This window comes from Acidobacteriota bacterium (assembly GCA_009838525.1).
Classification (GTDB): Bacteria; Acidobacteriota; Vicinamibacteria; order Vicinamibacterales; family UBA8438; genus VXRJ01.
In genome coordinates, this window is the sequence record VXRJ01000018.1 from 273,087 (window position 1) to 503,772 (window position 230,686).

Annotated in this window: 191 protein-coding genes, 3 tRNA genes and 2 pseudogenes (1 of these 196 running past the window's edge); 116 read left to right on the forward strand and 80 right to left on the reverse strand. The window is 66.7% G+C overall.

The features are described 5' to 3' along the window. Positions 1 to 3 precede the first annotated feature (3 nt). From F4Y45_07140 to F4Y45_07150, 3 genes are read left to right on the forward strand one after another with little or no spacing between them, the layout of a single operon-like run. On the forward strand, positions 4 to 1,413 hold the full coding sequence (locus F4Y45_07140) for a sodium:solute symporter family protein (GenBank protein ID MXY24282.1): 1,410 nt from the start codon (positions 4 to 6) through the stop codon (positions 1,411 to 1,413). Next, the gene (locus F4Y45_07145; GenBank protein ID MXY24283.1) at positions 1,410 to 2,738 is read left to right on the forward strand and encodes a radical SAM protein; all 1,329 of its coding nucleotides are present in this window, start codon (positions 1,410 to 1,412) and stop codon (positions 2,736 to 2,738) included. The genes F4Y45_07140 and F4Y45_07145 overlap by 4 nt, the downstream gene beginning before the upstream one ends. A 43-nt stretch (positions 2,739 to 2,781) precedes the next feature. Further along, positions 2,782 to 4,086, forward strand: coding sequence for an ATP-grasp domain-containing protein (locus F4Y45_07150; GenBank protein MXY24284.1), 1,305 nt, complete (start codon positions 2,782 to 2,784; stop codon positions 4,084 to 4,086). A gap of 59 nt (positions 4,087 to 4,145) precedes the next feature. On the opposite strand, the gene F4Y45_07155 is transcribed toward F4Y45_07150, so the two are convergent. Further along, the gene (locus tag F4Y45_07155) at positions 4,146 to 4,427 is read right to left on the reverse strand and encodes an oxidative damage protection protein (protein MXY24285.1); all 282 of its coding nucleotides are present in this window, start codon (positions 4,425 to 4,427) and stop codon (positions 4,146 to 4,148) included. Between the two features lie 53 nt (positions 4,428 to 4,480). Next, positions 4,481 to 6,592 (reverse strand): molybdopterin-dependent oxidoreductase, encoded by a 2,112-nt coding sequence (locus tag F4Y45_07160; protein ID MXY24286.1) that lies wholly within the window; start codon positions 6,590 to 6,592, stop codon positions 4,481 to 4,483. A 45-nt stretch (positions 6,593 to 6,637) separates the two neighbouring features. Between F4Y45_07160 and F4Y45_07165 the strand changes: the two genes are divergently transcribed. From F4Y45_07165 to F4Y45_07180, 4 genes are all read left to right on the forward strand, one after another. Then, positions 6,638 to 7,657: a TOBE domain-containing protein gene (locus F4Y45_07165; protein ID MXY24287.1), complete on the forward strand. Its 1,020-nt coding sequence runs from the start codon at positions 6,638 to 6,640 to the stop codon at positions 7,655 to 7,657. A 9-nt stretch (positions 7,658 to 7,666) separates the two neighbouring features. Then, positions 7,667 to 8,791 carry a DUF3810 domain-containing protein gene (locus F4Y45_07170; GenBank protein MXY24288.1) on the forward strand — a complete coding sequence of 375 codons (1,125 nt, stop codon included), beginning with the start codon at positions 7,667 to 7,669 and terminating at the stop codon, positions 8,789 to 8,791. A gap of 92 nt (positions 8,792 to 8,883) precedes the next feature. After that, positions 8,884 to 8,960, forward strand: a tRNA-Arg gene (locus tag F4Y45_07175). Between the two features lie 266 nt (positions 8,961 to 9,226). After that, entirely contained in the window at positions 9,227 to 12,772 is a 3,546-nt protein-coding gene (locus F4Y45_07180; protein ID MXY24289.1) for a carboxypeptidase regulatory-like domain-containing protein, read from the forward strand. An 86-nt stretch (positions 12,773 to 12,858) separates the two neighbouring features. Here F4Y45_07180 and F4Y45_07185 read toward each other — a convergent pair whose 3' ends face one another. From F4Y45_07185 to F4Y45_07195, 3 genes are all read right to left on the reverse strand, one after another. Then, entirely contained in the window at positions 12,859 to 14,136 is a 1,278-nt protein-coding gene (locus F4Y45_07185) for an ammonium transporter (protein ID MXY24290.1), read from the reverse strand. 129 nt (positions 14,137 to 14,265) lie between these two features. After that, positions 14,266 to 15,816, reverse strand: coding sequence for a hypothetical protein (locus tag F4Y45_07190; protein ID MXY24291.1), 1,551 nt, complete (start codon positions 15,814 to 15,816; stop codon positions 14,266 to 14,268). Position 15,817: 1 nt separating this feature from the next. After that, entirely contained in the window at positions 15,818 to 17,008 is a 1,191-nt protein-coding gene (locus tag F4Y45_07195) for a hypothetical protein (GenBank protein ID MXY24292.1), read from the reverse strand. 135 nt (positions 17,009 to 17,143) lie between these two features. On the opposite strand from F4Y45_07195, the gene F4Y45_07200 reads away from it, so the two are divergent. Further along, on the forward strand, positions 17,144 to 17,605 hold the full coding sequence (locus F4Y45_07200) for a hypothetical protein (GenBank protein MXY24293.1): 462 nt from the start codon (positions 17,144 to 17,146) through the stop codon (positions 17,603 to 17,605). A gap of 46 nt (positions 17,606 to 17,651) precedes the next feature. Here F4Y45_07200 and F4Y45_07205 read toward each other — a convergent pair whose 3' ends face one another. Beyond that, on the reverse strand, positions 17,652 to 17,837 hold the full coding sequence (locus tag F4Y45_07205) for a hypothetical protein (GenBank protein ID MXY24294.1): 186 nt from the start codon (positions 17,835 to 17,837) through the stop codon (positions 17,652 to 17,654). Positions 17,838 to 18,138: 301 nt separating this feature from the next. On the opposite strand from F4Y45_07205, the gene ilvD reads away from it, so the two are divergent. The 10 genes from ilvD to F4Y45_07255 all read left to right on the forward strand — a co-directional run bounded on the left by ilvD (position 18,139) and on the right by F4Y45_07255 (position 29,447). Beyond that, positions 18,139 to 19,806: a dihydroxy-acid dehydratase gene (gene ilvD / locus F4Y45_07210; protein MXY24295.1), complete on the forward strand. Its 1,668-nt coding sequence runs from the start codon at positions 18,139 to 18,141 to the stop codon at positions 19,804 to 19,806. Between the two features lie 63 nt (positions 19,807 to 19,869). Then, complete coding sequence (gene ilvB, locus F4Y45_07215; GenBank protein ID MXY24296.1) at positions 19,870 to 21,591, forward strand: biosynthetic-type acetolactate synthase large subunit; 1,722 nt, start codon at positions 19,870 to 19,872, stop codon at positions 21,589 to 21,591. A gap of 18 nt (positions 21,592 to 21,609) precedes the next feature. Continuing rightward, entirely contained in the window at positions 21,610 to 22,188 is a 579-nt protein-coding gene (ilvN, locus tag F4Y45_07220) for an acetolactate synthase small subunit (protein MXY24297.1), read from the forward strand. A gap of 67 nt (positions 22,189 to 22,255) precedes the next feature. Next, entirely contained in the window at positions 22,256 to 23,269 is a 1,014-nt protein-coding gene (gene ilvC / locus F4Y45_07225; protein MXY24298.1) for a ketol-acid reductoisomerase, read from the forward strand. Positions 23,270 to 23,309: 40 nt separating this feature from the next. Continuing rightward, the gene (locus F4Y45_07230) at positions 23,310 to 24,065 is read left to right on the forward strand and encodes a DUF1499 domain-containing protein (GenBank protein ID MXY24299.1); all 756 of its coding nucleotides are present in this window, start codon (positions 23,310 to 23,312) and stop codon (positions 24,063 to 24,065) included. A gap of 29 nt (positions 24,066 to 24,094) precedes the next feature. After that, a tRNA-Pro gene (locus F4Y45_07235) sits at positions 24,095 to 24,171 on the forward strand. A 57-nt stretch (positions 24,172 to 24,228) separates the two neighbouring features. Further along, entirely contained in the window at positions 24,229 to 25,080 is an 852-nt protein-coding gene (locus F4Y45_07240) for a peptidyl-prolyl cis-trans isomerase (GenBank protein MXY24300.1), read from the forward strand. Positions 25,081 to 25,083: 3 nt separating this feature from the next. After that, a complete protein-coding gene (locus F4Y45_07245; protein MXY24301.1) occupies positions 25,084 to 26,127 on the forward strand; it encodes a HupE/UreJ family protein in 1,044 nt (347 codons plus the stop codon). Between the two features lie 132 nt (positions 26,128 to 26,259). Continuing rightward, positions 26,260 to 28,098, forward strand: a complete 1,839-nt coding sequence (locus tag F4Y45_07250; GenBank protein MXY24302.1) for a DUF3604 domain-containing protein — start codon at positions 26,260 to 26,262, stop codon at positions 28,096 to 28,098. Positions 28,099 to 28,148: 50 nt separating this feature from the next. Continuing rightward, entirely contained in the window at positions 28,149 to 29,447 is a 1,299-nt protein-coding gene (locus F4Y45_07255) for a hypothetical protein (GenBank protein MXY24303.1), read from the forward strand. 56 nt (positions 29,448 to 29,503) lie between these two features. Here F4Y45_07255 and F4Y45_07260 read toward each other — a convergent pair whose 3' ends face one another. Beyond that, entirely contained in the window at positions 29,504 to 29,995 is a 492-nt protein-coding gene (locus tag F4Y45_07260; protein MXY24304.1) for an ABC transporter ATPase, read from the reverse strand. Between the two features lie 44 nt (positions 29,996 to 30,039). Between F4Y45_07260 and F4Y45_07265 the strand changes: the two genes are divergently transcribed. Continuing rightward, entirely contained in the window at positions 30,040 to 30,732 is a 693-nt protein-coding gene (locus F4Y45_07265; protein MXY24305.1) for a phospholipase, read from the forward strand. Continuing rightward, positions 30,678 to 31,433 (forward strand): dienelactone hydrolase, encoded by a 756-nt coding sequence (locus F4Y45_07270; protein MXY24306.1) that lies wholly within the window; start codon positions 30,678 to 30,680, stop codon positions 31,431 to 31,433. Before F4Y45_07265 ends, F4Y45_07270 begins: the two co-directional genes overlap by 55 nt. A 50-nt stretch (positions 31,434 to 31,483) precedes the next feature. Here F4Y45_07270 and F4Y45_07275 read toward each other — a convergent pair whose 3' ends face one another. Both F4Y45_07275 and F4Y45_07280 read right to left on the reverse strand, forming a co-directional pair. Next, positions 31,484 to 33,928: a hypothetical protein gene (locus tag F4Y45_07275; GenBank protein ID MXY24307.1), complete on the reverse strand. Its 2,445-nt coding sequence runs from the start codon at positions 33,926 to 33,928 to the stop codon at positions 31,484 to 31,486. Positions 33,929 to 34,037: 109 nt separating this feature from the next. After that, positions 34,038 to 34,418 (reverse strand): VOC family protein, encoded by a 381-nt coding sequence (locus F4Y45_07280; GenBank protein ID MXY24308.1) that lies wholly within the window; start codon positions 34,416 to 34,418, stop codon positions 34,038 to 34,040. A 69-nt stretch (positions 34,419 to 34,487) separates the two neighbouring features. Here F4Y45_07280 and F4Y45_07285 point away from each other — a divergent pair, with 69 nt between their 5' ends. Both F4Y45_07285 and F4Y45_07290 read left to right on the forward strand, forming a co-directional pair. Beyond that, the gene (locus F4Y45_07285) at positions 34,488 to 34,988 is read left to right on the forward strand and encodes a hypothetical protein (protein MXY24309.1); all 501 of its coding nucleotides are present in this window, start codon (positions 34,488 to 34,490) and stop codon (positions 34,986 to 34,988) included. A gap of 14 nt (positions 34,989 to 35,002) precedes the next feature. Beyond that, positions 35,003 to 35,746 carry a flavodoxin family protein gene (locus F4Y45_07290; GenBank protein ID MXY24310.1) on the forward strand — a complete coding sequence of 248 codons (744 nt, stop codon included), beginning with the start codon at positions 35,003 to 35,005 and terminating at the stop codon, positions 35,744 to 35,746. Between the two features lie 9 nt (positions 35,747 to 35,755). Here F4Y45_07290 and F4Y45_07295 read toward each other — a convergent pair whose 3' ends face one another. Together F4Y45_07295 and F4Y45_07300 are read right to left on the reverse strand one after the other, a co-directional pair. Next, a complete protein-coding gene (locus tag F4Y45_07295) occupies positions 35,756 to 37,648 on the reverse strand; it encodes a tetratricopeptide repeat protein (GenBank protein MXY24311.1) in 1,893 nt (630 codons plus the stop codon). 35 nt (positions 37,649 to 37,683) lie between these two features. After that, complete coding sequence (locus F4Y45_07300) at positions 37,684 to 38,976, reverse strand: aminotransferase (GenBank protein ID MXY24312.1); 1,293 nt, start codon at positions 38,974 to 38,976, stop codon at positions 37,684 to 37,686. A gap of 59 nt (positions 38,977 to 39,035) precedes the next feature. Between F4Y45_07300 and bioB the strand changes: the two genes are divergently transcribed. Continuing rightward, entirely contained in the window at positions 39,036 to 39,995 is a 960-nt protein-coding gene (gene bioB / locus F4Y45_07305; GenBank protein ID MXY24313.1) for a biotin synthase BioB, read from the forward strand. On the opposite strand, the gene bioD is transcribed toward bioB, so the two are convergent. The 3 genes from bioD to F4Y45_07320 all read right to left on the reverse strand — a co-directional run bounded on the left by bioD (position 39,992) and on the right by F4Y45_07320 (position 43,337). After that, a complete protein-coding gene (bioD, locus tag F4Y45_07310) occupies positions 39,992 to 40,699 on the reverse strand; it encodes a dethiobiotin synthase (protein ID MXY24314.1) in 708 nt (235 codons plus the stop codon). The genes bioB and bioD overlap by 4 nt on opposite strands. Then, entirely contained in the window at positions 40,696 to 41,895 is a 1,200-nt protein-coding gene (gene bioF / locus F4Y45_07315; GenBank protein MXY24315.1) for an 8-amino-7-oxononanoate synthase, read from the reverse strand. The genes bioD and bioF overlap by 4 nt, the downstream gene beginning before the upstream one ends. Positions 41,896 to 41,999: 104 nt before the next feature. Further along, a complete protein-coding gene (locus tag F4Y45_07320) occupies positions 42,000 to 43,337 on the reverse strand; it encodes an aspartate aminotransferase family protein (protein MXY24316.1) in 1,338 nt (445 codons plus the stop codon). A gap of 184 nt (positions 43,338 to 43,521) precedes the next feature. Between F4Y45_07320 and F4Y45_07325 the strand changes: the two genes are divergently transcribed. From F4Y45_07325 to F4Y45_07350, 6 genes are all read left to right on the forward strand, one after another. Then, positions 43,522 to 44,040, forward strand: coding sequence for a redoxin domain-containing protein (locus F4Y45_07325; GenBank protein ID MXY24317.1), 519 nt, complete (start codon positions 43,522 to 43,524; stop codon positions 44,038 to 44,040). 28 nt (positions 44,041 to 44,068) lie between these two features. Continuing rightward, positions 44,069 to 44,923, forward strand: coding sequence for a fumarylacetoacetate hydrolase family protein (locus F4Y45_07330; GenBank protein ID MXY24318.1), 855 nt, complete (start codon positions 44,069 to 44,071; stop codon positions 44,921 to 44,923). Between the two features lie 5 nt (positions 44,924 to 44,928). Next, positions 44,929 to 46,176, forward strand: a complete 1,248-nt coding sequence (locus F4Y45_07335) for a thiol-disulfide isomerase (protein MXY24319.1) — start codon at positions 44,929 to 44,931, stop codon at positions 46,174 to 46,176. A gap of 121 nt (positions 46,177 to 46,297) precedes the next feature. Continuing rightward, complete coding sequence (locus tag F4Y45_07340; protein ID MXY24320.1) at positions 46,298 to 46,912, forward strand: HupE/UreJ family protein; 615 nt, start codon at positions 46,298 to 46,300, stop codon at positions 46,910 to 46,912. Between the two features lie 27 nt (positions 46,913 to 46,939). Beyond that, positions 46,940 to 47,512, forward strand: coding sequence for a hypothetical protein (locus F4Y45_07345; GenBank protein ID MXY24321.1), 573 nt, complete (start codon positions 46,940 to 46,942; stop codon positions 47,510 to 47,512). Positions 47,513 to 47,580: 68 nt separating this feature from the next. Then, positions 47,581 to 48,594, forward strand: a complete 1,014-nt coding sequence (locus tag F4Y45_07350) for a hypothetical protein (GenBank protein ID MXY24322.1) — start codon at positions 47,581 to 47,583, stop codon at positions 48,592 to 48,594. Between the two features lie 60 nt (positions 48,595 to 48,654). Here F4Y45_07350 and F4Y45_07355 read toward each other — a convergent pair whose 3' ends face one another. From F4Y45_07355 to F4Y45_07370, 4 genes are read right to left on the reverse strand one after another with little or no spacing between them, the layout of a single operon-like run. Continuing rightward, a complete protein-coding gene (locus F4Y45_07355; GenBank protein MXY24323.1) occupies positions 48,655 to 50,130 on the reverse strand; it encodes an aminoacyl-histidine dipeptidase in 1,476 nt (491 codons plus the stop codon). An 18-nt stretch (positions 50,131 to 50,148) separates the two neighbouring features. Beyond that, complete coding sequence (locus F4Y45_07360; GenBank protein ID MXY24324.1) at positions 50,149 to 51,084, reverse strand: hypothetical protein; 936 nt, start codon at positions 51,082 to 51,084, stop codon at positions 50,149 to 50,151. An 8-nt stretch (positions 51,085 to 51,092) separates the two neighbouring features. After that, positions 51,093 to 54,227, reverse strand: coding sequence for an efflux RND transporter permease subunit (locus F4Y45_07365; protein ID MXY24325.1), 3,135 nt, complete (start codon positions 54,225 to 54,227; stop codon positions 51,093 to 51,095). Positions 54,228 to 54,239: 12 nt separating this feature from the next. After that, entirely contained in the window at positions 54,240 to 55,376 is a 1,137-nt protein-coding gene (locus F4Y45_07370; GenBank protein ID MXY24326.1) for a hypothetical protein, read from the reverse strand. A gap of 136 nt (positions 55,377 to 55,512) precedes the next feature. Here F4Y45_07370 and F4Y45_07375 point away from each other — a divergent pair, with 136 nt between their 5' ends. The 6 genes from F4Y45_07375 (at position 55,513) to F4Y45_07400 (ending at position 65,546) form a co-directional block, all read left to right on the forward strand. Further along, positions 55,513 to 58,722, forward strand: coding sequence for an efflux RND transporter permease subunit (locus F4Y45_07375; protein ID MXY24327.1), 3,210 nt, complete (start codon positions 55,513 to 55,515; stop codon positions 58,720 to 58,722). After that, a complete protein-coding gene (locus F4Y45_07380) occupies positions 58,719 to 60,299 on the forward strand; it encodes a tannase/feruloyl esterase family alpha/beta hydrolase (protein MXY24328.1) in 1,581 nt (526 codons plus the stop codon). Before F4Y45_07375 ends, F4Y45_07380 begins: the two co-directional genes overlap by 4 nt. Then, on the forward strand, positions 60,296 to 61,354 hold the full coding sequence (locus tag F4Y45_07385) for a lipocalin-like domain-containing protein (protein ID MXY24329.1): 1,059 nt from the start codon (positions 60,296 to 60,298) through the stop codon (positions 61,352 to 61,354). The genes F4Y45_07380 and F4Y45_07385 overlap by 4 nt, the downstream gene beginning before the upstream one ends. Continuing rightward, a complete protein-coding gene (locus F4Y45_07390) occupies positions 61,266 to 61,904 on the forward strand; it encodes a hypothetical protein (protein MXY24330.1) in 639 nt (212 codons plus the stop codon). Before F4Y45_07385 ends, F4Y45_07390 begins: the two co-directional genes overlap by 89 nt. Before the next feature lie 44 nt (positions 61,905 to 61,948). Beyond that, the gene (locus tag F4Y45_07395) at positions 61,949 to 63,520 is read left to right on the forward strand and encodes a long-chain-fatty-acid--CoA ligase (protein MXY24331.1); all 1,572 of its coding nucleotides are present in this window, start codon (positions 61,949 to 61,951) and stop codon (positions 63,518 to 63,520) included. Positions 63,521 to 63,590: 70 nt separating this feature from the next. Further along, positions 63,591 to 65,546, forward strand: coding sequence for a pyrroloquinoline quinone-dependent dehydrogenase (locus tag F4Y45_07400; protein MXY24332.1), 1,956 nt, complete (start codon positions 63,591 to 63,593; stop codon positions 65,544 to 65,546). A 58-nt stretch (positions 65,547 to 65,604) separates the two neighbouring features. Here the strand turns inward: F4Y45_07400 and F4Y45_07405 are convergent, their stop codons facing one another. The 5 genes from F4Y45_07405 to F4Y45_07425 form a co-directional block, all read right to left on the reverse strand. Further along, the gene (locus F4Y45_07405) at positions 65,605 to 66,636 is read right to left on the reverse strand and encodes a hypothetical protein (protein ID MXY24333.1); all 1,032 of its coding nucleotides are present in this window, start codon (positions 66,634 to 66,636) and stop codon (positions 65,605 to 65,607) included. Between the two features lie 37 nt (positions 66,637 to 66,673). Then, positions 66,674 to 67,744 (reverse strand): hypothetical protein, encoded by a 1,071-nt coding sequence (locus F4Y45_07410; protein MXY24334.1) that lies wholly within the window; start codon positions 67,742 to 67,744, stop codon positions 66,674 to 66,676. Positions 67,745 to 67,811: 67 nt separating this feature from the next. Next, a complete protein-coding gene (locus F4Y45_07415; protein MXY24335.1) occupies positions 67,812 to 69,020 on the reverse strand; it encodes a nucleoside permease in 1,209 nt (402 codons plus the stop codon). A 45-nt stretch (positions 69,021 to 69,065) separates the two neighbouring features. After that, positions 69,066 to 70,706 (reverse strand): DUF1080 domain-containing protein, encoded by a 1,641-nt coding sequence (locus tag F4Y45_07420; GenBank protein ID MXY24336.1) that lies wholly within the window; start codon positions 70,704 to 70,706, stop codon positions 69,066 to 69,068. Next, entirely contained in the window at positions 70,583 to 71,434 is an 852-nt protein-coding gene (locus F4Y45_07425; protein MXY24337.1) for a TIM barrel protein, read from the reverse strand. The genes F4Y45_07420 and F4Y45_07425 overlap by 124 nt, the downstream gene beginning before the upstream one ends. 50 nt (positions 71,435 to 71,484) lie before the next feature. Between F4Y45_07425 and F4Y45_07430 the strand changes: the two genes are divergently transcribed. Both F4Y45_07430 and F4Y45_07435 read left to right on the forward strand, forming a co-directional pair. Beyond that, positions 71,485 to 72,513: a sugar phosphate isomerase/epimerase gene (locus F4Y45_07430; protein ID MXY24338.1), complete on the forward strand. Its 1,029-nt coding sequence runs from the start codon at positions 71,485 to 71,487 to the stop codon at positions 72,511 to 72,513. 40 nt (positions 72,514 to 72,553) lie between these two features. Beyond that, a complete protein-coding gene (locus F4Y45_07435) occupies positions 72,554 to 73,762 on the forward strand; it encodes a Gfo/Idh/MocA family oxidoreductase (GenBank protein ID MXY24339.1) in 1,209 nt (402 codons plus the stop codon). On the opposite strand, the gene F4Y45_07440 is transcribed toward F4Y45_07435, so the two are convergent. Then, the gene (locus F4Y45_07440) at positions 73,734 to 76,058 is read right to left on the reverse strand and encodes a carbohydrate binding family 9 domain-containing protein (protein MXY24340.1); all 2,325 of its coding nucleotides are present in this window, start codon (positions 76,056 to 76,058) and stop codon (positions 73,734 to 73,736) included. The genes F4Y45_07435 and F4Y45_07440 overlap by 29 nt on opposite strands. 34 nt (positions 76,059 to 76,092) lie before the next feature. After that, a complete protein-coding gene (locus tag F4Y45_07445) occupies positions 76,093 to 77,841 on the reverse strand; it encodes a HupE/UreJ family protein (protein MXY24341.1) in 1,749 nt (582 codons plus the stop codon). Here F4Y45_07445 and F4Y45_07450 point away from each other — a divergent pair. Beyond that, positions 77,711 to 78,814, forward strand: a pseudogene (locus F4Y45_07450) (hypothetical protein). The gene F4Y45_07445 and the pseudogene F4Y45_07450 sit on opposite strands and share 131 nt — an antisense overlap. Positions 78,815 to 79,026: 212 nt before the next feature. Here the strand turns inward: F4Y45_07450 and F4Y45_07455 are convergent. Further along, positions 79,027 to 79,467 (reverse strand): hypothetical protein, encoded by a 441-nt coding sequence (locus F4Y45_07455; GenBank protein ID MXY24342.1) that lies wholly within the window; start codon positions 79,465 to 79,467, stop codon positions 79,027 to 79,029. Between F4Y45_07455 and F4Y45_07460 the strand changes: the two genes are divergently transcribed. Further along, positions 79,466 to 80,242, forward strand: coding sequence for a carboxypeptidase regulatory-like domain-containing protein (locus F4Y45_07460; GenBank protein MXY24343.1), 777 nt, complete (start codon positions 79,466 to 79,468; stop codon positions 80,240 to 80,242). The genes F4Y45_07455 and F4Y45_07460 overlap by 2 nt on opposite strands. Before the next feature lie 36 nt (positions 80,243 to 80,278). Here the strand turns inward: F4Y45_07460 and F4Y45_07465 are convergent, their stop codons facing one another. After that, positions 80,279 to 80,737, reverse strand: coding sequence for an FKBP-type peptidyl-prolyl cis-trans isomerase (locus tag F4Y45_07465; GenBank protein MXY24344.1), 459 nt, complete (start codon positions 80,735 to 80,737; stop codon positions 80,279 to 80,281). Between the two features lie 66 nt (positions 80,738 to 80,803). On the opposite strand from F4Y45_07465, the gene F4Y45_07470 reads away from it, so the two are divergent. The 8 genes from F4Y45_07470 to bioA all read left to right on the forward strand — a co-directional run bounded on the left by F4Y45_07470 (position 80,804) and on the right by bioA (position 90,351). Further along, a complete protein-coding gene (locus F4Y45_07470; protein ID MXY24345.1) occupies positions 80,804 to 82,144 on the forward strand; it encodes a PQQ-binding-like beta-propeller repeat protein in 1,341 nt (446 codons plus the stop codon). 128 nt (positions 82,145 to 82,272) lie between these two features. Next, the gene (locus tag F4Y45_07475) at positions 82,273 to 83,589 is read left to right on the forward strand and encodes a glycosyltransferase family 4 protein (GenBank protein MXY24346.1); all 1,317 of its coding nucleotides are present in this window, start codon (positions 82,273 to 82,275) and stop codon (positions 83,587 to 83,589) included. Between the two features lie 255 nt (positions 83,590 to 83,844). Further along, a complete protein-coding gene (locus tag F4Y45_07480) occupies positions 83,845 to 84,741 on the forward strand; it encodes a serine hydrolase (GenBank protein ID MXY24347.1) in 897 nt (298 codons plus the stop codon). Positions 84,742 to 84,885: 144 nt separating this feature from the next. After that, a complete protein-coding gene (locus F4Y45_07485; GenBank protein ID MXY24348.1) occupies positions 84,886 to 85,851 on the forward strand; it encodes an SMP-30/gluconolactonase/LRE family protein in 966 nt (321 codons plus the stop codon). 152 nt (positions 85,852 to 86,003) lie between these two features. After that, positions 86,004 to 87,179, forward strand: a complete 1,176-nt coding sequence (locus tag F4Y45_07490; protein ID MXY24349.1) for an epoxide hydrolase 1 — start codon at positions 86,004 to 86,006, stop codon at positions 87,177 to 87,179. A 165-nt stretch (positions 87,180 to 87,344) separates the two neighbouring features. Then, complete coding sequence (locus F4Y45_07495; GenBank protein ID MXY24350.1) at positions 87,345 to 88,517, forward strand: epoxide hydrolase 1; 1,173 nt, start codon at positions 87,345 to 87,347, stop codon at positions 88,515 to 88,517. Between the two features lie 183 nt (positions 88,518 to 88,700). After that, complete coding sequence (locus F4Y45_07500) at positions 88,701 to 89,057, forward strand: hypothetical protein (protein MXY24351.1); 357 nt, start codon at positions 88,701 to 88,703, stop codon at positions 89,055 to 89,057. Positions 89,058 to 89,073: 16 nt separating this feature from the next. Beyond that, positions 89,074 to 90,351 (forward strand): adenosylmethionine--8-amino-7-oxononanoate transaminase, encoded by a 1,278-nt coding sequence (gene bioA, locus F4Y45_07505; protein MXY24352.1) that lies wholly within the window; start codon positions 89,074 to 89,076, stop codon positions 90,349 to 90,351. Between the two features lie 12 nt (positions 90,352 to 90,363). On the opposite strand, the gene F4Y45_07510 is transcribed toward bioA, so the two are convergent. Together F4Y45_07510 and arsM are read right to left on the reverse strand one after the other, a co-directional pair. Further along, positions 90,364 to 91,320: an alpha/beta hydrolase gene (locus F4Y45_07510; protein MXY24353.1), complete on the reverse strand. Its 957-nt coding sequence runs from the start codon at positions 91,318 to 91,320 to the stop codon at positions 90,364 to 90,366. A 14-nt stretch (positions 91,321 to 91,334) separates the two neighbouring features. Beyond that, positions 91,335 to 92,177: an arsenite methyltransferase gene (arsM, locus tag F4Y45_07515; protein MXY24354.1), complete on the reverse strand. Its 843-nt coding sequence runs from the start codon at positions 92,175 to 92,177 to the stop codon at positions 91,335 to 91,337. Between the two features lie 37 nt (positions 92,178 to 92,214). Between arsM and F4Y45_07520 the strand changes: the two genes are divergently transcribed. Then, complete coding sequence (locus F4Y45_07520; protein ID MXY24355.1) at positions 92,215 to 93,855, forward strand: AMP-binding protein; 1,641 nt, start codon at positions 92,215 to 92,217, stop codon at positions 93,853 to 93,855. Between the two features lie 18 nt (positions 93,856 to 93,873). Here F4Y45_07520 and F4Y45_07525 read toward each other — a convergent pair whose 3' ends face one another. Continuing rightward, on the reverse strand, positions 93,874 to 94,668 hold the full coding sequence (locus F4Y45_07525; protein ID MXY24356.1) for a hypothetical protein: 795 nt from the start codon (positions 94,666 to 94,668) through the stop codon (positions 93,874 to 93,876). Continuing rightward, entirely contained in the window at positions 94,661 to 95,272 is a 612-nt protein-coding gene (locus F4Y45_07530) for a PadR family transcriptional regulator (protein MXY24357.1), read from the reverse strand. The genes F4Y45_07525 and F4Y45_07530 overlap by 8 nt, the downstream gene beginning before the upstream one ends. Positions 95,273 to 95,368: 96 nt before the next feature. Between F4Y45_07530 and F4Y45_07535 the strand changes: the two genes are divergently transcribed. Next, positions 95,369 to 96,082 carry a haloacid dehalogenase type II gene (locus F4Y45_07535; protein MXY24358.1) on the forward strand — a complete coding sequence of 238 codons (714 nt, stop codon included), beginning with the start codon at positions 95,369 to 95,371 and terminating at the stop codon, positions 96,080 to 96,082. 18 nt (positions 96,083 to 96,100) lie between these two features. Here the strand turns inward: F4Y45_07535 and F4Y45_07540 are convergent, their stop codons facing one another. Then, on the reverse strand, positions 96,101 to 96,895 hold the full coding sequence (locus F4Y45_07540) for a PhzF family phenazine biosynthesis protein (GenBank protein ID MXY24359.1): 795 nt from the start codon (positions 96,893 to 96,895) through the stop codon (positions 96,101 to 96,103). After that, positions 96,886 to 97,338: a hypothetical protein gene (locus F4Y45_07545; protein MXY24360.1), complete on the reverse strand. Its 453-nt coding sequence runs from the start codon at positions 97,336 to 97,338 to the stop codon at positions 96,886 to 96,888. Before F4Y45_07545 ends, F4Y45_07540 begins: the two co-directional genes overlap by 10 nt. Before the next feature lie 205 nt (positions 97,339 to 97,543). Here F4Y45_07545 and F4Y45_07550 point away from each other — a divergent pair, with 205 nt between their 5' ends. The 3 genes from F4Y45_07550 (at position 97,544) to F4Y45_07560 (ending at position 98,662) form a co-directional block, all read left to right on the forward strand. Beyond that, entirely contained in the window at positions 97,544 to 97,786 is a 243-nt protein-coding gene (locus F4Y45_07550) for a type II toxin-antitoxin system prevent-host-death family antitoxin (GenBank protein ID MXY24361.1), read from the forward strand. Next, positions 97,786 to 98,166 carry a type II toxin-antitoxin system VapC family toxin gene (locus tag F4Y45_07555; GenBank protein ID MXY24362.1) on the forward strand — a complete coding sequence of 127 codons (381 nt, stop codon included), beginning with the start codon at positions 97,786 to 97,788 and terminating at the stop codon, positions 98,164 to 98,166. Before F4Y45_07550 ends, F4Y45_07555 begins: the two co-directional genes overlap by 1 nt. Positions 98,167 to 98,275: 109 nt before the next feature. Further along, complete coding sequence (locus F4Y45_07560; GenBank protein MXY24363.1) at positions 98,276 to 98,662, forward strand: hypothetical protein; 387 nt, start codon at positions 98,276 to 98,278, stop codon at positions 98,660 to 98,662. 81 nt (positions 98,663 to 98,743) lie between these two features. On the opposite strand, the gene F4Y45_07565 is transcribed toward F4Y45_07560, so the two are convergent. After that, positions 98,744 to 98,980 (reverse strand): HNH endonuclease, encoded by a 237-nt coding sequence (locus F4Y45_07565; GenBank protein MXY24364.1) that lies wholly within the window; start codon positions 98,978 to 98,980, stop codon positions 98,744 to 98,746. Between the two features lie 351 nt (positions 98,981 to 99,331). Between F4Y45_07565 and F4Y45_07570 the strand changes: the two genes are divergently transcribed. Beyond that, positions 99,332 to 102,070: a hypothetical protein gene (locus F4Y45_07570; protein ID MXY24365.1), complete on the forward strand. Its 2,739-nt coding sequence runs from the start codon at positions 99,332 to 99,334 to the stop codon at positions 102,068 to 102,070. A gap of 36 nt (positions 102,071 to 102,106) precedes the next feature. After that, positions 102,107 to 102,532 (forward strand): hypothetical protein, encoded by a 426-nt coding sequence (locus F4Y45_07575; GenBank protein ID MXY24366.1) that lies wholly within the window; start codon positions 102,107 to 102,109, stop codon positions 102,530 to 102,532. Here the strand turns inward: F4Y45_07575 and F4Y45_07580 are convergent. Continuing rightward, positions 102,529 to 103,266: a haloacid dehalogenase type II gene (locus tag F4Y45_07580; protein MXY24367.1), complete on the reverse strand. Its 738-nt coding sequence runs from the start codon at positions 103,264 to 103,266 to the stop codon at positions 102,529 to 102,531. The two genes, F4Y45_07575 and F4Y45_07580, sit on opposite strands and share 4 nt — an antisense overlap. A 48-nt stretch (positions 103,267 to 103,314) precedes the next feature. Next, a complete protein-coding gene (locus F4Y45_07585; GenBank protein MXY24368.1) occupies positions 103,315 to 103,692 on the reverse strand; it encodes a cupin domain-containing protein in 378 nt (125 codons plus the stop codon). Between the two features lie 35 nt (positions 103,693 to 103,727). Between F4Y45_07585 and F4Y45_07590 the strand changes: the two genes are divergently transcribed. From F4Y45_07590 to F4Y45_07600, 3 genes are read left to right on the forward strand one after another with little or no spacing between them, the layout of a single operon-like run. Next, complete coding sequence (locus F4Y45_07590) at positions 103,728 to 104,522, forward strand: proline hydroxylase (GenBank protein ID MXY24369.1); 795 nt, start codon at positions 103,728 to 103,730, stop codon at positions 104,520 to 104,522. A 10-nt stretch (positions 104,523 to 104,532) separates the two neighbouring features. Further along, a complete protein-coding gene (locus F4Y45_07595; GenBank protein ID MXY24370.1) occupies positions 104,533 to 105,843 on the forward strand; it encodes a flagellar biosynthesis protein FlgA in 1,311 nt (436 codons plus the stop codon). Next, entirely contained in the window at positions 105,843 to 106,625 is a 783-nt protein-coding gene (locus tag F4Y45_07600) for a hypothetical protein (protein ID MXY24371.1), read from the forward strand. Before F4Y45_07595 ends, F4Y45_07600 begins: the two co-directional genes overlap by 1 nt. 31 nt (positions 106,626 to 106,656) lie before the next feature. Here the strand turns inward: F4Y45_07600 and F4Y45_07605 are convergent, their stop codons facing one another. Genes F4Y45_07605 through F4Y45_07620 form a run of 4 tightly spaced genes read right to left on the reverse strand, consistent with a single transcriptional unit; the run spans position 106,657 to position 110,263 of the window. Continuing rightward, a complete protein-coding gene (locus F4Y45_07605) occupies positions 106,657 to 108,225 on the reverse strand; it encodes an AbgT family transporter (GenBank protein MXY24372.1) in 1,569 nt (522 codons plus the stop codon). Between the two features lie 27 nt (positions 108,226 to 108,252). After that, positions 108,253 to 109,596, reverse strand: coding sequence for a hypothetical protein (locus F4Y45_07610; GenBank protein MXY24373.1), 1,344 nt, complete (start codon positions 109,594 to 109,596; stop codon positions 108,253 to 108,255). A 41-nt stretch (positions 109,597 to 109,637) separates the two neighbouring features. Further along, on the reverse strand, positions 109,638 to 110,132 hold the full coding sequence (locus tag F4Y45_07615; GenBank protein MXY24374.1) for a putative toxin-antitoxin system toxin component, PIN family: 495 nt from the start codon (positions 110,130 to 110,132) through the stop codon (positions 109,638 to 109,640). Then, positions 110,045 to 110,263, reverse strand: a complete 219-nt coding sequence (locus F4Y45_07620; GenBank protein MXY24375.1) for a hypothetical protein — start codon at positions 110,261 to 110,263, stop codon at positions 110,045 to 110,047. Before F4Y45_07620 ends, F4Y45_07615 begins: the two co-directional genes overlap by 88 nt. 104 nt (positions 110,264 to 110,367) lie before the next feature. On the opposite strand from F4Y45_07620, the gene F4Y45_07625 reads away from it, so the two are divergent. Next, positions 110,368 to 111,207, forward strand: a complete 840-nt coding sequence (locus F4Y45_07625) for an alpha/beta hydrolase (GenBank protein ID MXY24376.1) — start codon at positions 110,368 to 110,370, stop codon at positions 111,205 to 111,207. 9 nt (positions 111,208 to 111,216) lie between these two features. Here the strand turns inward: F4Y45_07625 and F4Y45_07630 are convergent, their stop codons facing one another. Continuing rightward, positions 111,217 to 113,565 (reverse strand): carbohydrate binding family 9 domain-containing protein, encoded by a 2,349-nt coding sequence (locus F4Y45_07630; GenBank protein MXY24377.1) that lies wholly within the window; start codon positions 113,563 to 113,565, stop codon positions 111,217 to 111,219. Between the two features lie 58 nt (positions 113,566 to 113,623). After that, positions 113,624 to 114,808 carry a beta-lactamase family protein gene (locus F4Y45_07635; protein MXY24378.1) on the reverse strand — a complete coding sequence of 395 codons (1,185 nt, stop codon included), beginning with the start codon at positions 114,806 to 114,808 and terminating at the stop codon, positions 113,624 to 113,626. Between the two features lie 120 nt (positions 114,809 to 114,928). Here F4Y45_07635 and F4Y45_07640 point away from each other — a divergent pair, with 120 nt between their 5' ends. Continuing rightward, positions 114,929 to 115,522 carry a GNAT family N-acetyltransferase gene (locus tag F4Y45_07640; protein MXY24379.1) on the forward strand — a complete coding sequence of 198 codons (594 nt, stop codon included), beginning with the start codon at positions 114,929 to 114,931 and terminating at the stop codon, positions 115,520 to 115,522. Continuing rightward, a complete protein-coding gene (locus F4Y45_07645; protein ID MXY24380.1) occupies positions 115,377 to 116,471 on the forward strand; it encodes an NAD(P)-dependent oxidoreductase in 1,095 nt (364 codons plus the stop codon). Before F4Y45_07640 ends, F4Y45_07645 begins: the two co-directional genes overlap by 146 nt. Here the strand turns inward: F4Y45_07645 and F4Y45_07650 are convergent. Then, positions 116,398 to 117,126, reverse strand: a complete 729-nt coding sequence (locus tag F4Y45_07650) for a DNA alkylation repair protein (GenBank protein MXY24381.1) — start codon at positions 117,124 to 117,126, stop codon at positions 116,398 to 116,400. The two genes, F4Y45_07645 and F4Y45_07650, sit on opposite strands and share 74 nt — an antisense overlap. Positions 117,127 to 117,146: 20 nt before the next feature. Here F4Y45_07650 and mutY point away from each other — a divergent pair, with 20 nt between their 5' ends. Next, positions 117,147 to 118,229 (forward strand): A/G-specific adenine glycosylase, encoded by a 1,083-nt coding sequence (gene mutY, locus F4Y45_07655; GenBank protein ID MXY24382.1) that lies wholly within the window; start codon positions 117,147 to 117,149, stop codon positions 118,227 to 118,229. A gap of 133 nt (positions 118,230 to 118,362) precedes the next feature. Here mutY and F4Y45_07660 read toward each other — a convergent pair whose 3' ends face one another. Beyond that, positions 118,363 to 119,802 (reverse strand): anion permease, encoded by a 1,440-nt coding sequence (locus F4Y45_07660; GenBank protein ID MXY24383.1) that lies wholly within the window; start codon positions 119,800 to 119,802, stop codon positions 118,363 to 118,365. Positions 119,803 to 119,892: 90 nt separating this feature from the next. Here F4Y45_07660 and F4Y45_07665 point away from each other — a divergent pair, with 90 nt between their 5' ends. After that, positions 119,893 to 120,978: a hypothetical protein gene (locus F4Y45_07665; GenBank protein ID MXY24384.1), complete on the forward strand. Its 1,086-nt coding sequence runs from the start codon at positions 119,893 to 119,895 to the stop codon at positions 120,976 to 120,978. Between the two features lie 25 nt (positions 120,979 to 121,003). On the opposite strand, the gene F4Y45_07670 is transcribed toward F4Y45_07665, so the two are convergent. Genes F4Y45_07670 through F4Y45_07680 form a run of 3 tightly spaced genes read right to left on the reverse strand, consistent with a single transcriptional unit; the run spans position 121,004 to position 124,707 of the window. After that, complete coding sequence (locus tag F4Y45_07670; protein MXY24385.1) at positions 121,004 to 122,293, reverse strand: alpha/beta hydrolase; 1,290 nt, start codon at positions 122,291 to 122,293, stop codon at positions 121,004 to 121,006. 4 nt (positions 122,294 to 122,297) lie between these two features. Continuing rightward, on the reverse strand, positions 122,298 to 123,860 hold the full coding sequence (locus F4Y45_07675) for a 4-coumarate--CoA ligase family protein (GenBank protein MXY24386.1): 1,563 nt from the start codon (positions 123,858 to 123,860) through the stop codon (positions 122,298 to 122,300). Positions 123,861 to 123,879: 19 nt separating this feature from the next. After that, on the reverse strand, positions 123,880 to 124,707 hold the full coding sequence (locus tag F4Y45_07680) for an SDR family oxidoreductase (protein ID MXY24387.1): 828 nt from the start codon (positions 124,705 to 124,707) through the stop codon (positions 123,880 to 123,882). Between the two features lie 799 nt (positions 124,708 to 125,506). Between F4Y45_07680 and F4Y45_07685 the strand changes: the two genes are divergently transcribed. Then, a complete protein-coding gene (locus F4Y45_07685; protein MXY24388.1) occupies positions 125,507 to 126,040 on the forward strand; it encodes a carboxymuconolactone decarboxylase family protein in 534 nt (177 codons plus the stop codon). A 59-nt stretch (positions 126,041 to 126,099) separates the two neighbouring features. On the opposite strand, the gene F4Y45_07690 is transcribed toward F4Y45_07685, so the two are convergent. Then, a complete protein-coding gene (locus tag F4Y45_07690) occupies positions 126,100 to 126,387 on the reverse strand; it encodes a YciI family protein (GenBank protein ID MXY24389.1) in 288 nt (95 codons plus the stop codon). A gap of 37 nt (positions 126,388 to 126,424) precedes the next feature. Between F4Y45_07690 and F4Y45_07695 the strand changes: the two genes are divergently transcribed. Further along, a complete protein-coding gene (locus F4Y45_07695) occupies positions 126,425 to 127,753 on the forward strand; it encodes an MFS transporter (protein MXY24390.1) in 1,329 nt (442 codons plus the stop codon). Positions 127,754 to 127,770: 17 nt separating this feature from the next. On the opposite strand, the gene F4Y45_07700 is transcribed toward F4Y45_07695, so the two are convergent. Both F4Y45_07700 and F4Y45_07705 read right to left on the reverse strand, forming a co-directional pair. Next, positions 127,771 to 128,082 carry an FtsX-like permease family protein gene (locus F4Y45_07700; protein MXY24391.1) on the reverse strand — a complete coding sequence of 104 codons (312 nt, stop codon included), beginning with the start codon at positions 128,080 to 128,082 and terminating at the stop codon, positions 127,771 to 127,773. Further along, a complete protein-coding gene (locus F4Y45_07705; protein ID MXY24392.1) occupies positions 128,082 to 129,896 on the reverse strand; it encodes a hypothetical protein in 1,815 nt (604 codons plus the stop codon). Before F4Y45_07705 ends, F4Y45_07700 begins: the two co-directional genes overlap by 1 nt. A gap of 142 nt (positions 129,897 to 130,038) precedes the next feature. Here F4Y45_07705 and F4Y45_07710 point away from each other — a divergent pair, with 142 nt between their 5' ends. Both F4Y45_07710 and F4Y45_07715 read left to right on the forward strand, forming a co-directional pair. Continuing rightward, positions 130,039 to 130,830 (forward strand): hypothetical protein, encoded by a 792-nt coding sequence (locus F4Y45_07710; GenBank protein MXY24393.1) that lies wholly within the window; start codon positions 130,039 to 130,041, stop codon positions 130,828 to 130,830. A gap of 19 nt (positions 130,831 to 130,849) precedes the next feature. Beyond that, positions 130,850 to 131,188: a hypothetical protein gene (locus F4Y45_07715; GenBank protein MXY24394.1), complete on the forward strand. Its 339-nt coding sequence runs from the start codon at positions 130,850 to 130,852 to the stop codon at positions 131,186 to 131,188. A 33-nt stretch (positions 131,189 to 131,221) separates the two neighbouring features. Here F4Y45_07715 and larA read toward each other — a convergent pair whose 3' ends face one another. After that, the gene (gene larA / locus F4Y45_07720) at positions 131,222 to 132,490 is read right to left on the reverse strand and encodes a nickel-dependent lactate racemase (GenBank protein MXY24395.1); all 1,269 of its coding nucleotides are present in this window, start codon (positions 132,488 to 132,490) and stop codon (positions 131,222 to 131,224) included. Positions 132,491 to 132,600: 110 nt separating this feature from the next. Here larA and F4Y45_07725 point away from each other — a divergent pair, with 110 nt between their 5' ends. Both F4Y45_07725 and F4Y45_07730 read left to right on the forward strand, forming a co-directional pair. Further along, positions 132,601 to 132,813 carry a CopG family transcriptional regulator gene (locus F4Y45_07725; protein MXY24396.1) on the forward strand — a complete coding sequence of 71 codons (213 nt, stop codon included), beginning with the start codon at positions 132,601 to 132,603 and terminating at the stop codon, positions 132,811 to 132,813. Then, positions 132,810 to 133,208: a PIN domain-containing protein gene (locus F4Y45_07730; GenBank protein ID MXY24397.1), complete on the forward strand. Its 399-nt coding sequence runs from the start codon at positions 132,810 to 132,812 to the stop codon at positions 133,206 to 133,208. Before F4Y45_07725 ends, F4Y45_07730 begins: the two co-directional genes overlap by 4 nt. A 38-nt stretch (positions 133,209 to 133,246) precedes the next feature. On the opposite strand, the gene F4Y45_07735 is transcribed toward F4Y45_07730, so the two are convergent. From F4Y45_07735 to F4Y45_07745, 3 genes are all read right to left on the reverse strand, one after another. Beyond that, the gene (locus F4Y45_07735; protein ID MXY24398.1) at positions 133,247 to 133,447 is read right to left on the reverse strand and encodes a hypothetical protein; all 201 of its coding nucleotides are present in this window, start codon (positions 133,445 to 133,447) and stop codon (positions 133,247 to 133,249) included. A gap of 39 nt (positions 133,448 to 133,486) precedes the next feature. Beyond that, positions 133,487 to 133,795, reverse strand: a complete 309-nt coding sequence (locus F4Y45_07740; protein MXY24399.1) for a hypothetical protein — start codon at positions 133,793 to 133,795, stop codon at positions 133,487 to 133,489. 73 nt (positions 133,796 to 133,868) lie between these two features. Continuing rightward, the gene (locus F4Y45_07745; protein MXY24400.1) at positions 133,869 to 137,648 is read right to left on the reverse strand and encodes a helix-turn-helix domain-containing protein; all 3,780 of its coding nucleotides are present in this window, start codon (positions 137,646 to 137,648) and stop codon (positions 133,869 to 133,871) included. 218 nt (positions 137,649 to 137,866) lie between these two features. Here F4Y45_07745 and F4Y45_07750 point away from each other — a divergent pair, with 218 nt between their 5' ends. The 4 genes from F4Y45_07750 to F4Y45_07765 all read left to right on the forward strand — a co-directional run bounded on the left by F4Y45_07750 (position 137,867) and on the right by F4Y45_07765 (position 149,229). Continuing rightward, on the forward strand, positions 137,867 to 141,262 hold the full coding sequence (locus F4Y45_07750) for a DUF3883 domain-containing protein (GenBank protein MXY24401.1): 3,396 nt from the start codon (positions 137,867 to 137,869) through the stop codon (positions 141,260 to 141,262). Positions 141,263 to 141,362: 100 nt separating this feature from the next. Next, complete coding sequence (locus tag F4Y45_07755) at positions 141,363 to 143,111, forward strand: hypothetical protein (GenBank protein ID MXY24402.1); 1,749 nt, start codon at positions 141,363 to 141,365, stop codon at positions 143,109 to 143,111. Continuing rightward, positions 143,021 to 146,257, forward strand: a complete 3,237-nt coding sequence (locus tag F4Y45_07760) for a DUF1156 domain-containing protein (GenBank protein ID MXY24403.1) — start codon at positions 143,021 to 143,023, stop codon at positions 146,255 to 146,257. Before F4Y45_07755 ends, F4Y45_07760 begins: the two co-directional genes overlap by 91 nt. Before the next feature lie 167 nt (positions 146,258 to 146,424). Then, on the forward strand, positions 146,425 to 149,229 hold the full coding sequence (locus tag F4Y45_07765; GenBank protein ID MXY24404.1) for an ATP-binding protein: 2,805 nt from the start codon (positions 146,425 to 146,427) through the stop codon (positions 149,227 to 149,229). A 520-nt stretch (positions 149,230 to 149,749) separates the two neighbouring features. On the opposite strand, the gene F4Y45_07770 is transcribed toward F4Y45_07765, so the two are convergent. Then, complete coding sequence (locus F4Y45_07770) at positions 149,750 to 150,475, reverse strand: hypothetical protein (protein MXY24405.1); 726 nt, start codon at positions 150,473 to 150,475, stop codon at positions 149,750 to 149,752. Positions 150,476 to 151,120: 645 nt separating this feature from the next. Between F4Y45_07770 and F4Y45_07775 the strand changes: the two genes are divergently transcribed. Continuing rightward, on the forward strand, positions 151,121 to 152,944 hold the full coding sequence (locus F4Y45_07775) for a DUF262 domain-containing protein (GenBank protein ID MXY24406.1): 1,824 nt from the start codon (positions 151,121 to 151,123) through the stop codon (positions 152,942 to 152,944). A 696-nt stretch (positions 152,945 to 153,640) separates the two neighbouring features. On the opposite strand, the gene F4Y45_07780 is transcribed toward F4Y45_07775, so the two are convergent. From F4Y45_07780 to F4Y45_07800, 5 genes are all read right to left on the reverse strand, one after another. Then, a complete protein-coding gene (locus tag F4Y45_07780; protein MXY24407.1) occupies positions 153,641 to 154,768 on the reverse strand; it encodes a hypothetical protein in 1,128 nt (375 codons plus the stop codon). Then, positions 154,765 to 156,882 carry a 3-hydroxyacyl-CoA dehydrogenase gene (locus F4Y45_07785; protein MXY24408.1) on the reverse strand — a complete coding sequence of 706 codons (2,118 nt, stop codon included), beginning with the start codon at positions 156,880 to 156,882 and terminating at the stop codon, positions 154,765 to 154,767. The genes F4Y45_07780 and F4Y45_07785 overlap by 4 nt, the downstream gene beginning before the upstream one ends. Positions 156,883 to 156,966: 84 nt before the next feature. Beyond that, a complete protein-coding gene (locus F4Y45_07790) occupies positions 156,967 to 157,191 on the reverse strand; it encodes a hypothetical protein (GenBank protein MXY24409.1) in 225 nt (74 codons plus the stop codon). Positions 157,192 to 157,212: 21 nt separating this feature from the next. Next, on the reverse strand, positions 157,213 to 157,500 hold the full coding sequence (locus F4Y45_07795; GenBank protein ID MXY24410.1) for a hypothetical protein: 288 nt from the start codon (positions 157,498 to 157,500) through the stop codon (positions 157,213 to 157,215). Positions 157,501 to 157,612: 112 nt separating this feature from the next. After that, positions 157,613 to 159,094 (reverse strand): cobyric acid synthase, encoded by a 1,482-nt coding sequence (locus F4Y45_07800; GenBank protein ID MXY24411.1) that lies wholly within the window; start codon positions 159,092 to 159,094, stop codon positions 157,613 to 157,615. Between the two features lie 78 nt (positions 159,095 to 159,172). On the opposite strand from F4Y45_07800, the gene F4Y45_07805 reads away from it, so the two are divergent. Further along, positions 159,173 to 160,057: an N-acyl homoserine lactonase family protein gene (locus F4Y45_07805; protein ID MXY24412.1), complete on the forward strand. Its 885-nt coding sequence runs from the start codon at positions 159,173 to 159,175 to the stop codon at positions 160,055 to 160,057. Between the two features lie 23 nt (positions 160,058 to 160,080). Here the strand turns inward: F4Y45_07805 and F4Y45_07810 are convergent, their stop codons facing one another. Then, entirely contained in the window at positions 160,081 to 161,730 is a 1,650-nt protein-coding gene (locus F4Y45_07810; GenBank protein MXY24413.1) for a TlpA family protein disulfide reductase, read from the reverse strand. 26 nt (positions 161,731 to 161,756) lie between these two features. Here F4Y45_07810 and F4Y45_07815 point away from each other — a divergent pair, with 26 nt between their 5' ends. Both F4Y45_07815 and F4Y45_07820 read left to right on the forward strand, forming a co-directional pair. After that, positions 161,757 to 163,118: a hypothetical protein gene (locus F4Y45_07815; protein ID MXY24414.1), complete on the forward strand. Its 1,362-nt coding sequence runs from the start codon at positions 161,757 to 161,759 to the stop codon at positions 163,116 to 163,118. A 69-nt stretch (positions 163,119 to 163,187) separates the two neighbouring features. Further along, positions 163,188 to 165,212: a hypothetical protein gene (locus F4Y45_07820; GenBank protein MXY24415.1), complete on the forward strand. Its 2,025-nt coding sequence runs from the start codon at positions 163,188 to 163,190 to the stop codon at positions 165,210 to 165,212. 52 nt (positions 165,213 to 165,264) lie between these two features. On the opposite strand, the gene F4Y45_07825 is transcribed toward F4Y45_07820, so the two are convergent. Genes F4Y45_07825 through F4Y45_07840 form a run of 4 tightly spaced genes read right to left on the reverse strand, consistent with a single transcriptional unit; the run spans position 165,265 to position 169,178 of the window. After that, entirely contained in the window at positions 165,265 to 165,639 is a 375-nt protein-coding gene (locus F4Y45_07825) for a nitrile hydratase accessory protein (GenBank protein ID MXY24416.1), read from the reverse strand. A gap of 16 nt (positions 165,640 to 165,655) precedes the next feature. Next, positions 165,656 to 166,315, reverse strand: coding sequence for a nitrile hydratase subunit beta (nthB, locus tag F4Y45_07830; GenBank protein MXY24417.1), 660 nt, complete (start codon positions 166,313 to 166,315; stop codon positions 165,656 to 165,658). An 18-nt stretch (positions 166,316 to 166,333) separates the two neighbouring features. Beyond that, the gene (nthA, locus tag F4Y45_07835) at positions 166,334 to 167,050 is read right to left on the reverse strand and encodes a nitrile hydratase subunit alpha (protein MXY24418.1); all 717 of its coding nucleotides are present in this window, start codon (positions 167,048 to 167,050) and stop codon (positions 166,334 to 166,336) included. Between the two features lie 58 nt (positions 167,051 to 167,108). Continuing rightward, positions 167,109 to 169,178: a pyrroloquinoline quinone-dependent dehydrogenase gene (locus F4Y45_07840; protein MXY24419.1), complete on the reverse strand. Its 2,070-nt coding sequence runs from the start codon at positions 169,176 to 169,178 to the stop codon at positions 167,109 to 167,111. A 628-nt stretch (positions 169,179 to 169,806) separates the two neighbouring features. Here F4Y45_07840 and F4Y45_07845 point away from each other — a divergent pair. Continuing rightward, complete coding sequence (locus tag F4Y45_07845) at positions 169,807 to 171,174, forward strand: MBL fold metallo-hydrolase (protein MXY24420.1); 1,368 nt, start codon at positions 169,807 to 169,809, stop codon at positions 171,172 to 171,174. Positions 171,175 to 171,184: 10 nt separating this feature from the next. After that, a complete protein-coding gene (locus tag F4Y45_07850) occupies positions 171,185 to 172,171 on the forward strand; it encodes a polysaccharide deacetylase (GenBank protein ID MXY24421.1) in 987 nt (328 codons plus the stop codon). Between the two features lie 7 nt (positions 172,172 to 172,178). Here F4Y45_07850 and F4Y45_07855 read toward each other — a convergent pair whose 3' ends face one another. From F4Y45_07855 to F4Y45_07865, 3 genes are all read right to left on the reverse strand, one after another. After that, on the reverse strand, positions 172,179 to 174,512 hold the full coding sequence (locus F4Y45_07855) for a penicillin acylase family protein (protein MXY24422.1): 2,334 nt from the start codon (positions 174,510 to 174,512) through the stop codon (positions 172,179 to 172,181). A 66-nt stretch (positions 174,513 to 174,578) separates the two neighbouring features. Continuing rightward, a complete protein-coding gene (locus tag F4Y45_07860) occupies positions 174,579 to 175,070 on the reverse strand; it encodes a hypothetical protein (protein ID MXY24423.1) in 492 nt (163 codons plus the stop codon). Positions 175,071 to 175,152: 82 nt separating this feature from the next. Then, entirely contained in the window at positions 175,153 to 176,829 is a 1,677-nt protein-coding gene (locus F4Y45_07865; GenBank protein ID MXY24424.1) for a carboxylesterase family protein, read from the reverse strand. Between the two features lie 92 nt (positions 176,830 to 176,921). Between F4Y45_07865 and F4Y45_07870 the strand changes: the two genes are divergently transcribed. From F4Y45_07870 to nthB (F4Y45_07910), 9 genes and pseudogenes are all read left to right on the forward strand, one after another. Further along, the gene (locus F4Y45_07870) at positions 176,922 to 178,310 is read left to right on the forward strand and encodes an MFS transporter (GenBank protein ID MXY24425.1); all 1,389 of its coding nucleotides are present in this window, start codon (positions 176,922 to 176,924) and stop codon (positions 178,308 to 178,310) included. A 422-nt stretch (positions 178,311 to 178,732) separates the two neighbouring features. After that, positions 178,733 to 178,948: pseudogene (locus tag F4Y45_07875) on the forward strand (hypothetical protein). 208 nt (positions 178,949 to 179,156) lie between these two features. Then, entirely contained in the window at positions 179,157 to 180,623 is a 1,467-nt protein-coding gene (locus tag F4Y45_07880) for an SGNH/GDSL hydrolase family protein (GenBank protein ID MXY24426.1), read from the forward strand. Positions 180,624 to 180,728: 105 nt separating this feature from the next. Then, complete coding sequence (locus F4Y45_07885; GenBank protein MXY24427.1) at positions 180,729 to 181,394, forward strand: dienelactone hydrolase family protein; 666 nt, start codon at positions 180,729 to 180,731, stop codon at positions 181,392 to 181,394. Between the two features lie 66 nt (positions 181,395 to 181,460). Further along, the gene (locus tag F4Y45_07890; GenBank protein MXY24428.1) at positions 181,461 to 181,703 is read left to right on the forward strand and encodes a hypothetical protein; all 243 of its coding nucleotides are present in this window, start codon (positions 181,461 to 181,463) and stop codon (positions 181,701 to 181,703) included. 126 nt (positions 181,704 to 181,829) lie between these two features. Then, on the forward strand, positions 181,830 to 182,942 hold the full coding sequence (gene aroC, locus F4Y45_07895; GenBank protein ID MXY24429.1) for a chorismate synthase: 1,113 nt from the start codon (positions 181,830 to 181,832) through the stop codon (positions 182,940 to 182,942). A gap of 24 nt (positions 182,943 to 182,966) precedes the next feature. Then, complete coding sequence (locus F4Y45_07900) at positions 182,967 to 183,467, forward strand: hypothetical protein (GenBank protein MXY24430.1); 501 nt, start codon at positions 182,967 to 182,969, stop codon at positions 183,465 to 183,467. A gap of 38 nt (positions 183,468 to 183,505) precedes the next feature. Further along, on the forward strand, positions 183,506 to 185,224 hold the full coding sequence (locus F4Y45_07905) for a PQQ-binding-like beta-propeller repeat protein (protein ID MXY24431.1): 1,719 nt from the start codon (positions 183,506 to 183,508) through the stop codon (positions 185,222 to 185,224). Positions 185,225 to 185,278: 54 nt separating this feature from the next. Further along, entirely contained in the window at positions 185,279 to 185,956 is a 678-nt protein-coding gene (gene nthB, locus F4Y45_07910) for a nitrile hydratase subunit beta (protein MXY24432.1), read from the forward strand. A 21-nt stretch (positions 185,957 to 185,977) separates the two neighbouring features. On the opposite strand, the gene thpR is transcribed toward nthB (F4Y45_07910), so the two are convergent. Continuing rightward, positions 185,978 to 186,805 (reverse strand): RNA 2',3'-cyclic phosphodiesterase, encoded by an 828-nt coding sequence (thpR, locus tag F4Y45_07915; protein MXY24433.1) that lies wholly within the window; start codon positions 186,803 to 186,805, stop codon positions 185,978 to 185,980. On the opposite strand from thpR, the gene F4Y45_07920 reads away from it, so the two are divergent. Next, on the forward strand, positions 186,691 to 187,164 hold the full coding sequence (locus F4Y45_07920) for a GyrI-like domain-containing protein (GenBank protein ID MXY24434.1): 474 nt from the start codon (positions 186,691 to 186,693) through the stop codon (positions 187,162 to 187,164). The two genes, thpR and F4Y45_07920, sit on opposite strands and share 115 nt — an antisense overlap. Next, positions 187,161 to 187,649 carry a VOC family protein gene (locus tag F4Y45_07925; GenBank protein MXY24435.1) on the forward strand — a complete coding sequence of 163 codons (489 nt, stop codon included), beginning with the start codon at positions 187,161 to 187,163 and terminating at the stop codon, positions 187,647 to 187,649. The genes F4Y45_07920 and F4Y45_07925 overlap by 4 nt, the downstream gene beginning before the upstream one ends. Before the next feature lie 7 nt (positions 187,650 to 187,656). On the opposite strand, the gene F4Y45_07930 is transcribed toward F4Y45_07925, so the two are convergent. Beyond that, a complete protein-coding gene (locus F4Y45_07930; GenBank protein MXY24436.1) occupies positions 187,657 to 188,004 on the reverse strand; it encodes a DUF2834 domain-containing protein in 348 nt (115 codons plus the stop codon). A gap of 113 nt (positions 188,005 to 188,117) precedes the next feature. Here F4Y45_07930 and F4Y45_07935 point away from each other — a divergent pair, with 113 nt between their 5' ends. Then, a complete protein-coding gene (locus F4Y45_07935) occupies positions 188,118 to 189,305 on the forward strand; it encodes a hypothetical protein (GenBank protein MXY24437.1) in 1,188 nt (395 codons plus the stop codon). Here the strand turns inward: F4Y45_07935 and F4Y45_07940 are convergent. The 6 genes from F4Y45_07940 to F4Y45_07965 all read right to left on the reverse strand — a co-directional run bounded on the left by F4Y45_07940 (position 189,302) and on the right by F4Y45_07965 (position 197,636). Continuing rightward, entirely contained in the window at positions 189,302 to 191,434 is a 2,133-nt protein-coding gene (locus tag F4Y45_07940) for a TonB-dependent receptor (protein MXY24438.1), read from the reverse strand. The two genes, F4Y45_07935 and F4Y45_07940, sit on opposite strands and share 4 nt — an antisense overlap. Before the next feature lie 10 nt (positions 191,435 to 191,444). Continuing rightward, positions 191,445 to 194,000 carry a PQQ-binding-like beta-propeller repeat protein gene (locus F4Y45_07945; protein ID MXY24439.1) on the reverse strand — a complete coding sequence of 852 codons (2,556 nt, stop codon included), beginning with the start codon at positions 193,998 to 194,000 and terminating at the stop codon, positions 191,445 to 191,447. Between the two features lie 116 nt (positions 194,001 to 194,116). Continuing rightward, a complete protein-coding gene (locus F4Y45_07950) occupies positions 194,117 to 195,094 on the reverse strand; it encodes a hypothetical protein (GenBank protein MXY24440.1) in 978 nt (325 codons plus the stop codon). 79 nt (positions 195,095 to 195,173) lie between these two features. Beyond that, complete coding sequence (locus F4Y45_07955) at positions 195,174 to 196,223, reverse strand: PadR family transcriptional regulator (protein ID MXY24441.1); 1,050 nt, start codon at positions 196,221 to 196,223, stop codon at positions 195,174 to 195,176. Positions 196,224 to 196,260: 37 nt separating this feature from the next. Then, positions 196,261 to 196,336 (reverse strand) — tRNA-Thr (locus F4Y45_07960). A 106-nt stretch (positions 196,337 to 196,442) separates the two neighbouring features. Next, positions 196,443 to 197,636, reverse strand: a complete 1,194-nt coding sequence (locus F4Y45_07965; GenBank protein ID MXY24442.1) for an alpha/beta hydrolase — start codon at positions 197,634 to 197,636, stop codon at positions 196,443 to 196,445. A 164-nt stretch (positions 197,637 to 197,800) separates the two neighbouring features. Between F4Y45_07965 and F4Y45_07970 the strand changes: the two genes are divergently transcribed. From F4Y45_07970 to F4Y45_07995, 6 genes are all read left to right on the forward strand, one after another. Then, positions 197,801 to 198,571 (forward strand): haloacid dehalogenase type II, encoded by a 771-nt coding sequence (locus F4Y45_07970; protein MXY24443.1) that lies wholly within the window; start codon positions 197,801 to 197,803, stop codon positions 198,569 to 198,571. A 51-nt stretch (positions 198,572 to 198,622) separates the two neighbouring features. Next, positions 198,623 to 199,348 (forward strand): nitroreductase family protein, encoded by a 726-nt coding sequence (locus tag F4Y45_07975; protein ID MXY24444.1) that lies wholly within the window; start codon positions 198,623 to 198,625, stop codon positions 199,346 to 199,348. A gap of 123 nt (positions 199,349 to 199,471) precedes the next feature. Beyond that, the gene (gene uvrA / locus F4Y45_07980) at positions 199,472 to 202,333 is read left to right on the forward strand and encodes an excinuclease ABC subunit UvrA (GenBank protein MXY24445.1); all 2,862 of its coding nucleotides are present in this window, start codon (positions 199,472 to 199,474) and stop codon (positions 202,331 to 202,333) included. Next, positions 202,330 to 202,968 carry a DNA-3-methyladenine glycosylase gene (locus F4Y45_07985; GenBank protein ID MXY24446.1) on the forward strand — a complete coding sequence of 213 codons (639 nt, stop codon included), beginning with the start codon at positions 202,330 to 202,332 and terminating at the stop codon, positions 202,966 to 202,968. The genes uvrA and F4Y45_07985 overlap by 4 nt, the downstream gene beginning before the upstream one ends. Positions 202,969 to 203,005: 37 nt before the next feature. After that, positions 203,006 to 203,560, forward strand: coding sequence for an elongation factor P (gene efp / locus F4Y45_07990; protein ID MXY24447.1), 555 nt, complete (start codon positions 203,006 to 203,008; stop codon positions 203,558 to 203,560). Between the two features lie 25 nt (positions 203,561 to 203,585). Next, positions 203,586 to 204,137, forward strand: a complete 552-nt coding sequence (locus tag F4Y45_07995; protein ID MXY24448.1) for a hypothetical protein — start codon at positions 203,586 to 203,588, stop codon at positions 204,135 to 204,137. Positions 204,138 to 204,205: 68 nt separating this feature from the next. Here F4Y45_07995 and F4Y45_08000 read toward each other — a convergent pair whose 3' ends face one another. Further along, the gene (locus tag F4Y45_08000) at positions 204,206 to 204,406 is read right to left on the reverse strand and encodes a hypothetical protein (protein ID MXY24449.1); all 201 of its coding nucleotides are present in this window, start codon (positions 204,404 to 204,406) and stop codon (positions 204,206 to 204,208) included. Then, positions 204,403 to 205,002 carry a CDP-alcohol phosphatidyltransferase family protein gene (locus F4Y45_08005; protein ID MXY24450.1) on the reverse strand — a complete coding sequence of 200 codons (600 nt, stop codon included), beginning with the start codon at positions 205,000 to 205,002 and terminating at the stop codon, positions 204,403 to 204,405. Before F4Y45_08005 ends, F4Y45_08000 begins: the two co-directional genes overlap by 4 nt. A 95-nt stretch (positions 205,003 to 205,097) precedes the next feature. Here F4Y45_08005 and uvrC point away from each other — a divergent pair, with 95 nt between their 5' ends. The 10 genes from uvrC to F4Y45_08055 all read left to right on the forward strand — a co-directional run bounded on the left by uvrC (position 205,098) and on the right by F4Y45_08055 (position 215,098). Then, positions 205,098 to 207,017 (forward strand): excinuclease ABC subunit UvrC, encoded by a 1,920-nt coding sequence (gene uvrC / locus F4Y45_08010; GenBank protein ID MXY24451.1) that lies wholly within the window; start codon positions 205,098 to 205,100, stop codon positions 207,015 to 207,017. Positions 207,018 to 207,088: 71 nt separating this feature from the next. Continuing rightward, positions 207,089 to 208,096, forward strand: coding sequence for a tryptophan--tRNA ligase (trpS, locus tag F4Y45_08015; protein ID MXY24452.1), 1,008 nt, complete (start codon positions 207,089 to 207,091; stop codon positions 208,094 to 208,096). Between the two features lie 85 nt (positions 208,097 to 208,181). Further along, positions 208,182 to 208,943, forward strand: coding sequence for a segregation/condensation protein A (locus F4Y45_08020; GenBank protein ID MXY24453.1), 762 nt, complete (start codon positions 208,182 to 208,184; stop codon positions 208,941 to 208,943). Continuing rightward, positions 208,936 to 209,592: an SMC-Scp complex subunit ScpB gene (gene scpB / locus F4Y45_08025; protein ID MXY24454.1), complete on the forward strand. Its 657-nt coding sequence runs from the start codon at positions 208,936 to 208,938 to the stop codon at positions 209,590 to 209,592. The genes F4Y45_08020 and scpB overlap by 8 nt, the downstream gene beginning before the upstream one ends. 29 nt (positions 209,593 to 209,621) lie before the next feature. Then, positions 209,622 to 210,482: an rRNA pseudouridine synthase gene (locus F4Y45_08030; GenBank protein ID MXY24455.1), complete on the forward strand. Its 861-nt coding sequence runs from the start codon at positions 209,622 to 209,624 to the stop codon at positions 210,480 to 210,482. Then, complete coding sequence (locus F4Y45_08035; protein ID MXY24456.1) at positions 210,479 to 211,174, forward strand: (d)CMP kinase; 696 nt, start codon at positions 210,479 to 210,481, stop codon at positions 211,172 to 211,174. Before F4Y45_08030 ends, F4Y45_08035 begins: the two co-directional genes overlap by 4 nt. 78 nt (positions 211,175 to 211,252) lie before the next feature. Further along, positions 211,253 to 212,989, forward strand: a complete 1,737-nt coding sequence (locus F4Y45_08040) for a 30S ribosomal protein S1 (protein MXY24457.1) — start codon at positions 211,253 to 211,255, stop codon at positions 212,987 to 212,989. A gap of 42 nt (positions 212,990 to 213,031) precedes the next feature. Beyond that, the gene (locus F4Y45_08045; protein MXY24458.1) at positions 213,032 to 213,382 is read left to right on the forward strand and encodes an integration host factor subunit beta; all 351 of its coding nucleotides are present in this window, start codon (positions 213,032 to 213,034) and stop codon (positions 213,380 to 213,382) included. After that, positions 213,379 to 213,885, forward strand: coding sequence for an HIT domain-containing protein (locus F4Y45_08050; GenBank protein MXY24459.1), 507 nt, complete (start codon positions 213,379 to 213,381; stop codon positions 213,883 to 213,885). The genes F4Y45_08045 and F4Y45_08050 overlap by 4 nt, the downstream gene beginning before the upstream one ends. Positions 213,886 to 213,946: 61 nt before the next feature. After that, the gene (locus F4Y45_08055; GenBank protein MXY24460.1) at positions 213,947 to 215,098 is read left to right on the forward strand and encodes an acyl-CoA dehydrogenase; all 1,152 of its coding nucleotides are present in this window, start codon (positions 213,947 to 213,949) and stop codon (positions 215,096 to 215,098) included. Between the two features lie 56 nt (positions 215,099 to 215,154). Here F4Y45_08055 and F4Y45_08060 read toward each other — a convergent pair whose 3' ends face one another. Then, entirely contained in the window at positions 215,155 to 216,321 is a 1,167-nt protein-coding gene (locus F4Y45_08060; GenBank protein ID MXY24461.1) for an acyl-CoA dehydrogenase, read from the reverse strand. A gap of 6 nt (positions 216,322 to 216,327) precedes the next feature. On the opposite strand from F4Y45_08060, the gene F4Y45_08065 reads away from it, so the two are divergent. From F4Y45_08065 to F4Y45_08110, 10 genes are all read left to right on the forward strand, one after another. Further along, positions 216,328 to 218,529 (forward strand): VWA domain-containing protein, encoded by a 2,202-nt coding sequence (locus F4Y45_08065; GenBank protein MXY24462.1) that lies wholly within the window; start codon positions 216,328 to 216,330, stop codon positions 218,527 to 218,529. Positions 218,530 to 218,536: 7 nt separating this feature from the next. After that, a complete protein-coding gene (locus F4Y45_08070) occupies positions 218,537 to 220,108 on the forward strand; it encodes a methylmalonyl-CoA mutase (GenBank protein MXY24463.1) in 1,572 nt (523 codons plus the stop codon). Positions 220,109 to 220,115: 7 nt separating this feature from the next. Further along, a complete protein-coding gene (locus tag F4Y45_08075; GenBank protein ID MXY24464.1) occupies positions 220,116 to 220,535 on the forward strand; it encodes a cobalamin B12-binding domain-containing protein in 420 nt (139 codons plus the stop codon). Between the two features lie 68 nt (positions 220,536 to 220,603). After that, the gene (locus tag F4Y45_08080; GenBank protein MXY24465.1) at positions 220,604 to 221,533 is read left to right on the forward strand and encodes a response regulator; all 930 of its coding nucleotides are present in this window, start codon (positions 220,604 to 220,606) and stop codon (positions 221,531 to 221,533) included. Further along, positions 221,533 to 224,232, forward strand: coding sequence for a valine--tRNA ligase (locus F4Y45_08085; GenBank protein MXY24466.1), 2,700 nt, complete (start codon positions 221,533 to 221,535; stop codon positions 224,230 to 224,232). The genes F4Y45_08080 and F4Y45_08085 overlap by 1 nt, the downstream gene beginning before the upstream one ends. Before the next feature lie 23 nt (positions 224,233 to 224,255). Next, positions 224,256 to 225,155 (forward strand): carboxylating nicotinate-nucleotide diphosphorylase, encoded by a 900-nt coding sequence (gene nadC, locus F4Y45_08090; GenBank protein MXY24467.1) that lies wholly within the window; start codon positions 224,256 to 224,258, stop codon positions 225,153 to 225,155. After that, positions 225,152 to 225,958: a biotin--[acetyl-CoA-carboxylase] ligase gene (locus F4Y45_08095; protein ID MXY24468.1), complete on the forward strand. Its 807-nt coding sequence runs from the start codon at positions 225,152 to 225,154 to the stop codon at positions 225,956 to 225,958. Before nadC ends, F4Y45_08095 begins: the two co-directional genes overlap by 4 nt. 9 nt (positions 225,959 to 225,967) lie before the next feature. Continuing rightward, a complete protein-coding gene (locus F4Y45_08100; GenBank protein MXY24469.1) occupies positions 225,968 to 226,768 on the forward strand; it encodes a type III pantothenate kinase in 801 nt (266 codons plus the stop codon). Further along, positions 226,765 to 227,511, forward strand: a complete 747-nt coding sequence (locus F4Y45_08105; GenBank protein ID MXY24470.1) for a hypothetical protein — start codon at positions 226,765 to 226,767, stop codon at positions 227,509 to 227,511. Before F4Y45_08100 ends, F4Y45_08105 begins: the two co-directional genes overlap by 4 nt. Next, positions 227,481 to 230,471 carry a TonB-dependent receptor gene (locus F4Y45_08110; GenBank protein MXY24471.1) on the forward strand — a complete coding sequence of 997 codons (2,991 nt, stop codon included), beginning with the start codon at positions 227,481 to 227,483 and terminating at the stop codon, positions 230,469 to 230,471. The genes F4Y45_08105 and F4Y45_08110 overlap by 31 nt, the downstream gene beginning before the upstream one ends. On the opposite strand, the gene hpt is transcribed toward F4Y45_08110, so the two are convergent. Next, positions 230,462 to 230,686, reverse strand: partial view of a hypoxanthine phosphoribosyltransferase gene (gene hpt, locus F4Y45_08115; protein ID MXY24472.1) — the final stretch only. Its footprint extends 363 nt past the window's final position; only the last 225 of its 588 coding nucleotides appear in the window; the start codon falls outside the window, past its right edge; the stop codon is at positions 230,462 to 230,464. The two genes, F4Y45_08110 and hpt, sit on opposite strands and share 10 nt — an antisense overlap.

A 230,686-nucleotide genomic window follows, 5' to 3' on the forward strand; every position in this document is an offset into this window, starting at 1 on the left:
TGTGTGGGCGCCCCCCGCCCCCCCGCGCGGCGCCCCCCCCCCCCCCCCCCGCCGCGCGGGGCGCCGCGCCGCCCGCCCCCCCCCCCCCCCCCCCGCGTCCTGGTTTTCACGCTGCTCGCGACCTGGATCGGATCGGGCAGCCTGTTCGGGGGCGCCGGCCTGGGGTACCGCTCCGGTTTCTCCGCGCTCTGGCAGTCAGCCGGTGCCTGGGTGGGGATCGCGCTCGTCTACTTCATTGCGCCGCGGGTGCGCCGAATCGCGCAGTACACGGTTCCCGACATCCTGGAATTGCGCTATGGCTGGGCCGCGCGCGTGCTCGGGACTATTACCACGGTCTTTGCCTACGGCACGATTGCCGCGTATCAGTTCCGCGGCGGCGGGCGGTTGCTGGAGCTGGTCGCCGGCATCGATCCCGGGACCGGGGCGCTGGCGACCGCCATTTTCTGCATCGTTTTCACTTCGCTCGCGGGAATGCTCTCGATCGCCTACATCGACGTCGGCAACGGCCTCGTGATGACGATCGCGGTCACGCTCGGCGTGGCTTTCCTGGTAAATGATGCGGGCGGGCTGGGCGCCTCGATTGCGCGGCTCGAGCCGCATCAGGTCTCGTTGTTCGGGGACATCGGCCCCCAGGCGGCGTTTGCGCTCTTTCTTCCCACAATGTTCCTGCTACTCGGCGAAGCGAACATGTATCAGAAGTTCTTTTCGGCCCGCGACGAGCGGGCCGCGCGGCTGGCGGTCGTCGGCTGGATCGCCGGCACGATTGTCGTCGAGACGCTGATCGACTCGACCGGCATCTTTGGTTCGCTGCGGATTGCCGGCCTGGACACCGCCGCGTCGGAAGCGATCGTGATCCAGGTCGCGACCGACGTGCTACCGCCCGCGCTCGGCGTCCTGCTGGTCTGCGGCGCCGCGGCGATTGTGGTTTCTACGGCAAACAGCTTCCTGCTAACGCCGTCGACGAACCTGATCCGCGACGTCTATCAACGCTTCATCAACCCGGCCGTCACCGACCGGCAGGTAGTGGTCTACACCCGACTGATCGTCGTCGCGGTGGGAGCGCTCGGCTACTACGTGGGCAACTTCTTCCCGAGCATCCTGGCCATGGCGCTTTGGGCTTACACGATGTACGGCGCGGGTATCACGCCGGCACTGCTGGGCGCGCTGCTATGGAAGCGGGCGACCCGGGCCGGAGGTGTCGCGTCCATCCTGGCCGGCATGTCAACGACGCTGGTCTGGGAGATCATCGGTCTCGTGCGCGCCGTCGATGGCGAGCCGGCTTATCTCTTCGGCTGGCAGACCGCCTATCCGGCGCTCGCTCTGTCCATCGCGACGTTGATCGTGGTCAGCCTGCTGACGCCACCGCCGACGCGGGCCGAAGTTGAATTGTCCGCCGCGCCGGTTTCCTCATGAACGTCACGTTGATCGCGACGTACGAACTGGGCCGGCAGCCGTTTGGCCTGGCCTCGCCCGCCGCGTGGCTGCGCCGGGCCGGGCACGACGTTACCTGTCTCGACCTGTCGCGCCAGCCGTTCGCCGCCGCCGATGTTGCTCGCGCGCATCTCGTGGCATTTCATCTGCCGATGCACACCGCGACCCGTCTCGCGTCGCCGGTGATTCAGCACGTCAGGCGTATCAATCCGGACGCCTCGCTGTGCGCCTACGGGTTGTATGCGCCACTCAACGCACCCCATCTCCGGTCGCTTGGTATCCGCCACACTCTGGGAGGCGAGTTCGAAGCGGATCTCGTGCGCATCGCGGACGACGCGACTACGGATTTGCGCGGCGAGACGGACCTGCCGCGCCTCGACCTGATCACGCCATGGCGCGACAACCTGCCGCCGCTCGAGCGCTACGCCGCGCTGCAGCGTGGAGGCGCGCGCCACGTAACCGGCTACACGGAGGCGAGCCGGGGTTGCCGGCATCTCTGCCGTCACTGTCCGGTCGTGCCGGTCTACGGCGGGCGATTCCGGATCGTTCCGCCGGATGTCGTGGTGGCCGACGTCGAGACCCAGGCGGCGCGGGGTGCGAAGCACATTACGTTTGGCGACCCGGATTTCTTCAATGGCATCGGCCACGCGATGCGGGTTGTCGAGATGGTGGCAGACCGCTGTCCGGGCATCACCTACGACGTCACGGTCAAGGTGGAGCATCTGATCACGCACGCGAGTCGATTGCCGAGGCTCCGCGCGACCGGTTGCCTCTTCGTGACCAGTGCGGTGGAGTCGTTCGACGACGTTGTGCTCGCGCGACTCCGGAAGGGGCATACGCGGTGCGACGTGGAGCGTGCCGTGGGGCTCTGCAGAGATGCTGGTCTGACGCTCGCTCCGACGTTCATCGCGTTCACTCCCTGGACGACGCTGGAGACCTATCGCGACCTCCTGGTGGAGATCGACCGCCTCGATCTCGTGGACCAGGTAGCGCCGATACAGTTGGCCCTCCGCCTGCTCGTGACGGCCGGTTCCGGCCTGCTCGAACTGGACGACATGCGACGGCGGGTCGGCAGCTTCGACGAGGCGAGGCTGGTCTATCCGTGGAGGCATGACGACCCGGCGGTGGACCGGCTCGCGGACGACGTAGCGACCATCGTGGGACGGCGCCTGACCGCGGACCGGAACTCCGTCTACGAAGAAATCCGTGCTCGGGTGGATGCCGAATGCGGATTGCCGCCCCATCGGCCTGCGCCTGCCCGCCAGCGGGCGGAAACGCCCTATCTGAACGAGCCGTGGTACTGCTGAGCGGAGCCCGCCCCCGAGCAGGTTGCTCTGGTCTGACCTTCTCATGACGGCCGCCCGCCCGCGTCTGCTGGTGGTCTCCGCGACCACCGGCTATCAGTTTCGGTCGTTCCGGACGGCGGCTGATCGACTGGGCGTTGACCTGGTGTTCGCAACGGACCGGTGCCATCAGCTCGACGACCCCTGGCGCGACGGTGCCGTGCCGATCCGGTTCCACGACGAGGAGGTCGCCGTCCGTGCGATCGTGGCATCGGCCGCGGCTGTGCCGCTCGACGGTGTGGTAGCCGTGGGTGATCGGCCGGCGACAATCGCGGCGCTGGCGGCCGAGGCACTCGGCCTGCCCGGGCATCCGGTCTGCGCCGTTCGCGATGCGACCCACAAGCTGCGAAGTCGCGTTCGCCTGCGCGATGCGGGTCTGGCGGTTCCGGAATTCCGGGCGCTGCCCGTTGCGGCGGACGAGGCGGCGCTGCTCGACGGTGCGCGGTTCCCCTGTGTAGTCAAGCCGATGGCGCTCGCCGCGAGCCGCGGGGTCATGCGGGCCGACACTCCGCGGCAACTCGCTGCCGCCGCGGCGCGCCTGCGCCGCCTGCTGGAAACGCCGTCGGTGCGGGCGCAACGCGATTCGGCCAACGAGGCAATACTCATCGAGACGTTCGTCCCGGGCCGCGAGGTGGCCCTCGAAGGCGTGCTGACGGACGGCGCCCTAAGGACCTTCGCCATCTTCGACAAGCCTGATCCGCTAGACGGCCCGTTCTTCGAGGAGACGATCTACGTCACGCCCGATACGCTCCCGCCCGGGCCCCGCGGCGACTTGATCGCAGAGGTCGAGCGGGCGGTGCATGCCCTCGGTCTCGCGCACGGCCCCGTCCATGCCGAGGCGCGCATCGACGGCGATAGGATTGTCGTGCTCGAGGTGGCGCCACGCCCCATCGGTGGCCGTTGCGCACGAGTCCTGCGGTTCGACCCGGCGGCTGGCCGGGATGGTGCCGGGGATTGGACGTCGTTGGAGGAGGTCCTGGTGCGTCATGCACTCGGGGAGTCGGTTGACGGCTGGCGCGTGAATCGAGGGTCTTCCGCCGTGATGATGATTCCGGTGCCCGGCGCCGGCATCTGTCGCGGGGTCACCGGCCTGGATGCGGCGCGGGCGGTTCCCGGCGTCGACGAAGTCGCGATCACCGTAAAGCCGGGCGAGCGGCTCGTTCCGTGGCCGGAGGGGTCAAGCTATCCTGGCTTCATCTTCGCGCGAGGCAAAGACCGGGCGGCGGTGATGGAGGCGGTTCGCACCGCACACCGTCACTTGAGGTTCGACATTGCAACGGAACTGCCGGTCGGGCCGGATGGGCGCCGATAACGGAGACCTGGCGGGCGGGTACGGGCGGGGACGCGGCCGCTCCGCAAACCCGACGTGTTCTATTGCTTGGCCTGGGGAGGGACGTACTCGGGAGGCAGGGCCGAGCCCTCGCCGAAGAAGAAATCCTCCATCTGCTCGGCGACCAGCTTCTGGGCTTCCTTCTGCCATGGCATCAGCCGGTACTCGTTGAGGATCATCTTCATCCGCTCTTCCCAGAGCTTCCACGCCTCCGCGGAGACGTTCTCGTAGATTCGCTTTCCGAGGTCTCCGGGCCACGGCGGCTCTTCGAGCCCCGGCAAATCCCTCTGCAACTTCACGCACTTGACGGTGCGGCCAGCCATCTGTCCTGTTCCCTTCCAGTCACCACGGACTCGCAGCAGCCCGTATATGACTGCTAGTGTAGTCCCTTCGGTGTCGACGCGGTCTCGGTCCAGATCGCGATACTCTCCGCGCCTAGCGCCGCTGTTACGATGCGTGTGACTTCCACGCGCGCATCGTTGAAGCAGGCCCCGTCGCCGATGTCGGTCAGATCATCCGGCGCGAGGGCGTTGGCGGTCGATCCGTTCAGCGTGCATCGCCGCCAGAGCCCCTTGGGCAGACAGACGACTCCGGGCTTCATGTCCGCGTCGACAAGAGCCATGCAGTGGACCTCCCCGCGAGCGTTGAAGACGCGGACTGCGTCGTCGGTCGACACGTCGCGCCGCTCGGCGTCGTATGGGTGGATGCGAAGTCGCGCGGTCCGGGTTTCCAGTTCGCCGAGCGTCGAGTTGACCGTTCTGGCAGTGGCGGGCGAGACCAGCGCGAGGGGGAACCGGCCGGTGTCGTCCGCGTCCCCTGCGGGTTCCGGACGGTAGCGGTAGAGGCCAAGCGGCGCCTTGCGGTCCAGTTCATCCGGAACGAGATCGACCTTTCCGTCCGAGGTCCTCGGGTGGACATCGATGAACTGCACCGGCGCTCGCGGCGCGCCGCCGCGGGTTATGCCTGATTCCAGGAGCGCCTCGCCCGCGTTGTCCCGAAGCGCGCCGGCGACATGCAGCAGCTCGCCGGTGTCGGCCGGCATCCGCTCGGGCATATCGAGTCCGAGCCGCGTTGCCAGGTCGCCGAATACCTCGACGTTGGGCCGAGCCTCTTCGACCGGTTCTACCACCGGCTGCACCATTTGCACGTTGCCGTGGCCGTAGCTGAGGGCCAAGTCGTACTGTTCGAGAAACGTCGTGGCGGGGAGGACGATGTCAGCCCAGCGCGCGGTGTCGGTCATCACCTGATCGAAGACCACCGTGTAGAGATCCTCGCGTGCGAGGCCGGCCAGCACGCGGTTCTGATCCGGCATCGTCGCGAGCGGGTTGCAGTTGTAGACGAAGAGCATCTTGACCGGCGGGTCCGTATAGTCGGTCAGCGCACGGCCGAGGTGGTTCATGTTGACGAGGCGCGTTGGCGGTTCGGGGACGCCGATCCAGTCTTCTTCGGAGAGAGGTATCGCGCGGGAGCTGCTGAGCGAGAAGCCGCCGCCCCGGACCCCGAACTTGCCGCCGACGGCAGGCAGCGAAAGCACCGCCATCGCCGCGTTGCCCCCGTTTCGGTTGCGCTCCAGCCCCCAGCCGCAGCGTATCAGGGCGGGTGAAGTCTCCGCGTAGAGCTCGGCCACCCGTTCGAGTTGCTCCGGATCGACGTCGGCCACTGCTGCCGCCCTTTCGAACGTCCACTCGGCGGCGCGCCGCCGCAGTTCGTCCGCACCGTGCGTCCGCCCTTCGAGAAATGTGTCGTCGGCGTAGCCGTACTCGAAGAGGAACCGGTGGATGGCAAGCGCGACGACGACGTCGGTACCGGGGCGGACAGCAAGATGAACGTCCGCTTGGCGGGCGAGCGGCGTTCGACGCGGATCGATGACGACGAGGGCGGCACCCTCCCGTCGCGCAGCGCGGACGTGAGGCACAAGGTGGAACCCGGTGGCGGACGGGTTCGCTCCCCAGATGATGATCAGCCTGGCATGCCGGTAGTCTTCATAGGCCACGCCAGGCATTCGACCGTAGAGGGCCGCCGATGCCGCGGTGGTGGGGGCCGAGCAGACATTGCGTGCGAGGCGCGATGTTCCAAATGCCCGAAACAGCCGCGCGTCGGCCGTGTCCTGCGACAGGAGCCCGTTCGATCCGCCGTAGGAGATCGGGAGAATCGCTTCGCCGCCGAACTCCTTCCGAATGGCCTGCATCCGTTCGGCGATCTCGTCGATGGCCCGCGCCCATCCGATGCGCTCGAAGTCCGCCTTGCCGCGTGCGCCTCGGCGCCGGCCGGGAGAGTGCAGGCGGTCGTCGCCGTAAACTCGCTGATCGAAGTCACGCACCTTGCGGCAGATGAAGCCGGAAGTGGCGGCGTGGCGGGGGGAATGGTCGATCCGCGTGATGCGTCCGCGTTCCACGGATACGGCTAGGCTGCACGTGTCGGGGCAATCGAGAGGGCAGGCGGTGTCGACGGTCGCTCGTCCCCATCTGAGTGGCGGCTCGGCCGACATCGCGAGAGTGTACCATGGGGTGCGGGACGGTCATCGCGCGGGTCTATGCATCTCTTTCTGGATCAGATCACGTGCCGGAACGAGGGATCGGACCGGCCGGTGATCGACGGCGTCTCGCTCTGCGTGCGTTCCGGGGACGTGGTTTCCGTTGTCGCGCATCCGCCGCTCGCCGCGTCGGCCCTGCTTCGCTTCATTGTCCGATCCAGTGTGCGCGACGGCGTACTGATCGGATCGGACGGAACGGTGGCTACCGGCGAGAACGAGCCGGTCAATCGCCGCGACTGGCGGTTCATGGAGCCGTCGGTTCCGCCCCGCTGGACAACGGAATCGTGGCGCGGCGTCGATCTTCAGCGGTTCGCTTTCCCGAGCCGGGCGAACGGCGAGTCGCCCGACCTGCTGCTTGTCGACGATCTCGCGGAACTCCCCGCGTTCGCCGAGACCAGTACGCGGCGGGCGTTCGTTCAAGACCTGCATGCCTTGCATCCGGTGCCCCGCCGCCGGACCATCCTGTACGCGACGCGCGACACGGACGACGCGCTGGCGGTTGCCGACCGGGTGGCGGTCATGCAGTCGGGCCGGCTGGTTCAGTTCGGGACGCCGGCGGAGGTGTACGACGCGCCGGAGACCGAGTTCGTCGCGGAGCTCTTCGGCCAGCCGCCGATCAATCTCTTTCCCGCCATCCTCGAGAAGGACGGCCAGGCTCTCAACCTCCGCAATCAGTCGGTCGCGCTCGGCGGGCGGATTGCGGAAGAGTTCTGCCGTGACGTTACCGGTGGCGTGCGGCCGCAACACGTGCGACTCTCGCGCGAGGGAGGTGGCCTGCGCGGCCGGATCGTTTCCGTAGAACCGGTCAGCAACGCGGACGGCGGAGCGGCAGGCAACACGCTTGTCGCGGTGGATGTGGAGGGATTCCGGCTGCGTGCGCTCGTTCCGGCGACGAGCGATGGCGGATCCGCCGCGGCATGGGAGGTCGACGACCGGGTGGTGGTCCGGATCCGCCCCGAGCACTATGTCGTCTTCGATGACCGCGGCGTCCGGCTGGATCAGGTGCCGCGCCGGAGTTGACAGGCGCGGATGGAGGGAACACGACGTGTGGCCGCGCTGCAGTCCCTGCGGAACCGCTTCGCACGCGCCGCGCCCGGGTCACGCGCCACGATGTTCCTGATTGCGGCCGCCGCGTTCGCCTCGCTGACGCCGACGCCTTCCGCCTGGGTGGAACGGCTCTATTCGACCGGAACCTATCTCCTGGGCCAGCAGGTGGTGACACGGCTTTCCAGCCTTGTCGGCTTCGCGTTGCTCGACCTGCTCGCGGCCATCCTGGCGGTCACGCTTGCCGTGTGGTGGTGGAAGTCCATCCGGCGGGCGCCGCCCGGCTGGCGAGCCTGCGGGGCGGCTGCGCTGCACACGGCGTTCCGGACCCTGGGAGTGGCGGCGGCCATCTATCTGATTTTCCTCACCCTGTGGGGTCTCAACTATCGACGCGAGCCGCTCACGGCGAAGCTCGACTACGAGTCTGCGCGGATCACGTCGGCCGCGCTCGCGACGCTATCCGGCGAGGCGGTTTCCCGTCTCAACCGGCTGCATGGGGAAGCCGCGGCGGTGGGAGACTGGCCGGCGTTCGACGAGATTCCGGCGTGGCTCGGCCCGGCGTTTGATGTTGTCCAGCGACAACTCGGGCTGACACCGCCGGCGGTGCCGGGTCGACCGAAGCCGACCCTGTTCGCTTCCTACTTCCGGAACGCCGGCGTCGACGCCATGATGAATCCGTGGGGGCTGGAGGTGCTGGTGAACGACGCGGTGTTGCCCTACGAACGTCCCTTCCTCGTGGCGCACGAGTGGTCGCACCTCGCCGGTTACGCGAACGAGGCGGAAGCGAGTTTCGTCGGACTGCTGGTTTGCCTGGCCGGTGATGCACGGAGCCGGTACAGCGCGTGGCTATACCTGACGCCCCGCCTCGTGCAACACCTGCCGCAGAATACGCAGGCCGAGATCTGGGCCGGCCTCGACGATGTTCCGCGTGCCCATCTGCGCGCCATTGCCGCGCGGTTCACGCGCGAAACAACACCTATCGTGCAGCGGAGCGCCAGCGTCGTGTACGACCGCTTCCTGCGTGCCAACCGAGTGGATGCGGGCGTAGCGAGTTACGGCCTGGTAGTGGATCTGGTGCTGGGAACCGCAGGCACCGATACGTGGCAATAGCGGGCCGGCCATGACAGGTCGTCGTGCCGGTGCGGCGCGGGGCCTCAGCGCGGTCCGCAGCCCGCCCGCATGAGTGTATCGTGGTTCGGTGCGCGCCCGTAGCTCAGCCGGATAGAGCATCGGTCTTCTAAACCGAGGGTCGCAGGTTCGAATCCTGCCGGGCGCGCCACTCTCAACCGGGGATGCATTCCGGGCACATGGGTTACGGTCGAATGCCGGTCACGGGGCCACTTCCACACCCGGCGGTGGTGTTGACAAATCCCGTTGAAGTGATACAAGAGATGCTCTAGTCGGGAGTTCGACCGATCCGGTGACGGATTTCGGGCTGAACTATCGTCGAGCTCGTTCGCGTGTCGCGTCGGAGAGGGCGTCGGCCGTATCGAGCGATCCTGCGTCGGTGCGGCGGGTTTGACCCGTTCTCGAGAGGAGGCACCGATGAGAGCCACGTGGGCAGTCTTGCTCACAGCCCTGCTCGTCCTGAGCTTTGGGCCAAGCGCAAACGCGCAGACAACTACCGGCGGCTTTTCCGGCAACGTCGTCGACGATGCCGGCCTGGTCCTGCCGGGCGTGACGGTCACTCTCCTGCAGGAGGAGACCGCCGCGGTCAGAAGTACGGTGACCAACGAGGTCGGCGTCTTCAACTTCGCGGCGGTCCAGCCGGGACCGTACACCGTCCGGGTGGAGTTGCCCGGATTCTCGACGTACGAGCTCACCGGAGCCCAGCTGGCGACCAACCAGCAGTACAACGTGGGCACGGTGGAACTGTCGATCGCCGCCTTGGAGGAGACCGTACAGGTCACCGCGCAACGGATCGTCGAGACCATCAGCTCGGACCGTTCGGCGCTGATCACCGAGGAGACTATCGACGCGATCACGGTTCGCGGGCGTGACGTCACCTCGATGCTCCGGATTCTCCCCGGTGTCGGCTACCAGCCCGACCCCGATGCGATCGGCGAGATCGTTATCGGCTCGTGGCTGCCGAACGTTGGTGGCACGCGCCAGGGCTGGAGCACCGTCACCATCGACGGGATCCCCGGCAACGACATCGGCCTGCCGGAGGTCTCCAGTCATTCGATGAACCCGGACGCGGTCGGTCAGGTGAACGTGCAGCTCACGAATTTCACGGCCGATACGGGACGGAACGGCGGCGCCCAGATCAACCTCGTCACGAAGGCGGGGACGAACAACTTCAGCGGCAGCGCCTATACGTACGGACGGAGCGAGCAGTTCCGGGCCGACAACTACTTCGACAAGCAGGCGGGGATCCCCAAGCCGGAGTACCGGTACTGGACGCTGGGCGCCAACGCGGGCGGGCCCATCGTGCAGGACAAGATGTTCATCTTCTACAGCTACGAGCAGTGGGGGGTCAGAACGCCACAGAGCCTTGCACAGATCACGGTGCCGAGCCTGGCGGAACGGATGGGCGACTTCTCCCAGAGTTTCGATCAGTCGGGGAACCTGATCCCGGTGGTCGACCCGATGACCGGCATGCCATTCCCCGGCAATGTCGTCCCGGGGGATCGGATCAACTCGCACGGCCAGGCGCTGCTGAATTGGTACCCGAACCCCAACGTCTCGGAGCAGTCGAACTACAACTACCAGTTCCAGGGCCAGCAGCGGGCTCCCCGGATCAACAACGTCACGCGCGTGGATCTTCGGCCGACGACGAACGACTCGATCTATGCCCGCTTCTCCCACTGGTTGCAGCCGACCAGCTCCTGGCGGGGCAACTGGGAGATGCTGGAGCGGACGTTCACCTACAACGACTACGCCATCTCCGTGAACTACACGCGCGTCATTGGCGACAACATGGTGAACGAGTTCAACTTCGGCTGGCGCCACTCGTCGGAGCACAATCCGTGGGCCAGCTCGTTCGATATCAACCGTAACCGGCGCATCGATTCCGCTACCAACTTCCCCGGCGACGACGGCCGCGACAACGGGGGCGACGGATCCAATACAGCCGGCACGGTCCCGTACACGCTTGCGCAGTGGTACCCGAACAACAACCTGTACGGGATCATCCCGGCGATGTCGTTCGGCGCGCCGATTCCCAATGCGGCCAACGTGAGCTGGGACTCGCGCTTCATCAACTACGGCAATGACGACCTGTTCAACTTCTACAACGGGTTGTCGTGGACCACGGGGCGCCACAACTTCAAGGCCGGCATCTACGTCGAGCACCTGACGAACATCGAAGGCAAGGGCGCCAGCGCGCTGGCCGGTATCTACGACTTCAACCGCGACCCGGCGAACCCGTTCGACACCGGTCATCCGTATGCGAACGCCCTGATCGGGTCGTTCCGGTCCTACCAGGAGAACACGGCCCGGCTGGGGCAGCGGGCCAGCCAGTGGATCGGCAACGTGTTCATTCAGGACAAGTGGCAGCCGACCGACCGGCTGACGCTGGACATCGGCATGCGCTTCAGCAAGTACACGGTGTTCGAGCAGGCGAACCCCTCGGCATCGTTCCTGCCGTCGCGCTTCGACCACAGCAATCCGGCGCAGCTCTACATGCCGACCATGGTGAACGGGGTTCGGATGGCGATGAACCCGAACGATCCGACCGACATCCAGCCCGAGGTCGTCATCGGCGCGCTGGCGCCGGGCTCTCCTGCCGACAACGGCATGGTGCGGCACACGGACTCGGAGGTTCCGGCCCCGTTCCAGAATCTGCCGGCGCTCCTCTTCGAGCCCCGGGTCGGGTTCGCCTATGACGTGTTCGGCGATGGCCGCACGGCGGTCCGGGCGAACTTCGGCGTCTTCCACAACACCCAGCAGGCGGGTGCGCTCAGTTGGCGGCAGGCGCTCAATCCGCCGCTCGTGGCCACGCCGCAGGTCTGGTACAACACGATGAACAACTGGGGGTCCATCCGGGAGGGCGTGCTCGCCGGAACGGGTGGCATCGTCTACCCGACGGGGACCGTGTACGGCGTCGTCACCGACCACCAGGCGCCGACGCTGTACAGCTTCACCGCCGGTGTTCAGACCGAGATCGGCTTCCAGACGGTGCTCGACATCGCCTACGTCGGGACCCGCGGCCGGAACCTACCGCAGCTCTGGGACGAGAATACCGTCCCCCGCGGGGCCCGGTTCCTCCCGGCGAACCAGGACCAGACGACCGGCCGTCCGCTGCCTGACAACTTCTTCCGCCCGTACCCCGGCTACGCCAGCATCATCATGACCGAGAACGCCGGCAAGTCGGAGTACAACGCGCTGCAGACGCAGGTCAACCGGCGCTTCACGGGGGGGCTGGAGTTCTCGGTGTCCTATACGCTGTCGCAGTCGAAGGACTACACGTCGGCCGACATCCTGTACGGCGCGCGGTCACGCGTGCCGAAGTACGAGGATCTGGACGCCTGGTCGTGGGGTCTGTCCGACTTCGACCGGACGCACCTGCTGACGATCAACTACACGTGGGATCTGCCCGATTCCGGCGGTGGCGCCGGATGGCTACTTGACGACTGGGTGCTCTCGGGGATCACGCAGTTCGTGAGCGGCGCCCCGGCGACGGTCTCTTTCAGCACGACGGACAACCAGGATATCCTGGGCGGCGGCGACCTGTTGCGCCGGTCCAGCAACCCAGACGGACTGGGGAGCGTCGGCCTGGTGGTGCCCGCCAACATCGACCGGAGCTGCGACGTGTCGGCTGGCGGCGGCACGATCGACCGTTGGTTCAACACTTCCTGCTTCAGTCGCCCCGCACTGGGCGAGGTGGGTAACGTGCGTAAGGACGACCTGCGCCTGCCTGGCTTCTATGACACCGGCATCCGGCTCGGAAAGCGGATCGCGGTAGGCGACTCGCAGTTCTTCGAGGTCGGCTGGGAGATCTACAACGTGTTCAACCAGGTGCAGTTCCTCAGAGTCGATCTGGACGCGCAGTTCGACGAGATGGGAAACCAGGTGGACGAGCGGTTCGGGCAGGTCATTTCCGCCCGGCCGCCGCGGACGATGGTCTTCTCGGCTCGTTACTCCTGGTAGCGGTCGCTGCCGCTGCCAGCCGCAACGGGACGGATTGGCTCGTAACGGCGGGGTGGGGTGCGTCGTCCCACCCCGCCGTTTTCTTTCTAGTCGTCCTGTTCCGGCATGAGCACGAATTCGGGGTAGGCGTCGATGCCGAGTTCGGCGACATCCTGCCCCATCTTCTCGACCTCATGGGTTACCCGAACCCCTATCGTCTTTTCCAGGGCGAACCATGTCACGAGTGACGTGACGAACGCGAACAGAGCGATCGAGAGCAGGCCGAGCAGTTGGACACCGAGACTGGCGCCTGCCGCAATGGCGGTTGCGAGGGTGCCCCACGCACCGGCGAAGAGGTGGGCGGGAACCGCTCCGACCACGTCATCGACCTTGAGCTTCTCCAGCAGCTTGATGGCTGACGTGCAGATGATCGCGCCGATCGCGCCGATCACGATGGCCCAGGAGTGGCTGGTGATGTCGGGTCCCGCGGTAATGGAAACCAGCCCTGCAATGGCGCCGTTGAGGCCGGCCAGCAGATCGACGCGCCCGAGGATGGGGCGTGAAACCGCGATGGCCGCGATGACGCCGGCCGCTCCGGCGAGATTCGTGTTGACGAGCACGTGACTCATCGCTACGACGTCGGCTGCGCTGCCCAGGGCGAGTTGCGACCCGCCGTTGAAGCCGAACCATCCGAACCAGAGGATGAACACCCCGAGTGTGACCACCGGTACGTTGGACGGGGGAGTGTTGGTGACGCTGCCGTCAGCGAGGAACTTGTTGTAGCGCGGACCGACGACGAGAGCGCCGGCCAATGCGGCCGCGCCTCCCGTGCCGTGCACGATGGTGGAGCCCGCAAAGTCCTGGAACCCCATGGCGTCGAGCCACCCGCCGCCCCACGTCCACGCGCCGACTATCGGGTAGATGAATGCCGTCAGCACCAGCGTGAAGACGAAGAATGACCACAGCTTGACCCGTTCGGCCAGTGCGCCGGAGACGATGGACGCCGCCGTGGCCACGAAGACCATCTGGAAAAACCAGTCCGACATGACGGCGTAGTCGGTGGCGATCACTGCTTCCCGCGCGCCCTCGGCGCCTTCCAGGAGCGCCAGTTCGTCTGACGACGGTCCGCGGAACAGGCTGAACGACCCGACTACGCTGCCCACGTCGACGTACATCAGGTTGTAGCCGATGACGTAGTAGGCGATTCCGGCGACGGAATACAGACCGATGTTCTTGAGGCAGATGACCGAGGCGTTCTTCGTGCGGACGGAGCCGGATTCGAGCATCGTGAATCCGGCCGCCATCCACATCACCAAGGCTCCCCAGAGCAGGAACGAGAAGGTGTTGAAAATGAACTGAAGCTCGCCGCTCGGCAACTCGGTCATGTCTCACCTCCGTGTCTGGCCATACTATTCGAGCATGGTGACCATTACCAGAAGAGATTGATTAGGCGCCAAGTGCGGCGGAAGCGGTGCGGTTCACGCGCGAACGCCGCCTTGCGGGCGGTCGGAGCGTCAGCTTTCTTCGACCACGAGATCGAAGGCGGCCGTCTCGACGGCCGCTCCAATCTTCACCTGGACGACGATGCGGTAGCTGCCGGGTTCCGGAAAGACGAACGGAAACGTCACCGAACCGGCGGTCGGGGAAGTCCGGTCCATCGCTCCGGCGTGCCCGCGTCCGGCCGGCAAGTCCTCGCCCCCTCGCGCGTTTTCCGCCTCCACGAAACGCTGCTGGGCCGTCAGGTTGATGCTGCCGGACGGATGCAGATGGACGAACAGCGATCCGTCGTCGCGAACTACCGCCGCATGACTCAGCATGCCCATGTACGGCTCGAGCGGCGACGGCGTTCCGTCAGTCTCGGTCACCGAGAAACGCAGGGTGGTTTCTTCATCGGCACTGGGAGTGGGCTCGCGTTCCCAGTGGACGACCCGGCCGCTCGAGAGCGCGTAGCGCGAGGCTTCGGACTCGCCGTGGGGCAGCAGCTTGGCCCACGAATCGTCCGGGTCCGGCGCCGGGACGTCGGATGGAACCGCGCCGCCCACCGTGGTACCGGGTGGCGTTGCCGGGGAAGGCGGCAGCGTCACGCTGTCGACCAGGGTGGGGGCGAAGCCGCTCTCGTGCACGATATCGGCGTAGATGCGGTACTCGCCGTCTGGCAGCGGCGGAAGCGCCACGCGGAACGTGTCGGAACTGACTCGAACCGGGTGCACGTGTGCGAACGCGGACAGGTCGTCCGCCCGCACCACGAACATGTGCATCAGCTTGCCGTGATCCGGCAGGAGTCCGGCGCCGGGTTCGCTCTCGCGCGCGCTCCATGCCGGGTCGTCGATGGTCAACGTCAGGAGGAGCCGACCCTCCGTGGCCTCCACGTCCGTCGTCGTGCTCCACGGCCGGTAGATCCGGTTCCGGTACGCGGCGTCTATCGCGTCCCACCAGATCCAGCCGCCCCCCAGCACGCCGACGAGTGGAAGCGTGAACAGGGCCATCGCGATGCGTCCGTGCCAGCGGCGCCTGGCGTCCGGTACGAGACCCGGTTCCAGAACGCTCTCGCGGACCGCGGCGCCGATGATGGTCACGGCGCCGACGAACAGAAACAGCCCCGCCGCAGCCAGTCCGAAGCCGATGGCCGGGTTCATCGGGAGCAGCCGCTCGGCGACCGCCAGCACTGGCACGAAGACGGTTCCTTCGCCCCCGGCGCCCGCCACCGTCACCTCGATGCTGTAGGAGCCTGCCGTCATGAGCCACAACTCGGCGCTGTAGAGTCCGGTTTCGCCCGGGACCGGATCCGCGATGTCGGGGGGCGGCGCACCATCGAGTCCGAGGTCCGATCGGAGCGGGCGGACCGACACGCGATCGACGCTCTCACCACTCAGAATGCGGACCGATGCCTGCGCGAGACCGGGAATCACCCCCGGTGTTCGCACGATCACACGTACGCCGTACGGACCGGCGGCGCCGTCGAAATAGGCGTTGGAAGTTCCGACATGTGAGGCGACAGTGGCGGTGGCGGCGGCGATCAGCCCCGCTGCAAGCAGGGGTGCGACGAGCGTCCGCGACTGGCTCAAGCTACCTCCGGACCCGCGCCATCCAGTTGCCCCAGACGAGGCCGGCTACGGCCGAGACCGCGGCGATCAGCCCGGTCCAACCCGCCGCTCCCGCCGTCATCGGCGCTCCCCAGAACTCGTACTGGAAGGGGCCCGGTGCGACGTCGAAGCCGAACTGATCGGCGGCGAAGAAGAAGTTCCGGGCCGGCTCGGTGAGAAGAAACGACGCGAACGGCCACTGGACGACGGTGAGAGCGAGCATGGCCGCGACGCCCGCGACAACCGCAATCAGCGCCTGGCGAATGCGTCCTGCGCCAGCCGGAATCCGATTGACGACGATGTCGATGGCCAGTGCCGGCACGACCAGAAGGAGGGGAAACGCCGGCGGCACCATGTGGTCCACCTGCCTGAGGATCGGCGCCAGCATCGGTTGCGCCGGAAAGAGCTGCAGGATCCAGATCATCAGGAGCGTCACTCCCATGTAGACGCCGGCCGCGCCGGTGGCGCCCCAGCGCGACAGCGCGCCCCGTGCGACGGCGACCAGCAGGCAGGGGAAAACGGCGGCGCTCGCGTAGAAGAACGGCGGCGAGTGGTGAGCGTTCGGCATCATGAGGTACTCGGTGAACAGCGTCGCCACCATGAGGATCTGGAGTCCGCCTGCATAGAGGAACAGCAATTGCAGCATGCGGTCCGTCGCCGAGGCGCCGTTCTGCCGCGCGAGCGCCATCAGCATCGCGCCGACGCCGATTCCGTAGATCCCGAGGGCGAGCACGACGTGGGGCGGGCTCAGGATCTCCACGTCGAGACCGTACGCGTTATGCCACCAATCGTCGAACGGGGCCGAGACGATCATCGCCAGCGATCCCCAGATGCAGACCCAGGCGCCCAACGGCCCGCGGAATCCCCAGAACCTCACGCCGGAGGCCTCCTCGGCGCTCGGATCGCGGCCGAAGGTGGCGCGGATTACGATCCATCCGCATGACAGGCCGGCGACGATGCCGCCGAGATAGATCGCCAGGTGGGCCGGTGTCCAGAACGTGTCCCGGCCTATGGTGCGGTGCCACGAGATGTCCCAGATGCCTCCCACGATGACGCTCGTGGACGCGAATGCAACCGCCCAGAGCGGCCACATGACGGCCGACGCGGTGGACGCGGCCCGCGGCATGACGGTAAGGCCGGCGGGGACGGCGGTTGCCGGTACGGCCGGTGCCATGTACCCAGCCTATCGCTACGACAGCGGGAATGCGAGGGCGGGCGCCCGCGTGCCCCGGTGGGCGCGTTGCGGGCTCGTCGGAAGTTCCGCCGGCGCGGAACTTCCCGCCGCCGCGCAGAGTATTCTGGCTGCTGGATGAAGAGCTTCCTTGCTATCTGCGGCGCCGCCGCCTGCCTCGTTCCTCTTGCCGCGCACGCCCAGGGCGTCGGCTTCCAGGCGGGTGCGGCGATCGATCCCGGGCAAATCTATGTCGGCTCGCACGTCGAGTTTCCAGTCGGTTCGAATCAGTTCGTCATTCGACCGGCGATTGACGGTGGTTTCGGCGGCGGCTGGCGGACCGCGGCGATCCGGGGCGATTTCATCTACCGGGTGAACGTCGGCGCATCGGGATGGCGCATTCGACAGGGGCTCGGGCCGACCGTGAACATCGCACGCTCCGAGGATCTCGACATCACCGACGTCAGTACCAATTGGAACTATGTGATGGGCGTCGACAACGAGAACGGCTTCTTCATGGAGTTCAGAGGCGGGCGGGCGCAGGGAGCACGGGCGCCACTTCTCTGGATCGGCGTCGGAATCACGATTCGTCCCGAGTGAGGAGACGGGCGAACGGGGAAACGGCCGGTGAGGAGCCGTCGAGCGATCAGGAGCGGTCGAGCCACTCGACGAAACGGTCGGGCTCCTCGACGATCATGACGCGCACCACCCGTTGATGCTCGTGCATCAGCGCCTTGGCGGCTTCTCGCGCTTCGTCGACCGAGGGGTACTTCGCCCAGGCCGCGGCCAGATTCACGGCACCGCCCCGGACGGTCGTAACCAGCTTGAACATCGAGCCGGGATCATACACCACGGGCCCTCGCGAGCCGCGGCGGGCGTCCGTCGCAAGCTCCGGGCTTCACGACTTGACGCTCGGGCGCCGCGGAAGGGTAGAATGCACTGATCGGCGGGATTGCTCCCGCCGGCAGGCAGCCATGATTACCTGGTGGGAACGGCTTGTTGTCGTCATCGTTCGCGTGGCCGGTGCGATTGCGCCGGCCGCAACGGGATGATGTCCTGATCCAAACCCACCGCAACCCGGAAAGGCCATCATCCAACAACGGGTGATGGCCTTTTTGCTGTAGAGAGAAGATATGGCGAGCGAGCGACGCAGCGCGGCGATTACGGACGGCCCGAGTCGGGCGCCGGCCCGCGCGATGCTGAAGGCGGTCGGTTTTACGGATGCCGATCTCGCGCGGCCCATTATCGGGGTTGCCAATACGTGGATCGAGATCGGTCCGTGCAACTACCACCTGCGCGACCTGGCCGCGCAGGTCAAGGAAGGGATCCGCGCCGCGGGTGGCACCCCGATGGAGTTCAACACGGTCTCCATCTCCGACGGGATCACGATGGGAAGCGAGGGAATGAAGACCTCGCTCGTGAGCCGCGAGGTGGTGGCCGACTCGATCGAGCTGGTTGCGCGCGGCAACCTGTTCGACGGCATCGTCATCCTCGTCGGCTGCGACAAGACGATTCCGGGCGGCGTGATGGCGCTGGTCCGGCTCGACATACCGGGGCTCGTGCTCTACGGCGGGTCGATTGCGCCGGGTCGGTACGACGGTCATGACGTCACGATTCAGGATGTCTTCGAGGCGGTCGGTGCGCACGCGGCGGGTCGGATGACCGACGCCCAGCTCTGCGCGCTCGAGGATGTCGCCTGCCCCGGACCAGGTGCGTGCGGCGGGCAGTTCACGGCGAACACGATGTCGACGGTCTGCGAGTTGCTAGGGGTCTCGCCGATGAGCGCGAATGGCGTGCCGGCGATGGTGGCGGAGAAGGCCGACGCGTCGCGCCGGGCGGGCGAGCTGGTGATGGAGCTGGTGGCGAAGAACCTGCGCCCGCGGCGGATCGTGACGCGCGAGGCGCTCGACAACGCGATCTCCGCCGTCGCCGCGACGGGCGGATCTACCAACGCCGTGCTGCATTTGTTGGCGATAGCCCACGAGGCGGGGGTCGACCTCCGGATCGAGGACTTCGACCGGGTGAGCGAGCGGACGCCGCTGCTGGCGGACCTCAAGCCGGGCGGACGCTTCGTGGCGACGGACCTCTACCGCGCCGGCGGCATCGGCCTGGTGGCAAAACGGTTACAGGAGGCCGGCCTGCTTCATGAGGACTCCCTCACGGTTACCGGTCAGACGATCGGCGACGTCGCGCGGGCCGCGATGGAAACCGAGGACCAGGAGGTGGTCCGCCCGGTCGCCGATCCGATAACACCTACGGGGGGCCTGGTGATCCTCAAGGGCAACCTCGCGCCCGAGGGCTGCGTGGTGAAGGTGGCGGGACACGAGCCGCAGACTCACCGCGGTCCGGCCCGGGTGTTCGACAGTGAGGAAGCGGCGTTCGAAGCGGTAGGGGCGGGTCTTATTCGGCCGGGCGACGTAGTGGTGATTCGGTACGAGGGCCCCAAAGGGGGGCCGGGGATGCGCGAGATGCTCGGGGTGACGGCGGCCATCGTCGGCGCGGGCCTGGGCGAGTCGGTGGCGCTGTTGACTGACGGACGGTTCTCGGGCGCGACACGCGGGATGATGGCCGGACACGTCGCGCCGGAAGCGGCGGCCGGTGGTCCGATCGCCGTGGTGCGGGAAGGGGACGCGATCCTGTTCGACGAGCGGAACCGGACCCTGCGGCTCGAGATAGACGACTCGGAGCTCGAATCGCGGCTCGCGGCCTGGCAGCCGCCCGAGCCTCGTTTCCGGAGTGGTGTGATGGCGAAGTACGCGCGGCTGGTTTCCTCGGCCGCCACCGGCGCGGTGACGAACTGACGGGGCATAAGTCTGAAAATGGAACGGATGCGGGACGAACGGACGATGAGATAGAGGCATGACATGTCTTCGATGAGAACCGGCGCGCAGATCATCTGGGAGGCCCTGGTGCGTGAAGGCGTTTCCACGGTCTTCGGCTACCCGGGCGGGGCGATCCTCCCTGCCTACGACGCGATGCTGGAGTACCCGATCCGCCACGTCCTCGTGCGGCATGAGCAGGGGGCGACCCACATGGCGGATGGCTATGCCCGGGCGAGCGGCGACGTGGGTGTGGCGATTGCCACCTCCGGCCCGGGCGCCACCAACATGGTTACCGGGATCGCGACCGCGATGCTCGACTCGTCGCCCGTCCTCTGCATCACCGGCCAGGTGGGAAGCCGCCTGATCGGCTCCGACGCGTTCCAGGAGACCGACGTCACCGGCGTTACGTTGCCGATCACGAAGCACAACTACCTGGTGTCGCATGTTGACGAGATCGCCCCCGTGATCCACGAGGCCATGTATGTCGCCCGGTCGGGCCGTCCGGGCCCGGTGCTGGTCGACATCACGAAGGACGCGCAGCAGGCGTCGACGGAGCTTCAGTTCGGGCCCGATGACGTCAAGCTCCCCGGGTACCGGCCTAACCTGCGGGCGTCGGAAGCGGAGTTCCAGAAGGCGGCCGACCTGGTGAACCGGGCGAAGCGGCCGGTGATCCTGGCCGGCCACGGGGTGCTCCTCTCCGGCGCGATGGAGCAGGTGCGCGAGCTCGCCGAGCGGGCGAACATACCGATCGCCATGACGTTGCTCGGCATCGGGGGAGTCCCGGCGCTCCATCCGCTCAACATGGGAATGATGGGCATGCACGGCGAGGCGTGGGTGAACGCTGCCATCCAGGAGGCGGACCTGCTGCTCGCGCTCGGCATGCGCTTCGACGACCGGGTGACCGGCAACGTCCGGACCTACGCGCCGAACGCGCGCAAGGTGCACGTCGACATCGATCCGGCCGAATTCCACAAGAATGTCCAGGTGGACGTCGCGCTGGCGGGCGACCTTGCCGCGGTGCTGGACGACCTCGCCCCGATGATTGAGGCGAACGACCATGCCGCCTGGCTGGAGACGATTGGGGAAATGAAGGGAGATGTAGCGGTCCGCGACATCCAGAATCTGCCCGACAGCGGACATCTGTACGCCGCGCACGTCATCAACGACATCTGGAGGATGACCGACGGCAAGGCCATTGTCGTCACCGACGTTGGCCAGCACCAGATGTGGGAGGCGCAGTACTACCACCACAACGAGCCGCGAACGCTCATCACCTCCGGCGGCCTCGGGACGATGGGGTTCGCGCTGCCAGCGGCGGTCGGCGCCAAGCTTGCCAAGCCTGATGCGGAAGTTTGGGTGGTGGCGGGCGACGGCGGCTTCCAGATGACGATGGCCGAACTCGCGACCATCGCGCAGGAGCGCATAAAGATCAATGTCGCGGTAATCAACAACGGCTACCTCGGAATGGTGCGGCAGTGGCAGGAGTTCTTCTACGAGCGTCGTTACGCGGCGACGCCGCTGCTGAGCCCCGACTTCGCGAAGCTGGCCGAGTGCTTCGGCCTGGGCGGCGGCACCGTCAGGACACGCGGCGAGGTGGAGCCGGCGGTAGAGCAGGCGCGCGCCGACGAGCGGACGGTGGTGATCGACTTCCAGGTGGAGCAGGAGGACACCGTCTACCCGATGGTGCCGGCCGGCGCCGACCTCCACAACATGATTCGCCGGCCCAGCCCGGCGCCGATCGTCGAGACGGCGGACGACGAGTAGCGGGAGGCAGGGAAGACGATGGCCGCAGACCCACGCCACACGTTCGTCGTCTACGTCGAGGACAAGCCGGGAGTGCTGAACCGGGTCGCCTCGCTCTTCCGGCGGCGCGCGTTCAACATCGAGTCGCTCACAGTCGGTCACACCGAGGTGCCTGAGGTCTCGCGGATGACTATTGTCGTCCGGACCGACGTCGGGGGCGCACGCCGCCTGGAGGCGAATCTCTACAAGCTGGTCAACGTGCTGCGGGTGCATGACGTCACGGCGGACCCCGTGATATTCCGCGAACTGGCGATGGTGAAGGTGCGCGCCACCGCCGAGACGCGGACGCACGTGATGCAGCTTGCCGACGCCTTCCGCGCGCGCCTCGTGGACGTGGCCCCGGACGCGGTCGTGATCGAAGCCACCGGCACCGAGGAGAAGATCGACGGACTGCTGGAGGTGTTGCGTCCCTACGGCATCCTGGAGATCGTCCGGACCGGCCGGGTGGCGATGCGGCGCGGCGCACACAGCGTCATGATCGACCCGGCCGATCTGCCGTCGCGGCGGCCGCCGTCCCTGCGCGAGACGGACGACTCCAACGTCTCCTACTCGGTATAGACTGTCGCGTTCGCGCGCCCGTTCCGGGCCGTCACCGCACCACCCACCGTGAGAGGACACTGACGACATGGCAACGATCTATTACGACGACTCCGCCGATCTGGGGCTGATCCAGGGGAGGAAAGTAGCGGTCTTCGGCTACGGATCACAGGGACATGCCCACGCCCTCAACCTGAAGGAAAGCGGCGTCGATGTCCGCGTCGCGCTCCATGAGGGCAGCCGATCGAAGGCAAGGGCGGCAGCGGAGGGGTTGACCGTCGTGGCAGGCGGCGAGGCGGCGGCGTGGGCCGACGTCATCATGTTGCTGACGCCCGACACCGCGCAGGCGGGAATCTACGCCGAGCAGGTGGCGCCGCATCTCGACGCGGGCAAGATGCTGATGTTCGCGCACGGCTTCAACATCCGCTTCAAGACGATTCAGCCGCCGCCCGACGTGGACGTCACGCTGATCGCTCCCAAGGCGCCCGGCCACCGCGTGCGCGAGGTCTTCCTGGAAGGGGGCGGGACCCCGGCCCTGATTGCGGTGGAGCAGGACGCAACCGGTAGCGCGAAGGCCCTTGCGCTTTCCTACGCGAAGGCGCTCGGCCTGACGCGCGCAGGCGTTATCGAAACCACCTTCGCGGAGGAAACCGAGACGGACCTGTTCGGCGAGCAGGCCGTACTCTGCGGCGGGGTCAGCGCGCTTGTGAAGGCGGGATTCGAGACGCTGGTCAAGGCCGGCTACCAGCCGGAAGTGGCCTACTTCGAGTGCATGCACGAACTGAAGCTGATCGTCGATCTCTTCTACCGGGGCGGCCTCAACTACATGCGCTACTCGGTGAGCGACACGGCGGAGCATGGCGATTACACTGGCGGGCCGCGCGTCGTGACGGACGAGACCCGCCAGGCGATGCAGCAGATCCTCAAGGACATTCGGGAGGGCACCTATGCCAATAACTGGATTGCCGAGGACAAGGCGGGACGCCCTTGGTTCATGGCGCAGCGCAAGCAGGAGCAGGCGCACCAGATCGAACAGGTGGGCGCCGAACTCCGTTCGATGATGCCGTTCCTCGATGCGGTAACGCTGAAGGAGGACGTGTAGCCTTACAAGAGAAGTTGATCGCAAGTTCCGGAGGGGCCCCATGCTCAGTCGTGACCCAGCCAAGCCTCGCTTCTGGTCGCCCGTCGTCTGTGCCGGAACCGGCGCCGTCGCTCTCGGCGCGGCGCTTCTGTTCGCCGCCGCCCTTGGCTACCGCACCGGCCTGCTCGACCTGGGGACGAGCTTTACCGTGCTGCGTTGGGGTGCGCGTATCTCGGCTGGTGCAGCCGGACTGGCGTTGATCGCGGCGATCTGGGCCGCGTTCCGGCGCCTGCATTGGCAGAACGTGGCGGCCGGCGCGGTAGCTGCGGCTGTGGGAGCTGGCGGCTACATGGTTCCTGCCCAGCAGCAGGCAATTGCCCAGTCGGTCCCACCGATCCACGACATCACGACCGACACTGACGATCCTCCGCTCTTCGTCGCCATTGTTCCTCTCCGGGCCAATGCGCCGAACCCTCCGGAGTACGATCCGGCGGTCGCCGAGCAGCAGCGAGAGGGCTATCCGGATCTCCGTTCGGTAACGCTCGGCCTGCCTCCCGCCGAGGCTTTCGCGCAGGCGCTGGTGGCAGCCGAGGCAATGGGATGGGAACTCGTGGCCGACGACGCGGCAACGGGTCGCATAGAGGCGACCGACACGACGTTCTGGTACGGCTTCAAGGATGACGTCGTCATCCGCGTCCGCCCCGATGGTGCTGGCAGCCGCATCGATGTTCGTTCCAAGTCGAGAGTGGGTCGCAGCGACGTGGGCGCCAATGCCCGGCGCATCCGCGAGTACACGTCACGCCTTCCCGGCGGCTGATCGTCGTGTGGTACGCTGATTGCGATTGACGGGGCGTGGCGCAGCCTGGTAGCGCGCCTGCTTTGGGAGCAGGAGGTCCCGAGTTCGAACCTCGGCGCCCCGACCAGGTATTCCGCGGCAACTGCATGGCTTTCGGTCCGAGGCGGACCGTCGGCGCGCGCGCATGAGAGTCATTCGAGGCACGTCGCCGCTCCTCGTTTTCCTTTTTCTCGGTACCGCCGTTTTTCTGTTCGGGCGATGGCAGGACCAGGCGGAGGCCGAGGGCCGCGTCGTCTCGGTGAGCGAAGACCAGATCGCGGCGATACGGCAACGCTGGGTGGCGCAATGGGGTCGCGAACCGACACCCCGGGAGCTGCGGGGGCTTATCGACGATGCGGTCAGGGAAGAGATCCTGTACCGCGAAGCTCGGCGCCTGGCGCTGGACCGGAACGACCCGATCGTGCGCCGGCGGCTTGCCCAGAAGTTGACGTTCATGCTGGAGGACAATGCCGACGTGCCCGCGCCGGCCGCCGAAGACGTGGAGACACACTTTGCCGTGCACGCCGACCGCTACCGCGTTCCACGCCGGACGACGTTCCGGCACGTGTTCCTGGGCGACGACGGCCGAACGGATCCCGCCGCCGATGCGGTCGACCTTCTTGACGAAGCCCGCCGCGGCCGCGACGGGGCCTGGAGAGACCTCGGCGACCCGTTCATCCTGCTGCGCGAGTACGCGGACCGGAGTGATCAGGAGATCGCCGAGCTGTTCGGCGGGAGATTCGCTGCCGCGCTGTCCGACGTCGCCGTTGGACGGTGGCACGGTCCTGTCCGGTCCGCACACGGCACCCATCTGGTCCTCGTGATGGGCCGGACCGAGCCGCGAACACCCGACTTCGATGACGTGCGGCTCCGGGTGGCCGACGATCTGCTCGCTATCAGGCGCCGCGCGCAGAACCAGGCTGCTATCCAGGCGGTACGCGAACGGTATGAGGTGCGGCTGCCGGTAGCGGGGGATTCCGACCCGGGGGGCGGATAACGGATGGCAGTCTGTCTTCGGTGGTGCCGCTCGAAACGGTGGGCGCTGGTGTTTCTGGGTGCGCTGGCGCTCCCGTTCGCCGTGGAGGCCCACGAGGTGCGGCCCGCCTACCTCGAACTCACGGAAGTCTCCGCCGGGCGCTTCGACGTGCTCTGGAAGCAGCCGATACTGCCGGGGAGCGAGCCCGGCATCGTCCGCCGCCTGCCGCTGGAGCCACGCTTTCCGGACCGGTGCTTCGAGAGCGCGCGAACGCTCCCCGACTTGACCGATTCGGCGTTGATCGAACGGTGGACCATCGATTGCGGCGAGCGGGAGCCGTCCGAGGCCGATCTGGACGTGGAGATCGCGGGCCTGCCGCGGACACTGACCGACGTCCTGCTCCGGGTCCGTTTTCACGACGGGCCGTCGGTCGATCATCTGCTCCGGCCGGAGGCGCCTCGGGCGGCGCTGTCGAGCGATGCAGCGGTGGGAGTGGCGGTCCCGACCTATCTGCAGCTCGGCGTCGAGCATCTTCTCTTCGGATTCGATCACATCCTGTTTGTCGTGGGTCTGATGTTTTTTGTTCGCCGGCCGCTGCAGCTCGTGCAGGTCGTCACCGCGTTCACCGCCGCCCACAGCATCACGCTCGCGCTCTCGTCGCTCGGCGTGGTGACCCTGTCCCAGCGCCCGGTCGAGGCGGTGATCGCACTCAGCATTCTGTTCCTGGCCGTCGAGTTGATCCGCGGCGCCGGGCGCGAGCGGTCGCCGATGGTCCGTTCCCCCTGGGTGATCGCCTTTGGATTCGGCCTGCTGCACGGTTTTGGGTTCGCCGGCGCCCTCGCCGAGATCGGGTTGCCCGAACAGGCCCGGGCGCTCGCCCTGTTGCTGTTCAATGTTGGAGTGGAGATTGGCCAGCTCATGGTCGTCGGCATCCTCCTGGGGCTGCTCTATTGCATCCGGACCACGCGCGTGCGGGTCCCGGGCGCAGTTACCCAGATGCCGGTCTACGTCATGGGAACCGTGTCTGCCTACTGGTTCGTCGAGCGGGTGGTCTCGCTGCTGCCGTGAGTGCCGCAAGTGGTCCCGCACGGTGAACGCTCAGGAGATGTCATGCCGGATAGCAACCCCGCACGCCGGAGTTTCCCCATCCATCGTCCCGGAGTCGCCGTCGCCCTGGCCGTCACCGCCTTGTTCGGCGCTATGGCAGCTGGCTGCGGCGGCGACGATGGGTCCGCCACCGGCGTGACCGAACCCGCCGCGCCGGGTTCCGAGCCCGCGACGCCCGGTGCGGGTCCAAATCCGCTGCGTAACGCCTACTTCGGCGACCTGCACACGCACACCAGGTTGTCCTACGACGCCTTCCTCAACGGCACCCGCGCCGGGCCGGACGACGCCTATCGGTACGCCCAGGGCGAGCCCCTGACGCACCCGGCCGGCTTCGACGTTCAGCTCGACGCGCCGCTCGACTTCTTTGCGGTCACCGATCACGCGAGCTTCCTCGGCATGCTGCCCGCCATGCTGGATCCCGAACAGGAGGTCTCCCGCCACCCCGACGCGGCGGTGGCCCGGCAAATCGCATCCGGGGAGCTCTCCGGGGCGGACCGGGCTCGGGCCTACGCGGGCATTCGTGCGCACACCCTCGGGGACCGCGACGACCTGATCGACATGGATGTCGTCCGCTCTGCCTGGCAGGAGACGATCGCGGCGGCCGAGCGTCACTACCAGCCGGGCAGCTTCACGACCTTCATCGGCTACGAGTTCACCGGCAGCCCGGAGAACCAGAATCTGCACCGCAACGTCATCTTCCGCGGGAGCGCGGCGCCGGACGTGCCGTTCAGCCGCCTCGATTCGTTCAATCCTGAAGAACTGTGGGCATGGATGGACCGCAACCGGGAGGCGGGCATGGAGGCGCTCGCCATCCCGCACAACTCCAACGGCTCGAACGGACTGATGTTCCGCCTCGCCACATACGCCGGCGAGCCGCTCGACGCCGCCTACGCCGATACCCGCATGCGCAACGAGCCGGTGGTGGAGATCACGCAGACCAAGGGCACGTCAGACACGCACCCGGCCCTCTCGCCCAACGACGAATGGGCGGACTTCGAGATCTGGTCCTACCGGATCGGCGGCGGTACGACCCCGAGCCAGCCGTCCGGCAGCTACGTGCGGGAGGCCTACCTGAACGGCCTGCTCCTGGAGGAAGAACAGGGCATCAACCCGTTCCGCTTCGGTCTCGTCGGAGCCACCGACAACCATGCCGCGGCAAGCGCGCTCAACGAGTCCGACTTCTTCACGGCGGGCGGCCTCCCGCAACGCGGTATCGCCATACCGCTCGATCAGCCGCGTCCGGACGGCAGCCGGTACAGCGCCTCGGCGCTCGGTCCGATCCGGGGTGCGTCGGGCCTGACCGGTGCGTGGGCGGAAGAAAACACACGCGACGCGATATTCGATGCGTTCCGCCGCAAGGAGACGTTCGCCACGACCGGGCCCCGTATGCGACTCCGTTTCTTCGGCGGCTACGACTATGCGGACGACCTGCTGGACGACCGCGATATGGTGGCCCGAGCATACGACGGCGGCGTTCCGATGGGTGGCGACCTCGTCGCGCCCGGTTCACGCGTTCCCCGGTTTCTCGTCTGGGCGAGCCAGGATCCGGCCGGCACGCCGCTGGCGCGCGTGCAGATCATCAAGGGCTGGGTCGATGGCGGTGAAGCGCACGAGAGAGTCTACGATGTTGCCTGCTCGGATGGCCTGTCCGTGGATCCGGCGACCCAGCGCTGCCCGGACAACGGCGCCACCGTGAACCTCGACGACTGCGGTGTCAGCTCGGACGCCGGCGACGCGGAGTTGCGGACCTTGTGGTCGGATCCGGACTTCGATCCCGAGCGGCGCGCCTTCTACTACGTGCGCGTGCTCGAGAACCCGTCCTGCCGCTGGTCCACTTGGGAAGCGGTTCGCGCCGGCGTTGAACCGAGGCCTGATTTGCCGGCCACCATCCAGGAGCGCGCCTGGTCGTCGCCAATCTGGATTACCCCCTGACCGTCACGACGCAGCGCATCGGGGCCTGGCGGCGGCGGGAGGCGGCGCACGTGGGCCCTGCCCAACACGCGGCGGGCATGGTCATTGCCGGGATGCTGGCGCTCGCGATCGCGGGAGCCGTGTGGCCCGCGGTTCCGACGCTGTCGGCCGCCGTTCTGGCCTGGATTGCGCTGGCGCTACTCTGGCCGAACATCGGTAGGCGGCAGCAATTCCAGGCGCTGATGTTCATCGCGGCGGGTCTGGCCGCCTTCGCCTGGGGCGCAAGCCAGGGCGCGCCGCTGCGATTCGACAGTCTCCTGGGCCAGAACCAGCCGATCCTGTCGATGCTGGCCGCCGTTACCCTGCTGCGCCTCCTGAACCGGCCTCCGCGCGTGGACGAACCTGAACTGCCACGAGGCAGGGGCGCCTACCTTCAGAGCATGCTGGGCGTGCACGCTTTCGGGTCGATCATCAACATCTCCGCCGTCATCATCATGGCCGACCGGCTGGCACGCGTGCTGCCGCTCGGATTCAACCAGGCGCAGCTCTTCAGCAGGGCGTTCACCGCCGTCGCCTTCTACTCGCCGTTCATCGGCGGCGTCGCCCTGGCCCTTTCGTACACGCCCGGGTCGAGCCCGGTGGTAATGATGCTGTTCGGACTCCCCCTGGCCGCCGCGTCCTTCGTGCTGCTGTACTGGTACGCGTCAAGTGGCCGGGCCGAGGAGGTCCGGACCTTCCGCGGCTACCCACTGCATCCCCAGGATCTGAAGGTGCCGTTAACCCTCGGCGCCGCGGTGCTCATTGCTGCCACCGTGTTGCCGGGTTACTCGGTGCTCGCGCTCATCACCATGGTCACTCCGGCGGTGGTCGTGGCCGTGCTGATCAAGCGCAAAGGCTTGCGCGGCCTGCGCCCGGCCCTGGCGGAATACGTGAGGGAGCGAGCCCCGCAGATGGGCAGCGAGCTGGCGCTGTTCCTTGGCGCCGGGGTGCTGGCGGCGGGCGTCGTTGCCGCGGCGGCGGGTTCGGGCGACTGGACGCTGCTACCGCGCCTGGACGCCTTCCACGCCGCTCTTCTCGTTTTCGTCTTCATCGTCGCCTCACTGGTGTGCGTTCACCCCGCCGTGTTGATGGGTATCACGGTGGCGTTGGCAGAGACCGTGGAACTCGACCCGACGCTGCTGGCGACGACGTTTGCGATGGGCTGGGGTCTCGGCTGCGCCGTCAATCCCCTGTCCGGAGTGAACGTGGTGCTCGCCACCCGGTACGGCGCCGACAACTGGCGAATCGCGCGGAGCAACATCGTCTATAGCGCAACCTTGTATCCGGTGGCGGCAGCATTGCTCTATTTGTACGAGTTCATCCGACTGTAGGACGGCGCCGGGCGCCTCGCCGCTCTCGTTGCTACACGGGGTTTCACGACGGGCTGCTAGAAGAAGGCTTGCGCGTGCCACGAGTCAGCCGCCGGGACTTCCCACCGTCCCGCTCGCACTTCGCCGAGACTCGTCAGCGTATTGTTGAACACGGTGGTATCGGGCCCAACCTTGCCTGCGTCCGCAAGGCGGGCGAAGGCGTCGCGCGGCACGCGGGCGATCGCTTCGCCCTGACGGAACAGCACCGGCGCATGGTTGACCAGCTCCACGTCGATCTCCTCTTGAAGCTCCTGCATCCGTCGGACGAGGGCGTCGATGGAACAGCCCGACGGACCAGCGGCCCGCTGATCCACCGCGATGAAGAGGAACTGGCCGTACACGAGATCACGGCCTGCCGTCAGGGGAACTGCATGCGCCCCCCACTGATTGATAAAGGCATCCACCTCGGCGAGCAGGCGGGCCTGTTCCGGCTCGGTCAGCTTCCGCGCCGCCGAGAAAATCCACACGCGGGCATCACCGGGCAACTCGTCGAACTCGATCCGCGGCATCCAGGTCCTCCTCCGTTCTTCACTCGTCAATAGAATACAGGCCCGTGGCCACCAGCCTTCCTCCCGATGTGGCGCCGCCGTCCGCCGTGACGGTCCACAGGATTACGGCGACGACGCACGGCCGGTTTCTCGTGGCGCCGGCCGAGAGCCCGGGCCCGGCCCCGATCCTTGTCGGTTTCCATGGTTACGGCGAGCACGCCGAACGTCACCTCAAGCAACTCGACCGCATTCCCGGCAGCGGAGGCTGGATCCGGGTCGCCGTGCAGGCGCTTCACCGGCACTACAGCAAGAGCCGCCGGCACGTCGTCGGGAGCTGGATGACACGTCAGGACCGGGCATACGCCATCGCCGACAACATCGCCTACGTTAATGGCGTCGTGCGGGCCGTTCGCAGGGATTACGCAACCGCTCCTCCACTGGTCTACTGCGGCTTCTCCCAAGGTGTCGCCATGGCGTACCGGGCCGCCCTGCGCGCCGGGCATCCGTGCCGCGGCGTGATCGCAGTGGCCGGCGACGTGCCGCCCGAGTTGCAGACCGATCCGGACGCTGACTGGCCGCCGGTCTTGATCGGACGGGGCCGTCTGGACACCTGGTACACCCAGGAGAAGCTGGACGCCGATCTGAGCTTCCTGCGCCGCACCAGGGCGCAGGCGGAGTCGCTCGTTCTCGATAGCGGCCACGAATGGACCGACGAATTCCGCGCGGCGGCTGGTCGTTTTCTGGCGGAGCTTCTGTGATGGCGACACCCTTCAGTATTCCTCTCGATGGATCCGAGCCGGTCAGCGCGCTGGACTACGCGCCCGAGCCGGAAGCTGCTGCCGCCCTCGGCGCGACCCTCATCCTGGCGCACGGGGCCGGGGCGCCGCAGACCCATCCGTTCATGACCGCCTTCGGCCGCGGCCTGTCAAGTCGCGGCCTTCGCGTCGTCACCTTCAACTTTCCCTATATGGAGCGGAGGCGGCGCTATCCGGACCCCGGCAGGCGGCTCGAAGCGTGCTACCGGGCCGTAATCGCGGACGTGCGCAAGCGGCAGGCGAACGCCCGGTCCCGCCTCCTCGTCGGGGGCAAGTCAATGGGCGGGCGCATCGCGACACAGGTCGTCGCTCAAGATACGGGCGTCGAAGCCTCACTTGGTGTCGATGGCCTGGTGCTGCTGGGCTATCCGCTGCATCCGCCCGGCCGCCCGGACAAGTTGCGCGACGCGCATCTGCCGTCCATTGCCGCACCCATGTTGTTCGTGCAGGGCAGCCGCGACACGTTCGGCACGCCCGATGAACTTCGTCCCGTGCTCGCCGGCTGCGCCTTGGCCGAGTTGTTCGTCGTCGAAGGCGGGGAGCACTCGTTCAAGGTGCGCGGGAAGAACGCCCCAAGCGAAGCGGAGATTCATTCGACCGTGCAGGACGCCGTCATCGAGTGGTGCGGGCGGCGGCTGCGGTAACTGCCTCGGCTTCCGCAATTCCGGCGACAGAAGCCGGCACGCGGAAGGGGCTAACGTGCGAGGCTTGTGGCCCTAGGAAACAACGGCTCGTCCGGGGGCGGAAGCCGCGACGGGTCAATCTGCATGACCGCGTGCCGTCCCACCCCCGCGGGTCGAATGCGGAAGGTCGCGGTGGGGGTGCGGATCGTGCCCGCGACCACGTTCCGGTTGACCACCAGCGTCATCGTTCCCGACTCAACGCCCGCCAGGCGACCGGAAAGTGCATAGCCACCGGAGAACGTCGTCGTCCGCCGTTCGACGATGCCGGTCAAGGTGGCGTCGTCGAAGAGGTTCAGAGTGAGGGCCGGGGGCCCGGACGGCCACATCGCCGCGGGCGTGCCCGTGAGGCGGCCGGTGTCGATGGCGACGTCGCGCCGCCGCAATGTTGCCGGGTCGTGGCGCGTGGCGGCCCGCGCGCGGCCGGGCTCCGGCGTGAACAGGCCGTTGTTCCCCGCATCGGCGGTGCTGAAGGCTATAGTCGGGGTGACGGTGATCGGCGGTATCACCGTGACGGTGAAGAGCAGACTCGCGCGCGTATTCGATCCGTCGATGTCGGTCGCCGACACCTCTATCGTTGCCAGGCCCGTGCCGACCGGGGAGAGTCTGAGCTCCGCGCCCACCACCCGTGCCGTGACGACGGAGGGCGCCGACGAGGTGGCCCCGTAGGTCAGCGCGTCTCCGTCGGGGTCGTTGAAGAGACCAGCCAACGGGATCGCAGCCACGTCGTCGCTCGCCTGCACCGTCAGGTCCGGCAGCGTGCCGGTCGTCACCGGCGACTGGTTGGTGTAGCGATCCCGATAGGTTGCCACCGAATGCCGCATGAGGTTGAGGACGTCAACCGCGTTGGCGGGTCCGTCCACGTCGGTCGATGGGAAGCTGCCCGCCACGCCCAGCGGATCGTCGTTCCACGCCTGTTCCGGGTTGGAGAAGCGCGGTATTCCCTGGCACCTCACTCCTGCCCGGGAGCACCGCGCATGGTAGGCCATGATGGTGATCCAGCGCTGCGAGTCGGACGCGTCGGGCTCAAGCCCCGGAGGATTCACATAACCGTATCCGTGTCGAAACGGCCAGTCGATGCATGGGTTGCCGGGGCCGCAGAGGGAATACCGGTCATGCCGCAGACCCATGTTGTGGCCGAGCTCGTGGGCGAAGGCCAGGTCGTCGCAGTTCGAACCGGTAAGCCCGACCGCGCCGGCCGGCCATGCCTTGCCGCACGCGGTGTAGTCGTTGCCACCCACGAGGGGCAGGAAATGCACGAGGTCGGCCCCGACCTCGTCCCGGATCGCATGCACTTCGTCCAGGTAGCCGTCCGCCGGGTCCGCCAAACGCCTGAGGTCAACGTTCTGGTTCACTTCGGCGTATTCGATCTCTCTCGTGGCTACCAGTGCGATACGCTGTTTCACGCCACTGTCCGCGTAGGCCTGATTCGCCGCGGCGACCATCAGGTCGATCACTGCCTCGATCTCGGGGATTCCGCCCGCGTCCCGGCGTGCCGCCGGCGTATAGAAGACCGCCACGTCGATCAAGGACATCGCCGGCTCGGGGTCTCCGCAGGTCAGCCCGGACGAACGGAGGTTCGGGATCGCTCTCAGCCATGTCCGAAACTCCGCGCTTCCGGGAACACACACCCTCGTTCCCGCCAGATCCAGTGCGCGCAACGCCTGCTGGTGCAACTGCGGCGGAAGGGGGCCGGTCAGTCGTTCATTGAATGCGAGGTTCATCTCGTCGAGTCCGGATTCGCCCAGTCCGGAGGGAATCGAGCCGCTCAGCCGGTTGCCCTCGAGGTTCAGTCTGCTGAGCCGGTTCAAGGCACCCAGTGCCACCGGTAGCGGCCCCGTCAGGCCGTTCTGATAGAGCGACAACCACGTGAGGCTGGCCAGATCGCCAATCCACGTCGGTACTTGTCCCGTCAGTCGGTTGTTCCCGAGGCGCAGGTGCGCGAGCAAGACCAGGGTGCTCAAGTCAGGTATGTGCCCCGTCAGGTCGTTGCTCCAGAGACCCAACTGCGTCAGACGGGTCAGGTTGCCGAGAGTGGCCGGTATGTGCCCCGTCAGCTCGTTGCCTCCCAGATCCAGCTCCCGGAGGTTGTCCAGATCGCCGATCTGCGCCGGAATGGAGCCCTTCAGGTCGTTAATGAACAAGTGGAGTACTTCGAGGCGGTCCAGATCGCCGATTGCCCCCGGTATCTGTCCGTCCAGGCCGTTGAAGTCCAGATCCAGCACGGTGACCCGGCCGTTCGTGTCCGTGGCGACTCCGTGCCAGTCTGCTAGCGGCTCGTCACTCAACCAGTTCGTGCTGTTCGTCCAGTTGGGGCCGTTGGTTGCGTTGTAGAGCCTCACGAGCGTCGCGCGGTCGGACTGCACGCTTCCCTGCGCAAGGGCGTCGTCCCCCGGAGAGCACACCGCGACGGCCATGAAAGCGATCGAAAACGCGCTACGGTCGAACCACTGCTGCATGCGTACTTGCCTGGGTCGGCCTGATGGAGGCCGAACCCATGCACGCTAGCACTGCGTTCCCGTGACTGTCAGGCGCGCTACCGCAAATCCCCTTTGGGCTACCGCGAGCTCACGCGCTGCCGTACGGCTTCGTAAGCACCTCCAGAAGGTGGCCGTCGGGATCCTCGAAGTAGACGCCGCGTCCGCCGTCGTTGCGGTTGAAGCCAGGCCGCCTCCTGCCCGGATCGGCCCAGTGGTCGAGGCCGCGCTCGCGGATGCGTCTGTAGATCCGGTCGAAGTCCGCTTCGTCGATCAGAAACGCGTAGTGCTGGGGCTGGAACTCCCGGCCACCGGCGTCGGCAAAGTCGAGCGACACGCCGTTGTCCAGATCGACCACGAAAAAGTGCCCGAAGGCCCTCGGTTCCGGAAGGCCGAGGATCTGCGTGAGAAAGTGCGCCGACGCCTGCCTGGATCGGCTGTAGATGATGGTGTGGTTGAAACAGGTCGGCATGCCGTCGTCAGTCGCATCATAGCGCCGCGCGGCGCCGGGATTCGGGTCGGCTCGATATAATCCGCGCGGATGTTGGCTTTGCAGCGGTTCTTCGTGCCTGCGGCGCTCTTCGTGCTGGCTGCCGGGTGCGGTTCGGGCGGAGGTCGAGCGGCGGGGGACGGGACGTTTGCAGACGGACCTGAAACCGTGCAACTGGAGGTGACGCATCGGTCCGAGTGGCGGCAGCTCTGGATAGAGGGAGCGACGGATCTGCCGGATGGGGCCTACGTCAATTATCGGATTGCGCACGAGGCGGCGGAGACGGTGCCAGTCGAGGAGTGGCCAGCCGAGAACCTGATGGATACGGGTCGCGCCGCCGTGCAGGACAACCAGTTCTGGACCCGCATCAACACGTTCCGCTGGCCGCGGGGCGAGGTGCGCGTGATCGTTCAGTTCCCGCTGCCGCCGCAGCCGGAAGAGGTAGTGGCGCGCTACGGCGAGTTCGGTGAGCGTCTCGGCGGTGACAACGTCACGGAGCGCGCCGGGATGCGCGCGGTGGAAGTCGAGCACGTGTTCGAGCACCGGCCATGAACGTTGGGGATTCCATGCTGAACGAACGCCAGGAACGGCTGTGCTCCGAGAGCCGATGGGATTTCTCGGACCTGCGGGCGGTCTTTCTCAACTGCACGCTGAAACCGAGCCCGGAGCTGTCGCACACGGAAGGGCTGATACGGATCTCGCGCGCCATCATGGAGAAGAACGGTGTGGCGGCGGAGTTGATCCGCCCGGTCGACTACACGCTCGCGCCTGGTGTCTACCCAGATATGCGGGAACATGGGGCGGAGCGGGACGATTGGCCCGCGCTGCTGGAGCGGGTGATGGCGGCGGACATCCTCGTGATCGGCACCAGCATCTGGCTGGGTGAAAAGACATCGGTCGCCACCCGCGTGATCGAGCGGCTCTACGCGGCGTCGGGGCAGCTCAACGATGACGGCCAATACGCCTACTACGGCCGGGTCGGGGGTTGCCTCGTCACCGGAAACGAGGACGGCGCCAAGCACTGCGCAATGAACCTCCTCTACTCGCTGCAGCACCTCGGCTACGTGATTCCGCCCCAGGCGGACGCCGGGTGGCTGGGCGAGGCGGGGCCCGGACCGTCGTACCTCGACGAAGGGTCGGGCGGTCCCGAGAACGATTTCACGAACCGCAATACGACCTTCATGACGTGGAACCTGCTCCACACGGCGCGGATGATCAAGGATGCCGGCGGCATCCCGGCCCACGGCAATCAGCGGTCGGCGTGGGACGCCGGCTGCCGGTTCGACCACCCGAACCCGCTCTACCGCTGAGGGCGGCGCCTACTGCTCGTCCGGCAGCGGTGACCGGAATGGACGGAATGCCAGGTACAGCCGGATGCGGCCTTCGATGTTGTTCGCGAGGGGCTCGTACGCCGGATTGGCCCGCGCCAGATCCACGGCGCGGCGCGCGGTAGCCACCGCATCGTCGAACCGCCCGGTCGTGGCATAGGCGGCGGCGAGCGTATCTAGCACTTCGGGGTTGTCATTGCCGACCAGAGCGACGGCGCGCTGCGCCAGCGAGAGCGCCTGATCGGCGCCCCGGAGGGACTCGTAGGGCGAAGTGGCCCGGATCCACGCCAGACCCACCAGGGCGATCGGCAGGTCTGGGGCAACCTCAAGCGCCCGCTCATAGTGCGTAGCTGCTTCCGTCTGTTCGCCGCCGGCTGCCAGAGCCCGCGCAAGACTGCTGTGAACCGCCGGATCGTTGGGTGCGGTGACCAGGGCTTCCCGGAAGTGCGGAATCGCCTCCTCCCGGTTGCCCAGGGTGAGTTGCGCGCTCGCCAGATTGAAGTGCGCGCTCGCGTCGCGCGGATTGAACTGCAGCGCCAGTTGGTAGTAGACGACCGCGTCGGTAAGTGCGCCGGATGCCGCGAGCAGCGCTCCGAGGTTGTTGTGGGCGTCGGCGTACTCCGGACGCAGCTCTACCGCCTTGCGGAAGGCGTCGATGGCCTCGGCATGGTTGCCTTCGGCGATCAACAGCGACCCGAGATTGAAGTGCGTCTCGGCGTAGTCGGGTTCCAGCGCGATGGCCTCCTCCAGATGCGGGCGCGCCAGCTCGGCCTGGCCCATGTCGATATAGCGTGCGGCCAGCCTGCTGTGGCTCCGGTAGTCGTCAGGGGCAAAGCGGAGCCGTGCCTGCAGACTAAGCAGGGCGTTGCGCGCACGCTTCAGGCCGATATTCCGGACCAACGTCGCCGTGTCGATAGGCAGTATCGGCAACACCTGCAGCACCAGCTCTCCCTGCTCGGGCGCTGCCTCGCCGTCGGGAGCGGTGGCGACGAATCCGGCGCGTTCCGGCGGATCCGACGGGTTCCGGGGGTTGCCAGTCGAATTGTCGAACGTGAAACGCGCGACCAGCGTAGTCTCGGCCGGCAGATGGATCGCTTGGTCGTACCGATGGCCGACCAGTTCGTCCGGCTGCCAGTCATCCAACTGAAGCAACTCGCTTACCGTCCCGTCCGGGAGGGTGGCCTGCAGATGGATCTGCCGGCCGAGCGGCCCCATCTGCGGATAAGCCCCGACCAGATCGACGGCGACTGGCAGGCGGTAGCGATCCTCCACGATGTGCTCGGCCGTCCCGGCCGGGATGTCGAGCGCCGGTGCTTCCATCGGTAGCGTGACGGCGGCAAGCGCCGGCCCGCCGTCGACGAAATACAGGCCTATCGACGCCTGCACGTCGACGGGCGCGCCGCTGGCCTGCATCTCGAGTTGCAGCAGTACGTCGGCGCCGGGGAGAAGCGGCCACGCCAGTCCCCCGACCGGGGGAAGGATGCCGCCCGCCGCGGACCAGGTGAGTACGTGGCCCGCGGGGAGCACGCCATGGTCCGTGATGGCGCCCGCGTAGCCCGACTCGGCGTCCTGCTCGTCCCGCCTCTGGCCGACGCCGGTCACATCGAGCAGTATCCGCGCCCGCAGCACAGCGTCGCGGGCGCTCGCGGCGGGCCGCAGGTCGAACCCGCGGACCCATCGTTCTTCGGTCAGATCAACCGGCAGGACGAAGTTCCGCGTGCTTACGCCGTTGCCTGAGGCGAGCGTGTAGACCGCGGGCAACTCGAGCACCATGTCGGGTTCGCCCTGCGGCCAGTTGCCGTCGTCCGCCTGGCCAGCCGCGATGCCTGGAAGCATCGCAGCCGCGACGACAATCAGGCTCCCGAAGAGCCGCGTGATAACCATCTGTAACATGCTACTCCGGCAAGGCCCGCTTGTTGTCAAGCGCGCGCTGCCCCCACCTCGAGTCGTTGCCGCGCAGCGATCAGCGCCACTGCGGTGACGAAGATCGGCATCGCCTGATCCAGTTCTTCCATCGAAGGGTAGGTCGGCGCGAGGCGGATGTTGGTGTCATTCGGATCACGTCCGTACGGAAACGTCGCCCCCGCAGGGGTCAGCTTCACGCCCGCCTGCCCTGCCAGGTCCACGACGGCCGAAGCCGTGCCGGGCGGCCCCTCGAAAGAGAGGAAGTATCCGCCACGAGGCCGGCTCCACGACCCGACACCGTCCGCCCGCAGGCCGTCGCCAAGATGCTGCAGCACCCGCTCGAACTTCGGCCGGACGATCGTCGCGTGCCGGCGCATCAGGCCGCGGATGCCGTCGAGGTTCCCGAGATAACGCACATGCCGCAGCTGGTTCACCTTGTCGGGGCCGATCGTCTGGGTGCCCAGCGCCTTCGTGAACGGGGCGCGATTGGCGGGCGACATCGCGATGAACGAAACGCCGGCGCCGGCCCGGGTGATCTTCGACGTCGACGTGAACATCACGACGTTGTCTTCGGTCCCGGCGTCCCGAGCCCGCTCCATCAGGTTCGCCAGCACGGGCGGGTTGTCGTCAAGGTCGTGCACGGCGTAGGCGTTGTCCCACAGGATCCGGAAGTGGGGGCCGGCGCGGCGCGCAAGCTGCGCGAATCGATCGAGCACCGCGTCTGAATAGGTACAGCCGGTCGGATTGGAGTACTTCGGGACGCACCAGATGCCCTTGATGCCTGCGTCTTCCGCGACGAGGCCTTCCACCATGTCCATGTCCGGGCCGTCGTCCCTGATCGGTACCGACACCAGCTCGAAACCCAGGCTCTGGGTGATCGTGAAGTGGCGGTCGTAGCCCGGAACGACGCAGAGAAAGCGCAGTGGACGGCCTTCCTCTCGCCAGGCGCTGCCTGGACCGAGGGGTCCGTTCAGCCAGGCGTTCAGCACGTACTGGTACATGAAGGTCAGGCTGGAGTTGCCGCCCGCGATGACGAGATCCGGGCTGACGCCCAACATCTCCGCGCCCAGCCGCCGCGCCTCGGGAATGCCGGTCAATCCGCCGTAATTCCGGACGTCAGTGCCATCCTCGAGACGGTAGTCACCGCCGAGGGTGAGATCGATGGGGTCGGAGAGCGCCACCTGCTGCGGGCTCGGCTTGCCGCGCGTCAAATCGAGATTCAGGCCCGCGCCGGCCAGTTCGCTGAACCGGGCGGCGAGCTCCCGTTCACGGGCGGCCAGAGCCTCGGTGGTCAGTCCGTCGAACATGATGTGCCTCATTATAGAGATTGAGGGACGGCCCTCTATAATTCAGCGGGTTCCTGGCAATGGCGAATGATCGCGTCGCGCGCGGCGATGTAGAGGCGATTTACGGCCGCGGTCTCCTCGACCTGGTTTACGAGGCGGCGACCGTCCACCGGCAGCACCATGATCCGGAAGCAGTGCAGTGCGCGTCGCTGTTGAGCGTCGAGACGGGCGGCTGTCCGGAGGATTGCGCCTACTGCCCCCAGTCGGTCCACTACGACACCGGCGTTGAGCCATCCGGCCTGATGGAGGTCGGCGAAGTGGCCGAAGCGGCGGCGCGGGCGCGCGCCGGGGGCGCCGACCGGTTCTGCATCGGCGCAGCCTGGCGTGAGGCATCCGACGGACCGGCTTTCGATCGCGTGCTCGGGATGATCGGCGCCGTGAAAGCCGAAGGACTCGAGACCTGCGCCACGCTGGGCATGCTCGACCGCGGCCAGGCGGAACGGTTGCGCGACGCGGGTCTCGACTACTACAACCACAATCTCGACAGCGGGCGTGGCTTCTATGGCTCGATTATCACGACGCGTACCTACGACGACCGTCTCGCGACGCTGCGCGCAGTGCGCGACGCCGGCATGAAGGTCTGCTGCGGCGGCATTCTGGGGATGGGCGAGACGCACGCGGACCGGATCGACCTGCTGTGGGAGCTTGCGCGGCAGGAGCCGTATCCCGAGAGCGTGCCGATCAACACCCTGGTAACGGTCGACGGGACGCCGCTCGCGGAACAGCCGCCGGTACCCTGGGACGAGGTGGTGCGGATGATCGCGACGGCGCGGATCCTGATGCCGGACACGAAGGTACGGTTGAGCGCCGGCCGGATGGAGATGGGCGACGTGACCCAGGCGCTGTGCTTCCTGGCGGGCGCGAACTCCCTCTTTCTGGGCGATCGCCTGCTCACCACGCCGAACCCGGAACCAGATGCCGATGCGGAGTTGCTTCAGCGCCTCGGCCTGCACGGCGAAGCGCCCGTCAGCGTGCGCTAGCTACCGGATTCCTGTCCCGTTCGCGCGCACGCCAGGAGGCGATTCAGGTCGAGGGCGTCCTCCATCACGGCGCCGGGGGCACCGGCTGGTGTCCAGGAAACCGCACCGAGACAGGGGACGTCGGTGCAGCGTGCGAGCAGGTCGGCATTGGTAACGGTCGCCGCGTCGCCGTCGGGCGTGGGCCGGTTCAGGATGTAGCCAGCTACGTGCAGGCCACGGCTCGCGGCTGCCTCGAGGGTGAGGAGCGTGTGGTTTATGGCGCCGAGCTTCGAGTTGACGACGACGAGCAGCGGCAGGTCGAGATCGCACGCCAGATCCGCCATCGTGTAGGGGCCGTCAATCGGGACGAGGAGCCCGCCCGCTCCTTCGACCAGTGTGATGTCGTGCGCCCGGTCGATCTCCCGAAAGACCGAGAGGATCCCGGCGGGGTCAATCCGCTTGCCCTCCAGGCGTGCCGCCACGTCGGGCGCGAGCGGCGCCGCGAGTTGCCAGGGGCAGATCGTGTCGAGCTCGAGCGTGCTCCCGGCGGCGGCTCGCAGTGCGGCGGCGTCGCGTGGACGCCGCGCCCCGGCAGGACCGCAACCGGTCTCGACCGGTTTCATGACCCCGACCCGCAGACCACGAGCGCGGAGAGCGGCGGCGATGGCGCATGCGACGAACGTCTTGCCGACACCGGTGTCCGTCCCGGTGATGAAACAGCTCATCCAAGCAGGCCGGTCGCCTGTCCCGCGGCAGCGAACGCCGCCGCTGCTTCCTCGACGTCCGCGTCCGTGTGCGTCGCCATGAGGGTGACGCGCAATCGGGCCGTTCCCTCCTGCACGGTGGGCGGACGAATGGCGGGGACGAGCACGCCTCGTTCGAGCACCGCATCGGCCAGCCGGACTGCGTCCTTCGCTTCGCCCACCAGAACCGGCAGAATCGGCGACGTGCCGGCAGCGAGACGAAAGCCGACGCGCTGCAGTGACTCTCGGAGCTTCGCCGCGTTGGACCAGAGGCGCGCACGCCGCTCCGGTTCGGTGGTCAGGACGCGGATCGCCGTGCGGGACGCCGCCACGACCGCTGGCGGGGTCGCGGTCGTGTAGACGAAAGTCCGCGCGGCATTCAATAACCAGTCCACGAGTTCCCGCGATCCGGCGACGAAGCCGCCGAGCGATCCGAGCGCCTTGCTCAGGGTACCGACTTGCACGTCGATGGCGTCCGTCAGGCCGAGCTGTTCCACCAGACCGCCGCCGGTCGGACCGAAGACGCCGGTCGCGTGTGCCTCGTCGACCACCGTCCAGGCATCGTGACGTCGCGCCGTCGCCACGATTTCGGCGAGCGGTGCGAGATCGCCATCCATCGCGAAGACCGACTCGGTGACGATGAACCGGTGGCGGAAGTGTTCGGAGTTGCGCAACAGTTCCTCGAGGTGGCCAACATCGGCATGCCGGTAGACCCGGACTGCCGCCCGCGACAACCGGCAACCATCGATCAGGCTGGCATGGTTGAGTGCATCGCTCAGGATGAGGTCTCCATCGGCCGCGAGCGCCGGGAGGAGACCGGCATTGACGTGGTACCCGGAGGAAAAGACGAGTGCGGCCTCGGTTCCCTTCAGACGTGCGAGATCGTCTTCCAGGGCGGCGTGCAACGTCGAGGTGCCCGCGACGAGCCGTGCGGATCCTGCTCCCGCGCCGTGCGCTTGCGCCGCCTCTGCCGCCGCCCGCGTTACCGCCGGGTGCAATGCCAGGCCGAGATAGTCGTTCGAGCAGCACTGCAGCAGGCGCCGTCCCTCGAGCTGGACATGGGTCCCGACTGTCTCCGCGAGCGGGCGGACTTGCCGGCGGATTGCGCGCGCCTCCCGCTCGGCCAATCGCCCAGCGAGCGCCTCGGCAAGTGAGCGACGGGCGGCGGCGGTCGTCATCAATCGCATCGTACTATGGCGCTTCCAACGCGCCCGTGCGCAGCCGTGCGCGGCCCGGCAGAGCGCGTGGCCGCGGGCGGGCTCAGTAGCGGCGGATCGCAGGGCTACCCGACGGCGGTACGGACCGATGCGGAGAGGATCTCGACCATCCGCGCGAGCTGATCGTCCGGGGTGACGATCGGTGGAGCCAGCAGGTAGGTGTCTCCCTTGACCCGACTCACCAGGCCGCGTACCGCCGTCTCCCGAAGCAGAGCGGGGCCGACGCCGTGGTCGGGCGCGAACGGCCGCTTCGTGGCACGGTCCTCCACCAGCTCGACGGCGCACATCAGGCCCTTGCCGCGGATGTTGCCGACATGCGGATGATCGCCCAGCGCGTCCGTCAGACCGCCTAACAGGGCGGTCCCCTTGACTGCCGCCTGCTCGGGGAGGCCCTCGTCTTCAATGATCCGGAGCGTGCGGAGTGCGACGGCGCAGCCGACCGGATGGGCGCTGTACGTATAGGCGTGCATCCAGGGCTCGCCTGCCGTCTCGATGGTCTCGGCGATCGCGTCACTGATGCCGATGCCGCCGAAAGGGAAGTAACCGGAGGTGATCGCCTTGGCGAACTGAACGATGTCCGGCTCGATTCCCCAGTGGTCCAGCGCGAAAAGGCGGCCCGTGCGTCCGAAGCCGGTGATCACCTCGTCGGCGGCGAGGAGTACATCGTACTGGTCGCAGATCTCGCGGATTCGGGGGAAGTAGTCGTCCGGCGGAACGATGACGCCGCCCGCTCCCTGCACCGGCTCGGCGATGAAGGCCGCGACCGTGTCGGCGCCCTCGCGCTGGATGACCTGTTCGAGCTCGTTGGCGGCGGCGATCCCGACGCTCGTGCCCTCCGGCGCAGTGTAGCGATACGGGTCGGGAGCGGGAATGTGGACGAAGCCCGGAACGCGCGGTTCGAACAGCGGCCAGTAGCGGCTGATGCCAGTGGCGCTCATCGCCGCCAGGGTGACCCCGTGGTACGCGTCGACACGCGATATCACCTTCGTCTTCGACGGGTGGCCCCGGAGCTTCCAGAAGGCGCGGGCCGTCTTGATCGTGCTGTCGGTCGCTTCGCCGCCGCCGCTCGTAAAGAAGAAGTGGTTTATGGAGGGGTAGCAGATGCCGGCCAGTTGCTCGGCCAGTTCGATCGCGCGCGGATTGGAGCTGCCGGCGTAACCGGAGACGTAGGCGAGGTCGGCCGCCTGCTTCCGCATCGCCTCGGCAAGCTCCACCCGGCCATGACCGGCGGTGACGTTCCAGAGGCCGGCGAGGCCGTCGAGATACGCTCGTCCGTCCGCGTCGGTCAGAACCGCACCCTCACCCTTCACCCAGACCCTTCCGTCCCGGTGAGAGGCCGGGTCGTGCAGCGGATGGATGAGGTGCGCCTGGTCGCGTGGCAGGAGGCTGGCAGTCGTAAACATGATGCCTGGCTGGCGCCCGGGATGGCCCCCGCGGGCCAGATCGACGGGATGCCGCTCCTATCGGCAGGATAGCACGCCGCGTGCTACGCTTACGGAGATCATGACGGGCTGGCGCCGGTCTTGTGTACTGTTGGCGGCAGCGCTGCTGACGGGTTCTGTGTCGGCCGGCCTCGGCGCTGTCTCTGTGGCGCCGGCGAACGTGGTCGTTCCCGGGTTGGACGGAGCTCCGGTCGAGCCGCTCGCGCTGGCTGACGACATCGAGGCAACCGTCCTGCTGTTCGTCATGAGCGACTGTCCCATCTCGAACCGCTACGCGCCCGAGGTGCGGCGGATCCACGAAGCGTTCGGCGAGCGGACCGCCTTCTGGCTGGTCTACGTAGACACGCACCGGCCGGTTGCCGAGCTCGCGGCGCATCGCGAGTCATTCAGCTACCCGTTCGCCGCCGTCCGCGATGTGGAAGGCGCACTGGCCACGGCAGCGGGCGCCACCGTGACGCCGGAGGCGGCGGTCTGGGACGCGGCGGGGCGACTCGTCTACCGTGGGCGGATCGACGACCGGTTCGTCAGCTTCGGCGTGACGCGGGCCGCGCCGACGACGCACGATCTGCGCGGAGTTCTGGACCGGGTCGCGGCCGGGGAGTCGGTGCGGTTCACGGAGACCCGCGCCATCGGGTGCTACATCCCGGAAATAGTCGAGAAGTAATCGGAGTCGATCGAAGAGGAGAAGGACGATGAAGCGCATCAGTGTCGTGGCCGTGGTCGTGGCGGTGGCCGTGCTGGCCGGGGCCGTGGCTTCCGCTCAGGAAGTGACGAAGTACGTCCGCTACGAGCACGGCGGCAGCGTGTCGTACGGCGTGCTCGAGGGAGAGACGATCCACCAGCTCCGCGGCAACGTCTTCGAGTCGCCCGAGCGGACCGGCACGACCGTGCCCCTCGACGAGGTCCAGCTCCTCGTTCCGAGTGAACCGCAGAAGGTAGTGGCGGCCGGCCTCAATTACCGCAGCCATCTCGGCCAGGCGTCGCCGGCGGAATACCCGGGGCTTTTCGACAAGCACGCCACGTCGCTGGCGCCGCATGAGGCGACAGTCATCTACTACGAGGATGCCACCAACCTCCACTTCGAGGGGGAGATGGTGTTGATCATCGGCAAGACGGCCCGCAACGTTTCGGTCGAGGAGGCGCCCGACTACATTTTCGCGGTCGCCCCCGGCAACGACATCAGCGAACGGGTGTGGCAGAGCAACGACCTGCAGTGGTTCCGCGCAAAGGGGGCCGATACGTTCGGGCCGGTCGGCCCGGTGATGGCGCGCGGCGTAGATTACAACGACCTGCTGCTGCAGACCCGTGTCAACGGGGAAGTCCTGCAGTCGCAGCGGACGCGCGATCTACTGTTCGATTCGTCCACGCTGGTGAGCTACATCAGCCGCTACGTGACCCTCGAGCCGGGTGACATGATCTTCACTGGCACGCCGGGGACCACTTCGGCGATGCAGCCCGGGGATGTCGTCGAGGTGGAGCTCGAGGGAGTCGGCGTGCTCCGCAATACGATCGGCGAGAAGGGCGTCCGGCCCACGAACGAGGAATAACCGTCATGACGATCGCAAGACTCTTCGTTGCCTTGATACTGGTCGCCGTTTTCGTCGCGCCGGCCGCGGCGGAGGAGACGCCCACGTTTTCGAAGGACGTGGCTCCGATCCTCTACGAGCACTGCGTCGCCTGCCACCGAGCGGGCGAGTTCGCGCCGATGCCGCTCGTCACCTACGACGAGGCGCGTCCGTGGGCGCGCGCCATCCGGCAGCGGGTGGAGGCGCGAGAGATGCCGCCCTGGTACGCCGAGCCGGGCCACCAGGAATACTCGAACGACGCCAGCCTGAGCGACGAGGCCATCGCGATGATCGGCGCTTGGGTCGAAGGGGGCGCACCCGAGGGCAATCCGGCCCACCTTCCCGACGTGCCCGCGTTTCCCGAGGGCTGGACGATCGGCGAGCCGGACATCGTGTTGAGCATGCTGGCGCCGTACGATGTCCCCGCCGACGGGACGGTCCCGTATCTCTACTTCACGGTACCGACCAATTTCACCGAGGACAAGTGGGTGAAGGCGGTGGAGATCAAGCCGGGCGATCGTCGCGTCGTCCACCATGTCATCGCCACGCTGCAGCAGTCCGATCCCGCCGCGCCGCCGTCACCCGAGCCGACGCTGAGGCGGGACCGGCAGCGGCAGAGCGGATCGCTTGGCGGGACGACGCCGAACAAGCTGGGGAACGTCTACCCGGAGGGTGTCGCCCGGAAGATACCCGCGGGCGCCGAGATTGTCCTGCAGATGCACTACACGACGATTGGCGAGGCGACCAGCGACCAGACCAGCGTCGGCCTGATCTTTCAGGACGAACCGCCCACCCGGGCGGTGGGTGGCGGCCAGGTGATCAACGCGCGGTTCGTCATTCCGCCTGGTGCGGCCGATCATCAGGTGCGCGCCGAGCAGGTGATCGAGGAAGACACCTGGCTCACGACGATGAACCCGCACATGCACTCGCGCGGCAAGGACTTCACGTACACGGCGGTCTATCCGGACGGGACGGAGGAGATCCTGCTGCGGGTGCCGAACTACAACTTCGACTGGCAGCTTACGTACCGGCTGGCCGAGCCGAAGTTGCTGCCGGCGGGCACCAGGCTGGTCGGCGTCGCGCACTACGACAACTCGGTCAACAACCGGCACAACCCCGATCCGAGCGCCGAGGTGCGCTGGGGCGACCAGACGTGGGAAGAGATGATGATCGGCTTCTACGGCACGGAGGATCTCTCCGGGGCCACTGAACCGACCACGACCAGCGGTGGTTAAGCGCGGCTGGCGGAATCCGTTAGTGCGTCGTTCCTGGACCGGTGCGAGCCGGGCGGCGGCCGCGGCGCTACTCGTGGCGGCGGCGCTTGTCCTGCTGCCGGCCGGGGCGGCGGCGCACCCGATGGACACGCAGAACGCGGCGTTCGTCCAGGGGGTAGACGGGCCGGCGCCGGCGCCGTTCATGTACCTCGGCGCCAAGCACATGGTGACCGGCTACGACCATCTGCTCTTCCTGGTCGGCGTCATCTTCTTTCTCTACCGACTGCGCGATGTCGTCCTGTACGTAAGCCTCTTCACGCTGGGGCACAGCATCACGCTGCTCTTCGGCGTGCTTGGCCGGCTGGAGGTCAACGCCTACATCATCGATGCCATCATCGGGCTGTCGGTCTGCTACAAGGCGTTCGAGAACATGGGCGGCTTCGAGCGGGTGCTCGGCTTCCGGCCCAACACGAAGATGGCGGTGCTCATCTTCGGCCTGTTTCACGGCCTGGGCCTCGCCACCAAGCTGCAGGAGTTCACGGTGACCGACAACGGCCTCGTGGCGAACATCTTCAGCTTCAACGCGGGGGTCGAGATCGGACAGATCCTGGCCCTCACGGCCGTTCTCGTCGGGATTACCGCCTGGCGCATGCGCCCCAGCTTCGTGCGCCATGCCTTCGTGACGAACGCCGTGCTGATGGGAGGCGGCTTCGTGCTGACCGCGCAACAGTTATTCGGCTACGTCTTCTATCCGTGATTCCACGTGACCGCACCATCCTGAAGCATGCCCGACACCGCGCCACCGCCCGTATCGATCCGCAAGCTGGCTCTTGCCGCACTCGCGTCGCTGGTTGCGGCCGGCCTGGTCTTCGTGGGTGCGGTACTTCCCGCGGAGTACGGCGTGGATCCACTGGGGACGGGTGAGATCTTCGGGTTGCTGGCGCTCGCCCAGGTCGTGGCGGTCACGTCGGAAGAAGGCGAGTACCGGCTCGACACGGTGGAACTGCCGCTCGCGCCGGGGGAATGGGTGGAGTACACCTACCGCCTGGAGGAGGGCGCCGCCATGCTGTATACATGGCAGGCCACCGGGGCGGTGGAATACAACCTCCACAGTGCGCCGGATGGGGCGCCGCCGGGTTACGCAGAGAGCTTCGACTCCGCGGCAAGCGACGCCGCCACTGGCAGCTATATTGCGCCGTTTACGGGGATCCACGGGTGGTACTGGGAGAATCCCGGAACGTCGGAGGTGATGATCACCATGCACACCGCCGGCTTCTACCGCGATGCGCATGTCGTGCGCGCACGGGCGGATGGCTACCGTACATTGACCGACGTGCGCGGCAACCCGGTTGAGTAGGATCCCTCGGCGATAGGCGATCGTCGAGCATCAGGAAGGTAGATTCTGATCCGTTCTTTGGAGAGGTGATGCGTACGAGACTTGCAGTGACGGCGGCGGTGTTTCTGATGGTGACGATGGCCGACCCCGCCGCGGGCCAGGAGCGGGAAGCAAGCGCGCCAGCCGCGGCCTACCAGGCACCCCGCACGGCGGATGGCCAGCCGGATATTTCTGGCGTCTGGACGAACGACACGCTGACCTCGCTCGAGCGGCCCACCCGCCTCGGGGAGAAGGAGTTCTATACCGAGGAGGAAGCGGCGGAGATAGGCCGGCAGGGGCGCGAGTCGTACGATCGCGACGGTGCGCCGGGCGGGCGCCGTACGGTGGCGGGGCAGTTCGGCGGTGGCTACAACCGGTTTTGGAGCGACGTGCGCGACACCGTGGTGTACACGCGCCGGACGTCGATGATCGCCGATCCGCCAACCGGCCGCGTGCCGACCCGCCCGGAGGCGGAGGAACGCGCAAGATGGCTGGTGGAGAACCGGACGAACTCCCACGAGAACATGAGTCCGTACAGCCGGTGCATCACGCGCGGTATGCCCGGCTCGATGATTCCCAACACCTACAACGCCGGCAACCAGATCTTCCAGATCCCGGGTTACGTCGTCATCCTGTACGAGATGGTGCGGGAGCCGCGAATCGTCCCCCTCGACGGCCGGCCGCCGATCCACGCGAACATCGATCAGTGGATGGGTGATGCGCGGGGCCGCTGGGAAGGGGAGACGCTGGTCGTTGAAACGACGAACTTCACGGCCAAGGGGTGGATCACGCCGAACCAGAACGCCGGCCGCATGCACGGCGTGCCGGTGTCGACGGACCTGCGCCTGGTGGAGCGTTTCACACGCGTCGCCGAGGACCTCCTCGACTGGGAGGTCCGCGTCGAGGATCCGGAGGTCTACACGCAGCCGTGGACGCTGGAGTTGCCGCTGGAGCGCAATCCGGAATACATCCTCTACGAGTACGCCTGTCACGAGGGGAACCGCGCGGTCACCGGAATCCTGGGTGGCGCCCGCCACGTCGAGAGCACGACGGACGACCCCTGACGCGGTCGCTGCCTGGCGGGCGGAGTGGGGAAGGGCTCGCCGTCCGGAGGGGCGCCGAGTCTACTTCGCGTCTTCCTGCGCCAGGGCCGCAAGGGTCGCGGTCAGCAGCCCGTAGAAGCGGCCGACCGAGTCCACATGGACCCGTTCGTCGGGAGAGTGCGGGAACTCGATCGTCGGACCGAACGAGACCATGTCGATGCCCGGCGTCTTCTTGCCGATGATGCCGCACTCCAGTCCGGCGTGAATCGCCTTGACGTCTGGCTCGTTGCCCAACACTTCGGCATGAACTCGCCTGACGACGTCGAGTAGCGGCGAGTCGAGATTCGGCTTCCAGCCCGGGTAGGCGTTCCCTTCTTCCACCCGCGCGCCCGCCAGCTCGCCGGTCGCGCGGATGCGCCGCCGCAGCGCATCGAGGGCCGCGTCGACTGACGAGCGCGTGCTCGTGGTGATCACGATCGATCCATTGGAGCCGCCAACGGTGGCCAGGTTGTTGCTCGTTTCCACGAGGTCGGGGATGTCGTAGCTCATCGCGGCGACGCCGTGCGGCAGGCTCGTCAGGAGACGGAGTACGGTGGCGGTCGTTTCCGCACTCCACGGCGCGCCGTCGCGGGTCGACTCCGCGGACTCGTCGACCGAGAGCTCGATGCGCGGATCGGCGGGGCGAAATTCCGCCTGGACCGCCTCCATCTCGTTGCGGACGCTGGCGATGACGTCGTCGAGCACGTCTCCTTCGGCCACGATGGTCGCGAACGCCTCGCGCGGTATCGCGTTGTGGGCACTGCCACCCTGGATGCGCGCGAGGCGGAACGGCGTCGTCTGGTACGCCGACCACAGGGCGCGGGCCAGCAGGCCGATGGCGTTGCCTCGCTGCAGGTGGATGTCGCAACCGGAGTGGCCTCCCTTCAGGCCGGTGACCGCGAGAGCGGCGCGCCGGTCGGCGGCGCCTGCCTCCACGGTCTCGGCCGCGAGGGTCAGTCGCGTATCGCCGCCGCCGGCGCAGCCGACGTAAACGACCCCCTCTTCCTCGGAGTCGAGGTTCAGCAGCCGGCGCCCTTTCAGCAGTGAGGCATCCAGTTGCGCGGCGCCGGTCAGGCCGGTTTCCTCGTCGATCGTGAAGAGAAACTCCAGCGGGCCGTGCGTCAGGTCCGTCGCCTCCATGACGGCAAGCATCGCCGCGACCCCGATGCCGTTGTCCGAGCCCAGCGTCGTGCCGGTGGCGGTGACGTAGTCGCCCTTCCGCTGCGGCACGATCGCGTCGCTGCCGAAGTCGAACGCGACCTCGCGGTTCTTCTCCTGCACCATGTCGAGGTGTGATTGCAGAATCGTCACGTGCGCCGCCTCATGGCCCGGACTGCCCGGCTTGCGCACGACGACATTGCCGGCCGCATCGACGGCGTGGTCGAAGCCGATCCGGTCAGCGGCGGCAATCACGTGCCGGCGCATCCGCTCCTCGTCCTTCGAAACGCGCGGGATGGTCAGTATCGTGTCGAACTGGGTCCAGACGGCAATTGGTTCCAGGCTGGAAACAAACGTCATGCCATTCCCTCCGGGCGATCAGTCGATGCGTTGATAGTCGGCGTTGCCGAGGCGCCGGAACGGCCCGCCGTCAATGGAGAATTCTTCGGTCACCCGGAATGCCCGTTCCGACGTGAACGTGACCTGGCGTCGCATCTGGTACGTCCGGCCGTCCGCCTCGACCGGGCGCGTGACGAATTCGATGCCTATCGGGCTGCGCCAGTCGCCGACGCTCAGCAGCTCGATGCCGTTCGACAACTGTTCCTGCTGCACCAGCGTCTGGCTCTCGGGGTCGAAGCCGATAGAGAGTCGTTCCTCATAGGCTTCACCGAAGACCTCTCCGGTAACGGCGCCGTCCACCCAGGGCGCCTCGCCGCGCGGCGTGAAGACGACCTGGCCGCTCCGGGTCCCGATGCTGAGGGGCGGGTATTCGCCGCCGAGGTAGTCGAATCGCCAGGTGCCTGTGAAATAGCCGATCCGCTGTTCCACCTGCGGTTGCGGCACGTCGCTCCGCCGCCACAGGCGCAGTTCCACGTCGGCGGCGGTCCGCGCGGCGCCGGCGATCACCTGCTGCGTTCCGGTCAACTGGCGCCCGTCGTCGGCCAGCGTCAGGTCGTACCGCAGGATCAACGCTCCGAGACGGGTAACCACCTCGGCCTCCGCCACCACCGAGGCGTCGCCAATCTCGATGCGCGTAAGCGGAGCGTCGCGTCCCGGCTCGAAACCGGAGACGGTCCCGGCCCATGCGCCGTCCGCGTCGGTCAGGGCAAGCACGACCTCCGTCGTTGCGCCGTCCGCGCCTGTGGCCGTGCCTCGCCAGTTGCCGGTAAACGGACTGCCGTCCCCGCGCCCGGCCGGCTGCCCGGCCGCGGTCACTGCGGTGAGCACGGTGAGCGCCGCGAGCGCCAACCCCCGGAGCCCCCACGGGCCTGCCGCGCGCCCCGCCTGCGAACCATGCGCGCTGCATCCTGGCATCGGACGTACTACTCCGAGCCGCCCTCGGCGATCATCACCAGCGTCGGCAGAAGGAAGAGAATGAACGCGCCGGACAGCACCAGGCCACCCACCATGCTGACGACGAACGGCACGACGAAGACCAGGTCGTCGCTGCGCTCGTAGAGCAGGGGAGACAGCCCCAGGATGGTGGTCGCGCTCGTCAGGAACACCGCCCGGAAGCGGTGCCGCGCTGCCGCCGCCGCCGCCGCGATGGCCGGCAGCATTGCGTTCTCACGGCGAAGGGTGTTGTAGCGGTCCAGCAGCACCAGCGCATCGTTGACGATCACGCCGAAGACCGCGATCAGACCGAGCAGCGACATGGCGGTCAGATCCCATCCAAGCACCCAGTGCGCCAGCACCGCGCCGGCGAACGATATCGGGAACCCGGCCACGGCGACCAGCGGTTTCCAATAGCTCCGCAGAAACGCCGCCATGAGGGCGTACATGGCGATCAGCACGACGGGAACCAGAAAGCCGAGGGTTTCCAGCATGGCCCGCTCGTCCCGCACGCCGCCGGCAGGCTCTATCGTCAGGTCGGGGTGTTCCGCGAGCAGCTCCGGGATGATCTCCCGCTCGACCTGCCTCCGCGCCTGCAGGGGAGTGACAATCGCCGCGTCGGCTCGGGCTTCCACCGTCGCGGCCTGGTTGCCGTCGATACGCATCAGCGTCGCCTGCTCGCGGCTCTCGCTCAGATCCGCCACCACCGACAACGGCACTTCGCCGCCGCCGACCCGACGGACGCGTTCATTGGCCAGCTCACGCAGATTGCGCCGCCGCTCCCGCGGGTAGCGCACCACGACCTGGAGCTCTTCATGACCGCGTTGAATCCGCTGCACCTCCACGCCGTGGAATTTCGCGCGCAGCGCCGCCCCGATGGCGGTCGGCGTCAAGCCCGCCGCTTCTCCGGCCGGGGTCAGCTCGATCTCGAGGTGCCGCTTTCCGAGCGACAGGCTGTCGGCGATCTCGTAGATGCCCGGCATCGTCCCGAGATAGGACCGCAATTCGCCGGCCGCCGCACGCAGCACTTCCGCGTCGTCGTGCTTCAGCGCGTACGCGACGCTCGGTCGGGGTCGCACGCTCGTTCTCTGGAACTCCATCGTTTCCAGATGTGACAACTCCCCGATGTTCTCCCGCCAGACGCGTTCGATCTCTGCCGGCGAGACTTGCCGGGCCGGCCGCCCGTTGAGGTGGATCCGCACCCCGGCGAGATGGCTGCCGTTCGGTTCTTCCGTGCCCGTTCGCGACGAGACGACGTTGCCGGCGAGGATGCTGACCCCGGAGATCGATTCTCCGGGGAGTTGCTCGTTCATCGCGTGCGCGGCGGCCGCAACCTGCTCCGCGGCGGCGAGGGTGGTGCCGAACGGCGTGCCGGCCGGGAGACGCAAGTCCACCTGGACGTTCTCCGGAATGTTCATTTCCTCGTCGAAGAGGATGATCCGAACCACCTCGGAGCCCAGCAGCAACAGCGAGAACAGCACAAGCACGGCGCCGCCCGCGAGCATCGGCCAGACGTTCCGCACGGACCACGCCACCGCTGGCGCCACGGTGCGCTCCCGGAGTTGGTCCAGCCAGGCGCACACGCGAACCTGCAGGGCCCGCAGCGGTCCCAGGCTCCAGTTTCCGTCGTGCGAGAGATGGGCAGGCAGAATGAAGAACGCCTCGACCAGCGACACGGTGAGCACGAAGAACGCGACGTACGGAAAGACGTTCACGAACTGGGTGAGGGACGCGGTGACGAAGAGGAACGGCACGAACGCGAGGATCGTCGTGCACGCGCCGATGGTTATGGGCCCCACCACGGCCTTCGCGCCCGACGTGGCGGCCTCCGCCCCACGCTTGCCGCGGTCGCGTTCGGTAGCGATACTCTCGCCGACAACCAGCGCATCGTCCACGACCAGACCGATCATCAGGAAGAAGCCGAGCAGCGTTCCGATGTTCAACGTCAGGTTCGCCGGAGCGAAGAACGTCAGGGCGCCGACGAACGAGAACGGAATGCCGATCGCCATCCACGTCGCGGCGCGCAGGTCGAACACGAGCACGAGAAGCAGAAAGACCAGTATCGCGCCGGCCAGCCCGTTCCTCGCGACCGCCGACATCCGGTCGATGGCCGGCTGCGCCCGGTCGTTCCAGACGCCGATCGCGACGTCCTGTGGAGGTTCGTAGTCCGCGAGCCAGCTTCGGATGTCGTCGCCCATGTCGACGATCGACTGCCGCTCCGTGGCGTCGACGCGAATGAACACGGCCGGCGTGCCGTTGACCTCCGAGACGACGTCGTCCTCGACGAACCCGTCACGAATCTCCGCCACGTCGCCGAGCTTCACGATGGTCCCGTTCAACCGCGTGATGAGCGGAATGTCCTCGAACTCCTCGCCGATGCTGCGCTTGGCCACGGTGTGCAGCACCACCCCGCCCGACTCGGTGCGCAGCTCCCCGAACGTGAGGTTGAGGGAGGCGCGCTGCACCGCGGCGGATACGTCGGCGATGGACAGGTCGTTCCGGCGGAGCTCTTCCTCGCTGAGTTCGATCGCTATCTCCCGGTCCCGCGTGCCCCGGAGCGTCACGAGCGAGACCGACGGCAACCCCAGCAGCTCGTCGCGCACGTTCTCGGCCGCCAGCCGCAGCTCGTTCTCGCCGACAACCGAAGACGAGACGGCCAGCGTCATCGCTTCGATGGAGAGCTGCGCCAGCCTGATCTCCGGCTGTTCCGCGTTCAGCGGCGGGAAGTTCTCGATGGCATCCACCGCGTTCCGCACGTCGTTCAGGACCGAACCGGCATCCGCGAAGGTCGCCATCTCGATGTTGATCCGACCCACGCCCTCGGTGGCGGTGGCCACCACCCGCTCGACGCCCGCGAGACCGATCACGCTCTCCTCGACGCGGCGGTTGATGTCCTGCTCCACTTCCTGCGGCGATGACCCGGGCGACAGCACCGTCACGTGCACCATTCGCAGATCGATTTCCGGGAAGTTCTGAACCGCGAGCTGACAGCCGGACGCGACCCCGCCGGCGATGAGAACCAGCATGAGCAGATTGGCGGCGACCGGATTCCCCGCGAAGTAGGCGATCAGCCCCTTCCGCGCTTCGGCCGGCTGCGCAGCCCTGTCGGTGTCGGTGGAGGTCATGTTCAGGACTCCTCAGTTCACCGGCGACGCGGCGTCCCGCACCTCGACCTCCAGCCCTTCGCGGGCTGCGGGCAGCGCGCCGACGACCACGCCGTCGCCGGCATCGAACGCCTGCACGATCCAGCCGGCAGCCGTCCGTCCGAGGGTTGTCGGGGTGAATGCGCTCAGCAGGCCGTTCCGGACCACCCAGACGCTGTCACGCTCCTGCAGCACGGATTCCGGAAGCACGTATACGTCGTCGTAGGCCGGTCCCTCCAGGTCGATCTCCACGAACGTGCCGGGCGCCGGCAGCGAGTCCATGGGCTCATCCTCTGCGAACTTCAGGAACACCGAGGCCAGGCGGGTCTTCGGAGCGATCACCGAGGAGACGCGCACCACCCGTGCTCGCCACGTCCCCATCTCTCCGACGACGCGCGCCGTGCGGCCGATCACCGGATCCAGGTATTCCAGATCCCGCGGCTCGATCGGCGCGTCCACCTGCAGCGCACCGAGCCGATAGACGGCGCCCAGACGAGACGCAGCGCCGCCGACCTCCTCCGCCGGCCCCACCAGCTCGCCGACCGCGACATCCGCGTTGATCACCCGGCTGGCGTACGGGTAGGAAATGTTCGTGCGCGCGAGATGCAGCTCCGCCAGCTTGAGATCGGCCTCCGCCCTCAGGAGCCGCGCCTCGGCCTCCTCCAGCGCGAAGGCCCGGGCGCCGTCCCCGCCCCGGGCCTTTTCGGCCGCCAGTTGCGCATCGGCCTCGCGGACGGCCATTTCCGCTGCCTCCACCTGCAGCTCGAACTCGGCCGGATCGACGCGGATGAACGTCTCGTCCGCGGAGAGCGACCCGCCATTGGCGAAATTCGGCGAGACCCAGGCAACGCGGCCGGCGACCTCGGACGCCACGTTCACCGTGTCTTCGAGACCCACGGTGGCGGTCAACTCGACGGTCAGCGCCTGATCCGTCGACTCCGGGCGAATTACCGGGACCGTGGGCCGGACGCTCTCAGCCGTGAGGTCGGAGACCGGGCCCCGCTCGACGCGATCGGGCGCCCGCGCAAAGAGCAGGGCCATCACGATCGCGCCGAGGACCAACGCCAACTGCAGATAGCCGCGCCAAGCGGGCGGGTCGGTCTGATTCGTGTCGTACGGTTCTTCTGGCATGGCTTCTTCCTGTACTGGACCGCGTGACTCTCACTAGTCGGCCGGGGTCTAGCACGCCGATCCCTGCGCCCGGCCACCATATCATTACAAGTCGCGTCAAGAGACAGGTCCGGATCATTCGACGAGGAACATCAACGTGAACCGCGCGGTCTTGTGGCTTGCGGGCAACCCGGTCGCCGCCAATCTCCTGATGGTCCTGATCATCGTGAGTGGCCTGATGGCCGCCAGGACGATCACGGTGGAGGTCTTTCCCGAGGTGGAACTCGACCGGATCAGCATCCGTGTGCCCTACCTGGGGGCGGCGCCCGAGGAAGTCGAGTCCGGCGTCGTCGTCCGGATCGAAGAGTCCATTCAGAACATCGACGGCATCAAGGAGATCGTGTCTACGGCGTCCGAGGGCGGCGCCTCGATAATCGTGGAGCTCGAGCTGGGCGCAAACCAGCAGCAGGTGTTCCATGAAGTAACCAACAACGTCCAGGAGATCTCGACGTTCCCCGTCGAAACCGAGAGGCCGATCATCCGCGAGTTGGTCACCCGGAGCAAGGTCATGGACATCGCCGTCTCCGGCGACACGGACCTTGCCGCGCTGAAGGCGGTCGCCGAGCGGGTACGCGATGGACTGGTTGCCATGCCGGACGTCAGCCAGGTCGAGATCGGCAGCGTGCCCAACTACGAGATCTCCATCGAGGTGTCGGAGGCAGCCCTGCGCCGGCACCAGATCACGTTCGACCAGGTCGCGAACGCCGTCCGGCGCTCGTCCCTGGATGTGCCAGGCGGCTCGCTGCACCCCGACCGCGGCGAAATCCTGCTGCGCACGGTCGGGCAGGCGTACCGCGGCGCGGAGTTCGAAGACCTCGTGTTCTGGACCCGGCCCGACGGGAGCCGGCTGTTTCTGAGAGACGTGGCAACGGTGGTCGACGGCTTCGCGGAAACCGATGAACAGGCCCGTTTCGACGAAGTCACGGCCGTTACCGTCTCGGTTTACCGGGCCGGGGAGGAAAGCGCTCTCGACGTCGCGGTGGCGGTGCGCGACTACGCCGAGCGGGCCAGGCTCTGGTTGCCGGAGGGGATCACCTTGACCGTCTGGCAGGACGAATCGCAAGCCCTGTCGGACCGATTGGCGATCATGCTGAACAACGGCGCCATGGGGTTCGTGCTCGTATTCGTGGTGTTGAGCCTGTTCCTCCGAATGCGTCTCGCATTCTGGGTCAGTTTCGGGATACCAATCTCGTTCCTCGGCGCGATCGCCGTCATGCCGAACCTGGACATGACCATCAACATGGTGACGTGTTTCGCGTTCATCCTGGTGCTCGGAGTGCTGGTCGATGACGCGATCATGGTGGGCGAGAACATCCACCGTCACCAGGAGGGACACGTAGATGGCCTGCGGGGCGCCGTGGCTGGCGCGCAGGAGATCGGGAAACCCGTGATCTACGCCGTCCTGACGACGGCGGCGGCTTTCCTGCCCCTGATGTTCGTACCGGGCGCGTTCGGGAAGATCTTCCGCATCATTCCGCTCGTCGTGATTCCCTGCCTGCTCTTCTCGCTGATCGAATCGCTCGGCATCCTGCCGGCTCATCTGGCGCACATCCGCCGGACGGGCCGACCAGGTCCGTGGAGCCGTTTCCAGCGGCGCCTTTCCGGGGGGCTGACGTGGTTCGTTCAGAGGGGCTATGAACCGGTCCTGGAACAAGCCCTCCGGTGGCGCTATGTCACCGCCGCCGTCGGCCTTTCCGGCCTGCTGTTGACGGTTGGCGTCGCCCTGGGCGGCTGGACCAGTTTCCGTTTCTTTCCGTCGATCGAGAACGAGTTCATGAGCACTGCCGTCACGATGCCACTCGGCACGCCGGCGGAAGTGACGTCGGAGGCCATCGGGAGGTTCGAGTCCGGCGCCGCGCGACTTCGCGCCAGGTTGCAGGAAGAGACCGGCACGGACTACTTCAGGCACGTGGCGACGGTCATTGGTGAGCAACCCTCGCAGTCGACGGGCGGACGGCTGGGAGACATCGGCCTGTCGGATGGCGCGGACGCCCACCTGGGCGAGGTCACCATCGAGCTGGCGCCGGCGGAGTTGCGAACGTACTCCAGCGAGCAACTCGGCGCGATGTGGCGGGAGGAGACCGGTCCGGTTCCCGAGGCGGTGGCGATCGAGCTCGACACATCGCTTCTGGACCCGGGCGAGGACCTGGACGTGCAACTGTCCGGACCCGATCTGGAGCAACTGCGCGCCGCGGCCGACCGCATCAAGGAGCGCCTGCGCACGTATGGCGGCGTCTATGCGATCTCCGATTCACTACGTACCGGAAAGGAGGAGATGCGGTTGGACATCCGCCCGCCGGCGGAGATCCTCGGGCTTACGCTGCAGGACCTGGGCAACCAGGTCCGTCAGGCGTTCTACGGCGAGGAGGTGCAGCGGATCCAGCGCGGGCGGGAGGACATACGCGTCATGGTGCGCTATCCCCGTGATGAGCGGCGATCCGTCGGCGATCTGGAGAACCTGCGCATCCGGACCCCGGACGGCGGGGAAGTGCCATTCGGTCTGGTCGCGCGGGCGGAGTCGGGACGAGGCTTCGCGTCCATCCGGCGGGTCGATCGAAACCGCTCAGTGAACGTGACCGCGTCGGTCGACCCGCAAGTCTCGTCGGCGTCGGACGTGATCGCCGACCTGGAGGAGCGAATCCTCCCGGAGATACTGACGGGCTTTCCGGACGTCTTCTACAGCTTCCGGGGAGCCCAGGCGGCACAGGAGGAGTCGGTGGAGGCCCTGCGAACGGGTTTCGTCCGGAGCGTTATCCTGATCTTCGCCCTGCTTGCGATCCCGCTGCGTTCCTACGTGCAGCCGTTCATCATCATGGGAGCGATTCCGTTCGGTATCGTCGGGGCGTTCTGGGGGCACCTGGTGATGGGGATCGACGTCACGGCCATGTCGTTCTTCGGGTTCGTCGCCCTGACCGGCGTGGTCGTCAATGACAGTCTGGTCATGGTCGACTTCATCAACCGGGAGCGGAAACCCCGTGACGGGGCCGATCCGGCCGAGCGCTCCACACCAGTAGGTCAACCCGCCGCCAGCGGATTGGAACAGGCTATCCGGCGCGCCGGCAGCCACCGTTTCCGTCCCATCCTGCTCACCTCGCTGACTACCTTCGCCGGCCTGGTCCCCATGATGTTGGACCGCAGCCTGCAGGCCGCCTTCTTCATTCCGATGGCGGTTTCGCTGGCCTTCGGCGTGATGTTCGCCACGTTCGTCACGCTGCTGCTGGTACCGATCGCCTACCTGATCCTCGACGATCTGCAGCGGCTGCCGCGGCGTCTGCTCGCATCGGCGGGAATGGTCCGGGAGGGATGACAACCCCTGTGCCATACTGCCGTATGCGCCGTTGTGCCGGGCTGCTAGCCGTCGTTTTCGCCGCCGTCGGCCTCGGCTGCCAGAGCGCGCTCCCTGCCGCGGACAGCGGGGGATCAGCTTCGGAACCGGGCGGGTGCCGCACGTTTCTTTCCCGCACCGACTTCGACGTCACTGTCATGAACGCCGAGCTGATCAACGCTGGTACACCGGCCGAGTATTGCTGGGTCGACGCGATGATCCGCCCGAACATCCGGTTCGCGGCGAGCCTGCCGACCGACTGGAACGGCCGCTTCGTCATGCGCGGAGGGGGCGGCTACGCGGGGCAACAGCCGGTGAAGGGCCGTGACGACCCGCTGCGCGACGAGGGTTACGTGACCGCTTCCACCGACACCGGCCACGACGCGGCCCGCTTTCCGCTTGCCACGTTCGCGTACAACAACCGCGATGGCGAGATCGACTATGCCTACCGGGCGGTCCACCTGACGGCGGTCGAAGTCAAGGAGTTAATCGCCGAGTACTATGGCCGCCCCGCCGACTACAACTACTGGCTCGGGTGCTCGACCGGTGGCCGCCAGGGACTGATGTCGGCCCAGCGTTTCCCGGAGGACTTCGACGGCATCGCGGCCGGCGCGCCGGTCCTCGACTTCACCAACACGCAGATCGGAGGCATCTGGTTCTCGCGGGCGATGCGGGAGCACCCGCTCAGCCTGGAGCAGATCGCCAGCGTCGGCGAGGCGATCTATGCCCGCTGCGATGCCGTCGACGGCCTGGAGGATGGTCTGATCGACGATCCGCGCCAGTGCGATTTCGATCCCGCGGTCGACTACCCGGCATGCGACGGCGCCGACCGTGACGACTGCCTGACGGCGGGGCAGCGCCAGACTCTGGCGAAGATCTACGGCGGCGTGGTCAGCCGCGGAGAGCCGTACTTTCCGGGCCAGCCGCTCGGAGCGGAACTGGGGGATCCGCTCGGCTCTCCCGCCGCGCGCGTCAGCGGCTGGGGACGCTGGTTCGTCGATCCATCGAGCAACACGCCGCTGCTGGAGACGTTCGGCGTCACGTTCATGCGGTACATGGCGTTCACCCGGGATGATCCCGACTGGTCGCTCGATCAGTTCGACTTCGACGAAGATCCCTATCGCATGGACGCCATCCGGGGGATCCTCGATGCGACCGACCCTGACCTGTCGCGATTCAGTGCCGCCGGCGGCAGGATGATCACCTATCACGGCTGGTCGGACACCGCCCTCAATCCGATGATGGCGGTCAACTACTACGAGGACGTGCTGGCTACCACGCCCGGCGCGAAGGACGTCTATCGTCTGTTCATGGTGCCGGGGATGTTCCATTGCGCGGGCGGTCGCGGGATCACGCACATCGACCCGCTGCCGGATCTCGTGGAGTGGGTGGAAGCGGGGACGGCGCCGGCGCGGCTGGTGGGGCAGCGCGTCGACCGAGACGGCAACGTGCTGATGACGCGCCCGGTCTGTTCGTATCCCGAGGTGGCGCGCTACACCGGAACCGGCGACGCCAACGACGCTGACAGCTTCGTCTGCCAGCCGCCTCCGGAAGGATGACGATGGCGTTTGCATGCTGGCGCGGCGGGGCGTGCACCATCCTCGTGGTTGCCGCGTTCGTTGTGGCCGGTTGCGGCGCGGCGGATTCCGGCGCGGTTGCCGACGCCGACGCGGCCGCGGAGGCGGTAGACCCACGCGAGCAGTTCGCAGGGACCTGGCGTCTCGTGCGCACCGAACGCTACGACCAGCGCGGCGAGCCCCTCTCCGACCTGATGCACCCGACGATTGGCTTGGCCGACGTGCTCGGCTACCTGATGTACGACGGCGACCGGTTCGGGCGGATCGTGCAGCGCGTGGATCGATCGGCGGAGGATATCCAGGCCGCCCTCGAAGGGTACGAGGCGTACTTCGGCGCTTATGAAGTGCGCGAGGCCGAGGGCTACGTCAGGTACCGGATCGCCGGCAGCGTGAACCCGCGCCTGACCGGCACCGAACTGGAGTCGTTCTACGAATTCTCGGGCGGGCAACTGGTTCTGACTCCCGGCCTGCGGTGTCCCGACTCCTACGTCGCGCGTAACGGCTGCGCCTACGGCACGACGGGCATTCAACTGCGCCACTTCTGGGACCGCGTGGCTCCGTCGCAGGAGTCGGGGGCGGCAGCGGAGCCGTTCCATGGGTTCTGGGCGATCGACCGCTTGGAGCGGCAGTCGCTCGATGGTGGTGACCTGTCGGCCAACCAGTACGCCGACGGCTACTTGGCGTACATGCCCTCCGGCCAGATGGCGGTGCAATTGATGCGCCCCGATCGCCGCCGCTACGAAGGGCCGCGCCCGACGGCCGCGGAGGCAGAAGCGGCGATGGAGACCTACGCGAGCTACTTCGGTCCGTTCAGCCTGGAGCCGGGCGAGGACGTCGTCGTGCATCACCGCGCCGGTCACCTCGATCCGGACCAGGTGGGCACCGACGCGCGCCGCGCCTTTGCCTTTCGCGACGGCCAGCTTGTCCTCCAGCCGCCTGTGTCGACCGATGCCGAGGGGCGTGAGGTCCAGACCTCGGTGTACTGGAACCGGGTCAGCGCGCGCGATTCCGCTGCTGTCGCGCCGACCCGTGACTAACCTCGGCGGGCTGCCATACAATGCCCTGCCGGTTGGAGACAGCCTGTCGCCGCGTGGCGACGAAGGAGGTTCAGTGATGCGTACGTTCATGCTTGCCGTCATCATCAGCTTCGGTTTCGTCGGTCTGGCCAGCGCCCAGGGATTCGAGGGGCCGTGCGGCCCGAAGGGCCAGTTGCCGTCGGAGTATTCCAACAACGTCGGCGACGGAGCCCGCTGCTTCGAGTTGCGCATGTACACCGTCGACCATTCGCGGGTCGGTCAGGGCGACTTCGAGGGGGGCATCGACGAGCTTCACCAGCGTTTCCGCGAAGAGGAAGTCGCTATTTTCGAAAAGCACGGCGCGGAAGTGGTCGCGGTTTGGCAGGATCTCCAGAAGCCGGACACGCTAGTCTGGATGCTGGCGTATCGCGACTGGGAGCACCGCCAGGACGTGTGGGCCAAGTTCCGTGACGATCCGGCGTGGGACGCGCTGCTCGCGAAGTACAACGTGCCGATTCAGCGACCGGTCGTCTACTACATGAGCGCGACCGACTACTCCCATCTGAAGTAGGCGCGTCGGCGCGCGCCGGCGCGGTCCGCTTCCGCCGATCAGCCGTGGAAACGCCACTGACGCCGCTGGAGTTCAAGCGTCGCGCCCTCGGTTTGTACGCTGGCCGGGAAGCGGTCGTCGACGGAGCGCTGCGGCTGACCTACGCTGACCTCTTCGACCGCTGCGACCGGTGGTCCGCTGCGTTGCAACGCCTCGACGTCGGCAAGGGCGACAGGGTCGCCTATATCTCGCCGAACACGCACGCGCAGCTCGAGTCGTTCTATGCCGTGCCTCAGCTTGGCGGGGTGCTGGTCCCGATCAACTTCCGCCTCACGCCGGAGGAAATCGCGTACATCATCCGACACAGTGGTGCGAAGGTGGTATGCGCGGCCGCCGAGCACGTCGAGGCGGTCAACGGCATCCGGCCGGATTGCCCGGCGGTGGAGCATTGCGTCGCGCTCGAGGGGCCGCAGGAGGGATGGCTCGACTACGCGGCGCTCATCGACTCGGAGGCGCCGGACTTCGAGTCGCCCGCGATCGACGAACGCGACCTGCTGACGATCAACTACACCAGCGGCACGACGTCGCGTCCCAAGGGGGTGATGATCACCCACCGCAACGCGTACATGAACGCAGTCGGCTCGCTCATTCACTGGCCGATGACGGTTGGGGCCCGGTACCTGTGGACGCTTCCGATGTTCCATGCGAACGGATGGACGTTCACCTGGGTCGTCACCGCGGCCGGCGGCACGCACGTCTGCCTCCGGGCCGTCGATCCGGTGAAGGCGTTCGGCTTGATGCGTGATGAATCGGTGACGCATCTCTGCGCGGCGCCAACTGTGTTGATCATGCTGGCGAACGCGCCTCCCGACGTGCGGTCGGCAGCCCCCGAGGGGGTGCGCGTCCTGACCGCCGGCGCCCCGCCGGCCGCGGCGACCATTCAGCGGATCGAGGGCGAGCTGGGATGGACGTTGCAGCATGTCTACGGGCTCACGGAGACGGCGCCGCTCATTACGGTCTGCGAACCACGCCCGGAACACGCGGAGCTGCCGCTCGAGGCACGCGCCACGATAAAGGCCCGCCAGGGGGTGGAGCTGATCACGTCCGGCGAGCTGCGGGTGGTGGACGACGATGGCAACGACGTTCCGCCCGACGCGGCGACGCTCGGGGAGATCATCGTCCGCGGCAACGTGGTGATGGCGGGCTACTACGACGACCCGGAGGCCACCGCCACCGCGATGCGCGACGGCTGGTTCCACAGCGGCGACGCCGCGGTGGTCCATCCTGACGGGTACGTCGAGATCCGCGACCGCTTCAAGGACGTCATCATCAGCGGCGGCGAGAACATTTCCTCCGTCGAGGTGGAAGGCGTCCTGATGCGCCACCCGGCGGTGCTGGAGGTCGCCGTCGTCGGCGTGCCGGATCCCCAGTGGGGTGAGACTCCGCATGCCTTCGTCGTTCCCGCTGTTGACGCAGCGGTCACCGGGGAAGAGCTCATCGCCTGGGCCCGCGACGAGATGGCGCACTTCAAGGTGCCGCGCCACGTGACGTTTACCGATCAGTTGCCGAAGACGGCGACCGGGAAGATACAGAAGTACGTGCTGCGCCAGGGCCGGTCGGCCATCGGCCGGCAGTGATCCGCGTTCGCACCGAGCCGCGGTCGGCATCGTGTTCCGGGGCTGCCCGGGACAGGCCGGGGAGGTCGAGATGAGACGTATGCGATCCGCTCCGCCGCTCTGTCTGCTGGGGATGGCGGTTGCGCTGGTGGTGGTGGCTGCGGGTGCGGCTCTGGCGCAGGACCGGGCCGGGGAGTCGGTGGAGTGGCCTTTCGTCGGCGGTGATGCCGCGAACACTCGATTCTCCGCGGCGGGCAGACTGACTCCGGACAACGTCGACGAGTTGCAGGTGGCTTGGACCTGGCGTCCGGCGGACCGGCCTCGGGAGGAGTTCGGCACCGTGCCGGGCAGCTTCACGAGCACGCCGATCATGGTCGACGGCACCGTCTACGTCAGCTCGAACTACAACCGGGTCGCGGCGCTGGACGCCGAAACGGGCGCGGAACGCTGGGTCTTCGATCCGCGGGCCTACGCGGACGGCATGCCCGCGCTGGGAGGCGGCTTCCGTCATCGCGGAGTGACGTTGTGGCGTGACGGCGAGGATCTCCGGATCTTCCTGGCGAGCCGCTACCGCCTCTTCTGTCTCGACGCGGCAACCGGCGACGTCGTGACGTCTTTCGGCGACAACGGCGTGGTGGATCTGAGCCAGGACCTGATCTGGCCGATCGATCGCAGCCACTTCGAGTTCAACGCCGCCCCGGTGATCTACAAGGACCTGGTGATCGTCGGCAGCGCGGTCGGCGATCGCGTCATCTATCCGCGTACTCCCCCGGGTGACGTGCGCGCGTACGACGCGCGCACCGGTGCACTGATCTGGAGCTTCCACACCATTCCCCAGGAGGGCGAGTTCGGGAGCCAGACCTGGGAGAACGAAGCGTGGCGCCATACCGGCGCGACCAATGTCTGGGCCGGCGTGACCGTCGACGAGGAGCGCGAGCTGGTGTTTCTCCCGGTCGGCAATCCGACGAACGTCTACTACGGTGGACAGAGGCTGGGTGACAACCTCTTCGCGGAGAGCCTGGTCGCCCTCGATGCGAATACGGGCGAACGGGAGTGGCACTTCCAGATCGTCCACCATGGAGTCTGGGACTACGACCTGCCCACGCAGCCGATGCTGACCCCGATCACCGTCGATGGCCGGCGCATCGAAGCTGTCGTCCAGCTTACGAAGCAGGGCCTCGTTTTTGCTTTCGATCGCGTGACGGGTGAGCCGGTCTGGCCGATCGAGGAACGCCCGGTGCCGCAGAGCGATGTGCCCGGCGAGCGGACGGCGGCGACGCAGCCGTTTCCCACGCGGCCGCCTTCGCTGCTGCCCACCCTCGGCATGACGCCGAACGACGCGTTCGATCTGACTCCGGAACTGCAGTCCGCGGCGCAGGCGGCGATGGAGGCGTTCCGGACCGGGCCGCTCTACACGCCGCCCAGTCTGGAAGGGTCTCTCGTGCGGCCAAGCGGCGGCGGCGTGGTCAACTGGGGCGGCGGGGCGTTCGACCCGGAATCGGGACTCCTCTACGTCAAGTCCTCCAACGTGTCGGGCTTGCAGCGCCTCGTGAAGTTCGACCCGGAGACGACGACCAATCCGTTCGCCGACACCACGGACCCCGACTATGTCGGCTACGACGCCGACCTGGGCGGGCGGGCCACGTTCGAGGACGGCATTCCGCTGAACAAGCCGCCGTACGCCTACCTCGTGGCTCTCGACCTGAGTACCGGCGACATCGCGTGGCGGGTTCCCTTCGGCCGGGGCAGCGACCGTCTGCGGGCCCATCCGGCTCTGCGGGGCGTCGACGTCCCGGACCGGTTGGGCACGCCGGGCGCTCCCGGTTCCATCGTCACCAGGGGAGGGCTGGTGTTCGTCGGCGGCGGCGAGGACGCCCTGTATGCCTTCGACAAGCGCACGGGGCGCGAAGTCTGGTCGGCGCCGCTCACGGAGCGCTCGGCGGCAACCCCGATGACCTACCAGACCGCCGGCGGGCGCCAGTTCGTGCTGATCGCGACCGGCTCCGGAGCGAATCAGGAACTCGTGGCGTTCGCGACGCCGGACTAGCAGCCCTTCCGGCGGGTGGGAACTCGCCGGCGCGAGACTTCCGAGTCGCCAGGGCGCACTAGCGGCCGCCGGCGGCGTCTTCCGCCCGCGAGCCCGCCAGCATGTTCGTCAGCCCGTAGTTGCCTTCGTGGCAGGCGTACTCGAAAACCGGGCCCTCGGCGCGCCACATCGGAAGCGATCCGCTCCACGGCCGGGTCCAGACGTTGGGATCCGTAACTGTGAACTCGTAGTCGAGCGTGTCGCCGTCGGCGCGCCGGAAGCGCTCGATGACGTGCAGATCCTCGGTCAGATTCGCGTTGAAGTTCCGGATGAACGCCTGGTTGTTGAAGTGGGTCGTTTCCACGATGAGGGTGTCGCCTTCCCAGCGGCCGCGTGAATCGCCCGCGAACTGCCGGATCGCCGGATCGATGTGCGGGCGGCCGTCGAGGGCGATGAAACGCACGTCATGGATGTGCTCCTGGAGAATCGCCACCCACGATGGCGTCTGCACGATCTGGTAGTGGTTGTTGTAGGCGGTGGGGAAGGACGGTATTCCGCGGTACCAGAGGCAGCGGTCGCCGCCGTCGAGTTGATCGTAGTGGTCGGTCGGCAGGCGACCACCCCGGACGTCCGCCAGGCGCGCCGCTTCCGGCGACGCGAGCCACGCGGCGACGGCCGGCGTCGGCTCGGGCAGCCGTCCGTTCGGCGGATCGGTGACGATGGACGTGCGGCGGGTCGCGACCACGGTCGTGCCCCGTTCCATCCAGAAGTTGTTGTACGAGCCGGGCGCGCCATCGACGCCCCGGTCGACGTTACCGCTCGGATCCGCTTCCGTGCGCAGTGCGGGCCGGCCGGCCAGGTCCGCGTTGCGGTCGGCGTTGGTCTGCTCGATGTCGGCCGCTTCCTCTTCGGTCAGGAACTCGCGATCCGCCAGATGTTCGGGACGCTGGAACGGCGTAAGCGTCGAGTTATTCCAGATCCCCTGCAGATCGGGGTCGCCCCAGGGCGTACGAAGTGACGATTCGGCGGCCGATTGCCCGTTCGCCGCCAGGGGCGTCAGCGCGAGACAGGCGATCAGGACCGAAACCACGGTCCGCTGGCGCTTGGTCATTGCAATCCTCCCGCCTCGGAAAGCCGGGGGAAGCGGACTAGCGGCGCTCGCCCGCGGCTTCCTGGGCTTCGATGTTGCGGTAGATCTCCAGGATGTGCCGGATGTCGTAGTTGCCTTCGTGGCAGGCGTACTCGTACATCGGGCCCTCGGTCGTTACCATCGGGATCTCGACGCTCCACGGCACGTTCCAGGTAGCCGGATCGGTCACCGTCCACTCATAGCGGATCTCGGTGTCGGAGACACGGGTAAAGCGCTCGACGGCGCGCAGTTGATCGCTCGAACCGCGCCATCGGCCCTTGTCGTTGTAATGCGATGTCTCCACCACGAGGGTGTCACCGTCCCAGCGGCCGCGCGAGTCGCCCGGGTACAGCCGGATCTTGTCGGACATCGGCGGCAGTCCGTTGGTCGGGATGATCCGCGGGGGGTTCGTGTTCAACTCCGTGAAGATGACGACATAGTCCTCGGTCTGGAAGATCTGGTGGATGTCGTTGTAGGCGGGCGGCAGCATCGGGGGTCCATTGTGAGGCCAAACGAGGCATCGTTCGGCCAGTGGCCGCAGCTCGTGGCCGTCGAACTGGCCGCGCCCCTCCCGCGCCGCGCGACGCTCGCTCGCACGCTGCTCCGCCTGTGCGTTCGTCGGCGGGATCCGTCCGTTCGGCGGGTCGACGACGAGGGAGGTCCGACGCGTCGAGAGTCCCTTGGGAACCGGTGTCCGGAGCCAGAGTTCGTTGTCGTAGTGGATGTAACCCGTCCTGTCCCGGTTTTCCTGATAGAGCACCTGGTCGCGCTCCTCCGGATCCTCGATGTTGATCGCTCCGCCGGCCAGCGGGTCGACCCCCTCGGCCGTCAACTGGGCCTGGAGCTCCGCCGTTTCCTCCTCGGTGAAGAACGCCTTGTCGGCGAGGTGCTCCGGCCGCTGCAGCGGGGTAAACGTCTGGGTGGTCCAGAATCCCTGCAGGTCGGGGCGTCCGTCCGGCATCCTCGGCGGCTCGTAGGCCGTCGAGGCGTCAGCATCCTGCGCCTGCGTCTGCCCCGTTGCCGGTAAGGCCTGCGCCAGCAGTCCGATCGCCACGATGACGGCGAACGCCACAAGACGTGGGTAAGTCATCTGTTCCTCCCGCCCGGCCGATCCCCGCCATGATCGCCCAGTCGCCACGGTTTTGCAAACATCCTGGCTACGTCTCGGCGGTCTTGTCCGTCGTCTCACGGTGCGTGAAGAAGAGGGCGAAGAGCACCAGGACGACGGCGGCCCACACGGCGGGGATGGGCCAGATCTCGGGCCACGCATGGCCACCGCTGGTTGTCGCGTAAGCGTCGACGATGCGGCCGGAGAGCCAGGTACCGATGAAGCCGCCGACGCCGTAGGTGATCAACGTGATGAATCCCTGCGCCGCCGCGCGCAGATCGGCGGGCGCCTTCCGGTCGACGTAGATCTGTCCGGTGACGAAGAAAAAGTCGTAGCAGATCCCGTGCAGGAGGATCCCGCCGTAGAGCATCCACATGCCGTCCCCCGGATCGCCGTACGCGAAGAGAACGTACCGGGCGGCCCAGGCGAGCATGCCGATCAACAGCAGGTTCTTGACGCCCAGGCGGATCAGGAACCAGGGCATCAGCAGCATGAAGCCGATCTCCGACATCTGGCCGAGGGTCATCTTGCCGGCCGCGTTCTCGACGCCGATCTCGTTCAGGAAGAGGTTCGTGAACGCGTAGTAGAACTGCAGCGGAATGCACACCAGGAACGAGCCGATGACGAACACCGCGAAGGCCCGCTCGCGGAGCAGCCGAAGCGCGTCGAGGCCCAGGACGTCCCGTGCCGTCACGCGGTCCGCCGCCTTCGCGGGTGGCGTGTGCGGCAGGGTGAGGCAGTAGAGGCCCAGGACGACGGAGACCGCGGCGCCGATCTGCATCGGCCGCGCGGTGGCCTCCAGGCCGAGGAAGCCGACGATCAGCCCGGCGACGATCCAGCCGATCGTGCCGAGCACGCGCACACCCGGGAACTCGCGGCCGGGATCGGTCATCTGGCGGAACGAGATCGAGTTCGTCAGGGCCAGCGTCGGCATATAGAGGAGCGAGTAGGCGAGCAGCACGACGTACATGGCGCCGAACGAGGTCTGCAGCGACGCCGCGAAGAGCACGACACCGCCCAGCACGTGCACGATGGCCAGCAGTCGCTCGGTGGCGAAGTACCGGTCCGCCACCATCCCCACGAAGAAGGGGGAGACGATCGCGCCGATCGCCGTCGTGCCGACCACCAGGCCGATCTGTTCGCCGGGGAAGCCGAGGGTCTCTCCCAGGTAGGTGCCGATCGGCACGAACCATGCCCCCCAGACGACGTACTGGAGGAACATCATCACCGAGAGCTTCAGACGTATTGCGGGAGGCATCAGTACGTCCGGTGCGTCAGGCTGCGGCCGTGGGGCGCGGGCGCCTCAATCGATGGGGCGGATCAGGATGTTGCGGAACCGTACGGGATCGCCGTGATCCTGAATCGCGATATGGCCCCGCCGGACGCGGCCGTAGCGCGGGAGCTCGGCGAACTTGCTGGCGGCAACGCGTGTCTCCCAGTCGCCGCTGTCCAGTTCATAGGCGAGCAGCCGCGTGCCGTTCATCCAGTGTTCGACCTGGCCGCGGTTGACGACGAGCCGCGCGCTGTTCCACTCGCCGACGGCCCGGGTGACGTCGGCCGACGGCGGATGCACCGCGTAATTGCTGCCGGCGGAGGTGATCGGATCCGCGCCGTCCCGGTGGCCGGCATTGTGAAGCACCTGGAACTCCGGCCCTGAGTGCCATACGGGTCCGTCGATCTCTTCAGTAACGCCGAAGAAGATGCCGCTGTTGCCGCCGGTCTCGACCTGCCATTCGAAGCGGAGCTCGAAGTTCTCGAACTGTTCGCGGGTGATGATGTCGCCCGCCTCGCCGACGCGGGCCAGCGCGCCGTCCACCACCTGCCAACCGTCGGACACCGTGTCCTGTTTGTAGCCGCGCCACGCCTCCAGGGAGCGCCCGTCGAACAGCGGAATCCAGGTGTTGCCCTCCGCGAGCGCCTCGCGGCAGTAGTCGAGGCAGCGGCGCAGCTCGGTCACCGTGTCGCCGCCGTCGTGCTCGTACTCGATGTTGGCGGGGATCGCCCATCCCTCGTCGCGCAGCAGGTGAAGCGTCTCGCGGATCGGCGTGTCCCCTTCGCCCCACGGCGTGTTCGGGCCCTGATTGCGCTTTCGGTCCTTGAGGTGAAGCGTCACGATGCGCTGGTGGTTTTCCCGCAGGTACGCGATCGGGTCGTGATTGGCGGCGACGAAGTGGCCGATGTCCAGATTGACCGCAATCGGCGCCGCGCCACCCATCTCGATCGCGCGGGCGAAATCGTCCGGACTCGAGAACTCGTTGGGGTCGACCCGCGAGTGATTGTGCATCGCCACCGGCATGCCGTGCCGGTCCGCGTAGCGCGCAATCCGCGGCACGGCGTTCATGTTGGCGGACGAGGTGATGGCGGGGGCGCCGAGGGCGCGCGCCATTTCGAAGCCGCGGTCAATCTCGGCGTCCGAGAAGTGGTCCTTGAAGCTGAGGTTGTAGGAGTTCAGCTCGATGCCCGCCTCCTGGAACCGCGCGCCGATCTCCTCGAAGTAGTCGAGCGGGACGGTCGTCCGCCAACGGCGCAACTGCTCCCGGTTACCCGCCTGGCGCAACTCGCGCGGCTCGACGTGCACCTCCCACAGCTCGCAGCTCGTGATGCCGAGATCATTCATCGCCGCGATGCCCTCATCGAGGCTCATGTCCCGGAAGCTGTAGCTCTGGAGGCCGATCAGCACGCCGGCGAACGTCGACCCTGCGGCATTGGCGTGCCGCACGCCCGCCGGCAGCCAGCCGGCCGCGGCCGCGCCGAGCGCACCCCCGATTGCCAGGCGGTGCCACTCGCGGCGGGTGATGTGGGGCATCCTGTCGTCCTCCGTCAGACGCGGCAGCTCGCGACTGCCTCGCGCAGCGACGTCATCGGATCGCGCGTCGGAATGAACTCGTGCGCCAGGTAGCCGCGGAAACCGGTTTCCGCGATCGCCCGGGCGATGGCCGGCCATTGCAGCTCCTGCTGCCGGTCCAGCTCGTGGCGGCCCGGCACGCCGGCCGTGTGGTAATGCCCGATGTGCTGATGGTTGTCCCGGATGGTCTGGATGACGTTCCCCTCCATCACCTGCATGTGGTAGACGTCGTACAGCAGCTTGACGCGGGGCGAGGCAACCCGTTTCACCACCTCGACGCCGAACGAAGTCCGGTCGCCCTGGTAGTCGGGATGGTCGACCCGGCTGTTGAGCAACTCCACGACGACGGTCACGTCTTCGCTTTCCGCGATCGGTGCGATGCGCCGCAGCGCCGTCACGCAATGGTCGACCCCTTGGGCGTCGCTCAGGCCGCGCCGGTTGCCGAAGAAGGCGATGACGTTCGGCACGCCGGCGCGCGCCGCCGCCGGCAGGCTCCGCGCCAGATTGCGGACGATCGCCTTGTGATTGGCCGGGTCGTTCAGGCCGTCGGAGATGGTCCCCCCGCCGCCGTAGCCGGTGGAACAGGCGAGCCCGTACTCGCGGGCGATCGCCCATTCCTCCTCGTCCAGCAGGTCGACCGCGGTGAGTCCGCTGGCGCGCACCTGCCCGAAGAAATCGCGGAGCGGAATGTCGCTGAAGCACCAGCGGCAGACCGATTGGCGGAGCGCGCCCGCCGTGGCGTGCGCGGGCAGGGACGGGCCGACCGCGGCCCCGACCGCCGCTACGCCTACCATGCCCATTGCCTCGCGCCTGGTCAGTTCAGCCATCGGACAACCTCCGCCGCCACTATACTCGACACCGGCTGACCACCCAAGCGATGGCGCGCGCAGTCACGTTGTTCACTGGGCAGTGGGCGGACCTGCCGCTGGCGGAGCTCGCTCCGAAGGCGGCGGAGTTCGGCTACGACGGCCTGGAACTCGCCTGCTGGGGCGATCATTTCGACGTCGACCGCGGCGCCGCCGACGACGACTACTGTGCGGAGCGCCGCGCTCTGCTGAAGGCCTCCGGCCTGGATTGCTGGGCGATCTCGCATCACCTGGCGGGCCAGCTCGTCTGCGATCCGAACGACGAAAGGTCGGACGCGTTCGCGCCGCCCGAGCTGGCCGGCGACTCCGAAGGGAAGCGGGCCTGGGCGGTAGAGACGATGAAGAACGCGGCGCGGGCCGCGCGGCGCTTCGGCGTTCCGGTGGTCTGCGGCTTCACCGGCTCACCGATCTGGCACCTGCTCTATTCTTTCCCGCCGGTCGGCGCGGCGACGATCGCGGCCGGTTACGAGCGGTTCGCGGAGTTGTGGCATCCAATCCTCGATGTCTTCGAAGAGAACGGCGTCCGGTTCGCGCTCGAGGTGCACCCGACCGAAATCGCGTTCGATCTCGTCACGGCGCACCGCGCCCTCGACGCGATTGGCGGTCGCGAGGTTTTCGGCTTCAACTTCGACCCGAGCCACCTGGAGTGGCAGGGGGTCGATCCGGTCCGCTTCCTGGAGGAGTTTTCCGACCGTATCTACCACGTCCACATGAAGGACGCGGCCGTCACGCTCGACGGCCGGAGCGGGATCCTCTCGTCGCATCTCGAGTTCGGCGCGCCTGGACGCGGGTGGGACTTCCGCTCGGTCGGCCGGGGCGACGTCGACTTCGAGGGGATCATCCGCGCCCTCAACCGGATTGGCTACACCGGCCCCCTGTCGGTCGAATGGGAGGACTGCGGGATGGACCGGGAGCATGGCGCCCGCGAGTCGTGCGAGTTCGTCCACTCGATCGACTTTCTGCCCTCCGGCCTGGCCTTCGACGCCGCATTCGATCGGCGGAGCAACGATCCGGGCGACGCCGGCGGCCAGGACCGCTGAGCCGATGGGAGCGACTATCGGCCGGACGCTCAAGCTCGGCATGGTGGGTGGCGGCCCCGGCGCCTTCATCGGCGACGTTCACCGTCGCGCTGCCTTGCTCTCCGGCGGGGTGGAGTTCGTCGCCGGGGCGTTCTCGTCCAGCCCGCGGCGCTCGCGCGCCAAGGGGCGCGAGCTGATGCTCGATCCGTCGCGCGTCTACGATTCGGTCGAGCATCTGATCGCGGAGGAAGGCCGGTTGCCAACGGGGAAGCGGGTCGATCTCGTGACCATCGTCACGCCGAACCACCTCCACTTCCCGGTCGCGAAGGCCCTGCTGGCGGCGGGCATCCACGTCGTATGCGACAAGCCGATGACCTTCGACGTCGCCGAGGCGCGGCGGCTCCGGCGGCTCGTCGCGCAGTCCGGACGCGTCTTCGCGCTGACGCACAACTACACCGGCTACCCGATGGTCAAGCTGGCCCGCGACCTGGTGCGCGGCGGCCGCCTGGGGCCTGTCCGAAAGGTCGTGGTCGAGTACCCGCAGGGCTGGCTCGCAACCCCGATCGAACGGAGCGGCCAGAAGCAGGCGGCGTGGCGGACCGACCCAAAGCGAAGCGGCGCGGCCGGTTGCCTCGGCGACATTGGCACGCATGCGGAGAACCTGGCCGAGTACGTGACCGGCCTTCGCATCGCGGCCCTCTCCGCCGACCTCGCCACGTTCGTGCGTGGACGCCGCCTGGACGACGACGCCAGCGTCCTGCTGCGCTTCGCGGGCGGCGCCCGCGGGGTTCTGTTGGCCAGCCAGGTGTCGGTGGGCGAGGCTAACGGCCTGACGCTCCGGGTCTACGGCGAGGAGGGCGGCCTCCGCTGGCGGCAGGAAACTCCCGAGACCCTGGAGGTCACCTCTCTCGATGGCCCGGAGACGATCTGGCGTCGCGGTGACCCGAACGTGGTGGCGGCGAGTCCCGCCGCGGCCCGTGCTACGCGCCTGCCGGCCGGTCATCCGGAGGCGTTTCTCGAGGCGTTCGCGACGATCTACGCCAACGCCTGCGACACCATCCGCGCCCGCATCGCAGGCGAGTCTCCCGACCCTCTCGCCCTCGACTTCCCGACCGTCGAAGACGGCCTCCGCGGCATGATCTTCGTCGAGACCGCGGTGAAGAATGCCGCTTCCACCGAGAAGTGGACGCGTATGCTCCGCCTCCCTCCGACGCGCCGCGCGGCGGCGCGAATCCGCGCGGCTACCGGGAGAAGAGGTAGGTCATCTTGATCGCGAGCTGCCGGTTGCGGATCCAGGGCGAGTAGCGCCGGATGCCGCCGACCGTCGGCTGGTAGTCGAGGCGCAACTCGTCGTAGGCGATGTAGATGTCGCTGCCCGGGCTGTAGATCCAGTTGAACCGGATGCTGTTGCTCAGCTCGCCGGTGGTCGAGACGTACTGCGACAGCGTGCGCAGGGTCACGTTGGGCGAGACGGCCCAGTCGAACGTCAGGGCGGCCAGGTCGGCGATGAACGAGCCCCCCGCCAGATCGACGTTGTTCCGCGTGAAGCGAAGCTCGGTGGCGAGCGACTGCGTGAAGCGGATGCCAAGCGACGCCGTGGTGTCGAGCCGGGTGCCGTCGAAGAAAGTCTGCGGCGTGTAGCCGAGTTGGCCGTAAACGCGCTTCGACGGATCGCTCCGGTACCGGAACATCCATTGCCCGAAGTGGTATGGGCCGACCGGAATTGTGACGTTCTTCGCGGGGTCCTTGATGTCGCGGTGGATCAGGAACGGCTCGTCGAGCTGTTCGAACAAGTCGTTGTAGATGACGGTGAATGAGGAGCCGTCCTCGAAGTAGGTGCCCACCATGTGGTGCATGCGCCGTGTCACCAGCCGGTTGTTCTGATCCGTCGTGTACTCGATGTTCCACATCGGATCGAACTGCCGGATGCCCCAGCGGCCGGGCCGCGGATCCCACTCGCCGTGGAACTTCGACGTGCGGATGCCGACCCGCGGAACGAAACCGACCTCGGCGTTGAAGTTGTCCTGGATGTCCGTGTACTCGCCGTAGATTCGCCAGGACGGGCTCAGCCAGACTGCCGTGAAGTAGCTGGCCATGTCGTTCCCGGTCATGCCCGGCGTCTCGGTCTTGGCGAGAAACGCCGTCATGGACATGTGCGGGTGCGGCGCGAGCGTCGTGTCGAGGGCGAAGGTCCGGTTGTAGTGGCCGCCGCCGACGGATTCCTTGTTGACGACGATGCCCCCGACCTTCGAGCGCGCGAAGATGTCGCGACTGTAGCGGCCGACGAAGAAGTTCTCGCCCAGGCGGCGGGCGTCGCCGGCGCCGTGCGCCTGCGTTGTGATGTTCAGCGCCGCGATGTTGTTCCGGTCCACCTTGCCGGTGAGCCGCGCGCCGCCCACGATGGGGATCGCCTGCCCGGTCCGCGACAGGCCGATCCGCCGCGTGAAGAAGAGGTCGGCGGCGCGGTTGAACCCCTGGGTCCGGACGCTGAACAATCCGGCGTTCTCCAGAAAGAAGTCGCGTTTCTCCGGGAAGAAGAGGGGGAACCGGGTCAGGTTCACCTGCTGCTCGTCCACCTCCACCTGGGCGAAGTCGGTGTTGTACGTGAGATCCAGGTTCAGGCCGGAGCCGAGGCCGTACTTCACGTCCAGCCCGGCGTCCCCGAGGCCGCTGCCCGCGAGGCTGATGTTCGCGGAACTCCGGGCCTGGCTGCCGCTGGCCAGCAGGTACGGGGTCACGCGGAGGTCGAGCCCGCGGTTGACCTGCGTGATCCCGCTCATCGTTCCCGCCAAGCTGACCCGGGTCAGCGTGTACGCCCTCGGAATCGGCGCCCAGAAGACCTGCTCGTTCTTGCGGCGGATGTTCCGCATGAAATTGACGCCCCAGACCTGCCGCTCGACGCGCGGGAAACGCAGGGTCACCATGGGGATGCCGATTTCCGCCACCCAGCCGTCGGGATTGCGCCGGGTGGCGACGTCCCAGACGCCGTCCCAGTTCAGGTTGATGTTCGAGCTGTTGCCGCGGAAGCCACCCTCGCCCTCCTCGGCCACCTGCTGCTCGAGTTTGGCGCCGAGCGGATTGGTGACGAACATGTAGCCGGACCGGCGGTCCCGGAACGTGTCGATGATGATCTGGAAGTTGTCCTCGTCCAGAAGACGAAGCGAGTCGCGCCGCTTTTCGGTCGCCACCAGGCCGTTCGGATCGTCGTCGTACGCCTCCACCCCGATGTAGAGCATCTCCGCGTCATACATCAGGCGGACGATGGTGGATTCGGTCGCCGGGTCGCCTTCGGACGGTTCCTGCTGCACGAAGTCGTCGATCACGGCGGCAAGGAGCCACTCCTCCTCGTCCAGGCGACCGTCGATCGACGGCTTCGCGTCGACGCGGACCGGTTCTACGCGGTAGCGCTCGGCCGGTGGGAGCTCAGCTCCCCCCGCGATGCCCTCCAGGACAAGCGGCGGCTGGCTTCCCGGGTCTTGGGATTCGGTTGGATCCTGTGCGGCCACGCCGGATGGGGCGGCCAGTGCCGCGAGGGCGGCAACCGTGACGAACGTGATGACGCGCAACTATTGCTCCAGTCTCTGCTTGACTAGACGACGGCTACTCGGCTGCCGCTTCACCTGCCGGCCGCTGCCGGCGCGCGAATCGCAGGCCGTACCAGGCGATGGTCGCGGCCAGCATTATCGCGATCAGCCAAGGAATGATCCCGACCAGCAGGGCACTCAGCACCGCGCCCCACGTGAGGGGGTACTGGCTAAGCGTTTCGTAGCGGTCCGCCATCCAGTGCCAGCTCGTGTGGGCCACGAGGACGGAAATGAGGATGGTTCCCATCCGCTCGCTGATGACGAACCGGAAGAGCAGCTCCAGGATGGGCACGGCGAGCGCAATCACCAGTAGTTGACCCAACTCGACGCCGATGTTGAACGAGAGGAGCGACGTCAGCAGGTGCGAGCCGGCGAACTGCAGCGTCTCGCGCAGGGCGAACGAGAAGCCGAAGCCATGGATCAGGCCGAAGCCGAACGCCACGACCCAGCGCCGCCGGATCCGTCCCACCTGGCCCGCGTCCGCGGCGACGATGTTTTCGAACGCCATGTAGAGGATCGAGAGCGCAATGAGGGTCTCGACCGCAGGTGGGAACCAGAGCGTGTCGGGCGCCATGTCGTAGGCGGAGGCGATCAGCGTGACCGAATGCGCGACGGTGAACCCGGTAACGATGGGCACCAGCGCCCGCAGCCGTCGGAATGGCACGACCAGGCAGAGAAGGAACAACAGGTGGTCGGTCCCGTCGAGGATGTGATCGAAACCGGAAACGACGAAGCGCCAGGCGGCCTGGTGCCAGCGGGGATCGAGAGTGACGACGCCCGGATCGCCACGCAGTTCGAACGCCCGCTCCGCCCCCGTCGGGGTGATGAACCGGATGACCGAGATCACCCGAAGGCCGAGACGTTCGACCCCAGGGCGGATTGCGAAGCTGGACTGGTCCGACACCGTGTCGTAGTCGAGCAGGACGTCGAGCATCGCCTGCCGCCAGATGATCTGCGTGGTCGGGGGAAGACGCGGGCCGGACGTCACATGCTCCAGGGCGGAGTCGTACTCGTCGAACGACCGGTCCGAGGGAATCGACAGGCGGATCGCCTCGATCGTCGGCTCCGCAAGGCGGTTGCCGTCCTCGTAGATCTCGATTTCCTGTCCCAGCCAGAGCATGGCGGCGTCCGGAAGGAGCTCCCGGGCCGGTTCGATGTCCAGGTAGCCGGGTCCGTAAAGGGGGAAGTTGACGTCCAGCATCGCCTCGAGCGGGACGCGGATCAGCATCCGGAGGCGATCCCCTTCCGGCTTGACGAAGGCCCGGACCGTCACGTCGGTCGGGATGTCGTGGGCGACCGGGATGGCGGGAGCCGCCAGCATGAAGGCGACAGCCGCGGCCGCAACGATCCAGGGTCCGTGTCTGGTCGGCAAGTTCATATCGCCGTCGTGAGATTGCTTGGTCCGCGGCGTTCGGGAGCCCCTTGCCCCGCCGGGACGATTTGCAAGTATACTGTTGCCGGTTCGAGCGTAGCGAAGTGTGCCTGCCTTGCGCGATGTTGTGTCGGCCGGCACCGGTTTCTGGGAGGACACGATGAGTCGGAAGTACGCATTTGTTCTAGTCGCGCTCGCGGGTGCCGTGGCGGTTGCCTGTGGCGGCGGCGCTGCCGGCGGCGGCGAGGAAGCCGCAGCGGACATGCCGCCGGCCGATCCCAATGCGGCGCAGGCGCCGATGTTCGAGGTGGATCCCACCTGGCCGTACAACCTGCCGAACCACTGGCTGATGGGCGCCACGATCGGCGTCGATGTCGACTCCCAGGATCTCATCTGGGTACTCCATCGCAACACGATGGATCAGTTCGTGCTCAACACTGAGGTCGGCATGATGGCCGATCCCCCGGTGAGCGAGTGCTGCCAGCCCGGCCCGCCCGTCCTGATCTTCAACCAGGAGGGTGAGTTGGTCGACAGCTGGGGAGGCCCCGGCACGGAGACCGGCGACTACGTCTGGCCGGAGTCGAACCACGGCATTACCGTCGACCACATGGACAACGTGTGGATCGGCGGGAACGGCCAGGGTGACGCGCACGTGCTGAAGTTCACGCGGAGCGGCGACTTCCTCATGTCGGTCGGCACCCACAACGCGCGGCTCGTGCGCGAGGAGGATGGCCGCCGGATCTTCGAGCGCGACAGCCACGCGGCCGACAGCTACGGCCGCGTCGCCAAGATCGGGATCGACCCGGATGCGAACGAGGCGTACTTCGCCGACGGTTACTACAACAAGCGTATGGCCGTCGTGGACGCCGACACCGGCGAGCTGAAGCGCTACTGGGGCGCCTACGGGAACGATCCGGACGATGACTACGACTTCGGCGGGCCGTACGAACCGGGCGGCGCGCCGGCGCAGCAGTTCCGCGGCCCGGTCCACTGCGGCGAGATCTCGAATGACGGCCTCGTCTACGTCTGCGACCGCGCGGAGGATCGGATTCAGGTCTTCCAGACGGACGGCACCTTCGTGGACGAGTACTTCGTCGCGACCCACACCCGGTCGCAGGGCTCGACCTGGGACATCGACTTTTCACCCGACCCCGAACAGACCTACCTCTACCTGGCCGACGGGCAGAACATGAAGGTCTACATCATCGAGCGGGAGACCATGGAGGTGCTGACCGCGTTCGGGGACGGCGGCCGCCAGCCGGGGATGTTCTTCGCCGTGCACAGCATCGCGGTCGACTCCGACGGCAACATCTACACGACCGAGACCTACGAGGGATCGCGCGTGCAGAAGTTCGTCTACAAGGGGATCGGTCCGGTTCCGGCGGGAGCCGAGGGCGAGAACAGCCAGGGCGTGCTCTGGCCGACCAACTAGCCCGCGCGCCGCGGAGGGCGCATTGGAAGTTTCGCTAGCGCGAAATCTCTGGGCTGGGCGAGACAGGAAGAGCCGGTCCGGCGCCATGCCGGACCGGCTCTTCGTTTGTACGGGCGACGTGGCTGGACGCGACGAGGCGACGTCGCTTATTGCAGGGCTGACGGCTTGATGCGGAAACCGTCCGCCGTTTCCTCGCGGAACTGCTCGTGGCAGGCGGCGCAGGCGCCCCGGAGATCCTCAAGTCCCGCCGTTGCCGCACTCGGATCCTGCGCCCCCGATGCGCGGGCGATGGCGCGGGCAGCCTCGATGGCGTTCCCGGCTAGCTCAACCGCCTCCGCCTGCCCCTGGGCCTCCCAGAACGACACGACCCTCGCGAACTGCTCCCGCATCTTGTCGGTGTCCTCGCCCAGATCGCCCCAATAGCTCGCGTCGAGGTGGATCGAGGCATCCGACACCAGGTAGCGGAGCTCCTGCATCGCGTCCTCGTAGTCTTCGACGCTCACTGCTTCCTGCGCGCCGGCGAGCCCTCCGCCCGCCGCGAGTCCGAGCAGCGCGCCGAGTAGCGCTGCCTGTCGCAACTTCTGCATGCCATCCTCCTTACGGTCCGGTGTCCGATGGAACGTTCGTCGGAACCGTTCGAATCATACCGGCAGAGAGGAACTCCCGGTTGCCGCTTGTGGCAACATGTCCGTGGGTATAGGCTGTCGATTGTTTGCGGGCGCGCCGTGCGCCACATCCATGGGAGAGCGACAGATGCGACTCAACGGACGATTCGTGGCGGCGGTGGCATTCCTGGCGGTGGCAGGCGCGACGGTTGATGTTGCGGCCCAGGCGCGAGTCACTGGCAAGATAACTGACGAGTGGGGCAACGGCCTGCCGGGCGTCCTGGTTTCGGCGCAGCGCGACGGCGGCGGAACACCGACGACGACCACGACGGAAGACAACGGCGAGTTCTTCATGATCGGTCTGTCGTCGGCCCAGTACGACATCACCTTTACGCGCGATGGCTATCAGGGGATACGGACGCCGGCGTTGATCCGGAGTCGCGACAACCAACCCATCGAACTGGAACTGGAGGCGCTCCCGACCGGCGGTCGTCTGCGCGGCGAGCAGGAGTTTCAGGCCCAGGGCGGATCGCCCTGGATGAAGTTCAACGAGGAAGGCTTCTTCGAGTTCGAGGACGCCGACGGTGAAGAAGGGATGGGCACCTACGGCATCGTCGAGCAGGATGCCCTGCTGGTCGTGCGCGAGTACGACGGCGACGACGACAAGTACTCGATCGTCGTGCCGGTCGTCGTCAGTTTCAGCAGCGATCAGTTCACCAGCTTCACCTGGGACGGGGTGGAGCTGACGAAGCAGTAGATCGGCGCGCCGCAGGTCGGCGCGCCGGCACGCCGTCTACTGAATCGAGATCAACTCGACGTCGAACACCAGCATGCCGGCCGGGTAGCCGGGGCGGCCGCCGTAGGCCAGGTCTTCCGGGATCCAGAACCGGCGCTTCTCTCCCGCCACCATCAACTGCACGCCCTCGGTCCAGCCCGCGATCACGCGGTTGAGGGGAAACGACGCCGGCTGGCCCCGCGCAACCGAGCTGTCGAACATCTCGCCGTTGGTGTGCCAGCCGGTGTAGTGGACCGTCACGGTGGAGGTCGGCCCGGGATGCTGACTGCCGGTGCCCGCCTCAATTACCTTCGAGGCGAGGCCGGACGCGGTGGTCTCGGCGTCGGCCGGCGGCGCGGCGACATCTTCCGGTGCGGGAATGGTTCTCTGCGCCGCAAACGCGGCCACGCCGACGACGAGCAGGGCAACGAGCATGAAGGCGAAGGATGACGATGTCTGCGTGGTGGTCATGATCATGGGCGGATTGTATCCCACCCATCAGCGGATGCGTCCGGCTATGATCGCGTGATGCGTCTTCTTCACATGGTGCGCCGACCCACGGCGCGCCTCGCCGCCGTCGGTTGCCTCATTGTGCTCGGTGCCGCGACACTTCTGGCTCAGGCCCCGGAAGGCGACGACTGGCCGCAGTGGCGCGGGCCACTGGCGACCGGTGTCGCTCCGTCGGGCAATCCACCGCTCCGCTGGAGCGAGACGGAGAACATACGCTGGAAGATCCCCATTCCCGGTGGCGGCTCCGCTTCGCCGATCGTGTGGGGCGACCATGTCTTTGTCCTGACCGCGGTCCCCGCGGGGGAAGGTGAAGGTGGCACCGGCTTCTTCGGCCGGCTTCGCAACCGCATCATGGGAACCACCGGGTCCGATGAGTTGCTGCACTTCGTCATCGTGGCGATCAACCGCCGCGACGGCTCGGTCGCCTGGGAGCGGACGGCGGTTACCCAGCAGCCGCACGAGGGACGTCACAACACGAACAGTTGGGCATCCGCCTCCGCGGTGACGGACGGGGAAGTGGTATGCGCGTTCTTCGGGTCGCGTGGCCTCTACTGCTACGACATGGACGGGACGCCGCTGTGGGACCACGACTTCGGCGATATGCGGATCCGCCTCGGATTCGGCGAGGGGGCGTCGCCCGTGCTGCACGGCGACTCGATCATCGTGCTCTGGGATCATCAGGGACCCTCGTTCGTTACGGCGCTCGACAAGCGGACCGGCGCCGAACGCTGGCGCGTCGACCGGGCTGAAGAGACGACCTGGACGACGCCGCTCGTCGTCGAGCATGACGGTCAGGCCCAGGTGATAACGAGCGCCACCGACCGCATACGGAGTTACTCGGCGGAGACCGGTGCGCTCCTCTGGGAGGGGGAGGGCGTCACGCTGAACGCCATCCCGTCACCCGTGGCGGCCGACGGGGTGGTCTACCTGATGAGTGGCTACCGCGGGAACCGGCTGTATGCCGTCGACCTGTCTCGCGCGCAGGGCGAGATCACCGAGAGCGACGCGATCGTCTGGTCTCTTGAGCGCGATACGCCGTATGTGCCGTCACCCGTCCTGCACGATGGCATTCTCTATTTCACCAAGAGCAATTCGGGGATACTCTCGGCCCACGATGCGGCTACCGGCCGTCCGCTCTACGGCCCGGAGCGACTGCCCGGCATCCGAGAGATCTACGCCTCGCCGGTGGTAGCGAACGGCCGGCTCTACATCACGAGCCGCGACGGAACGACGCTGGTAATCGCGACGGGGCCGGAGATGGAGGTGTTGGCGACCAACACCCTGGACGACGCAATCGACGCCTCCGCCGCCGTCGTGGGAGACGAAATCTACCTGCGGGGCGGGCAGTTCCTCTACTGCATTGCCGCTAGCTGACGGGCTTTGCACGGACCGACGTGCGATGGTTTCGGCGCAGCGTGCATATTAAATGCACATGGCGATGCAGTTAATATGCGGAGGCTTGGCGCGTGCCTCATATTAATAGCACGACGTAAGACTTTAGTATGCGGATCCTGACCCTGACCGCGGGCGCAGGCGGCATGTATTGCGGCAGTTGCATCCGCGACAACACGCTGGCGCAAGCGCTCACGCGGCTGGGTCACGAGCCGATTCTGGTTCCGCTCTACACGCCTCCCCGCACCGACGAACCCAGCGCCAGCAGCGGACGTCGCATCTTCTTCGGCGGCGTCAGCGTGTTCCTGGAGCAGCAGGCCGGTTTCTTCCGGGGGACGCCGTGGCTGGTCGATCGTCTCTGGGATTCACGCTGGCTCCTGCGGCTCGTGTCGAAGTTGGGGATGCCGACGCAGCCGGAGGCGCTCGGCGCGCTCACAGTTTCCATGCTGGAGGGTCGCCACGGCCACCAGCGCAAGGAATTCGACAAGCTGCTTCACTGGCTTCGCACCGAACCGCGTCCCGATGTCGTCGACATTTCGTACTCGCTGCTGATTTCGCTGGCGCCGGAGCTGCGCGCCGCCCTCGACCGTCCCATTTGCTGCACGCTGCAGGGAGAGGACATCTTCCTCGACCACCTGGTCGAGCCTTACCACAGCCGCGCCCTGGCGTTGATCCGGCAGCACGCGCAGGCGGTCGATCGTTTCATCGCGGTGAGCGACTACTACGCTGGCCATATGGCGGAATACCTGCAGATTCCGGGAGCGAAGATCGACGTTGTGCCGTTGGGCATCACCGCCGACAACTATCCGCCGCAGGATCGCGGCGAGAAGGGCGATGCGCCGTTCACTATCGGCTATCTGGGACGCATCGCGCCGGAAAAGGGAGTGCACCTGCTCGCCGATGCCTATCACCGCCTGCGCTCCGATGGTCAGCTGGAGGGCAGCCGCCTCGAGCTGGCCGGCTGGGTCGGCCCCGAGCACCGTGGCTATCTCGACGGCATCCTCGCATCGGTCCGTGAGCGGGGCCTGGGCGACGCCGTGCACTACCGCGGCGTTCTGGAGCTCGAGGACAAGGTAGCGTTTCTTGGCCGCCTCGATCTGTTTGCCGTCCCCGCTACCTACGACGACCCGAAGGGACTGTCGCTGATCGAAGCTATGGCCTGCGGCACGCCGGTCGTCGCGGCCCGCCGCGGCACCTATGTCGAGCTGCTCGAGCGCACGGGCGGCGGCGTATTGATTCCCCCGGACGATATCGACGCCCTGACGGAGACACTCCGGTGTCTCCACGAAGATGGCGATTCGCGCCGCGAGCTTGCCACGCGTGGCGCCGCCGCCACTCGTGAGCACTACACCGCCGAGGTGATGGCCCGCCGCGCCCTTGACGTATATCGGCGGCTCACCGAGCGTCCCGAAGCCGCGACGGCATAGTCCAGTCCGTTCGCGCCGTCCGTCTTAGGTGCGATCCGCCGGGGCGGAGATATAATCGCCCCTTCTCGGTCTATGTTCATGACGCGAGGCTCGGCGTTTCCTGCGGCGGCACTGTCGGCCGCTCTGGCGGTTGGCGGCCTCGTCCTTTCGGCCGCCGAGACGCGGACGATACCTGGGCTGCCATCCCTGGCGGCGGAGGCTCGGGATGCGATCGTCGATCGTGCCGGGGAGTTGCCCCGCCTCCGCAGCCTGCTCATGTCGGTCGACGGCGAGCTGATTGAAGAGCATTACTTCAACGGCACGAGCGAGCGGACCGTTGCCAACCTGAAGTCGGCGTCGAAGTCGATCATCTCGGTCCTGGTGGGGATCGCCATCAACCGGGGCGACATCCGGAGCGTCGGTCAGCCCATTGTCGATTTCTTCCCGGAAGAGCTGGCCGGCGCCGAGGCGCCGAGGCGGTCGATCACGGTAGAGGACCTGCTGACGATGCGAGCCGGCCTCGAGACCACCTCGAACCGGAACTACGGCCGGTGGGTGCAGAGCCGCAACTGGGTGCGGCACGTGCTGACACGGCCGATGGTGGACCAGCCCGGCGGGCGGATGATCTACAGCACCGGGAGCACGCACCTGCTCTCAGCCATCCTGACCCGCGCCACGGGCATGAGCACGCTGGAGTACGGGCGCCGCTACCTCGCGCGGCCCCTCGGCATCACGCTGCCGGCCTGGTTGCGCGACCCGCAGGGCGTCTATTTTGGCGGCAACGAGATGACCATGACGCCGCGCGCGATGATGGCAGTGGGCGACCTCTACCGGCGCGGCGGATCAGTTGACGGGTTCGAGGTAGTGTCGCCCGAGTGGGTGCGGGAGTCGTTCACGCCTCGTACCGCGTCCCGCTACAGCCGGCGTCAGTACGGCTACGGCTGGTGGATGCGCCTGTTGGGCGGACACCCCGCGTACTACGCGTGGGGCTACGGCGGTCAGTTCATATTTGTCGTTCCGGACCTGGACAGCGTGATCGTGGCCACGTCGTCGCCGAATCCCGGAGACGGTCGGCGTACGCACCGGCGGGAGCTGGACAGGCTGCTCGAGCGGCAACTGGTGCCCGCACTCCGGCGGGCCAAGGCAGCGGCGACAGCGAACGGGAACAGCTAGAGCCATGTTCTAGGGACGGGAGTTAACGACATGCCTGACGACAGCACAACGAAGAGGACAACGCTGCTTGTGACGCTGGCGGCGTTGAGCGTGGCGGCGGGTGCGGCCTGCGGCGGGGGCGGAGGGGGCGAACCGGCACCCGCGATGGAGGAGTCGGCCGACGGCGCGCCGGTGACCGAACCCGCCGGCGCGGGCAGCATTCTGCGGGTCGACTCGCGTCTTGACGCGCTGGTGCCGACCGGCGCGCAGATCGAGAAACTGGCGGACGGCTACGTCTTCACCGAGGGGCCGGTTTGGATCCGGAGCGAGTCACGCCTTCTGTTCTCCGATGTCCGGGCCAACGCCATCCATGAGTGGTCGGAAGAGGCAGGCGCCAGCCCCTTCATCGATCCGGTCTTCGAAGGCGATGCGGAGGGGCTCCGGTCGCTCTCGTCGAACGGACTCACGCTCGACGCCGAGGGCCGCGTAGTCATCTGCGAGCATGGCAACCGGCGCATCTCGCGGCTCGAGCCGGACGGCACGCGGACCACGCTGGTGGACAACTTCGAGGGTAGCCGCCTCAACAGTCCGAACGACGCGGCGTACGGCTCGGACGGATCGCTCTACTTCACGGATCCGCCCTACGGGCTGGAGGGTCTGGAGGAGTCGCCACTGCGCGAGCTGGACTTCAACGGCGTTTACCGCCTCCACCCGGACGGCGAACTGGAGCTTCTGGTGCGGGATCAGAGCCGCCCGAACGGCATCGCCCTCTCACCCGATGAATCGGTCCTGTACGTTGCCAACTCCGACGAGAACCAGAAGGTCTGGTTCGCGTACGACCTGGACGAGAACGGCGCGAGCAACGGCCGCATCTTCTACGACGTGAACGATCAGACGGCCGAGGGCGGGGCCGACGGCCTGAAGGTTGACCGCGCGGGTCACCTCTTCGCCACCGGCCCGGGAGGCGTCTGGGTCTTCGCGCCGGACGGCAGCCACCTCGGCACGATCATGCCGGACGAGGTGCCGGCCAACGTCGGCTGGGGCGACGACGGGCGTACGCTCTATATGACGGCGCGGACCGGCCTCTATCGCATCGCCCTCTCCACGCAGGGCGTTCTCCCAGGACCATGAAGAATACAGAAGCTTCGCTCACCGACCGGTGCGCCGGCCTCCAGGCCGGCATTCTCCATTGCGCCGGCATTCTGATTATCACGGCGCTCGCCACGGCATGCGCCGGCCAACCGCCGCCGGTCCCCGCCGCCGGCTCCGGCCCCCCGCCCGCGATGGAGCTCCCAGAGAACACCACCGGCGATCCGGAAGCGATCCGTCCGTTCACGATCGACGTTCCCGACGCCGTGCTCGACGACCTCCAGGCACGTCTCCACCGCACCCGCCTGCCCGATCAGCTACCGGGCACGGGCTGGGACTACGGCACGGAGCGCTCCTATCTGGACGAGTTGCTCGTCTACTGGCGTGATGAATTCGACTGGCGCGTCCAGGAATCGATGCTGAACGAGTTCGATCAGTACCTCACCACGATCGACGGTCTCGACATCCACTTCATTCATCAGCGGTCTCCCCACGAGGACGCCCTCCCGCTCCTCATCACCCACGGCTGGCCCGGCTCGGTCATGGAGTTCCACAAGATCATCGGGCCGCTCACCGATCCGACCGCGTACGGCGGCGATGCGGCCGACGCGTTCCATGTCGTCGCACCGTCGATCCCCGGATACGGCTTTTCCGACAAGCCGGCCGAGCCCGGCTACCACCCGGAGAAGATGGCCGAGCTGTTCGGCAAGCTGATGGGGCGGCTTGGCTACGAGCGGTGGGGCGCGCAGGGCGGCGACTGGGGGAGCAGCATCAGCCGCTGGCAGGCGGTCCACCACCCGGACCGGGTGGTGGGCGTCCACCTGAACATGGTGTCGGCGCCACGCCCCGACGTGGACGACCCGGAGGCGGGCGTGCCGCCGGACGAGCTGGCCCGGACGCGCGAGCGCCAGGAAGCCTTCGCGGACGAGCGGGGCTACAGCAACGTGCAGGGGACGAAACCGCAGTCCCTCGGCTACGGGCTGAACGATTCGCCGGCCGGCCTCGCCGCCTGGATTGTCGAGAAGTTCCACACCTGGTGCGACTGCAACGGTGACGTAGAAAGCCGCTTCACGAAGGACGAGCTGCTGACGAACGTCACCATCTACTGGGTGACGCAGACGATCACGTCGTCGACGCGAATCTACTACGAGTCACGCCGCGCGCCGCGCCGCGGCACCGGCTACATCGAGACGCCGGTCGGCGGCGCCATTTTTCCGAAGGAAATCACCATCCCGCCCCGCGCGTGGGCCGAGGCGGCGTACAACCTGGTGCATTGGACCGAGATGCCCGAGGGGGGACACTTCGCCGCCCTGGAGCAGCCGGACCTGCTGACGGAGGACGTCCGGGCGTTCTACCGGGGGTTGAGGTAAGACAACATGCATTCATGGTACGCCCCTCGGTGCGCCGGCCGATGCGTCGGCCTCCAGGCCGGCATTCGCCGGTATGCCGGCCTTTTGCTCGTCGCCTCCATCGCCGCCGCGTGTGCTTCCGGGCCGCCGCCAACGGGCGAAACACCGTCTGGACCCCCACCCGCCATGGAACTTCCCGCCAACACGACCGGCGACCCCGAGGCCATCCGCCCGTTCACGATCGACGTGCCGGCCGCAGTCCTGGACGACCTCCGACTGCGCCTGGAGCAGACGCGGCTGCCCGATCAACTGCCCGGCACGGGCTGGGACTACGGCACGGAGCGCGCCTATCTGGAGGAGTTGCTCACCTACTGGCGTGATGAATTCGACTGGCGCGCCCAGGAGACGATGCTGAACCAGTTCGATCAGTACCGCACGACGATCGACGGCCTCGACATCCACTTCATCCATCAGCGGTCGCCTCATGAGGATGCACTGCCGCTCGTCATCACGCACGGCTGGCCCGGCTCGATTCTGGAGTTCCACAAGATCATCGGGCCGCTGACCGACCCGACCGCGCACGGCGGCGACGCGGCCGACGCGTTCCACGTGATTGCGCCCTCGATTCCGGGTTACGGCTTCTCCGACAAGCCGACCGAACGGGGCTATCACCCGGAGAAGATGGCGGAGATCATCGGAGAACTCGTGGAACGGCTCGGCTACGAACGCTACGGCGTCCAGGGTGGCGACTGGGGGAGCATCATCAGCCGCTGGCAGGCGGCGCAGCATCCGGATCGGGTCGTGGGCGTTCACATCAACATGGTTACCGCGGGTCCGCCGCCTGGCGCCGACCCGACGGAAGGCGTGCCGCCGGAGGAAATGGCCCGGTTCCAGGCGAGGAACGAGTTCTGGCAGGGTGAGCAGGCCTACCTGAACCTGCAGGGAACCAAGCCGCAGACGCTCGGTTACGGGCTGAACGACTCCCCGGCCGGTCTCGCCGCCTGGATCGTCGAGAAGTTCCACACCTGGTGCGACTGCAACGCGGATGTCGAGAGCCGCTTCACGAAGGACGAGTTGCTGACGAACATCACCATTTACTGGGCGACCCAGACGATGACGTCGTCGACGCGTATCTACTACGAGTCGCGGAGGGCGCCCCGTGGAACCGGCTACATCGAGGTGCCGGTCGGCTGCGCCATCTTCCCTGGGGAGATCTTCCTCCCGCCGCGCGCATGGGTGGAGGCGTCGCACAACGTCACACGCTGGACCGAAATGCCCGAAGGCGGACACTTCGCCGCGCTTGAGCAGCCGGAGCTCCTCACCGACGACATCCGCGCCTTCTTCCAGGACCTCCGGTAGCGTTCAGACCGTTCAACAGGAGCAGGAGCAGGACCGATGACCACGACCTTTCTGCACCGCGCGTTCACCGTCGCCTGGCTTCCCGTCCTCTGTCTTGGCGCCGGTTTCTTGCTGGGCCTGGCCGCCTCCGGCGGCAACAACGGAATCGCCGACGGAGCATTGCACGCCCAGGAGCGCACGCCGATCCGCGTCACGCGCATCTACACCGGAGACGACGGCAAGACGCACGCCGAAGAGTACGACGTGCCGCTCACCTCACAGCGCGGCGCCACCGAGCTCTCCGACCCCGTCGACGTCGCCAGCGTCCAGTTCCGCCGCACGTCGCCCGACTACTTCATCGACTGGCACACCGCGCCCCGCCGCCAGTACGTGATTACCCTTGCAGGCGAAAGCGAGGTGGAGATCGGCGACGGATCAGTCATCCGCCTCCACCCGGGCCACATCCTCCTCGCGGAGGATACGACCGGCCAGGGCCATATCTCCCGGGCCGTCGGCGTGGACGATCGAATCTCGATCTTTCTTCCGCTGGTCGAGCAGTAGATACGGGCGCGCGCCCGTGACCGATTCCCTAGCGTTCGACCGGCGCCACATCTGGCACCCCTACACGTCGATGGTCGATCCACTGCCGGTGTATCAGGCGGTGTCCGCCGAAGGCGTGCGCATCCGGCTCGCGGACGGCCGCGAACTGATCGATGGCATGGCGTCATGGTGGTGCGCCATCCACGGCTACAACCATCCCGCTCTCAACGCCGTCATGCGGCAGCAGCTCGACGACACCGCGCACGTCATGTTTGGCGGCCTCACCCACGAACCGGCGATCGAGCTGGCGCGGCTGCTGATCGAGTTGACTCCGCCCGGCCTGCAGCACGTGTTCTTCTGCGATTCCGGTTCGGTCGCGGTGGAAGTGGCACTCAAGATGGCGCTTCAGCACTGGCACGCGCAGGGGCACCCCGGGAAGCGGCGGTTCGCGACCATTCGGGGCGGCTACCACGGCGACACTCTCGGCGCCATGGGCGTCTGCGATCCCGTAACCGGCATGCACGAACGCTTTCGCGGCATCCTGCCCGATCACCGGTTTGCCGACCGGCCCAGAACCCGTCCGGGAGAGCCGCTTCACCCGGACGACGAGGCGGGTATCCGGCGCATCCTCGAGGAACATCACGCCGAGATTGCCGCGGTCGTGCTCGAGCCGATCGTGCAGGGGGCGGGCGGCATGTGGTTCTATGACGCCGCGTACCTGCGACACGTCAGGACGCTCTGCGACCGGTTCGACGTGCTGCTGATCCTGGACGAGATTGCCACCGGTTTCGGGCGCACCGGCCGGATGTTCGCCTGCGAGCACGCCGGCGTGGCGCCGGACGTCCTCTGCCTCGGGAAGGCGATGACCGGCGGCTACCTCAGTCAGGCCGCGACGCTTGCCACGACGCGTGTTGCCCGGGGGGTCTCCGCGGACGGCGGCGTGCTGATGCACGGGCCCACCTTCATGGCCAACCCGCTTGCTTGCGCGGTCTCGAAGCGGAGCGTCGAACTGCTCCTCGAAGGGCCGTGGGAGGAGCGGGTGGCGTCCATCGAGACCCAATTGGCGGCGGAACTCGGGCGCTACGCGACGCATCCCGCGGTGGCCGACGTGCGCGTGCTCGGGGCGATCGGCGTTGTGCAGACGCGCGCTGCCGTGCCGGTGGCGGCCCTCCAGCGGATCTTCGTGGAAGCGGGCGTCTGGATCCGGCCGTTCAGCGACCTGATCTACCTGATGCCGCCCTACGTGATCGACGCTGACGAACTCACGCAGCTCACGCGGGCCATCGGTATGGGGCTGGACGCAATGGTGGAATGACGTCTGTCGGCGTCAGTCCCGATGTGGGGAAAGCCCGGGTGGCAGCTTCTCGTCGAAGAACGTCAGCACACGATCCCGGTACTCGTCCGGGGCATCTATCGATACCCGGTCGTGGGATGAGCCCGGGAAGATCCAGAGGTCGTAGACGGCAGGTCCCGCCGCGGCGGCGATGCGGTGGGCGTGGTCGACCGGGATAAGCCGGTCCGCCTCGGCATGAATGACGAACAGCGAGTCCGGTGGGAGTCCCGCGACCACATCCACCGGGTTGACGATGGACGCATCCGCGTCGAACACCGTTCGCGTGAAAAAGAGGATGGGCGGATTGAAGAAACCCGGCAGTCCGCTCGCGATGGGCAGTTGCCGGGCCAGAAGGTCGTCGAGCCGGGCGAAGCTGCTGTCAGCCACGATGTTGCGGACGTCGGGTGAACCCGCGGATGCCAACAGGACCGCGGCGGCGCCCATCGAGTGAGCCCAGAACCCCATGCGTTCCGACCGAAACCCGCGGGCCTTGAGGTGGTCGACCGCGCCCAGCAGGTCGCCCTGCTCGGCCCATCCCAGCGTGTAGCGGACGCCGCCGGACTCGCCGTGCGCGCGGAAGTCGAACAGCAGCGCGTTGAAGCCCGCGTCGACGAGGGCCGCGGCATGGGGCACCAGCTCGCCGTCGTCACCGGTGCGGGTCGAGTTGCGCCCGTGCGCGATGACCACCACGCGGTCGCTGCCGTCGGCCGGGGCGAACCAGCCGCGCAAGGGAATGCCATCGCCGCGGCTGTCGAACGCTACGTCTTCGTAGGTCAGGTTCAGGGCCGCGGGTGACGACACCAGGGCGCGGCGGCGCGGTTTCGTCAGCGTCTCGGCGGCGGCCAGGGCGACGGCGAGGTATGCCAGCAGGACGGCGGAGACGATGGACGGGAGGGCGACCGCCAGGACGGGGTGCCGCCGCCAGACGGCCGGACGACCAGCTTCGGGCATCGCGGAAGGCGCCGTCAGCTCCCCGGCAGGGGCTTCGTCGCGCGCACGAAGGCGGACATGAACCGTCCGGCCACGGTGCGCGCGATGCTGTCCGCGTCTTCCGTCCGGTTGGCTACGAGCGCGCGGGTTTCCTCGAGATCGTAGACCCGGGTCGGCTCAATGGCGATGTTGCTGAACCCGGCCGTCGCCAGATAGTCGCGGTACTGCGTTTCTTCAAGGGCTCCCGCCACGCAGCAGATCCAGAGTTCTACGCTCTCGCGGATACGTCCATCGACTGCGCCGCGCACCACGATGTCGGACACGGCCAGCCGCCCGCCGGGCCGAAGGACCCGGAACGCCTCGTCCAGCACGCGCGGCTTGTCGGCGGAGAGGTTGATGACGCAGTTCGAGATGATCACGTCCACAACGGCGTCCGGCAGCGGGATGTTCTCGATCTCGCCCCTGAGGAATTCGACGTTCGTGACGCTGGCGTTCGCCTGGTTCGCCCGCGCCAGTTCGAGCATATCGTCCGTCATGTCCAGGCCGTAGGCCTTGCCCGCCGGCCCGACGCGGCGGGCGGAGAGCAGGACGTCGATCCCGCCGCCGGAGCCGAGATCCAGGACTACCTCGCCGGGGGAGAGTTCGGCAAGGGCGGTCGGGTTGCCGCATCCCCGCGACGCCAGCAGGGCAGCGTGCGGCAGCCCGCCCGTCTCGTCGGCGGAGTAGAGGTTCGCGGTTACGGGGTCGACCAACTCCACCGGTTCGGAACCGCAGCAGGATGTCCCGGCGGATCCACCGTCGCCATCAGCTTCGGCCGCGGCTTGGCGTGCCGCCGCGCCGTACCGGTCACGGACGGCGGTGCGCAGATTCTCGTCCATACAACCCGATTCTACCGGCTCACTATAATCGGGCGCGGTGGCCGCATCTTCGTACGTGCACGGCGCAACCGACGCGCCCCTGCTGGGCGAGACCGTCGGCGAGAACCTTCGCGCCACGGTCGAACGGTTCCCCGAGCGCGATGCTCTTGTCGTTTGCGACCAGGGCTTTCGGGCCAGTTACCGGCAACTCTGGGACCTGACCACGCGCCTCGCGCTCGCGCTCCTCGCCCACGGCATAGCCCGCGGCGACCGCGTCGGGATCTGGGCGCCCAACCGCTACGAGTGGGTCGTCACGCAGTATGCGACCGCCCGTATCGGCGCGATACTCGTCAACGTCAACCCGGCGTACCGGGCTCACGAGCTGGAGTACGCGCTCAAGCAGTCCGGAATCCGCTTCCTCCTGCACGCCCGGCGGTTCCGTTCGGCCGACTACGCGGCGATTGTCGGCAGCGTCCGCGCCGGCTGTCCGGCACTGACCGAAACGGTGGTTCTGGACGACGGGTGGGACGCGCTGCTCGAGGAATCGGCCGCTGTCGACGACGCCACGCTCGCCGAACGCGAGGCGAGCCTACGCTTCGACGACCCGATCAACATCCAGTACACGTCGGGCACGACCGGTGCGCCCAAGGGGGCGACCCTCTCGCACCACAACATCCTGAACAACGGGTACTTCTGCGGCGAGATCCTGGGCTATACGGAAGCTGACCGAATCGCGGTGCCGGTTCCCTTCTACCACTGCTTCGGCATGGTCATCGGTAACCTCGCCTGCACGTCGCACGGGTCGTGCATCGTCGTGCCGTCCGAAGGCTTCGATCCGGCCGCCACCCTCGCCGCGGTCGAGAAAGAACGGTGCACGTCCATCTACGGCGTGCCGACGATGTTCATCGCCCAGTTGAACCACGCCGACTTCGACCGAACGGATTTCTCGTCGCTGCGCACCGGCGTGATGGCCGGCTCGCCCTGCCCGATCGAGGTGATGAAGCAGGTTCGCGAGCGGATGAACGTCCGCGAGATAACCATCTGCTACGGCATGACCGAGACGTCGCCCGTCTCGACCCAGACCCGCGTCGACGACTCGGTCGAGAGGCGCGTCTCCAGCGTGGGCCGCATCCATCCACACGCCGAAATCAAGGTCATTGATCCGGAGACCGGCCGGGTAGTGCCACGGGGAACGTCCGGGGAGCTCTGCACGCGTGGCTATTGCGTCATGCTCGGCTACTGGGATGACCCGAAGGCGACGGCCGTGGCGATAGACGAAGCACGCTGGATGCACACGGGCGATCTCGCGACCATGGACGGCGATGGCTACGTCAGGATCGTCGGGCGCATCAAGGACATGATCATCCGCGGGGGCGAGAACGTCTACCCGCGGGAAGTGGAGGAGTTCCTCTATACGCATCCCGACATCGAGGATGCCCAGGTCATCGGTGTGCCGTCGGCCCGGTACGGCGAAGAAGTGATGGCGTGGGTGAGGCTGAAGGCGGGCGCCGCCGTGACCGGGGAGCAGCTGCGCGCCTTCTGTCACGGCGAGATCGCGACCTACAAGATCCCGCGCTACTGGAAGTTCGTTGAGAGCTTCCCGCTGACCGTCACCGGCAAGGTGCAGAAATACAAGATGCGCGAGATTTCGACCGCCGAGTTGAAGTTGACGGCGGCGGCCGGTATCGAAACCGCCTGACGCGCTCGGCGCCGGCTGCTAGCGGGTTCGTGCGCCTGGCATCGCGACCTGCTCCGGTAGCTCTCCAAACTTCCGTTTGTAGTAACGCGTCCAGACATGAAGCGCCGGGATGCCGACTGCGGCCGGCAGAATCCATGGCAGGAAGGACCATGTGCCCTGCATGAGGGCGCCGTCGAACAGGCGTTGACCGCCGAAGACGAGGAAAGCGGTATGGAAGGCGATTCCCGCTCCTCCCATTGTCTCCATGTGCTTGTACCACCAGGCCATTGGCGTGGGGCGGGGATTCGCGAGGAATCGGCGATCTTCGAAGTAGCCGGCGATGCCGAAGGCTCCCAGCGCCATCGGGATCAGGAACGGGCCGCCGCTGCTACGGACGACGTGGAACAGGCCGAAGACGACTAGCGCCATGCCGGCTGCGACCTGCGCCAGGTTGAGGGCCCGGAGGCGCCACCCTGCGAACTGGTCCGGCTGGCGGCGCGTCCGCGTCGCGCGGAGACCCCACTCGACGCCGGCCAGCAGCAGAAGACCAAGGAAACCGAGAATGGCGACGAACATGATTTCGCTGGCAGGGACCTCTGCCAACGTCAGCGCACCGGGCCGGCCGGCCCAGCTCGACGGATGCAGCAGCGCCCAGAAGGTAGAACCGATCGCAGTCAGCGCCACGACATAGGCGCACCAGACGAACACGCGGCCAGCGCCGACGTGCAGGCGGCCGCCCTTTCGCGCAAGGACCGGGATCCAAAAGGCCGCAAGGCCGACGAACCCGGTCGAGATGTGCAGCCCGCGAAGCAGGTCGTGAATCGTCTCAGCCACCGCCAAGCGCCTCGGTCGGCTCCGCTACATTCTCGGCGGCGACGGGGCGGGGCCGCCGCCGGCGTTCGATTCGCTCCAGCGCTTCGTCGCACCAGTCGATCTTGGCCAGCAGCGAGCGTACGCCCATGCGCACGGCCAGATAAACGTGAAAGTCCTCGGCGCCGAGGGACTCCAGGCGGGAGCCATCCGCCCCCGCGGTATCCGATTCCGCCTGCCGCAAGAGCGCCAAAAACGTGGTCAGCCGGGAGCGCAGTTCCAGGATGAAATCACCGGTCGCTTCCAGGTCGTCCACTTCGTGCATGAAGCACAGTTGGGCGATATAGGCGAATCGTTCGGTGCCCATCTGCGGGCCGGCGGTGAGCCAGCGCATCAGTTCCTCGCGTCCGTCGGTGGTCCGCTGATAAACGCGCCGCGTCGGGCCTTTGGCTGGCGGTTCCAGCCAGCTCCGCAGCAAGCGGCGTTCCTCCAGCTTCTTCAGGGCCCGATAGATCTGGCTCAATTCGGCCGACCAGAAGTGGCGGGCGCCCTCGCTGAAGTCGCGCTTGATGTCGTAGCCGCTCGCCGGCTTGCCGAGCATGCCGAGCAGGATGTGGTCAAGGCTCATTCTGGAGTCCGTACGGAGACAACTATAGCACTAGTCATATAGAAGGCAGTCCCGCATTCGACCCGATGGCCCGGCTGCGGGCAGAATACGCACACGATGTCCACCGACGAGTTGGGCTGGCTACGCCCGGAGGTCGCCGCCCTGATGTTCGATCAGTACGGCACCGTCGTCGACATGCAGGGCGGCCTGACGGAGATGGCCGCGCCTTTCCTGGCGGAGAAGGGGTGGCGCGGCGACCCCCACCGCTTCGTCACCTGGTGGCGGCGGACGCACTTCGAGGACTCGATGATCGACGCCCTGTGCGATGCGGGTCACACCTCCTACCGCCGGATCGGGGAGCGTGCCGTATCGCAGGTGATGCGGCGGGCCGGGATCGACTTCACCGACGACGACGCGCGCCGGCTGGTCGCCTGCATCGAGCGGTTGAAGCCTTTCCCCGACGTACTCGAGGCGCTCTCGCGGCTACGCCGTCACTACCGGCTGGCGATTCTCTCCAATGGCGACCGCGACATGCTGGAGGCAGCGAAGCCGCACGTCGGATTCGGCTTCGACGCAGTGATCTCGGTGGAAGAGGCCGGCTACTTCAAGCCGCACCGGGCGACCTATGCAATGGCGTGCAAGCGGCTCGGTCTCGACCCGGCCCGCGTGCTTTTCGTTGCCAACCACACGTTCGACTGCATCGGGGCCAAGGCGTCCGGGATGCGTACGGCGTTCATCGATCGTCGCCGGCGGCCCTTCGGCGATTCGCCGCACCAGCCCGACCTGATTGTCGAAGACTTCACGGCGCTGGCGAACGCGCTCTGCGACTGAGGCGCGGGATTCGGCGCCTCAGGCCACCAACTCGCCGCGCATCACGGTGACCGCCTGACCCGACAGCAGGACGCGGTCCCCGCGGACCGTGACCCTGACCAGCCCGCCGCGCGCCGATGCCTGCCACGCCGTGAACGCATCCCGGTCGAGCTTGCGCTTCCAGTAGGGTCCCAGGCAGCAGTGGGCGGATCCGGTGACGGGGTCTTCGTCGATACCAGTGCATGGCGCGAAGAACCGCGATACGAAGTCGAACCCCTCGGTTTCGGCGCGGGCGGTGACGATGAGCCCGCGCCCGCCGAGTTCCGCGATCCGTCGCAAATCCGGAGCCAGGCCTCGCACCGTCGCTTCGGTGTCCACTTCGACCAGGTAGTCGAAGCGGTTGCGTCCAACATAAGTTGCCTTGGCTCCGAGGGCATCGGCCAGCCAGGCCGGACCGATCGCCGATTCGTCCGGTTCCGCGGGGAAGTCCATCTCGATCCAGCCGTCGCGTGGGGACGCCGCCAATTGGCCCGAGCGCGTATGGAAGACCAAGGGTGCGTCCGGCGCTGCATGCCCGGATTCCCACAGCACATGGGCGCTTGCCAGCGTGGCGTGGCCGCAAAGGTCGACTTCCACACCGGGCGTGAACCAGCGTAGATCGAAGTCGCCGTCGCTTCGGCGCACGAGGAACGCTGTCTCCGACAGGTTCATCTCGCGCGCCACCCGCTGCATCCAGCCGGCGTCCGCCGGTTCGGGCAGCAGGCAGACCGCGGCCGGGTTGCCTTCGAACGGTTTGGTGGCGAACGCGTCGACCTGTGTGATTGTCAGCGCCATGTTTCGTTCTCGTCTCGCGTGTACCGCAGCGCGGCCACCCCGACCGCGATCAGCATCGCGACCTTCAGGATCTCCAGCAGGACGAAGACCAGGTGCAGGTGACTCTCGCCGACCGGTTCGCCGGCAATCCTCCGCACCGTCCGGTCGTCGAGAAAGGGCATGACGATGAGCCATTGCACGCCAAAGACGAGGATCGGCGCCCCCATCCGTAGCCGGGCATTGGCGGGACGTAACGCCAGGGCCCCGATCAGGGCGGCGCACAGCAGGCTTTCGGCGACGCCCAGCCAGAAGAACTGGGCGCGGCCTACCTCGAGCGTCTGCGCCAGAGTCAGCGAAGCCGCCTGGAACTTGGACGGGGCGGCAATCAGCGACCCGCCGATCGTTACGCCGGCCCAGACCAGGGCGACCACGGGGATGGCGACTGCGTTGCGTGTCACTTGCATGGACTGGCCAGACGCCCAGGAGCCCGTGGTGAAACCCCCGCTGCATTCGAACAGCGACGCATCCCGGCTGAACGGGCAGCGGAGGGTCAGTCTATCGGAAGTGTGCGGTTCGGAGCAGGAGCCCGCAGGGTTGACAGGCTGCGGATGAAATGTGAGACTTAGTCCGACTTAGCTAATTTTTGGAGGCTGGCCAATGAAGGTCAACATGCACGAGGCGAAGTCGCAGCTCTCGCGGCTCGCCAAGGCGGCCTGGGAAGGCGAGGATGTCGTAATCGCCAGGGCCGGCGAGCCGTATCTGCGTCTGGTGCCGTACCGCGAACGGAAGGCTCAACGCAAGCTCGGAGCACTGGAGGGTCGAATCTGGATTGCTCCGGACTTCGATGAAACGCCCCCCGAGGTCATCGAGGCCTTCTGGAACTCGAAGATATTCCCCGACGAAGAGGACTAATCGTGCGCCTGCTACTGGACACGCACGTGTTGCTATGGTCACTGACGGAGCCGCGCAAGCTGAGACGCGAGACACGTGAGGCGCTGGAGGACGAACACAACGATGTATTCGTCAGCGCGGTCAGCGGCTGGGAGATCGCCGTGAAGCGGGCACTCGGAAAACTCCGCGCGCCGGATGACCTGGAAGCGGGCGTCAGGCAGCAGGGTTTCCTGCCGCTGCATCTGACGTTTCTGCACGCGGAACAGGCCGGCGCGCTTCCACCCCATCACGGCGACCCGTTCGACCGGATGCTGGTCGCTCAGGCGCAGGTGGAGGGGCTGGCGATCGTCACGCGTGATGCCCGGATACCGCTCTACGGCATCCGTACGATGAAGGCGTAGTCAGGCAGGCCCGAATTCGCACACGATCGGAAGATGATCGCTCAACCGCTACGGTAGCACTACCGGACCGGACGTCGCGGAAGGCGGTTTCCGCTACGATGGAATCATCATGGGTGCGTTCACCGTCGACTGTGAGCTTCAGGAACTCACCAGAAAGCGACCACCGGTCAACGTCCGGAAGGTGATCGTGGATACGGGCTCCGAGTACACATGGCTGCCGGAAACGGTCTTGGCAGAGGCAGGAATCAGCGTGAGCAAGAAGGGACTGACGTTCGTGATGGCGAACAGCATCACGATTGCGCGTGATGTCGGTTACGCGTACTTGCGCAGCGCCGAGTTCGAGACGGTTGACGAAGTCGTCTTCGCGAAGCCTGGAGATCTGCGCCTGCTTGGCGCGCGCACGATCGAGGGGTTCGCCGCCCTGGTCGATGCACGACAGAAACGCCTCGTCGCATCCGGACCGATACCGGCAGCTGGCCAGGGTCAGGACCAGTAGCCCGACCATTGTTGCCTCCGGCTCCGAGGGCCGCCGCGACCGGTCACGTAATGGTTTTCGGGTATGCGGCAACCGACGCTGTCACGCAGTTGCCTTCTGGCTCCGTGCGAGCGGAACCCCGGTCCAGGCCGGAGGCGCGGACGCCGTTGGCAGCGGGTGCACCGCCGGCTGCGTGGAGCGCGGCTCACCGTAGGCCTCGAGCGTAAGGCCGAAATCCTCCTCGGGCACCGCGCGGTGATGCCGGCGGCACAGCAACACGAGGTTTTCAGGTTTCGTGGCGCCGCCGTGCGCCCAGTGCCTGACGTGGCGCCCGACCAGCCCCCGAGTTCATCGAAGCGTCGGATGCGGACGAGCAGTTTGTAGACGGCGGCGTCGATTGGTTCAACATCCGTTTCGACACGCTGTCGTGACCACCGCGGCCTAGCCGGAAGACGCTCGCCGGATAGCGAAGAACGACCCGACCTGGGAGTCGCGCCTTGCGGCCTCCATTGGCGGGGTGGTTGTGAGGTAATGGCATGCCGCGTCGCCTCAGCGTGACTCCACTGCTCGGTCACCATGTGGTGATGCGGTAGAGGTAGTGTCCACCACGGAAAAAATGGCCTACCCTATAGGGCAGTAGACACTACCGTGGCCGTTCCGCTTCGCCACGGGCAGGGTGGCGCGTCCGGAATGTCCCTACTGTCCTCGCAGCCGTTTCACGCCGCGTCCGATGCCGGCGGAGCAGCCGGCCACGAAGCGCCCGCGTCCAGCATCGTTCCATCCTGGCTGTTGAAGGCAAAGGTGACCGAGGCGGCCCTGCCGGACGGGTACCTGCGGCGTCCACGACTGCTGCAACGCCTCGACGGGCTGCTCGAGCGTCGCCTTACCGTGCTGCGGGCTCCGGCGGGATTCGGCAAGACTACCGTTCTGGCGGACATCGCTTTAGCCGCGCGCGAACAGGAACGGGTGGTCGCATGGGTCTCGCTGGACGATGACGATACGCCGGATGTGTTCGGCGACTACCTTGCCAGTGCCCTCGAGCATGCGGGCTTGGATCTCAGCTCACTCGGCGCGCAGGAGTCGTGGTCGTCGGCGCCAGCCATGCACCGGATCGGAATGCTGGCGCGGGCGGTTGAACGGCACGCGGAGCCTTGCCTGCTGGTGCTTGACGAGGTCGATAGACCGCCGCACTCCACCGTGCGGTTGATCGACCTGCTGTTGAAACGGTTGCCGCCCAATCTGCATGCGGCTGTGGCGTTCCGTGGCGATCCGGGTCTTGAGCTGGCGACGCATCTGCTCGAGGGCGAGGCGATCGTGGTGAATTCGCAGGAGTTTCGATTCACCAAACCGGAGATTGCGCGCTTCTTTGGTGGCGAACTCTCACGGCGCGAGCTGGCGGCGGTGGAGGAGGGGACGGCGGGCTGGCCGGTGGCGCTGCTGGTCCACCGGAACCTGCGGGATCGCGAGGCCGGAGGCCTCGGGGCGGAAGCTACCGTACTGATGCACAACTACATCGGGGTGCGGCTGTTGCGGGATCTGTCGGCGGAGGAGCGCGCCTTCCTCCTCGACCTTGCGGTGTTCGACTGGCTAGAGGCGGACCTTGTGGACGAGGTCCTGGGATCGAGCGAAGCTCGACTGCGGATCATGGGGCTGGCGCCCCTGGACGGCTTGCTGCTACCCGTGGACCGGAACGAAGAGGCGGTTCGACTGCACCCGATGCTCAGAGAGCACTGTCTCAATGTGCTGGCGGTTGACGATCAGGCCCGCAAGGGCAGGTTGCACAAGAAGATCGCACAGGCGCTAATTGGCCGGGGACATCTCACGCCGGCATGGCGCCATGCCCAGGCGACGGGTGATGGCCAGTTGCTGGCTCAACTCATCGAACGCCTCGGGTGCTTCCAGTTGTGGCTGCGGGAGGGTGCCGGGCAACTTGTCTCGGCCGGCCGGTTCCTTACGTCGAAGGTCACGGATCCGTATCCGCGTCTCGAACTCCTCCGCTCCGTTCAACTTCGTCTCTCTTCGAAGCTCGAAGAGGCGCATGAGCTGTTGGAAGCCGTTGCGGTGCGAACCGATGGTTTCACACGCGACCGGGACGGCGGCGACGACGAGGCGTTGGCCGTCGACGGGCTCTTTGCGCAGGCAATACAGTCAGGCTGTGCGCCACCCGCCCCGAGCATCGAGCCCGGGTGCGTCTCGTCGGAATCCGGGATGATGACAGAGAACGATGAACGCGCACGCTCCATCGCGGGCTGCCGGCACATCTGGCTGTGTATCGCCTGCCACGAGCACGCCGACTTCGAAGAGAGTCGGCGGCATGGATTGCAGGCGCGGAAGAACTTGAACGAGTACTCGCACTACGGCGAGGTCATCGTTGATATCTACCAGGGGATGTCTGCGATGGCGCAGGGCCGCGTGGAGGATGCGGTCGAGTCGTACCGTCGGGCGCGGCAGGGAGTCCGGAGCTTCCTTCCTTCGGATTCCTGTCTCAGCGTGAGCATTGACGCGTTGGCGACGGAGCTCGACCTGGAGCGTGATCGTGCGAGAGCGATTCAGAAGCGAACCCTCAAGAGCCTGATGGAGTTGCGGGAAGTCTGGGTCGACATCTACACCGTGGCGTTTGCGGTAAGCGCGGAACTGACCCTTGAGCAACAGGATGAGGAAGCCGTCATTCAGCGTCTGACGGCGATGGTCGGCGACGTAGGCGCGAAGGGAATCGACAACCTGTCGAAGAACCTGTCGGCGCTGCTCGCGAACTACCTGGCGGAAGCCGGGCGCCCGGACGAGGCCGAACGGGTATGGCGGGACCGTGAGCTGCCTTGCGACATGCCTGAACTGCTCGATCTCGACCGGCAGTCGTGGCGCACGGTCGAACTGCTGTCGTGCGCGCGGATTCGGCTGCTCGCCGAGCGCGGCGATTCGGTCGCTGCCGGAGAACTTGCGGACGGTTTGTGCAGGACGGCCTCGGAGCGTGGACTGACTCGCACGCTGATGCGAGGGCTGGCGCTCGCCATGGTTGCGGCATACCGTGCCGGACAGCAGGAACGGGCGCAGGCCCGGCTGGTCGAGTTCCTGCACCTGACCCACAAGGTGGACTTTGTCCGGCCGCTGGTCCGCCATCGGGACATCAGCCGTGCAGTCGCCCGGCAACTGGCGGGCACGGATCTCTCGGAAGATGTCCGGAAGGCGGTCGGTACGGTCCTTGCGCGGCTGGACGAGCCAGCCGGGGCGAACACGGAGATCTTCTCGATGCGGGAGCTGGAGGTGCTCTCGAGAGTGCGGGAGGGCCTGCACAACTCGGAGATCGCCGTTCACCTCGGGGTGACCGATGATGGCGTCCGGTACCACCTGAAGAACATTTACCGCAAGACCGGGGTCAGCAGCCGCGTGCAGGCGGTGCGTTACGCGCAGTCTTTGGGTGTTCTCGCCTAACGCGAGTTGTGATAGCCCGGGGAGGGAGGGTGATCCATGAATGCCGACCGATTGGCAGCGACGGGAGCTGGCGCCTGGAGGATATGGCTGCGAACGGTTCTCGCCGCGGTGGCGGCCACTCTGGCGGTGCGGGCGGCGGCGATCATGACCCTGGACATTCCGGCCGAGTTTCAACCGCTGGCGGTCGCGGGACCGACCGTATTCCTGACCTCCGTCGGCGTCGTGGCCGGGTTGACGGTCGCACTTGCCATCGACAGATGGTCGGCGCGCCCGGTCCAACTGTTTCGCCGGATTGCCATCGCCGCCCTGCTACTTTCGCTGCTTCCCGACTTCTGGTTGCTGACTGACGTGGGCAGCGAGGCCTTTCCGGGCGCCACCGTTCCGGCCGTCGTCACCCTCATGGTGCAGCACGTTGCCGCCGCCGCGGTGGTGATTCTGGTAGCGGGGCGACCGCGTTCCTAAATGGCGAAGGCGGCAGATGCCGCGTCGGCCATCTCGCCGAGTGAGCAGAACACGAAGTTGGTGGACGGCATGGTCGGAACCGGTTCCGTAGCTCCCCAGCTTCCACCCTCCGAGAGCCGCTGCCGGTCGATCCAGGCATTGGCGAGCCCGAAACGGTTCGCCGGTGCGTGATCGTGGTGCAGGCTTTGGGCCGTGTGCAGGATGTCGGTCGGACCCATGCCGAAATCCGCCTTGAGATGGGCCAGCAGGTACTCGAAGTTGGCGTCGGCGGGTTTGTAGGAGCCAATTTCCTCGGCCGTGTAGACGGCATCGAATTCGACACCGAGCTTGCGGCCCGAGGCAGCGATGCCGTCGCGGTGCACGTTGGAGAGGATGACGAGTCGGTAATGCTGCTTGAGAATGCGCAGCGCGTCAGCGGTGTCCGGGAACGCGGGCCAGTGAGGCACGGAGGCGCCGAACGTCTTGTCGAGCATGTTGCTGGTTGGAAGCCCGAAGTGCTCGGCGATGGCGTGGTGCACGCGGGATAGCACGTCCGGATAGGTAAGGTCCGGCGCTGCCTGTTGCTGGCGGCCCTCGCTCTCCGCGAAGGCGCGCAGTGCGACCTCGCGAGTCACACCGGAAGCGGCGTTCTGCATAATCAATGGCTGCAGGGCGTCCCAGATTCCCGTTTCCCAGTCGATCAGCGTGCCGTAGCAATCGAACGTGAGGACGCGGAAGTCGCTGAGTTCACGCATCGCAGTGGGCTCGGGTTGCCGGGTAGCGACTCGGGGGCTGTCGGCGAGCTACTGATCCCGAAAGTAGTCGTCGGTGTGGTCCAGCCAGTCCTGCCGCGGCGGGCTGAAGATGTCGACGTCGAGAGTCTCCTCGAGTGCTTCGGCCTTGTGCGGAACGTTCGACGGCAGATGGAGCACCTCGCCCTCGGCGACGTCGAAGACCTCGGACAGGTCGGCGCCGACCCAGAACCGGAGCTTGCCCTTCAGGATGTACGTGAGCTGCTCGTTGTGATGCGAGTGCTCGGGCACGACTGCGCCTTTCTGCAGGTAGACGTGGGCCACCATCGTGCTCTCGCCGCAGACGATCCGACGGTCGATGCGGTTGGTGACCCGTTCCCGGGGCATCTCGTTCCACGTAAACTTCGTGACGGTCGCGGCGTTGGGCATGGCGCCCAGTGTACGCGAGGGGAGGGAGCACGAGCATGAAGCTGACCGCCGACGAGCTCGCCCGGTTCGACGATCAGGGCTATCTCTTCTTCCCGTCACGTTTTTCGAGGGAGGAAGCGGCGATGCTGCGGGCCGCCGCGGACGATGTCTACGCGCTGGACCGCGAGGAGGTGTGGCGCGAGTCGAGCGGCGTGGCCCGCACCGCGTTTGCCGCGCACACCTACAACGAGGCGTTCCGGCGCCTCGGACGCCACCCGCGCCTGGTCGAGCCGGTCATGCAACTCGTCGATGGGCCGGTCTACATGCACCAGTACAAGGTGAATGCCAAGGCGGCGTTCGATGGCGAGGTCTGGCAGTGGCATCAGGACTTCGGCACCTGGCATCGGGACGACGAGATGCCGGAGCCGCGAGCGATGAACATCGCGGTTTTCCTCGACGAGGTGACGGCTGCCAACGGGCCGTTGCTGTTCCTTCCGGGGAGCCACCGGCAGGGAGTGTTCGACGCCGGCCACGATCTGGAGACGACCAGCTATCCTCTCTGGACTCTTGATCGCGCCACGGTGACGCGCCTTGCGGAGCGGGGCGGATGTGCGGCACCGACCGGGCCCCCCGGCAGCGTGATCGTCTTCGCGTCGACCCTGGTCCACGCGAGCCCGCCGAACATCAGCCCGTTGAGCCGCAGCATCGTCTACCTCTCACTTTGTCACGTCGACAACCACATCCGACGGTTCAAGCGGGCGGCGTGGATCGCACATCGCGACTTCGCGCCCATCGTTCCGCTGGCCGACGACTGTCTCGCCGAGCTCGTGCGGGCCGGCGCGACGGCCTGATCGGGGCTCGATGTATCTCCACGACGAGCTTCGTGCGCGCGCCGACTCAGGCCGACCGGTTCGCGTCGCCCTGATCGGCGCCGGCAAGTTCGGCTCGATGTTCCTGAGCCAGGCGCCATCCACACCGGGAGTGGAAGTGTCCGTGATCGCCGACCTGGATCCCGATCGCGCCCGCAACGCCTGCCGCGCCGTCGGCTGGAGCGAGGGATGTCTCGCGGCGACGCGGTTCATGGACCAGGCGGTGGATGCCATCGGCGACGATGGCGTCGATGTCGTGGTCGAGGCGACCGGGGATCCGGCGGCCGGCATCGGGCATGCCCGCGCCGCGTTCGCGGCGCGACGGCACATCGTGATGGTGAACGTGGAAGCGGACGTGCTGGCCGGGCCGCTGCTGGCCACGGAGGCGCGCGCGGCTGGCGTGGTCTATTCGATGGCCTACGGCGATCAGCCGGCCCTCACATGCGAGCTGGTGGAGTGGGCGCGTTCGTCCGGCTTCGACGTCGTGGCGGCGGGGAAGGGAACGAAGTACCTGCCGGCGTACCACGCCTCGACGCCGGATACGGTGTGGGACCATTACGGGCTCACCGTAGCGGAGGCCGTGGCGGCGGGCATGAACAGCCGAATGTTCAACTCGTTCCTGGACGGCACGAAGTCCGCCATCGAGATGGCCGCCATAGCGAACGCGACCGGCCTGACGCCACCGCCGGATGGGCTGCGGTTCCCGCCGTGCGGACAGCACGACCTCGCGCACGTGCTGCGGCCGTCGGAGGAGGGAGGCCAGCTTCACCACAAGGGGCAGGTCGAGGTGGTGTCGTCGATCGAGCGGGACGGCCGGCCGGTCCCCAACGACCTGCGGTGGGGCGTCTACGTCGTGATCGAGGCGCCCAACGACTACACCGCCGCCTGCTTTCGCCAGTACGGGATGAACACCGACGCGACGGGGCGTTATTCGGCGATGTACAAGCCGTTTCACCTCATCGGGCTGGAGCTGAACGTGTCGATTCTCTCGGCGGGCCTGCTCGGCAAGCCGACCGGCGCCACCCGCGAGTTCGTCGCCGATGTGGTCGCCACCGCGAAGCGTGATCTCGCGGTGGGGGAGATTCTCGACGGCGAGGGCGGGTTCACCGTCTACGGCAAACTGCTTCCGGCGCGGACATCCCTCGACCGTGGCGCGCTGCCGATCGGGCTCGCCCACGGCGTGGTGCTGAACCGGCCTGTCCGTGCGGGCGACGTCGTGCGGTGGCAGGATGTCGAGATGGATTCGTGTCTACCATCGGTGCGGGCGCGGCGCGAAATGGAGGCTCTTGGTGTCACGGCCTGATGCCGCGGAGCTGCGAAGCTACGCATCCCGCGATTGGGGCACTCCCGAACGACTGGCGCGCGGGTGCCGGGCCAGACTGCCAGTGGAGCAGAAGATCCGGCTTGCGATCGATCTCTACGAGGCAGCACGGAGGACACGGCCCGACTGGCCGACGGAAGCGACTCGCCGTGACGACCTTGCGACTCATGAACGCGTCCGCGCTCTCCTGGATCGGGCTGCCCATGTCGGCCGTCGCTGAAGTTCTCGATGTTCTCCGCCGGATGCTCGACGAACGCGGGCTGAGGTGGTTCGTCTTCGGCGCCCAGGCCGTAGCGGTGCGCGGCGCCCCACGCGCGACACAGGACATCGACATCACCGTGCAGGTGGAGCGAACGGGAATTCAGGCACTGGTCAGGTCACTGGAGTCCGCCGGGTTGCGCCACCGTCACCCGGATCTGGCGGATGACCTGCTTGCCCGGGGGGCTGTCGTTCCCCTTGTGCATTCGTCGGGTATGGAGGTCGATCTCGTGGTTGCGGGGTCGGGTCTGGAAACGATGGCGCTCGACCGCGCGAGCCGTGTCGCCATCGATGGCGTCGAGGTGCCCGTGGCGCACGCCACGGATCTCGCCGTGATGAAGGTGCTTGCGGGTCGCGGCAAGGACCTCGACGACCTCCGCTCGTTGCTGGCGGGGGGCGAGGTGGATCTGGAGGAGGCAAGGGATCTGCTGGGCCAGTTTGAGGAAGCCCTTGGACGGGGGGATCTGCTCGCGCGCCTGGAGGAGGCGGTCGCAGCGATCGAGTGACGACGGACCCGCACTCTGGCGGTTAGCTACCTCACGGATAGACGTACGCGCCCTGAATGCCGAGGGGCAGGCCGACCAGCCAGTACCCGACCAGGAACAGCGTCCAGGTGACCAGCAGCACGGCGGCGTAGGGCAGCATCAGTGACACCACGGTGCCGATGCCGGTCGACTTGACATAGCGCTGGCCAAACACGACCACGAGGGGGAAGTATGGCATCAGCGGGGTCACGATGTTGGTTACGCTGTCGCCGACGCGGTAGGCGGCCTGCGTCAGCTCGGGGGCAATCCCCAGGTCCATCAGCATCGGGACGAAGATGCTGGAGAGCAGCGCCCACTTGGCCGAGGCCGAGCCAACGAACAGGTTGACCACTGCGGTCAGGAAGATGATGCCGATGATCGTGACCTGCGGAAAGAGGTTCAGGTCGCGCAGGAAGTTCGCCCCCTTGAGAGCGATGAGCAGGCCGATGTTCGAGCTGTTGAAGGCGGCGATGAACTGTGCCGCGAAGAAGACCATGACGAGGTAGTACGCCATGGTCCCCATGGCGTCAGTCATGCCCGCGACGACGTCGCGATGGGTCTTGACGGTTCCGGACGCGTAGCCGTGCACCACGCCCGGAATCACGAACAGGACGAAGATCAGCGGCACCATCATGCCCATCAGAGGCGCGCCGACGCTCGTCAACGATCCGTCCTCCGCGCGCAGGGGCGAACCGCCGGGCAGCATGGCCAGGCCCAACAGACCGAGTCCCGCCAACAGCGCCGCCACGCCGGCACGGAAGCCGCGCCGGTCTTCGGCGGTCAGCTCCTCCATCTTCGGCATGGCGTCGGGATCCCCATCGATGGCCGTCGTCTGCAGGCGGGGTTCTATAACGCGGTCGGTCAAGTACCAGACGATCGCGATCACGAGCAGCGACGACGCGGCGGTGAAGCCCAGATTGCTCAACGGATTGACAAGTCGTTCGGGGTCCAGGATCTGCGCCGCCGACTGCGTGAAGCCCTGAAGCAACGGGTCGATCCCGGACGGGATGAAGTTGGCTGAGAAACCGCCCGAGACGCCGGCGAAGGCCGCCGAAATGCCGGCCAGCGGGTGCCGGCCCGCCGCGTAGAAGATCACGCCGCCGAGCGGAATCACCAGTACGTACCCGGCGTCGGCCGCCGTATGGCTGACGATGGCCGCCAGCGTCAGCATTGGTGTCAGCAGGCTGCGCGATGTCACACCCAGAATCGTCTTGAGGCCGGCGTTGATGAAGCCCGTCTTTTCCGCCACGCCGACACCGAGGAGTGCGACGAGCACGACGCCCAGTGGTGGAAACCCGGTAAACGTCGGCACCATCCGGACCATGAACTGAGTCAACGCGGCGCCGGTCAACTGGTTCTGGATCCGCAGCGGGTCACCCGTCCGGGGATGTGTTTCCGCGAACTCGATCGGCGCCAGGATGGCCGACGCCACCCAGGTCAGGACCAGTAGCAGAAGGAACAGAATCGCGGGGTCCGGCAACCGGTTGCCCACCGCCTCGATGCTGCTCAGGAAGCGGTCCAGGATGCTGGCGCGTCCGTCGTTGTCGGGATGCTGGTTCTCGTCGGTCCGTGAGTCCGTCATGCGGTTCGATCTCCGTTTGCTAACCCGTCACTGTTCGACGACCGCGATGCCTTCGATCTCCAGCAGCGCACCGTTCGCAAACAGCGACTGGATTCCGAGCAGCGTCGCCGCCGGGACCCTATCGTCCGGAAAACCGTGGGCCTTGCGCGCCGCGTCGACGACCGTGAAGTCGCCCCTCGAGTAATCCGGCATGTAGATGACGGTCTTCAGCAGGTCCTCCGGCGCCGCCCCGGCCGCTTCCAGGCGCCGTCGCAGGTTGCCGTACACCTGGTCGGCCTGGTCCTCCAGGGAATCGCCCGGTCGTCCCACCTGGCCGGAGATCTGGACGACCTTCGGACCCGTGCCGCGCGCCGTGACCACCTGCGTGAAGCCGGTGGCGGGATCGATGAACTCCCGGTCCACGGCGTTGCCGTCCGCGCCGACCACCGCGATGCCGTCGATCTCGACCTGGTACTGCTCGGCCGCGAGGGCCGGGATGCCGAGCAGCGTGCTCGCCGGCATGTCGTCGAGGTCCAGCGCCTGCTCGCGGCCCGCGCGATACGCCGGCAGGTCCGTCTCCGGATCGAAATCGACGATGTAGGTGGTGGCCTTGACCAGATCCGCGAGCGACGCGCCCGCGGCGTCAAGCCGCTGGGCAACCCGCCGCCACACCGCCGCGGTCTGCTCGGCGACGCCGTCGCCGGGACCGACCTGGCCGGCCACGTAGACTGTCTTTACGCCGTGCGCCGTCACCGCCACAGCCCCGCTGAAGCCGTTCGACGGCGAGAAGCGCTCGATGTCCAGGTCGACGCCCGACTCGGCCACCACCGCGATCGCTTCGATCTCCACGCGCAGAGAGTCGACGGCGAGCTCGCGGACGCCGATCATCGTGCTCGCCGGCCACTGGTTCTCGTCCGGGAAGGTGGCCAGCCGTACCTCGGCGATTGTCGGATACTGCGCCGGTTCGAAGTCCTTGATGAAGATCCGGATCTTGACGACGTCGCCCGACGTCGCGCCCGCCTGCTCCAGGCGCCGCACGACCCCCGCGAAAGCCGATTCCACGTGTTCTCGTAGCGTGTCGCCCTGCCCGACCTGGCCGGAGACGAAGATCGTCTTCACCCCGGCGTTGGTTGTGGTGACCACCTGCGTGAATCCGCCGGCGGGGTCGATGTACTCGACCTGCGCCGCGGCGCTGAGCGGTATGGCGCACGCGAGGAGGCCGACGAGGATGGAGAGCGGAAGTCTATGCGCCACAGTGTTCCTCCCCGGGCCGCGGCGGCGCGTGCCGGAAGCTTGCACCGTAGAAGTCTCGCGCCAGCGAAACTCCCAACGCGCCCGCGAGGGCGCGCTTTCGCACCAAGGCCCAGAGGATGATAGCGCGCATGGAAGCACTCATCGTTCAACGGGGAACTCGTGCGGGCGGGAAGACGATTTCAGTGGGTGGCCTTTCTCCCGTCGAGCCACTCCAGGAACTCTCGCGGCGACACCAGTCGCACGCCTTCGTAGGCGCCCAGTACGAGTAGATCGTCATCCCCTGTCACGATTCGCTCGGCCCCCGCCGCAACCGCCGTAGCCAGTACGACGTCGTCATCCTCGTCGCGGCAGACTCGTGTCGGCAAGGGCATCGGATCGGCCAGCCTGACCTGAGCTCGAAAGGTGTTCAGAAAAGCAGCGGTGGCGCTGGTCATACCGAACTTGCGGCAGAGCGTCGATTCGAGCTCCTGCAGCAACGCTGGCGATGACACCAGGAGGCGCCTTCGGACCGCGCGCCGGAAACACTCGTGGCAGAGTCCGTTCGTGAGCAGTGCGGCGACGATGACATTCGTGTCGAAGACGACGCTCACGACACGATTCTGTAGACGTCTTCGTCCGTATAGATGCCCTGAGACCGGGCTTGCGGCAAAAGGTCGGCGCGGGCTGCCTCGAATGCCCCCAGGAGATCCTCCGCTTCGAGGGCCCGCCGGACGTACTGACTTACCGTGAGTTTCTCGGCCTGTGCGCGCGCCTCGAGCTTTCGCCGAGTGCCTCTGGGTACGCGGATCGTGAGGACTTCCTGCATCTGTATTACTGTGTCATACCCGAGAGGGGCGGTCAACCTGGCCTTCCGAGTTCGCTCATCGTCAAGCCTGCGTCGATTTGGCCGGCCGCTAGAATCCCTCGGAGGTGAGTTTCAGAGGCGTGGTCGGGACTGCACTGTCGCTCTTGACGTTCGCGGTGGTCGCGTGGCTCCTGCTCGTGGGCCTGCTCATGCTGCAGGAGCGCCGTCTCATCTTCTTCCCGACGACGGTGCTGACCGCCTTGCCGGCCGACTTCGGGCTCCACGCGCAGGAGTTGTCCATCACTGCCGCCGACGGAGTGCGGCTTCATGGCTGGTGGATCCAGGGGCCCGGAGACCGGGTGCTCATCTGGTACCACGGCAACGCCGGGAACATCGGCCACCGGCTGGACAACGCCCGGTGGTTCGTGGACCAGCTCGGCGTCGATGTCGTGCTCGTGGACTACCGCGGTTACGGCCGCAGCGAGGGGGCGCCGGACGAGGAAGGCATCTATCGCGATGGCCTGGCCATCTACGACGCGGTGGTGGCCCGGTCCGTGCGGGCGGAAGATATCGTCCTGTTCGGCCGGTCGCTGGGCGGGGCCGTGGCGATCGAAGTTGCGCTTCATCGGCCGGTCGGGGCGATCGTGCTTGAATCGCCGTTCCGCTCCGTGCCGGCGCTGGCTCGCGAGCACTACTGGTTCGTCCCGAGCTTCCTGGTCCGCACCCGGATGGACAACGAATCGAAGATCGGGAGCGTCGACGTCCCGACTCTCGTCCTCCACGGCGACCGGGACCGAGTGGTGCCAGTCGCCCACGGCCGGAGGCTGTTCGAGCTGGCGGCGCGCAGCGCGCAGTTCCACCTCATCGAGGGCGCGGGGCACAACGACACGTACCTGGTTGGCGGCAGGCCCTACCGCGACGCCTGGACGGCATTTCTGCGGAGAACCGCGAGCGCGGTGGGCTGACGGTTCCGGTCAGAACCGGAACAGCCGGGTGAGCTTCACGACGAACGCGCGGTTTTCGAGCCAAGGGAAGCCCCGCGTAAGGAACGTGTCTCGCTGATCGTTGTACACGATGAACAACTCGCTCCCGGGCTGATACTCCCAGCGGAGCCGTACGTTCGTGCTCAGCACGTTGTTGGTCGAGTTGTACTGCAGCAGCGCGCTGGCGAACATACGGGGTGTGAAGGTGTAGGTGAGCCGGTTCGTGGCGATCCGGGCCGTGAAGCTCCCCTGGGGCAGCGTGATCCGATTGAGCGAAACGCTCGGCTCGACAGCAAACTGCCGCGTGACCTCGATGCGTCCGCGCGAATAGCCGACAGCGGTGATGTCGCCGTCGAAGAACTCGCCGTGCTGCAGCGAAAGGCTGCCGGCTAGGCGACGCTGTGGTCCCATGCGGTAGGACACCTGGAAATCCCGGAAACGATAGCCGCCGACCGGGATCGTCACGTCGTCGGTAATGTCGAAGGGTTCGACCAGGAACTCGTAGTCCTGCTGGACGTCGGCGCTCAGGGTGTCGCTGTTCTCGAAGTCGGTCCGGAACTGGCCCCGCAGAATCCGTGTCTCGACCTGTCCCGCGCCGTTCTCGATGTAGTCCAGGCCCGCTCCCCAGGTGAACTGGCGAACCGCCTCGATCCCCTGCGGCCGCGGGCTGAATTGCGCGTAAACGTTGGTGCGCCGGAAGTCGGTTCGGCGCATGAAGCCGACCTCGGGGTTGAAGTTCCGGCCCACGAGCAGATGATCGACAAGCAGGCCATAGAGGTCGCCCTCGTAGGAGAACGCGGCCTGGTAGCTGTCCGTGTCGCCTATGAGGCCGGGTGTGTTCGTGCGGGCGTAGTAGCCGTAGAAGTTCACGTTGTCGTAGAACGAGAACGCCCCGTCGATCCCGTACGCCTGGTTCGCCCCTTCGCCCTCCAGGGAGACGGATCGGTTCGTGAAAATGGCGCCGACGCGGCTACGGCGAAGAATGTCGCGCTTGATCCGGAGCACGCTGAAGTTCGTTGCAAGGGCGTCGGTTACCTGGGAGTCGTCGGTCTGGATGTTGATGGCGCCGACGCTGAAATCGCCCACCTTGCCGGTGAGACGCCCGCCGCCCAGAATCGGCACGGTCAGCCCCTGGTCGAGGCCGATCCGTCGGCTGAAGAAAACCGTCGGCGCGTCGCCGGCTCCGAAGAACCCGGGAGCACCGGTCAGATTCCCGCGCGACGAGCCGAACCCGCCGAAGCCGGTCCCCCTTCCGAAGTCGAAGATCCCCTGGCTCTCCAGAAAAAACTCACGCTTCTCCGGGAAGAAGAGGCTGAACCGCGTCAGGTTGATCTGCTGCTCGTCCACCTCGACCTGGGCGAAATCCGTATTCAGCGTGAAGTCGGCCGTGAGGTTCTCCGTGAGGCCGTACTTGACGTCCATCCCGCCGCTCCCGTCGCCGTCGTTCGAGATCGCGGGCATGACGGTCCGGTCGGTGGCGAGCGAGCCTATCGCGTAGGGTTTGATCTCGAACGTACGGTTGCCGTCCGGAACCTCCAGACCAACCAGCGTTCCCGCCGCCGACACCCGAAACTGCCCCGGCCCGGCCGAAATCGGCACCGGCGTGAGGTACGCCTCTTCATAGTGCGCCCGGATGTCCCGGCCTACCTGGATGCCCCACAGCTGTGCTCTCCCGCGGGGGAAGCGGAGCGACTTGAACGGGATTTCCATTTCGACGGTCCAGCCACCGTCGAAACGGCCAGTGCGCACATCCCACACGGGATTCCAGTCGGGATTCGGGTTTCCCTCGTCGGTGATCTGGCGATCGCTGAAGCCTCCGATGGGATTGACCCTGAAGGCAAAGCCGTTCCTGCGGTCATAGAACGTGTCGAAGACGACGATGAACCCGTCGTTGTTGATGAGTTGGAAGGAGTCCCGCTGCATCTCGTTGGCGATCCACTCCGACTCGGGAACGGACTCGTACACGCGCGCTCCCACGTAGATCGACTGGTCGTCGAAGAGGATCCAGGTGTCCGTCGCCTCCGAGGCCGGGGCTCCTTCGTCCGGCGCCTGCTGAATGAAGTCGCCGAACGGCTCGACCCTGGCGTAGATCGGTTCGTCCAGCACGCCGTCGAGTCTCAGTGGGGCATCGATCCGTATGGCGCGGACGGTTGCCCGGCCGTTGGCGTCGCGGGTGATCGTGGCCGGAGGCACCGGCGCAGGCGGACCATCGATTTCGCTGGCGGGCGGCGCTGCCAGCTCCGAGCTCTGGGGTTCCTGCGCCGCCGCAAGCCGTGCGGTCATCGCCAGCGGAAGAGCTGCCAGCACGAGTACGGCCACAAGCCGCACCGGGTGTGCCATCAGCAGCGGGATCCTGTCGTCCGGACGCACGGGCTACTCGAGAGAGGCGGGCAGGAACTCAGCGCGCCGCGGCGACAGCGTCGATGAACAGGTCCAACACCTCGGTCACGACGCCGTTGTCGGCGCGCGTCAGATTGATCAATCCCACCACAACCACGCGCGCGTCGGGTTCCATCACCATCAACGACGTTCCGCCGACCGACCCACCGGAGTGGGAAAGCAGGCGCCGCCCGTCCTCGCGGGTCCGGATGAACCAGCCGAATCCGTAACCCACCCCCTCGCCCTCGCGGGTCCGCTGTTCGGTGAACAGAAGCTTGTGCGACGCCTCGGAGAGAAACTCGTCGTCCAGATGCGCGTTGGCGAACCGGAGCACGTCCTCGGTTGTCGAAAGAAACCCGCCCCCGGCCCACTTGTAGCTGTTGTTGACAAACGGCGCGTTGACCACGTGGCCCTCCGCGTCGCGCACGTAGTAGCTGGTTCGCCCGGGGATGATGGGAGTCACGAAGTCGGCGACGGTGTCGCGCATGCCGAGCGGCCGGAACACCGACTCGCGCATGGTGTCGAGAAACGGCTGTTCCGCGGCGCCTTCGACAACGGCGCTGATCAGGTTGAAGCCGTGGCTCGTATAGGTGTACTTGGACCCCGGCTCGTGCAGCAGCGGATCGTCGGCGAAGATGGCCAGACCGTCCAGCACCGTCGGGTACGGGTCGCGGATGAAGTTCTCGTCTCCCTCGTAGTGACGGATTCCGCCCAGGTGCCCGCCGAGTTGCCGGGTGGTGATCGGATGGGCCTTCTCCGGGAAGGAGGGAACATACCGCTGGATCGGCGCGTCGACGTCGAGGCGGCCTTCTTCGAACAGCTTCGCCGCGGCGGCCGCGGTCATCGACTTGGAAATGCTGCCGACGCGGAACTTCACCGATGGCAGCATCGGGACCCGATGCTCCAGGTTGGCGTAGCCGAAGCCCTCTGACCAGACGGTCTCGCCATCCACCGACACGGCGATCGCAATGCCCGGGTAGTCCCGCTTGGCGATGTCCGCCTGGACCAGGGTGCGCGCCTCCTCGACCGCTTCGGCGTAGCGAAGCGGGGCGGGCGCCGTCGCCGGCGCGCTGTCCGACTGGGCTGAGGCAATGGGCGTAACCGTGCTAGCGAGCGGCAGGGCGAGCAGCAGTACGACGCCAAGGTGTAGGCCGGCCGTCGGCAGGGGCGGTGGCATCGTCATACGTCGGGCGCGGTCCTTCATACTTCCTATTCCTCGTTAGTGGCGTCGCGTGCGGAACCCGGAGTAGTCCATGATGGCCGCAGATGCCGCCGTGCGCAAGAGTACACCTTGCCCTGAGGGTTGCCGGGTAGGATCGCAACGATGGCGGCCACCGTGACGGGAGCCGGCGGGCGCGGGTCGGCGGAGAACCCTGCCCACGGACGGCGCTGCCGCACGGCGCGTCTGGATCTGGTGCCGGTCGGAATGTCCGACGCCGCTTCCTTGCTGCGGGTCTTCACCGATTCCGACGTGCGGCGGTATCTGCTCGACGGCGACACGGTGTCCACTGACTGGGTGGCGGAGGAGATCCGGGCAAGCACGCGACGGTTCGAGGCCGGTGCCGGGGGACTCTGGGTCGTGCGGAGACGCGATCAGGCGCCGATCATCGGTTTCGCCGGTTTCCGCGAGTTCTTCGACCCCCCGGAGCCGCAGCTCCTGTACGGACTGCTTCCGCAGTACTGGGGAGAGGGCCTGGCGACGGAGGCGGCGACTGCCGCCTGCGAGTTTGCGTTTCATACGCTGGGGTGGAGCGAGATCCGCGCAGCTATCGATGTGCCGAATACTGCCTCCCGCTCCGTCTTGGTGCGGCTCGGCTTTGTGCCGGACCGGACGACGGACGACGGCACCGCGTTCTACGTGCTCGGGCGGGATGCAGCACGGCTCCAGGTTGTTGGAGGGTTCGCCACCGGCACCTGACCGCAGAGTGCTATTCTTCTGCGCGCGCATGGACAGCCGCACGGTCGGCTTCATCGGTCTCGGCCACATGGGCGCCGGAATGGCCCGCAACCTGCTGAAGGCAGGGGTTCCACTCGTGGTGTGGGATCTGGCGCCCGAAGCGGTGCGGCCCCTGACGCAGGCGGGCGCTGATGCAGCCCCTGACCCGGCTCGGCTGGCCGAGCGGGCCGGACTGCTGTTCCTCTGCGTACCGACCGACAAGGAGACCGCCGAGGTCCTTTTTGGCGATGGGGGAGTGGTTCACGGCGGAGGAACCCCGGCTGTCGTTGACACCACGACGATGAATCACCGCGCGGCCCGGCGCCTCGCGCACCAGGCCCGTGACGCCGGCCTGGCCTACGCGGATTGCCCGGTTTCCGGGATGCCCCTGCGCGCCGAACGGGGCACGCTCACCATGATGTTCGGCGGCAGCCCCGCGCTTTTCTCCCTGGCCAGGCCGTATCTCGACGCCATGGGGGAGTTCATCGTCCATTGCGGCGACGTCGGCATGGGGCAGCTCATGAAGGCGGTCAACAACATCGTGTACGACGTCAATATCGCTGCCTTCTGCGAGGTGCTGCCGTTCGCGGTGAAGGCGGGGCTGCAGCCGGAACAGGTCGCGGAGGTGCTCACCACGGGCAATGCCCGCAGCTTCGCCAGCCAGTACTTCGTGCCGAAGATCCTGGAACGGCGGTTCGACGGCGACTTCTCGCTGGAGGCGGCCTACAAGGACGTCGTGAACATCCAGGAGGCGGCTGCGGAGGTCGATGCGTCGCTGCCTCTGGTCGAGGCGATGGTGTCCGCCTACCGCACGGCGATCGAGATGGGTCTCGGGGACGAGCCCAAGAGCGCGATGGTCAAGGTCTACGAGGCTCGGATGAACCAGGAGGTCCACGGCGCTCCAGGTGCTTCAGGGCCTCGCGACGGCTGAGCCTGGACAGGCCGGCGTGCGTGTCGACGAACGCTGCCACCCAGTCCGGATCGGTCTTCGAGTATTCGCGCAGCGCCCACCCGATGCCCTTGCGCAGGAAGAACTCCTGCTCGCCGATCGACGGCTCGATCACGTCCGTCAGGAGCTGCTTGTCGGTCGCCCGCCTGCTGCGGAGTTGCGCGAGGATGGCCGAGCGACGTTTCCAGCTGTTGTCGCATACCGCCCAGTCGCGCAGCAGCGCCGCCGTGGGCTCGGGGTGCGCGGCAAGAAGGACTCCCAGGGCGCGTCCGGCGATCGCGTCGACATAGTCCCACCAGGCGCCGGTGACGACGAGTTCCTCCATCATGGGAACCCGCTCCGGCGCGATCCAGTCGGAATAGCGAGGGTAGTTGAGGAGCTCGATCGCCGCGTAGCGCTCCTCACGATAGGTTGCGCCGCGCCACAGGGTGAGGATTGTCGTTTCCCAGGCCCCGGCGTTCGGCAGCGGGAGCATTCGGAACACCGCCCCGGCAATCCGTCGGCAGCGCGGGACGGTCACACCGAGGTAGGGCATGTCCGACTTCATGTAGCGTTGCTGCTGCGGTGCCCGGATCGGATCGGCGGCCCTGCGCAGCCGGGCGGTGATGGTGCTTCGAACTTCCGCTGGGGTGTGCATGCAGTCGAGCCACGTGAAGTATGACAGCATGCCCCATGCCTTCCTTCGCGGATCGCCTGGTTGCCTGGTGGGACGCGCACGGCCGCAAGGACATGCCCTGGCAACGGGAGCGCACGCCGTACCGCACCTGGGTATCGGAGATCATGCTGCAGCAGACGCAGGTGCGCACGGTCCTGCCGTACTTCGACCGCTTCGTGGCGCGCTTTCCGAACATCGAAACCCTGGCGCGCGCGAACCTTGATGAAGTGCTGCACCTTTGGAGCGGCCTGGGCTACTACGCGCGAGGGCGTAACCTCCATCGCGCGGCTCGCACGATTGTCGAGGACCATAGTGGGGTCATACCGAATACCGTGACGGCACTCGAGCGGCTGCCCGGGATCGGCCGTTCCACGGCGGCGGCGATCGTCGCGCAGGGCTACGGGCGGCGGGCGGCGATCCTGGACGCCAACGTCAAGCGCGTGCTGGCGCGCCGCCACCGCGTCGCGGGCGCCATGTCGTCGTCGTCCACCCTCAATGCGCTCTGGCGGTTGGCGGAGGAGCACACACCCGCCGAGCGCGCAGCGGACTACACCCAGGCCATCATGGACCTCGGTGCGACGGTCTGTCGCCGCAGTCGGCCACTCTGCGCGGACTGTCCCGTCCGCACTGACTGTCAGGCCCATATAGCGGGCGAGGTCGACCGCTATCCCGAACGGGCGCCGCGCCGGCGCCGCCGCCTGGAGCGGAGCCGGTTCTTCGTCGTCCTCGATCCCAACGGCGCCTGCCTTGTGGAGCAGCGGCCGCCGCACGGCATCTGGGGCGGCTTGTGGTCGCCGCCGGAACGGGATGCCGCCCAGTCGGTCGGCGCGTTTCTGGATCAGGCCGGCATCGATCCGGATCTCATCGACGGGGTCCGGCCGGCCGAAGTAATCCGCCACGGCTTCACGCACTTCGACCTTGACATAGAGCCGGTGTACGTGCGGCTCAAGGCGAGGCCGGCCGCGGTCCGGGAAGCCGGCATTCGCTGGATCGACGCGGCGGATCACCGGCTCGGACTCTCTGCCGTCGCGGCAACGCTGGTCAAGGAAGCAGCGCCGTTTCCCGCGTCGGAGCCCGACCAGTAGCCGCACGTGGCGCTGACGGCCTGCACGCGCCCCGCGTGGACGGCGATGCAGCTCGACCCGATGCGGATTCTCCGCACCGAGTGAGGTCCGTTCCCCCTCTCCGGTGCTCTCGCCAACGATTGGCGGGCAGCCGTCACCAGAGACCGAGCAGGCGCCACCACAGGCTCCCGGCGCCCAGCCAGATGGCGATGTTCACCACGCTGATGAGCGCCCCGAGCTTCCACCAGGTGCCGATGTCGACGTTGCCGGAGCCGAAGAGTATGGGTGCGGGCGCGGTGCCGTAGTGCGTCATCGAGGCGAACAGGTTGCTGAAGAAGGCGAGGACGAGGGCGGCGAGAACCGGCGGCGTGCCGACCACGATGGCGAGGGCCAGGAACGGCGCGTACATGGCGCTGACGTGGGCCGTGTTCGACGCGAAGAAGTAGTGCACGTAGAAGTAGATCAGGCTGAGGCTGAGAAAGGCCGGGAGCCAGTGTCGTTCACCCAGCACGCCCGAGACACGCTCGGTGAACCAGTCGAGGAGCCCCAGCTCGCCGAGCTGACTCGCCATCATGACGAGCACGGCAAACCAGATCAGCGTGTTCCACCCGTTCCGTTCGTTGAGGATGTCGTCCCATGCGAGGGCGCCGGTGGCGAGCATGGCGGCCACTCCGGCCAGCGCCGTCGCGGTGGCGTTGACGCCGAGCACGCCGCCGAAGATCCAGAGGGTCAGCAGAAGGAAGAAGACGGCCAGCAGCACCCACTCGTCGCGTGACATCGCGCCCATTTCGCGGAGCCGCTCCCGCGCCAGTTCCGGCGCCTCCGGCGTGCGCGTGATCTCCGGCGGATAGAGGCGGTAGATGAGCAGGGGCACTACGAGCAGGCTGAGCACGCCGGGCACGAATCCCGCCATGGCCCAAAGCGCCCAGGAGATCTCGACCCCCTGCTGCGCCGCAAGCTCCGCCGCCAACGGGTTGGCGGCCATCGCGGTGAGAAACATCGCGCTGGTGATGACCACGCCCTGGTAGGCGGTGAACGTCAGGAAGCCGGCGATCCGGCGCTGCGTGCCGAGGGCCGCGTCGCTTCCGAGGGAAACGCAGAGGGACTTGACAATGGGGAAGATGACGGCGCCGGCGCGGGCCGTGTTGCTGGGAATGGCCGGCGCCAGGAACAGGTCCGTCGCGACGAAACCGTAGGCGAGCCCGAGACTCCGTTTTCCGAGCAGGCGCATGAAGTGGTACGCGATGCGCGTGCCGAGGCCGGTCTTGACGAAGGCGGTCGCTATGAAGAACGCCGCCACGACCAGCCAGACGACGGTGTTGCCGAAACCGGCGGTCGCCTCGCCAATCGTCAGCGTTCCGGAGAGCACGGCGAACGACACCGACACGAAGGCGAGCGCGCCCATGGGCATCGGCCGCATGACAATCCCGACCATCGTCGCGACGAAGATGGCAAGGAGTTGCCAGGCCCGCGGCTGCACGCCTTCCGGTACCGGGATGAGCCAGAGAAGAGCACCGACGAGAGCCACGAGCGCGAGGCGGGTGGCGTCGACGCGTGGAGCTCGACCGATAGACGTCAACGCCGCGCCACCCATCCGCAACTGCGACCTGGAGCCAAGGGAATGCCAGTGTAGTGCAGGTCGCGGTGTTATCCTGTCGCGATCGCGATCCGGGAGGGGGGCGTCATGAGCAGGGCAAGGTACGCAGCGCTCGGGTTGGTAGCACTGATTGCCGTGGGTTGCGGCGCGCCGGCGCCGGAACCAGCTCCCGAGCCGGAACCTGAGGCGGACGCCGCTCCGGACCCGCCGCAGTTCGCCGTCACCGGGGAGCACCCGTGCGACCCGGTCGGAGAGGTTCGGTTCATCTGCGACATGGTCAGTCCCGAGGACATTGCCGTGATTCCCGGGGCGGAGTGGGCGATTGCGTCAGGCGCTCGGGAGGGGGGCCGCATCCACCTGCTGAACGTGGCCGACAAGACGTCGACCCTGCTGTACCCGACACCGTCCAGCGAGCACCGGCTGGATGCCGAACGGTATCCGAACTGCCCCGGCCCGCTCGATCTCGCCGAAGCCGAAACGTCCCGGCCCCACGGGCTCTACCTTGATCCGGGGTCCGGCAGCATTCACACCCTGCTGGTGGTTCATCACGGCCCGCGGGAGTCCATCGAGTTCTTTGAGGTAGATGCCGGGGGTGAGCAGCCGACCCTGACCTGGACCGGGTGCGCGGTGGCTCCCGAGGGCGCGAATCTCAACTCGGTCGTCGCCCTGCCCGGAGGCGGGTTCGCCACGACGAATGCCGGAATCGGTGTTTGGGAGTGGCATGCCGACAGTGGCTGGGAGGTTATTCCGGGGAGCGAGGACACCGCCGCGAACGGCATCGAGGTGTCGGCGGACGGGGAAGTGCTCTACATCGCGGGATGGGCGGAGGAGAAGCTGACGCGCTTGTCGCGCGGCCGGACACCGATGGAAAAGGAAGTCATCCAGCTCGGATTCCGGCCCGACAATTTGCGCATGGCGCTCGACGGCTCCGTGATCTTCGCCGCGGGTCACACCGACAGGGACGGGAATTCGATCACCGATCCCCGCGAGCCGACGCTTGAGACGAGCAACGTGGCCGCCATCGATCCGGAGACGCTGGAATTCGAGCGCATCCTCGTGCAACCGGCGATGGCAGGGTTCATAGCATCGACCACCGCCATTCAGATCGGCGATGAAATGTGGCTGGGGTCGTACCGCGGGGACCGGCTCGCCTACCTTCCGGCCCCGGAGTAGCCGTTCGGATCGGACAAGGCGCCAGTTACAGGGAGCGCAGGAAATCGAGCACGAGCCGGTTGACCTCGGCTGACTTCTCCTGCTGCACCCAGTGGCCGGCGCCGTCGAGCAAGTGCAGTCCGCGAAGGTCGGTGCAGGCCTGCGTCTCCATCCGTTCGAGGGCCCCCGGCCGCTGGTGGATGCCCCAGTCGTGCGCCCCGGCGATGAAGAGCGAGGGCTGGTCGATGGTCCGTCCGGCGAACACCTGGAGGTCGGCGTTGATGCCGCCTCCGAAAATGGACGATACGGAACTCACGCTGCGATACCACTGCAGCCCGCCCTGGAACCCCGTTCTCTCGTACTCCGCGCTGTAGACCCGCAGCTCGTCGTCCGGCAGCCACTCGCAGGCGGCAATCTCTGCCGGCGACGGCATGTGTTCGGCGACCGTCTCCGCCATCCCCCGGCCGAGGTTCAGGACGTAGTAGCGGGGGAGGCGGGCCAGCGCGGCGGCAGACCATTCCCCTAGCGGCTCCGGTTGATTGCCGCTCCAGTCGGCGCTCTTCATGTGGTAGTAGGCGCGCAGAAAGTCGTGCACGCCCTGCGGCGCTCGCCACAGGTCATCGTTCGCCTCGCGCGTGGCGTAGAACCGGCGATAGTGCCAGCGGGGCGGATCAAGAGCCGCCAGGTCGGCGTCGATATCGGTTGCGGGGGCGTCAGCCGCCTCGCGGCCGGGTGACCCGTCGGCGGTGCCGAACGGCAGCCTCGCCGTCCCACCGAACGGCGCGCTCATCAGGACGACGGATCGGAACACGTCCGGACGCGCGATGGCGCACCACGATGCCACCAGGGAGCCGAAGTCGTGGCCGGCGAGATGAATCTCGCGATAGCCAAATGCCGACACCAGCGAGAGCATGTCGCGCACCTCGTTCAGCATCCGGAACGGTCGCAGGTCGTCGTCATAGCGAACATCGGTACTGGCGGTGCGCCCGTAGCCGCGCAGGTCCGGCGCGAGGACGTGATAGCCGGCGTGGGCGAGGGCCGGAATCAGCCGCCGCCAGCTATAGGCAAGCTCGGGGAATCCATGCAGCAGCAGGACGCCCGCCCGCGCGGTCGCGCGCCCGCCCGCTTCCAGAACATGCATGCGGATACCGTTAACGTTGCTGACGAACCGGGATCGCACGCCAGGCGGTAGCACGTCGTCAGCATACGGGCTGGCCGCATCGCGCTGGGTGGTGACGCCGGCGGCGGCGTGGGCGCGGGAAGCTCCCGCGGCGCCTACGATTCCGGCTGCGGCGCCCCGCAGAAGCTGCCTCCGCGTGAGCGGCGGGGAGGGCATGGGATCACGCCCGGGCGCGCTCGCGTTCCACCAGTTGTCTCCGGAGGATCTTGCCGGAGGGGACCTTGGGAATAGCCTCGACGAACTCCACCCGGCGGACCTTCTTGTGGGGCGCCACATGCCGGGCAACGTGGGACATGATGTCGTCCGCCGTCGCCTGCGAGCCCGGACGGAGGACGACGAACGCCTTGGGAACCTCGCCCGCCTCCTCGTCGGGACTCGGGATGACCGCGGCGTCGGCGACGGCCGGGTGGGACTGAACCGCCGCCTCCAGTTCCGCCGGGGCGATCGGGAAGCCCTTGTACTTGATCAGTTCCTTCAGGCGGTCGACGACGTACAGGTAGCCGTCGGCATCCGCCTTGCCGATGTCACCCGTATGGAGCCAGCCGTCGGCGTCAATCATGCTGCGGGTCGCCTCCTCGTTGTGGAGGTAGCCCTTCATCACCTGCGGGCCGCGCACCCAGACTTCGCCCAGCTCTCCCGCGGCGGCGTCCTCTCCGGTCTCGATGTCGACAATCCGCCATTCGGTGTTCGGAAGCGACGTCCCCACCGACGTGATGCGCAGCTCGCGGCTCATCGGGTTGGTGTGGGTCACCGGGCTCGACTCGGTCAGGCCATAGCCTTGGCGGACCAGCATGTTGTTGCGGGTCGCCGCGCCCTTCGCGACCGACTCGGGCAGCGGCGCGGCGCCCGACATCACATCGCGCAACGAGGAGATGTCGAACTGATCGACCGCCGGGTGTTTCGCCAGCGCGAGGACGATGGGCGGCACCAGGTAGCCGGTCGTCACCTTGTACTGCTGGATGAGGCCGAGGAACTGTTCCAGATCGAAGCGCGGCATCGTGACGATCGTGGCCCCGGCGCGCAGCGCGGCGTTCATGATCACCGTCATGCCGTAGATGTGGTAGAACGGCAGGATTCCGATCAGGACGCTGTCCGAGTCGATCCCCTCCACGGCATCGATCTGCGACAGGTTGGCCACCAGGTTGAAATGCGTGAGCATGACGCCCTTCGGCATGCCGGTGGTGCCGCTGGAGTACGGCAACGCAACCAGATCCTCGCGGGGATCGAACTCTATTGCCGGCGGATCGCCTCCGCCCAACAGCGTCGCGAACGGCGTCGCCGCCTCCGCCTCGCCGAAGACGAATATCTCCTCGACGTCAGTTCCCCTGGCGCCCTCGCTGGCCGACGTGAGGAACTGCGGAATCGTGAGCAGGAACTTGGCGCCCGAGTCGGACAGTTGGCGGTGCACTTCCTCAGCGGTGTAGAGCGGGTTCATCGTCGTCACCGCGCCCCCCGCCATGGCCACGCCGTGAAAGGCGACCGCGTACTCCGGCAGATTCGGGCTGAAGATGGCGAAGACGTCGCCCTTCGAGAACCCGCGCGCAGCCAGACCGCCTGCGACGGCACGCACGGCGCCGCGCAACTGGGCGTAGGTAAGCGCGCGTCCCGACGGACCGTCGATCAGCGCCGGCTTGTCGGGCCACTGATCGACCCGCTCCAGCAGCATGTCGTGCAGCGGCCGGAGAGGAATCTCGATGGTGGGGAAGGGGCTCGTGTAGATCATGGCTCGACTCCCGTCCGGATCAGCCGGTGGTCACGGTTGGCGCGGACGCGCCACGGCGGGTGAGATGCGTGCCGCCGTCGACCGGGATGACCGCTCCGTTCGTATAGGCGCCGGCGGCTGAGGCGAGGTAGATCGCAATCCCCGCCATGTCTTCCAGCCGGCCGATCCGGCCCAGTGGACACGCGTCGACGATGTTCCGACCGTAGGCTTCCAGAATGCCCGCGGTCATCTTGCTTTCGAAGAAGCCCGGGGCGACCGCGTTCACGGTGATTCGGCGAGGACCCAGCTCGACCGCGAGCGTCTTCGTCAGATGATGCACCGCCGCCTTGCTCGCGGAGTAGGCGAACGTGCCCGCTTCGAGCAGTTGCGGCACATGAATGCCGTCGATGGAGCCGACGACGATGACCCGGGCGGGGTCGTTGTCCGTCGCCGCCTGCTCCAGCAGAGGTGTCAGGTCGCGGGTCAAAAGAAACGGCGCCTTCACGTTGAGATCCAGCAACTTGTCGAACGCCGACTCGGGATACTCGGCGTACGGCGCGCCCCACGCGGCGCCGGCGTTGTTGATCAGGATGTGGAGACGATCCTCACGTGCACGGAACGCTTCGAGCAGGGCGGCGCGGCCGTCGGCGGTGGCCACGTTCGCCGGGAGCGCTTCGCACCGGCCGAGGGGAGACAACGCCGCTGCCGTACGCTCGCACGGGCCGGACTTTCGCGCCGTGAGATAGACCGACGCGCCAGCGCGAAGCAGGCCTTCCGCCATCATCCGGCCGATCCCTCGGGACCCACCGGTCACCAGCGCTACTTTGCCGTCGAGAGAGAAGAGCGAGGAGAGAGCCAACTCCGACATCGGGAAGGCTGATTCTAGCAGCCCACGGGCCGCGGTCAGCCCATGGACGACTCGTGCGGACCCCGGTCGGCCGGCGGTGCGTCCCGCCGGAGCGGCGTATCATGGGTCCGTGTCAAGAAGCGCAATCGTTGTGGCAGGCGCCCTTCTGACTTTCCTGACGCTGGCCGGCACGGTGGCCGGGCAGGGCCGGGTTACGCCGATCGGACCCGACGACGACGCGTGGACGGAGGATGTCCGTGCCGGCATAGAGACCTGGGGCGTCCATCCGGACGAGGCAACCCTGTTGCTCCGGAAGCTGGCACAGCATCCGCCGGCGCTCCACGGTCTCGGACCACTCGCTCGCTACCTGCGTCAGCGCTCGACGGTGCCCGTAGTGGATGGGCTCCTGATCGGGCTGCGGCTGGCGTGGCTCTGCCAATCGGAGGCTCTGTGGGCGGAACTGGCGGCCGAGGCGCGAACCTACGGCCTGGGAGACGCCGACCTGCGCCGTGTCGCGGAAGGGACGGACGCCGGATGGGGGGTCTGGGACGGCGCCATGCTTCGCGTGGCGGATCAGATCTACCGCTACGCCATGCTTCAGGATGACACCTGGGCGGTGCTGGCCGATCGGTACAACACGCAGCAGATGATCGACGTGATCTTTACTGCCGCGGAGTACATCCTGCTGTCGATGCTTGCCAACAGTCTCGGGGTGGAACCGGACGAACGGTTCGGCGACCGGCTCCCCACTGGCGTGCGCCGCGCCATGGAGCCGGCGGGGCCGCCTCCGTCGCCGCTTGCCGAGCCTCGCTTCGACCCGATGCCGCGTAGCGAGTGGAGCGAAGAGGTGCGTGAGCTGCTCGACCCGCGAAGCGAAGGTGGTCCGGTCCTCAACTTGTATGCGACGCTGGCGCGGCATCCGGTTTTCTACCGGCCGCGCGCCGTGCAGTCGGCCTACATCCGGCTCGGCGCGACACTGACGCCGCGCGCCCGCGAGATCCTGATTCTCCGGATCGGTTGGCTCTGCGGCTCCGAGTACGAGTGGTCGCAGCACGTCCGTGTGGCGCGCCGCATCGGTATGAGCGACGACGAGATCCGGCGCATTGCGGTGGGGGCCGATGCGCCAGGCTGGGATCCACTGGAGGCGGCGCTGATCCGCGCGACGGATGAGCTGCACCGCGACGACACCATCAGTAACCGCACCTGGCAGGAGTTGTCCGATGACTACGGCATTCCCGAGTTGATCGATGTCGTGATCACGGTGGCGGGCTACCGGATGGTCTCCATTGCGCTCAACTCGCTTGGCATCCAGCTTGAGCCGGACCGGCCGCGTTTTCCTGACGTGGCGCGCTAGCGGATCCGGCCCACGCGCGATGTCGTCGGGGCAGCCCCGTGGCGTCTTGGAGCTGCCGTTTACGCCTTCGGATATATCTGCCGGGTTTCGACGACATCGTAGTGATCGAATACTCCGTTCGTCACGTACGGATCGCGCCCGAAGGTCTCCTTTGCCGCTTCGAGATCTTCCGCTTCAAGGATGATCAGGCTGCCCACTACTTCCGTATTCTCGTTCAGGAGCGGTCCGCCATACCGGACGCGCCGGGCTGCTTCAAGACCGTCCATATGTTGGATGTGCGCGGGGCGTATCTCCCGGCGCCGTTCCAGATCAGGAAGGTCACGGGCAATCAGGGCAAAGAGCGGCATGGTTTGATTCCTCCGGTTGGCCTTATCTTATTGGAACGTGACTTCCTCGACCCCGCCGCCATCGCCACCGGGCGCGCCGCCTGCCCAACCCCTCGAGGCTCCGGAGCCCGCCAGCCGCGCAACAGTCTGGTCCTGGTGTCTCTACGACTGGGCCAACTCCGCGTTCACGACCCTGGTCGTCACTTTCATCTATTCCGCCTACTTCACTGCCGCGTTCGCGGACGACCCGGGCCGGGGCACTGCCCTGTGGTCGCGGGCCATCATGGTGAGCGCCATCGCCATCGCGCTGCTGGCGCCGATTGCGGGCGCGCTGGCCGACCGGGGCGGCCGGAGGAAGTACCTCATTCTCTGTTCGCTCGTCTGCGTCGTCACTACCGCGGCGCTCACGTTCGTGACGCCCGGAATGGCGAACAGCGTTCTGATTGCCCTCGGCGTCTTCGTCCTCGCCAATGTCGCTTTCGAGCTGGGGCTGGTCTTCTACAACGCCTTCCTGCCTTCGATCGCGCCGGCTGACCGCATCGGGCGGATCTCCGGTTACGGGTGGGGCCTCGGATACGGGGGGGGCCTGATGGCCTTGGTTGCGGCGCTCGTCGTCTTTGTCCCGGAGACGCCACTCTTCGGCATTTCGACCGAGCAGGGCTTCAACCTGCGCGCCACGAACCTCCTCGTCGCCGGTTGGTTTCTGCTGTTCAGCATTCCGGCGTTCGTCTTCCTGAAGGACGACTGGACCCCGGGTGGCGTCAGCATCGTCCGGGCCTTCAGCGATCTGGCCGTCACCGCGCGCCACATGCGGCGGTATCGGCAGGTCGTGATGTTCCTGCTGGCGCGTCTCTTCTACAACGACGGCCTGGTGACGATCTTCGCGTTCGGGGGAATCTACGCGGTCGGGACGTTTGGGTTCACGTTCACCGAGCTCGTGACCTTCGGGATCGTGATCAACGTCGGAGCCGGCCTGGGCGCCCTCGCCTTCGGCTTTCTCGACGACTGGATCGGCGGTCGCGCGACGATCGCGCTCAGCGTGCTCGCGCTGGCGATTGCGACCATCGTGGCTGCCGTCGCCCCCAACCAGACGTGGTTCTGGGTGGCCGCGGTGCTCGTCGGCGTCTTTGCCGGCCCGAACCAGTCCGCCAGCAGGTCGCTCATGGCGCGCTTCGTGCCGTCCAGGCACGAGTCGGAGTTCTTCGGATTCTTCGCGTTCTCAGGCAAGGTGACGTCGTTTCTCGGGCCGGCGCTCCTCGGGGTGCTGAGCGACCTTTACAGCCAACGGGTTGGGGTAGCCAGCCTGCTCGTGTTCTTCGTGGTGGGTGGTCTGCTGCTTTGGCGAGTCGACGAGCGCCAAGCCATCGCGGATGCGCGCTCGGCCTAGCAGCCCCGCGCCGGGAGTCATTCGCGTCGAAGCGCGGAGGCGGTGTCCAGGTGCGCCGCTCGCCGCGCCGGCACGTCGCAGGCCAAGCCGCCAGTCAGCAGCAGGCCAATCAGGCTCACCCCCAGCGTCGTGATGTCGTGCGGGGCGATCCCGTACAGCTGGCTTGCCAGCAATCTCATTAGTGGAACGGTGGCAGCCAGACCGAGCAGCGCGCCGGCGGCCATGAGCCGCATCCCCTGGGTCAGTACCATCCAGCGTATGGAAGTCTCACGGGCGCCGAGCGCCACCCGGATGGCCAGTTCGCGCGTCCGTCGCGCAATCGCCAGCATCAGGACGCCGTACAGCCGTAGCGTACGTCGTCCACGACGCCGATCACGGTCCGATCCCTTCCACTCCGAGGAAACGTGAGCACGCGTCCGACCGCCGGGCGACCCGGCCAGAGACGTTCCGCCAACGAGCGATTGACCACGGCGACGGGCGTGGATTCGGCATGATCTTCCGAAGTGAACTCCCGGCCCTCCAGCACGGCAATGCCGAGCGTGCCGAAGTAGTCCGCGGAGACCACGTTCCCGGAAACCTCCGTTGAGGTTTCCGGGGTCTCCACCGCGACGGACAGTTGAAAGATGCTGAGCGGGCTATGCCACCCGAGTGCCGCCGACGTGACCAGTCCGCTGTTCCGCAGCTCGGCGAGGAGTCGCCGATAAAAGACATGCCCCTCGGCTTCCGAATAGTCGGCGGTATGCAGTTGTGCGGTCAGGACGTTCTCCGGGGCGAATCCGGACGGCGTCGAGGCGACGCCGTGGGCGCTGCGCAGCAGAAGCGCCGCGGCGACGACCAGGACACAGGACACCGTTACCTGCCCGGCCACCAGCGCAGACTGGCGACGGCCACGGCCCGTCACTCTGGCGTCCGGTGCTCCTGGGAATGAGGGTAGCCGAACCGCCGTCATCAGCAGCAAGCCAAGGCAGACGAGCACGCATGTCGCGCCGGCGACGGCCAGCATCCAGAGCAGGACGCCAGGTTGCAGGGCCCCTGACGGTCCCAGCGGCGCAAGTTGCGGCAACGCCGAGACGGCCAGCCCCACCCACCGCAACAACATCAAGGCCGCGAGCACGCTGGCGCCCACGAGTATCAGCAGCTCGGCGGCGAGCGGACGAATGAGGGCGAAGCGCGATGCCCCCAGGGCGCGCCGCACTGCCAGATCATGCGCCTGTTCGGCGCCGCGCGTCAGCAGCAACAGGACCAGGTTGGAGCAGGTGGCAAGGAGAAAAACCCCCGCGATCAGCGCGAGGAAGGTGAGGAACCGGGCAGCCTCCCGGTGATACCCGGGCCCGAGGCGAGCGTGATTGATCGACCGGGCGACGAACCGCCAGTTCTCGGTTCGTGCGGCGGCCACGTCGGCCGGCAAACGCTCCTTGGCAAGCGCTGCCAGCACCGAGGCGTCACTGCGCGACGTGGACGGGCGCAACCGGCCGGCCGTGTACAGCCAGCGCGCTGCCGGGCCGAGGAGCATGGCGGCACTGTCGGGCAGGAGTTGGGGCAAAGCTGACAGGGGGACCCAGAAGTCCGGCTCGTGAGCCGGACCCGAGAGCGGATTCGCGGCAATGCCGACGACGGTGAATGCACGTGGCCCCAGGCGAACGGTGCGGCCGACGAGGTCGGGATCCCGGCCGAATCGCGTCGTCCAGGCGCGTTGAGACATCACGGCCACGGCCGCGGCGCCTGGGTCGTGGTCGGGCGGGGCCAGCGGGCGGCCGTACACCGGGGCCACGCTCAACAGGGAGAAGAAGTTGTCGGACACCAGCGCGACGTTCGCCCGCGTCGGCGCGCCACCGGCGACGAGCGTGAAATCGAACTGCCCAAAGGTCGCGAGGAAGAACGCCTCCGTTCCCACGTCGCGCAACTGCACGTACTCGGGGTGGCTGAGGGGCGAGAAGCGGCCGTCGTCGACCTGGATCTGCAGGGTGAAAAGCCGCTCCGATTGGGTCGGGTCCAGCGGGCGCCAGAAATGCCGATCAAATGTCGCCAGCACGACGGCGGGGATGCCGAAGGCGAGCGCCAGCGTCAACACCATGGTCGCGGAGAAGGCACGGTGGCGGACCAGCGAACCCAGTGCGCGGCGGAAACCACCCGGCGTACTCATCGACAATGGCGGCCTGCATGATTGCCGAACCGCGGATGTTCGGCAACTTCAGTCACTGCCGGACCCGACGGATTCAAATCTGCCGATAAGTGGTGGTAGAGTAGCGCCGATACCGAATCGGAGGAATCCGATGGAGGTTGTCATGAGAAGAAGAACGATTCGGCGGATCGTGGCTGCAGGTGTTGCGATGGCTGTCGCGGTGTTGCTTCTGGCGGGCCTTCCGTCGGGGATCGACGCCCAGGAAGCGGAAGTCTGGCCGTGGATGCGCGTCGACATCGTGCAGGTACTTCCCCGTGAGTTGGATGAGTACATAGAAATCCAGCTGGAGGAGGTTAACCCGGGCCTCCGGCGCGCGGGGGTTCCGTGGCGCTCGGCGTGGAGCACGGCCGAATTCGGCAACACCTACGAGCGGCATTTCGTGACACCGATCGGCAGCATGGGCGAGTACGACACCGGGGGACCACTCGCGCGCGCCATGGATCCGGATCGCCTGGCGCGGATCCGTGATCGCGTGCGCCGGACTCTGGCCAGCCGGCAGAGTTACGCTATCCAGTACCATCCCGAACTGAGTGTCGAGTCGGACGATGTGAGCGGACTGTCGCTTGCGCGCGTCACGACGGTGCAGGTGGCGCCGGGGCGGGTCAGCGACTGGAGGAGTTTCCTCCTGGACAATGTGCCGCAGTTCGAGGCCGCCAACGTCGTCTTCGGTGTCTATGAGCGCTACTTTGGCCCCGGCCCATCCACTTGGCAGATCGTCGAGAACCACGCCAGTTTCGCTGAACTGGACGAGCCGGGAATCCTTGCCCGCACGTTCGGTGAGCGCGTGGACGAAGTGGCGTCGCAGTTGTCGGGCATGCTCCTTTCCGTGGAGCGGACCGTCCTGCGGTATGACCCGGAATTGAGCTTCTCCGCGGCGGCGGGCGGCTCGCAGTAGAAGGAGTCGCGGTCGCGGCATGTATCTCTGGTTCGTCGTCTTTCACATCGCTGCGGCGATGTTCCTCGTGGGAGCCTCCTACGCCGCGCTCGCGGCGCCGCTACCGGAACACCGGCGCCCCCTCCTCATGCGGTCGGGCATCATGGCCCTGATCGTCTTCGTCAGCGGCTTCGGCATCCACGGCATGCAGCGCATGCCATGGGAAGGATGGGTGATCGTGAAGATCGCCTGCTGGGTCGTACTGGCGATGATCGTGCCGCTTGCGTTTCGCCGGCCCGGGAACGTCGCGGCGCTGCGCTGGATCACGGCCGGAGCCGTCGCGGTGGCCGTGATCATGGCGATCATCCGGCCGTTCTGACGTCCGGGAAGCACCCGCGACCCGCAGCGCCAGTCAGCCGGCGAGATAGGGAATCGTCTGCGGCCCCTCCGGCAGCACGCAGAGCCGCGCGTCCGGTCCGGCCCTTTCGAGTTGCTCGCGCGCCGTCGCCTCCACGTTGTTGGTCGGCGTGAGGTGCGCCGCGCGGACATCGTTGGCGGACAGACCGTCGGCCTTCAGGAAGACCCGGGCGCGTTGCTGTATCTGCGCCTGGATCTGCACTTCCCACTGATCGTGCCGGTTGTGGCCCGGGGCGCAGATCATCTCGAGTAGCGCCTCGGGAGAGTCACGCGCCTCGAGGATCGACTTGTACTCCCCGTGCGACGGCAGCCCGTCAGCGCACTCGGCGGCGCAGACGATCGCACCGCCCGTCCTGACCACCTGGGCGGCGGCCGACATCCCCTTGACGCTTTGGTAGAGGTTCTGATCGAGCGGGTAGCCGCTGTTGGTCGTGACGACGACGTCGAACGGTGCGTCGAACCCCTGCATGGCGCTCCGGCGCACGCGTTCCGCCATTGCCTTGTGGACGGCAAAGATCTCGCCGGCCGCGACGCTCGTAATCTGCCGGTCGCGGTTGATCGCAACATCGACGCTGAAGTGGACGCCAACCTTGGCGGCGATCCGTCGGATCGCGTCATGAATGGGGTTTCCGACGGTGACCCCCCATCGTGCGTTCGGGCTGGCGATCATCTCCGCGTCGTGCAAACGCATCGTCGTCCGGAAGCCGGCCAACCCGGGGGCAACCAGCTTCGGTCCGCCGCTGAAGCCCGCGAAGAAATGCGGTTCGACGAAGCCGGTGGTGATTCGGATGTCCGCATCGACCCAGTGGCGATTGAGCCAGACCGGCACCCGGGGAGGCACTTCCCCCAGATGAACCAACATGTCCTCGTCGAAGGCGCTGTGGTTGACGATGGGGTAGCGGTCGACGATCGGCGCGCCCAGCATCTCAACCAGTTCGTCGCGCGTGTTCGCGCGGTGCGTGCCGGCCGCGATGAGGATGACGATCTGCTCGTCGGGCACGTGTGACAGTTCATCGAGCAGCACCGGCAGCAGCCGCTCGCTCGGCATCGGGCGCGTGATGTCGCAGACCGAGATCGCGACCGTCTGGTCGGACTTGACGAGGGAGTCGAGCGGTGGCTTGCCGGTCGGCATTCGGAGTGCGCGGCGGATGGCGCCTGCCTCGTCCGGCAGCCCGTCCACGTAGGACGGTTCGATGACCGTCGTTCGGTCGCCAGGAAGATCGACCGGCATCCGCCCGCGGCCGTAGGCGAGTTCGACCCTCACGGCGGCATCATACCGCGCGTTGGGATCGGGTGTGGCCACGCTTGATCGGGACTCGTAGCCTCAAAGGTCCTACACATGCATAGCAATAGTGATGTATCATTCATTCATTCATGAAGCGCTTGCAGATCATGATCGACGAGGAACTGGACGAGGCGCTGGAGCGTCAAGCCCGCGAGGAGGGTTCCTCGAAGGCCGCGCTCATCCGTCGTTTCGTGCGGAGCAACGTCAGCTCTTTGCCGGCTTTGGAGGATGATCCTCTGGGTCGCTGGATTGGCGGAGATAGCTTCGATCCCGAGCCGGTGGACGAGGTCGTCTATCGGTGATCTTCGTCGATACCTCGTTCTGGGTCGCCTTGCGCAACACGCGTGATGGCCATCACGACACGGCAAGGCAACTTGCCGCCCTCTATGCTGACGGCAACCTCGTGACGTCAAACCAGGTTCGGGGCGAGACCTGGACCTTTCTGCGTCGCAAGGCGGGGCATCGTGCTGCGGTGACGTTCCTGGACATGCTCGATGCAAGTTCCAGGGTACAGATCGCCTGGATTGACAAGGAGACCGAGGAAACTGCCATCCGATGGTTGCGCCGTCACGACGAGCGTGAATTCTCGATCGTAGACGCCACTAGCTTCGCGTTCATGAGAGCCAACCGCATCGGTAGGGTGCTCGCCTTCGATGGTGACTTCCAAGCCGCAGGTTTCGTCGAACTTCGACCGTAGCGATTGAGCTGGTGTGCTCGCCGTCGGGCGCCGTTCGGTCAACGGGCAAGGACGCGACGGGCGCCGCTTGCCGCCTCGGCAGCGCGAGCCGCGATTTGTTCATCCGTTAGCGTGCTGAGCGGGTGAGTGATGGCCACCGGCTCGAGGCGCTCGGCCCCGAGCGCGGTTCGCTGCACGTCAGCTTCGTGAAGAAAGGCGTCGGTGACCACGACAGCGGTGGGAACGCCCCGTCTCTCCAACCCGACCGCGTCGTGCAGACTGCACGACGTGCAGGACCCTCAATCGCCTATCGCGGTGATGACCGCATCGGTCTCCCGCGCTATCCGGTCAAGCAACTCCGGATCCGCGGTGCGCGAGAAGCTCTCCTTCGCGTAGCGTCTGATCTCCGCGAAGTTGGTGTCTTCCTGCAGCCGCGTGACCGTCTCGCGGAGCAACTGCGAAGCGTTCCACTTCGTGTTGTCGAGGACGCCCAGGCGGATGCCGGCGAGCGACTCGAGGCGCGGCGCAAGCGCCTGGGGCTCTGCCGTCACCGTCCCGCGCGGGTCGTAGACGATACGGCCGTCCGGGCGGCGTCTTTCAGTCGCCATCAGTCGGTAGGGAACTGCCGAGGCGACGCGCTCAAGTCGCGGCACTCACTTCGTTCCGTTCGCCTTCGCCTCATCACCGGCCATGGACTGCCTGATAGTGCTCGATTTCAAGCTCACGCTGCTTCCGCCCGCCCATTATCTCAGCACCTCGTTCTCCGATCTGCACAATGCGCCGATCGACGTCATTGAGCAGTGTCTCGAACGCCCGTTGCCATTCTGCCCACATTTCGCTCATGGGTCCGGACCAGGAATAGGAACGTCCCAGGGCGGCATAGACGATGTCGTCGACTGAATAGCCCTTTCCGAGAGCAAGCAGGGCCCTTCCGCGCCAGGTCTTGCACGGTTTGCCGGCAAGCGGAGCGAGGTGGCATTCGGCAAGCTCGCGCCTATCGAGCAATTCTCGATACAGATCAACGTCGGTGGCCACAAGCTCCTTCACCAACTTCTCGGCACGACAGCCCGAACGCAGTTCTGCCAGTACCCTGGCCCGCTGCGGAGCATCCAATACAGGCACGAGCTTGACTGCGATTCCCTCCAGCCTCCACGAGCCGTTGCCATCGTCACGCCGACCGAACTTCGAGACCAGCCACTCTTCCGCCAAACGCGTGTTCCTTGACAGAATCTCGCCTAGCCAGTACTCGTCGTGCTGAGAGATCTGGCCCTCATCTGCTGGCGCTCGGAGAATCGCCTGTCGCCAACTGTCATAAAGTTTACGGCCGCGTTCAAGCCCACCATCCGCAAAACGGTGTTTCTTGTACTCCTCCATGTTCACAATGCGCAGGCACATGCAACACACGGCCGCTTCAGCCACAACCTCGGCGCCGCAATACGAGCATGTTTTCTTCGGCTCGTCGCCTGCACGTCGAATGGCGTGCCCGCACCAATGTCCGATGGCTGCCGCGACGGCGAGCCGAGCATCCGCGGAACAGAACATCTGAAGGAGCGTCGCCCGGGGTACTTCCTTCCTAAGGCACCACGTGTCGACACTCCTCGCGTAGTCTCCCGCCGCACCCAGAGCAATCGAAAGAAGCTCCGGTGGTGGTTCGGGGTGCGTGGTCGTAGCGTAGAGTCCGAGCCCACGAAGGCTGTCATCATCGAGGCAGCGACGAAGGATTGCCTCCCACCGTGGCTGGGCCGCATTGGCCGCCCGAAGGACGAATGGTCCGACCAGGTCGGCAGGCAGCCCACCTTCCATAAATCTCTCGGCCACCGCTGCGGGGTCGCGAACACGTTTGGCGAGTCGCGCGCACAGATACGGCGACCAGCGAGGGTAGCTGATGCTCGCAAGATCCGCCTCTGACTCGATCCACGCAAGCCTCCTTGTCATTTCCTCAACGGGTCTGCGCTCCCAAGGCTCCAGAATGCTGTCTGGTGGACCGTCCGTCATCATCTTCATCTCGTCATCGACTTCAAGGTTCTGATGCAGCGCCTCGAACTCGGGATCGAGAGTCACGTCGATGTTCAACCCGGCTAGCTCCGCGGTTCCCTTCAGTTCGTGTTGAAGACCGGGATGCTCGCTGGAGATGTCGGCGAGATCCTGGATCAACCGCTGCGCGAAAGTCAGCACGTCGTTTCGTACGTTGTCCGGGATGCCTAGGAGATGATCGAACGGGTAGTGCACCCAGGCAGAAACGAGGCTCAGCAAGTCGTGCCATGGGGTCTCAGAGTCGTCCAAGTCACGCAGGACACTGAGCATCGATTCCCACAATGCCGTCAAGTCTTCAACATGACGGTGACCGAGAGTTCCGAAGTGGAGACGGATTCTTCGCCCACGACCTGGATCGGTCGTCGCGAATTCAGACTTGGGGTTGAGCGCGATGCACATTGCACGAAGCGCGGTTCTTGCATCTCCACCATCGCGGCGCCAAAGATCTGCTACGCGGGACAACGCGGATCTCCGATAGGACCAGTCTTCTCGGGTCGGAGACAGCCGAGTCGCCCATTTCGCCAGAACGTCCAGCGGGTCTCTTGACAAAAGGTCTTCGGGACGCGAGCCGTCCATTCTGCTCACTTGGTCGAGCAGCAACGGGATCGCCGTCTCCGGTGCCTGTTCGAGAACATCTTCGGCGACTTCCAGAAGCCGGTGCGGGCGGCGGTCAATCACGTCTCGCGCTTCCGCCGGCCCAAGGGATGCGTATTCGGCCCAGAGCCGCGACGATTCGTCCACCGGCAGCCGCGCATCCGCTCGCTCCAGTCGCTCTGCGAGGTCGGGAATCGAGGCGCCCCGCGAACGAGCACCAATCAACGTATCCAAAGCGTCCGCCTCGTTGCTGACGATCTCCAGAAACTGATCGAGCGGCAAAGGGGCAACACTTCCGAAGAACACGCGTTGCACTAGTACCCACCGCATCGGCGATGGGTCCACGGACACGCCGACGCGCGTCTTCCTGACCGGTGTGCCATCATCCCCGGTTTCGAGGATTGACGTTCGCGATTCCTGAACGATCCCGGCTGCCGCCAATTGCGTAAGGTCGTTGCTCAACTCTATGAGCGACGTCCCAAGTGCTTCTGCAACGGTCTGCGCTGGGGCGCCGGCATTGCCACCGAGTGCGAACGGCGCCAGGAGTTTCTGTGTACGGAAACCTACCAAGCGGTCTAGCTGCGAGACCAATTGATCGACCAGTTCGTCCCCGCTTACGACTCGCCGGATATCGCCCGCGAGACAGAGATGCGCTAGCGTTGCTGCAAGCCCGGGTCGTCCCGCCGCCTGTTGACGAATCACGCGGAGCAGGTCGTCCGGTCCGCCAATCCCCACCGATTTGATGATCTCAATCATCGTGTCGGCATCGATCAACTCGAGATTCAGGACCTCGGAGTCCGGAACCTGCAACGCGTGCTGGACGGCAACGGCCTCGCCGGGCCAGCTCGTCGCGATGATGCGGACATCAGAACCCACTTCCTGCCGGATCTGGATGAATCGCACAATCGCGTCGGGATCGACGTGCGCGTCGTCAATGATCACGGCCGGTGGCTTAAGGGTCCGGAGGTCGTTCGCGATTTGCTCTCGGTCATCATCAACCTTGAACAGTGCCTGGCCCTGCAAGACCAAGGCACGCAGCAGGAACGTCTTGCCCGATCCCGGTGCGCCCACCAGAAGGCGGTCACCTGGTTGCTCCTGAAGCCAGCGCGTTTCGCGCTCGCGTCCGAGGATCCGATCGCCAAGGACCGGCCGTCGAGTGATAGGGAAAGGACTCAATGCGCGCGGCCGCCCCGTTAGTCGGAGTAGGCGTTTACACCAAACAGGTTCCGCATAGAGGCGTTGAGCAAACCAGTCCTGCTCGTAGATCTGCAAGAGCTTCACGCCGATCTCGCCCGCCGTCGCGCGCAGCTTCTGGCGCATGTGCGACGTCACCCGTCTGGAGGTCGCGAATAGCGCGCGATCCAACGTTGCCTGCTTGCGTTGTGCCCGCTTCAGATTCTCACGGAGATTCCCGGTCAGGTTCCTCGCGGTCGTGACAACGAGCGGGAAGGGCTCTTCGCTGGCGCCATCCGCAACTGCACCGTCAAACCCGTCGTCTCCACCGCCGGCGACCGGCACAACGCGCGGCCAGTCGCGTCTGAGGAGGTCCACGGCACACGTTTCGAAGACACTCGGGTCCAATGCTCCATTCAGTGCGTCGACGATTGCTCCGTGGTGTGGATCGAGCACGACACCAAGCGGACGCGAGACCGCCCTGCCCGATGAGCCTGACCGTGCAGCAGCATCCAAACGCTCGGCCGCCCAGCCGGGGATGCCGAGCTCGCCTCGCTCCCAGCGAGCGAGCGTGTTCGGCACAACGCCGACGGCTTCTGCGAGTGCCGCCTGCGTGAAGCCAAGGCGAGAGCGCAACGACTTCAGTTCTGCATTTGTCATATCCTTGGTATCCCTAAAAAGCTATACTATGCGTATATCATATATCCCGTACGTGCCGACAAGGAGCGACCGGCCAGGCCCTGCAGGACTCGCCTCCGGGGAGCCATACACAGACGGGTACAGTCGAGCATGCGCGGGCGGCACCGACCGCCGTGAAGGCGACCGGGTGGTACAGTACAGGCCACGAACGAGCGAATGGCGCGCACGTGCCGCTTCCCATGAGTCCCCCGGCGATCCCGTCCGAAGGCCAGATCCTGACCGGCCCGCTTTTCAACGAGCCGATGCGCGTGGAAACCGCTTCGGAGACGGGATTAGGCAGTTGGACGCTCGGTCTGGTCGGTACGCAGACGGAGCGATTTCGGAGGGTCTCGCTCGGGACCGCCGACCTGGCCGGCCTTACAGTTCTTGACAGTGGCTTCCGATACGACGGCGACGGAGCGCTGCTCCGATTGGGACTTCAGGCCCACGCGCTCGGCCTCGCCTGGGAGTTCGATCCGTACTTCGGGCTGTCGATCTCGCGCGTCGATCCGCTGCCGCACCAGTTGGAGGCGGTTTACGACCACTTGCTGAAGCTGGCACGCGTGCGATTCCTTCTGGCTGACGATGCTGGGGCAGGCAAGACGATCATGGCCGGTCTGCTGCTCCGCGAGTTGCAGTTGCGGGGCCTCGCCGAACGCATCCTGATCGTCGCCCCGTCGAACCTCGCGTTCCAATGGCAGCGAGAACTTAAGGAGAAATTCGACGAGACGTTCCTAGTGATGAAGGGCAGCGACCTGCGCGCCCAGTTCGGCGTGAACCAGTGGATGCAACAGGCGAAGGTGGTGACCTCACTTGATTTGGCCAAGCGTGAGGATATCTTGCCCGGATTGCGCCAGACGCACTGGGATCTGGTCATCGTCGACGAGGCGCACCGGATGTCGGCCCGCGACGAGTCCCACAAGAGTCAGCGTTACCGGCTGGGTGAGTTGCTGCGGGATTCGTCGGACCACATGCTGCTGCTGACCGCCACGCCGCACAAGGGGGACCCCGACAATTTCTCGCTGTTCCTCCAGCTCCTCGACCGCGACGCCTACGCCGACGTGCGCTCGATCCGAGAGGCGATGGATGATGGCCGGGCTCCGTTCTACCTGCGGCGCACGAAGGAGGCGATGGTCTACTTCCCCGAGCGCGACGGTGACGGGAGGTGGACGGCCCGGAAGATCTTCACCAAGCGCATCCCCCGCACGGTGGACTTCGCCATCGACGGCCCCGAGTTCGAGCTGTACAGCGAGGTGTCGCGGTTCGTGAAGCGCCAGAGCGCCAGGGCTGCGGCTGCGGGCGACACGCCACGCGCGCGCGCCGTTGGCTTCCTGATGGCGCTCTACCAGCGGCGTCTGGCCTCCAGCGCCAGGGCCATGGGCCGGAGCCTCGCGAACCGGGCCGTCCGCTTGGAACGCGGGCTCGCCCAGGCGCAGGATCTCGCCCGCGCTGCGCCCCCGGACCTGCCGACCTCCGACGAGTTGGAGGAGATGGAGGAACACGACCGCGAACGGCTGGAGCGGCTGCTGGACGCGGTCACGCTGGCGAGCAACGCCGAGATGGTGAGCGAGGAGATCGCCGAGTTGCAGGCGCTGGCCGCCCGGGCGCGGGCGGTCGAGCAGGCTGGCGACGAGGCGAAGCTCTCCAAGCTCGAAGACTTGCTGCGGGACGAGGGCTTCGTCGATCGGCCGGAACAAAGGCTCGTGCTCTTCACCGAGTTCAAGGACACGCTCGACTACCTCGTCGAGACGCTCGAAGCGTGGGGCTTCAGGGTCACGAGCATCCACGGCGGCATGAAACCCGGCAGCCGCGACGAGCCGGGAACGAGGCTTCACGCCGAGCAGCAGTTCCGCGACGGCGCGGTCCAGGTGCTCGTCGCCACCGAGGCGGCCGGCGAGGGGATCAACCTCCAGGTCTGCAACGTCCTGTTCAACTACGACATCCCGTGGAACCCAAACCGTCTCGAACAGCGGATGGGGCGTATTCACCGCTACGGTCAGGAGAAGGACTGCCTGATCTTTAACTTCGTCGCCACGAACACTATTGAAGGGCACGTGCTACAGCGGCTGCTCGACAAGCTTCAGGAGATCCGCGACGCACTGGATGACGATGCTGTATTCAATGTCGTCGGTGAGGTGCTGCCGTCCGCCCATGTCGAGCGCGTATTGCGCGACTACTACGCCGGCCGGCTCGGCAGCGAGGATCTGGAGGAGCGCCTGCTCCGAGATGTCGACGAGGGACGGTTCCGCAACATCTGCCGGAACGCCCTGGAGGGATTGGCGTCGAAGAAGCTGAATCTGGAGATGCTGGTCGAGCGCCGCGCTCGCGCCCGCGAGCGCCGGGTAGTGCCCGAGACCATCGCCCGCTTTTTGCGGGAAGCGGCGCCGCTCGTCCCTCTGAAGCTCGACTTCATAGGTGGTCTGCCGCACACCTTCGAGCCGGGCCGCACCCCGTCCTCGTTGCGCCGCCACGAGCGCCAGCCCGACTGGCGCCTCCCCGAGCTGGCCGCCCGTTATCCGCGGTGCAGCACTGATCGCGACGCGGCGCAGGAGCACGCTCTCGAATGGGTCACGCCGGGCCATCCGCTATTCGAAGCGGTCCGCCGTCATACCCGCGAGCGGGCGAGCGATCCGCTCGCCACGGGGGCGACGTACCACTCGCTCGCGCACGATGCGCCAACGCGCATCGACTTCTATCGCGCCCGTGTGGTCGACGGACTCGGCCATGTCGTTCACGAGAAGCTCTTCGCTCTGGAATCGGGCGGCGACGGCGACCCGCGAGCGTGTGAGCCGGGCGTTCTCGGCAACCTGACGCCGGCTCCCACGCCGGACGTACTGCCGGAAGCCGCGAGGCGGCCGGAGCCGACGGCATGGCTCCAGGAGCACATCCTGACGCCGTTTCTCGAAGACACACGCGCCGATCGACTCGCGGAGGTTGAGCGTGTCGCGAAGCACGTCGAGTTGTCGCTCACCGAACTGTTGTCGGGGACGGACGAGGAGATCGGACGCGCTGCGGGCGACGTGGAGGCGGGGCGCCAGGGCGCGGAAGGCCGGCTGGCAATGGCCGAGGCACGGCATGGCGAGTTGCAGGTCCGCCGCGACCGTCGCCGCGAGGAGTTGGGGCGGCAGCGGGCGCTCACGCTCCAGGCGGTTGAACGTAGTACCAGCGTGCTGGTGCTGCCGCACCCCGATCGCGCTGCAGCCGAGGTGAAGCGCCACCAGCCCGATCCGGCGACCGAGGCGACGGCGATGCGCGTGGTCATCGCGCACGAGGAGTCTCGTGCACGCCGCGTGGAGGACGTGAGCGCCAAGAACGTCGGCTACGACGTGACAAGCCTCGACCCGGCGTCCGGCGATCTGCGGCTGATCGAAGTCAAGGGACTCGCCGCGCCCACGGGCACGATTCTCCTGACGCCGAACGAGCGCCGTATGGCTGAGGACCGCCCCGACTGCTACTGGCTGTACGTCGTCACCGATTGTGCCCGGACGCCGGTGCTGAATGAACCGATCCCCGATCCGGCCCGGTTGCCATGGCACGAGGTGTCGAAGGTGCAGCACTACTATTTGAACACCGAAGCCATGCTGCGGGGCGAGTAGCTCGACTGCCAAGCTGCTACGACATGAGTGTCCAGGATTCAGTGGGTCGGGTCCGGTCGAACGGGCAACTGAGCCCCCGCTGTCCGCGGTCGTTCGCCGCATGATCAATTCAACGGAGTCGCTTGCATTCTCGATGCACGCCAATCCCGGCATTTATGCCGTCTTGGCCGGCTCCGGCTTGTCACGGGCGGCCAAGATCCCCACCGGTTGGGAAATCACGCTGGACTTGGTGCGCAAGCTGGCAGCCGTCCGCCACGAGACGTGCGAACCAGATCCGGAACAGTGGTACCGAAGCACTTTTGACAAAGAGGCGGACTACTCCGACTTGCTGGACAAACTGTGTAGGACGTCGGCAGAACGACAGCAGTTGTTGAGGGGCTACATCGAACCGAGCGCGGACGACCGTGAGGAGGGTGCCAAACAGCCGACTGCAGCGCACCGAGCTATCGCCGCCCTCGCCGCGAAGGGCTTCATTCGGGTGATCCTCACGACCAACTTCGACCGCCTGATCGAGACAGCATTGGACGACACGGGCGTGACGCCGACAGTGCTAACCACGCCGGATCAGTTGCAGGGCGCTCTGCCGCTAATTCACACGCGCTGCTGCGTTGTCAAGTTGCACGGCGACTACCTCGACACACGTATCAGGAACACTCAAGCGGAGCTCGATTCGTATTCCGTGGAGTTCGACCACCTGTTGGCTCGCGTCTTCGACGAATTCGGTCTTGTCGTCTGCGGCTGGTCGGCGGCTTGGGACGGAGCCCTGCGCCAAGCGCTCTACCGTGCACCATCGCGCCGCTTCTCCACGTATTGGACCGTTCGTGGGGAGATCGAAGACGAGGCACGGCGCTTGATCGAACACCGCTCGGCCGAGGCGATTACGATCGAGGATGCTGACGAGTTCTTCGGCACCGTTCAGCAACACGTCGAGTCCCTTCGGGAGTTCACACGACCGCACCCGCTGTCCACCGAAGCGGCTGTGGCGAGCTTGAAGCGCTACTTGTCGGAATCACGGCATCGGATTCGGTTGTCGGATCTAGTCGACGGCGTTGTTGAGCAAGTCATCTCAGCGACTTCTGGAGAAGGTTTCGCAGCGGACCGTCCGGTACCGAACGGCACAACGGTTACGACGCGCGTCCGCCGCTACGACGCCGCTGCGGCGACTTTGCTGGCATTGGCGCCGGTCGGCGGCTTCTGGGCGGAGGACGACCATATCTTGTTTTGGCAACGAGCATTGAGCCGGCTTGGTGCTATGCGAGCGAGCGCCGGTCAGGTGTTCACAATCTGGGAAGCCTTGAAGCGATATCCAGCAACTCTGTTGTTATGCGCGCTGGGAATCGGGGCGGTGGAGGCGAATCGGTTGGAGTTCCTAGGGCGTCTCTTGAAGGTCACTCTTCCTGATGAACATCGCGAAGACAAGACAGCCGTACAGCTGTTTCCCCCATCTCTACTTGCCGATGGAAACGTACAGGAGATGCGGCTACTCAAGGGGATGGAGGGTCATCGCGTGCCGATGAGCGACTGGTTGCACGACGCGCTACGAACGCCCGTTGCGAGAATCATCCCTGACGACGGTCGGTACACGTTCGTCTTCGACAAACTCGAAATCCTTCTGGCGCTCGGTTACCTCCACGTGGAACCAGAGCGCGAATGGGCTCCGGTCGGCGCGTTTTGCTACCGAGACGAAAACAGAAACCGCATCCTGCAGGAGATCGAAGGATCATTGTCTAGGACGCGAGACAATTCTGAGTTCGTCAGGTGTGGCATCTTTGGCGAAACCGCAGACATGTGCAACCGCCGACTGGCGGCATTGCAGACAACCATTCGCCAATCTCGCATGAGGGGTTAGCAGTCTGCCGGATTGAAAGAAGAGATGTGATTCCTAAAACGTGCAAGCGCCTCGCTGAAGTGGACTTTCCCGTCGCGGTCGTTTCGAAGCACGCGGCGCGGGAGAAGTCGATCCGCCACGGTCATCCCTCGACGTTGCACCTGTGGTGGGCGCGACGCCCGCTGGCGTCAAGTCGCGCCGTGTTGCTGGCGCTGTTGCTGCCGGATCCGTGCGATCGGCACTGTCCAGAGGACTTTCTTCGAGTCGCTGCCGACGAGCTCCGGGGGCTCGCCGAACATCTCGTCAAGACCAAGGCCGGATCTGAATTGCTGATCGCGGATTTGAAGTCAAACTTGAAGAGCAAGAGGCCGGGAATAAGGGAAGAGGCGGAACGAGAGGCTGAACGTAGAGCGAGAGTTTGGAACGACCTGTCGTCGGAGAAGGAGCCTTGGCCGCTGATACGGGTTCGCCGCGCGCTGCTGCATCTTCTGGCCCAGGGGGCGGCGTGGGAGTGGTCTGTTGCCGACCCGTTCCTTAACGTGTCACGCAAACTCGTTAAGGCAGCGCACGGGGAGCACGCTCCACTTGTCGTCGATCCGTTCGCGGGCGGGGGTTCAATCCCGCTGGAGGCGTTGCGGATGGGGTGTGAAGCGTTCGCCAGCGACCTGAATCCGGTGGCGTGCCTAATCCTCAAAGCTATGCTGGAGGACATCCCCCGCCGCGGTTCTGCCTTGGCCGATGAGCTTCGGAGAGTTGGGGGCGAGATCAAAGCGGTCGCCGAGAAGGAACTGTCTGATCTCTACCCGCCGGATCCGGACGGCGCAACGCCCATCGCATACCTGTGGGCGCGGACTGTGCGGTGCGAGGCGCCGAACTGCGGGGCGGAGATCCCGTTGATACGCTCAATGTGGCTGTGCAAGAAGTTGCGGCGCAAGCGGGCGCTGCGTCTCAGCGTGCAGCGCGACGAGGTCGAGTCGCCGCGGGTCGAGTTCGAGATCTTCGAGCCCAGCGCGGACAAGGATGTGCGGGCCGGGACCGTGGCACGTGCGAAGGCTGCCTGCGTCTGTTGCGGGTCGGTGCTTCCGCCGGAGCGCGTGCGGGCGCAGCTCGCGGCTCAACGTGGCGGCGCGGACGTCATCTTCGACGAGCAGGGATGTCGCTCAGGCGGAGCGTTTCTCTTAGCTGTGGTCACGCTCAAGCCGGGCGAGAAAGGCCGACACTACCGACTGCCGACCGTGCGGGACTACGCGGCTGTGCGCCGGGCTCGGGACCGCGTCGCCAGGATTATCGACGACTGGGAGCGGCGAGGTCGGAAAGGGCCGTGCCCCGTTCCGGATGAGCCGATATCGCTGAACGAAGTGCGGCGCATCAGTGTGCCGATCTATGGCATGCACACGTGGGGCGACCTGTTCACATTGCGGCAGAAGGCGGCGCTAGTGGAGCTATGTCGACTGGTTCGTCGACACGATTCGTCAGCACCATCCGCGCTATTACTGGCGTTGAGCGTCAGTCGCTTTGCGGATATCGCCAACTCCCTTTGTCAATGGGAGAACACAAAGCACCAGGTTCGGCATCTCTTTACTAGGCAGTCAGTTCCGATGCTCTGGGACTTTGCAGAAGCCAGTTTTGTCGGCGGACAGGCCGGAGACCACGCTACGACGTTGCGGACGATGGCTCGTGTGGTCGAGCGGTTTTCGGAGAGTCGTGAGCCAACGCAAGTCCATGGTGCGGATGCAGCTGCCCACCCGCTTCCAGATCAGGCCGCCAACGTCTGGTTTACCGACCCGCCATACTACGATGCGGTGCCGTACGCACACCTCGCGGACTTCTTTTTTGTTTGGCTCAGGCGCATAATTCCTGACGATCCCCTGCTTCGCAACTCGTTCGAGTCGAGCAGCTGCACGACACCCAAAGTGCGCGAAATCGTCGTTGATCGGCCGCATCGCATGAGTACATCCGAGAAAGACGCGGAATCGTACGAACAGGGAATGGCGCGAGCTTTCGCCGAAGGGCGGCGGGTGCTTCGGGATGACGGCATCGGATCTGTGGTCTTCGCTCACAAGACCACCGAGGGCTGGGAAGCGCTCCTCTCGGGCATGATTAAGGGAGGCTGGACGCTCACCGGTTCGTGGCCAATCGCCACGGAGATGGATACCCGGCCCAATGCACGAGAAACCGCTTCTCTGGCCACCAGCGTCCACCTAATCTGTCGTCCCCGCCCAGACAACGCCTTGGTAGGCGATTGGGCCGTCGTCTTGCACGAACTTCCCCGGCGCGTCGGCGAATGGATGGAACGTCTGCAGGGTGAAGGGATTCGTGGCGCCGATCTCGTCTTCGCCTGCATCGGCCCGGCGCTGGAGATCTTCAGCCGGTACGAGAGAGTTGAGACGGCTGACGGACATGAGATCGGACTTCCCAAGTATCTGGAGAAGGTCTGGGAGGTAGTCGGCCGCACCGCGCTGGAGAACGTCCTCGGAGCGGCGGAGGCGCAAGCCCGGAACGGGCTGGCGGGCGCCCTGGAAGAAGATGCGCGGCTGACTGCACTCTTCCTGTGGACACTCCAGGCGACCAACGGCGAGACGGGCCGAGACGTTGGCGGCAGACCGGTCGATGTGGCGGACGACGAGGGAGTGGTAAGCGGCGGGTCCACGAGCTACTCCCTTGTCTTCGACGTGGTGCGCCGCTTCGCACAGCCTCTGGGTATCGACCTGCCGAGGTGGGAGAACCACACTATTGAAACCGAGAAGGGCATGGTTCGTCTGATTCCGGTCGCCGAGCGTGCCGAGAGACTCTTCGGCGAGCGAGGGGCAGCTGCTGTCGCCGCATGGCTGGAACAGGAGGTCAATAGCGGTGCGGATGTACTTCAGGGCGTCCTCTTTCCGGACTATGAGGAAGCACCGACCATTGGACGGGTGCACAAGAGTGGGGTCGGAGAAACCGCTGAAGTCTCTGCTGTGAAACCCGGCGCCACGACCCTCGACCGCGTCCATACCGGTATGCTCCTCCAGGCCGGTGGGCAGACTAGCGCGTTGCGGGCACTGGTGAAGGCCGAGCGCGAGCGCGGCCCGGATTTTCTGCGCCTGTCGAATGCACTGTCCGCACTCTATCCGGCGGGTAGCGAGGAAAAGCGGCTGCTTGATGCGATGCTCTTGACACTCCCGAAGTAAGTGATCAGGCAGTGAGACGAAGAGATCTCCAGCGGGATTTCAAGAACAGGAACTTGATTGACGGTCCACGCGGAAAGGTCTGCTCGACGCACTTGGGTGGACAGACGACGACAGGCAACGACGCATGCTGGGGAACAGGCGTCTCTGCCGGAGGTAGTACGTAGATCATGACACTTGAGCCCTGGTACAAGGTGGTGCTTCCGCGCCGGGAGGTGCGCGAAGGACGCTCGTTCAATCCCGACGAGTTCGCTATCGCCCTGGAACAGGTAGTCGCCGGTACGGCGCCGTCGGACTATCGCGATCCTGAGGCGTTTTTCGACCGCACTTGCTTCACCCGGGCATTGCGCGACCACACGGGCATGGTTCTGCGACGTTTAGCTGGAGAGACCGCAAACACGGCACCGGTGATGACGCTGGTGACGCAGTTCGGCGGCGGCAAGACCCATACGCTAACGGCGCTCTATCACCTGGTCACGGCGAGCGACCTGCTAGAAGACCGGGAGGAGGTGAGGTCGTTGTTGCACGAGGCGGAGCTCTCGGCCGTGCCGGCCGCTCGGGTAGCGGTGTTCGTCGGCAACGCATGGGATCCGAGCGAGGGACGCGAGGCTCCTTGGATCGATGTCGCCCGCCAGCTCGCTGGTGATCGAGGCGTCGAGCTACTCGGGGCGCAGGCGGCAACGACGCCGCCAGGGACCGAAGCCCTTGGGCGGGTGTTCGCGGCAGCAGGCGCTCCGGTGTTGGTGCTCTTCGACGAGGTGCTCAATTTCGTCAATCGCTATCGTCCGATGGCCGACGCTTTCCATGCGTTCATCCAGAACCTGACAGTGGCCATGACCGGCAGGACTCAAGGGGCGGCCGTCATCAGCTTGCCGCGCAGCGAAGTCGAGATGTCCGACTTCGATCTGGCGTGGCAGGACAAGATCACCAAGGTCGTCCGCCGCGTCGCCAAGGATCTGTTGGCGAACGACGAGACGGAGGTGAGCGAAGTGGTCCGGCGGCGCCTGTTCGACGATATTGGTCGGGACGGCCTTCGAACAAGAGTCTCGAAGGCGTACGCGGATTGGTGCTTCGAACGCCGGGAGCGGCTTCCGCCGGAATGGACGCTGGTGGACAGCGCCGCTACCGAGGCTAAGGCGAGAGAGCATCTGCGGGCGCGCTTTGAAGCCTGCTATCCCTTTCATCCGGCCACACTGTCGGTCTTTCAGCGGAAGTGGCGGGCGCTGCCCCAGTTCCAGCAGACGCGCGGGACATTGGCGATGCTGGCTCAGTGGATCTCGTGGGCGCATCGTGACGGCTTCACCGGTGCACGCACCGAGCCGCTGATCACCCTCGGCTCTGCGCCGTTGGAGGTTCCCGACTTCATCGGCGTCGTTCTCGGCCAGCTCGGCGAATCGCGCTTGTCGACAGCCATTGAGGTCGACATCGCAGGCGCTCAAGCCCACGCACGGGCACTGGACGGCGATACAAAGGCTGCTCTCCGCGACGTTCACCGCCGGGTTGGGACCTCGATGCTGTTCGAGTCCTCCGGCGGGCAGGTCGACAAGGTGGCGCATCTGCCGGAATTGCGCTTTGCGCTGGGCGAGCCGGCGGTCGACACGACCTCAGTCGACGCTGCGGCGCTGGCGCTGGAGGAACGGGCCTACTTCCTGCGTCGCGTGGGAACGGACGGTTTTCGAATCAGCTACCGGCCGACGATCAAGAAGGTAGTCAACGACCGGCGCGCCTCGCTCGACGAGGATGACGAGATCCGGCCGTCTGTCCGTAGCTTGGTCAGGGACGACTTCGACAGAGGCGCGAGCATTCCGCGAGTGCATTTCCCGGCCGACTCGGCGTCGATTCCGGACACGCCCAAGCTGACGTTGGTGGTGGTGGGTCCTGAAGTGGAATGGACGGGCACCGCCGGAGACGTGCGTGAGCGGATCGCAGAATGGACACGAACCCGCGGCGCATCGCCCCGGCGGTATCCGGGAGCGCTCGTTTGGGCCGTCCGGAAGCCCGGCCGCGGATTGCAGGACAAGGTGGAGCAGTGGCTTGCGTGGAAGCGTGTCGCTAGAGAGGTCTCCGCGGGGGCGCTTGGGAGTGAGCTTGATACGGCGGACCGAGCCGAGATCGGAGGAAAGGTACGCGAGGCCGTCGAGGCCGCCCGAGAGGAGGTGTGGGGTGACTATCGCTTCATCGTCTTCGCCGACGCCTCGACGGCGGACGGACTGGAGGTCATCGACCTCGGAGCCGGTCACTCCAGCAGCGCGGAGAGTCTCTGCAGTCGCGTCATTGGGGCGCTCAAGTCGAGCGCTCGTCTCAACGAATCGGTCGGTGCAGGATACATAGAACGTAACTGGCCACCAGCGTTCAAGGATGGTGGGACGTGGCCGCTGGACAGCCTGCGCCAGAGCTTTCTCGATGGCTCGCTGACACGCCTCGTGGACCCTGACGCCGTGCTGCGCAGGAAGGTCGTCGAGTGGGTGGCCAACGGAGACTTCGGGCTCGGCTCCGGCCTGCACACCGACCGGCCCGAACGGGTGTGGTTCCGGCAGGCGGTTGCCTCGGAAGAAGTGTCCTTCGATTCGGGTGTTTGCCTGTTGACCAAGGGTCGAGCTGGAGTATTGAAGGCTCCGCCAGCACCCAAGGGGGAAACACCGGTCGAACCGGCCCCCGGCAAGCAAGATCCGTCCGGCGCCACTGCGGATTCGGAGCCTGCACCGGGAACGTCGCCCGAACCACAGCCGCCTGAACCGCCCGAGCCAAGGGTCGCGACGCTTCGTTTGCATGGCTACATTCCGGCGGAGATCTGGAACCGCGTCGGCACCCGGTTGATCCCGAAGCTCAGGGCTAGCTCCAGTGATGGCCTGAGAGTAAACGTGGCGTTCGAGTTGACCACGAGCGAACGGGGAGCTGATGCGCTGCTGACCGAAGTGCGTCAGATTCTCGACGATCTGCGCCTCACCGAGCAGGTGCGCATAGATGCAGGGTAGCCGAACAACGGTACCCGGTTCCCGCCATCAAGCCTAGGCGGTACTCCTGTGCGAAGAAGCCACCGACGCGGTTAGGGCGTCCCGGCGTTGCGTGCGTGGATTGCTACGAAGCTCGCTCTCGAAGTCCTGGCGTTAACGGCAGTGCGGTCTGGCGAAGTCCCGCTCGCGACTGTGGGGATGAAGTCGATGCGAGGGTTTGGGACCTTAACGTCGGAATCGATCTGGGTGTTCCCGAGTCGTCGCGGGAAGGCACTCTCGGACATGACGCTCTCGAGGTTGGTCAAGGAACTGGGTATCGGTGCCGCACGGCTCGCGGTCGATCTGTTGCGACTGTGCGGCGGAGCTAATTGGACATCCGTGCGAGGTGGTCGAAGCCGCTCTCGTGCATGTCGTGGCGAGTAGGGTTGAGGCAGCCTACGCCCGATCGGGCCTGTTCGAGTGACAACGGCCGCTGATGGACGACGCATGGCGGGTCGCTCTGAGCCACCGTCGGACCCGGCCGGCGATGAAGAGTATCTAGTCACTGCCTTCTACGGAGAAGGTAACGTGCAGCCGCAGTTGCGGTGTGCAACCGGAATCGGGCTTCTTCTTCGTTTGTAAGTCCGGCGTGGGGGCCGTTGTCCTGTGCACCGGCCCAGAGCCCTCTGAGGAGCCGGCTCTCCGCTTCGTCCAACGATCCCACTCTTCGGAGATGCACCACCGCGGCATCGGCCCCTACGTTGGTCTGCGCGCCGGCCGATACTCCCAAGGCTTGGAAAAGCGCCTCCAAGAAGGAACGAAGCTGTCCATTGGCGGCCTCAAAATTGCCATCAACGAAATTGTCGACCGCCTGCCGGTAGTGAGTTGCCGCCACTCTTAGCTCGGGGCGGTCGAGGTCGCTCTCGAGGGCACTCACCTCCGGAGCGGGTTGCGCTGGAAGGGGCATCGAGGGAACTAAGCGGTCCAACCCCCATTCGAAGCCATCGGCGGCCAGCGAGGCCAGCAAAGCGGTGTGCCGCTCGCGCGCGTACTCGCTGTCCAGCACGCGGTTCGAAAGGTCGACGAGTGCTTCGTCCGTCGCGATCTCCGCGTGACCTGCTTCGATGGCCCTAACAAGTTCACGGCTCCGCGTGAGCTTGTTAGGGCCATCGCCGGGGTCACTAGCGTCTACAGAGAACTCGAAGTAGAGGTTCGAGATGTAAGCATGGCTGAACTGGTCGGCGACTGCTTCCGCTAGTCGTGTCAGTGTTCTGCGAGTCAACGGCAACTCAAGATCTCCAGTACAGCGGCGTGAATCTTCTCGCGAGACCGCGAATCAGTCAACTCGCGCGTGCCACACCGCTGCGTGACGAGGCCCGCACAGTCGACACGCCATCATGACCAAGTCACGAACCGACCTGCATCCCGGGGTCGATCACATGGTTCCCGCAGACCGCTCAGGCGCGAACTACAACGCCGACAGACATTGAGCACGGGGCAACGGAGTCGATCACGGGGCAGAAAGATGATACGGCGCGAGGGATCCGGACGGAAATTGCCTTTACAGACTGTGACTGGCTGTAGGTCCCATATCACAGGAGGGCACAGGGTCCCGTCACTCCTGCTGCCCCGGGTCGCTCCCCTCGGGATCTTCCTTCTTGGAAGGAGATCACGCCTGCGGCCTCAGTCCCACGGTCGACTTGCGGCCGTCGATTGGCCGGCGGGTCAGCAGCGCGGCCCGGCGACCGCACCTGCCCCTCCGACGCCTACAGTCCGGCGGGCTTGATCGTCCCCTGCTGAACCGACACAATGAGCCGCTGCCTGTCGAGCCCAACCCGAACACACCGGGCGGCAAGACTGACGCCGCCCTAGGGTCATTAGAGTTCCTCCGGCGACAGACCGGCGTCGAGGGACGAATCATCCGAGGATAGGAATGAGTACGTTCGACAGCACGAAGGCTTCGCTGAGCGATCTTCTTCAGCAGATCAAGGAGGGTCGGATCCAGTTGCCGGACTTCCAGCGGGGCTGGATCTGGGACGACGACCATATTCACAGCCTACTCGTGAGCATCGCTCGTTCCTTCCCGATCGGCGCCGTGATGCTCCTTGAGGCCGGAGGCGAAGTCCGCTTTCAGACACGACCGGTGGAGGGTTTGGAGGCGAGAGTTCCGGAAGATCGCGTGCCCGAGAAGCTGATTCTCGACGGGCAGCAGCGCCTCACGACGTTAGTCCAAGCTCTCTCGCTTGACGAGCCGGTGCGTACGCAGACCGCGAAACGCAAGAAGATCAAGCGCTACTACTATTTTGACATTCAGCAGGCGCTGGCCGCACCGAACTCCTTGGACGACGCCGTTGTGGCCGTGGACGAGAATCGACAGGTGCGAAGCGATTTCGGCCGGCGAGTGGATCTCGACCTGTCAACGATCGAGTTGGAGTGCCAGCGCTTGCACTTCCCGTGCAATCAGATCATGGTTTCGGATGACTGGGAGGCCACTCTGTACCGCGTGGCACCTGAACGGTTCGCTACCTACATGGAGTTTCGCGGCCAGGTTCTCGCCGCTTTTCGTACCTACCAGATCCCTGTCATCGAGCTACAGAAGGAAACCTCCAAAGAGGCGGTCTGTTTGGTCTTCGAGAAGGTGAACACCGGCGGTGTACGTCTTTCGGTGTTCGAGTTAATCACGGCCACCTACGCGGCGGACGGCTACAACCTCCGCGACGATTGGTTCGGGTCAGGGGCGCGCAACGTCGAATCCCGCAAGGAGCGCATTGGTCGGGACGCACTCCTTGAAGGGATCGAGGCCACAGAGTTCCTCCAAGGAGTCAGCCTGCTGCGTACACACGAACTCCGACGGGCGGACCTCGCCAGCGGCAAGATTGGAAAGCAGGTACGACCGGTCAGCGCCAAGCGCGCCGACATCCTCCAACTGCCACTCGGCGCTTGGAAACGGTGGGCGGATGAGCTGGAGGCGGGGTTTCGCAACGTCGCGCGCTTCCTGCGTAAGCAGTACTTCTACAGCCAGCGGGAGCTGCCCTATCGCACGCAACTGGTCCCGCTGGCAGCGGTGCTCACTCGCCTGGGTGACCGTTGGCTCGAGCCTCGAATCTACGACAAGTTGACGCGCTGGTTCTGGTGCGGCGTACTCGGTGAGCTGTACGGCGGTGCCGTCGAGACTCGCATGGCCAACGACTATGAGGAGCTTCTTGGCTGGTTCGAAGACGACGATGCCGTGCCGCGAACAGTGCGCGAGGCTAGCTTCCAGCCGGATCGCTTCGACACTCTGCGCTCGCGGCTGAGCGCGGCGTACAAGGGCATTAACGTGCTCGTCCTTCGCGAAGGTTCTAGGGACTGGTACTGGAAGGCTGCGATTCGGGAGCTAGATGCCGACGAGATCGCTCTCGACATCCACCACATTTTCCCGCGGGACTGGTGCGAAGGGCAGAGGCCGAAAAAAATCGAGAGGAATCGCTACGACAGCATTCTCAACAAGACTCCCATCTCCTACAAGGCGAACCGCAAGATAGGCGGCGAAGCCCCGTCCCGTTACCTGCCGAAGCTCCAGAGCGAGAAACACGTCCGTCTGAACGACGGTGAGATGGACGAGTTGTTGGCCAGCCACGCGCTCGCGCCAGATCTGCTGCGGCGGGACGCGTTCGATGAATTCGTCGATGACCGTCGTAGGCGACTCAGCCGACTTGTCGAGATGGCAATGGGAAAGCCGGTTGTTCACGTGTCCGACACGGCGGCCTACGACTAGCGTCGTCGTTGCGCGCCAAGAGACGTGTTCCGTTGGCGTTGTTCCGCGACGAGCAGCGGTTGCTCGCCGAGAAGCCGGTCCAGATCCATGCCTTGATCTTGGACAAAGTCCGGTGCGGAACAAACCGGGTGCTTCCGAAAGTACAGAATCCACGAGGCCTGGCGGATCGCCCGTTGTAGTTCCGGATGCGGATGCTGCTCCTCCGTCAACATGCCTGCCCAGAACGGCATGTAGCAGAGGTTCCAGCCAGCGGTGAATGCATCGGGATCCCAGGGGTGCCCCCAAATGTGCCGCACGGTGTAGCCGGAACCACGCTCGAGCGAGCGTCCCGTGTACCGAGCCCACGCTTGTTGCGCGTATGTGTTGTCACCCAAGGTCACGGGTCGGCCGTCTCCCGCCCAAGACGATCGTTTGCCTCTGGAGAGGCCGGGGTAGTGCTCCTTGCTCGTTCGGACGCGATCCGGATACCAGACTGGTCGTTCATAGACGCGGTCGGGATGGACGAAGTATGAACGCTCGAAAGCTGCACGAACTATGGAAGTTCCACCCTCTCGGAAGTACTCATCCAAGGCGCGAATTGGCGATTTGATGCTGCCGTCATGAACCTGTAGGCGGAGCATGTCGTCAGTTAGGCGCTGTTTGCTTTACTTGCCGCTGACCGACGGGTGAAGAGGCGATCGGCCGGGCCGCCGGATGTCACAGCGAGCAGGTGCCGTCCTCGCACTCGCCGCTCACCGGTGGACGACCATCAATCGAACGTAACACAGGTGACGTCATGTGTCCCCAACCGGGAAGAAAGGCCGAGAACCGACCGGAGTCGCCGCCGGCGACGAAGAGATGGATGTTGTCGGGTGAGGGGACGACCGGGGTCCGCGCTCCCGGTTCACGCGGATACTCGGCCGGCAGGTTGCGGTTGTAGATCTTCCCGTAGCGGTCATTGAACGTCAGCGCTTCCCACAGGTTGCGGGCCGCGTGCCAGAGGTAGTCCCGCACGTCGTTCTTCGTCCAGCTCCGGGCGGCGATTGTCGCGGCATGCTCCGGGCCGATGACGACGGCGCACGATCCACTGCTGACGGCGTTGTTGTGGGCGATGGTGCTCATCGCCGACGCGACGCTGTCGAGGATGCCCTCAGGGTCGTTGGCCACGTGATTGGTGACGCTGTGGGGACCTTCCGCGGCGATGCAGAAGACGGTGCTGTCCTCGGCACGGTAGCCATGCTCGACGTGGTACGGCGTCCAGGGGCTCGCCTCCTCGTTCTCGGCGATACAGAACGTGTACTTCCCGGGATGGCCCAGCGTGCTCTTGTCGAGGTCGCCCGGCCATGCGCCGCCGACATTGAGCAGCACGAGGCGGATGGCGCGGCCGATGGTCGCGTTGGCTCGGCATCCGGAGCCGAAGACGTTGGCGCCGGGGTTGAGTCCGATCTCATGACGGACCGGCCCGTTTACCACCGCCAGCGGCGCCGCCATATGGGTCGTCGCCTGCACGCCGTGCAGATTGAAAGCGCCGCTGGTGAGGGCGAGAAGCGCGGCCCGGACCACCGGCGCGTAGTCGGGACGGCAGCCGGCGAGCACCAGATTGATCGCGAGCACCTCGCGGGTCAGGTTCCCCCAGCGGGGCGGAATGCGCGCTTCCAGGCGATCCGGATCGCCGCCCAGCGCGCCGACCATCGCTTCGACGGTGGCGGGGGTCGGAGGGACGACGGGCAGGCCGTCGGTCCAGCCCTGCTCGAAGTACCACTCGACGAGGTCGGCGCCGGCGTCAACCGGCGCGGGGGACTCTTCGTCCTCGGCACCGCGGCCGGACCCGCCGGGCGTGGTCATGACCCCTGCCGGTCCAGATCGGCAAATGTCCGGCCTTCGCGGGCGAGCCGTTCCAGAAGCGGCGCAGGCTTCAGCCACTCGCCGTGTTCGTCGTGCAGGCGCTGCATCGTCTCGTGGATCGTGCCGAGGCCCACGAGGTCGGCCCAGAACATTGGGCCGCCACGGTACCTCGGAAAGCCGTAGCCGAGCATCCAGATCACGTCGATGTCACTGGCGCGCAGGACCAGGCCCTCGTCGAGGATCTTCGCTCCCTCGTTGACCAGCGGATAGAAGCACCGCGGCACGATCTCGTTGTCGTGCACTCTGCGCCGCTCGATTCCGAGATCCGCCGAGACCTGTGCGATCACTTCGTCGATCGCCGGATCCGGAATCGGGGTCCGGTGCCCGGGGTCGTAGCGGTACCAGCCGGCATGGGTCTTCTGGCCAAACCGGCCCGCCTCGCAGATCCGATCGGCGATTGGGGAGTACCGCAGGTGCGCGGGCCGGTCGGCCGCCTGTCGTTGCCGGATTCGCCAGCTCACGTCGAGACCCGCGAGATCCGCCATCTCGTACGGCCCCATGGGCAGGCCGAACTCACGGACGGCTCGGTCCACCTGCTGCGGCGAGGCCCCCTCTTCGAGGAGAAAGTCGGCCTGGCGGCGATAGGCGTACAGCATCCGGTTGCCGACGAAGCTGTCGCAGTTGCCGACCAGCACCGCCACCTTGCCGATCCGCTTGGCGAGCGCCATCGAGGTCGCAATGGTCTCGGGCGAGGTTGCGGCGCCGCGGACCGTTTCGACCAGGCGCATCACATGGGCGGGGCTGAAGAAGTGCGTCCCGATCACCTGCTCCGGGCGCGACGTGACGCCGGCGATGGCATCGACGTCCAGGGACGACGTGTTGGTGGCGAGGACGGCGTTTGGCTTCGCGGTGGCGTCAATAGTCCGGAACACCTCCTGCTTGAGCGGCATTTCCTCGAAGACCGCTTCAATCACGATGTCGGCTCCGGCCATCGCGTCCATGTCGAGTGTAGGCGTAATGCGTGCGACGCGCTCCTGCATCCCGGCCTCGGTCATCCGCCCGCGGCGCACGGTCCGTGAGTAGTTCCTGCGGACGGTTTCCATCCCGCGGTCGAGGGCTTCCGGCGACGACTCGATCACCGTCACCGGGATGCCGGCGTTGGCCAGGCTCATGGCGATGCCGCCCCCCATGGTCCCGCAGCCGATGACGGCCGCGCCGTCGATGGCGCGCACCGGTGTTTGCTTCGGAACGTCCGGGATGCGCGCGACCTCGCGCTCGGCGAAGAAGGCGTGGCGCTGGGCCTTCGACTGATCGGAGTCGCGCAAACGGGAGAACACTGCCCGTTCGTGCTTTAGTGCATCGGGGTAGGGGAAGTGGAGCGCCGTCTCTACGCAGTCGACCGCGGCGTACGGCGCCTCAAAGCCGCGCGTCCGATGGTCCATCCGGTCACGGTAGTGCTTAAAGAAATCCGGCTGGTCGCGCACCGCGTCCAGATGCTCCTCGAGGGTGGAGGCGCGGCGCAGCGGCAGGCTGTCGTTGGCGAGCTGCCGGGCGCGGCCGACGGCGGCGGCTACGAGGTCGCCGTCGATACGTTCGTCGACGAAGCCGTACTCCACCGCACGCTCGACAGGATGGAGTTTTCCACCCACGATTATGTCGAGTGCCGCCTGGACGCCGATCAGCCGCGGCAACCGTTGCGTTCCCCCCGCGCCCGGGATGATGCCCAGCGTGACTTCGGTCAGGCCCAGGCGCGTACCGGGCGCCGCGAGCCGCACGTGGCAGGCCAGCGCCAGCTCCAGGCCACCGCCGGCGGCGACGGAGTGGATGGCGGCAACGACCGGTTTCGGCGAAGCCTCGATCTGATCGAGGACGGCGGGAAGGTTCGGGGCATTCGGCGGCGGGGGATCGTTGAACTCCCGTATGTCGGCGCCGCCGCAGAACATCCGTCCGGCACCCGCAATGACGATGGCGCGGACCGTGTCGTCGGCCAACATGGTGGCGATGCGCTCGCCGAGCAGCCCCCGCATGGCCCAGCTGAGACCATTGACGGGCGGGTTGTCGAGACGGAGGATGGCGACGTCGCCGTGATGTTCGACGTTGATGGTCCCGGGCATGACTAGCTGCGTTCCCTGTCGCGCGGCGCTATCCGGCAGCGCGGCCGCTCGTGCCGTGCGGACAGACGATGCCCGGATCCGGTGTCACGTTGTGACGGCGCCGAGGATCGCGTCGAAGGCCGCGCGCGCCTTCGCACGCATCTCGTCGTCGGTCGCGTCCTGAATGGGGTGCGGCACGTAGACTGCCCGCGCCGCAATGTCCGGCATTCCGAGCGCGTTCGACTGCAGTTCGGCGGCCGAGACGAACTCGGACGAGGCCACCATCACGGTCGGAATTCCCCGCGCCTCGTAGTCGACCAGGTCGTGCACACTGCACGACGTGCATGAGCCTCAATCGGCCAGCGCCTGGATGACCGTCCTGCACTTCTCGGCTACTTCCTCCCGCAGGTTTGCCGGCGCCGGTCGGGTGAACGTGGGCTTTCGGAGTCGAATCACCTCCATTCCGGGGGTTTGTTTCCGGAGCAGAGTTTCCAGCTCGTCACAGAAGACGTCGCCACGAGGTTTGGATATGTCAACAATTCCCACCGGCCCGGCAAGCGCAGGCGGGCGTCCCGCCAACCGCCGCGCCAAGGGTTCCCGCTCGTCCGTCGGGTCGAGAATGACAATGGACTCGTCCATCCGGATGTCCTCGCGTTTTAGCAGCTTGCGCCGTAGAAGTTTCGCGCCCGCGAAACTCCCAACGCGCCCGCAAGGGCGCGCGGCCACTGTAGCACACCGTCCACGGGGTCGGTCATTCCAGGCCGGCATCCCGGAACAGTGCGTCGACATCAACCGCGGCTGCGATTCCATCCGCCAGTTCGTCGAGCGCGCTCTCTATCACATGGTCCCAGACGAGCGGTGATCCGGTTCCGGTGCGTGCCCGCTCCAGCCACGCGCTGCGGAACCGGTCGTTACTGAAGAGTCCGTGCAAGTAGGTTCCCTCGATCCGCCCTGTGGCATCGGTCGCGCCGTCCGGACCGCTTGCCAGTTGCGCGAACGGCCGCGCATCGGCGTCAGGTCCCTTTGTGGTCCCCATGTGGATTTCGTAACCCGTGATCGGAGTGCTTCCGTGCACGCAGGTGCCGAACGCGGGTCGAACCGTCTTCTCCGTCGACATCACGGTCTCGACGTCCAGCAGGCCGAGACCAGCCGCGTCGCCGGAACCACCGTCGCTTCCGGCGGGATCCCGCACTGCTCGGCCGAGCATCTGGTAGCCCCCGCAGAGTCCGAGCACCCGTCCGCCGGTGCGTCCATGCGAGATGATGTCGTGGTCCCACCCCTGCGTCCGGAGGAAGGCAAGTTCCGCCAGCGTCGACTTCGTGCCGGGCAGCAGCACGACATCGGCGTCGCGCGGAATCGGCTCACCCGGAGGGATGAACGCGAAGTCGACGCCGGGCTCCGCCCGGAGGGGATCGATGTCGTCGAAGTTCGCAATGCGCGATAACGTGGGAGCCACGATACGAAGTGAACGCTTCCGCTCACCAGTGACCGGCGCGGCGGCGCTCTCCAGCGAGGCGGCATCTTCGCGCGGCAGTCGCTGCGCGGCTTCAAGCCAGGGAATGACACCGCGGCAGGGCCATCCGGTTCGCCCCTCGATCTCCCGCACCCCGTCATTGAAGAGCGTCGGATCACCTCGAAAGCGGTTGATCAGAAAACTGGTCACCAGCGCGGTGTCGGCCGGGTTCAGAACCGCTCGCGTGCCGGCGACCGCCGCGATGACGCCTCCCCGGTGGATGTCTGCCAGCAGGCAGACCGGAGCCTCCACGGCGCGCGCGAAACCCATGTTCGCGATGTCCCCGGCACGCAGGTTCGTCTCCGCCGCGCTGCCAGCGCCTTCCACCAGAATCAGGTCGGCGTCAGCCCTCAGCCGTTCGAAACTCTCGAGGACCGGCGCAAGCAGCGGGCCTCGATCCGTCCGGTAGGCAGCCGCATCCTGCATTCCGACCGCGCGCCCGTGCACGACGAGCTGCGCTCCGCGATCCGATTGCGGCTTGAGGAGGATCGGGTTCATGTCGACGGTCGCCTGGCGTCCGGCGGCCCGGGCCTGCAGCGCCTGCGCGCGCCCGATCTCGCCGCCATCCAAGCAGACAGCGGCGTTGTTGGACATGTTCTGCGGCTTGAAGGGTGCGACGGAGAGGCCCCGTCGCCGGGCCAGGCGACAGAGCCCGGCCACAACCGTCGACTTGCCGGCATCCGATCCGGTCCCCTGAATCATCAGGATCCCGGATGTCATTTGCCCTCCATCCGCACGCACCAAGGAGAGCATAGAATCACGAGATTCGAAACCCGCACCGGCGATCCTGGGGTCCACATGACCAGACTTGAACGAATCGTCGTCATTCCCGCGATCCTGATCGGCGCGGCCGCCGGCGCGTGCGCAACGCCACCGCCAGCGGAAGAGCCGCCGCCACCGCCGCCGGAGGCCGCGACGGCGGCCTCGTCGCTCAAACTCTACGTCTTCGACTGCGGCCGCATCCGGATCGACACCCTGGAGCGCTTCAGCATCGAGGACGACGAGACGGACGTGCGTCAACTGGTCGTGCCCTGCTATGTCGTGGAGCATCCCGACGGCCGGATGCTATGGGATGGCGGGCTTCCCTCGTCCATTGCCGAGGCGGACGGCTGGGAGGGTACGACCAGGCTGGATCAGACGCTGGCCAGTCAGTTGGCCGAGCTCGATCTCGGCTTCGATCTCCGCTCGCTCGACTACGTTGCGTTCTCACACATGCACTACGACCACGTCGGAGTGGCCAACGAGATCGAGGGCGCCATGTGGCTGGTGCAGGGTCCGGAGTACGAGGCGATGTTCGGCGAGTCGCTCGACGTGCCGGCGGCGCAGCCGGAACTCTACGAGAACCTGCGCGACGCCGAGCGCATCATCCTGGACGGCGATCATGACGTCTTTGGCGATGGCCGGGTGCGGATCCTCTCCGCGCCGGGGCACACGCCGGGTCATCAGGTGTTGTTCCTCGATCTGGTCGAGACCGGTCCGCTGGTGCTGTCGGGGGATCTCTACCACTTCCGCCTGAGCCGCGCGGACCGCCGCGTGCCCACCTTCAACGTCGACCGCGACATGACGTTGGCGTCGATGGAGCGGATCGAGGCCTTTGTCGAGGACGTGGGGGCGACTTTCTGGATCGAACACGATCTGGCGCTTTTCGAGGAGCTCGACACGGCGCCCGCCTACTACGAATAGCGCGGCGGCGCCGGGGTGTCGTTCTATTCGCGGATCGCTACCGTGACCGCCCTGGACCCGAGGCCGCCGCTGGCCCAGCCCCCCACGGCGGCGGAGAACTTGCCGGCCGTGCCGCCGGCCACCGCGATCAGGATGTGGTCGGGGGACAGGAACTTGGGGAGAGGATTGTCGAGAGCCTCCGGAAGTGGCCGGCCGTCTTCGTCGAGCCAGTCCTTCGGGATGTTCCTCGGGATCATCCCCTTCTGGCATTCGTCGGTCGGGAGCAGTTCGCGGAGCGGCCTCGACGTGACTTCCTGGATGCGCTCTCGAAGTTGCTGCTTGGAGTAGCCGTCTCTCTCGAACGTCGTGACATGTTCCGGCGAGACGACGAGCAGCGCCTGGTCCATGCGGTGCAGCTTCAGGTGCGCGATCGCCTCCATCGACATTCCCATGCTGGTAGCGAGGGATCGCGCATTACGCGAGAGCTGATCGCGAATGGCGCGCGGTGCCTCGGCCGCGAATACCGTCACGGTACTCTGGTCGCGGTCGAAGCCACGCTCGACGTGCAGCGGTTCCCAGCAACTGCGCTCTTCGTTCTCCGCGATGCAGGCGGTGAATTTCCCGGGCTGGCCGAGGGTCGACATGTCCACTTCGCCGGGGCGGCCGCCGCCGACGTTGCGGACGACCAACTGCAAGGCACGGCCGATGGTGGCGTTCGCGCGCGAGCCCTGGCCGAAGACGTTGCGGCCGGAGTTCAGGCCGATGCGGTGCCGGATCGGACCGTTGACAATGATCATCGGACCGACGAAATAGGTCGTGGCCAGAACCCCGTGGAGGTTGAACGCGTCGGTGCAGGCCGCCTCGACCGCGGCGATCACGACCGGCAGGTAGTCGGGGCGGCAGCCCGCCATGACGGCGTTGACGGCAATCTTCTCGACGGTCGCCGGAACGAGGTTCGGGGGCACGTCCGCCACGATGTCGCCGGGCCCTCGCGTGGTTCCTTCCAGCATCCGTGCGACACGTTCCTCGGTCGGCGGCACTACCGGAAGCCCGTCCGTCAACCCTTGTTCATCGAGGAATTCGAACACGTCAAGGCCGGACGGGACGCGGACTCGGCGTGCCGCCAGCGCCTTCCCGCCCCGCCTGGCCGCCAGCCGCCGCGCGACGTCCGGATCGTGGACGCGAGAGCCGCAACCGGGGCGCATCGCCGGGAGCGGCGCGGCATCCGGTGGCTCGATCGCGGGCGGATCGATGTCGCATCGCTCGGCCGCCCGCGCCGCCAGGTCGGTGAATTCGGCCTTGGACCAGCCCTCGCTGCTTGCCAGCACCGCCCCGTCTGCACCGGCCAGCACGAGTGCCGGCACCGCGTCAAAGCCGTAGGCTTCGGACACTGCAAGGTCCGAGTCGAGGGCACAGGGAAATGTCAGACCGTGACGCTCGGCGAAGTTTCTGGTGAGCCGCGGGTCATCCTGCGAGACGCCGATCAGGCGTAGCCCCGCGGTCGACAGTCCACGCTGGACGCGCTCGACCACCGGGGCCGTCAGATCGCAGGTTGCGCAGTCGTGTTTGAAGAAGAACAACAGTGTCGCGGGCGCCGCGTCCGGGTTGGAGGCGGAAAACACATGCGTCGCGCCGGCAGCGTCGTTCAGCGTGAACGGAGGTGCGGTCGCGCCGGCGCCTGGCAGGTCGGACATTCCGGGAATAGTACAATGCCGGATTCATGCGCCTTACGGCGGGCCGTCCCATCGTCGCGCCTCTTGTCTGGTTCCTCGGCGCCCTGCTTCTCACCGCCGCCGGTCCGGCAACTGCCCGCGCTGCGCAGTCGACCGCGTCCGCCGAAGCAACGGAGCAGATCAGACGGAACGGCGCGGACATCCTCCGGGTCTTTCTCGACTGCGGTCCCTGTGACGACGACTACCTCCGCCGAGAGATCACGTTCGTCAACTACGTCCGCGATCTCCCCGACGCGCACGTGCATGTGCTGGTTACGCGCGAGTTCACCGGCGGCGGTGGCCGGGCCTGGACGATGGACTTCTACGGCCTGGATCAGTTCGAAGGACTGGACGATCAGATCGTCTTCTTCACGACCCAGGACGATACCGATGACAGCGAGCGGCAGACCCTGGCGCAGATGTTGAGCCTGGGCCTCGTTCGCTATGCGGCGCAAACGCCACTCGCGCAGCAATTGCAGGTTTCCGCCGCGCCGAGCGGGGGGCCGCTCGGTGCGCGCCGGGGAGTGGTGACGGCGCAACCGGAAGACGACCCGTGGGACTTCTGGGTCTTTCGCGCGCGGGTGGACGGGCGCTGGGATGCGGAGGAGCGCCAGTCGAGGCGGTCGATCAGCAGCTCGTTCTCGGCCAACCGCGACACGGAAGAATGGCGGATGCGCTTCGGTGTCTTCTCGAACTACCGCACCGACCGATTCACGCTGACGGATTCCACGTTCACGAACGTCCAGAGCAACACGTCGCTCGACGTGCGTTTCATCAAGAGCCTGGGCGATCACATGGGTGTCGGCGTCGGCGGGTCGGCCGTCAACAGTACGTTCCGTAACCAGGAGTTGTCGCTGCGCGCCGCCCCGGCCTTTCAGTACAACTTCTTCCCGTACTCCGAATCGACGCGCCGGCAGTTCACCGTGCTGTACACCGCCGGCTACAACGCGCTCAACTACATCGAGCCGACCATCTTCGACGTGATGGACGAGCGCCGTCTGAACCACGCCGTGCAGACGTCGTACGAGGTGAACGAACCATGGGGCGAGAGCGAACTGACGCTCGAGTTCTCACAGTTTCTCGACGCGCCGGATCAGCGTCGGGTCGTGGCGTTCGGATCGCTGGATATCCGGCTCTTCCGCGGCTTCTTTCTGACCTTGCGGGCTGACAGCTCGCTCATCCGTGATCAGATCTACCTGCCGCGCGAGGCGGCGTCCGATCAGGAGATCCTGGTGCGCCAGCGGCAGCTTGCCACCGACTACGAGTGGCAGTTCCGGGTCGGCTTCAGCTACTCGTTCGGGTCGATCTTCAATAACGTCGTGAACTCGCGGTTCGGGGGATCGAGCGGAGGTTTCACGCGGACGTTCTGACGAAATCCCGGGCGGCCGGGAAGCCGGTCTGGAGACCGGCGCACCGGGCGGCGCGGCTGGAGGTGAGTGATGTGGTTCCGACGCTATCTGTTGACGGTCGTACTGGGTATCGGGCTGGCCGGATGCCAGGGGGCAGGTGCGCCTGTCGCAGAGGAATCCGCATCGCCTTCGCTCGCACACTCGCGCGTCACCCGGCTCGACGTCACGAGCCGTGAGGCGGCATTCGGCGGACGGTCGTTCGGCGAGGTTGGCGCCTACGAGATTCTGCTCGGCACGGCCACGGCCGTAGCTGATCCGAATGCCCCGCAGAACGCCGGGATCGTGGATCTCCAGAATGCCCCGCGCAATGCGGACGGCCTGGTCGAGTACACCTTTGAAGTCGACATCCTCAAGCCGGTCGACATCACAAGGGGTAACGGTGTCCTGGTGTACGAGATCAACAACCGCGGCCGCAACATCGTCCTCGGCTACTTTCACGAGGCGGGGCCGGGCTACGCGGCCGACAACGCCGGTAGCGCGTTCCTGATGGACCAGGGCTACACGTATGTATCGAGCGGCTGGTTGCACGGCGCGCCGGGCGCCGGCAGTCCGCGTCCAGTGCTGGCGACTTTTCCGCTCGCCACGGACAACGGCCAGACGATCACCGGCACGTCGATGGAGGAGTGGCAGGACCCGGACGGCGCCGCGTTCGGGCGGTTAACGTATCCGGCAGTGACCCTCGAAAAGACCGCCGCGACACTCACGCATCGCCAGCTCCAGGACGATCCGCGCCAAACGGTTCCGGCCGACCAGTGGCACTACGTCGACGACAGGACGGTCGCGGTCACGCCCCCTGCGGGAACCGACGCGGGGACCATCTACGAGTTCGTCTACGAGGCTCGGGATCCGATCGTGCACGGCCTGGGGTTCGGCGCCATGCGCGACTGGGTCTCGTTCGCGCGCTACAGCCCCACCGACGATCAGGGCGCTCCCAACCCGCTCTTTGTGGACGGCATGCCGGTGCTCGACCACGTGGTGGCGGTCGGGTCGTCGCAGAGCGGCCGGATGGCCAGGGACTTCGTCTACCAGGGTTTCAACGAGGATTCCGAGGGCCGGCGCGTCTTCGACGGCATGACGCCGTATGTCGCCGGCGCCCGCCGGATGTTCGTCAACGCCCGTTTCGCGCAGCCGGGTCGCTATACGCGCCAGCACGAAGACCACAACTACCCGATGGACGAGTTCCCGTTCACATTCGCGACGACGACGGATCCGCTGACGGGCAGGACCGATGGGCTGCTGGCCGCCTGCACGGCCTCGAGCACTTGCCCGAACATCATCCAGGTGGACGCCGACTCCGAGTTCTACGGCGCCCATGCCTCGCTCATCGTCACCGACACGAGCGGCCAGGCGCTGGAGTTGCCGCCCAGCGTGCGCTACTGGATGCTGGCGACCGCCCATCTGCAGGGCGACGCCGGATGCCGCGACCCGGCGAACCCGATACGGCCGTGGCCGTACTACCGCGCGGCGTTCGACGCGACCGTACAGTGGGTGCGGGACGGGGTCGAGCCACCGGCGACGCGCGCGCCGTCGGTGGCCGACGGGACGGCGGTGACCGTTGAAGAGCAGGGCGAGCAGTATCCAACCATCCCGGACCGGCCGTACAACTCTGCGATCAGCGAACTCGGCGTGCGTGATTTCTCCGTCTGGCCACCGCAGGAGAGCGAAGAGAAGTACCCGCTGTTCATGCCGAGCCTCGACGAAGACGGCAATCTGACGGCTGGCGTCATCGTGCCGGAAGTGGCGGCGCCGCTTTCGACGATGGGCAAGGCGGTGCGCGCCGCGGGTTTCGCGGAAGGAGACTTGTGCGGCGTGAACGGCTCCACGATCGCCTTCCCGCGCACCGAGGAGGAGCGTATGGAACTCGGCGATTCGCGACTCTCCCTGGAGGAGCGCTATCCCGGTGGCGAGGCGGAGTACGTGAGGCGCTACAGTGAAGCGGCGGACGCGCTCGTCGCCGAGCGCTATCTGCTGCCCGCCGACGCGGAGACGCTCAAGGAGTCCGCCGCCGCGGCGTGGAGGGCGGCCTGGCGCTCCACGGATCCCACTGACCAATAGGGGAAACTGGCGCGCGGCGGCCTTCGAGACGGGCGCACGCGGCCGTGCTCCGTTAGCCGGACTTCCGGGAGTTCTTCAGTTCGACGGGCTTGCCATGCGGCGTATGCCGGTAGGCGTCCGCCCATGCTTCCTTGCGGTCGAGCAGTGCGGCCACGTCCGTCAGGCTCTTTCGGGTGGCGAGCCGTTCTAGCGCCGCGACCCAGTGATGGTAATACCGAGATCCGTCGTCCGGCTCGCCGCGATCGGCCGCTCCCTGGAGCTCGGCGGCCAGCGTCTCCGCCCACTCCTTCCAGGTGAAATGACCCGCTTCGGACAGCTTGACCGCGAGAGCGAACGCCTGGGCCTGCCACGGCGCCTCGAAGACGGGCCCCTCCTCGTCTCGCGGGAGCGGCGGGAGGGCCGCGAGCCGGCCGGAGTCGACCGGCATCGCCGGCGCCTTCCGATCACGCTGGTTCAAGGTACTCCTCCCACAGGTCCACGTAGACCGAATCCCTCGCGGTGGCGCGATCGCCCCACAGCTCCTGCGCATCGAATCTAACGGTATAGACGTGCTGCGGAGTGTTGCCGAGCCGCTGGCCCTGTTCGTCGGTGTCCTGCAAGGCGTAGACACCGTTGTCGCGGATGACCACGCCGCGGCGGCCGCGGGTGTAGCGCGGCATGCGCGTGTGTCCGCGGGGATGCATGTTACGTCCCCGCACCGGATCGTCGACGTTGAAGCGCGCGTTCACCGCGGTGTCCAGAAGACCCGAGCCGGGTGACGCGGCTTCGGCTTCGCTCGCCGGCAACTCTTCCGGAGGCGCCGCATCCGGGTCCGCGTACCCGCTGTCGAGTTCCTCCCGGGTGACGAGGTCGCTTGACAGCAGCCGGTTGACGTGGACGGTGAACCAACGCTCGTAGTACGACATGCGCAGGTAGTCGGCCGGCGGCAGGCTCTCGAGAGCGAACCGGAAGCTGCCCCAGTTGCGGCCGCGTCCCCAGCGGCCGATGGCGCGGCCCAGGCCGTAGACACGACCCTCCCAGGGTTCGTGGAAGACCGGCTCGTTTTCTTCGCGGGCCACCGAGCCCATCCCGTCCATGCCGCCCATGTCGTGGATGCCGTTCATCTGCAGCCTCCGCGTGTGCTACGGCGCCGCCACCCTCGCGACACCGATCATGGAGTCGCGCGTGACAAGTTCTACGAGCTGTTCCTCGGTCATTCCCTCCGTGCCGGCCGGACGCTCCGGCAGCACGAGGTACCGCATCTCGGCGGTGCTGTCCCAGACCCGCACCTCGACGTCGTCGGGCACGTCGAGCCCGAACTCCCGAAGGACGGCACGGGGTTCGATGACCGCGCGTGAACGGTATGCGGAGGACTTGTACCAGACTGGCGGCAATCCGAGTGTCGGCCACGGGTAGCAGGAACAGAGCGTGCATACCACGAGGTTGTGGACGTCCGGCGTGTTCTCCACCACCACCATGTGCTCGCCCTGCGCCCCGAGATACCCCATCTCGCCGATCGCCGCGGTGCCGTCCGCCAGCAGCCGTGCCCTGAAGTCGGGATCCGTCCACGCGCGCGCCACCACCTGCGCGCCGTTGCGCGGCCCGATCCGGTTCTCGTAGGCGTCGACGACCTCATCGAGGCCGGCCGGGTCGATCATGTTCTTCTCGATAAGGATCGATTCGAGCGCCCGCACGCGTAGCGCAATGTCATCGGGAACCACCTGGTGATCGTGATCGTGGGTCTCCGGCGGCTGCGCGGCGGCAGCGCCGGCTCCACCCGCCATTCCTGCGGCGCCCGCCGCGGAGGTCTTCAGGAACTGGCGGCGACCAACCTCTTCGGGCTCGCGTGTGTCCGTCATTGACGTTCCTCCAGTGCCTTCCCGGCGTTTCGGCATTCGGTCGCCGGAGGCCGCACGGTTACTGCGGCAGCGCGAGGGCGATGAGTTCCGGGACGCGCCCGCCACCCACCGTCAGGGCGATGTACTGCTGGTCGTCGAGCATGTAGGTCATTGGCGTGCCGATGGCGCCGCCTGGCAGATCCACCGAGGCCAGCTCGTCGCCGGTTGCCTTGTCGAGCGCCACGAGCCGCGGGCCGTCGTTCGTGCCGCCGGTAGTCAGGGCGTAGATCAGGAGGCCCGGCGTCAGCAGGGGACCGGCGCGGCTGGCGTCGCCGCCGAGCGGCGGCAGATCGAGGTCGCGCAGCAGCGGGTGGTTACGGATCCGGTCGCCATTGCCGGTCGGCTTCATCCAGACGTGCTCACCCGAGTTCAGATCAATCGCGGTCAGCCGGGAGTAGGGAGGTTTGAACAAAGGAAGTCCCTGCGGCATCTGCGGCCGGGTTACACCCTCGCCGCGTCGCTCGATGACGGCGAGAGTCGCCGCCTCGCCCGTCCTCGGCTCCCGGTACTGGCGGACGGAATAGGCGTTGCGCGAGGGTACATACAGGATCCCGGTCGCCGGATCGAACGCGGCCCCGGACCAGTTGGCGCCGCCGCCGCTGCTGGGCCGCTGTATCGTTCCTTCCCACATCTGAGGTGTGAAGATCGGTCCCAGCCGGTAGCCGTCGACCGCTTCGATGGCCATCTCCCGAATCTCGGGTGTGAAATCCACAAGGTCGTCGATCACGGCGCCTTGGTATTCGAATGGCGCGGGCCGTGTGGGAAACGGCTGGGTAGGCGACGGACGCTCGCCGGGGATGTCGGTATCCGTGGGGACCGGCCGCTCCTCGATCGGCCAGATGGGCTCGCCCGTTTCCCGGTTGAAGACGTACGTGAAGCCCTGCTTGCTCACCTGGGCGAGCGCCTTCACCGTCTGGCCGTCGACGATAATGTCGACCAGGTTGGGTGCGGCGGGGAAGTCCCAGTCCCAGAGGCCGTGGTGCACTGCCTGGAAGTGCCACTCGCGCTCGCCGGTTTCGATATCGACGGCGACGATGCTCTCGGCGAACAGGTTGTCGCCCAGGCGGTGGCCACCGTAGTAGTCGGGTGCAGGCGTGTTGGTGGGCAGGTAGATGAGGCCCAGTTCCGGGTCCGCGCTCATCAGGGTCCAGACGCCCACCTTGCCGGTCACGCGCCAGGAATCGCCTTCCCAGGTGTCGTTGCCGAACTCGTCCCCCTGCGGGATGGTGCGGAACATCCACTTCATCTGCCCGCTGCGCGGGTCGAAGCCGCGCATCCACCCGGGCGGCGCCTCGCGCGTGATGTTGTAGGACGAGATCGAAGACGGCGTGACGATCGTGTCGCCGACGACGAGCGGAGGCGATTGCACGGAGTAAAGAAGGGCATTGAGCCAGTCGCGGTCTCCACGCGTGGCGCGGGGGATTCCCTCCGTCAGGTCGACCCAGCCGCCGTCGCCGAAGTCGGCGCACGGCTCGCCCGTCCTGGCGTCGACGCAGATCAGGTAGCCATTGCCCGTGCCGGCGAAGATCCGCTCGTCCTCGCGCTCCGGCCCGTCGGACCAATACGCGACGCCACGCTGATTCCAGCGGGCGGTCATCGTCGTCGTACCTTCCTCGTAGGTCTTCGGGTTGTATACCCAGAGCGTCTCGCCGGTTGCCGCGTCAATCGACGCGATCTGAGACGTCGGCATGTTGATGAACAGCCGGCCGCCCACCATCAACGGTGTTGCCTTCAGGTTGGTGATGTAGGGCGGTTGCGAGTCGCGCCAGCGATCGGGGTCGCGACGGAGGAGTTCCTCGAAGATGGTGGCGGAATCGGCCCACCACTCGCCGCCGTCCGGCGTGTCGATACTGAGGAAGGCGTCGGCGGAGAGCCACCGCCACGCAATCTCGAGGTCGCCGAAGTTTTCCCCGTCGATCTGCGTCAGCGGTGAGTACTTCGTCCCACCCAGGTCGCCACCGTACGTAGGCCACTCGCCATTGGCGGGAGCGCCCTGCTGGGCTGCCGCGGGCGGAGCAGCGGCAGCGGCGGCCGTGAGGGCAATTGCTGCAAACAGAACCGGCAGGCGGAGATGGGTGCGACCAGGCATCAACGACCTCGCTCTCGTGACGGGATTTGTCCGCGGCCATCATACCGCGAGGCTCGAGCAGGCTCCTGCTAGAATGCGGCCATGGACCGCAACCGCGCGCTCCGCCGGCTCGCGGCAATGCGTCAGCCCCTGGCGTCGCCGGCCTGGTTTCCGGCAACTGTGGTCGCTGCCGCGGTGGTCGCTGCCGTCGTTGCGGTCGGGGCGGCAGCGCCAGCCGGACAGCAGGTTCCCTCTCAACAGCCGCCGGATTTGTACCACTGGGTGCTGCCTGCCGATTCGCCAGGCGTTGAAGTAGCCACGCTGCACCCGAACGATTGCTACGTGGTGCGTCAGGCGACCGGCGTCGCGTACTTCGGCTCACCCAACGCAACGCTGCGCGAAATGCAGCGGCAAGTCGATGGAGCGCGGGCGCATGCCGTCGAGATGGTGCCGAGGCTGCCTCCCAAGCCGCATCCCGAGTGCCGGCTCGGCTCCTGCCTCGACCTGGAGCTTCTGGTCTCGGTGATGGAGCGGGAAATGGCGGCGGCTAACCGGCGTGCCCTGCGGCGCGTCGACCACGACCCGTCGCCGCTGGACAACTTCTTTGGCGGCGCCTACAGCGACGTAGGCACGGAGGGCGCGGGGGTGGATGCGGAGGGGCTCGTCGTCCGGGCGCGCTACCGCAACGCGCCCGAGCAGCAGATGGTCGTCCGCCATCTCGCCACCGCGCGGCGGGGCAACTGCTACGAGGCCAAGCTGCCGCGCACGCTCACCATTCATGTGCGCGACCACGACCTGGAGCGCACCGACCGAACCGGGGTGTACCACGGCTACCTCTACATCGAGCATCATCATCCGGAGATCGCGGGCCGAGTCGTCGCGGAGTGAACGACGAGGCGGCCGTGTCGAAGAACGGGGAACAGGAGCGACAGACATGCGGAACTGGCTGAACGGGCGGCGGGATCTGGCGCGGGTAGTAGCGCTCGGGCTGGCAATGGTGGCGGTCGTGGCGGTGGCCGCGCAGGAAACCGATCCGACGGACGGCAAACGGGCATACCGTTTCGAGGAACTAACCGACGGGGTCTGGTTCGCCACCGGCACCGGCGCGATGACGACGATGAGCAACTCGCTCGTGATCGTGAACGACGACCACGCGATGCTGGTCGACACGAGCGTGACGCCCGCCGCGGCCCGCAAGCTGGTGGCGGAGATCGCCGACGAGATCACGGACTTGCCGATCCGTTACGTCTTCAATACGCATTTCCACTTCGACCATGCGCACGGCAACCAGATTTTCGATGACGACGTGGAGATCGTCGGTCATGACTACGTCCGGACGCAGTTCCTTGCGGACTCGCCCAACCAGCGGACCAACCGCAGCTTCACGGCAGGGACGCGACAGCAGGTGGAGCAGTTGAAGGAGCGGGTCGCGGCAGCGACGGACGCGAGCGAGCGGTCGCAGCTCGAACTCAATCTCCGCATCACCGAGGCGCACCTGAACGCTCTGGCCGAGACCCGCGTGAAAGCGCCCAACGTCACGTACAACGACACGATGACGATTGTGAAGGGCGACCGCGAGATTCAGCTTCACTACCCGGGCCGAGGTCATACCGCTGGCGACACGCTCGTCTTCCTGCCGGAAGAGAAGATTGTCTTCACCGGTGACTTCTTCGTCGGCAGTCCCGGCGCGAACGGCCTGCCGTACATGGGTGACGGCTTCGTCCATGAGTGGCCAGCCAGCCTCGACCGCCTGAAGGCTCTCGACTTCGACACCATCGTTCCCGGCCATGGCAATCCGTTCCAGGAGCGAGAGCAGATTGACCACCTGCAGGCCTATCTGCGCGATCTCTGGAATCAGGCGAGCAAGCTGCGGGCCGATGGCGTGTCGGCCGAGGATGCGGCAGGCCGGATCGATCTGAGCGCGCATGCCGCCCACTATGGTGACCGTGCCCGCAGCGCGGACCCGAGAGCGGTTGTCCGGATTTACGAGGTGTTGCAGATCCTGCACCCAATGTGAGGCCGGTACGATGCGCCCGGACTTCACGCGCGCCAGCCTGGCTGTAGCGGCGGCGCTGTTGCTGCTATCCGTCGCTCCGGAGTTCGACCTCCGGGCGACGGCTCGGACTCAGGCGGATCAGCCCGGCATCTACCTGAGCCTCGACGAGATCCGCGAGATCGCGGGTCGGATCCGGGCCGGCCGCAGCCTGCAGCCGGCGAGCTGGCCCAATGGCGCGCGCGTCGCCGTGCTGCTTTCATTCGACGTCGACAACGACACCATCACCATCGCCCGAAACGCGGAGCCGTCGCCGGGCGCCATGTCACAGGGCGAGTATGGCGCGCGGGTCGGCCTCCGCCGCGTGGTCGAGCTGATGGACCGTCATGAGATTCCGGCGTCGTTCTTCATTCCCGCGGTCAGTCTGGTCGTCGCTCCCGAGATGGTCGACGTCATCCAGGCGTCGGGACGCCACGAGTTCGGCGTCCACGGCTGGATCCACGAGCTGAACAGCGCGCTTGACGCCGAAACCGAGCGCGAGCTGGTGGTTCGCGCCACGGACTACCTGGAGGAGGTGACTGGCCACCGCCCCGTCGGCTATCGCGCACCGAGTTGGAACTTCAGTCCGAACACGCTCGACATCATTCGCGGACTGGGTTTCCTCTACGACAGCTCGCTGATGGCCGACGATCGCCCGTACGAATTGCTGCAAGACGGGGAACCGACGGGGATGGTCGAGCTGCCGGTCGAGTGGATTCTCGACGACGCACCGCTCCTGAACCCGAGGGGGAACAGCTACACGTCGCCCCGTGAACTGCTCCAGGTCTACATCGACGAGTTCGACAAGGCGTACGAGGAGGGGACGATGTTCCTCCTCACCACGCATCCCCACATCATTGGCCACCGTTCCCGCATCATCATCCTCGAGGAGCTGATCGCCCACATCCAGCAGACGGACAATGTCTGGTGGGCGACGCACGAACAGGTTGCCCGCTACGTGAAGGAGCAGGCTGGCCTCTGACGCCGCTTCAACGGTCCCCGGGCAGCAGCATCAGTCGATGGGCTGCGTGTTCCTCGACCGCGCCGCGCGTATAAAGGAGCGGGAAGTACTCGCCGTTGCCCAGGTTTTCGACCAGGTTGCCGTAGTACGGGCTGCCCGGTTGGGCAGACTGCCCCGGTGAGTTGCTTGCGACGGAGCGGTCGAGGTTCGCGAGGTCGATGATGCGGCGGAAGTTGGCCCCCGTTGCGTTGACGGCGCCGAATCCTCCCGGTCGCTCGACGGCCGGCAGGTCGAATGCCGAGGCGATCATGTGGGGCAGCTCGCTCGCGTGGACCCGCCCGTGCCGCCACTCGTCCCGGTCGGGTCCGAGCTCCGCGGTCAGGCGATCCAGCGCCGCCGCGAGTCCCTCTTCGATCAGCGCGCGGCGTTCGTCCGCCGGCGTGGCCGGATCCTGCGCCCGCGCGTCGAACTCGCTGTTCCAGCGTACGTAGAGCGCCGCGGCCGTGCTTTCTTTCGTGAGTCTGCCGTCCCAGTCGGCGATCAGGGCGCGCGCCCACTCGACGTCCGGATCGTCGGACGTCCACCCCTGGAACGCCGGGATGTCCCGCTCGGCCGCGAGCAGGTAGACGTCGTGCTGAATCCGCATGTGATCCTCGACGGACAGCTGCTCGTCGGACCCGAGTATCTGGTGGAGGCGCGCGATCCGCGATGTCTCCACTCCCCTTGACGAGTGGTAGAACACGGGCCGCCCCTCGTAGCCCGGTGGGTGGACGTTGTTGTTGGCGGTGGTGATGTAGCCACGCTCCGGGTTGAACTCGCGCGGGAGATCGGTGCGGAATCCCCGCCACTCGTAGTTGCCCGTGCCGGGTACCGGAAGGCGGCCGTTCCAGCCGTCGCGGTCGGGTGTCAGCCCTGTCACCTGGAGCGCGATGTTGCCCTCGACGTCCCCGCAGATGAGGCTGTGGGTGGGCACGAGCCAGTGCATTGCGCGGTCGAAGAAATCCGCACAACTGTCGGCCTGTGCGAGCTGGAAGCTGCCCTTGTAGGCGGCGGTCCCCGGCTCCTGGACCACCGACCGCACGGCATAGGCGCGACGGTTCTCCAGGTCCTCGTAGAACACCGGACCGTGCCGGCTGAACTTCAGGACGATGGGCTCCGGTTCCCGGCCCTTGACGGGAATCTCTTCCTCGATGAGCCGGAGCGGCTCCCAACCGTCCTGCCACCGCACGAGATCGGGATCCTCGGGGTGCAGCTCCTCGACGTAGACGTCGACCATGTCCGTGCCGGCGAACGTGAAGCCCCACGCCACGCGCTCGTTGTTTCCCGCGTCGACGCCGGCAAACGGCGGCTCGCCGCCACCGATTACGTTCCAGCCCGGCGCGACAAGCTGCACGAAGTAACGGAGGGCCGGCATCTCGATACGCCGGTGCGGATCGTTGGCGAGGATTGGCACGCCGGTCGGCGATCGTGCGCCACTCATCACCCAGTTGTTGCTCCCCTCGGTTGCGATGAGACCGGGCGAGACCTGAGTCGTTCGCACGTCGGTGATGAGCGCCCGAAACGGCTCCACGACCTCCAGGGGCGGGAGCCTTCCGGCCACGAACGGATCCCCGTCCCCGGCGCGCATCGCGTCGATGATCTCCTCGGTGATGATGTCCACGTCGAGCCCGTCCGGGACCACCAGATCGTCCCACGGGTCCGGCGCCGCGCGCCGGTTGGCTTCCTCGACGCCATAGCGGGCGACACTCATCGCGAGCCGCATCTCGTTGATCGCATGCCCGCGCACGCTCGGGACCGCGAGCGCCGCCCACCGCAGAACGGCCGTTCTGGCCGTCCAGGGCTCCGGCACGATTCCCGTGAGCTGGAACTCGACGGGAAGGTTGCCCCGGTGCTGCTCGATGTAGGCATTCACGCCGTTGGCGTGCGCCGTAAAGAGGCGCTCCGCGTTGGGGTGGTAGCTCGTCCACTCGGTCTCGTCCCACGGCCCGCGGAACATCATCAGGCGCGTGCGGCGGTCATAGTCGAGCGCGTCCGGCCCGAAGACCTCCGCGAGCCGGCCTTCGCGCCACCGGCGCCACATCTCCATCTGCCAGAGCCGGTCCTGCGCCATGACGTAGCCTTGGGCGAAGAAGAGGTCGTCGTCGTTGGCGGCGTAGATGTGGGGCACTCCCCACTCGTCCCGTATGACCTCGACCGGTTCCCTCAATCCCGGGACTTCAAGCTCGCCGTCGATCCGGGCGAGCGCCCGGTCCGCGAGCGCGTCAAGCGATTCGGGTGGGTCCGGGGCGGCGGTGCAGCCGGCTACGGTTGCCGCCAGCACTCCCGTGGCCAGCCGGATGAAACGTCTTGCGTTGATGGACATGTGGCCCCTCTCTGGCTCCGCGTTGGCACGATCCGACTAGTCCACGCGCAGGAATTGCCGGCCATCTTATCTGGATTCGCGCCAAGTCCAGACGAGCGCAATCAGGACGCCGACACCGAGCAGGCGCCGGGGATTGTCGACGAATACAACGGCGCCATTGGCAATCATGAAGAAGAAGATGCAGCGTATGGCCGTGGTCCAGACCGCGGAGCGTCGCGCATGGTGGAGGGGCCAGAACTGCCACCAGGCGCCTTCAGCCACCCAGATAGTGGTGAAGGCGTAGTTGGCCCAGAGTCCGCCTCCCCAGGCGAGACTCAGGAACGCCTCGGTCCGGGCCGCCGTGTAGTCGTACGCGTCGACGTGGCTCCAGCCATGGTGGATGCCGAAGGCCGCCGCGACGTGGGCGAGGTAGACGAGCGCCCCGAGAAGCCAGATCGGCCGAGCCCACGTTGCCGGAACCCGCCGCGTTCGGCCGTACTCTCCCGCGACGTAGAGAACGAGCGCGGTCCAGATAGTGAGTACGACCGCGGGTGCGGCCGGTATAGCCGGAGTCGCCACCGGGCACCTTACTTCACGCAGTCTCTGAATGTGCCGGCCGTTTTCGCGGCCGGCCCCGTGGACGGCGCTCCCGACCTGGTTGCTAGTTGCTCTCCCGCCGGTCGGTCTGCTGCCTGTTCCACAGCGCCGCGCCGGCGACGTCCAGCTCCGCGGCAGGGGCGGCGGCGGTGTTCAGAACCAGGTGTTCGTTCGATTCCAGGTTGAACACTGGCCAGTCCGGAAGATCAGGGCGGTTGGGATTGCCGGTTGCGGCAAACTGGATCCAGTAGCTCCTGACCGTCTCCGAGAGCCGGAAGTCCGCCTCCGTGAAGTCGCCCAGGGTGCTGAGCCCCAGGGGACGTTCGCCGCCGTCGTCGGTTCGGGTGAGCGTTCCGAAAACGTAAACCAGCTCGGCGGCGTGATGGGCGCCGAGCGTCTCTCCCCAGGCGGTCGGCGGGGCATGCGTAAAGTGATAGAGCCAGACCGGCGACATCTTCTTCGCGTGCGCCTCGGCGTGGGCGCGAACCGGTCCGGCGAAGAGCAGGTCGTGAATCAGTTTGTCGATGCCGGCCGTCGCCGATTCGGGAGAATCGACGGCGTAGTGGGCAAGCATCTGCTCGGCGTGCTCGGGGTAGACGGCGCGGACGTACGCCTCGAATGATCCGACGTCGGCAATATCCATGTTCCGGGTGAAGAGCGAGCCCTCGTTTCCCATCAGGCCGGTGATCAACGGAACATCGTGCTGGCGCCCGCCTTCGTACATGGCAAGCGGGTCGTCGAGGATCGCCCAGCCGTCGACATTCGGCGCCCAGACATTACCCGTGTTGCGGAACGTGTTGCCAGCGTCACGGTTGGATGCCTCGAGCACCTCGCCGGCGCTGGTGGCGCGCATCGCGGCAAGTTGCTCGTCCGCGTCATCACCGCTTGCGCCGAGCGCCTCGCCGATCCGCGCGCCCTGAGCCTGAGCCGGTTCCCAGCCGCGGGCCGGCGAGTCGAGCGGACGGTCCCAGCCACGAATGTAGGTGCTCTGGGCAATCGCGCGATGGTAGAGGCCTTCCGCCTGCGGCATCAGCATCACGGCCATCACTGCTCCGCCCCCGGCCGACTCGCCGACGATCATCACGCGGTCGGGATCGCCACCGAACGTAGCGATGTTGTCGCGGACCCACTCCAGCGCCGCCACCATGTCGAACAGCCCGTAGTTGCCGCTCGCGCCGTGCGGCGATTCATCGGAGAGCGCCGGATGGGCCAGGAAGCCGAAGACGTTCAGACGGTAGTTGATGGTCACTACCACGGCGCCGTCTCCCGCCAGTGCCGTGCCGTCGTAGAGGGCGCTCGAGCCCGAACCGCCGGTGTACCCGCCGCCATGAATCCAGAAGAGGACGGGGCGCGGTTCCGTGGTCTCGCGCGGCGCCCAGACGTTCAGGAACAGGCAGTCCTCGTCCTGGGTGACATTCTGGCCGCCGTTCTGGACGCAGATCGGACCAGTCTCGGTTGCGTCGCGGACGCCGGTCCAGGTAACGACAGGCGCCGGTGGCTGCCAGCGCCGCTCGCCCACCGGCGGCGCCGCGAACGGTATTCCCTTGAACGCGATGACGTCGGGATTGGCGGCGGTTGCGGCGCCCTGAACATCACCCCCGGTGACGCTCACTGGCGTGGCGGCCGACAGCGAGACAATCGGGCCGTCCGCCCCGTCGTCGGCCGCGGGCGTGCCGCACGCGGCCAGTATCGCGACGCCCGTAGCGGCCAGGACGAACGCTACGACTCGATTCCATTCCATTGCGGGTCTCCCTGTCTTCGCGTCTCGCCCGGAACCGCGGGCGGCGAGCTTTGATTATAGGATTGTGTAGCCGCGGCACGGCAGGCCTTCCGATGGCATCCCCCCTGGACTCCGGCGACCTGCCCAACCCTCACGCCCCGGCCGCCGCAACGAGCGAACGATCCGCCGGCGCAGCTGCGCCCTCCGTACCGTGGTACCGGCAGGTAAGCGGCGTGCAGTGGAAGGCGTTCTTCGGAACGTTCCTCGGCTGGCTGCTCGACGGATTCGACTTCCTCATCATGACGTTCATCCTGATCGACATTCAGGACAGCTTCACCGTCGATCGCGCGCTCGCCGGCGCGCTCGGCACGGTCACGCTGATGTTCCGCCTGGTGGGCGGCTTCGGCGCCGGCATGATGGCGGATCGGTGGGGACGGCGGCTACCGTTGATGCTGTCGATTCTCTGGTTCTCCGTCTTTGCCTTCCTGAGTGGCTTTTCAACCTCCTACGCGATGCTCTTCGGATTCCGTGCGCTCTTTGGCATCGGGATGGGAGGCGTGTGGGCGGCGGGAATGCCGCTGGCGCTGGAGCATTGGCCAACGCGGTTGCGCGGCCTGGCGTCGGGCCTGCTGCAGGGGGGTTGGTACTGGGGCTACATCCTGGCTGCCCTGACCTACCACACCATCTACCCGTTGTTCGAAGGCATCGCGGATCCACTCGGCGGCGGTGCCGGTTCAACGATCGGCTGGCGCGTGATGTTCTGGGTGGGCCTGCTGCCGGCGCTGCTGGTGATCTGGATACGGCGGAGTGTCAGTGAGAGTCCGGTATGGCAGGAGCGCCAGCGTCGTCTCCGTGAGGAAGCGGCGGCCGGCGGTGCGGGCACGCTCGAGGCGGCGGAGAGCACGTCGGTGCTCCGCCTGTTCCGGCCCGAGCTGCTCTGGGCAACCGTGCAGTCATCCGTGCTGATGGGGACGTTCATGTTCTCCTACTATTCGCTCAGCTTCTGGTATCCCACCTTTCTGATCGAAAGAGGGCACTCGACGCTCGGCTACCTCCTCCTGTTCAACCTCTCCGGCATTGTCGGCATGGCGTTGTGGGGGCGGGTCTCGGAAACGGCCCTTGGCCGGCGCGGTGCGGTGACGGTGGCAGCCTTGATCGGGGTCGTGTCGATTCCGGCGTTCCTCGGTTCCGGCGCGACGCTGTTGGCTGTCGGCGCGGTCGTCATGGGAGTATCAGGGGCCGGGATCTGGGGAGTCGCGCCGTCGTACCTGACGGAACGTTTTCCGACTGCGGTACGCGGCGTCGGTCCGGGTCTGACCTACCACGTCGGCGCGTCGCTCGGAGCGTTGACGCCGTTCGTTCTCGGACGATTGCAGGACGGCGGGATGACTACCGGCGGTGCGATGCAGATCTGCATTGCCATCTCCGGCTTGCTGGTGGCCGCCATCATCTGGATGGGGCCGGAAACACGCGGACGCCGCTTCACGCCGACGGAGGAGTGAAGGACGCGTCCATCGGGAGCAGACGACATGCAGCAATCCGTTGAAGGGTCCTGGAACGACGAACGACACCCAGTGCGGGGGCCGCGCGCTTACCGAATGGGGCGGTGGCTGGCCGCGGCGCTGATCGGGGCGTCGTTCCTTGGTGGCTTGGCAGGCAGCCTGTTGACGAACAGCCGCGTCGAGGCCCAGGTGCCCGACGTCGTGACGACGACACAGGTGAACCTGGTGGACGGCGCCGGGAATCTCCGCGGCATCCTGGCCGGGAGCGACGAGAGCGGCCGCGCGGCGCTCACGCTCTTCGATCAAGCGGGTCAGCCGCGGAGCCTCGTTGGCGTGCAGGCGGACGGGACGCCGGTTTTGCAACTGCACGGTGCGGGTGGCGAAACCCGGCTGCTGGCCTCGGTGCAGGGCGATGACACGGTTCTGCTCGTCGGCCAGGATGGCGCCGGGCAGGCGGTGATGGCCGACGTGCAGGGAAGCCCGGTCGTGAGCCTCAGCGACCGCGGGCGAAGTCGGCTTCAACTGCAGCTGGGCGTTGATGGTTGGCCGCGCGTCGCCCTGTCGGACGCCGCCGGCAACGTAGGCGCCTCGCTCGGCGTTTCCGGAGACGACCGTCCCGAACTGCGCCTTGCCGCTGAAGGCCGGCAGCGAGCCCTGCTGACCGTGGCGCAGGGGGCGACCGTCCTCAACCTGTCGGACACCTCCGGGATCCGGATGGTGGCGGGCGTCGCGGCCGACGGGAATCCGAGTGTGACGTTCTTGGATGCGGCGGGCGAGGTGACGGCGCAACTGCCGCAGAGTGCACAGTAAGATCAAGTTGCCGCTCTGCGGCGGAAAGGACCGAGCATGACGATTCCCGCTTGCCGTTCTCTTCTTCGACTCGACCGCGTGGCCGCGATCGCGATCGTCGCGGCGCTGATCCTGACGACGGGCGCCCCGCCCGCCGTGGCCCAGGACAACGGGGACCGCCCGAAACGGATCGCGCTGTGGGGTTCTTCGGTACCGAACGGAACCGGCGACGAGACGAACCGGGGAGGCTATACGGGTCGCCTGCGTGAGTTGCTGGAGCCGCGCGGCTGGGAGGTGATCAACGTCTCCCGCGGCGGCGACAACACGGTCACCATCACGCCGCGATTCGAGCCGGAAGGCACGCCGGATCCCGATACGCGCTATCTGACTCCGGTCGATCCCGGCTACGTCGTCATTGCCCTCTCGTTGGGCAACGAGGGGATCATGCGTTGCCCGCCCGGTCAGGAATCACCGCGCTGCGCGGCGTCGCAGGAGGCGCAGGACGCGGTGGCGCGGCAGTGGGCCGACGGCATGCAGCGCCTGATTGAACGCGCCCGGGACAACGACATCGTCCCCATTGTCGGTAACACCTACGCGCGCGGCGACTTCACGGAGGCGGAATACGCCCAGACCCGCGAGATGAACCTCCTCATCAACAGCTGGGACGTACCGAGCGTCAACCTCCTCGGCGCCATCGACGACGGTTACGGCCGGTGGGCGCGCGGCTTCTTCCCTGAGCCAATCCATCCGAACGCGGCTGGCCACACGGAGATGTTCCATGCGTTCGTGCCGACGCTGTTCGACGCGCTCGCCGCCGGCAAGCCGATCCCGCAGAAATCGGACGCGCCAGGGTTCGCCCGGATCCGCGGGAACGCGCGGTCGCCGCTCACGATGGACGTCGATGACACGATGCGCTCGTTCGGCCTGACCTTCTCGGTACGGGCCGAGGGGGAGGGCACGGTGGCAAGTATTGGGGGCGAGACACTCGCCCACGAGGTGGACTGGGTGACGGTACCGTTCCGCCAGGCGTCGCTGGACTTCGAGGCGATGACCCTCACGCCGACGGGCCGCCGGTTCAATGCATCGGTCGCGATTCAGAACGGACGCTGGGTGTACGCTGCGGCCAACGGGAATTCGGTCTCGACGCTCGCGCCGAGCGCCGACGGGCAGTGGCACACGGTAACGCTCACCCATCACGTGGCGCGCGGCGCTACCCACTTCTGGGTGGACGGCCGGATGGTGGGGGCCGTCGAGGAACGGCTCCAGCCGGATCGGTTCGTCCTCGGCGGTCCCGGTCCCGAGTGGTCGACCGCAATCCCGGCGCCGGCCGATTACAGGGACTGGATGATCCACCGCGCCGGGCTCAACGGTGACGAGGTGCGCGCGCTGCACGAGGGCACCCTTCTGCAGTCGAGTCTGGAACTCTATGCGCCGCTGACGGCCGAACCGTTCGGGAACGCCGCGCAGAGTCTTTCTGAAGTGGACGCTGCGGCAGGCGCGGTGGAAGCAACGACAGAGGAGTAGCCCCTGGCGGGAGGAGCCAGTGGTGCGCCGGCCTCCAGGCCGGCATGACGTAGTGCCTGGCGCGCGAGCGGGAGGAACGGAACGGGAAAGATGACTATGGGCGAAATGGTGGAATTTCCGGCGAACGGAAAGCCGGCGTCGGGTTATCTGGCGGCTCCCGCGTCCGGCAGGGGCCCCGGTGTCATCGTGATTCAGGAATGGTGGGGATTGGTCGATCACGTCAAGGATGTCGTCGACCGGTTTGCCGCGGAGGGGTTCGTCGCGCTGGCGCCCGATCTCTACCATGGTGAGACGGCCACCGGTCCCGACGACGCCGGTAAGTTGATGATGGCGCTCAACATCGAACAGACGGAGCGTGATCTGCGCGGCGCGGTCGACTGCCTGCTCGGGCGTTCGGAGACGACCGGCGAGCGGGTCGGCACGGTCGGCTTCTGCATGGGAGGGCAGCTCTCCCTCTTCGCCGCCTGCGCGAACCTCAAGGTGGGAGCGTGCGTCGACTTCTACGGCATCCATCCGAACGTGACGCCCGACCTCGCCGGCCTGCAGGCGCCGGTGCTGGGGTTCTTCGCGGAGAAGGATGGATTCGTAACGCCGGAGGTGGCGCGCAAGCTCGAGGCAGACCTGAAGGCGGCGGGGAAGAGCGTGGACATCACCGTTTTCGAGGGTGCGGATCACGCCTTTTTCAACGACACGCGGGCGGAGGTGTATCACCCGGAGTACGCGGCCGAGTGTTGGTCGCGGGTGCTCGCCTTCTACCGGACGCACCTGTAGACGCTCCGGGGGGCGCTCGACGTCCGAGCGCGGCACGGGCGGACGTGGAGGCAGCGGAGGTAAGTGATGCGCTGGTTCGGGAGAATCCTGCTTCCGTTCCTCTACCGGCTGCAGCCCTTGTTGATGCGGCTGCGGTCGTGGCAACTCGTTGCGCTGGTGGCGGCGCTCACCCTTCTCAGTTGGATTGTCCCGGACCCCCTGCCGTTTCTGGACGAGATTCTCCTGACGATCCTGCTCATTCTGTTGACGCGATGGCGGGCCACCAAGCGGGAACCTTTCGAGGGGCAGTCCGCGCCGCCACCTGTCTAGCGGCCCGTGGTGAACCCCGCTACATTCGAGCGACGCAGGGTTTCACCACGGGTTGCTAAGCCCCCGCGCCGGTGGACCGAGTGTCGGTCGTCACCACCGCCTTCGGGGAGCCGGTACAATCCGAGGGTGCCGGGAAACAGCTTCGGACAGGCGTTTCGCATTACTACGGCGGGAGAATCGCACGGCCCGGCGTACGTCGTCGTCGTCGATGGCTGCCCCCCGGGCCTGGCCCTGAGCGAGGACGATCTCGTTCCCGACCTTGCACGCCGTCGGCCGGGTCAGAGCACCATCGTCTCGCAGCGTGACGAGGCGGACGTGCCGGAGATCCTCTCCGGCGTGTTCGAGGGGCGGACCACCGGCACCAGCATCGGTATTCTGATCAGGAACCGCGATCAGCGCAGCCGAGACTATTCGGCGATCAAGGCGAAGTACCGTCCAGGCCATGCGGACCATGGCTACGACGCCAAGTACGGCTTCCGGGACTACCGCGGCGGCGGCCGGTCCAGCGCGCGCGAGACGACGGTCCGGGTCGCGGCGGGTGCAATCGCGAAGAAGCTGCTGGCGGAGCGATGCGGGGCGCGGATCGTCGGCTACGTCCGGCAGGTGGGTGATGTGGTTGCGGCGATTTCCGACCCGGCCGGGGTGACGCTGAACGATGTCGAGCGGTTGCCGGATGGCTCCCCCAACGTCGTTCGGTGTCCGGATGCCGAGGCGGCGGCACGGATGGTCGGCCTGATCGAGCGGATGCGGTCGCAGCAGAACTCGATAGGCGGCGTCGCCGAGGTGGCGGCTACCGGTGTGCCGGCGGGTTTGGGAGAACCGGTGTTCCACAAGCTGAAGGCGGATCTCGGCAAGGCGCTCTTCAGTCTGCCGGCCGTCCTCGGTGTGGAGTACGGCGTCGGCTTCGGTTGCGCGACCCTGACCGGCTTGGAAAACAACGACACGTTCTATGCCGCGGGCGACCGGCGAATCGCCACGCGGACCAACCGACACGGCGGGATGCTGGGCGGGATCTCGAGCGGAATGCCGATCGTGCTGCGCGCGGCGGTCAAGCCGACCAGCAGCCTGCCGCAGCCGCAGGATACCGTGACGTCGACGGGTGAGCCGACAACGATCAGTACGAAGGGACGGCACGACCCGTGCCTGCTGCCGCGTTTCGTCCCGATGGCCGAGGCGATGGTGGCGCTCGTGCTCGCGGACCACTGGCTGCGCTGGCAGGCAACCGGCCGCGCCGACTGAGTCGGCCCGGCTATAATCGCCCCCATGAAGAAGGGGATTCTGCTCACCGCGCTCGCCGCTGCGGTCGCCTTGATCGGCGGCATCGGTATTGGTTGGCTGCTCGGCGCGGCCGGGGTGGGGCAGGCGGCGCCCCTAGAGTCGCTCGACGCCCGCGAACGGGCGTTCGCTGAGCGGATGCAGGACGTCGTCCTGACGGGACACTTCACGATAGAAGGGCGGGAGCGGCGCGACGGCCTGCCCGAGCGGTACGCGATCACGAGCGCGACGAAGCTCGACGGGGACCGCTGGCGCTTTGACGTGCACATGACGTACGGCAGCGTCGACGCCACGCTGCCGGTGGTTGTTCCCATCGTCTGGGCCGGCGACACGCCGATGGTGAGCATCACCGACTTCGAGATCCCTGGGTTGGGCGACGAGTTTGGGGCGCGGGTCGTCTTCTATGACAACCGCTATGCCGGCACCTGGGATCACGGCGAGTACGGCGGCATGATGTACGGCACCATCGCGTCCGCCGACGGCAACTAGCGGCGGTCGGCACGGTGGCGCAAGGGGAGGGAGTTTCCATGTCCAGGCAGATTCCATTCGCAGCAGGTGCGCTCGTCATGCTGACTGGCCTTGGCCTGGCGGGAACGTCCGGCGTGGCGCAGGTGGAGAACTACGCGCCGGTGACCGATGCCATGCTGCAGGATCCGCCGGATGCGGACTGGCTCAGTTGGCGGCGGACTCTGGATGGCCAGGGGCACAGCCCGCTCGATCAGATCACGGCGGACAATGTCGGCAACCTCCGTCTCGCCTGGAGCTGGAGCCTGGGGGTCGGATCGCAGCAGACGACGCCGCTGGTGCATGACGGCGTTCTCTACATCGCCAACCCCGGTGAAGTCGTGCAGGCTCTCGACGGGGCCACCGGCGACTTCCTCTGGGAGTACCGGCGGGGAGTCGAAGCGCCGGGGAACAGCTTCGGCGGGCCGCCTCCGGGGCGCGCTCACCGCAATATCGCCATCTACGAGGACAAGATCTACCTGAACACCGCCGATGCGCACGTCATCGCGATTGACGCACGGACCGGCGAGGTGGCATGGGACGCCGACGTGGGGGGAGGCGTGGGCTTCCAGTTCTCGAGCGGCGCCATCATTGCCGACGGGAAGGTGATTTCCGGCCTGACCGGTTGCGGCCGTTACCGCGAGGAGGCCTGCTACATCGTCGGTCTCGATGCCCGGACCGGCCGGGAACTCTGGCGCACGTCGACGATCGCGCTGCCCGGGGATCGGGGCGGCGACTCGTGGGGTGACCTGCCGGTGATGTTCCGGGCCGGAAGCGATTCCTGGATCCCGGGCAGCTACGATCCCGTCACGCGGACGCTCTTCCACGGGACGTCACAGGCGAAACCGTGGGCGCGCGCGGCGCGCGGCACCGACGGCGACGCGCTCTATACCAATTCGACACTGGCCCTGGATCCCGATACGGGCGAGATGAAGTGGTATTACCAGCACCTGCCGGGCGAGACGCTGGACATGGACGAGGTGTTCGAGCGCATCATCGTCGAGTACGACGGGCAGCGGTCCGTCTTCACGATGGGCAAGATGGCGGTTCTCTGGGAAATGGATCTCGGGAGCGGCGCCTTCCGCAACGCGCACGACCTGGGCTACCAGACGTTCGCCGACGTCGATCCGGAGACGGGAGAGGTGACGTACCGCGAGGGCATGATTCCCGAGCTGTACAAGGAGGTCTTCTGGTGCCCGAGCACGGCCGGCTTCAAGAGCTGGCGCGCGATGTCATATCACCCCGGGCAGGAGGCCTTCTATATTCCGATCAACCTGAATTGCGAGACCGGCATCTTCGGGCCGGTCGACCGGGTGGAGGGAGGCGGCGGCACCGGGCCGGTGCGCCGTACGAACCACTTCCATCCCGATAGCCCGGGGCAACTGGGCGAGTTCCTGGCGATGGACATGCGGACGGGCGATGTCCGTTGGCGACGGCGCTTCAAGACGCCCATCAACAGCGCCGCGCTCACCACGGACGGCGGTCTGGCCTTTGCCGGCAGTTGGGACCGCTACATGTACGCCTTCGACGTGGGGAATGGCGAAACACTCTGGCAGACGCGCCTGCCGACATCCATACAGGGCTTCCCCATCACCTACGCCGTCGACGGCCGCCAGTACGTCGCCGTCCCGGTCGGTAGCGGGGGCGCCAGTTGGGGCGGGATGATCCCGGCCGATCTGATGCCGGAAGAGAAGCGTCCCGACGGCGGCAACGGCCTCTTCGTCTTCAGTCTGGCTGAATAGCCGGTTCGCTGATTGACCGGCGCCGCGGGATCACAAGGACGCTCGGGCCGACGCATGCCGCGGCCGGGGAAGCCGCCGATGAAGGGAGCCCACGACATGGGCGGGACAGGTGGCCGGGGGCCAGTCGATCCCGAGCCGAACGAGCCCGTCTTTCACGCGCCGTGGGAGGGACGGGTCTTCGGTCTGCGCCGTCTTCTCGTCCCGTGGGGGCTGGGCGGCAACTGGGGGAGCTTCCGGTTTGCGCAAGAGCGCGTTCCGGCGGCGGACTACCTGCGCCTGTCGTACTACGAGCGGTGGTTCATCGCGCTCGTCAACGTGCTGAAGGCGCAAGGGGTCGTCACCGAGGCCGAGCTGACGAGCGGCGCCAGCGATCCGGAGGCGGCGCGGCCGCAGCGACAGGAGCGGCCGCCGCAGGCGTCGCTGGGGTTCGGGCTCCTCGCTCTCGATGTCCCGGCGCGGTTCGGCGTGGGCGATTCGGTCCGGGCGCGTAGGGTGAGTCCGCCAGGACACACCCGGCTGCCGGGTTACGCGCAAGGCAAGCACGGCACGGTCATCCGGGACAACGGTGTCTACGCGCTCCAGGACACCGACAAGCACGGGCAACAGCTCGGCGACTTCCCGCAGCACGTCTACACGGTCCGCTTCACGGGTCGGGAACTCTGGGGTGAGGGCGGCCACGACCGCGACGCCGTCTATGTCGAGTTGTGGGAGGACTACCTCGAGCCGGCCTGAGGACGAGATCGTCCTTCGTCTTCAGTCTGGCGGCATAGCCCGCGATCTCAACAGGGTTGCCGCCGCCAGTTCGTGGTACGCCGCGCCCTCGGACGACAGCCGGCTCTCCATCAGGACGACGCGATCGACGGTCCACTCCGTCTGGGGCACGTCGAGGGCCTCGACCGTGCGGTTGAGCGCTCGTTCCGCGCGCCGCGCGATCCGTTTCATGCGCCCTATGGTCAGATGCGGGCGGAAGGGTCTCCGCTCTCTCCCGAATCCGATGCGCGCGAGCCGCCGCTCCACCTCCTGCTGTAGTTCGTGCAACCGGTCGGCGCCGTCGCGCACGTCGAGCCAGACGACGCGTGGCGCACCCCGTGGCGGGAAGAGGCCGGCGGCGCCGAGCGACGCCTTGAACGGAGACTGTGACCAGGCCGACATGAGCGTTTCGCGGACGGCCGCCGTGCGGTGCTCGTCCAACTCGCCGAGAAAGCGGAGCGTCAGGTGCAGGTTCGCCTCCGGTACCCATCGCACGCGCACCGCGGCGGCCGCCGGCTGATTCCGCAGCTCGTCAATCAGGGCTTCCACTCGTGCGCGCGTGGCGCCGTCCAGCGTTACCGCGATGAAGATCCGCACCGTGGTTATGGTCACACATGCGCCGGCGTCGTATTCTTTGCAGGCTGCCGAATTGGGGCAGCCAGGCGTAGTTCTCGTCGGCGGCTTGCCGCCCGGCGGAAAGGCAAGAGGAACAACCGATGACGCACGAATTCGGCACCAGGGAAATCGAAGCACAGTCGGTCGTGGGCATCCGAACGACGGCCAGAATGGACGAGATCGGGAAGGTGATGGGACCGCTCTTCGGAGAGGTATTCGGGTACATCCAGCAGCAGGGGCAGGCTCCGGTCGGGATGCCCCTCGCGCTCTATCACTCGATGGAGGGGGGAACCGTCGACCTCGAGTGCGCGATTCCTGTTGGATCGCCCGTGGAGGGTTCGGGCCGCGTCGGGGCGGGGGAGCTTCCCGCCTGCACGGCGGCGACCGTCACGCACATGGGGCCGTACGACGAGCTCGGAAAGACCTGGGAAGCGCTGATGGCGTGGATGAAGTCGGAAGGTCTGGAGCCTGCGGGAACGCCGTGGGAGGTTTACGTCACCGATCCCGGCGCCGAGCCGGACCAGTCGAAGTGGCGTACCGACATCTACTTTCCCGTCCGCAGGAGTGGATCATGATCCACGGCATAACGCCGTGCCTGTGGTTCGACGGAAAGGCTGAAGAAGCGGCGGCGTTATATACCTCCGTTTTCGAGGAGGGTGAGATTCTCGACGTTGTCCGCTACGGCGAAAGCGCCGCGGAAGTATCGGGCCAGCCGGCCGGCAGCGTGTTGCAGGTGGATTTCCGCATCCAGGGGCAACGCTTCACCGCCTTGAACGGCGGGCCGCTGTTCGAATTGACACCCGCGATCTCCTTCGTGGTGGAGTGCGACACGCAGGCCGAGATTGACACGCTGTGGACCGGGCTTTCCGAGGGTGGAGAGGCGCAGCGCTGCGGGTGGCTGCGGGATCGGTTCGGGGTCTCATGGCAGGTCGTCCCTCGCGTGATTGACGAGCTGCGTGCGCGGGGCCACGACGAAGGCTGGGAACGGCTCATGCAGGCGATGCTGCAGATGGACAAGCTGGATATCGCCGGCCTGCAGCGGGCGTTCGACGGTTCCTGACGGCGTCTCATTCGGGGTCGGACCGCGGGGAACGGGCCGCCGCCCGGAGCATCTTCCGCTCGCGCATCAACAGGAACAGTGGCAAACCGAGTGACACGCCCACCAGGCACGTGCCTGTGATGGGGAGCCAGAGCCCGGCTACGGACAGCCGCCGCCCCTCGCGGAGGACGAAGGGAATCAGCACCACCGCGGATACCAGGACGTCCGCCCACGCCAGCATCGCCATGCGCGATCGGGCGATCTCGACGACCATCGCGGCAGGGTCGATTCCGCCGTTTTCAACCCCCCAGGCCACGAGGGCGCTGTAGGGAAGCAGAGTTCCGAGTACGCACATGACCGCATAGAAGATGACCACCGCTGCTTCTCCTTGAGGGGATCTCCGTCCGGTGCCCAGGCGCTGTTGTACAGCAAGTCGCGGTTCGCCATCGACGGAATCGCGCCTCGGCGCCGCGAGAGTAAGATGGCGCCATGATGTGGAGGTCTACATCGGCGCGAATCGCATTCGGTGTGTTGACGATCGTGGCCGGTGGCGCGTTGCCGCTGGCCCTGCCGGCGGAGCAGGGAGGAGGGACTCCCACCTACCGGGTCGATCCCTTCTGGCCCAGGCCGCTGCCCATCATCACCGGTGACGACGGGCTGGAGCGGCAGTGGGTGACCGGCATGGTCGGGGCGAGTTGCATCGACTCGCGGGACCGTATCTTTACCGTCAACCGGGGCTTCCTGCCGAACGGCCTGTTGGACCAGGAGGGCGACCAGTCGATTCCGTCGCCGCCGGTAGTCGTCTATGACCGCGAAGGCAACGTGGTGGACAGTTGGGGCGATCCGGCGCTCACCGAAGATGGGGCGGCCGCGGTCCTGCCGCACGGCATCCACGGCTGCTTCGTCGACCACATGGACAACGTCTGGCTGGCTGGCAACTCCGATGGCGTCGTTCAGAAATGGACGAACGATGGCTCGGAGATGCTTCTGCAGATCGGTACGAAGGGGCTATGTGACGGCCCGCCGACGTTGAGTCCGAACGCGCCGTATCCCACATGCGGCGAGCCGGGCAACAACACCAGCCGGACGTTGCTGAACGCGCCGGCCGACGTCGCGGTCGATCCGGAACCCGATCCGGTGACCGGCGAGCGCGGGTCGGTCTACGTGGCGGACGGCTACGGTAACCACCGGATCGTGGTCTTCGACGCTGGGGGCAACTACCTGCGGCAGTGGGGCTCGGCGGGGAGCGGCGACGGGCAGTTCGTCGAGCGCGGCGGCGGGCATCCGCATTGCGTCGTGCTCGGCAACGACGGGTTGGTCTACGCCTGCGACCGCGGCCAGAACCGGATCCAGGTGTTCGACCGCGAAGGTGACCTCGTGCGGGTCATTCCCATCGACCCGCCGGCGTATGCCGAAGCGACGCTGCGGGCCACGGACATCGAGCTCTCGCGTGATCCCGAACAACGGCACCTGTTCGTGGTCGATCTGGGCAGCAACCGCGTCTGGATCCTGGAGCGTGGGAGTGGAGACATCGTCGGCGGTTTCGGTCGCTCCGGCCACATGGCCGGCGAGTTCACCTTCGTGCACACCATCGTGGCCGACTCGCAGGGCGACCTCTATCTGGCCGAGACCCTGGGCGGCCGCCGCAATCAGAAGTTTACGCGGGTCAACGACTAGAACTGCACGCGGACGCCGCCGTTGATGACGCGTCCATCCAGGGGCGCCCAGGCGTCGACCGTCCAGCGCCCGTCGACGGCCCGGTCGGGGCGCAGGATCGGGTCCCAGCGCTGCTGCCGCACGTCGGTGAGGTTCTCCAGATTGACGAATAGCCGGAGCGGGCCGACGCGCCGCTCTACCAGCACCCCCGCCACGGTGTAGGGCTCGCTGACGTCGCGATAGGGGTTGGCGTCGAGCCGTTGTCGTCCCGTGCGGTACAGCTCGAAGCCGATGCGGCCGTCCTCGTTTTCGGCCATCGCCACGAACCCGAGGCTGTGCCTTGGCGTCTGGGCCACGTCGGCAATAACGCCGCTCGAGCGCTCACGTGACCGAACATAGGTATAGGTCGTGGTGAGAGCGAACGGGGGTTGCCGGAACGTCCCAAGCAGTTCCATGCCCCAGTTTGTGGTCGGTTGGTCCAGATTGCGCAGCGTGTAGGTCGAGCGATCTACATGCACGGGGTCTATGATGCGCGACCCGAAGAACGTGGCGGTGTATGCCGCCGGACCCTGGCTGCGGGTAAGGTCGATAGAGACGCTTCGACCCCGCTCCGCCTGTAGTGGGCCGTCCACGGTGAGCCGGGTCAGGCCGGCCGCTTCGATCTCTTCCGTGAGCGGCGTCGGCCCGAAGAACCCGGTTCCGGCCGACAGACGGGTCGACCAGTCGCCGGATCGCAGGAGCGCGGATACGCGGGGGCTGAAGAACCAGCCGTACTCGCTGTGGCGATCCAGCCGGCCGCTCATCGACAGCGCCAGCCACGACCGCACGTCGACGTCGTCCTGCACGAAGAACCCGGGGGTCGTAAAGGCATACTCGAACCGTGGGACGTCGGCGGGATCGTAGGCGTCGCGCTCGACCGCAGCGCCGGCGACCCACGTGTGGCGTCCCGACGCCCTGCGCACCGCGAGTTCGGCGAAACCCGTTACGCGGCGGTCGCGCTCGAGGGTCTCGCCAAAGGTGTGGTCGTGCCACAGTTGCGCGAAGGCGGCGCGCGCCGTCACGACTGACGGACCGGCCAGCGTCTGCCACAGGACGCCGACATCGTGGCGGCTGGTATCGAGAGCCTCTCGATAAGATGTCCCCGTTGCGGGGAGCGTACGGTTGACTACTGTGCCGCCGGTGCGGGACTCACGAGCCCCACCGGCCGTGAGGAAAAACGATCGGCCCTGCCCATCGTCCCAGAAGAACCGCGGGCGCACGACGCCGCGATCGTAGTGAGCCATGTCCGCCCATCCGTCGCCGTCGACATCGGTGAGATCCTGTCGGTGCACGCTGCCGAGCAGGGTCATCCCCCAGGTCTCGGATAACGGCGTGGACAGCCAGAGGACGCCGTCAGTCGCGCCTCGCGTTGACCGGTTGAAGAGAACCTCCCGCTCCGATTCGTCACTGGGCCGCCGCGACAGGAGATTGACAACCCCGCCCATGGCGCCGGTTCCATGGAACGCGGAAGCAACCCCCTTGATGACCTCCACCTGTCCCAGATCCATCGGCGGGATCTGGAGCAGCCCCATGCCGCCCGGCTGGCTGCCGTAGAGCGGCAACCCGTCGGAGAGGAAGCGGGTGTAGCGTCCCCGCATCCCCTGGATGCGCACGCTCGCGGCGCCGAGCGACGGGGACGTGGTCTGCACCCGCATGCCGCCCATCTCGTTGAGCATCATGACGATGTCCCCGGGCGTCATGAGCATTTTCTCTTCGATCTCCTCCCGGTCGAGGGCCTCAACCCGCATCGGTTGGTCCTCGATACGACGCCCCGTCCGGGTGCTGGCGACGACCGTGACTTCCTCCTCGATCGTGAGCTCCGGCTCGAGCTCTATACGGACGACGCGCTCGATGTTCTCCACTGACGTGACGGGCACGGTGACCGGCACGAATCCCTCATGCACGACAGTGACCTGCACGAGCCCCGCCGCTGCCGGCACCACCGCAATCCCGCCCTCATCCGTGACCTGGGTGACGCTCGCCACGACCACGGTCGCACCGGCGACCGGTTCCCCGCCAGCCCGCACCTCGACCCGGACCCGGCCCGGCTCCTGCCCGGCGGCGCCCATCGACAGCCCCGCCAGCAGCGCGACGAGGCCGATGCGATTCATTGAGCTCCGGTCAATCCTCGTAGACGGGGCCGTTCACCGTGCGGTGGGAGAGGTACTTCCATGCGCCGTCCCGTTGGGCGTAGACGCGCACGTACCAGAAGCTGAAGCTGCGCTGGTCCGCGGCGGGCCCGCCGGTACGGGCTCGCACCCGTCCCATGGTGATGGCGACGTCGCCGTGGATCTCGACCTGCTGCGAATCGACCTCCCGCACGGCATAGCGGCCGTCCAGCGACGCCAGCCACTCGTCGCGCCGGTCGACTCCCAGAATCTCGCCGCCGCTGGTCCAGCCGTCTCCGTGCGTGTAGGTGAAATCGTCGGCGCAGACGCCGTCGAGGAAGTCGACGTCGGCGCGCAGGACCGCCGCCTCGATCCGCCGTTCGAGCTCCAGCACATCCGCCGCAGCGTCCGGCTCCCGGTTGGGAAGGGCGAACACGTAGAGGGCGTTGCCACTGCCCGGGTGCCGGACCTCCGGTGCCAGGGTCCGGGGCATCAGCCGGGGGCTGCCACCGCCCAGGCCGGTCGGTACCGCAATGTACTGCCGACCGCCGGCGCGGAAGCTGATCGGAAAGCCCTGCACTGACGTGCCGAGCCGAGACCGCCAGAGCTCCTTACCCGTCTCCACGTCGAACGCGCGGAACCGCCGGTCGAGGTCGCCGACGAAGGCCAGTCCGCCGGCTGTCGTCAAGACGCCGGTGAGGAACGTCGGACGCTGCTCGATGCTCCAGGCCTCCTCCAGCGTCTCGGCGTCGTAAGCCGCCAGCTTTCCCAACCGGCCGTCGGTGCCGGGCATTTCGTGGAACGGCCGAGAGCTCATGCCGACGCCGCCTGAGCCCAGTTCGAACGCCACCTCGCGGGCGGCAAGCTCCATGCACGACTGGGCGAGAGGCAGGACCAGAAGCCCCGAACCCGGGTGGTAGCTCATCGGATGCCAGTTCTTGCCGCCCGCCGTGCTCGGGCACGCCGGGACGAGCTGCTCGAACTGCGCGTCGGCAATGTCCTGGCGGTAGGTGACGGCGCCGGTCTCGGGATCGATCCGGTCGAAGACGTTCTGGTAGACCGTCTCCTTGTGGCCGAGGAACTCGCCCGTCTCCCGGTCCAGTTTCCAGAGGATGCCGTGCTTGCCGGCGCTGAACACCGTCTTGCGGCCACCCACGTCGACCAGCACGCGCTCGTACACTTCGTCCAGATCGAGCGTCTCGCCCGGAACGTGCTGGAAATACCACTCCAGATTCCCGTCGCCCGGCCGGAGCGCGACGGTCGAGTTGGTGTAGAGGGCCGGATCGTCGACCGTCATCCCGCGGCTGAGCGCCACCCATGGCTTGGCCTGCGCAACCCCGTAGTAGACCAGGTCGAGATCCGGATCGTAGCTGCCGGTGATCCACGTATCGCCACCGCCGCGCAGGTAGTCCGGAACCTCCGCCCAGGTGTTGCCGCCCGGCTCGTCGGAGCGGGCGACGGTGTTGAAACGCCAGAGCTGCTCGCCAGTATCCGCCCGGTATCCGCTGATGAAACAGCTCTCCAGGGTGTAGCGATCGCATCCGCTCAGCCCCTGCACCAACGTTCCATCGACGACCACCGGCCCGCTGGTGTTGCGGAAGCCTTCGGCATGGTCGGCGATGACGGTGTTCCATACCTGCTCCCCGGTGCGGGCGTCGAGCGCGATCAGGCGGGCGTCCGGGGTGGCCAGGAAGAGCTTGTCCTCGTAGATGGTGAGGTTACGGCTCATGCCTGAGTAGCCGGTCGTCGCCACCTCCACGCGGTGCTCCCAGATGAGGTCGCCGGTGGCGGCGTCGAGCGCCTGCACCACCGGACCGATCCCCGCGAGGTACATGACGCCGTCGTGGACGATCGGCGAGGGGGCGTTCCAGCCGCCCTCGTTCATCGCCCAGACCCAGGCCAGCTCCAGATCGGCGACGTTGTCGCGGCTGATATCCACCAGCGGGCTGTGACTCCAGGCCTGGTAGTTGCGCCGGATCATCAGCCAGTCGCCGTCGTCGGGATTGCGCAGCATCTCGTCGGTGACCGGCCGGTAGCCGTCGACCGTGCCTGCCACCGTGACGCCGCCGGTCTCCGGAGCGGCGGAGGGGGCTGCCGCTGTGGGCGCCGCCGCTGCAGGCGCGGCCGGGGACGCTCCCCCGGCGACCGTGCCGATGGGCAGGCTTCCGTCCGCCGTCAACGGCGTGTTGCCCGCCGGGGCGCCGTTCGCCTGCAGCAGGTAGGCCACGATGTCGAGGTACGACTCGTCGCTGAGCCCGCCCGGATTCTCGGGCGGCATCGAGTCCTTGATGCGGGTGAAGAGATCAGCTGCGCTCAGGTCGCCCCAGAACTGAAGGAAGCTGTCGCCGGCGAGTTGTGGCGCCTCGAAACTGCCCTGCAGATTGGATTGATGACAGGCGGCGCACACCCGCTCGTAGATCGCTTGGCCCGATTCCGCTTGGCCTGCCGTATAGACGCCCGACTGGGTCGTGCCCAGTCCGTCCAGGGCAGGCGCCAGGAGCGCGGTTGCCACGAATACCGCCGCCGACCCCGACAACCGCCGAGTCTGCCCGTTGCGCGACCAGTGCATAGTCACCTCACCTGAGTGCGCGCGACGCACTACGGGGTCATTATCTCGCAGGAGCAGGGCCCGAGTGGCTTCGGGCCGACACGATCTCCTTCGACTGGCCAGCCGCCCCGAGTTGGCTACCGGGCGCGCGCGTCGAAGGTGGCCGGCATGAGCGAGCGGACCTGGATGCCCCAGTGGTCTCCCGCGCGAGTCACGATCCAAAGCGCAGGAACGGTCCAGTAGCGGGTGCCGTCAGGGCGCCAGCGGGTGAAGGTCAGCTCGAAGTGCACCTTGTTGCGCGTGACGATGCTCGCCTCCAGGGCGTCGATGGTGCTCATGTGCCAATCTTCGTCGGAGCGCATCCGGTCGAAGTTCGGCCGCGGGCCGTCCCCGGGCGTCTCGGCCACCGCGAAGCCGCCGCCGGCGGTCATGAACAGGTGAGGGTGGTTGAGCGTCGCGACGGTGCCGTCGACGTCCCCGGAATTGAAGGCGGTGAAGAAGTCCAGCACCGCCCGGCGGGCCGCCGCGAGGATCTCCGCCCGCTCGTCGCCGACCAGATCCTCGGGTTCGGGGGCCGGGGTTCGAAGCTGGATGGCCCAGCGATCGTCGTGCCGGGTGACGATGTAGAACACCTGCGAGGTGCGATAGGCGGTACCGTCTGGGCCATAACGGCTGAAGCCGATCGACGCATGCACCTTGTCGGTCGAGGACTTGACCACCGCGAACGAGTCGAAGTCGAACGAGCTGCGACTCCACCCCTCGCGCGCCCGCATCTCGTCGAAGCCGGCCGAGAAGTCGTCGGGCTGGGCGTCGATGATCAACGCCCCGCCGCCCGTCACCGTGGCGAACGGAAAGTGCATCGCTCGGCGCAGGTTCGCGTCGTCGGCGGTATTCCACTGCGTGATGAACGCTTCCAGCGCCTCGCGCGTGGCCGTCTCCGCGGCCGCGTCCCGCGCCTCCGCGTCCCGGGGCTGGACGAGCGCCCGGCCCGATTCCGCCTGAGCGGCCATGTAAACGCTCGATTGGGTCGTGCCCAACCCGCTGAGGTGCGGCGCCAGGATTACCGCCGCTGCTGCCGACAGCCGCCGAGCCCGTCCGTTGCGTGATCGGTTCATAGCTACCTCGTCTGAGTGCGCGTGATGCACCACGGAGCCCATTATCCCGCAGGAGCTGCGAGGGACTCACAACCGATGGCTAGAGCTGGTCGGGACGGTACGAGACGACCATCGCGGTTATGTCGTCATGCTGCGCGGCGTTGCCGGTGAACTGTTGCACTGTGGCCAGCACGTGCTGCAGGCGCTGTTCCGCGTTGCCAGTGGCCGCGGGTAGACAGGCGAGGAGGCGCTCGTCTCCGAAATCTTCCTCCGCTTCGTTCATCGCCTCCGAGACACCGTCGCTGAACAGGACGAGGTGGTCGTCCGCCCCGAGGGTCTGTGATCCCTCCATGAAAGGGGTGTCATTGAAGATACCCAGCACCATCCCGCCGACATCGAGTCGGCAGACATTGCCGTCGGCCCGCAGGAGAATGGGTGGGTTGTGACCGGCGTTGCAGTACGTCAGGCTGCCGTCCGGGCGGAGCACGCCGTAGAAGAGCGTTACGAAGCGGCCTTGGATTCCCCGGCGAACGACCGCGGCGTTCACTGCCGCCACCGTGGCCGCTGGTCCCGTGCTGGCGTGCGCCTGCGCGACCAGCGACCCCTGCATCAGTGCGCCAAGGAGAGCCGCCGGCGGCCCCTTGCCAGCGACGTCGCCTACGACGAATCCGAGCGATCCGCTCGCCAGGTCGATGTAGTCGAAGAAATCGCCTCCAATCGCGAGGCAAGGCTTCGACGCCGCCGCTGCGTCGAAGAACGCACCAGCGCGATGCGTGTTCGGCAGGAGTGCTCGCTGGATGGCCGACGCGGTTCGCATCTCATGCTCGAGCGTCGCGAGCTGGCCGACCGCCTTCGACAGCAGCGCCCAGCCTGCCTCGCTGCGGAGCCGCTCTCGTCCGGTGGCGGTAACCCGGTAGAACTTCGCATCGCGGCCCTTGTGTGCTGATTTCCAGTCTCCGGTGAGGAGCCCGTTGTTCTCCAACCGATGGAGTGTGGGATAAAGCGATGCCTGTGGAAAGCGGACGACGTCTGCCGAGAGTTGGTCCAGACGCTGCATGATGCCGAAGCCATGCATCGGTCCGGCCGCGACCGCCTGCAGCACCAGCATGTCGAGCGACGCTTGCGGGAGGCCAGGTCTGGAGGGCGCCATCTGGGGCGGATCCTACAACTGCAATAGAAGGGACAAATGGAGCCGGCGAGCGGACTCGAACCGCTGACCTGCTGATTACGAATCAGCTGCTCTACCAACTGAGCTACGCCGGCAATCTGGAGGTCAGTGACGCACCGAGTTCGTGGAACTCACGTCACGAAGCCCTTATTGTAGTCCGTCACCCTTGGCGGTGGCGACGCCCGAACCACGGGGGAATCCTCACGGCGTGGTGCTGTTGGCCTCTACCGTGAATCGGCCGTTCGCGCTTCCCCTGAACGTCCCGTGCTCGAGCCACTCGAGCGAGGCCTGGTGCATGAATCTGTACTGCGTCGTCTCCCACACCGCGAAGTGGGTGGCGCACTCCATCTCTACCAGCACCCTGTTGTCCGTGCCGGTCAAGTCGCCGTAGAGCTGCCGGTCGGCCTCCAGCAGGAAATCCTGCTCGCCGACGAGGATCAGGGTCGGCGCCTGCACCTTCGCGGCATACTCGCGGTTCCAGCCCCACGAACCGGCGGACGTGCGAACTCGCATCACACCGTGTGACGGTCCCCAGACTGAGCCGAGTTGGTCGTAGGCCATCACGGTCTGCCAGATGACGCCCTGAATCTCTGGATCGATCTGGTTGTCGCAGGTGACCGTCGAGTTCCAGCGGCCGTTCTCAAGCGTGTCCCGGGTCTGCAGGCGCATCGGCGCCGAGCCGCCCGGCACCGTCTTCGGTGGCGCCGATGGCTGATCGGGCCGGTAGCCGGGCGCAAACAACACGAGCTTGTCGACGATGTCGGGGTTGCGCGCCGCGAACCCGGCGGTGCGAGGCCCGCCGGCGGACCAGCCGATCAGGCTGACCCGGTCGACGCCCCGCAGCTCGCGGATGTAGTCGATCACGCTCGCGATTTCGTCCCAGTCCGACTGGCTCGTCGTCAGTCCGTGCCGGTAGCGCGGCTCGCAGTCGCGCTCCAGCGGGTTCGGCGTGACGAGGGCGCGGTTGTCCGCGTCCATGTTGCACGGATCGTCCATCTTCGGCCGCGGTGAGAAGCCGTATCCCGTCTGGTCCATCGCGAACGTGTCGTAGCCGGCGGCAGCGAGATGCTCCATCCACGAGTAGTCCTTGAACGGCAGGTCGTAGTCCGGCACCGACGGGATCGACCCGCCGTGGACGAACAGGACCACCTTCCCGTCCGGCCGCTCGCCGTCGGCGATCCGCGCCGCGAGTTCACGGCTCATCTTCTCGCGGAGGAACAGGCCGACCCGCTCGCCCTCGTTCGCCGGCACCGTCGACGTATGCGGCACGAAGCGATCGACGGTGACGAAGACGTCATCTGCGGCCCCAAGGCCGGTCGCCGCGATGGCGAACGCGCTGAGGACGATGGCCGTCAAGGCGCCTGCGCGCCCTCCCGGTCCGAGTAGTCGAGTCATGGCCTGCTCCTTCCTGGACGTCGGCTACGGCTAATAATGCCTGAAAAGGCGAGCCCGCGGTGGGGCCTCCACCCCGTTCCCGCGGGCGTCGTAAAACCGTTGGTGGCAGAATGGACTGGGTCTCTCAGTGACCGGCGACGGAGGGATCCGGAAGGAGTCGCGGCATGAAGACCGGCCGGCGAGCTTTCGTCAGAACCCTGGGCGCGGGTGCGGCCGGCCTGGGCGCCGCGCGAGCGTCAGGCTTCCAGCCCGCCCGCGCCGAAGGAATCGAGGCATTCGCATTCGATGCCTACGGAACGCTGTTCGACGTTTTCTCGGTAACAGAGCTGTGCGAGGAGCTGTTTCCCGGGTCTGGCGACCCGCTGGCGCAGCGCTGGCGCGCCAAGCAGTTGCAGTACAGCCTGTTGCGCAGCCTCATGGGCCGGCACCGGGACTTCTGGCTGGTCACCGAGGACGCCCTGGTGTACGCGGCCCGCAGCCTGGATCTGGATCTGACCGACCAGCGGCGCGAGCGCCTGATGGAGGCCTATCTCTCGCTGGCGGCGTTCCCCGACGTGCGGCCGGGTCTGGAGGCCTTGCGGAACCTGGGTCTGCGGCTGGCGATCCTCTCCAACGGGGAGCCCCGGATGCTGGAGGCGGCGGCGCGCAGCGCAGGCATTGACACCCTGCTCGACACCATCATCAGCGTGGAGGAGGTCCGGATCTTCAAGGTCAGTCCGCGCGTCTACATGCTGGGACCGGAGCGGCTCGGGGTCGACCGTTCAGCGCTGGGATTCGTTTCGTCGAACTCGTGGGACATCAACGGCGCCGCTTCGGCTGGGCTGCGCACGTTCTGGATTCAGCGCGCGGCGGCCGATCCCCCGGAGGAGCTCGGGTTCGAAGCGAATCATGTGGTCGTTGCCATCACCGATCTGGCGCTTCTGCTCGGAGGGTAGCAAGCTGCCTGACTGGCACGATAGACGGCGGCCTGAACCTAACGTCCTACCATGAAACCGAGACTGATCCCACTGGCTTATGAGAAGCCGTCGCCCCCCGAGGTCGCGACGCGGGCGCGCGGCTTCTTCGCGATCATGAACCGGCGCCGCACGGTGAGGGATTTCAGTCCGGAGCCGGTGCCGGCCGGCGTCGTCGAGGATCTGGTGCGCGCGGCGTCTACGGCCCCTTCGGGTGCGCATCGACAGCCCTGGACGTTCGTCGCGGTTTCTGATCCGGAGATCAAGCGCCGCATCCGGGTTGCCGCGGAGCGCGAGGAACGCGAGAACTACGGGGGACGCATGCCGGACGAGTGGTTGCGCGCCCTGAAGCCGCTCGGCACCGACGAGCACAAGCCGTTTCTGGAGATCGCCCCTTGGCTGGTGGTGCTATTCCGCCAGAACTACGGCTTGGGGCCGGCCGGCGAGCACATCCGGCACTACTATGTGGCGGAGTCGGTCGGCATTGCGGCGGGCCTGTTCCTGACCGCCGTGCACCACGTGGGGCTGGTGGCTCTGACGCACACGCCCAGCCCGATGGGATTCCTCCGGGAGGTCCTCGGGCGGCCCGCCAATGAGACGGCATGTCTGCTGATGCCGGTCGGCTATCCCGCCGCCGGCGCGCAGGTGCCCGATCTGCGCCGCAAGCGGCTTCGGGAGGTTCTGGTGCTGCGGCAAGGGAATGGTGATCTGGTCGAACCTGCCGCCCCGCCGCCCGACGATGCCGGCATTCTCGGCTGACGTGGTCGCTTCGCGTCGGCGCGCTACAATGGCCTGTTGTCCTTCCGACCAACACCGTCCGCCGGTGGTCGCCGTTCCGGGAACGGCGCGCCTTCCGATGCGCCGGCGAGTCGAAACGGAAGCATAGAGATCCGCGGGGCGCGCACGCATAACCTCCGGAACATCGACCTGACCCTGCCTCAGGAGCAGCTCATCGTCGTCACCGGCGTCAGCGGGTCCGGGAAATCGTCGCTTGCCTTCGACACGCTCTACGCTGAAGGGCAGCGCCGTTACGTCGAGTCGCTCTCCGCCTACGCCCGGCAGTTCCTCGAACGGATGGAGAAGCCGGACGTGGACCGGATTGAGGGCATCTGCCCCGCCATCGCAATCCGCCAGAAGAACAGCGTCCGTAATCCTCGTTCGACGGTCGGCACGACGACCGAGATCTACGACTATCTGCGCCTCCTCTTCGCGCGGGTCGGAAGGACCATCTGCCGAGAATGCGGGGCGCTCGTGCGGCGCGAAACGGCCGAGGCGGTGGCGAATGGCCTGAACGATATGCGCGCCGGAACGCGCCTGCTGATCGCCTTTGAGGCGCCGGTGCCGGAGACCGCCGCCGCGCCGGAAAGCCACCCGGCTGCCGACGCGATCGACACGCTACGGCGTAAGGGATTCGGCCGGCTGGCCATCGGCGGCCGCGCCGTCGCGTTCGAGGACGTGGATGTCGCGTCGCTGTCCGGGGCACGGGCGCTGACTGTCGTCGTCGATCGCATCGGTACCGGTCCCGATGTCCTCCCGCGCCTGACCGAAGCAATCGAAACTGCTTACCACGAGGGCAACGGCACGGGGTTGGCGATCGAGGTCGATGCGGATGTCGACGGAATGCCAAAGTCGCACCGCTTCAGTGAGCGGTTCGAGTGCAAGCCCTGTGGCATCGCGTACGAGGTACCCCAGCCGACGCTCTTCTCGTTCAATAGTCCGGTGGGCGCCTGCCCTACCTGTCACGGGTTCGGCAACGTGATCGAGCTGGATATGGCGCTCGTCGTGCCCGATGCGTCGAAGTCGATCCAGGAGGGGGCGATAGAGCCGTGGAACCGGCCGCACTACCGGTCGAACCTGGTGGAACTGAAACGCTCGGCATCGCTGCACGACGTCCGGACGACGGTTCCCTGGGCGGAGTTGACCGACGAGGAGCGGCACTTCGTCGTCGAAGGCGACGGCGCGCGCTACCGTGGCGTGCGCGGGTTCTTTCGCCGGCTGGAGCGGAAGAAATACAAGGTGCACGTCCGTGTCTTCCTCAGCCGGTACCGGGGTTATCGCGCGTGCGGCGACTGCGATGGCACCCGCCTGCGGCGTGAGGCGCGCGACGTCTGGATAGGCGGCCGGCGCATCAGCGATATCTGCGCACTCACGGTGGGAGAAGCATGCCGCTTCTTCGACGAACTGGAATTAGGAGCGCAAGAGGCGGCTATCGCCGAGCGCCTCACGCGTGAAATCCGTCGCCGGCTCGGTTTCCTGAGCGGTGTCGGTCTCGACTACCTGACGCTTGATCGGCTTTCGTCCACGCTGTCGGGCGGCGAGTCGCAGCGCATCAACCTGGCGACCTCGCTGGGCGCGTCCCTGGTGGGCACTCTCTACGTTCTCGACGAACCCTCCATTGGTCTCCATCCGCGCGACAACGAGCGGCTGATCCGGATCCTTGAGCAGTTGCGCGATCAAGGCAACACGGTGCTCGTAGTCGAACACGACGCTGACATGATCCGCGCGAGCGACTATGTGGTCGACCTCGGCCTCGGCGCGGGAACGCGCGGCGGACGTGTTGTCTATGCGGGTGGCGTCGATGGCCTGGCGACCGAAACTACATCGTTGACCGCAAAGTACCTGCGGGGCGCGCTCAGCATCCCGCTGCCTTTCCTGCGCCGCCGCCGCCTGCCGGGCAGCCAGTGCCTGCGCGTTGTTGGTGCGGCGGAGCACAATCTGCAGTCGATCGATGTCGAGGTTCCCCTGCAGCTGTTCACCTGCGTCACCGGGGTCAGCGGCTCTGGAAAGTCGACACTGGTGCACGATGTGCTGTATGCCGCGGTCAAGCGGGCGAAGGGGGAGTGGGACAAGCGGGTCGGCAGGCACCGCGGCATCCAGGGAGTCGAACTGGTTTCCGACGTCGTGCTCATCGATCAGCAACCGATCGGCCGCACGCCACGTTCGAACCCGGTCACTTACCTCAAGGCGTTCGATCCTATTCGCGAGCTGTTCGCGTCAACACGGGAAGCGAAGTCACGCGGCCTGACCGCCAGCCACTTCTCGTTCAATGTTCCGGGGGGGCGGTGCGACGCATGTGAAGGGGAAGGCGAGCTGAAGGTCGAGATGCAGTTTCTCGCCGATGTCTTCGTGCCGTGCGAGGAGTGTGACGGCCGCCGGTTCAAGCCACAGGTGCTGGAGGTGACCTACCGCGGCAAGCGGGTGGACGAAGTGCTGGCCCTCACCGTCCGGGAGGCGCTGCAGTTCTTCAGTGGATCGCCAAAGGTGCTCCGGCGGCTGAAGGTGTTGGACGAGATCGGGCTCGGCTACCTGCAGTTGGGCCAGCCGGCAACGACGCTCTCGGGAGGCGAGGCCCAGAGGATCAAGATCGCCGCGCACCTGGGGGCACGGAGGAGCGAGCAGTCGCTTTATATCTTCGACGAGCCGACCACCGGCCTCCATTTCGACGACATCGCGAAGCTGTTGGCCGCGTTCACGAAGCTGGTCGAGGCGGGTCATACGCTGCTGGTGATCGAGCACAATCTCGACGTAATCAAGACTGCCGACTGGGTGGTTGATCTCGGCCCGGAGGGTGGTGCGGCGGGTGGGCGTATCGTGGTTGCCGGCACACCCGAGGAGGTGGCGGAGCACGCGGCGTCTCACACCGGCAGGTACCTGCGGCACGTGCTGAACGGAGCGGGTGACCGGGAGCGCGACGATCGCGACGATGTCGAGCTCAGACGGTCCGCGGTGGCAGCGGAGTCGTGAACTGCTCGCGCGTGCTGCCCCGGGCATTCTTCCAGCAGCCAACGCTCGAAGTGGCGCGCGAGCTGCTCGGAAAGGTGGTTGTCCACCACACCGCGTCCGGTACCGCGGCGGGCGCGATCGTCGAGGCGGAAGCCTACAGCGGGGAGGACGATCCGGCGTGCCACGCCGCGTCCGGCCTGACGCCGCGCAACGCGCCGCTCTACGGGCCGGCAGGATACGCCTACGTCTACCTCACCTATGGCCTGCACGAACTGCTGAACGCAGTCACCGAGTCGGCTGGCTATCCGTCGGCTGTGCTGATCCGGGCTCTCAGCCCGCTCAAGGGCGTCCCCGTGATGCGTCGGCGCCGATTGCGTGCCCTGCGTCGCGGCGCGTCGTCCCCTGACGACGTGGCACTCTGCCGGGGTCCAGCCAACCTGACGCGCGCGCTCGGCGTCACGCGCCGAGAGAACCTGGTTGACTTGTGCGGCGGCGCACGCCTTGCCATCGAGGATTGGGGCATAGACAGCGTCTGTGGTGTTCGGGTGGACGACGTCCGCTGGAGCACGCGAATAGGTGTGGCGGCGGGTGGTGATCGCCCTTGGCGCGTGTCGCTCGGCGGGCATCCGGCCGTGTCGTCCCACGTTCCCCGGTGAACAACCTGTGTAGTACCATCCGCGGCCTATGGAATCGATGCAGGCGACACGCATCCGCAAAGGGATGCTCATCAAGATGAACGGGACGCTCTATCGCGTCCTTGAATTCAACCATGTGACGCCCGGCAAGGGACGCGCGTTCGTACAGACACGGCTGCGCAGTATTCGCGCCGGCACGCTGCAGGATCACCGCTTCGCGTCGAACGATACGGTGGAGCGGGCAATGCTCGACAGCCGCTCGATGCAGTACCTGTACGCCGACGCGGTCGGCCACCATTTCATGGACACCGAGACCTACGATCAGGTGTGTCTCGATGCCGAGACGCTCGGCGACACGATCAGCTTCCTGCTGCCCGACTCCACCATCACGGTGGAGCTGTTCGAGGGTGATCCGGTTGGCATCGAGATCCCCTTGACGGTCGACTTGACCGTGGAGGAGACGGCTCCGGCAATCAAGGGGGCGACCGCGAGTGCCCAGCTCAAGCCGGCGCGCCTCGAGACCGGACTGACGATCCAGGTGCCTCCGTTCATATCGAACGGCGACAGGGTGCGCGTCAACACGGAGACCGGCGAGTACCAGTCGCGCGTCTGACCCTCGTCCGGCAAGAGGCACCGAGGTGTCGGCGATCCGCGTCGCGCTGTTCGTGCTTGGCGTCGGGTTCCTGGTCGCGACGCTTCGCATCGTCGTTCAGTTCGTTCGCTATCGCCGTTTCCGCCGCTCCGCACTGCTCACCTGGCCCGTCGAGACACCGGCCACGTATCCTTGGATGCTCGCGCTCGGTGTCGTCGCCGGCATCCTGGTTTTCGTCAAGCTGGTGGTGCAGCAGCAGCCGCCGCAACGCGCGTTCGGCGAGGGCATGATGCTCCTGTACTACGCATATGCCGTTCCGCTTCGCCTGAAGATTGGCCGCGGCCTGTACGCCGACGGCATCTGGGCCGACGCCGGCTACGTTCCGTACTCGCAGATTGGCGGCCTTTCCTGGCGCGAGGGGAAGACGATCACACTGGTGATCATCTATCGTCTCCGCAGCCTCGCCCGCTCTCTCACCGTGCCCCGAGCCCACTATGCGGAGGTGCGCAGGCTCCTCAGGGACAAGATCGCTGCACACGACATCGATTTCACGGGTAAAACGCTCGACCTTGGCGGCGACGACCGGGACCGCGTCTGACGCGGTGCGCCGGCGTCCACGTCGGCATCGACTGTTGTTCTCTTGCCGGCCTGGAGGCCGGCGGTCCCCTAGAAGAGCGACAGTAGTTGCGCGAAAAGGCCGATCAGACCCGGCCCGCTCGCCATCGGGTCGCCGAGCCAGGCTGGCGGCGTGAGCCAGACGAAGGCGAGGATGGCGATGACCATCAGGTCGTACTGCCATGTGGCGCGGTCGAACGTCCAGAAGAGGGCGTGCCAGATCATCCGGAGTGGTAGAGTCAACAGCCTCATCCCGCCACCTCCGGCTTGTCGCGCAATTCGCGCCACGTGAAGTAGATCCGGTCGAGGACGGTGAGGATCGAGAGCACCAGAATCACCCAGAGCACAGCCGCCATCCGGTTGGTGAACGCACCGATCATGAAGAGGACGATACGTTCCGGCCGCTCCATGAAACCCACCTTGCAGAGCGGGATGATCGACTCCGCACGGGCCCGGGTGTAGCTGGTCATTACAGAAAAGGTAAGCGTGAGCGCGGCGATCAGTACGTAGTCGGGGCGGCCGAGCGTGGCGTAGAGGTAGATGAGGCCAGTCAGGATGAACAAGTCCGAGAAGCGGTCCATCACGGAATCCCAGAAACCGCCGAATCTCGAGCTGAGCTTCAGTTCATCGGCTACCTTGCCGTCTATGAAATCGAAGATGTTCGCGAGCAGCATGATCCAGCCTGCCACCAGGAACCAGCCGCCGGCGAGCGCCACGCCCGCGGCCGCGTTGATGACGACGCCGGTCAGCGTCAGGGCGTTCGGATGTATTCGGAGGAGCACGCACAACCGGATGATGCCGCGAAGGGGAAAGAGACAGGCGCGCCCGATGGCCCCGGTGAACGTCATGGAATCCGTGTCCGACCCGCTCGCCCGGCGTGCTGCCGGTGCGAGAGCCCGTCTATTCTATAAGGTGGGCGGGAGGTTGGCCGCCCGTCCGGCCCATGGCCATCAACGACCTGCGGCGCGAGATCGCGCGGCTGCCGGCGCAGCCTGGGGTCTATCTCTACTTCAACCGGGCCGGTGAGACGATCTATGTCGGTCGAGCCCGCGCGCTCCGCGACCGGGTGCGGAGCTACTTGGGAGCCTATGGTAACGACCCGAAGACCGATGCGTTGCTCGACGAGGCGGCGCGCCTTGAAGTCATCGTCACCGACTCTGTGGTCGAGGCCCTCGCGCTCGAGAACAACCTGATCAAGCAACGGTCGCCCCGCTACAACATCCTGCTGCGGGACGACAAGAACTACCCGTACCTGCAACTCACCACCGGTGAGGCGTTCCCCCGTGTCTTGGTTGCCCGTTCGGTGGCACGCGACGGGCACTACTATGCGGGCCCGTTCCTGCCCGCCACGTTTGCGCGGAAGACGATGTCGCTGACCCACCGGCTGTTCGGCATTCGATCGTGCAACGAAGTGATTACCGGCAAGCGCGACAGGCCCTGCCTGGAGTACGACATCAAGCGGTGCGTGGCCCCGTGCGTTGCCGAGGTGTGCGGCCCGGACCGGTACGCCGAGTCGGTGAAGCAGACGCGGCTCTTCCTGGAAGGGAAGACCGACGAAGTGGTCGGTCGGCTGCGGCGGCAGATGGAGGAAGCGTCGGCCGCACAGGAGTATGAGCGCGCGGCTCAGTGCCGGGATGCGATGCGGACGGTCGAGACCCTGCGTGACCGGCAGCAGAAGATGGCGACGGCCCAACTGGGCGACCGCGACGCGTTCGGGATGAAAACCGGCCCGGCCGGGGCGGTCATCCAGGTATTTCAGGTCCGCCGCGGCCGCGTCGTCGAACGAGTGGAGCTGGCGGCGGACGGAGACGATGTCGCGGCGGCGGGAAACGAGCCGAGGCTTGTCGCGGCCGCGGTGCAGCAGTTCTATGCGGCGCGCGACGTACCGCCCGAAGTGCATGTGCCGGTCGAGGTGGAAGACCGGGAGGCCATCGAGGCGTGGCTGTCGGAACGGGCGGGCCGAAGTGTGCGGGTCCGGACGCCGAAGCGCGGCGACCGCCGGGCGTTGCTGGATCTGGCCTCGCGGAACGCCGGGCTGGCCTACGACGCCCGCTACAGTGAGAACGCACGCATTCATGCCGGCGCCCTGACGGAACTGCAGCACGTACTCGGATTGCCGCAGCCCCCAATCCGAGTCGAGTGTTTCGACATCTCGACGTTCCAGGGCCGGGAGACCGTCGGGTCGATGGTGGTGTGCGACGACGGTCGCATGCAGCGGAGTGAATACCGCAAGTTCCGCGTGCAGGGTCTCGGTGCGCGAGGCGGACGGCGTGGTTCACGCGGGAAGGGCCACCCGAGGCAGGCGGCGCCGGAGGAGACGGAGCGCCGCTCCGGCGCGGGCCGCGCGAAACCGGACGACTTCGCGGCCATGCACGAAGTGGTGTTCCGCCGTTATCGGAGACTGATGGAGGAAGGGGGGCCGTTCCCGGATCTCGTGGTCGTCGATGGCGGGCAGGGGCAACTGACTGCGGCCTACCGCGCCCTCGACACGCTCGGCCTGGGCAACCTCGTGGTGATTGGTCTCGCCAAACGGGAAGAGGAGATATACACCCGCGGCGGCAACACGCCCGTGCGCCTGCCAAAGTCCAGCCCGGCGCTCCACCTGGTGCAGCGTGCGCGGGACGAAGCGCACCGGTTCGCCGTAACCTTCCACCGCCGCGCGCGGGCGATGCGCGACTTTCACTCGGAACTGGACCTTATTCCCGGAATCGGACCGCGCCGGCGCCGAGCGCTGCTGGAGCGGTTCGGCAGTCTGGCCAATGTGCGTCGCGCCACGCGCGAGGAGCTCCTACCGGTCGTGGGACCGAAGCTGGCGGATGTTGTCCTCGCCTTCTTCACGCGGATAACTACCGTCTCGATTTAGGGTATTCTGAGGGCTGTTGGTTTCGCGCTACCTGCCTCTTGCGTTCCCGGTCCCGGTCACGGACGCCCTCCATGGCGGCTGAGCCGAAGCGCCCCCGCGTCGTTTCGGGCATGCGCCCCACGGGGCCGCTCCACTTGGGACACCTGATGGGCGCGCTCGCCAAATGGGTCGATCTGCAGGCGGACTACGACTGCATGTACTTTGTCGCCGACTGGCATGCGCTCACGAGCGAGTTCGCCGACACGTCCGAGCTGACAACCTACGCCTACGACAACGTCGCCGACTGGATCGCCGCCGGCATCGATCCGGACCGAAGCACGCTCTTCGTACAGTCGCTTGTGCCGGAGCATGCGGAGTTGTACCTGCTGCTGCAGATGGTCGTGCCGATTCCCTGGCTCGAACGCGTGCCGACCTATAAGGAGCAGATCGAACAGCTCTCGGAGAAGGACCTTTCGTCGGTAGGTTTTCTCGGATATCCGCTTCTGCAGGGGGCGGACGTCATCATGTACCGTGCGAACTACGTACCGGTGGGCGACGATCAGGTGCCGCACCTGGAGTTGGCGCGGGAGGTCGTCCGCCGTTTCCATCAGTTCTTCGGCGATGTCTTTCCGGAGCCGCTACCACTGTTGACACACTTTCCCCGGCTGCCCGGCATTGACAACCGGAAGATGTCGAAGAGCTACGGCAACGCCATCGACCTTTCGGATGACGCGGGCACAGTTCGGAAGAAGGTAATGCGGATGTATACCGATCCGAAGCGGATCCGGGCCGACATCCCGGGAACCGTGGAGGGCAACCCAGTCTTCGTGTACCACGACGCGTTCAACTCCGACACGGCGCAGGTGGACGATTTCAAGAAGCGTTACCGGGAAGGAAGGGTAGGCGACGTCGAGGTCAAGCGGGCGCTGGCCGAGGCGATCAATACCCACCTGGAGCCGTTGCGGGAGCGGAGGAAGGAGATCCTGGCGCGGCCGGGACGGATACGTGAGATCCTGCACGACGGGTCGGCAACGGCGCGGGCCGCCGCGCAGGAGACGATGCGGGACGTGCGCGAGGCAGTTCGTTTGACCTACGGGTAGGCAGGTGGCCGACGAGAAGCGCGAGAGCGCGGCGACGCAGTCGGCGGAGCTGGCCGCTGATCCGGTGCCTTCCGGCCCAACTCGGATCCCGGCGGACTTCGAGTCCGTCCTTCCCGACTACCCCGTGCGGGTAAGCAGTTTCGAGGGGCCGCTCGATCTGCTGATCCACCTCATCAGGAGGAACGAGGTGGACATTTACGACATCCCGATTGTGCTTATCGCCAGGCAGTACCTCGAGTATCTCGACCTGATGCGCGAGATCAACCTGGACGTTGCTGGCGAGTTTCTCGTCATGGCGGCGACGCTGATTCAGATCAAGTCGCGGATGCTGGTGCCACGGACCGTGGTGGAGGATGAGGCGGCCGAGGAAGAGGATCCACGCGAGGAGTTGGTGCGCCGCTTGCTTGAACACCAGAAGTTCAGGGCTGCGGCCGAGATGCTCCATGACCGCGAAACGGTCCGGAGCGCGCAGTGGACCCGTCCGGATGCTCGCGTCGAGGCGATTGCCGGCGCGCCGTTCGAGCGGGAGCTGGAAGTGGATCTCTTCAGTCTGCTCCAGGCTTTCCAGGCGGTGCTCGCCCGCCGCAGCGGCTTGCCACAGGTGCCGCTACCGGAAGAGACCATTCCGATCGAGGTTCGGATGCGTGAAGTGCTGGCGCGGTTGTCGGCTGGCGCGCCCTCGCGGTTCGAGGATCTGTTCGATGCCGCGTCGTCCCGGCGGGATCTGATCACGACCTTTCTGGCGTTGCTGGAGCTCATCAGGCTCAAGCAGATCCGCGTGCTGCAGGCCGGACCGTTCGGGGCGATGCAGGTCTTGCGACGTGACCCGGAGACGAGCAATGGGTGACGAACCGTCGCGGGGCGACCTGCAGGCGATCATCGAAGCGCTCATCTTCGCATCGCCCGATCCCGTCACGCTGAAGACGTTGCAGAGGACGCTGGACGCCGAGCCGAAGGAGGACGTCGTCGTGGCTCTTGCGGCCCTGGTGGAGCGATGGCGGGATCGGCCCGGCGGGCTCGAGCTGATCGAGGTTGCGGGGGGCTACCAGATCGTCACCCGATCCGATCTGCACGATTGGGTGCGCCGGCTGTTCCACGAGCACTCCAGGCAGCGATTGTCGGTCCCCGCGCTCGAGACCCTTGCGGTCGTGGCGTACCGGCAGCCGGTGACCGGCCCGGAGATCGCGGAAATCCGTGGAGTCAACACCAGCGGTGTTCTCGGCACACTCGTGGAACGGCGGCTCATCAAGGTGGTCGGTCGCAAGGCCGTGGTGGGCAGACCGTTCCTGTACGCCACCACCCGGGAGTTTCTCGACCGTTTCGGTTTGAAGGACCTGTCCGACCTGCCGAAGGTGGAGGACATGGCGGAAGCGCTCGGTATGGACGCTCCCTCCGCGCTGGCTGCCGAGGCGCCGCGCGACGAGTTGCTGCCGTTCGACACGGAAGGCGATTCCGTCTCCGCCATTCACGGCGAACCGGTCGGCAAGGTGCACTGACCAGGCGGCTCCACCACGGTATGCGGGCAATGGAGGCGACGACCAGGCACGATGATGCGGACGCTTCCGGTGTCCGCCTGCAGAAGATGATCGCCGCGGCGGGGATTGCATCGCGGCGGGCCGCCGAACAACTGATCGTCGACGGCCGCGTGACGGTGAACGGCCGGACGGTACGCGAATTGGGTGCGCGCGCCTACCCGGCACGCGATGACGTTCGCGTGGACGGCCGGCGTGTCGCCCGCCAGGAGCGATTCCGCTATCTGCTGGTTCACAAACCGGCCGGCTACGTGACGACTCGCCAGGATCCGCAGCGGCGGCCGACCGTGCTCGATCTCATCCCGGGCGTGCGGGAATACGTTTACCCGGTCGGCCGGCTCGACTACGACTCGGAAGGCCTGCTGCTGCTGACGAACGACGGCCGTCTCGCGTCGGTCCTGACGCACCCGCGCCATGCGGTTCCGCGCGTCTACGAGGCGGTGGTTCGAGGCCTTCCGACGCCGGTCCAGCTCCGCCGGCTGGCCAACGGCATCACCCTCGACGGTCAGCGGACCGCGCCGGCGGAGGTGCGCGTGGTGCCGCGGCGGGGGACCGGCCGCGACCGGATCCGCGACCCCCGCACCCGCGTCCGCGTGACGCTGCGGGAAGGACGCAACCGGCAGGTGCGCCGCATGTTCGATGCTATCGGCCATCCGGTCCACCGTCTCCGCCGGACGCGACTGGGTCCACTCGCTCTCGGTGGCCTGAAGCCGGGCGACGCGCGCGAGCTGACGGTGACGGAAGTGAAGGCGCTGCAGCGGGCAGCGCGCGAAGCCGCACCGGCCCTGCGCCGGCCGGCGCCACACCGGCGGGCGGCGGCGCGACTGGCCGAAGGGCGCCAGACGGCCTTATGAACCAACCGTCGGTCATCGCCATTGACGGCCCGTCGGGCGCGGGTAAGGGAACCGTCGCGCGCGCTATCGCAGCGAGATTGCGGTGGCGCCACGTTGACACCGGGGCGATGTACCGCGCCGTGGCCTGGAAGGCCATCCGTGAGCGTCTTGCGCTCGATGATGGACCGGCGGTGGCCCGTCTTGCGGATCGTTCGCGGTTCGAACTGAGCGGACCGCGCATCCTGATCGATGGCGAGGACGTCACCGTGGAGATTCGCAACGCCGACATGGATCGCGCCGCCGCCGCGGTGGCGCGGCTTGAAGATGTCCGCGCGTCGCTCGTGCGGCGGCAACAGGAGCTTGCTCGGGAAGGCAGCGTCGTCATGGAAGGACGCGACATCGGGACCGTGGTATTCCCGGGCGCTCCGGTCAAGATCTATCTCGACGCGGAGCCGTCGGAGCGGGCGGCCCGACGCGCCCATGACCGGCGTCATCAGCGATCGGCGACATCGGGGGTGGAGGAAATACGACGTGAACTTGACGAACGCGATCAGAGCGACCGGACTCGGACCGCGTCGCCCCTGAAGATCGCCGACGATGCCGTGCGGATCGACACCACTGGCGTGCCCGTCGAGGAGGTGGTGCGGCGTGTCCTGCAAGTGATTCGGGAGCGGTTGCCTGGGAGCCGTCGTCAGTTTGACGGCCTTGCATAAGTGACGTAGTATCCGTAGTTTGCCGCAGGCCCAAGTAGGCGGGAAGGCCGGCTGGACCGCAAGGAGGAACCCGACAGCATGGTAGACGCGACAGACGATCCGTACCGCGATCCCGACGAAGAGGTTCGCGACCCCGAGGAACACGCCCGGCTGGCGGCGATGTACGACGCAAGCCTCAAGAATATCGTCGAGGGCGAGGTGATCGAGGGGACCGTGTTGAAGGTCACCGATACCGAAGTGCTGGTCGACGTCGGCTACAAGTCGGAGGGAATCATCCCGCTGACGGAGTTCTGCGACGAGACCGGCGGAGTGGCGGTCAACCCGGGCGACACGGTGGATGTCCTGCTCGAACGGACCGAGGATCGGGACGGCCACGTGGTGCTTTCGCGCGAGAAGGCCGAGAAGATGAAGATTTGGGACGAGGTCGAGAAGGCCTACGCTGAGCGGAAGGTCGTGCTCGGCCGCGTCATCGACCGGATAAAAGGGGGGCTTGCGGTCGACATCGGGGTTCGTGCCTTCCTGCCGGGCTCGCAGATCGACATTCGTCCCATCCGAAACCTGGATGCGCTTCGTGGTGAAGAGCTGCGCATGCGCGTGATCAAGGTGAACAAGAAGCGGGGCAACATTGTTCTGTCGCGCAAGGTGCTCCAGGAAGAGGAGAACGCGGAGAAGAAGCAGGAGACGCTCGCCACCATCGCGGAAGGCAAAGTGATGACCGGCGTCGTGAAGAACATCACGGACTACGGCGCGTTCATCGATTTGGGCGGCATCGATGGACTGCTGCACGTGACCGACATGTCCTGGGGCCGCGCGCAGCATCCTTCGGAGCTGTTCAAGGTCAACGATGATGTGGAGGTCGTCGTGCTGAAGTTCGACGCCGCGACCGAGCGCATCTCGCTCGGCTACAAACAGCTTCACGACGATCCCTGGACAACCGTGGCCGAGCGCTATCCGGTGGGGCAGAGGTTGAGCGGGAAGGTGATCAGCCTGACGGACTACGGCGCTTTTGTGGAGTTGGAGCCGGGCGTCGAGGGGCTGATTCACGTTTCCGAGATGTCCTGGAGCAAGCGGGTCAAGCATCCGTCCAAGTTGCTCAATGTCGGCGACACGGTCGAGTCGATGGTGCTCGGCGTCGATCCGCACGCGCGGCGGATCGCTCTTGGCTTGAAGCAGATCGAGAGCAACCCCTGGGAGGAACTGGGCGCACGGTACCCGGTCGGTTCCCGCATCACCGGCACGGTTCGCAACCTGACCGAATTCGGGGCGTTCGTCGAGGTGGAGGAGGGTATCGACGGACTGATTCACATCTCGGATATGTCCTGGAGCAAGCGCCTCAAGCATCCCTCGGAGGTGGTCAACAAGGGTGACGAGGTGGAGGCGGTGGTGCTGAACATCGACGCCGAGAACCAGCGTCTCTCGCTCGGACTCAAGCAGCTCTCCACCGACATCTGGGACGATTTCTTCAGCGCCACCAAGGTGGGTGACGTTGTCGGCGGCAAAGTGGTGCGGATCACGAACTTCGGTGCGTTCGTCGAGCTCGCCGACGGCATCGAGGGCCTGATCCACGTCTCCGAGTTCGAGGATCAGAAGAAGGGCGATCAGGGCGCCATCGAAGTGAACACGACGATCCAGATGCGGGTCATCAAGCTGAGTCCCGAAGAGCGGAAGATCGGCTTGAGCGTACGAGCCCTGCATGATGAGAACTTCGAAAGAGACTGGCGCAGCTATGCCGACGAGTCGTCGCCCGAGGTGACGCTGGGCGACCATTTCAAGCAGCAGCAATCTGCCGCCGCGGCGTCCCGCAAGGACGACTAAGGCGCCCGCAGGGGCCAGGAGCCCGTGGTGACCGGAAGCAGCATGACAAAGGCCGTGCTGGTCGAAGAGGTGTCTCGCTCCGCCGAGCTTCCGCGCAAGGAGGCGGAGAAGGTGGTCGACACGGTCTTTGCGAGCATCGTCGAGTCGCTACGGAATGGGCAAAAGGTGGAGCTCCGCGGCTTCGGCAGCTTTCGGCTGCGTCACCGCCGGTCTCGTAGAGGCCGGAATCCGCGAACCGGTGACGCGGTGGAGGTCCCTCCCAAGACGGTTCCGTACTTCAAGCCGGGCAAGGAGCTTCGCGCGTTGATCAACGACGGGTCTGAGGCGTCGCCGGGTCATCGGTCGTCGCGGCCCGGGGATGCTTCCACGTCCGTCTCCATCATCCCGTCGTGAAGCGCCTCTGGGCCCCCTGGAGACTGGAGTACGTGACCGCCGCCGCCGGAGGCGATGACCCGTCCTGTGTTTTCTGCAGGGCGCTCGATCCGGCGACCCCGTCGGAGCACCTGCTCTACCGCGGCGCGCGGGTCTTCGTCATCCTGAACAAGTACCCTTACAACAATGGCCACCTCATGGTGGTGCCGATTCGGCACGTTGCCCGCATGGCGGATGCGACACCGGAGGAGCTGACGGAGCTGATCGCGGTGACGCGCCTCGCCGAGATGGCGCTTACCGAGGCGTACGGCCCGCACGGGATCAACGTGGGGATGAACCTGGGAAGAACCGCGGGCGCCGGCGTAGTCGGCCACTTGCACGTCCATCTGGTGCCACGTTGGGAGGGAGACACCAATTTCATGTCCGTCGTAAGTGAGACGCGCGTCGTCCCCGAGGCGCCGGCGGCCAGCGTCGCCAGGCTGAGGCCGGTCTTCGAACGACTCACCGCCGCGCCCGTGTCGTAACCGGCGAGCACTAACGACACAACGAGCACAGGCTGCTGGTCCCGGATCGGCGGCACACGCGATGCGGATCGAGTACACACCGGAGCAGGCTGCGTTCCAGGCGAGAGTGCGCCGATTCGCCGACACCGTCGTCGTGCCGCGGGCGGCACAGATCGACGCCGAGGATGTCTTCCCCACGGAACTGGTTGTGGATGCGGCGCGTCACGGGCTGCTGGGTGTAACGCTTCCCGTCGACGTGGGAGGCGCCGGGCGTGACACTGTCAGCTATGCCTTGGCCATCGAAGCCGTGTCAGCCGCAAGCGCCACGCTGGCGGTGATCCTCACAGTGCAGAATTCTCTCGTCGCCGAGGTGATTCACCGGTTCGGAACACTGGCGCAGCAGGCGACCTGGCTCAGACGGCTCGTCTCGGGGGAGGCAATCGGCGCCTTTGCACTTTCGGAGCCGAATGCCGGGGCCGACGCAGCCAACCAGGAGACGTTGGCGGTAGCCGACGGCGACGACTACCGTCTGACCGGCCACAAGGTCTGGGTGGCCAACGGCGCCGTTGCGGATGTCGTCCTGCTCTTTGCCGCGACCGAGCCGCACGGCGGTGCGAAGGGTATCAGCGCATTCCTCGTGCCGGGCGTCACGCCCGGCCTGCGGAGGGTAGGGCGCCGCGACTCGCTTGGCGTGCGCGGCCTCGGCTGCGTCGACTTGGAGCTTGACGCGGCCGTGGTAGGCCGGGACGCTCTGGTAGGCGCCCCGGGGGCGGGTTTCCGCATCGCGCTCGCCGCGCTCGATCGGGGCCGAATTGCCATTGGCGCGCAAGCGCTCGGAGTAGGGGGAGCAGCATTCGAGGCGGCCCTCGCGCATGCGCGGACGCGCCGGACATTCGGAGAGCCCATCGGCCATCATCAGGCGATTCAGTGGATGCTGGCTGATTCTGCGACCGAGTTGGCGGCCGCGCGCATGCTCGTGCTGCGCGCCGCTTCGGCGGCTGAGCAGCAGGAGCGCGTGATCCTGGAGGCGGCGATGGCGAAACTCTCCGCCAGCGAGGCGGCGCATCGGGCCGCCGATCGCGCCATGCAGGTTCTTGCTTCCGCCGGTTACACGCGCGGGTCGACGGTCGATCGCCTCTATCGCGATGCTCGAGCCACCGAGATCTACCAGGGCACGTCGGAAGTCCAGCGGATGATCATCGCGGAGCAGGTGATCGGTCCGGCCGAGCCGTAGTTGCCAGCAGTGCGTGCTCTGGCGGATGGTTTGGAAGTTCCGCTGGCGCGAGACTTCTAGTGGCGTAGAACCTGCTTCGCAATGGTCTGCAGCTGCATGTTGGACGTGCCTTCATAGATCTGGCCGATCTTCGCGTCACGGTACAGTTTCTCCACGGGGTAGTCCCTGGTGTAGCCCACCCCGCCGAGAAGCTGCACGGCGAGCGAGCTGACTCGTTCGGCTACCTGCGACGCAAAGAGCTTCGCCATCGCCCCCTCGGTGAGAAAAGGCTCACCTGCATCGCGCAACCGGGCGGCGTTGTACGCAGCCAGCCGCGCCACCTCGATCTCGGTTGCCGCCTGCGCCAGCTGGAACTGCACTGCCTGGAACTCCGCCAGGGGACGGCCGAACTGTTCCCGCTGCCGCGTGTAGGCGATCGCGTGGTCGAGTGCGCCCTGCGCGAGACCGACCATCTGGGCGGCAATCCCGATGCGCCCCTCGTTGAGGGTCTCCATCGCCACCCGATAGCCTTGTCCTATCTCACCCAGCACGTGGGTGTCCGGCACGCGGCAGCCCTCGAGCAGGAGTTCGCACGTGCTGCTAGCACGGATGCCCAGCTTGTCTTCCTTTTTTCCCACCGCGAATCCGGAGGTGTCGCGCTCGACCAGGAACGCGGTGATGCCGCGGTGGCCAAGTGACGGATCCACGGTGGCGAAAACGATGAAGAGCTCCGCCTCCGCCGCGTTCGTAATCCAGAGCTTCCGCCCGGTCAGTATCCAGTCGTGGCCTTCACGAACCGCGCGCGTGGTCAGTGCGAACGCGTCGCTGCCGGAGCCCGCCTCGGACAGCGCGTAGGCTCCCACGGCCCCGGTTGCGAGCCCCGGGAACCAGCGGGATTGCTGCGCGCCGGTCGCCCAGCGCCGTAGCGCGTTGATGACCAGAGTGTTCTGCACGTCGACGACAACGGCCACCGCAGGGTCCACGCGCGACAGCTCTTCGACGGCCAGAACCGACAACATGAACGAACCACCGCCGCCTCCGTGGGCCTCCGGCACTTCGATCCCCATCACCCCGAGGTCGAAGAGCTGGTCAATCAGCACGCGGTGCATCACCGAGGCTTCATCCATCTCACGGACACGCGGCGCGATCTCCGCTTCCGCGAACACGCGGACGCTCGATCGGAAGAGCTGTTCTTCTTCGGAAAGACGGGTGAGAGGAGGCGTGGCGCCTGCGACATCCAGCATGGCGCGATGGTAACATTGAGGCAAATGACCAGACGCTGGATCGCCGTTGGCGCGGCGTTCGGCCTGGCTCTGGCGCTCACCTCCGGCGGGGCGGCGTGGCAGCAGCGTCAGGAGCCCGCCACCGAGCCGTCCGCGGCCGAACGGGCCGCCGCCGAGACGCAGGCGACCGACCAACGGCCTGACGCCGAGGTCCCGGGGATAGCGGTGGAGCCGGCCGCCGACGGCCAGCCGCTCATCTTCCGGAGTGGCGTCAACTACATCCGGGTCGATGCCTACGTGACGGACGAGGACGGTACGCCGGTCTTCGACCTGACGCAGGATGACTTCGAGGTCTACGAGGATGGAGTCAAACAGGATGTCGACTCCTTCCAGGTGATCCGGATCGACCCGCTCGAAGTGCAGGCCAGCGGAGTGCAGACCGGCGTCGGCGTGACCCGGTCGGACCAGGAACTGGCGGCGTCGCAGCCGGACGTCCGGGTCTTCGTGATCTTTCTCGACGACTACCACGTCCGGGAAGGCAACGGGATCCGTGCCCGCCGCATGCTGGTCGACTTCCTCGAGAACGAGTTGATCCCGACCGACCTGGTAGCCGTGATGTATCCCCTGACCCCGCTCGATTCGGTGGTCCTGACGCGGGATCACGAGGCGATCATCCGCGCGGTCAGCCAGTTCGAAGGGGTGAAGTACGAGTACGAAGCGCGCAACACGTACGAGGCGCGGTACGTCTTCTACCCGACGGAGGTCGTCGAACGGGTGCGCAACGACGTCTCCCTGTCGGCGCTTCGCGGCTTGATGATTCGGCTGGGCGGCCTCCGTGAGGGGCGGAAGTCCGTGCTGCTCGTGAGCGAGGGCTATTCCAACTACGTACCGCCGCAGTTGAGGAGCCAGAACGCGGAGATGCCGGTCGATCCCGGCATCAATCCGGCGCGGTTCGATCCCTTCGCCGGAGACAACTCGTTCGAGGAATCCTTCGCCTTCTTCCGCAGCGCCGAGATCCTGAGCGACCTGCGGTACATCTTCCGGACCGCGAACCGTTTCAACACGTCGATCTACACGGTCGACCCGCGCGGTCTCGCCGTGTTCGAGTTCGACGTGTCGGAGCCTACCGTCAGCTTCAACACGGATCGGCGGCAGTTGCGCGTGACGCAGGATACGCTCCGCATCCTCGCGGAAGAGACCGGTGGGCGGGCCATCGTGAACCAGAATGACCTGCGCCCCGGTCTGGAACGGATGCTGACCGACGCGAACGGCTACTACCTGCTCGGCTACAACTCGGGCGCCGCGCCGACCGACGGTGAGTTCCACGAGATCGAAGTGCGGGTCAGTAATCCTTCCTTGAGGGTGCGAGCGCGACCGGGCTATTGGGCGATCACCGAGCGGGACGTGCAGCGGGCAGAGAGGACCGTCGTCAACGAGCCGCCCCGCGCGGTGGATGTCGCGCTGGATCAGTTGGCCGAACCGCGTCGCGGGCGCCTGGTCCGGACGTGGCTGGGCACGTCGAGAAGTGACGGCAATGGCAAGACGCAGGTGACTTTCGTCTGGGAGCCGACCGATGGACGCGGGCGGCGCGACGAAGCATCGACCGTCCTGCTTACCGCCATGGGTGACGGGGGCGCATACTTCCGCGGCCGGATACCGGAGGAAGGGGCGGGAGAACGCAACTGGGCCACCTTCGAAGTGGAGCCCGGCGAGTTGCAGTTGGGCCTGGCGATCGAGGGGTCGGGGGGAGAGGTGCTCGATCGGGACCGGATCGAGATGGACGTGCCGGACTACACCAACCCGGAAGTGGTCCTGAGTACACCGCTGTTCGTTCGGGCCCGCAACGAACTGGAATACCGCTCGCTCGTCGATGACTGGACCGTGCCCCCCGCCGTGTCCCGCAGCTTCCGCCGCACGGAGCGGATGTTGGTGCGCTTCCAGGCCTACGCGCCGGGAGGCGCCGTCCCCGAAGTGGAAGCCCGTCTGGTGAATCGCGCCGGAGAGACGATCGTGCCACTCGACGTCCTGCAGCCCGGTGCGGCGGGAGCCGATTCGCAGCCGGCATCGGGTGGGCGCGGTGACGCGACGGGGTCTCAGGCGGGACCCAACGCATTCCAGGTGCCGGTGGCCCTCCCGTTCTTGCCGCCCGGCGAGTACCTGATCGAACTCACGGCGACCTTCGGCGACGGAGAGACTACGCATCTCGCCGCGTTCCGGCTTGAGGCCTGACGCGTCGATGTCCACGGCGGAAAAGCCGGTCCCGGCCGCGAACGCAGGCGATCTCGCCGACTTCGACTACGCCAGCGATCTTAACGACCCCGGGCAGTTTCCCTACACGCGCGGCATCCACGAGAGCGGCTATCAGGGCAAGCTCTGGACGATGCGGCAGTTTGCCGGTTTCAGCACCCCGGAGGCGACCAACCGGCGGTACCGCGACCTGCTCGATGCAGGCGGGCAGGGGCTGAGCGTGGCGTTCGACCTGCCGACGTTGATGGGGAGGGACCCGGACCACCCGCTCTCACAAGGAGAGGTGGGGAAGTGCGGCGTTAGCGTCGCGTCGGCGGCCGACATGATGCGCCTGTTCGAGGGCATCCCGCTCGACCGTGTGACCACCTCGATGACAATCAACAGTCCGGCCGCCATGATCTTCGCAATGTACCTGGTAGCGGCCGAGCGCCAGGGGGTTGCCTGGGGAAGCCTCTCGGGAACACTCCAGAACGACATTCTGAAGGAGTACATTGCGCAGAAGGAGTACATCTACCCGCCACGCCCGTCGATGCGCCTGGTGACAGACACCTTCGCCTTCTGCGCCCGGGAAGTGCCTCGCTGGAACACCATTTCCGTAAGCGGCTACCACATCCGTGAGGCCGGAGCCAGCGCACTGCAGGAGCTGGCGTTTACGCTACGGGACGGGATGGAATACGTGCAGCATGGGATCGACGCGGGGCTGGAGGTCGACTCGTTCGCGCCGCGCATCTCGTTCTTCTTCAATGCGCAGAACGACTTCTTCGAGGAGATCGCGAAGTACCGGGCGGCGCGCAAGGTGTGGGGCACGGTAATGCGCGACCGCTACGGGGCGCGGGACGAGCGTTCCTGGAAGCTCCGGTTTCACGCGCAGACGGCGGGCGTGTCGCTTACCGCGCAACAGCCGTACAACAACGTCGTGCGGACCGCGCTGCAAGCGATGGCGGCGGTCTTGGGCGGCGCGAACTCGCTGCACACCAACGCACTTGACGAGGCGCTGGCGCTGCCGACCACGGAAGCGGCCCTGCTCGCGCTCCGGACGCAGCAGATCATTGCGCACGAGAGTGGCGTCACCCAAGCTGTCGATCCGTTGGGTGGGTCCTATTGGCTGGAATCCCTGACTCGGGATCTGGAAGAGGGCGCGTGGGATTACTTCGAGAGGATTGACGCGCGGGGAGGCATGGTGGCGGCGATCGAGCAGGGATATCCCCAGCAGGAGGTCGCCAACAGCGCGTATGCCGCGCAGCAGGCCGTAGAGATGGGCGCGACGAAGGTGGTCGGGGTCAACTCCCACGTCGAGGGGGCGGAGCAGATGACGGTTCGCACGCTCTACATCGATGAGTCGGTAGCGGCGGCGCAGGTTGAGCGACTGGAAGCGATGCGAGTGCGCCGCGACAACGCGGCGTGCGACCGGGCACTCGATGACGTCCGACGCACGGCGGAGGGTACCGGAAACCTGGTGCCACCGCTGATCAGCGCGGTTCGCGCCGACGCCACGCTCGGCGAGTTGTGCGACTCGCTGCGCGACGTATGGGGCGAATGGGAAGAAACGCCACAGGTCTGAGGGAGAGATGACCGTGCGGCGTATTCGTGTCGTCGTGGCGAAGCCGGGCCTCGATGGCCACGATCGCGGCGCAAAGGTAATCGCCCGTGCGTTGCGCGACGCGGGGATGGAGGTGATTTACACGGGACTCCGCCAGACCCCGGAACAGATTGTCGAGACGGCTCTGCAGGAGGATGCCGACGTCATCGGCGTGTCAATCCTCTCGGGCGCGCACAACCACGTTTGCCCCCGCATGACCGCGCTCCTTGCCGACCGGGGTCTGGATGACGTGCTCGTCGTGGCCGGAGGCATCATTCCCGACACCGACATACCCCGTCTCAAGAAGGCGGGCGTGGCTGGTGTGTTCCAGCCTGGTACACCGATGCGGGCCATCATCGACTTCATTCGCGAGAACGTGCGCCCCGTTTCCCGCTCGGAGCCCGGCTGAAACCCCGCGCGGCACCGGGAGCGCGCTGTTGACGCCGCTTCGAGCCTCCCGGTACTCTCCGTCCATTCATGAGCTACAAGCTCCTCCTGGCCGAGGACAGCCTTGCGATCCAGCAGGTTGTGCAGCTCGCGTTCACCGGCGAGGACGTCGATGTCGTCGTGGTGGACGACGGCAACGCGGCCATCGCGGCGATCGAACGCGAGCCGCCCGACATCGTGCTGGCCGATGCCAGTCTGCCCGGCACCGACGGCTACGATCTTGCCGCCTGCATCGGACATCGGGCCGCCGAATCCAGTCTCCCTGTCGTGCTGCTCACCGGCGCGTTCGAGCCGGTGGACCAGGATCGTGCCAACGCGTCCGGCTGTCGCGACATCCTGGTGAAGCCCTTCGTTCCACGCGAGCTTGTGACTCGCGTCATGATGCTGCTCGACCCGGCCTACGTGGCGCCTGCACCCGAAGCGGAAGCTGGAGAAGCTGCTTCGTTCGAATCCGGCGCCGGCGATGCGCGGCGGCCGGAGGGGGGGGCACGGGAGCCGATGCATGTCGGGCCTCAACCGGAGCCGATTCCCGTCCGGTCCGAACCCGCGCCGGAGCCGATCGACGTAACGCCGGTGCCCGACCCTGAACCGGTCGAGTCGGCACCCGCGCCGGAGCCGATCGTTGTGCGCGCCGCGCCGGAACCCCTTGAGATGTCACCGGCGCCGGAGCCGACGGCGCTTGCCCATCGCCCGATCCTCGCGCAGGCGTTCGCCACTTTCCTCGCCGCGGAACGCGAGCTCGCGCCGCGGTCCGGCGGAGTATCCGCGTCGATTGCCAGTGCGTCCGCCATCCCGCCCGACTTTGGCGACTCCGTGAAGCGCGAGCTGACCCGCCGGGTTCGACGCCGGCTGACGAAGGGATTCGTCCGTGACATGGCGGCGCAGGTGGTTGCGAAGACTGTGGATCGGGTCGTGCGCGAGGAGCTGGCCCGCATGAACGTCCGTCCGCCCTCCGAATAATGCGTCAGTTGTCGAAAGCGTTCGAGCACACCGAGGTGGACCCCAAGTGGTACGCCTACTGGGAAGCGATCGGTGCGTTCCGCGCCGACCCGGCGTCGGACAGACCTCCGTTCAGCATGGTGTTGCCCCCTCCCAACGTAACGGGGTGGCTGCATATCGGCCATGCACTCAACCAGACGCTGCATGACGTGATCGCGCGCTGGAAGCGGATGCAGGGCTTCGATGTCCTCTGGCTTCCCGGTACCGACCATGCCGGCATCGCGACACAGAACGTCGTAGAGAAACAGTTGGCAGAGGAAGGCAGATCACGCCACGACCTCGGCCGCGAGGCGTTCGAGAAACGCGTGTGGGACTGGGTCGGCAAGAGCCGCGGCACCATCACCAGCCAGATGCGGAAGCTGGGTGCATCGGTGGACTGGTCACGCGAGCGCTTCACCCTGGACGAGAACCTCTCGCGTGCCGTTCGCCGGGTCTTCGTAACGCTGTACAACGATGACCTCATCTATCGCGCTCCGGCCCTGGTGAGCTGGTGTCCGCGCTGTCGCACCGCGCTTTCCGATCTCGAAGTGGTGCATCACACGACCCGGGGGAAGCTCTGGCACATTCGGTATCCGCATGCCGATGGCGGCGGTTCGGTGACCGTGGCGACTACGCGGCCCGAGACCATGCTGGGTGACACGGCGGTTGCGGTTCACCCGGACGATTCCCGGTACGCGGACCTGATCGGCCGGACCCTCACGCTTCCCGTCATGGGGCGCGCCCTGCCGGTGATCGCCGACACGTTTGTCGACCCCGCCTTCGGGACCGGCGCCGTCAAGGTAACGCCGGCGCACGATCCGAATGACTTCGCCATCGGGGAGCGGCACCGCCTCGAGCGGATCGCGGTAATTGACGAGGATGGACGGATGACCGAGTCCGCCGGACCTTACGCGGGATTGGACCGTTTCGAGGCGCGCTCGGCGCTGGTTGAACGCCTCGGGGCGGACGGCCTGCTCGTTGCAACCGAAGATCACGAGCACGCGGTAGGGCAGTGTCAGCGGTGTGGGACGGTGGTGGAGCCTCTCCTGTCGACGCAGTGGTTCGTTCGCATCGCACCGCTGGCCGAACCTGCGCTCGCCGCAGTCGTCGATGGCGGCACGAAGTTCGTTCCGGATAACTGGACCCGTACGTACAACGATTGGATGACCAATATCCACGACTGGTGCATCTCACGCCAACTCTGGTGGGGCCATCGCATCCCTGCGTGGTACTGCGAGGAGTGCGGCGAGACGCATGTTGCCGAGGAGGCGCCGGCCGCGTGCGGCTGCGGGGGCGCTCTCACGCAGGAGCAGGACGTCCTGGATACCTGGTTTAGTTCGGGCCTGTGGCCATTCAGTACGATGGGTTGGCCGGAAGAGACGGAGGACCTGCGCCGCTACTATCCGACGACCCTGCTGGTGACCGGCCACGACATCATTTTCTTCTGGGTCGCCCGGATGATGATGCTTGGCCTCCGCTTCCGGGGCGACGTGCCGTTCCGTTCGGTCTACGTCACGTCGCTGGTGCGGGACGAACACGGACGGAAGATGAGCAAGTCGAAGGGGAATGTCGTCGATCCGCTCGAAGTAATGGGAACGATTGGCGCCGACGCGTTCCGCTTCACGCTCGCTGCGCTGGCGTCACCGGGGATGGACATTTCGCTCTCCGAGGGGCGCCTGCGGGCCTACCGGCAGTTCATCAACAAGATCTGGAACGCATCGCGGTTTGTCCGGATGCAGTTTCCGGAGGCGAACACGGCCGAACCGGAGTCGGCACGGGCGAGGGGAGGCAGAGGTACTTCCGGTTCGTCAGGTGAACTCCCGCCGGCGGGCTCGCTTGGCCTAATCCACCGCTGGATGCTCCACCGGGTCAGCGAACTCGCGGCCGAAGTGGGTACGGCGCTGGACGACTTCCGTTTCGATGTCGCCGCCGACAGGCTGTATCACGTGTTCTGGCACGAGTACGCCGATTGGTACATCGAGTTGATCAAGCCTGAACTCCAGGCCGGCGGTGAGACGCGTGCCCGGGCCGGAGCAGTCCTGCTGGAAGTTCACGATCGGCTGCTTCGACTGTTGCATCCCTTCATTCCCTTCGTCACGGAGGAGGTATGGCAGGCGCTGCATGCGCCGGTTCCCGACGAACGCCGGACCGTGACCCTCGCGCCATTCCCTGCGCCGGTCGAGGCCTGGCGTGACGACGGCGCCGTCGCTACTATGGCGTTGCTGCAGGATGTCGTCACGACCGTGCGCACCGTCCGTTCCGAATGGAACGTGCCGCCCCGGCGTTCCATCACGGTCCATGCACACGGAGCGGATCGCGGTACCATCAGACGGCTTGGTCCGCATCTGGATCACGTCGAGCGCCTGGCGGGCCTCGAATCCTTCACGTTCGCCGAGGCCGCGCCAGCCCACGATCCGGAGACAGTCCGCCGTGTCGTCCGCGACTTCGAATTGCACATTCCGCTCGCCGGCATCGTTGATCGGGCGCAGGAGGCGGATCGCGTGGGGCGTGAACTGGAGAAGCTGACGAAGCAGCGGAACGGCCTGCGGGCACGCCTCGAGAACCGGTCTTTCCTCGAGCGCGCCGCTCCCGACGTGGTTCAGGAGACACGCGATCAGGAAGCGGCGACCGGCGAGCGCCAACAGAAGCTGGCGCGCATTCTGGCGGAGCTTGCCCCGTGACCGCCAGCACTCCGGAAGCCTCCCTGGCCCACTCGCCGCTCGACGCCTCCGCCTATCGCGATTTGGTCCGCCGCGCGCTCGCCGAAGACCTGGAGGGTGGCGACCTGACCACCCAGGCGACCTTGCGTGAGGACCGGCGCGTGCGTGGCCGGATTTGCGTCGATGGGCCGTGCGTGGTGGCGGGACTGGATGTTGCCTTGGAAGTCTTCCGTCAGCTCGACGCCGATGTCGAGGTCACGGAAGTGCGGCACGCAGATGGCGAACATTGCGTACGGGGGGAGGTCGTGGCAACGCTTGAAGGTCGTGCCGCCGCCCTTCTCGGCGGTGAACGGACGGCGCTCAATTTCCTCCAGCGTCTTTCCGGCATCGCCACGCAGACGCGCCGCTACGCGCAGGCGGCGGGCGGCCGGACCATCATCCTGGACACGCGGAAGACGACGCCGACCTTCCGCGTGCTCGAGAAGTACGCGGTCCGCATCGGCGGTGCCGCGAACCATCGGTTCGGCCTGGGCCACGGGATTCTCATAAAGGACAACCACATCCGCCTGGCCGGCTCGCTGACCGAAGCGGTTTGTCGCGCCCGCTCCGCACTCGATCGGTCGCCGCGGCTCGTCGATCCGGAATCGGAAACCGCGGGACCGCTGGCCGGCCGGATAGAAGTCGAAGTCCAGTCCCTCGTCGAGGTAGATGAGGCCTTGGCGGCAGGCGCCGACATTGTCCTTCTCGACAACCTCGCGCTGAGCGATGCGGCGGAGGCCATTGCGCGTTGCCGGGGCAGGGTCGACACGGAGATCTCCGGCGGCGTGACGCTCGATCGAATCCCGGATCTGGCCGCGCTTGGACCGACGTATGTATCGGTCGGGGCAATTACGCATTCGGTCCGCGCCGCAGACCTCAGTTTCGACATAACGACGCTCCCATGACCGGTCCGGCGCCGTCACTGCCTCCCACGCTTGCGGCGGTTCTTGCGGCGCAGCCGGAAACGGACCCGGCGTCCGTTCGCTATTACCCGGTTCTTGTCTCGACGAACGACACCGCCGCAGAGCTTGCCGCCCTGGGTGCGCCGGACGGGTCGGTCGTCATTGCGGGGCGCCAGACGAGAGGTCGAGGACGTCGTGGCCGGGAATGGCATTCGCCAGAAGGCGTCGGCCTGTATCTCTCGATGATTCTGCGAGGCCGCCAGTCGCCGGTCATCACACTGCTTGCCGGCGTTGCCGTCGCCGAAGCGATCCGCGAGACGACGGGCGTGGCGGTGGACGTGAAGTGGCCGAACGACCTGGTGGCCGCACCGCGCAGCGCGAACAGCTGGCGCAAGGTGGCCGGGATTCTGACCGAGGCGTTGCCCCCCGGCGCCGGTGAGGGCGCCATCGTGGGTATCGGCGTCAACGTCGGCGATACACCGTTTCCATCCCATCTGGCCGGCACCGCCGTGGCGCTCGATCAATGTGTCGGCACGCCGGTCGATCAGGATGCGCTCTGCGCCGGACTCCTCGCGCGGCTGGCTCGTTGGCGGCGGCGCGTCGCCACGGATGGCGCCGCGGAGCTGCTGCATCGCTGGCGCGAGCTGTCGCCCAGCAGCCTCGGTGCCCCCGTTGCCTGGGACGACGGCGCTGGGGCTACCCGTCGCGGGATCACGGCGGGCATTGATGGCGCCGGCGCTCTTCTCGTGAACGTCGACGGCGCCACGGAGCGAGTCGTCGGCGGCGACCTCCGATGGGGCGGTTAGTCTAAGGGCATGCTCCTCGTGATCGACGTCGGGAATACGAACATCGTCTTCGGGATCTTCGACGGCGAGACCCTCGAGGTGAGCTGGCGCCTGACGACCCTTCCCGCACGGACCGCCGATGAGCTCTGGATCCTCGTCAACCGCCTCTTTTCGGAACATGACGTGGACCCGAAACGGTTCGACGGCGTGGCTCTCGCCTCGGTGGTTCCCGTCCTGACGCAGACGGTCGCCGAGATGGTGGCGCGCCGGATCGCGTGTCCCATCCTTGTGGCGGCGGCTGAGAACGCCGGCCTGCCGATCGCCTATGACCAGCCTGCCGACGTCGGGGCAGATCGCCTGGTCAATGCCGTGGCAGCCCTCCGCCGGTACGCCGGGGGCCCGGCCGACATCCGGCGGCCGATCATCGTCGTCGACTTCGGCACGGCTACGACGTTCGACGTCATTTCGTCCGCCGGTGAGTACCAGGGTGGCGTGATCTGTCCCGGCGTCGAGATTTCGGCGGACGCGCTGTTTCAGCGTGCCGCCCGGCTGCCACGGGTGGACGTACGGAAGCCGGCGGAGGTGATCGGCCGGAGCACGGTTGCCTCGATGCAGTCCGGTCTCTTCTACGGCTACGTCGCGATGGTGGAGGGCATCGTCAAACGATTGCGCGATGAACTGGGGAACGACGCAGTTCCGATCTGTGTCGGGACCGGCGGCCTGGCTGGCGCGGTCGCTTCCGAGACGACCGTGATCGACGCAGTAGAACCCGACCTGACGCTGATCGGCCTGCGCTATGTCTGGGAAGAGCACGGAGGCGCCGGCGCGTGATGGACGCCGGGGCGTACTGCCGTGCTGTCGAATCGTACCTCTGCGGCAAGAACGACGGCCACCTGATCCGAATCGTCGGACCGGCATTCGAAATGGTCTGCGCCTGGGCGGATGCGGGCGTCCCATTGAGCGTCGTGCGCCGCGGCATCGATCAGCGCTACTCCCGTTACCACGCCAGGGGTCCGCGGCGGTATCCGCTCCGGATCGAGTTCTGTGAAGCCGACATATTCACGCTTTTCGACGACTGGAAACGGGCGGTGCACGTTTCCAGTGCAGGCACGGCGGAGGTTGGCGCATCATCCGAAACACCGGCGCCGGGTGCGAGTCCTGCAGGGCGGGGAACCCGCCGACGGCGCCGGTCGCTTGCCGACCACCTCGATTACCTGGCGACCGTTCTGGCAGGCTGGACGTCGCCGGCGGCGGACGCCAGCCCCGTGCTCGACCAGGCGATTTCCCGAGCTCGGAACGTCGTCGATACCGCGCGTCCCGGCGCCGCCGCCCTCCGGGGCGCGCCGCGCCAGACACTGGTTGAACGCCTTGCGGGGCTCGAGCACACACTCACGGAGGCAGCCCGGGAAGACACCGACGCGGCGACTGCGGCCAGGCTCCGGACGGAGGCGGTCGACTCACTCGCTCCGTTTCGGGAACGAATGCGCCCCGACGCCTTCGCCGCGGCCGTTGACACCGCGACGGACCGTTTGCTGGCCGACCACTGGCGCCTCCCACGCGTGACCTACGACTAGGATGGCAGCTGACCACTGCGAGCCTGCTCCAATGGGCTCTCGCGCATGAAACCAGGAGAGTGAAGTTGCGAAGAACCGAGTGTGTCCACCGGGCGCGTGGCGCCCTGCTGTTGATTGTGTGGTTCGCAGCGCCGGGATATGCCCAGGTCTCGGGTGAAATCGAAGGAAGCGTCGTGGACGCTCAGGGGCTCGCGGTGCCGGGCGTCACCGTGACGCTGTCCGGCGAGGCCCTGATCGCGCCGCAGGCGGCGGTGACCCTGACGGACGGGTCGTACCGCTTCCGGGCGCTGGGGCGCGGCGACTACGAACTCACGTTTGCCCTGCTCGGATTCCGAACCGTCGTACGCGAGGACGTCATCGTGGAAGGAAACCGCGCGATCCGCATCGACGCCGCGCTGGAGTTGGTCGAGGTGGCCGAGACGATCACGGTGACGGGCGATTCCCCGGTAGTGGATATCAAGACAACCGCGCTGGTGAACGACTTTGGTGTAGGCGAACTACAGGAAGTCCCGTCCGCGACGGACGTCTGGTCAGTGCTGGGGCAAACGGCCGGCGTTCGGATGCGGGGGTTCGACGTTGGTGGCTCGCACAAGAGCCAGCAGACCGAGTACGAGAGCTTCGGCGTGCGCAACCAGAACCGCGTCCTGGCTGACGGTGTTGATACCACCGAGGGCGAAGGCGGAACCGGGTTCTACTTTGACTATTACTCAATCGAGGAATTCGCGACCACGGCGGCGGGCAACGACGTGGAAATGACCGCGCCCGGCTCGCTCGTCATGATGACGATGAAGAGTGGGGGCAATGATTTCAGCGGGTTGTTCCACGGCGACTTCGAGGACGAACGCTTCGTCGGGGACAACAGCGACGCGGACCTTGCCGCGCGCGGCTACACCGGCAACCCGAACCTGCTGTTCTTCGAAACGCATGCCGATCTGGGCGGACCCATCCTGCGCGACAGGGCGTGGTTCTATGGCTTCTACAACCATTTCCGCATCGACAAGGCGGTTTCGGGCGTGGATCGCGCGATCGCAACCGATCTCGGCGATTTCGATTCGTTCGGGGGCAAGGCGACGTTTCGTCTGACTGATGGCGACCGGCTGATCGGCTACACGAACTGGGGGCTGAAGGAGAAACCAAAGCGTGGCCTTTCCACCGATGTCGGTCCCGACTCGGTGCTCGCCCAGGCCAGTTGGAGTTGGGCGCACAAGGTGGAGTGGCAGCGCGTCTGGAACGACCGCACGTTCATGACCGCCGCCGGCAAGCATTTCGGATTCGGCTGGCCGATGGTGCCGCAGGTTGATCCCGGCGGGCAGCCTCCACGTCTCGACACCGCCACCGGCCGTCTGAGCGGCGCCGGGTGGTTTCCCGGCGCCAATGGGTCACCGCCGTTCACGTTCGTCCGGTGGAAACCGCAGGGCACCGTCAAACTCAACCACTACGCACCCGATCTGGGTGGCAGCCATGACTTCAAGGTGGGCTACGAGTTCCAGATTGACAGCAGCCGGTTCGGATCGAACGCCAACTCCGGACACATCCGTTACCTCGACGACAGCACGAACGGCCGACCGTTCCATGTGGACCGGATCATGCTCTTCAGCATGCCGGCCGAGGGAGAAATAGCCGCGGACAACCGGAACCGGCACCACGCCCTGTTCGTGCAGGACACATGGCGGCCCTCGGACTGGCTCTCGTTGAACCTCGGCGTTCGCTACGAGCAGCAGCACACCTACTATCTCGATTCGGTTTCCGGTCCATTCTTCGCCGAGTTCTTTCCGTCCGGAACCACCGAGGGAAGGACAAACGTGGTCTGGAATACCTGGGCGCCGCGCCTCGGTGTCACGTTCGCGCTGGCGCCGGGTACGGTGATGAAGGGACACTACGGCCGCTACTACGTGAACCTGGCCGATGCGCACGCGGGAGCCAATCCTGCCAGCACGGCGTGGATCCGGTACGCGTTCCTCGATGGGAACGCCAACGGAATCTATGACGGTCCCGGCGAACTGGGCGCCAAGCTGGACGAGCAGGGGGCCACCGGTACGGTTTCCGGAGGAGAGGGCACGCCGATCGATCCCGGGTTGCCGCCGGAGTACGTCGACGAGCTGAATCTATCCCTGGAGCACGAGCTGGCCTCGAACACGTCGCTGCGGTTTTCCTACGTCCGCAAGGACCTGAGCGGTGACAGCGGAATCTGGAACGCCCCGCAGCAGACCGCGCTGTCGGCCGGGCAGGGCATCGCGTGCACGGCGGATCCCGACTGGAACTGCCCCATGAGTGCAGTGACTGGCGCACCGCTCAACGTGCAACGCGTGCCGGACGAGGTGGCGGGTGTCGTGGATAACCGGATCGCCGCGTTTCCCGGCATCGGCGCGTCCTACGATACCGTGCAGGTGGCGCTCGACCGGCGATTTGCCCGTGGATTCCTGCTGCAGGCGAGCTTCGACTACCAGTGGCGAGACGAGTTTCGCTCGGCGTCCGGTGAAGTGCGGAGCCCGCTCTATTCGGATCCTCTTGTCGTCGGCTCCGGGGGGCACGGCCGGATCTGGCAGAACCACAGCCTCGATGTTGCCGCACGGCAGGCCACAACGAACTGGGGGGCGCGTCTGCTGGCGCGCTACACGCTGCCCGGTGAAGTCGGCCTCTCCGCCAATGTCAGACACCAGAGCGGTTGGCCGTACGCCCTGATTCAGCGCGTGGACGTTCCGGGCACCGGTACCAGCCTGCCTGTCTTTCTGAGCGACCTGTCCGAGAACCGGTCCGAGAACGTGACGATTGTGGACGTTCGCCTGGACAAGGCGCTTGCCCTCGGGGAGCGCAGCCGCCTGACGCTGATGTTGGACGTGTACAACCTCATGAACTCCAACGCGGTGACCAACTTCTCACTTCGCACGGGAGACGACGGACGCGTTATCGCCGCACTCGATCCGGTTGCGGTGAAATTGGGCGTACGGGTTCAGTTCTGACCGCGGTCCGTCGCGGCGTCCGTCGGGAGGTCGCCGGCGGTTGGCTGATTGTCATCGAGCCTGGCGATATAGGGAAGGTGGCGGTACTGCTCCGCGTGGTCCAGTCCGTAGCCGACGACGAATACATCGTCGACGGAAAACCCGACGAACTCGACCGGCACGTGACAGCGGCGCCGCGCCGGCTTGTCCAGAAGACAGGCGGCGCGGAGTCGTAC

What these genes read in the sequence shown, in the direction of transcription:
- F4Y45_07455 (MXY24342.1), bottom strand. Translation starts at nt 79,467, where the DNA reads ATGCAGAAGTTGCGACAGGCAGCGCTACTCGGCGCGCTGCTCGGACTC.
- F4Y45_08070 (MXY24463.1), top strand. Translation starts at nt 218,537, where the DNA reads ATGTCCACGGCGGAAAAGCCGGTCCCGGCCGCGAACGCAGGCGATCTC.
- F4Y45_07700 (MXY24391.1), bottom strand. Translation starts at nt 128,082, where the DNA reads ATGCTGGCGATTGCGCGACGGACGCGCGAACTGGCCATCCGGGTGGCG.
- F4Y45_07825 (MXY24416.1), bottom strand. Translation starts at nt 165,639, where the DNA reads ATGCCGGTCGACTCCGGCCGGCTCGCGGCCCTCCCGCCGCTCCCGCGA.
- nthB (MXY24432.1), top strand. Translation starts at nt 185,279, where the DNA reads ATGCCGCGGCCGGGGAAGCCGCCGATGAAGGGAGCCCACGACATGGGC.
- F4Y45_07935 (MXY24437.1), top strand. Translation starts at nt 188,118, where the DNA reads ATGATGTGGAGGTCTACATCGGCGCGAATCGCATTCGGTGTGTTGACG.
- F4Y45_07600 (MXY24371.1), top strand. Translation starts at nt 105,843, where the DNA reads ATGCCGCGGAGCTGCGAAGCTACGCATCCCGCGATTGGGGCACTCCCG.
- F4Y45_07355 (MXY24323.1), bottom strand. Translation starts at nt 50,130, where the DNA reads ATGACGTTTGTTTCCAGCCTGGAACCAATTGCCGTCTGGACCCAGTTC.
- F4Y45_08030 (MXY24455.1), top strand. Translation starts at nt 209,622, where the DNA reads ATGGAGGCGACGACCAGGCACGATGATGCGGACGCTTCCGGTGTCCGC.
- F4Y45_07900 (MXY24430.1), top strand. Translation starts at nt 182,967, where the DNA reads ATGAAGAAGGGGATTCTGCTCACCGCGCTCGCCGCTGCGGTCGCCTTG.
- mutY (MXY24382.1), top strand. Translation starts at nt 117,147, where the DNA reads ATGACAGCATGCCCCATGCCTTCCTTCGCGGATCGCCTGGTTGCCTGG.
- F4Y45_07445 (MXY24341.1), bottom strand. Translation starts at nt 77,841, where the DNA reads ATGAGATCCTGGGAGTCGACATCGACGCCGATCGTGGCGCCCATCAGC.
- F4Y45_07715 (MXY24394.1), top strand. Translation starts at nt 130,850, where the DNA reads ATGTATCTCTGGTTCGTCGTCTTTCACATCGCTGCGGCGATGTTCCTC.
- F4Y45_07460 (MXY24343.1), top strand. Translation starts at nt 79,466, where the DNA reads ATGCCATCCTCCTTACGGTCCGGTGTCCGATGGAACGTTCGTCGGAAC.
- F4Y45_07905 (MXY24431.1), top strand. Translation starts at nt 183,506, where the DNA reads ATGTCCAGGCAGATTCCATTCGCAGCAGGTGCGCTCGTCATGCTGACT.
- F4Y45_07955 (MXY24441.1), bottom strand. Translation starts at nt 196,223, where the DNA reads ATGGCGCCCTCCAGACCTGGCCTCCCGCAAGCGTCGCTCGACATGCTG.
- F4Y45_08095 (MXY24468.1), top strand. Translation starts at nt 225,152, where the DNA reads ATGACCGGTCCGGCGCCGTCACTGCCTCCCACGCTTGCGGCGGTTCTT.
- F4Y45_07160 (MXY24286.1), bottom strand. Translation starts at nt 6,592, where the DNA reads ATGTCGGCCGAGCCGCCACTCAGATGGGGACGAGCGACCGTCGACACC.
- F4Y45_07560 (MXY24363.1), top strand. Translation starts at nt 98,276, where the DNA reads ATGGGTGCGTTCACCGTCGACTGTGAGCTTCAGGAACTCACCAGAAAG.
- F4Y45_07645 (MXY24380.1), top strand. Translation starts at nt 115,377, where the DNA reads ATGTGCCGAATACTGCCTCCCGCTCCGTCTTGGTGCGGCTCGGCTTTG.
- F4Y45_07940 (MXY24438.1), bottom strand. Translation starts at nt 191,434, where the DNA reads ATGAATCGCATCGGCCTCGTCGCGCTGCTGGCGGGGCTGTCGATGGGC.
- F4Y45_07590 (MXY24369.1), top strand. Translation starts at nt 103,728, where the DNA reads ATGAAGCTGACCGCCGACGAGCTCGCCCGGTTCGACGATCAGGGCTAT.
- F4Y45_07465 (MXY24344.1), bottom strand. Translation starts at nt 80,737, where the DNA reads ATGATCATGACCACCACGCAGACATCGTCATCCTTCGCCTTCATGCTC.
- F4Y45_07950 (MXY24440.1), bottom strand. Translation starts at nt 195,094, where the DNA reads ATGAACCGATCACGCAACGGACGGGCTCGGCGGCTGTCGGCAGCAGCG.
- F4Y45_08060 (MXY24461.1), bottom strand. Translation starts at nt 216,321, where the DNA reads ATGCTGGATGTCGCAGGCGCCACGCCTCCTCTCACCCGTCTTTCCGAA.
- F4Y45_07820 (MXY24415.1), top strand. Translation starts at nt 163,188, where the DNA reads ATGTGGTTCCGACGCTATCTGTTGACGGTCGTACTGGGTATCGGGCTG.
- F4Y45_07185 (MXY24290.1), bottom strand. Translation starts at nt 14,136, where the DNA reads ATGACCGAGTTGCCGAGCGGCGAGCTTCAGTTCATTTTCAACACCTTC.
- F4Y45_07630 (MXY24377.1), bottom strand. Translation starts at nt 113,565, where the DNA reads ATGGCACACCCGGTGCGGCTTGTGGCCGTACTCGTGCTGGCAGCTCTT.
- F4Y45_07240 (MXY24300.1), top strand. Translation starts at nt 24,229, where the DNA reads ATGAGAGTCATTCGAGGCACGTCGCCGCTCCTCGTTTTCCTTTTTCTC.
- scpB (MXY24454.1), top strand. Translation starts at nt 208,936, where the DNA reads ATGGGTGACGAACCGTCGCGGGGCGACCTGCAGGCGATCATCGAAGCG.
- F4Y45_07400 (MXY24332.1), top strand. Translation starts at nt 63,591, where the DNA reads ATGAGACGTATGCGATCCGCTCCGCCGCTCTGTCTGCTGGGGATGGCG.
- F4Y45_07300 (MXY24312.1), bottom strand. Translation starts at nt 38,976, where the DNA reads ATGTTCGACGGACTGACCACCGAGGCTCTGGCCGCCCGTGAACGGGAG.
- F4Y45_07605 (MXY24372.1), bottom strand. Translation starts at nt 108,225, where the DNA reads ATGACGGACTCACGGACCGACGAGAACCAGCATCCCGACAACGACGGA.
- F4Y45_07145 (MXY24283.1), top strand. Translation starts at nt 1,410, where the DNA reads ATGAACGTCACGTTGATCGCGACGTACGAACTGGGCCGGCAGCCGTTT.
- F4Y45_07270 (MXY24306.1), top strand. Translation starts at nt 30,678, where the DNA reads ATGGACCGACGAATTCCGCGCGGCGGCTGGTCGTTTTCTGGCGGAGCT.
- F4Y45_07865 (MXY24424.1), bottom strand. Translation starts at nt 176,829, where the DNA reads ATGGAATGGAATCGAGTCGTAGCGTTCGTCCTGGCCGCTACGGGCGTC.
- F4Y45_07335 (MXY24319.1), top strand. Translation starts at nt 44,929, where the DNA reads ATGACGATCGCAAGACTCTTCGTTGCCTTGATACTGGTCGCCGTTTTC.
- F4Y45_07585 (MXY24368.1), bottom strand. Translation starts at nt 103,692, where the DNA reads ATGCCCAACGCCGCGACCGTCACGAAGTTTACGTGGAACGAGATGCCC.
- trpS (MXY24452.1), top strand. Translation starts at nt 207,089, where the DNA reads ATGGCGGCTGAGCCGAAGCGCCCCCGCGTCGTTTCGGGCATGCGCCCC.
- F4Y45_07765 (MXY24404.1), top strand. Translation starts at nt 146,425, where the DNA reads ATGACACTTGAGCCCTGGTACAAGGTGGTGCTTCCGCGCCGGGAGGTG.
- F4Y45_07685 (MXY24388.1), top strand. Translation starts at nt 125,507, where the DNA reads ATGCCGCGTAGCGAGTGGAGCGAAGAGGTGCGTGAGCTGCTCGACCCG.
- F4Y45_07435 (MXY24339.1), top strand. Translation starts at nt 72,554, where the DNA reads ATGGTGGGTGGCGGCCCCGGCGCCTTCATCGGCGACGTTCACCGTCGC.
- F4Y45_08065 (MXY24462.1), top strand. Translation starts at nt 216,328, where the DNA reads ATGGTAACATTGAGGCAAATGACCAGACGCTGGATCGCCGTTGGCGCG.
- ilvN (MXY24297.1), top strand. Translation starts at nt 21,610, where the DNA reads ATGGCCGCAGACCCACGCCACACGTTCGTCGTCTACGTCGAGGACAAG.
- F4Y45_08000 (MXY24449.1), bottom strand. Translation starts at nt 204,406, where the DNA reads ATGAGGCTGTTGACTCTACCACTCCGGATGATCTGGCACGCCCTCTTC.
- F4Y45_07340 (MXY24320.1), top strand. Translation starts at nt 46,298, where the DNA reads ATGGACACGCAGAACGCGGCGTTCGTCCAGGGGGTAGACGGGCCGGCG.
- F4Y45_07200 (MXY24293.1), top strand. Translation starts at nt 17,144, where the DNA reads ATGAAGAGCTTCCTTGCTATCTGCGGCGCCGCCGCCTGCCTCGTTCCT.
- F4Y45_07350 (MXY24322.1), top strand. Translation starts at nt 47,581, where the DNA reads ATGCGTACGAGACTTGCAGTGACGGCGGCGGTGTTTCTGATGGTGACG.
- F4Y45_07945 (MXY24439.1), bottom strand. Translation starts at nt 194,000, where the DNA reads ATGCACTGGTCGCGCAACGGGCAGACTCGGCGGTTGTCGGGGTCGGCG.
- F4Y45_07180 (MXY24289.1), top strand. Translation starts at nt 9,227, where the DNA reads ATGAGAGCCACGTGGGCAGTCTTGCTCACAGCCCTGCTCGTCCTGAGC.
- F4Y45_07250 (MXY24302.1), top strand. Translation starts at nt 26,260, where the DNA reads ATGGCAGCTGGCTGCGGCGGCGACGATGGGTCCGCCACCGGCGTGACC.
- F4Y45_07710 (MXY24393.1), top strand. Translation starts at nt 130,039, where the DNA reads ATGAGAAGAAGAACGATTCGGCGGATCGTGGCTGCAGGTGTTGCGATG.
- F4Y45_07680 (MXY24387.1), bottom strand. Translation starts at nt 124,707, where the DNA reads ATGTCGGAGTTGGCTCTCTCCTCGCTCTTCTCTCTCGACGGCAAAGTA.
- F4Y45_07845 (MXY24420.1), top strand. Translation starts at nt 169,807, where the DNA reads ATGCGGAGGGGCTCGTCGTCCGGGCGCGCTACCGCAACGCGCCCGAGC.
- F4Y45_07230 (MXY24299.1), top strand. Translation starts at nt 23,310, where the DNA reads ATGCTCAGTCGTGACCCAGCCAAGCCTCGCTTCTGGTCGCCCGTCGTC.
- F4Y45_07490 (MXY24349.1), top strand. Translation starts at nt 86,004, where the DNA reads ATGGAGCTCCCAGAGAACACCACCGGCGATCCGGAAGCGATCCGTCCG.
- F4Y45_08035 (MXY24456.1), top strand. Translation starts at nt 210,479, where the DNA reads ATGAACCAACCGTCGGTCATCGCCATTGACGGCCCGTCGGGCGCGGGT.
- F4Y45_07570 (MXY24365.1), top strand. Translation starts at nt 99,332, where the DNA reads ATGTCCCTACTGTCCTCGCAGCCGTTTCACGCCGCGTCCGATGCCGGC.
- F4Y45_07740 (MXY24399.1), bottom strand. Translation starts at nt 133,795, where the DNA reads ATGGCGACTGAAAGACGCCGCCCGGACGGCCGTATCGTCTACGACCCG.
- F4Y45_07365 (MXY24325.1), bottom strand. Translation starts at nt 54,227, where the DNA reads ATGACCTCCACCGACACCGACAGGGCTGCGCAGCCGGCCGAAGCGCGG.
- F4Y45_07205 (MXY24294.1), bottom strand. Translation starts at nt 17,837, where the DNA reads ATGTTCAAGCTGGTTACGACCGTCCGGGGCGGTGCCGTGAATCTGGCC.
- F4Y45_07855 (MXY24422.1), bottom strand. Translation starts at nt 174,512, where the DNA reads ATGTCCATCAACGCAAGACGTTTCATCCGGCTGGCCACGGGAGTGCTG.
- F4Y45_07975 (MXY24444.1), top strand. Translation starts at nt 198,623, where the DNA reads ATGAAACCGAGACTGATCCCACTGGCTTATGAGAAGCCGTCGCCCCCC.
- F4Y45_07485 (MXY24348.1), top strand. Translation starts at nt 84,886, where the DNA reads ATGGAGGAGTCGGCCGACGGCGCGCCGGTGACCGAACCCGCCGGCGCG.
- F4Y45_07725 (MXY24396.1), top strand. Translation starts at nt 132,601, where the DNA reads ATGAAGCGCTTGCAGATCATGATCGACGAGGAACTGGACGAGGCGCTG.
- F4Y45_07850 (MXY24421.1), top strand. Translation starts at nt 171,185, where the DNA reads ATGCGCCCGGACTTCACGCGCGCCAGCCTGGCTGTAGCGGCGGCGCTG.
- F4Y45_08045 (MXY24458.1), top strand. Translation starts at nt 213,032, where the DNA reads ATGACAAAGGCCGTGCTGGTCGAAGAGGTGTCTCGCTCCGCCGAGCTT.
- F4Y45_07675 (MXY24386.1), bottom strand. Translation starts at nt 123,860, where the DNA reads ATGATCTACACGAGCCCCTTCCCCACCATCGAGATTCCTCTCCGGCCG.
- F4Y45_08055 (MXY24460.1), top strand. Translation starts at nt 213,947, where the DNA reads ATGCGGATCGAGTACACACCGGAGCAGGCTGCGTTCCAGGCGAGAGTG.
- F4Y45_07280 (MXY24308.1), bottom strand. Translation starts at nt 34,418, where the DNA reads ATGCCGACCTGTTTCAACCACACCATCATCTACAGCCGATCCAGGCAG.
- F4Y45_07510 (MXY24353.1), bottom strand. Translation starts at nt 91,320, where the DNA reads ATGCCCGAAGCTGGTCGTCCGGCCGTCTGGCGGCGGCACCCCGTCCTG.
- F4Y45_07890 (MXY24428.1), top strand. Translation starts at nt 181,461, where the DNA reads ATGCGCTGGTTCGGGAGAATCCTGCTTCCGTTCCTCTACCGGCTGCAG.
- F4Y45_07635 (MXY24378.1), bottom strand. Translation starts at nt 114,808, where the DNA reads ATGAAGGACCGCGCCCGACGTATGACGATGCCACCGCCCCTGCCGACG.
- F4Y45_07535 (MXY24358.1), top strand. Translation starts at nt 95,369, where the DNA reads ATGTCCACCGACGAGTTGGGCTGGCTACGCCCGGAGGTCGCCGCCCTG.
- F4Y45_07880 (MXY24426.1), top strand. Translation starts at nt 179,157, where the DNA reads ATGACGATTCCCGCTTGCCGTTCTCTTCTTCGACTCGACCGCGTGGCC.
- F4Y45_07390 (MXY24330.1), top strand. Translation starts at nt 61,266, where the DNA reads ATGCCGAGGGGCGTGAGGTCCAGACCTCGGTGTACTGGAACCGGGTCA.
- F4Y45_07745 (MXY24400.1), bottom strand. Translation starts at nt 137,648, where the DNA reads ATGACAAATGCAGAACTGAAGTCGTTGCGCTCTCGCCTTGGCTTCACG.
- F4Y45_07470 (MXY24345.1), top strand. Translation starts at nt 80,804, where the DNA reads ATGGTGCGCCGACCCACGGCGCGCCTCGCCGCCGTCGGTTGCCTCATT.
- F4Y45_07330 (MXY24318.1), top strand. Translation starts at nt 44,069, where the DNA reads ATGAAGCGCATCAGTGTCGTGGCCGTGGTCGTGGCGGTGGCCGTGCTG.
- F4Y45_07785 (MXY24408.1), bottom strand. Translation starts at nt 156,882, where the DNA reads ATGCCCGGGACCATCAACGTCGAACATCACGGCGACGTCGCCATCCTC.
- F4Y45_07750 (MXY24401.1), top strand. Translation starts at nt 137,867, where the DNA reads ATGAGTCCCCCGGCGATCCCGTCCGAAGGCCAGATCCTGACCGGCCCG.
- F4Y45_07290 (MXY24310.1), top strand. Translation starts at nt 35,003, where the DNA reads ATGCTGAACGAACGCCAGGAACGGCTGTGCTCCGAGAGCCGATGGGAT.
- F4Y45_07660 (MXY24383.1), bottom strand. Translation starts at nt 119,802, where the DNA reads ATGGGTGGCGCGGCGTTGACGTCTATCGGTCGAGCTCCACGCGTCGAC.
- F4Y45_08075 (MXY24464.1), top strand. Translation starts at nt 220,116, where the DNA reads ATGACCGTGCGGCGTATTCGTGTCGTCGTGGCGAAGCCGGGCCTCGAT.
- ilvC (MXY24298.1), top strand. Translation starts at nt 22,256, where the DNA reads ATGGCAACGATCTATTACGACGACTCCGCCGATCTGGGGCTGATCCAG.
- F4Y45_08040 (MXY24457.1), top strand. Translation starts at nt 211,253, where the DNA reads ATGGTAGACGCGACAGACGATCCGTACCGCGATCCCGACGAAGAGGTT.
- F4Y45_07475 (MXY24346.1), top strand. Translation starts at nt 82,273, where the DNA reads ATGCGGATCCTGACCCTGACCGCGGGCGCAGGCGGCATGTATTGCGGC.
- F4Y45_08005 (MXY24450.1), bottom strand. Translation starts at nt 205,002, where the DNA reads ATGACGTTCACCGGGGCCATCGGGCGCGCCTGTCTCTTTCCCCTTCGC.
- F4Y45_07530 (MXY24357.1), bottom strand. Translation starts at nt 95,272, where the DNA reads ATGAGCCTTGACCACATCCTGCTCGGCATGCTCGGCAAGCCGGCGAGC.
- F4Y45_07295 (MXY24311.1), bottom strand. Translation starts at nt 37,648, where the DNA reads ATGGTTATCACGCGGCTCTTCGGGAGCCTGATTGTCGTCGCGGCTGCG.
- F4Y45_07595 (MXY24370.1), top strand. Translation starts at nt 104,533, where the DNA reads ATGTATCTCCACGACGAGCTTCGTGCGCGCGCCGACTCAGGCCGACCG.
- F4Y45_07795 (MXY24410.1), bottom strand. Translation starts at nt 157,500, where the DNA reads ATGGACGAGTCCATTGTCATTCTCGACCCGACGGACGAGCGGGAACCC.
- F4Y45_07970 (MXY24443.1), top strand. Translation starts at nt 197,801, where the DNA reads ATGAAGACCGGCCGGCGAGCTTTCGTCAGAACCCTGGGCGCGGGTGCG.
- bioB (MXY24313.1), top strand. Translation starts at nt 39,036, where the DNA reads ATGGCGAATGATCGCGTCGCGCGCGGCGATGTAGAGGCGATTTACGGC.
- F4Y45_07425 (MXY24337.1), bottom strand. Translation starts at nt 71,434, where the DNA reads ATGGCTGAACTGACCAGGCGCGAGGCAATGGGCATGGTAGGCGTAGCG.
- F4Y45_07195 (MXY24292.1), bottom strand. Translation starts at nt 17,008, where the DNA reads ATGGCACCGGCCGTACCGGCAACCGCCGTCCCCGCCGGCCTTACCGTC.
- F4Y45_07170 (MXY24288.1), top strand. Translation starts at nt 7,667, where the DNA reads ATGGAGGGAACACGACGTGTGGCCGCGCTGCAGTCCCTGCGGAACCGC.
- nthA (MXY24418.1), bottom strand. Translation starts at nt 167,050, where the DNA reads ATGACGGACACACGCGAGCCCGAAGAGGTTGGTCGCCGCCAGTTCCTG.
- F4Y45_07580 (MXY24367.1), bottom strand. Translation starts at nt 103,266, where the DNA reads ATGCGTGAACTCAGCGACTTCCGCGTCCTCACGTTCGATTGCTACGGC.
- F4Y45_07275 (MXY24307.1), bottom strand. Translation starts at nt 33,928, where the DNA reads ATGCAGCAGTGGTTCGACCGTAGCGCGTTTTCGATCGCTTTCATGGCC.
- F4Y45_07810 (MXY24413.1), bottom strand. Translation starts at nt 161,730, where the DNA reads ATGTCCGACCTGCCAGGCGCCGGCGCGACCGCACCTCCGTTCACGCTG.
- F4Y45_07640 (MXY24379.1), top strand. Translation starts at nt 114,929, where the DNA reads ATGGCGGCCACCGTGACGGGAGCCGGCGGGCGCGGGTCGGCGGAGAAC.
- F4Y45_07705 (MXY24392.1), bottom strand. Translation starts at nt 129,896, where the DNA reads ATGAGTACGCCGGGTGGTTTCCGCCGCGCACTGGGTTCGCTGGTCCGC.
- ilvD (MXY24295.1), top strand. Translation starts at nt 18,139, where the DNA reads ATGGCGAGCGAGCGACGCAGCGCGGCGATTACGGACGGCCCGAGTCGG.
- F4Y45_07920 (MXY24434.1), top strand. Translation starts at nt 186,691, where the DNA reads ATGACGCACGAATTCGGCACCAGGGAAATCGAAGCACAGTCGGTCGTG.
- F4Y45_07410 (MXY24334.1), bottom strand. Translation starts at nt 67,744, where the DNA reads ATGACTTACCCACGTCTTGTGGCGTTCGCCGTCATCGTGGCGATCGGA.
- F4Y45_07345 (MXY24321.1), top strand. Translation starts at nt 46,940, where the DNA reads ATGCCCGACACCGCGCCACCGCCCGTATCGATCCGCAAGCTGGCTCTT.
- F4Y45_07285 (MXY24309.1), top strand. Translation starts at nt 34,488, where the DNA reads ATGTTGGCTTTGCAGCGGTTCTTCGTGCCTGCGGCGCTCTTCGTGCTG.
- F4Y45_07495 (MXY24350.1), top strand. Translation starts at nt 87,345, where the DNA reads ATGGAACTTCCCGCCAACACGACCGGCGACCCCGAGGCCATCCGCCCG.
- F4Y45_07415 (MXY24335.1), bottom strand. Translation starts at nt 69,020, where the DNA reads ATGCCTCCCGCAATACGTCTGAAGCTCTCGGTGATGATGTTCCTCCAG.
- F4Y45_07665 (MXY24384.1), top strand. Translation starts at nt 119,893, where the DNA reads ATGAGCAGGGCAAGGTACGCAGCGCTCGGGTTGGTAGCACTGATTGCC.
- F4Y45_07840 (MXY24419.1), bottom strand. Translation starts at nt 169,178, where the DNA reads ATGCCTGGTCGCACCCATCTCCGCCTGCCGGTTCTGTTTGCAGCAATT.
- F4Y45_07815 (MXY24414.1), top strand. Translation starts at nt 161,757, where the DNA reads ATGCGCCTTACGGCGGGCCGTCCCATCGTCGCGCCTCTTGTCTGGTTC.
- F4Y45_07575 (MXY24366.1), top strand. Translation starts at nt 102,107, where the DNA reads ATGAATGCCGACCGATTGGCAGCGACGGGAGCTGGCGCCTGGAGGATA.
- F4Y45_07965 (MXY24442.1), bottom strand. Translation starts at nt 197,636, where the DNA reads ATGACTCGACTACTCGGACCGGGAGGGCGCGCAGGCGCCTTGACGGCC.
- F4Y45_07245 (MXY24301.1), top strand. Translation starts at nt 25,084, where the DNA reads ATGGCAGTCTGTCTTCGGTGGTGCCGCTCGAAACGGTGGGCGCTGGTG.
- F4Y45_07540 (MXY24359.1), bottom strand. Translation starts at nt 96,895, where the DNA reads ATGGCGCTGACAATCACACAGGTCGACGCGTTCGCCACCAAACCGTTC.
- F4Y45_07385 (MXY24329.1), top strand. Translation starts at nt 60,296, where the DNA reads ATGACGATGGCGTTTGCATGCTGGCGCGGCGGGGCGTGCACCATCCTC.
- F4Y45_07670 (MXY24385.1), bottom strand. Translation starts at nt 122,293, where the DNA reads ATGCCCTCCCCGCCGCTCACGCGGAGGCAGCTTCTGCGGGGCGCCGCA.
- F4Y45_07380 (MXY24328.1), top strand. Translation starts at nt 58,719, where the DNA reads ATGACAACCCCTGTGCCATACTGCCGTATGCGCCGTTGTGCCGGGCTG.
- F4Y45_07780 (MXY24407.1), bottom strand. Translation starts at nt 154,768, where the DNA reads ATGACCACGCCCGGCGGGTCCGGCCGCGGTGCCGAGGACGAAGAGTCC.
- F4Y45_07800 (MXY24411.1), bottom strand. Translation starts at nt 159,094, where the DNA reads ATGACATCCGGGATCCTGATGATTCAGGGGACCGGATCGGATGCCGGC.
- F4Y45_07320 (MXY24316.1), bottom strand. Translation starts at nt 43,337, where the DNA reads ATGTTTACGACTGCCAGCCTCCTGCCACGCGACCAGGCGCACCTCATC.
- F4Y45_07690 (MXY24389.1), bottom strand. Translation starts at nt 126,387, where the DNA reads ATGCCGCTCTTTGCCCTGATTGCCCGTGACCTTCCTGATCTGGAACGG.
- F4Y45_07370 (MXY24326.1), bottom strand. Translation starts at nt 55,376, where the DNA reads ATGCCAGAAGAACCGTACGACACGAATCAGACCGACCCGCCCGCTTGG.
- F4Y45_08080 (MXY24465.1), top strand. Translation starts at nt 220,604, where the DNA reads ATGAGCTACAAGCTCCTCCTGGCCGAGGACAGCCTTGCGATCCAGCAG.
- bioF (MXY24315.1), bottom strand. Translation starts at nt 41,895, where the DNA reads ATGACGACCGCCGCCGCCCGTCGCTCACTTGCCGAGGCGCTCGCTGGG.
- F4Y45_07155 (MXY24285.1), bottom strand. Translation starts at nt 4,427, where the DNA reads ATGGCTGGCCGCACCGTCAAGTGCGTGAAGTTGCAGAGGGATTTGCCG.
- bioD (MXY24314.1), bottom strand. Translation starts at nt 40,699, where the DNA reads ATGAGCTGTTTCATCACCGGGACGGACACCGGTGTCGGCAAGACGTTC.
- F4Y45_07805 (MXY24412.1), top strand. Translation starts at nt 159,173, where the DNA reads ATGACCAGACTTGAACGAATCGTCGTCATTCCCGCGATCCTGATCGGC.
- F4Y45_07405 (MXY24333.1), bottom strand. Translation starts at nt 66,636, where the DNA reads ATGACCAAGCGCCAGCGGACCGTGGTTTCGGTCCTGATCGCCTGTCTC.
- F4Y45_07885 (MXY24427.1), top strand. Translation starts at nt 180,729, where the DNA reads ATGGTGGAATTTCCGGCGAACGGAAAGCCGGCGTCGGGTTATCTGGCG.
- F4Y45_07260 (MXY24304.1), bottom strand. Translation starts at nt 29,995, where the DNA reads ATGCCGCGGATCGAGTTCGACGAGTTGCCCGGTGATGCCCGCGTGTGG.
- F4Y45_07430 (MXY24338.1), top strand. Translation starts at nt 71,485, where the DNA reads ATGGCGCGCGCAGTCACGTTGTTCACTGGGCAGTGGGCGGACCTGCCG.
- ilvB (MXY24296.1), top strand. Translation starts at nt 19,870, where the DNA reads ATGTCTTCGATGAGAACCGGCGCGCAGATCATCTGGGAGGCCCTGGTG.
- F4Y45_07925 (MXY24435.1), top strand. Translation starts at nt 187,161, where the DNA reads ATGATCCACGGCATAACGCCGTGCCTGTGGTTCGACGGAAAGGCTGAA.
- F4Y45_07870 (MXY24425.1), top strand. Translation starts at nt 176,922, where the DNA reads ATGGCATCCCCCCTGGACTCCGGCGACCTGCCCAACCCTCACGCCCCG.
- F4Y45_07775 (MXY24406.1), top strand. Translation starts at nt 151,121, where the DNA reads ATGAGTACGTTCGACAGCACGAAGGCTTCGCTGAGCGATCTTCTTCAG.
- F4Y45_07360 (MXY24324.1), bottom strand. Translation starts at nt 51,084, where the DNA reads ATGCCAGGATGCAGCGCGCATGGTTCGCAGGCGGGGCGCGCGGCAGGC.
- F4Y45_07420 (MXY24336.1), bottom strand. Translation starts at nt 70,706, where the DNA reads ATGGCCGGCCATCGCCCGGGCGATCGCGGAAACCGGTTTCCGCGGCTA.
- efp (MXY24447.1), top strand. Translation starts at nt 203,006, where the DNA reads ATGCAGGCGACACGCATCCGCAAAGGGATGCTCATCAAGATGAACGGG.
- F4Y45_07545 (MXY24360.1), bottom strand. Translation starts at nt 97,338, where the DNA reads ATGCAAGTGACACGCAACGCAGTCGCCATCCCCGTGGTCGCCCTGGTC.
- F4Y45_07550 (MXY24361.1), top strand. Translation starts at nt 97,544, where the DNA reads ATGCACGAGGCGAAGTCGCAGCTCTCGCGGCTCGCCAAGGCGGCCTGG.
- nthB (MXY24417.1), bottom strand. Translation starts at nt 166,315, where the DNA reads ATGAACGGCATCCACGACATGGGCGGCATGGACGGGATGGGCTCGGTG.
- F4Y45_08085 (MXY24466.1), top strand. Translation starts at nt 221,533, where the DNA reads ATGCGTCAGTTGTCGAAAGCGTTCGAGCACACCGAGGTGGACCCCAAG.
- arsM (MXY24354.1), bottom strand. Translation starts at nt 92,177, where the DNA reads ATGGACGAGAATCTGCGCACCGCCGTCCGTGACCGGTACGGCGCGGCG.
- uvrC (MXY24451.1), top strand. Translation starts at nt 205,098, where the DNA reads ATGGCCATCAACGACCTGCGGCGCGAGATCGCGCGGCTGCCGGCGCAG.
- F4Y45_07150 (MXY24284.1), top strand. Translation starts at nt 2,782, where the DNA reads ATGACGGCCGCCCGCCCGCGTCTGCTGGTGGTCTCCGCGACCACCGGC.
- F4Y45_08100 (MXY24469.1), top strand. Translation starts at nt 225,968, where the DNA reads ATGCTCCTCGTGATCGACGTCGGGAATACGAACATCGTCTTCGGGATC.
- F4Y45_07650 (MXY24381.1), bottom strand. Translation starts at nt 117,126, where the DNA reads ATGCACACCCCAGCGGAAGTTCGAAGCACCATCACCGCCCGGCTGCGC.
- F4Y45_07480 (MXY24347.1), top strand. Translation starts at nt 83,845, where the DNA reads ATGTCGGTCGACGGCGAGCTGATTGAAGAGCATTACTTCAACGGCACG.
- F4Y45_07755 (MXY24402.1), top strand. Translation starts at nt 141,363, where the DNA reads ATGATCAATTCAACGGAGTCGCTTGCATTCTCGATGCACGCCAATCCC.
- F4Y45_07620 (MXY24375.1), bottom strand. Translation starts at nt 110,263, where the DNA reads ATGCAGGAAGTCCTCACGATCCGCGTACCCAGAGGCACTCGGCGAAAG.
- F4Y45_07165 (MXY24287.1), top strand. Translation starts at nt 6,638, where the DNA reads ATGCATCTCTTTCTGGATCAGATCACGTGCCGGAACGAGGGATCGGAC.